This is a genomic window from Rubripirellula lacrimiformis (assembly GCF_007741535.1).
GTDB lineage: Bacteria > Planctomycetota > Planctomycetia > Pirellulales > Pirellulaceae > Rubripirellula > Rubripirellula lacrimiformis.
Genome location: NZ_CP036525.1, coordinates 8247003 through 8477688 on the forward strand (window position 1 = coordinate 8247003; position 230686 = coordinate 8477688).

Genomic DNA, 230686 nt, shown 5'->3' on the forward strand with positions numbered 1-230686 from the left:
GCGTGGAAGTTCAGTGGCGAAAACGTCAATGGCCACCAACAAGAGCAGCACGACCTGATCGAAGCTCTGATGCGAGGCGAGATCTACAACGAAGGCGAGTACGGCGCTCACTCGACCTTCACCGCCATCCTGGGCCGCGAAGCTTGCTATAGCGGCAAGATCGTCAAATGGGACGAACTGCTAGAGAAGGGCACTGAACTGGCTCCTGGCATCGACTCCTACACACTGGATTCGGAAGTCCCAGCTTCGGCACGACCAGACTCCGAAGGTCGCTACCCAGTACCGACCCCAGGCAAGTACAACCCGTTCGCGTAATCGTAGCGGACGCAAAACGGAATCGAAGAGCCCCGCGATCAGCGATGATTCGCGGGGCTTTTTCATGCGCCGGCGCTGACCGACCACTAGAAGCCGAGCGCTCGTTTCGCCGTGCCCCCAAACACCATCTGCCGCTCGTCATCGCTTAACGCGCCGAGCAACGAGCGCGCCCGATCGATGGTCTGGCGATAGGACGCGGGAGTCGCACTGGCATTGAAACCGCCGCCATACATCAACCGCGATGGACCGAAACGGTCCACGATCTGATCAATCGTAGGGCGGATGTCTCGATGCGGATAATTGGTCTGCACAGGAATCGATGACAGCTTCATGATCGTGTTGGGGAAATCAGCCAAAGCCAATACATCGTCGTACTGCGACGATGTCCCCTGAAACGGTCGCCCCAGATGGTCGATCAACACCGTGGTGTCAGGAAAATCCCGAATCAGCGAAGCGAACTTCGCTGCATGTCGCGGTTCGAAGTGCAATTGCACCGCCAACCCCAACCGCGTTGCGGTCGACCATAATCGACGCAGCCCATCGGAATCAAAATCCGGCATCCGCTCTGGTGCATACGCATGCACTCGAACGGCCACCACGTCGGTTCGATCATGCAGTTCCTGAACCTGCCGGGAAGCATCAGGCCGATCAGAGAATACCAAGACGGTCCCCTTCAGCCGACCGCTACCGACCTTCAAACAGTGTTCCAGATAGCGGTGATCGTCCTGGTACGGTTCGGGATGGACCACGACCGCAAAGTCCACTCCCACCGCATCCATGCACTCGATCAGATACTCCGGCGTCGCTGCCGCCGTCGGTCGATAGGGAGCATTGGCATGATAGGGAAACGAAACCGATCGGGGCCCTGCAAAGCAATGAAGATGGGTATCGATCAATAGATTGTCGCGGCGCTGACCAGAGGCGTCCGCCGCATCAGCCCAAGCCGATGACCGGGATCCGGCAATTGCAGCCCCCACCATCGCTGACCCAGCCACCTTCAATGCTTGCCGCCGTGTTGGGGTGACACCATCCAGAACTGACATCCAAAAATCCTACGCCGAGTATCGATCGCGCCGCCGATGCAGTCGCATACGAAGACATGATACCGCGTCGAGTATCAGCAGATGCAAACCCAAGCCCCCAACCCCGTCGTGAGATTCGGCTGAATTCCCGAACGCCAAGCGTCCTCAGAACGAAGGCGAATCGTGTTATGAAGAACGACGCCGTGGGATTCGATTGGAATCGTCCGACCGTAGCCGCGATGGGGGGGGGGGGGAGGGTTATGGGCGGTCAATCTTGGTGGTGCGGGCTGCCTTGGTTGGGCGGTAGATGCACCTTAAGGCGTGGCGTCCCATCGACCAGATCCGGACGATCCAGTCGCGACGGTCCATTGACACCGTTGTCCGAAAACGTGGTGGGCCGATCGCTGCTGGACTGATCTGTATCGTCATCCTGATTGCTGAGGGATGCCGATTTCACCGGGCGTCCATCAGCATCCAATCGTGGCTTGAAGAATCGCCCCAGCGGTCCCGCCAGCAGGGCCGGCAACATCACTAGGTCCCCGATCAAGGCAGCCGCCAACATCACCAGCATCAACGTGCCAAACCGCTGCGTTGGCGTGAAGGTTGACAGGGCGAACACGAACAGGCCCAGGCCGCCCACGATGGTCGTTTGCGTCATCGCGGGACCGACTCGACGATAGGTTTCAATCAACGCTTCGACGCGCGTCAGACCGCGGTCCAAGTTGTCACGGAACCAGGACAGAAAGTGAATCGTGTCGTCGACGGCGACACCCATCGCGACCGATGCGGTCATCATCGTACCGATGTCAATTTCGATCCCCATGTGGCACATCAGCCCAAAGATCGTCAGCACCGGGAACACGTTGGGGATCATCGCCACCGCACCGGCGGCGAACCCATTGCCCATGTTTCCCATGGTGAACCATCCGTACGGTACCCGGCCGGGATTCAGCAACAACACCATCACGATCCAGATCAACACAAAGGCCAGCGCGATCGAATCCGCCAAGCTGACCAGCAGCGTTCGCTGTGCCTTGTACACCACAGGGATCACACCGGTGTAAATCACCTGCATCGGACCGGCCCCATCGACGTCCGGAATCTGCCCGGGCAACAAGGATGGCGACACGATCTTGTGCTCAATTGCGTTGGCATCGACGAAATGTTTGGCCGCAGCAAAGTCCGCCTGTGCGAAGCTTTCGCCCCCCAACCAGACGACCGTTTTGTACTTGGCCAAGATCTTTTCCCAACGCCCCGACGACTTCATATCCGCCGCCTGTTCGGTCGTGGGATCGATCCACATCGGCTTTTCGATCTGTTCGCCGGCCAACAATTCGCCGAGCGTTGCGACGAAGGTATTGTTGGTCAGAATTTCGGTCCGGTCTTCGGACACCAGATCAATCGCATCGAGCGACGCTGGACGTTTCGCGCCGACGACCAAGACAAACTTTTGATCGACCGGATCCGCGGCGATTTGCTTCATCAATTCATCGCGAGTTTCGTACGCTCGCAGAACCGGTTCAACGGCGGTACGCAGCGTCGAAATGAACTCGCCATAGTCGACATCGGACAGCGCGGCCACACGAAGACTGATCCGCCAAAGTTCGCTGCCGGAATAGTCGCCTTCCTTTTCCAGTTTCAGATAGTCGTTGTCGCGAAGCGTATCGCCCGCAGCCAGCAATTCACGATTGAACTTTGCCCGTACCGCGTTGTACCCGTTACTAGGACCGGGCAACTCGGGCAGGAACGTATCCGAGCTGGTGGATTGGCCGACGATCCCCAAACCGGGCTCGCCCAACGTACGATGCACGACGCGCCGAATCCGCGATACGGCTTCGACACGTTCCAGGATATCTAGCGGTTCGGCTGCACCTTCGCCGTCTGCGGCTGCGATCCCAGCCGCATCCGATTCGGCTTGCATCTGCGGCGGCATCCGCACGATCAATTCCATCGGCACTAGTTTGCCGAAGTGGTCTTCCAACCAAGCGTAATCGTGGATGATCCGCGCGTCGGGATCGAACAGTTTCAACAGTTGCACGGACGTTTTGATGTGACGCATGCCGATGGCACATGCGAACAGCACCAACAAACATCCCACTGTGACCATACGGTGGTGACCGGTCACCCAACGACCGAATCCGGCCCACCAATCGCTCAACCCGCTTTCCGTGTTCAGTTCATCGGGGTTGTCGGATGCTTCCGATGCGGCGGGCGAATCGGTCACCGACGGCGTGAACGTTTGCAGGGCGGCGGGCAAGTAAGAGAACAGGATGCCCAATGTCGACATCACTCCGATGCCCGCATACAACCCAAAGTTACTGATCGGCGCCAGGTTGCTAGTGACCAGCGACACCAATCCGATCGCGGTCGTTAGCGACGCCAAGGTGCAAGGAACGATTGCATGCCGCAGCGCGCGGCCAGCGGCACCAGTCGTGCCGCGTGCGCGAACTTCATCGCGGTAGTAATTGACCACATGGATGGCACCGGAAAGGCCCAACACATAGACCAACGAAGGCATGCTCATCAGGATCGCATCGACCTTACCACCGGTCCACCAAACCATCGCCATGCTTAGCATCGCCGAGCTGCCGCCGACGACAAAGATCATGATCGTGATTTTGACGCTGCGGAAACAGACGTACGACAACAGGATGCCGATCAACACGCTGTAACCGACCAAGCGGACCAAGGTCACCGTGCCTTCTTCGTCGATCGCCATGTTGTCGACCGGCGGACCACCCATCCGAAACGCGGCCAAACCGTCGGCCGGTTCAGCAGCCTGACGATTGAAGGGTGGCGGCGCCATCGACGGCGGCCCAGCAGGACGCAGCCCGGAATCGGCAGCCAGTTGCAACAACCGGCCTCGCGGTTGGCCCAACACGCCACGACCGATCGCATAGACCAGATTGTCTTTGGCCAAGTCGGTCAGCGTCACCAACACACAGGTCAAACGGTGCGGCGATTCGATCCCAGCGGCATCCCAAACGGCATACCAAGCTTCCGCCTGCTCGTGCAGCGGCGCTTGCTGAAGTTGTTCCAGTGAACCGCCGAAGTGATCATCGAGGTACTTGGTCAGCGAGTTTGCCGCGATGACGTCGAAATCGGGCGTGACTTCGGATTGACGTTTTTCGGGCAGTGCTTCGCGGAATGCTTCCGGCGTCCAGGTGAACCCCTGTGGCACAGCCGGCGCAAACAGGGTGCCTGTCAAACGTTCCATCGCCAACCGTCGGGCCACCTTCGCGCGCTGCGACTGATCGGTCAGGTCGACCGGCCACAGCGGACCACCTTCCTGAGCCAACTGTTGAACAATCGTTTCGCCGGTTTGAACCGAATGGAACAACGATGCGGTCAACAGGGACAGGTCGTTGTAGAACGGGTTGGCCAATCGTGATCCGGGCGCATCGCTGGGTGCTTCGCCGAACGCGGTGACCAAGGTCCCACCAAGTTCGTACACGCCGCGTGCCTTTTTGACCGAACGGATCAGAGCCGCCGGCCCGGTCATCGATTCTTCCCAACGGTATAGTTTTCCGTCGGGAGTGACGTAGTACCATTGCCCGCTTGGTGTGCTGAGCCACTTCTCGTTCTTGCCACCCCAATTCAGATGGTCGGTGCCGCCTTGCAGCAGCCCCAATTCGTTGCCGACATCTTTCGCACGGCGATACGTCGCCGCCAGTTCAGGCGGGAAGTCAGCCGACGGGTCGTAGGTATCCGATTCATGGGTCAGTTTGCTGGCCAGCAGCGTCAACCGCTGGTCTTCGACATTGCAACCTTCCCAGGTTGCCAACACAAAGCTCTCGCCGGCAAAGTGGTCCGCAAACCACTCCAATTCGGCGGTCTCGGCAAAGTTACTGGGCAACCAATCTTTGACGTCGTTTTCCTTCTCGCCCAAGCTCATCCGAGCAGCTCGAAACGCAGCCGGCAAACAAAAGAAGAATGCCAACAGAATCAACAAAGCATACGGAATCCCCAGCGGGCCACGTCGCTCTAGCAGGGATGTCTGTTTCATAGTTGGGGGTCAGTTGATCAGCGATAGATTGGTGTTGGTTTGCCGCAATCGGCTTGCGAGAAGCGGTTGCGGAACGACCGGTAAATCCCGCACGTAAATTACAGGTCGACGTGCCGGTGGTCTACTTCAATCGGCTTGTCATCATCAATCCGATCGCATCCGCTGTGCGGAATGTTCCGGTGACGGCCACTTTGACGCCAAGCAGCGAAAACGGCCGTTTGGGTGCTTTGCATAAACGGGGACAAAGACGCTCTGTTTCTGCCCCCAATCGCGGTGTATTCATGTTTTCCTAGACGGCCGCAGGCTGTGATTTCCGAGATGACGTTCGGTAAAATCGGTTGCCCAGAACTTGTTCCAACAGAAAAACGATCAGTGCCAACAACATAGCAGGCGAATGCAACGACACTCGACTTGCCGATCGCTGGTCAGACATTTCAATTTCGTCTCGCGTGGTTGCCAATTGGTAACGATCGGCTCCCAATACCTGGTCCAGTCGATCCGCGTCGACACGGTCAAAGTTGAACGCATTATCGGGTAGATTCGCCGAAAACCCCAGCCCCGGGCTGCTGCCACGGACCCAATAGGTGCCTGCGACCGACACGTCGGCGACCACGACCGAATCCGCCGCTGCGGCTTTGTCCAACGGAACCGGCAACCGCCCATCCGGCGGAAATACCTGCAACCGGGTGGAACGAGTGGCAAGCGAGGCGTCCACCGCCGCCGGCCCCACATCGGTGGACCCAGGGCCACCCCCCGCATTAGTGCCCGCGATGGTGCCCGTGTTGGTGCCTAACGCGATGTTAGAGCTTTCCGCCGCGCCGGTTTCCGCGTCCGCATTGGCATCCGGCACCCGGACCGCATAGGGGCGACCCACCAACGTCATCGCACCGTTCTGGCTTCGCCCCGTCAGAAATTCGATCGATTGCCGGATCAACACAAACGCCGGCCAGGGATCGGTGCCGAACAATTCGTTCCACGAACGAGTCGATTTTGCGAGCGCCGGCACTGGCGTCGTCAGCACCAGAACACTCCCACCGGTTTCAGATCCAGCGGCTGGAAGCCCAGCCGGATCCGAATCCGCTGGCACGTCACCAGATTTTGGCGGGATCGCGACGCGGCGCCCAATCAGTGCGGGGTGATCGGTTCCGGCGTATCGCATCAACACGCGATCGCCAGGTGCAGGCGACACCTGCCAATACTGGTGAACCCAAAAATCGCTCCACGGCGTGTCTTCGGACACCGCTTCGGTGACGGGATGACGAGTCCGGCTAGCCTGCAAAAACGTCCCTTCGTCGGGCACTCGCCATCGAAGCACCAAGGGCGGCATGAACGTCGATTCCAAGGCCGTATCGCCCGCGGCCGGTCCCAACGAAACCAGCACACCGCCGCCACCGGCGACGTATTCAGCGATCGTCGGATCACTGAGCACCGCGATCGGCGGATCCAACAAGACGATCGCGTCGTAATCCGACAACCGCGCCACTCGCAGATCCCCATGCCCGATCCGTTCGACCTGGAACTCGGCGTTGGCATCATCGGCGATCGTCGCCGACACCGTGATCACCTTGGCAATCGCCGCCGCTTCGTCCGTATCATCACTGACCAACAACACCGATGCCGGTGGCAACACGGACACCGAAAAGTACCTTGCGTCGTCCAACGGCATCGAATCATTGCCGGTCAAACGAATACGACCATGATGCACACCTAGCGACAGCGACGGGATGGTCAGCAACAAATCGCTGGAACTACCCGGAATCAGTCGCACGCTGGTCCGATCCACACTGCGAGCCGCCGGGTAAACGACTTTGCCATCCCGAACCACCGGCAACGACGGAGCCCGCTCGAACAGTTCCAACTCTACCGTCACCGTGCGACCGCCACCGGATGATTCAACAGCCGCTTGGTCACCCGCGTCCGCTGGACCGACTTGGCCAATCGTTTGCTGGGATAGGGTCGCCGTGATCGGAACCGGCGTCCCCATCGGCGGCGTCGCATCAGCGATTCGCGGCATCGAAAGGTGCCGATTGGTCGCATCGATCGCGCCGACGTCATAAACCGTCACACCGATCGGCGGATCAGCGGCATACGTATCATCGGCCGCAACTTCCGACACACTATCGCCCCAAGTCGAAGTCGCCAGATCGGTAATGATCAAGATCTGGCGGTTGGTCAAGTCGCTGGTCCGCAGCAAACGGGCCGCTGCATCAACGCGCTGCGTGATCGGCTGAACCACCTGACGAACCGACGTTTGTTCAATCTTTGAAATCGCACCGCCAACGTCCAACGAAAACACCGCCGGTGCGGACGAACGGTCCAAGACCGCAACCCGACTGGTCGCGGGCAACCGCGAAACCATCCAAGCGGCAACCTCTTGCATCCGAGTGACCTGATCGCCTGACGAACGACCATCCCCTGTGGACCGCAGAGCAGAAGTCGGTGAATTGTCCAACACGATCGCAAGCGCCACTGGATCCGTCGTATCCAACGAAACCGCAGGCCCAGATGCATACGTGTAGGCTCCCCACACGCCTGCGAACAACAGGGCTGCGGCGGCCCCCGACACCAGACCGACCGAAACGTTGCGGGACTGACCTTTGCTGATCGCGATCGATGCCATCACCAACAACGCCAACCCAGCGGCCCCCACCAAACCGATCGTCAACCAGGTCAACGACAACGATTGATGGATCGCCGGACGCGCCAGCGCAAAGGCCAACGCAGCAACCGCCGCGATCCGCAGCGCCAACAACCACCATCGCCTGACTCGCATTCGGCTGCGATGCGAATCGACACGGCGGGTCAGAAACGCTACCGATGGAAACACGACCTTGCGAGGTTCGCGGCGCGCGATCAAATGCAACACGATCGGAATGATCGCGGCCAACGAGCCGAAGATAAGTGTTGCGTTTAGAAACGACAAAGCGGATTCGCAAAACGGATTGGAACGAGATCGATTGGCAACGTTACAGCGTCAGTTTGTCATTCTATCCGATTGTTGACGAATACCGAATCGACATCAGCGACTATATTGCCCCGGTGCATGCCCCCAACCTGGATTTAGAATCGGACAGAGATCGAGATGATGTGGGTGGAATTCTTCTGTGGCATCGGTGGAGTCGCCGAAGCGATGCGTCAATTGGCTTCCGATGGCGGGCGTGCCGATCTGAAAACCTACCACGCCATCGACATCGATCACGACTGTGGCCGCGTCTACCAGCACAACTTTGGGCTGGCGGTGGATTGCCGAACGATCGAATCGGTCCATTGGGACAACCTAGCCGACGCAGGCAAACTGACCAGCCACAGCAACACGGCAAAACATGGCAACCCAGGGGGCCTAGCCGGTCCGGGCAACCCGATCGACCAACAGGATGGACGGGACAGGAAACTCGAGACCGCCGGTGATCACGATCCTGTTCATTGGTGGCTTTCGCCGCCCTGCCAACCGTATTGCCGCCGCGGCACGGGCGATTACGTGAACGATCGTCGCTGCGATGCACTGCTGGCGCTGATCGCCTGGATGCGGGCTCAGCCCAAGCGGATCCCTGCAAAGATCGTGATCGAAAACGTTCCGCTATTCGCATCATCGTCACACGCAGACCAACTTCGCGATGCGCTGTGCATCAACGGCTATCGGATCACCGAGGCGACGCTATGCCCGACGCAGTTTGGGATCCCCAATCGCCGCCTGCGTTACTACATGATCGCGAATCAATCCCACCAGGTTTCGATCGATGTGCCCGCAGATGCTTCGCTGCGCTTCACGATTCCCGACATCTTGGATCCCATGCCGAACGTCGATTCAACGCGATGGATCTCGCCACAGATTGCAAACGATTACGCCGCCGCAATGGACGTGGTGGACGCCGATGATGCAGCGGCGACCAGTGCATGCTTTGCCAGCGGATATGGCAAATCGATGATCCGCAGCGGATCCTACGTTCGACACGGCGAACGGCTACGAAGGTTTTCGCCCACCGAAGTGTCACGATTGATGGGGTTCTCGGCACGGTTCCAATTCCCACCGGACCTATCGGATCGCAAACGTTGGAAGATGCTAGGCAACAGCCTATCGATCCCCGTCGTGAAATCGTTACTGCTGTAAATTAGGTTTCCAGCAAAGTAGGCCGGATCAAGCAGCGCAGCGACGCAGATCCGGCAATCACACACCCCAAACACCACCGAGCAATCCGATATACGGCGTTTCGCTTGGCCCGGCTTACGTTGCTTTTCCGTCGGCAGGTCGCACCAACCGGCTGGAAGCCTGCCCTACGTTCTTACAGGCGTTGTTGCCGTCCCAACAGGTACTCCGTCAACGCCTTGTCGAAGGGCATGCTGGTATCCAGCGGGACGTAGTCGACGTGCAACTTGTGGCAACCGGCACGGTAGGCTTCGCGGAATTCATCCAGCTGTTTCAGGTAGTCTTCGCGGAACCCGGTCGCGTCGACCGTCACCATGGCACCGCTTTCCGCGTCTTCGAATTGAACCGGTCCATCGTAGGGAAAATTCACTTCGGCTTCGTCCATGACATGGAACACGATCACATCGTTGCCACCGTGCCGCAGCCGGGCCAAGCCTGAAATCACATCTTCGGGCGAACCGGTTTCGGTGTCCGAGGGCAGCAGATCGGAAAACAGCATCACCAGCGAATGCTGTTTCAACATCGCTGCTAATTGAGTCAACGAGGCTGGCAGATCGGTCCGCCCGGTTGGCTTCAACCGCGTCAGCGCGGCCATCACATCCCCCAGGTGACCGCGACGGCTGCGGGCTGGTAACAACGCACGCATCTTTTCGTCGAACGAGATCAGACCGACGGGATCCTGCTGCATCGTCATCAGGTAGGTCAGCGACGCGGCCAGACAAGTGCAGTATTCGAACTTGGTCATCGAACCGCTCTCGGTAAAGCCCATCGACTTTGACAAGTCCATCACCAAGTACCCGGTCAGGTTCGTCTCGGCCTCGAAACGTTTGGTGTAATACTTGTCCGTCTTTGCATAGACCAACCAATCGATCAGCCGCGGATCATCGCCACGGTTGTACCGGCGGTGTTCGCTGAACTGAACCGAAAATCCCTGAAACGGACTGCTATGCAAACCTTGCAAGAACCCACGCACCACCATCCGGGCGCGAAGATCAAGTCGCTGGATCGACTGCAACGATTCCGGAGTCAGCAGAGACATGAAACCAGGGTGGTGGAGACGTGAAGTTTACGATGGAAGCAAGCCGAGCGATTCGCGAAGACCTGAATCCCCACGACGGCCACTGGTCACTTTTTCTTTGCCATCTTCTCGGGCTCCGGTGGCTGGATGTCTTCCAACAGCCGTGCGACGATCGCGTCGGTATCCATGCCTTCGGCCTGAGCCTGAAAGTTGGTGGCCATCCGATGGCGCAGCACTGGCACCGCGATGCGTTTGATGTCGTCCGGGTCAATGCTGAACCGACCGTCCATCGCGGCCAGCGCTTTGGCACCGGCGATCAAGTTTTGGCCTGCGCGTGGGCCGGCCCCCCAGTCCACCAATTCACGGATGTACTTGGGCGCCGTTTCGTCGGCCGGACGAGTCGCCCGCACCAACTTGGCGGCGTAGCGGATCACGTACGGATTGACCGCGACGCTGCCGACCAACTTTTGGACATTCAGGATCGCGCGTGCCGACAGCACTTTGTTGACCGTGGGCGAATCGCCACGACTGGTCGCCGTCAAAATCTGTTCTTCTTCGGCAGCCGACGGATAGCCCACTTTGATGTTGAACATGAACCGGTCCAACTGGGCTTCCGGCAACGGGTACGTCCCTTCCTGTTCGATCGGGTTCTGTGTGGCGATCGTAAAGAACGGCGGCGGCAGATCGTAGGTGTCGCGGCCAATGGTGACTTGGCGTTCCTGCATCGCTTCCAACAGGGCGGCCTGAGTCTTCGGCGGCGTCCGGTTGATTTCGTCCGCCAGCAAGATATTCGTAAAAATGGGGCCTTCGACAAAGCGAAAACTGCGACGGCCGTGTTCGTCTTCTTCTAGAACCTGGGTCCCGGTGATGTCCGAGGGCATCAAGTCCGGAGTAAACTGAATTCGCTTGAACGAAACGTCTAGGATATCGGCCAACGTGCTGACCATCAGCGTCTTGGCCAGACCGGGAACGCCTTCCAGCAGCACATGACCACGCGTAAAGATCGCGGCCAATAATTGTTCGATCACATCGCTTTGTCCGATGATGACCTTGGCAAGCTCTGATCGCATGGTCTGCTGGTGATCAGAAAACTCTCGCAACACGTCGCCCAGATTGCGAGCCGGTGCCGACGAACCGGCCGCGGATTGGCTGGAAGCGGCCGGTGGTGGATTCGGCGAATTGGAACCAGCCGGGTTAGGGCCAGGTGGTGGCACAGGAGGAGGACCGCTCATGATGATTAACGCACATTCCTTTGCTGAAACGCATCGGCTGGCCTTTGCACAGACACAACGGCCGGACTTCAGTCCACCAAATCTTAGACGCTGGAAGCCCGCCAAGGCGAGGCGTCTGACGCTGGCGTTGGTAGTTTGGGTAGTTGTCACGGCGTTCTGCAGCCACACCACCCGCTGCTGGGCGGCGGAGGTCGATGCGGCGACCGTCCAACGGGCCATCGATCGCGGCGTTGCCTATCTTCGCAAGACACAAAGCGAACGCGGCAATTGGGACGAATACAGCGGGTATTCGTGCGGCCAAACCGCACTGTGCACGTTGGCGCTGTTGAATTGCGGGATCCCCAAGGATGACCCCACTGTGGCCAAGGCGATGAAGTACCTGCGATCGTTCGAGCCGCAGGAAACGTATTCGGTGTCGCTGCAAACCATGGTTTACTGCCAATTGGGTGCCGCCGGTGACCTGCCTCGTATCCGCCGCAACGCTCAGTGGTTGGTCGACACCCAGTTCCGCGAGGGTGCTGGCCCCAGCGGGCTTGGCGCTTGGAACTATGGAACGCAGCGAGGCGGGCCTGGCGATCCGTCGAATTCGCAATTTGCGATCCTGGCGTTGGGTGCGGCCGAGGAACGGGGCATCCAAGTCGAACCCGTCGCATTCGAATTGGCGATGCGATATTGGACCAACCGACAGCGGCCGGGCGGATCCTGGGCCTACAACTCTCGCGACCCCTCGGGCAGCATGACCTGCGCGGGCGTGGCATCGATCATCATTTCCCGTGGCCGGCTGGGCGGGGGAACGTCTTCGATCGTGGGCAACCAAATCCGTTGCTGTGGTGGCGACGACGAACAAACCGATCCGGTCGAAGCGGGGCTGGATTGGCTGGGCCGCAACTTCACCACTTTGGTCAATCCGGGCGGCAACGGAATGACGCTTTATTACTACATCTACGCGCTCGAACGAGTCGGACGACTATCGGGGCGTCGTTTCATCGGCGGTCACGACTGGTACCGCGAAGGGGCCGAGCGACTGATCACGCTGCAGGACGACTTCCTGGGTTACTGGAAAGGCAACGGTGCGTTGGAACCCGAAGCGGTGGCAACGTCCTTTGCGCTGCTGTTCCTTAGCAAGGGAAAACGCCAGGTGGTCGTCGGCCGACTGCGATACCCCGATGCGCCGAACGTGGATTCGACGAATTCGGTGGGCTGGAAACAGCATCCCGACGGAATGCGGCAACTGGTCCGCCAAGTCGAACGTGACTGGGGACGCGACCTGACCTGGCAAACGATCGAAAGCGAATCGGCCAATCTTGCAGACCTGTTGCAGACGCCGGTCCTGGTGATCAGCGGCCGACAAGCGATCCGGTGGTCCGACAAGACATCCGAAACCCTTCGCCAATACACTCAACAGGGCGGCACGATCCTGTTCGAAGCCGATGGCGGGGACGGCTGCGGCGACGCATCCGGATTCGGACGCAGTGTCATGAAATTATGCGGCGATTGGTTCGACGGTGCCAAACTAGAACGATTGCCGCCCGACCATCCGGTATGGTTCGCCGAAAAGAAAGTCGACCCGACGGCGATCAGCAAGAACTTCTGGATGTACGGGGTCCAGGCTTGCTGTCGCACCAGCGTGTTCTTCTCGCCACAAAGTTTGTCGTGCCGATGGGAACTGGGGGACGTCCTGTTTCGCCGCAGCGAAATCGCACCGGCCGCAAAGGCCCAGATCACCGCGGCGGTCGGCATCGGCGAAAACGTGATCGCGTACGCGACCGGGCGCGAATTGAAGGACAAATTGGAAAGCCGATTCGTGATCAACGATGGCAGCGACATCGACGCATCGCGAGGTTCGATCCACATGGCGACCTTGGACCTGGACGCGGGTGGCCAAGAAGCTCGCCGCGCCGTCCCGCATGCCGCCGCACTGGTCAAATCGCGCGTGCCGCTACGGATTCTAGCCGCGGACCAACCGATCGGATTTGACGCCCAATCGCTTGCCGACGTGCAGTTCCTGTGGATTCACGGCCGCACGGACTTCGCCTTCGACGACGCCCAACGCCAGGTGCTGGCCGACTTTGTTCGCGACGACGGCATCATTTTGGGGTCATCGGTGTGCGGCGGAGAAGCTTTTACGGAAGCATTTCGGCGGGAGATGAAAAAAATATTCCCAGCCTCTCCGCTGGAAACCGTCCCCCCCGACCATCCGCTGTGGCGGGCCAGTGGCGGGTTCGACCTATCCAGCGTCACCATCCGCACGCCGGGGGACGGGGGCAGGGGACTGGCCAAACGAACTGGTCGGCCATTGATGGAAATGGTCACGATTGACGATATCGCGGGCGTATTCTTCTCGCCGCTGGACATCAGCTGTGCCCTGGAAAGCCCCAATTCGGTCCAGTGCCCGGGTTACAGCACCGAGGACGCCGCCAAGATCGTGGCCAATCTGCTGCTGTTCGGGCTGCAACAGTGAACGCCCCCCCCCCCACCAGGACTGCAATTCACAGGGTAAAAAGTGCCTGACAAGCAAACTGGGCAAGAATCCGGCGGGAAGTACCTTGCCCAAAACCGCCTTCTCCTGCCATAATCCCGGGCCACTCATCAAAAAACCACCCAAATATTCACCTGTAGACCAAGATCTGATCGATGTCCAAGAGCAAGAAGAAAGCGGAAACGATCTTCCTCGTTTGCGAAGAAACCGGCGATTACAACTACTCGCTGAAACGCAAACCAGGCGGCGAAAAGCTGCGTTTGAAGAAGTACAGCGCCCGTTTGCGTAAGCACACCTGGCACAACGAAAAGAAGAAGTAGTCTGCTTTCGAAGGCTCGTATCCTGGCCTAACAGCCGGTCGATTCGCCCCGAAACGGAACCTTTTGTCACGGGATTCACAAGAATCCCCATCTGGAAAGGACTTCTGGCGAAGTCCACGACGTTCCCCACGCGCGCCCACACTCGCCGGATCGTCCATCCACAGACCGCCTGCGCTGCGGGCGTGAAATTCAACTGCCCGCCAGTACGGAGTCACGGATGCAGCGGAAATGGCGGATCATTCCACACGATTCCTCCCGTGTCGAAATGTTGATGCGAGAGGCTCGAGTCCCCGCCGTCGTGGCGCAGGTGCTGGTCAGCCGGGGCGTCTACACCGCCGCCGACGCGTCTCAGTTTCTGGATACGAAACTGAAGGCACTGCGAGAACCGCTGCTGCTGCCGGGCGTCCCCGAGGCGACCAAGATCCTGGTCGCGGCGATTCGTGCGAAGACCCCGATCGTGATCTACGGCGACTATGACTGCGACGGCATGACCGGCGCAGCGATCCTGGTCAACGGTTTCCGGTTGCTCGGCGGCGACGTCAGCTATCACGTTCCCAATCGCCTGGAAGACGGTTACGGGCTGAACGAGAACGCGATTCGCAAACTGGCCAAACACGGCAAGAAAGTCATCGTGTCGGTCGACTGTGGGATCACGTCGGTCAGCCACGCCAAGCTGTGCAAAGAACTAGGAATCACGCTGGTCATCACCGACCACCACACCATTGGCGACGAATTGCCCGATGCGGATGCGATCGTCCACCCACGTTTGCCCGGGACCGCCTACCCATTCGGTGAACTGTGCGGTGCCGGCGTGGCGTTCAAATTGGCATGGGCGATGTGCCAAGACATGTGTGGATCCAAGAAGGTGACCGAACCGCTGCGACGCTACCTGATGCAGTCGTTGGCCTTGGCCGGGATCGGCACGATTGCCGACGTCGTGCCGCTGTTGGACGAGAATCGGATCCTGGTCGAACACGGCCTAAAGATGCTGCAGGCGGAACCACTGCCGGGTCTGGCCGAACTGATGAAGATCCTGAAACTGGACGAAGCCACCAGCCTGGATACGGATTCGATCGCGTTCGCGATCGCACCGCGACTCAACGCGGCCGGCCGATTGGGCCAGGCCCAACTAGCCGTCGAACTGTTGACGACACCGGCGGGCGACCGAGCCAAAGCGCTGGCCGAATACATCCACGAACTGAACAACAGCCGCGACACGCTGCAGCGCAGCGTTTACCTGGCTGCCCAAAAACAAGCGAAGAACGATTTCAATATCGAAGAGGATGCGGCGCTGGTCCTAGCCGGCGTGGGTTGGCACCAAGGTGTGATCGGTGTCGTCGCTGGTCGTCTGGCCGAAAAATACGCCAAGCCGGTCCTGGTGATCTCGCAGGACGCGGCTGGGAAAGTCGATGCCGTCGGATCCGGGCGGGTCGGTGGCACCAACATCAACCTGTACGAAGCCCTGGCCGAATGCAGCGAACGATTGGTTCGATTCGGAGGCCACAAAGCGGCCGCCGGATTGACGATCGACGAACGGCAACTCGATGCGTTTCGCGGCGACTTCTGCGAAGCGGTCGCTCGCCAATGGGCCGAAAACGACGTGGTCCCCGAGATCGTGATCGACGCCGAAGCGCCGCTGGGACAACTGAACCTAGAATCCATCAAACAGATCGAAATGCTGGCACCGTTCGGCGCCGGCAATCCGCGTCCGATCCTATGCTGCCGGGACGTGCGTCTGGACACCCCAGCGACCCTGATGGGCAAGACCAAGGCCCACCTGACGGTGAACCTGCGGCAGGGCAACAAAGTGATTCGCGCCGTTGCCTTCGGTTGCAGTGAATGGTGCGACGAGCTGAACACGACCGATGGCCCAATCGAAATCGCCTACCGTCCGGTGATCAACGAGTTCCGCGGTTTTCGCAAAGTCGAAATCCACCTGGTGGACTGGCAACCAACCAAGAAGCCAGCCACCGTCTAATCACCGCTATCCGCTGGATGGTGAAACGATTGAACCCGCCAAACGCATCGCCCCCTATCGTTGGACCGCGCGCCCAGCGGGCCGCGCGTTGCCAACGCACAAACGCACGGGGCGTTGCCCACGTGGTGAAACGATTGAACCCGCCAAACGCATCGCCCCCTATCGTTGGACCGCGCGCCCAGCGGGCCGCGCGTTGCCAACACACAAACGCACGGGACGATGCCCACGCGGTGAATCGATTGAACCCGCCAAACGCATCGCCCCCTATCGTTGGACCGCGCGCCCAGCGGGCCGCGCGTTGCCAACGTACAAACGCACGGGGCGATGCCCACGTGGTGAAACGATTGAACCCGCCAAGCACATCATCCCCTATCGTTTAACCGCGTGCCCAGCGGGCCGCGCGTTGCCAACACACAAACGCACGGGACGATGCCCACGCGGTGAAACGATTGAACCCGCCAAGCGCATCGCCCCCTATCGTTTAACCGCGTGCCCAGCGGGCCGCGCGTTGCCAACGCACAAACGCACGGGGCGATGCCCACGCGGTTAAACGATTGAACCCGCCAAGCGCATCATCCCCCTATCGTTTAACCGCGTGCCCAGCGGGCCGCGCGTTGCCAACGCACAAACGCACGGGGCGATGCCCACGTGGTTAAACGAAAAATCGGGCCGCGCGTTGCCAACGCACAAACGCACGGGGCGATGCCCACGTGGTGAAACGAAAAATCGGGCCGCGCGTTGCCAACGCACAAACGCACGGGGCGTTGCCCACGCGGTGAAACGAAGCGTTGGGCGGTCGAGTGACTTGAACCGCGCGTGCTAGCGCATCGATCGGTACCTGCGGATCAACGCGTTGGTGGAACTATCGTGGTCCAATTCGGACGCCGATTTCGGATCCAGTTCGGGGATGATGTTCTTGGCCAAAACCTTGCCCAGTTCGACGCCCCATTGGTCGAACGCGTCGATGTTCCAAACGACGCTTTGCACGAACACGATGTGCTCGTACAACGCGACCAATTTGCCCAACATCGTTGGCGACATCTGATCGGCCAAGATCGTGTTGGATGGGCGATTGCCTTGGAACACACGGTGCGGCACCAACCAATCCTGCGTGCCTTCGGCTTTGACTTCGTCGGCTGTCTTGCCGAACGCCAAGGCTTCGCTTTGAGCCAACACGTTGGCGATCAAGATGTCTTGGTGATCGCCGATCGGGTTCAGGGACTTTCCAAACGCGATGAAGTCACATGGAATCAACCGCGTGCCTTGGTGAATCAATTGATAGAACGAATGCTGACCGTTGGTTCCCGGTTCGCCCCAATAGATCATCCCGGTCGCATAATCAACCTGGCCGCCGTCGGTCGTGACGTACTTGCCGTTGCTTTCCATCGTCAGCTGTTGCAGGTAGGCCGGGAACCGTTTCAGGTACTGTTCGTACGGCAGCACCGCGGTCGTCTCGCAACCGAAAAAGTTCGAATACCAGATCGACAACATGCCCATCAACACGGGCAGGTTCTGATCCAGCGGGGCATTGCGAAAGTGTTGGTCCATTTCATGGAACCCGTCCAACATCTCGCGAAAACCTTGCGGCCCGATTGCCAACATCGTCGACAGTCCGATCGCCGATTCCATGGAATAGCGTCCGCCGACCCAGTCCCAGAATTCGAACATGTTGTCGGTGTCGATACCGAACTCTGCCACCTTTTCAGCGTTGGTCGAGAGGGCCACGAAGTGCTTGGGGATCGCCGTCTGGTCACCGCCCAACCCATCGACCAACCATTGCCGCGCGGTCGCCGCGTTGGTCATCGTTTCGATGGTCGTGAAGGTTTTCGAAGCGACGATGAACAGAGTTTCGGACGGGTCCAGATCAACGGTGGCTTCGGCAAAGTCGGTGGCGTCCACGTTGCTGATGAAGCGAAAGGTCAACTGTCGGTCACTGAAATGCCGCAGCGATTCGTAGGCCATCACCGGCCCCAGATCCGAACCACCGATCCCCACATTGACGATGTTACGAATCCGTTTGCCAGTGTGACCTTTCCATTGGCCGCTGCGAACGCGATCGCAAAAAGCGGACATCTTGTCCAACACCGCATGGACTTCGGGGATCACGTCGACACCGTCGACCAGGACCGATTTGCCCTTGGGCGTACGCAGCGCCGTGTGCAGCACCGACCGTCCTTCGGTCAGGTTGATTTTTTCGCCGGTGAACATCGCTTCGATGCGGTCCGACAGGTTGGCGGACTTGGCCAGATCGACCAACAGCCCCATTGTTTCTGCGGTCGCACGGTTCTTGGAATAGTCGAGGTACAACCCCACGGCATCCAACGTCATCGCTTCGCCGCGTGCCGGATCATCGGCGAACATTTCACGCAAATGCACGTTCTTGATCGCGTCGTAGTGTTGGGCCAGCGATTTCCAGGGGGGGCTCGAAGTCAGCGGCGACGTCATCGAAGGTTCCTTTTCGTGCATTCGGTTGGCTCGTTTCCCCATTGGCGGATCCACCGATGGTTCGAGCATTTCAAACGCCAGGATACCGCCATGACGGTCGAGGCTCCATAACGGTGCAGGTTCCCCGCACGGGCACGACCGTTGGCGCAGGCCCAGCGTGGACCGACACCGGGCCCCGAAAGCGACTGGACTGCGCGGGGCCACTGCGGACCTGAACGAGGCAGCGTCCGCTCGCGATGGGTTGCCGTCAAACCGTTTTTTGCCGGCTAACTACAATGGGATCATCACCGACGGTGCCTGATCTCCACCGACCTCGTTCCATTGCACGCCGTACGGCGACGCGTGAAGCATTCATTCCTCACATTTTGGGCGGTTTTTCGTTGCGAAACTCGCCAATATTTTCGGCCTTGGATTTTGGATCACCGAGAGTCTTGGCGACGTCCGCTACGAAATGCTCCACCGCGTTTGCTTCAACGGCCAGAAAGGTTCCGACCATGAAATTGTCTTCGCTGACCTCCCGAACCCAGTTTCTGGTCCCTGTCGCGATGGTTTCTGTCTTGCTGTGGGCATCTGCGACGCAGGCCGCCGAGGAAAACAGTGACGACCGAAATGCCAAACCGTCGACCGCAATCGCGACGTTTGCCGGCGGTTGCTTTTGGTGCATGGAACCGCCGTTTGACAAGATGACGGGGGTTTTGTCGACGACATCAGGCTATACCGGTGGACGCACCCCCAACCCGACTTACGAAGCCGTCAAAACAGGCCGAACCGGGCATATCGAATCGATGCAAATCGTCTACGACCCATCGAAGGTCAGCTACGAACAACTGCTAGGGCTGTATTGGCACAACGTTGACCCGATCAAAGCCAACGGCCAATTCTGTGACGAGGGCGGCCAATACCGGACGGCGATTTTCTATCACGATGACGAACAGAAACAGGCAGCCGAAGCGTCCAAGAAGGCCACTGCCAAAACACTCAGGGCTCGCGTTCGTACCGAGATCATCGAAGCCACCAAGTTCTATCCGGCCGAAGATTACCACCAGGATTACTACACCAAGAATCCGACCAAGTACAAATTCTATCGTTGGACCTGCGGGCGTGATGCGCGGCTGGACGCGTTATGGGGTGACAAAGCGAGGAAGCCGTGATCAACTTGGCGGAACACCGTATGGATGTCTGACTGCACTGACGCCAGATCGACATTTTGTCCCATGCACCCTGCCCGAACACGCTATCCGCAGATCCCTTTGAAATGCCCCAAGCCGAACGCACTCATATCGAACCGCTAGACTGTATCGTGGTCGACGGCGGACCCGACCCCAAAATTGCAGTCATCATTTGCCACGGCTATGGCGCGTCATACGACGACCTAGCACCGTTAGCGGGCGAATGGATATCGATGTTGGGTGATGCGGCCGGCGCCTTTCGATTTGTGTTCCCCGATGCCCCGCATTCATTAGCCGATTTGGGCATGCCGGGCGGGCGAGCGTGGTGGCCGATCAACATGACAGGTTTGGCCGCAGCGGTCCAAGCCAAGCGTTTCGACGAACTGCACGATCAAACGCCTCCCGGCATCGACGACGCTCGCACGGCACTGTGCCAAGTCATCGCGAACGTCAAATCCAGCATGGATGGCGACAACACACCAATCGTGATGGGCGGCTTTTCCCAGGGTGCGATGCTGACCATGGACGCAGCGGTCCGCGGCGATGTGCTGCCGCCCGCGGCGATGTTCCTGTTTTCTGGAACGCTGGTTTGCCAACCCCAATGGAAAGCTGGGCTGCCTCGCTTGAAGCACTGCCAGGTGTTTCAATCGCACGGACAGATTGACCCGATCCTGCCATTCACGAGCGCCGAATCGCTGCGGGATTTGATCACCGACGCCGATGTACCGATCAAATTCCACCCGTTCATGGGTCCCCACACGATCGATGGCGACTCGGTCGCCATCACCGCAACGATGCTAGGCGACCTGGCTGCGGATCAGTAGCCCGCGACCTACGCACCGTCGGTGCCCACAACCGGCGCTGGCGCCATCGACCTGGACAGCGACGCGGATCGATCCCATGGATCAGGCTTCTGGGTCCGCCACGACGGATCCTTGTTTCCCACTGGATCCGGCGCCAAATAACAACCGCCCAAAATCGATTTCGTGGACGGTCAGCGGTCTTAGGGTTTGGGGAATGCCGTCGGCGGTGACGCTGGCCAAGTGATCCTGGTAGGCGTTGACCGACGCGTTGAAGGTCGACTGGGATTCCTGGATGTTGTTGCCCGCGTCGCGCAGCCCACTTAAACAGGCAACCACACACGGTTTTTCCGACACCGCAGGGTTGGAAACGACCGTCGCGATCAACCGGTTCATGGGACTGATGAACCGATCCTGGTCGGCCGCGACTTGGCAATACAGCGAAGCGGGCGCTGATTCCACGGCTAGCGATCGCACGCTGTGTGCTGCGGTTTCATTCAGCGTTCTCAGCTGATCCCGATCCGACTGGTCGCCGACACCGACCGGCAGGGAATCCAGCAGGTGGGTGACGATCAGATGGCGATCGAGCAACTGCTTCTGAAGCACCTGCCAATGTTGGCAGGTTTGTCGTTCCAATTCGACCAACCCACGCCGGCGTTTTCTGACGCCACCAATCACCACCGCGGCCACGATGGCGGCGGTACAGATTCCTAGAATGCAAAATACAACAGTATCCAAGCCTTGCTCCTGGCGTCCCCAATTGACGCAAACATCAGGGCGCTGGTGGTCCGTCCCCCCTTCGCCCCCGCTTGCCCAAAAGCTTACTAAGATTGACTCCGTTGAATACTGATATTTATCGCCGCGTCCGCTGCGGCGCATCATGCACGCATAAACGAGCCAGAAAGTCATCAATGAACAACATTGCCAGTCGACGGCCGCAACCGGAAGAGTTCGCAGAAACGCTGTCGGCATCGGTTTACCAGCGAGATCAGGTCGAAAAAGTCGACGGTGAATGCGCGCTGGCGGTACTAAGGGGCCAACTGCACTGGATCTGCGAATTGACGGGGCACCTCAGCACCGGCCAGATCGATCGGATCCACGCACCGTATTCGTGGACGATCCGCCAGGTCCTGGCCCACTGTTTGGATGCCGAACGGGTGTTTGGATATCGCATGATGCGAATTGCCGCCGGCGACTCGACTCCGCTGCCCGGATGGGACGAAAACGCCTACGCCGACAGCCGGTTTGGGCTGGGTAATTTCACCAACCTGACCAGCGAACTGGTAGCACTGCGACAGTCCAACCTGTGGCTGCTGCAGCGGATTGTGCCCCAAGCATGGGATCGGTCCGCCGAAGTTTCGGGGAACCGGATGACGGTTCGAGCGATCGCTTGGTTGACCGCTGGACACCTGCAGCACCACTTCCAGATCATCGAAGAACGATGTGAAACGAAAGTTGCACGAACACCGCCGCCGATGATGCCCCCACAGGAACCGGCAAAGGCATCGACCGAAACGCCGATGTCATCCTGAGAGTCGGCGATCGGGTCGATCGAGTTTAGTGGGTTGTTGCAGCCTAGAAATCTTGGCTGACGACTTCACCCGAAGCACGCGTGCCCAGGCTGCCCCACAGCCCGTAGGGGCTGGCACTTCCAACCGCCGCCCCACCGGTGCCACCGGACCAAACATTGCCGATATGGATGTCGCCGGCATCGATCGAATCGGTGATGAAGGAGACTGCGCCATCGGATAGCAAGATGTGGGCGCCGCCTTGGTGATAGCTGCTGATCGTTGCCACACCGGGGACATAAACCCCGTCGCCAGGATCGCCACCGAGACAGAGTTCGCGGTTGGGCGGCAAGATCGTGTTGAATTCGCTGAACACCGTACCAGCGGAAGCCCAACGAAACCCACGACCTTGATCAGCCGCAGCCAAGGTCGGCACGGTCCCACCACCGGTTCCGTCGGCCCAAAATCTTGGACGCAGCGGGCTGACCAGTCCGTCATGAAAACAGAAGTCGGGTTCGTCACGAATTTCGTCCGTATCGTTCTCGATCGCCGCGATCGTGCGGTTGTTTCGGTCGCCCAGGTCGGTCGCGATTTCGCCGCACATGACGGTGTTGGACAGGCCATCCAAGATGTCGCGGAATCGCATATCACGGTGCGCGACAAACACACCCCGGCATCCGGCCTGGGCACGCTGGGCAACCGAGGATGGCGTCGGACGAACCAGGACCCCATTGTTGATCTGGATAGGGCCCGAATCCATCATGTCAATCGAATCGCCCAGGCAGGCGGCATAGTTGGTGCGTCCCATCGATGGTTCGCCGACACCCGGATCGCTAGGACATCGAAGCGTTGGAATTTCGGTATTCCAAGGCACGTATTGATCGACGTAGGGCGCCGCGCCCATCGACGGAAACGGCGGCGATTGGGTTCCGCCATCGACACGCGACTGGTTGGGATTGGAGATTTGTTCCCACAGGGCTTGCTGTTCCATGAACGGAGTCAGCCCGACCAGGAACGACAACTGCATGCGGTTGTTCATGTCGGTTGGCGTGTTTCCGTCGGACCAAGTGCCACCGTATTGGCGCGGCAATTGGTTGTAGGCCGAATGGTAGTTGTGCAGTGCCAAGCCAAGCTGCTTGAAATTGTTGCTACAGCTCATCCGACGCGCCGCTTCGCGAGCCGCCTGAACCGCTGGCAACAGCAGACCGACCAGCACACCGATGATGGCGATCACCACCAACAATTCGACCAACGTAAAACCGCGACGACGAGATGCTGCGAGCGCGCAGCGAGACTGACTGTTTTGAAAATGATGCATTGAATTGGATCCAACCAAAGACTGAAAGATGAAAGAGCGAAACAGAATCGTTACGCCATCTTTGGTGGACCTCGCGAAGAATCGGCACCGCAAAGCGGGCTTAGATACAGCGATCGCTGAGTGAACGCGGGGCAGGGCAGCGGCGGTGCAAGCCGAGTCGTGACATCGTCGTGGACAACGACGATCGACACCATCGTCTGGGCCACGCAAACGACACACAATCCGCTGTGGCAATGATCGCTGATTCCACGCGAGCCGATGTGGCCCGATTGCCCATCGAGGTGCTTGTCGCCACAACCCGCTGGATTGGCGGATGGATTGGCCGAATCGGCGAGCCGATCACAGCCACGATGGCCAGCAACATCCGATGGCGAACCATCGTCGGCTGACGAACCGTCACCTGCGATCGAATCGCTGGCGAGCGAATCGTGCGCGTGTTCGTGGTCGTGCGAAGCGTCACTGGAGTGGTGGTGCCCACCACAAAGAACCACGCCCTGGCTCGCCACCACGTTGTGCGCATGGAAGTGCGAAGCGGGCAGAAGCCAGCCGCCAACCAAGTACGCCAAGAGGGTGAAACGTGTAATCCAGACCATCAGAAATCGGATCAAGCGGGGACGGATCGTGTCGAAAAAGTGACTTTCCAACCCGGACAGTACCGAAAGTCAGCAAATTCGACTAGACAATTTTCGCAGATTTTGCTCCCCACCTGTACGCACGTTTCCGCATCATGGTTCGAACGGTTCTGCATCATGGTTCAAACGGTTCCGGGGGGGGCGGAAGAATAAACGGCCCAAATTAGGCCAACTTGCCAGCGAATTGCCAGGACTTTCGGCCCACGCAACGACGCCGAAAGTCTTGGCGACTTGCGCTACGGGTCAGGGACTCGGCCGATTCGCTGAACGCCTTGGTGACTTACGCTACGGGGCAGGGATTGGCGGATTCGGCGGCCCTCCGTGCTGGAGCCGGGGGGGGCTTCTAGCGAGGTCCACGACGCCACAGCCGGAACCGAATTGCCCCGCGACTTGGGCGCGAGCACAAATCATGGGATAACAATGCCATCGACTTCACTTTTGTCCCCCGCGATGGCTGTATTGACGTGTTTGAAGACTCTCTTGATCAACTCCTAGGCGACCAAGCCGATCCGGTCGCCGCCGGTTGGCGACTGCGTGAACTTGCCGAAGCCGCCAACGGGCACGCCCCCGCGTTGATCCAGGAATTGGTTCAGCGGACCGCTGATTTGGGGACATCCGACGCTGCGATCGCTGGTGGTTTACTGCGAGTGGTCCACACGACGATTTTGCAGGCTGGCGCCGAAGAAGTCGCCAAACTGGACATCGACACGATCCAGAAACTGGAAACGTCGCTGCCCGCCGGCACCCCCAATCGCTACCTGCTGCTGCATCTATTGGCGATGATCCGCAGCCCACAAGCGTTGGACCGTTTGGTTTCGATCCTGCAGGTGGCGCCACCGGAGAAGTGGATCGAGGCGGCCCAGGTCCTCAGCCCACTGATGCAACACGACGATTGGCCCGTCGAAGCGGTCTATCCCGCCATCCTGGACGCGCTGCAACATCCATCGCTGGCATCGCCCCTATTGGACCTAGCCAACTACCTCTATCGCAATGGCCGGTCACCGGTGCACCCGGCCGCCGACCGATTGGCAACCCTGAACGTGTTGCTGGGGGAAATCAGCGGACGATTGGCACAGTTCGAAGAAAACCCACGCAGCTTCGGCGACGATGTCGACACGGTCCAAGCCAAACTTGGCGAAGCGGTCGCGCTAGCGGTATCGTTGTGCGACACCGTCGGCATGCTGGGCGACGAAACATCGATCGGAAAGCTGAACCAAACGGTTGAACTGAAACACCGACGCGTGCAATGCGAGGCCGCAGGAGCCTTGGCCCGGCTGGGCGACGAAGCCGGTCAAAAGCGTTTGATCGAACTGGCCGGCGAACCATCGGCTCGGCTGCGGGCGATCCATTACTGCGATGAACTGGGCATCGGCGACGAAATCGAAGAACGCTATCGCAGCGACGAAGCCAAAGCCGAAGCCGAGATCGCGCTGTACCTTAGTCAGCCAACCCAAATGGGCGTCCCACCGACATCGGTGGAAGTGGTCGATTCCAAGCGGATGCTGTGGCCCAGTTTCAACGACCCCGTTGACGTTTTTCTGGTGCGTTTCGAATACAACTTTGGCGAACGCATTTACAGCAACGTCGGCGTCACCGGACCAGTCACATTCACCATGTCGACCGACGTGGCCGACTTTTCGATGGCCGACATCTATGCGATCTACGCTGGGTGGCACGCGGAACACGACGACATATTCGCCGTCGCCGCCGAACATCTTAACGACGGCCAAATCCGCGTGATGAACGCGCTGCAGAAACACCTCGAACACCTGGGCTATGAATCCATCAGCCCGTCCTTGCTAGGACTGTTCTTGGATGAAAAGGCGGGGATCTTTACGGCGACGCGTGAAAGCAAACCCTGCGTCGTCGTCACCGATGGCTTGGAAACCATCGACCATCCCACCGGTGGTCGCATCCGCCCGATCACCCCGGCGGACCTGTTCCACCTGTACAAGGGCCGAAAGATGCTGCGAACGTTCAATCCCTAGACCCCTGCCGGTGGATCGCTCGTGGATTCGTCCAAGCGATTGGCCAGCGGAATCATTGACTGGCATCCTGCCCCGCCCGGGTCAGGTGCTAGACTAGAAAGAATCTGCTGCGTTTCCTTGGCACTTTCGTCCTTTTCCAACCGCGAGCCCGACCGATGGCATTCAATCTTGGCCGCGTCACGGACTGCGAAAGCCGATTGCAACGAGACTTTGTTGAGTTTGCACGGCAATGGGCCGATGTTCGTGAACATTGGCAGGACCAACGACGCGTGCAGTTCGAAAAAGATCACCTGACGACGTTGGGTCCCAGCCTGAACCGATTCGCTGCGGCGCTGCGAGACTTTTCGGACACCGTCCGCAAAGCCGATCGTGCGCTCCAGGAAGATTCACAATCGCTGAACGACTAGAATACAGATACGCCGGCGGGATTCCCCTGTCGTCTCCGCCCGTCGACGACCCACATGCCATCGGTCGTTACACACTCGTCTTGGTGGAAGATCATGAAAGATTCGTCGGTCAGCCCCGCTGGCCTGTTTGACGTTCGCAGGCAGCGCCGACTGCTGGACGGATTGGCTCAGCGCATCTCGACCTCGATCCAGCAACGCGATCGGATGACGGCGTACCATGCCCAGCAGCGTCAACAGGAAGAGAGCGAACTGGAACGGGTCCGATCCGAAGCGCTGGCCCATTGCCGCGAAACGCGACACCAGATGCTATCGCAGTGGGACCAAGCCGAAGAACAGCTGACGTACCAGTACGAATCGAAGGCACTGACCCACCGGATGGAATTGAATCGGTTGGGGGTCATCTTCCGTCGCAAACAGGCTGACGAAACCAAGGTCATCACACGGAAAGTCGATTCGCGGCGACAAGCGGTACTGCAACAGTACGAAAACCGCAAAAACCAACCTGGGCAAATCAAACGCAAAGAAATCAAACACATTGATGATGCGTTGACGACGCTGCAAAGCAATCTGGAATGGGCTCGCGCCCTGACCATCCGCCGCTTGGACCGACTGCCCGACGTGCCACCGGCGACGGATCCGGAAGACGACATGCGAGTCCCGGCGCCCCAATCGGTTGCGGACACGATCGATGCGATCAGCCGGTTGACCCGACGTTCCACCGACGTGATCAGCGAGATGCAAACCGGCGCCGCATCGCAGATCGTGGACCGTTTCTATTTGCCCGCTGGCGTCGCTGCCTTCGTTGTCCTGTGGGCAATCGCGGCCTATTTCATCGCTCCTTCGCCACCCTACCTGTGGATGGCCGCAGGCATCATCCCCGCCGGGTTGTTGGGATTCACGACCTATTTGATCCTGCTGTGGCCGCTGAAACGCATGACGCGGCGTCTTTATCCCGTGGTCGAACGGATCCACCGCGCAGCCGAAGAGTGCGCCACTAGCGGACGAAACATCGCGACCCAAACGGCCAACGAAGCATCCGCCGATTTGATTCGCCGACGGGACGCGCACCTGCAATCAGCAGCCCGTTGGAGCGAAGAACAACTGACTGCACTGGAGACACGATTGGCCAGCGAGCAGGCCGTGCTTCGCCAGCAATTGTCGCAGACGATCGTCGAATCGGACCGCCACTACACTGACGAATTTTCGGCCGTTGGAACGGCGATGCGGTCCAAAGCCGAAGCCGTTGCGAAGAACATCACCGACCACCTGACATCGACCGACCATTCGCTGCAACAGAAACGTGAAACCAATGCCGCCGGGCGGGTAGCCGACATGCAGCGCGTGGCAACTCGACTCAAAGCAGGCGTGGGGCGAGGACTTCAGCGAATGGTTTCCACCGATCACCAAGTCGCCGAAGCCTTTCCCGAATGGCTAAAGGTTGTCCAGGATCCGGCGGCCAATCATGATCCCGTCATCGACTATGTTCCGATCGGTTCCTTGCAAGTCGATACACGCATCCAGCAGTTGCTGGCCCAGAAAGGGTCCAGTGATGCCCCCGTGGCATCCGGCGAATCGACCCCGCAGATGCTGGCCAATGCCGAGATCCCAACGGGTTTGCCCGTTGTGCTGCACCGCCGAATCCAAAGCTGCTTGTTGATTCGATCGGACCCGGCATCGATGGATGCGGCGGTCGCCGTCGCGCATCAATTCCTATGGCGATTGCTCTGCAGCGCCCCACCGTCACGTGCAAAATTGACGTTGATTGACCCGCTGGGGCGAGGCCAACACTTCACCAGTTTCATGGCGTTGGCGGATCACGATCCGGCGATCGTCGGCCACCGCGTTTGGACCACCGACCAAAAGATCGAAGCCAGATTGGCCGAATTGGCTCACCATGTCGAAGACGTATTGCAGTCCAGTCTGCGCGACCGATTCGAACGGATCGAAGACTACAACGAATTGGCCGGGTCCATGGCCGAACCCTATCGCGCAATCGCAGCGGTAGGATTCCCAAACGGATTGTCCAGGGAAGCCCACGGACATCTGCGTGCGTTGATCGAAAGCGGGCTCCGCTGCGGAATCTTTACCGTGCTGGTCTGTGACGAATCCAACCCTTGGCCGTCGGACATCCCGATCCCCAGCGGCGACAAAGTGCTGACATTGCGAGTCGATGGTGCCGGACGCTGGACCATCCCACAAGAAGGATTGGACGACCTGCCTTTCCATCCGTTGCCGACGCCCCCATCATCGCTGCGACCGGCGTTGGTGGAATCGATCGGCACCGCTGCGGTGGCTGCATCGCGAGTCGAAATTCCGCTGGAAAGCGTGTTGGCGGGAATCGTCGAAGGCACCGGTTCGACTGCCGACGAAATTGCCATCGCCGTGGGATCGCAAGGTGCCAATCGATCGCTCAGCGTCGAACTGGGGGAAGGCGTTCGCCAACATGTCCTGATCGCTGGCAAAACCGGATCGGGGAAAAGCACACTGCTGCATTCGATCATCACTTCGGGTGCCTACCGCTATCGCCCCGATCAACTTCAGTATTACCTGCTGGACTTCAAGAAAGGTGTAGAGTTCAAACCCTATGCCGATATCGGGCTGCCACACGCGCGCGTCATCGGGATCGAAAGCGAACGAGAATTTGGGCGCAGCGTGCTGCAGCGTCTGGATGCCGAACTGCAACAACGGGGCGAGAAGTTTCGTGCCGCGGGGGTCCAGGAATTGGCCCACTATCGTGAAGCGTCATCGGAACCGATGCCGCGAATCATGCTGGTCATCGACGAGTTCCAGGAACTGTTTGTTCGTGACGACCGCATCGCAGGCGACTGTGCGATGCTGCTAGACCGATTGGTCCGCCAGGGACGTTCATTCGGGATGCATGTTGTGCTAAGCAGCCAATCGTTGGCCGGCGCCTATTCGCTGCCGCGTGCAACACTAGGACAAATGGCGGTTCGGATCGCCATGCAGTGCAGCGAGTCGGACGCCGCATTGATTTTGTCCGATGACAACACCGCCGCTCGATTGATCAGTCGACCGGGGGAAGCGATCTACAACGATGCGGGCGGTCTGGCCGAAGGCAATCAACCGTTCCAAGTCGCTTGGCTGCCGGCGACACGCCACCGCGAAATGCTATCCGCGATCACCGCACGCGATCAAAGCTATGCGCAAGCCATGTTGCCGCCGGTGATCTTCGAAGGCAATCGCCCCTGTCATTGGAAACCCGCCTTGGCAGACGCAGCCCTGACAAGTCAGCCGGCCACCACCGTGGGCGGACTGCTGGGGGAATCCGTCGAAATCGGGCCACCGGTATCACTAGGACTGACCCGCAACACGGGGCGAAATCTGCTGTTGATCGCGCCGGCCAGTTCGCGGATCGCCGTCTTGGCGTCGTCCCTATCGGGATTCGCCAAGCAACATCCCGACCTGGAACTGGTTTACCTGGACGGAACTCGCGCAGACGAAGGCGAATCGTTGGCACCCTGGCTGGCAGCATCCGGCATCGAAGCCAAACGGGTGCGCCCCCGTGATAGCGACGCTGAAATGGTACGGCTAAGCGAAGAAGTCCAGCAACGCGGCGATGAATCCGATCAACCACCGATCGTGGTCGTGATCGATCCCCTGGAACGGTTCCGCGATCTCCGCCAAGATGAATCGTTCAGCTTCTCGTTAGACGCCGCCCCAGGTGGCGGTGGCGGGCCGGCCGCTTTCCAAAGTCTGCTTCGCGATGGACCACCATCCGGCGTGTTCGTCATGCTGGTTTGCGGGTCCGCAGAAACGCTGTCGCGATGGCTACCACGCGGCAGCCAACACGACCTAGAACTTCGTGTCGTCGGCCAAATGAACCAGTCCGATTCGTCACTGCTGATCGATTCGCCAATCGCGTCCGAACTATCAGCCGCCACCATGCTGATGTACGACGACGCAGACGGACGGATCAGCAAATTCCGACAATGCTCGCTGCCCGACCCCAAGGAAGTGTCCCAGTGGCTGGGCCGCGAAAGCCTTGCCAGCGATGACTAGCGCGACCACGCGGCGTCTGCGTTGATGTTGCGCCACGATTGGCCGAACCGAATCATCGTTGGGATCATGGGAGAAAAAGGAGCCCGCCGAGTCCTTGCGGCAGCCGGGCGGGCCACAGAGACCCGATCGGCGACCTACCGCAGCGTCGTCATTTCTTCTCTCGGCGAACGTTTTCGAATCGAATCTGCTTCAGCCCCTTGGGCGGTGTTTGCGATGACTGCATTCGATCTCGCAGTTGCTTGGACAATCGATTCACGACGTCGGCATGCTGGGCGTCGTTGGCCAAGTTATGCATTTCCGCGGGATCGCTACGAACATCGTACAGCTCGCGTCCACCCTTCGCTTCGTCGCCCCATTCGGTATAGCGATAGTCCGCAACACGCAGCGAAAAACCATCGTTCAATTGCGACAGCGCCGATGTTCGCGTTGCCTTGCTGGGGTCTGCCAAGGTCGCCGCCAAGCTGATTCCCGACACCGACGCAGGCGCCTGCAACGACGTCAGTTCAGCCAACGTGGGATAGAAGTCGACCATCTCGGCCATCGACGCCGACGTTTCGCCTTTCGCGATTCCGGGACCGGCAAAGATCAACGGCACGCGTGTCGCATTTTCGAACAGGGTCAGCTTCTGGTAGTGACCGTGTTCGCCCATGTGATACCCATGGTCCGACGTGAAGACGACGACGGTGTTCTGATCCAATCCGGTTTGTTCTAACGTTTCCAAGACATGCCCCAACTGGGCGTCGGCAAACGTGATCGATGCATAGTAGGCCTGGATCGCCTGCCGAGCCAAGTTTGGATCCAAGTTCCATTGGTTCTTTCGGCCGGCAACGGTCTTACCAGCGGCCGGCGGGATCGTTTCGAGATAATCGTCGGGGACCTTGGGAATCTGGATCTCGTCGATCGGGTACATCTCGAAATACCGTTTAGGCGCCACGTAGGGCGTGTGTGGCCGAAACAAACCCACCGCCAAGAAGAACGGCGTTTGGTCGGCGGCATGCTGTTTCAACACCCGCTGTGCTTCGGCGGCGGCGATGCCATCGGTTTGCTCGCTGTCGTCACCATCGGCGGCCAACCAGCTAAGTGTGCCACCAAAACTGCCCGGGACCAACGATGTGATCTTGTCGTGTTCGTTGCGATCGCGACCGCGCGGGTTGACCGTATAGTCCCACGAATACGGATCATCATGTCCCGAGGTCCCGATATGCAGCGGCACGTTGTAATGAAAGATCTTGCCAACGCGGGTCGCGGTGTAGTTTGCATCCCGAAACATCTGCGCGATCGTTTTCACGTTCGGCACATGTTCGCGAATGTAGATCGCGTTTCGGGTCACCAAGGTTTGATCGGGATACATTCCCGTCATGAAGGATGCCCGACTGGGACCGCACAGCGGATACTGGCAATAGGCGTTTTCAAACCGAACACCGCGCTGGGCCAACCGATCCATGTTGGGCGTTTTGACCTGGGGATGCCCATAGGAACCGATATCACAGTTCAGGTCATCGCAGATCAGGAACAGCACGTTGGTTGGCTGGGCGGCGACCGCCAATTCCGCCATCCCCAGGCCACCAAGAACAAAGCCAATCCACAGCCAAGGGAAACGGAGGATCGTGCGAGAAAAAAATGTCCGCCTCCTTTCGCCGGAAACCGGCCCTACGGGTGCTTTGCACAAAAGGGGTCGGACGCTTGATTTCCGTTTAGACCTTGAACGGGCACTCGGCGAGATCATCACAGGCGACTTTCGAAACATGGAAAGGAGGGGCGGCAGGGCGAGGCGGGAACGCGATGCGGGCATAAAAAAACGGCACTTCCGATCGAAATCGAAAGCACCGTTAATGTATTCCACCTGGATCGGCCGTGCCGAAACTAGCTCAGCTTGTCGCCCCGGGCGTGCTTGGCCAGCGTTTCCTGGTATCGCTTTTTGCCTTCTTCGACCGATTTGCGGATCGCCTTGGTGCTTTCCTCGGACTCTTTGCGAAGTTCGGCGATCATTTCCAGCGATTCGATCTGGAACCCGCTGATCGCTTCCACCAATTTCTGGACCGATTCGGGATTGATCGTGCTGCCGTATCCGGCCCGCAAAGCGGCCCGTTCCAGTTCACGCCCCAGCGTCGCGACATCTTCCAATCCCTTGTTGACGCCTTCCTTCATCGCTTCGGTGGCCTGGGTGACTTCGTGCAGCCCATGCTGGCTGGTGTAGACCGTTCCCAAGATGGTGAAGACGTGTTCGTTGGTCGTGAAGAATGTCACGGCCCGACGATAGACTCGTTCCTTCACATCGTGAGTCTGTTTCAGCTTGGTGATCAACGTTTCGCCGACGTCGTAACCGATTTCAAGGTTTTCGGCGATGTCTTTCAACAACTGATAGGTCTCGTCTTCTTTCTCGTACTTGAATCGCGCTTCGTCGCGTCGCAATTCGGCTTGGCTCTTGCCACCTTGGTCGTCGCCGGCGTATTCGTCCAACGCTTTCTGGCTGTCGGCCAAGCCCGCTTTGGCGGCTTCTAGAATCGGCCCATGGGTGTCCAGAATTTCGCGAGCCAAGACTTCGGCTTCCTTCAATGCGAAGCGGAAGTCAATGTAGCCTTCCATGATCGCTTCTTCGCTCTTGAGCGCCTGCTTGGTGTCCTTAGCCACCTCGCTGTAGGTTTCGACGATCTGTTCGAATCGATCGTTTGGCGTTCCGCGACGCATCTTCATCCACCAATTGGACACCTTTTCGGTGCCGCTGATCTTGCCGTCATCCAACTGCATGATCAATCGTTTGCTATCTTCGCGGACCGAATCGAACATCTGAGTGATGTCCATGTATCGGTTCCCGATTTTGATGCTTTCGACGTTCTCTCGCACCAACTGGTTGAACGAACTCATGTGTTGGATCACTTCCGCGATCGCAAGCACCTTTTGTTCATCCAGGTGTTTGACTTCTTCCAACAACCCGATCAATTCCTGCGGAGCGGTGTTTTTGTTGTCGACACCGAATTTCTTGAGCACGCCGACGGCACGATCGAGGTATTCCTTCATCGATCGCATATCCCGAGACGTCGTCTGGGACTGCGGTGCCGAAGGATTCGGGGCGTTTGCTTGGGCTTGATCTGACATGCCGATGAAGTCTCCGGGGATTGATCGCGCGAAAGGTCACTCGAACACGGCGCCGCGCGGTCACTGATTGCCAACCGTTCACGCTTTAGATTAGCGCTTCGAGAGACGACCTGCAATCATACCCTGCCGAGATCAAGATGATTCAATAGAATTGATACGCTAGACACGTAGCCACCGCCTGCGGTGTGTCCGACCGATTCCTTTTCCAGAGAATCTTATCCATGCCTTCGGCACAAGCATCCGCCCGGCAGACCACCGATTCATCGAATCTGCCCGGTCCGCTAGAGAACTTAACGCTGCAGGAAACCTTGCGCGTGATGGACGTGGCTCGCGAAATGCGTGATCGGCGGGAAACAGCCGAAGAGATGTTTCGACGTGATGACCTGCGTGCCAATTTGCGAGAAAAACTGATCCGCACCGCTCGCCTGTCCGGCGACAGTGTCACCGAAGCCGAAATCGACGCCGCCATCGGTCAGTACATGGATACGCTGCACACCTTCCAGGATCCCGCGCCCGGGATGAGCAAATTCATGGCCCATTGTTGGATATGGCGTCACCGTATCATGGCGGGCGCCGCGGTGGCGGCCGGCGTGGCGGGCACCTTCTGGTTCCTGTGGGGGTAACCGAGCAACATCGCGCCCCGATCCACGCGTCCATGCCCAAGCGTCACGCGTCACACGCTTCGACCTGCTGAACCCGTCACACCGCTTCTCCATCCCCTCGTCCAGGCAAAAACGTCCGATGCCGATCTCCGGTCCCGTCGTCCACCAACAATTGATGGATGCCTACACCCAGACCCAGTCACGTCTGGAATCGATGCGCAACCAAGTCGGGAAGGTTGACCAACATCGTGAACAACTGGACGACCAACGCAGCGACGCCTTGGTGAAGTTGGCGGAATATTACCTGCCGGAACTGACTCCCGATGCGATTCGAGAAACTTGGGCCGAAGTTCGCCCGTCGATCGCGCAGGTGTTTCGCCGTCAGGAAAACAAGTGCCAGCAGCTCAATGACCAGATCACCCGTCTTGCCGGTCAACGACAGTTGGCGGATGCCGAACTGATCAAGATCAATCAAGAACTGGACGCATCGATCGATTCTCACGAACAGCTTTCCAAACAGGTCGAAGAACAACTGCGCCGTGACGAAACCTTTGTCAGACTTTCAGAACGCGCCGGGGCAGCCGAAGCGGCGTTAGAGCGTGCGGAAGCCAACCTGAACGAGATCGAACAGGACGCCGCCAAGAAACTTCCTGCCTACGAAAACAGTTCGCTATTCACCTATCTGCGTGATCGCCAATTCGGCACACCCCAGTATGCCTCGCGCGGGTTCACCCGGCGAATGGATCGCTGGGTCGCCAAGATGATCGACTTCCAAACCGCAAAACAGGGATACGATTTCCTGCGGAAGACGCCCGAACAGATGCGTCGGATCATCGCCGATGACCGAAATGCGCTGGATACCGTGATGGGCGAACTGGAACGACATCGCGACCAAGTTGCCACCAATCTTGGGCTGCCGGCTAGCATCGAACGTTCCCAATCGATCGCGCTGACCCGTGACCAGCATCTGAACCGATTCAACGAATTGATGGCCGACACGAATCAGGCCGAACGCGAATTGACCACCGCCGCGGACAGCCAGGGCCCGTTTTACCACGAAGCCATCGGGTTGTTCCGCGACATGCTGAAACACATCGATTCGGGCGACCTGCGACGCCGCGCCCAAGACACGATCGATCTTAGCGACGATCAAATTGTTGCCCAACTGATGGACGTCGAAGCCAAAATTGGTTCACTGTCCGAAGCGACTCAGCGGCATCATACGCAGACCAACCAAATGCAATCGTTCCTGGAAGACATGGGTCGGCTGATCCAACAGTTCCGATCGGCGGGCTTCGATTCGTCACGTTCCCAGTTCGTCGGCACACTGGACATTTCATCCGAACTGAACCGGGCGATCGATGCGGGGGACGCTGAAATGTTATGGAACGCCATCCGTTCGGCTCAACGATGGGGACCGACCGTCATGGAACAGGTCACTGCCGTCGCGGCGCACCCGATGACACAAGTCCTGATCAACGCGATGGCTCACGCGGCCGGCGGTGCACTGCAAGAACACGCCCGGCGGGCAGGCCAACGACGTGGCCGAAAAAATCGCCAATGGAGCAGTTCGTGGGACAGTTCATGGGGCAGCAGCAACCGGCGATCGCCCTGGTAAAGCACGCGGCAAGCACTCAGCCGCTTCGTTCGCAGCACCGCCGGTTAGCGAAAGCCAGCCTCGCGGACCCAACGATCAAACCAAAGTCACGCACCAAGCCACTAGACAGGATCGATTGGAAAGAAACGCGTCGAAGCATTGCGTAGCGGAAGTCGTCAAGACTTTCGGTGGCCCCACGTCCTAAGCCGAAACTCTTGGCGAGTTGCGCTACGAAAAACGGTAAAGCACGCGGCAAGCACTCAGCCGCTTCGTTCGCAGCACCGCCGGTTAGCGAAAGCCAGCCTCGCGGACCCAACGATCAAACCAAAGTCACGCACCAAGCCACTAGACAGGATCGATTGGAAAGAAACGCGTCGAAGCATTCCGTAGCGGAAGTCGTCAAGACTTTCGGTGGCCCCACGTCCTAAGCCGAAACTCTTGGCGAGTTCCGCTACGAAAAACGGTAAAACACGCGGCAAGCACTCAGCCGCTTCGTTCGCAGCACCGCCGGTTAGCGAAAGCCAGCCTCGCGGACCCAACGATCAAACCAAAGTCACGCACCAAGCAACTAGACAGGATCGATTGGAAAGAAACGCGTCGAAGCATTGCGTAGCGGAAGTCGTCAAGACTTTCGGTGGCCCCACGTCCTAAGCCGAAACTCTTGGCGAGTTCCGCTACGAAAAACGGTAAAACACGTGGCAAGCACTCAGTCGCTTCGTTCGCAGTACCGCCTGTTGGCGGATGCCAGCCTCGCGGACCCAACGATCAAACCAAAGTCTCGCACCAAACAGGTAGACAGGATTGATTGGGAAGAAACGCGTCGAAGCATTCCGTAGCGGAAGTCGTCAAGACTTTCGGTGGCCCCACGTCCTAAGCCGAAACTCTTGGCGAGTTGCGCTACGAAGAACGGTAAAACACGCGGCAAGCACTCAGTCGCTTCGTTCGCAGCACCGCCGGTTAGCGAAAGCCAGCCTCGCGGACCCAACGATCAAACCAAAGTCACGCACCAAGCCACTAGACAGGATCGATTGGAAAGAAACGCGTCGAAGCATTGCGTAGCGGAAGTCGTCAAGACTTTCGGTAATCCCACGTCCTAGGCCGAAACTCTTGACGAGTTCCGCTACGAAAAATGGTAAAACACGTGGCAAGCACTCAGCCGCTTCGTTCGCAGTACCGCCTGTTGGCGGATGCCAGCCTCGCGGACCCAACGATCAAACCAAAGTCACGCACCAAGCAACTAGACAGGATTGATTGGGAAGAAAAGCGTCGAAGCATTCCGTAGCGGAAGTCGTCAAGACTTTCGGTGGCCCCACGTCCTAAGCCGAAACTCTTGGCGAGTTGCGCTACGAAAAACGGTAAAACACGCGGCAAGCACTCAGTCGCTTCGTTCGCAGCACCGCCTGTTAGTGAAAGCCAGCCTCGCGGAGCCAACGATCAAACCAAAGTCACGCACCAAGCCACTAGACAGGATCGATTGGAAAGAAACGCGTCGAAGCATTTCGTAGCGGAAGTCGTCAAGACTTTCGGTGATCCGACGTCCTAAGCCGAAACTCTTGGCGAGTTCCGCTACGAAAAACGGTAAAACACGTGGCAAGCACTCAGTCGCTTCGTTCGCAGTACCGCCTGTTGGCGGATGCCAGCCTCGCGGACCCAACGATCAAACCAAAGTCACGCACCAAGCCACTAGACAGGATCGATTGGAAAGAAACGCGTCGAAGCATTCCGTAGCGGAAGTCGTCAAGACTTTCGGTGGCCCCACGTCCTAAGCCGAAACTCTTGGCGAGTTCCGCTACGAAAAACGGTAAAACACGTGGCAAGCACTCAGTCGCTTCGTTCGCAGTACTGCCTGTTAGTGAAAGCCAGCCTCGCGGACCCAACGATCAAACCAAAGTCACGCACCAAACAGGTAGACAGGATTGATTGGGAAGAAAAGCGTCGAAGCATTGCGTTGCGGAAGTCGTCAAGACTTTCGGTAACCCCACGTCCTAAGCCGAAACTCTTGGCGAGTTCCGCTACGAAAAACGGCCCTAAACGGCTGATCCACCTGCTTTGACATGCTGTTTTCGTTCCGGTGGGGTCGCGAACCATGCACACGCGGATGCCACGAAAAGGGTCCCGCCAAAGGCCAACAGCGCGGGCTGAAAGCTGCCCAAGCGGTCATGCGACAGCCCCATCAGCAGCGGGCCGCATCCGCTGCCGGCCACGGTCATGCACCAAACCGAGCCCCGGATCGTGCCCAGGTGTTCGCGGCCAAAGTAACGCACCCAAACCGCGGAACCGACCGCCAACAGCATCCCCTGGCCACCACCAAACAGAAATGCAAACCCATGGGACAGCCATTCGGTTTCTCCACCGACCAACATCACGATCCCCGCCAGCAATAGCGTCACACCGATCCCCAGCAAGCGGTTCAGCGCCACAAAATCCGCCAACACCCCGCCGACCAATTGCCCCACCAACATCGCTAGTCCCAGCGTCTTGAACATGTCGCTGGCAACATTGCTGCCCAGTCCGCGCTGCTGACAAATCGTGTACAGGTAGAACACCACCCCGGTACCGATCATCGCCCAGGAAACATTCGTCACCGCCAAGATGAAATACGATCGCGTCCGCAGCGCCTCGGCCATCGTCCACGACGGTTCATCGACGGTCGTGGTTGCCACCACCGAATGATTGCCCGTCTTGGCAATATCTTTCGCTACCACGTCCGAATCAGGCGAAGCCCCATCGACGCGTTGACCAAGATCTTCCGGCCGCTCGCGGAACAGCAACACCACCATCGGCACGATGACGACAGTCACTGCGATCGCAATCCATCGATAAGTCGCCTGCCAACCGATCTCTGCGATCGAATCGTTGACCATCTCTGGCACCCACGCGAAGGCGACCGAAGTGCCAATGCTGATCACCGCTGAAACTCGCCCGATGCGGCTTCGAAACCACATCGCGGTCGTGTTGTTCCCCAACAGCGACAGCGTTCCTTGGCCCAGAAACCGCAACAGAAAAAACGCAGCCAACAGACCATACCAACCGCTAATCGTCGATGCGAACCAACAGGTGCACCCGAGAGCTAATGCGGCAACGAACGAGGTCGAACGCAACCCAAATCGATCCGCCAGTGGTCCTACCAACAACAGCGGGATGGCTGCTAAAAGAGTTCCCAACATGTACGCAAACGACAACTCGCTTTCAGACAACACAAGCGATTGGCGGATTGCGGGCAAAAACGCACTGAACGCAAACGTCTGGCCAGGGCTGGTTGCGATCAACAACAGCATGGCGACGGGGATCATCACGTACCCATAGAAGAAGGGCAGCCGCAAAGCCAGTCCATCCGAAAGCCAGTTTGCCGGTCGCCGCCGATTCCACAGCACACCCGTGACGGTGGTCGGGTTCCGACCATCATCCGAATCTGCGGCCGCCTGATCGATCACCGATTCGTCCACCAACGCTTGACCGCCATGCAGGTGGACAACGTGCCGGCTAGCAGCAGTGGTGACGTGAACGTAAACATGACGAAGATGATGTGGGGCAATCGCCCCACGTCACCGCCTGAACGACGAGTAAATTCGTTCTGGATCGCTGGCACGCGGGCAGCGTACAGCAACCCTGCCGCCATCACGGCGAATACGATCGTCATCAACAGCATGAATCCGATGCTGATCTGTGGCGGCCGGCGTTTCGGGGGTGCAGCGTTGTTCATTCACCAAAGGGATGGTTGATCAGCGTTCGGGGTTCATCAGGGTGATTCGTATGACACGATTGTAGTGTCCGGGCGGCCCAAGTCGATCCATCGGGATCCGAGGCCCCCCCAAGGCGTCGGCCCAGGCAATCAGGTCCCGCAGCGGATCCCGACGACGGTTTGCCGATTGAGTGAGCCGCGACGCGTGAGCGGCCGGGAATTCCCCCCAAAGCCCGTGGTCTCACGGCCCGTAGTCTCACGGCCCGTAGTCTCACGGCCAGCGGTCTCACGGCCCGTGGTCTCACGGCCAGCGGCTTACCATTCCCGTTGCCAGTTCGACGAAATCAACAGACCGACGACGGGGCGCGATCACTGGTCTAGCGATCGAACTTGTCGCTGGTGTTCGTACATCACGACCCCCACGGTCGTGGCCAGGTTCAGACTGCGGACGTGACCGGACGTTGGCAGCCGCAGCGATCGCGGATCGGCGGGATCCAAAATCGATTCGGGCAGCCCCGAGGTTTCTCGGCCGAAAACGAACACGTCATCAGGCCGCAGTTCGACGTCCCAGACGTTGCGAGTGGCGAAACGCGACAGAAAAAAGAACCGCCGTGGTTCCAACTGTCGCACCAGATCGTCCCAGTTGTCCGCGTCGCCCAGTTCCAGATGCTGCCAATAGTCTAGCCCGGCTCGTTTCAGCCGTTTGTCATCGATTTGGAACCCGGCTGGACGAACTATCCACAATTTGGCCCCCACGGCGACGCAGGTCCGTCCAATGTTTCCAGTGTTCTGTGGAATTTCGGGCTGATACAGAACGACGTGCGCGGTGGGCGACATTGCAGTGGGGGTATCCGTTGGATTCATAGAAACCGGGTTGGGCGTAGGCCACGGTGCGAAGGGATGGTGGCGGCCGAAAAGCTTGGGTTAACCCAGCGGTCGCCGCACCGCACCTACAATAGCAAATCCGATGTCTGTTATTATCACCTTCGGCCCGCTTTCGCATGTCGCCGAAAGCCTGTTTCCCAACAATCTGCTTTTCTCGTCTTCCATGCCGATCCAAGTCACCTGCCCGAAGTGTTTGAAGCGGTTTCAAGTCAGTGAGAAATTCGCTGGCAAAACCGGCCCCTGCCCGAGCTGCAAGAACCAGATTCGCGTTCCGGACGAATCCGAGGAAGTCGTCATTCACGCCCCCGACGACGGGGCACCGAAAGATCGCACCGGGCAAAGCGTTCTGAAGCCGCTGAAACGGACCGAGACGGACGTGACGCGAAAGGGATTGCTGATCACCGGCGGCGCTGTGCTGGCCGCGATCGGTGTGGCGATCGGGCTGCGTTTCACCGGCGGCGTCCCCATGGTGATGAACATCATTGGCGCGTTGGCGATCGCCCCACCGTTGGTGTGGGCCGGATACACCTTTGTGCGTGATTCGGAACTGGCTCCCTACGTCGCATCCGAACTGCGGAATCGTGTTTTGATTTGTTCGGTGTTGTTGGCGGCCATGTGGCTGCTGTATGCGTTCTTGCCGTCCTACATGCTGGACTTGGAATCGCCATCCGAAATGTCGTTCATGTGGTTCGGGATTATCTTTTCAGTGATGTTGGTTGTCGGCGCGTTCGTGTCGGTCGGCACGTTCGAGCTGGAATTCACCAGCGGGCTGGCGCATGCCGGGCTGTATCTGATCGCCACCCTCTTGTTAGCTCTGCTAAGCGGTACAACGCTAGCCACCGGAACTCCGGTTCCCTAACCGACGTAACGTTCTCGTACCGTCCGTTTCAGGGTGAACGCAAAGCATGCTGCCAGAATTAAATTCGTTGTACCAAACCGGATCGTTGATCCGAATTCCTCCCGCCCAAGATGTGCCGATATCGCCCCGCATCCGCCGGCTGATTGACACCGCACCGATGCGGCGGTTGGCGTCGATCAGCCAGCTGGGGATGGTATCGCTGGTGTACCCCGGCGCTACCCATTCGCGCTTGGAACATTCCTTAGGCGTGTACGACAACGCGATCCGAGTCCTGGGACGATTCGCCCACGACGATGCGTTCACGTCGATCGTCGATCCGAAGATGGCCGAGGCGTTTGTGCTGTCGGCACTGCTGCACGATGTCGGCCACTGGCCCTTTTGCCACCCCATCGAAGACATGCGGATCCAAGGCCTAGCTGAACACGAACAGCGGATTGGCGACTGGATTCGTCAATCCGAATTGGCAGAATGCATCGACCAGGATTGGTCCTGTGATACCGATGATCTAATCGGCCTGCTATGCCCACCGAAGCCATCAAGCGACCAAGCGACATCCGCCGGACAACACTTTCTAGCCACTTGTTTAAGCGGACCGATCGATGTCGACAAATTGGATTATCTGCAGCGGGATAGTCTGCATGCGGGTGTCCCCTACGGCCGCAATTTTGACGCTGGACGATTGATTTCGTCGCTTTGCGTCCATCCCGAAACCGGTTCGCTGGCGATCGGCGATAAGGGACGCACGGCAGCCGAAATGATGGTCTTTTCGCGGTACATCATGTTCAGCGAAGTGTATTGGCATCACAGTGTCCGGGCCGCCACGGCGATGCTGCAGCGATGCGTGTTCCTGCTGCAACACCGACTGGATTTGGAATCTACTTTGCGGATGACCGACGATGACTGGATCGCCAACCTACGCCGAGCAGCCGAAGGAAGCGTCGCGGAACCCTTGGCCCAAGGGTTGTTCGGACCGCGCCGACTGCTTTACAAACGGGCCGCCGAATTCAACGCCATCGATGGCGATCAAGTGCACGATCGGCTGGCCCGAAAACCTTACTGGTGGTTGGTCGCGTTGGCCGAACGACTAGCCGAACAGCTATCGCGACGCACCGGTCTGGTCATTCACCCGGTCGATGTATTGATCGACGCACCGCCCGCCAAGCTAGAAGTCGACATCAACATCGACGTCGTCGGACGGGACGCGGTGGTACGTACCCTGGGCGACGTGTCCCCCGTTACATCGGCGCTTGCCCAGCGACAGTTCGACAACCACGTCAAACGCGTTCGTGTCTTCCTTAGGAACGACCTACGCGATCGCACCTGCGAAAAACTAAGCGTTGGCGATCTGACCTACGTGATGATGGAAACGATCCAGAACCTTGAATCGGAATTGATATGACCTCGGATCCGAAACTGACCATATTGGACGGGCCTGACGAAGTCGCGGACCATGTCGCCGGCATTTTCGCTGACGCGGTCGTCGCGAACCCGAGCGTGGTCTTAGGCTTGGCAACCGGCGGCAGCCCAGTTGCCACGTATGGTCGATTGATCGACCGACACCGAACGGCGGGACTGGATTTCAGTCGCGTGACGACCTTCAACTTGGATGAATACATCGGCTTGGGTCCGGACCACCCTCAAAGCTTTCGTCACTTCATGCAGCAACAACTCTTTGACCACGTCAATGTGAACCTGGCCAAAACCCATGTCCCCGACGGTTGCTGCCGCGATCTGGATGCCCATGTCGCAGCGTACGAAGCCGCGATCACCGGTGCCGGCGGCATTGAATTGCAACTTCTAGGAATCGGTTCCAACGGACACATCGCATTCAACGAACCTGGATCACCAGCCGATAGCCGGACTCGCAAGGTTGCATTGACGCAGGAAACAATCGACGCCAATTCACGCTTCTTTGATTCAATCGACGACGTGCCACGAACCGCCATCACCATGGGCATCGGTACGATCTTGGAATCCCGCCGGATCGTGTTGATTGCAACTGGAACATCCAAGGCCGAAGCCGTTGCGGCAGCGATCCGTGGCCCACGCACGATCGACTGCCCCGCATCGCTGTTGCAATCGCACGACGACGTCACGCTTGTCATCGACCAAGCGGCCGCTGCCCAACTTTAAACGCAGCTTGCCGTTCACTTCGAAAGCGAGCGTCAGAAGATCACGGTCGCCGGCAAGCCAAGCAGTCGATACACGTTGGCGATGACGACGGTCCAAGCCCGCCCATCGATGATGGGGTGTGCAACCGTGCGATTTGAACGCGCGTTCCCGCCGGTCCAGTCGGGTTCATGAAGCCGGTGTGAACGGTGGATGAATACTGGGTGATTGCCCCCCTGCGCGACACGGACAATTGCTAAGTTCGCCGCCTTCGTCGAGCCACCGCGTTGATGCTTCGACGCATCACGCACTTCGATCCTGCCCACCGATCACAATCGCGGGCAGGCGGTCTCGGCCACCACCGCCTGGGGGATCGAACCACCGTGAACGGCAACGCGAATTCCGCGCCACGATTACTGGCCACCGCTGTGGCCGCGTTCGGCGTTTACTTTTGCATGTATGCATTTCGCAAACCGTTCACTGCGGGCACCTTTGCGGACCAAGAACTGTTTGGGTTTGGTCTGAAGACGGCGCTGGTGGTTGCGCAACTGCTCGGCTATGTCGTATCCAAGTTCATCGGCGTGAAGATCATTTCGGAAATGCCCAGTCGCTACCGCGTGGTGACGATCGCTGGCCTGATCGGTTTTTCGGAACTGGCCTTGGTCGGATTTGCATACGCACCGATGCCCATCAAACCGATGATGTTGTTTTTCAACGGCCTACCGCTGGGGATGATCTTTGGGTTGGTGCTGGGATTCTTAGAAGGTCGCAAGCAAACCGAAGCACTCTCTGCCGCGCTGTGTGCCAGTTTCATCGTGTCATCGGGCGTTGTGAAATCGGTTGGCCGCTGGCTGATTGCTGACGTCGGCGTCAGCGAATTTCAGATGCCGATGTGGGTTGGACTGATCTTTTTGCCGCCACTGTTTGTCGCCCTTGCCGTTCTGCAAAGCACGCCACCACCGGATCAAGACGATCGTCGACTGCGCCGCGAACGCAATGTGATGACGGGCCAACAACGAAAGGATTTCTTTCTTCGATACTGGCCGGGACTGTGCCTGTTGTTCTTTGTCTACATCGCGTTGACGATCGCCAGAACGGTGCGAGACGACTTTGCGGTTGAAATCTGGCAGGGCCTGGGGATCGACCAACAACCTTCGATCCACGCCACGTCGGAAACGATCGTCGCAGTGATCATCACAGCGCTCAGTGGCATGGCTGCCTGTTTTCGAGACAACATTCTGGCCATGCGGATCACAACGTTGGCGATGATGACCGCGTTCGTGGTGGTGTCGGCGTCGGCGATGGGAATTCGATATGGACTGCTATCACCGATCGTGTTCATGGTTGCCTGCGGAGTCGGACTGTACGTCCCGTACGTGCTGTTCCACACGACCGTGTTCGAGCGATTGATCGCCGCATCCAAGGTGCCTAGCAATTTGGGATTCTTGATCTACATCGCCGATTCACTAGGCTACCTCGGCTACGCAGTCGTCATGCTGTTGCCGATATCTTCGGGCCAGCCGCACGAAACGCTGCCGTTTTTTGGCAGTCTGCTGATCACGGTCGCCGTCGTGTCGATCGCAGCTCTGGCGATGGCCAATGGATACTTCCGCCGCACGCTTGCCGAGCCATCGCTATGACGCCCGCCCCGATCGATGCCCGCGGCCGCGCTGCCGTGCTTCGAAAAATCGGTCACCCAGTGGATCTGTGCACTGTGCCGCTACCGTCCCTAGGCGACGGCGAAGTATTGGTCCGGATCGAATGCAGCACTCTGTGCGGCAGCGATCGACACACCGTCACCGGCGATCGCAACGAACCCATGCCGACGGTGTTGGGGCACGAAGCGATCGGCGTCGTCACCGAACTAGGCAGCCAACCACCGACCGACGTCCAAGGCACCCCACTGTCTATCGGCGACCGTGTCACGTGGTCATGCGCGGTATCGTGCTTTGACTGCGACCGATGCCACAATGGTCTGCCACAAAAATGCCGATCACTGATGAAATATGGGCACACGGTCGCAAAAGGACGTGACACCCTCAGCGGCGGGCTAGCGGATTTCATCTTACTGAAACAAGGATCTAGCATCGTTCAGCTGTCGCCCCACCTTCCCTGGCAGGTTGCCTGTCCGGCCAATTGCGCAACCGCCACGGTAGCCGCCGCGATGCGCACGGCCAAGTGTGGCAGGGGAGACCGCGTGTTGATCTTCGGTGCCGGCATGCTTGGGCTGACTGCGACCGCGATGGCTCATGCCGCCCAGGCAAAATCCATCACAGTGGTCGATCCCGTGGCCGATCGTTTGGCCCGCGCCAAACGGTTTGGGGCAACCGATACCTGCCAAGTCGGATCCAGCGTCACGCCACCTGCCCTCGCCGACGGCAGTGAAGGATTCGATGTGATCCTAGAATTCTCGGGCTCGGCGACCGCCGTCGCTGCCGCAGTCCGCGTCGGCGATGTCGGCGCCCGAATCGTACTGGTCGGCACCGTCATGCCCAGCGATCCCGTGGCAATGGACCCCCAACGGTGGGTTCGCAACTGTCTTTCCATGCACGGAATCCACAACTACCGTCCAGACGACTTGGTCGCCGCCGTGCGGTTCCTGGAATCCCAACATGCCACGTACCCATTCGCGTCGTTGATTGAAGAATCGTTTTCGCTGGCAGACATCGACGCGGCCCTGACTTGCTTGATCGACCAGCGTCCGGTCCGCGTCGCCGTGATCCCTGACCCTGCGTCCATGAACGATACGCCCAATCCAATCGCGACTCTTCAAGCGGATCAAAACGGATGAACTCTCATTTTGATGTTGCCGTGATCGGCGGTGGCATTGTCGGCTTAGCTCATGCTCTGGCTGCGTCGCGCCGCGGCCTATCGGTTGGATTGTTCGAACGATCCTCGGCCGCCCAGGGTGCCTCGGTTCGAAACTTCGGCATGATCTGGCCGATCGGACAACCCGGCGGCCCGCTCTATGAACTAGCCCTGCAATCACGCCTGCGGTGGCTGGACCTCGATCGTCAGGGCGTCGTCAGCGCCGAAACCTGCGGCTCGATCCATGTCGCCCGGCAGCCCGACGAATTGGCGGTCCTAGAAGAATTCTGTGCCTTGGGGTCCCACGATGCCCGCATGGTCAATCCAAACCAAATCGCTGATCTTTCACCGCTGGTGCGGACCGATGGATTGTTGGGCGGAATGCACAGCCCGACCGAACTCCGCGTCGACCCACGAACAGCGTCCGCTAACATCGCGGCTTGGTTGACGGAGACAGGGCGTGCGGATTGCCACTTCGAAACCCTGATCAGCGGTGTCAGCGATGGACGGATCGAGGCATCCGACGGGCGTTGTTGGCGGGCGGATCGAATTCTGGTCTGCAGCGGCAGCGACCTGGAAACGCTGTTCCCCGAATCGCTCCAGAAATCCGGCCTGAAGCTTTGCAAATTGCAGATGCTGAAAACGTCCCAGCGACCACCGACAAAACCTTCGCCCCATATCGCCAGCGGGCTAACACTGCGGCACTACACATCATTCAATGCGTGCCCATCACTCGCCGGCCTGCGCCAACGAATCGCCCAGCAATCCCCTGAACTGGACCAGTACGGCATCCATGTGATGGCGTCAACGTTCCCCAGCGGGGACGTGATCCTGGGTGATTCGCACGAATACGGGGATGACATTTCACCGTTCGATAAACCACAAATCGACGACCGGATCATCCGCGAACTACGAGAATTGATTCATCTGGATGACTGGACGGTGCGACAACGGTGGCACGGGATCTACGCAAAACACACTTCGCTACCGATCTATCACGACACACCCGCGGGTGCCGTTGATGTCTTTGTCGGCACCGGCGGCGCCGGGATGACGATGGCGCACGGCTTGGCAGAACAAACTTGGCAACAATGGGCAGGAGACCCTTCATGACCCAGAACTTCACACACCTTCGCGCCTTGGTCCTCGATTGGGCCGGTACCACGATCGACCACGGCAGCCGAGCCCCGGCCGCCGTGTTCCAATCGGTCTTTGCTAGCCGGGGCGTGGACATCACAATCGTCGAAGCCCGAGAACCGATGGGCAGGGCCAAACGAGATCACATCCTGGCGATTGCCACGATGACGCGAGTCGCCCAGGCATGGCAAGCAGAACATGGTCGACCGATATCCGACGACGACGTGGATGCGATCTATGACGAATTTTTGCCGATCCAAAAGTCGATCCTGGGTGACCACTGCGAAATGATCGATGGGGTCGTTGATGCGATTGACCAATGCAGATCCCGTGGCCTGAAAATCGGATCCAGCACCGGCTACACGCAGGAATTGATGCAGATCGTTGCTCCGGCGGCTCGGCAACAGGGCTACGACCCGGATGTAATTCTGTGCGCCGACGATGCACCTCGCGGCCGCCCCGCGCCGTTCTTGCTGTTCGAAGCGGCAAAACGCTTGGACGTGTTTCCGATGCATCGGATCGTCAAAGTCGACGACACCCAAGTCGGAATCGAAGCCGGACGCAACGCCGGATGTTGGACCGTGGGGATTACCCGCAGCGGCAATTGTGTCGGACTAAGTCAGCAACAGTGGGACGAACTGCCACTGGACCAACAGCAACCGAAGCTTGCCGCGGCGGTCCAACAGTTGACCACCGCCGGCGCCCACTACACGATCGAATCGGTCGCGCTGCTGGTGCCCGTGTTGAACGAAATCGACGCCCGCAGCCAAGCGGGTGAACGACCGGGATGATTCGACGCGCGGCCCAGTGGGGCTCGCCGCGGATCTAGCCGCGGATGTCCACGGCGTAGGGATACCGATCTGCCGCGGGGACCACGGCAGATCGTAATCGGGTCAATCCAGCGACTACACGCCCGCCAATTTGTTCAGCATCGACTTGTCGGTCAACGATGGCTGCATCGGGTCAGCACCAAGGGTTCCGATCAACGATTGCTGGTAGTTAGGCGACGACACATTGTCGATCTGTTGACGAACGAACTGCAGCCGCTGATTCAGTTCGGCTGCCTCGGCCTTGTCGGTCATCGACATTTCTTCGTCCGTCAGTTCCTTGATCACCGTTGTCAGCCGATCTTCGAACGACTTCCAAAGGTCCAGATCACGGTTCTTTTTGGTCACCAGGCGACGTTGATACCAATCGCTGGCCAACAACGCATCGCGATTGAACAACTCACGTACTTCGGGATCATTGATCGATTTCCCTTCGTATTCGCCGTAGGCCATGATGCTAAGCACCGCCTGCAACGGCGGGCACGCCAGTTCGTAGCCACCGTCGGCCATGTACTGCAGGGCAACCCGTTTCTGTGCTTCGGCAATGTGCAGCACGCCGTCGGCGAACGAGGCCGGGTCTTGCAGTTCGGGTTTCAGCAGTTCGTCCGGGAACACCTTTGCCGGATTATCAAAGATCCGCCCCAGGTAGGTTCGCACGAACTTGCGAGTGATCCGGTATCCCAATCGGCTAGCGGGAATCAGTACTCCGTCGGCTTCGAAGTCTTCGACCTTCTCTAGCATTTTCGCATCGATCAATGCCTGTGGGTCGCGTTCCTCGGGTCCCATCCGGCACCACACTTCGGGGATCAGCAACGAAATATCGTGTCCGATCGCGAACTTGGGTCCGATGTGACCGGCCGGCGTGCTGAACCCAGCCAATTCCGTCAGGATCATCGACACCACCATCGAATTCAAATCGATCGAAGGCATCAACGCGTTGAACGGTCCCTTGGTCAGCGCGCCTTCGCTGCCCGCACCGGTGGTGCTAGGACTCTTACCCGTCAGCGAACAGACATAGTCCATCACCAGTTCAGGCAGTTCTTGGTAGTGCAGGGGCGAATAGACCGCCAACGATCGAATGCCTTTATCGGCTTCGGGCGGATTGTTCCGCCGTCCACTGAGCACCGATCCGACCGGAGTGTGCACCGGAGCGTCCGCGGGCAATCGGCGATGCAGTTGCATGCCTCGCATGGCGACATAGGTATCGCGAGCGTTGACCATGTCAGGACGGTTTTGCAAGTATCGCGGGTTCGACGTACGCGTTCCGTCGCCCATCACGCGTGGGTGGGCGGTGCTGACCACAAACCCATCGTCGACCGCGGCCGCACGCAGCAGCAGGTCCTGCATCGGATCGGTGAACTTGTCGAATTCGATCGCGTCTTCGACCAATTCTCGGGTAACTTCGCTGGGCAGCGGCTGAAAATTGCTGATGAAGTTGCCCGGCTTGGACAAATCCAGTTCGGTTTGTTTATCCAATCCACGGTGGATCGCATCATCAGGACGCTGGAACAGACGGTATTCACAGTTCTCGACGAACTTGTAACTCCCCGCCTTGGGAACCGCGACGCCGACTTGATCGACAGCGCCAGCGGGAACCACCACGCTGCAACTGATGTCGTCTTCGCGTTGGACCTTGGCCGCCGCGATGAAGTCCTGGCGAAGCTTGAACGTCCGCCAACGCTGTTCGTCCAACCCGATTCGCAGGTAGGTCCCCACCAAGGAACGGTCGCCAATTTTCAATTCGTGACCGGGGGCACCGTTGACGATATCGACGCCAAAGTAATCCTTCCAGTTATTCTCCATGCCGGGCTTGATGAATCGCTTGATGATCAAGGCCAACGCATAGACATGGTCAGGAATCGTCGCCAACCATGCGACGTACTCTTCGCGGAAATTCGGCTGCGGCGTCAGCAACTGAATCATGCTGCCCAGACTTCGCTTGGGGTCCAGCACGCCACGGCTTGGCCGATCGTCATAGCTGGGTTTGTCTTCGGTGTTGGGGTCCCAACGATCTTGATAATCGCGGCTGAAGATTTCGTCCAACTTGGCAAAATCTTTCTCGTGGTCGGCAACGAAGATCGGGCCGTACAGCATGTAGTCGCGCAGACTCTTGCTGATCTCACTTTTCCCGCCACCACTGACCGTGCAGGGTTTGTGGCAAAAGATGCCTTCGCCGACGGTCCCGATCAGCCGCCACGACGGTGCTTCGGGGTGTTTTTCAAGCTGGATCTTGTATCCGCTGGGTGCGATGTAGATGTTTCGCGGCAGCAGAGGGATCCGCTGTTCGACGCCATCCTTCGTCCAAAGAATGCATTTTTCGGACAGTGTGGCTCGAGCCGATTCGGGGATGTAGATCACCGATGGGTCGAATTTATCGATCCCGTAACCTTCGGGCTGAAAGTCGATGAACGACTGGTATTCCTTGACGATTTCGTCGAACTTGCGACCGTTGTATCGGCGACTGTTGACCTGAAAATCTTCGCCCAAGGAATACGACGCAAACGCCAGCGCACCACCGGCGTGTTCTTCCTCGGTGTTGCCCATCAGGTTGGTGGCGTAGCTGATCTGTGTTTTGACTTCTTTTTTGCAGTAACCGTAATAGTTGTCCGCAATCAAAGTGACCATCACACCGGAGGCATCGCGACAGGTGATCTTGAAGGCACCCCCGTCGTTGTACTTTTCGCCGGGATCTTTCCAGCACATCGAATCACGCCGCTGGCGTTCGGTCGCATCGTCATAGGACGGCAGTCCCAGTTCCTTCTTGGTCAGCGAGGTCAAATGGGTGGCCAGGACCACGCATCCGGTATGCCCGCTCCAGCCGTGGACATCCAAGCTGGCGTCATTGGCCGCGATCAACGGGTCACCGGCATTGCCGAAAATCGATTCCACGAAATCCAGATTGCTGACCAGCGTCGCGGGCGCAAAGAAGCGAACTTCCAGCGACTTTGCCTCGCAGTATCCTGGCACCCGCGGACACACCAATGGCCGCAACAGCAACGACACCCAGGTGTGTGCCCGGCGATTGGATTGAGACGAATAGGGCAGTTCCATCAACGATTCAGGCGGGCTCATCGCCGCGCGGAACAGATTGACGAAGACGTTTTTGGGCACCGCGCGTTTGTCACCGGGGATTGGCAATCCCCCCTCGACCACGTGAAAGGTGCCAGCCGTTGTGCGACGATCGGCGCGAGGATTGTTCAGCACGCCGTTTTCGCAGCGGAAGGATTCCACCAGCTCGTTTTTGTATTCATTGCCACCAATCGGCAAACTCAACTCGCGTGCCATCCCATGGCGATCCAGAGTCAACGATCGGCTGGGCAATCGCAGCGCCGATTCACCGACTTCGTCGCGAAAGTAGTCCTGCAAAAAAGATTCGATGCGGCTGTCGACCGGTGCTCGGTGCTCGGCCAACAAGCGGTTCTTTTCCTTCAGACTATCCAGAATCCCTGTCGAAAAGGCCGCCATCGAATCAGCAACGGTTTCGTCGTCGGGAGGCAACAGACCGGCCGACGCCATCTGAAACGCGATGTAGCTACGCAGTCGCTCGCGTTCAGCCGGTTCCGCAGATACTTGGGCATCCCAGCCGACGGAACGTTGCAATGCGCCAGGATCTTTGACCAACGATGACATAGCTTTAGGCTCCGAAAAGGCATTCAAAACGTTCGTTTTTACGGGTCTAACATAACAAATCGCGGCCACAACACAGTTGTTCCGAACCATCCAGAATGAATTCTGGACGCCCTGCGTTGGAGCATTTGCCCGTATATGGTTATCATCGCAAAATATCCCTCCAATACACACCCGCCATCCCCACCAAAAAGGTCTGTCGCCAATGCGATACCTCTTGTCACTTTTTGCCGCCTCCATGTTTTTTGCCGTCGGGGCGTCCGCCCATGCGGCGGGACTGGGCGTCACCCCGGTTGACCAGTTCAGTGTCCCCGAAGGTTTCCAGGTCGAACTGATCCACGAAGTTCCCGGCGACACCGAAGGATCCTGGGTCAGCCTGACGGTGGATCCCAAAGGACGATTGATCGCGTGCGACCAATACGGTGGGCTGTACCGAATCGACATCAGCGGCGATGACCCGCAAGTCGAAAAACTGGACATTGAATTCGAAGGTGCACAGGGATTGCTGTGTGCGTTCGGATCTTTGTACGCCAACGTCAACTCGCGAACGTTCCCCGCAGGCGTGTGGCGTCTGACGGACACCAACGGTGACGATCAGTACGACAAGAAAGAACACATCATCCCGCTCAACGGTGGATCCGAGCACGGTCCGCACGCGATGATCCTGACCCCCGACGAACAGCGAATTCTGATGTGCGCGGGCAACAACACCAGCCTGCCAAAGAACATCACTCGCAGTCGTGTTCCTGAAAACTGGGACGAAGATCACCTGTTGGGCCGCATGCCCGACGCCCGTGGTCACAACGCCGATCGCTTGGCCCCCGGTGGCTACGTCGTTTCGTTCAACCCGGACGCCAGCGATATCGAATTGGTCGCCACCGGATTCCGAAACGAATACGACATCGCACTGAACCGACAAGGCGAACTGTTCGCCTATGACGCGGACATGGAATGGGACGTCGGTACACCTTGGTATCGCCCAACCCGCATCAACCACGTCATCAGTGGCGCCGAATTTGGATGGCGAAACGGAACTGGCAAATGGCCAGAGTATTACCCCGATTCGTTCGGTTCGGCCGTCGACATCGGCCCTGGATCGCCCACCGGAATCTGTTTCGGATACGGCGCCAAGTTCCCCGCCAAGTACCGCGATTCGCTGTTCATCTGTGACTGGAGCTACGGCAACATTCACGCCGTGGAATTGACCCCCGATGGCAGCTCCTATACCGGTTCGTACAAAACGTTTGCGACCGCAGCACCGCTGCCGGTGACCGACATTTTGATTCACCCGACCGACGGTGCGATGTACTTCACCATCGGTGGACGCAAAACCCAAAGCGGTCTGTACCGAATCACGTACACCGGCGACCTGGCCGACGAACCGGTCCCAGCGGTCGATTCGTCTGCCCAAGCACTTCGCGATCTTCGCCACCAATTGGAAGCGTTGCATGTCGGGGACGTCTCGGCTGACTCGATCCCGATGATGCTGGAAAACCTGTCGCATGAAGACCGAGCCATCCGTTTCGCGGCTCGCATCGCGCTGGAACATCAACCGGTACAGCGATGGCGTGACCAGGTCGTTTCATTGGACGACCCACGTGCCAGAATCCTTGGTGTGATTGCGCTGGCCCGTTGTGGCGAAGCGAGCGACAAGGCGGCTGCCCTGTCCGGTTTGAACGAACTGGAATGGTCATCGCTAGACGCCAGCAACCGCATTGGCCTGCTGCGAGCCTACGGATTGGTTGCCATTCGATTGGGCGCCATCGACGCGGACGAAGCCAAACCGCTGTTGGCCAAAATCGACGGACAGTTCCCGACCGGCGACAATCAGGTGGACCGCGAATTGGCACAGATGCTGATCTACCTCGGTTCGGCCGACGCGACCGCCAAGGTCGTTGCCGAAATGAAGGCATCGCCCAGCCAGGAAAACCAGATCCACTATGCGATGGCATTGCGGGACACCAAGAACGGTTGGACCCCGGAATTGCATCGCCAGTACTTCACTTGGTTCAGCGATATCCAAAGCGCACGCGGCGGCATGTCGTTCGGCGGCTTCATCGACAACATCAAAAAGGCGGCTCTGCAACGAGTCCCCCAAGATGTTCAGGATCAATTGGCTTCGGTCATCAATCCACCTCAGAAAGCCGATGACGCTGTCACCAAGGCACGTCCGTTTGTCCACAAATGGACCGTCGACGACCTGCTAGATGTGACGACCGCAGAGGATCACGTTGCCAACTTTGAACGTGGCAAAGAAGTCTTCGCGGCAGCACAGTGTTACAAGTGTCACCGGATGGGAGTGCAGGGCGGTATCCTAGGACCGGACCTGACCTCTGCTGGCGGACGCTTCAACGCCAAAGACTTGCTGGTTTCGATCATCGAACCAAGTAAAGTGATCAGTGACCAATACGGTGCGACCCAATTTTTGACGGACGATGGACGCGTGGTCGTCGGTCGAGTCGTCAACATGAACGGAAGCAACCTGGCCGTCATGACCAACATGCTAGACCCATCGTCGCAAACGCAGGTCAATCGTGACACGATTGAAACCACGAAACCGGCGACCACTAGCATGATGCCAGCCGGACTGATCGACACGTTCACCGACGAAGAAATCGCTGACTTGGTCGCCTACCTGCGTGCAGGTGGCAACGCCAAACACCCGATCTTCCAAAAGTAGGTGACGACAGACTTCCGTCCCGCTGCGATCCGCAGCGGGACGCGCTTCGGTGGGTAGAGGACTGTTGGAACAATCACTGACGTAGTGGATTTCTGGCGAACCCCACGACGCGGCCTCCCACACCAGGCCTGGCAAACAACCATCAACTCTTCCCTCGTATCGACCGAGACTTCCATGCTTCGTGCATTCCTGTGTTTGACAATCCTGGCCGTGTCCGCATCGGTACCGGCCCTTGGCGATGACCCTTGGTTGACCTTTCCTGGTGGCGATGGCCCCGGTGCGGGAAAACACATCGTGCTGGTCTCGGGCGATCATGAATACCGCAGCGAGGAAGCTCTGCCACAGCTCGGAAAAATCCTCTCCCAGCGACTCGGATTTCGCTGCACCGTGCTGTTCGCAATCGATCCCAAAACCGGGCTGATCGATCCCGAATTTGAATCCAACATCCCTGGACTTCAGGCATTGGATTCAGCCGACTTGGTGATCCTAGGGCTGCGATTTCGCAACCTTCCCGATGACCAGATGAAAATGATCCTGGACTATGTCGATGCCGGTCGCCCATTGATGGGGCTGCGAACATCGACCCACCCGTTCAACATTCCCGCCGACCGCAAATACGCCAAGTATTCGTGGAACAACAAAAACAAAGACTTTGCCGGCGGCTTCGGCAAACAGGTGCTGGGTGAAACCTGGGTAGCCCACCATGGCAAACATGGCTCGGAATCCACTGCTGGGATCATCAGCGACCCGGACCACCCGATCGCAACCGGCATCCAGTCGGGCGACATCTGGGGGCCAACGGACGTGTACGCGGTCAAGCTGCCGCTATCGGGCGACGGGCACGCGATCGTCAAGGGACAGATCCTGTCAGGCATGAACCCAGATGACGCGCCCGTTACCGACGATCGCAACGACCCCATGATGCCAATCGCTTGGACGCGGACCTACAACGGCGGCCGCGTTTTCACAACCACGATGGGATCCGCCGATGACCTGCCCAACGAAGGCGTTCGCCGAATGCTGGTCAACGCGTCGCTGTGGTGCGTGGGCCTAGAAGACCGGATCACCGATGACTTGGACGTTTCGATCGTGGGCGAATACAACCCAACCGGGTTTGGGTTCAAAAAGTTCATCCCCGGCAAGAAACCGGCCGACTACGACCTAACGCAACCGCAGCCCGCCAAGTAGGCTTGGCGAGGCAAACGTTGGCTTGGATCGTCCCGCGATCCATTGACCGGTTGGCTAACCATCGATCAAGTCGAACGCAGCCGTCATCGCCTTGGCTGTGGCGGCACAAGCCGGACCATTTTCCATCGCCGCCAGTTTGCGATTGAATGGTTCGGCACGGATCGGGCCGTCGTACCCGATCGCGACCAGAGACTGCAAGAACGACTTCAGGTCGATCACGCCGGTCGCCATGGGAAGCATTCGTTGATTGTCGATCTGCTGGTCCACCGCCAATCCGGCCGGCGCGTCGTTCAAGTCACAAGCCACCACATCGGCATTCGATAGAGACGTGATGTCGGCGACGGTTTCACCGGCCGTGTACCAGTGCCAACTATCTAAAATGAACCCCACACCGGGCTGATCGATCTGGGCAATCAGGTCCTTGGTTTCCGCCATCGAATGGATGAAGGGATATCGCTTGGATGTCCACAACGTCTTCGGACCGACGTATTCCATTCCGAATCGTTGCCCGTGGTCGCCGAGCACTTGGACGCATTGGCGCAGACGTTCGGCGTGCTGACGCATGTTCTGTGTGTAGGTCAGATCGTCATGACAGGGCATCAGGTATGTGCCCACTCGCGTCACCCCGGCATCCTGCATCGCGGCCGCCAAGTCTGGCAACGAATTCAACTGTTCGCGAAAAGTTGCCTCGTCCCGGCGAAACTCGACCGGCAATCCGGCGGCTCCCCACACCAACCCCGATTCCTTCATCTGGTCGATCCACTCGGCCCTTTGATCCACACTGGCATTGGCAAGAGCGTGCGGGTCAGGCGTTACCGCTTCGAATCCATGTCGGGCTGCCAAGCGAATCGCTTCGGGCTGGTCCGTGTTCACACCGATCGAACCACCGCGCAGCGACATCGTGAACAACCGCTTGGTCGGCGCCGCGGCGCGAGCCCAACGCGTGGTCACGCCGGCCAGTACGGTGGCGGCGGACGCCTGCAACATGCGGCGGCGATTGCTGGTCAACATCGGCATGGATCGGGGTCCAAAAGGAGAAAGCAGGGGAGGGAGAGTGAAGGGAGTGATCCTTGGCGATTCGATCGGAATCAACTGCCACTGGGGTCATATTGGCCGTTGGGAAAGTCCGGCTCGGTCGTTCGATTGGCAACGAACTGTTTTTCCAGACGATCCACCACATCGGGATGCTGGGCCGACAAATCATTCGACTCGGTTTCATCCACGCTTAGGTCGTACAGTTCCCATGCACTGGGCTGCGTGCCGCTGACGCCACGACGGACCGCTTTCCAACGACCATCACGAACCGCAGCGATGCCGCCGTAGCCACTGAAATCCCAGATCAACGGTTGATCCCGACCGGACAACGCTTCCCCACGCAACACCGGATTCAAATCCACTCCATCGATCGTCTGAGACGTCGGCAGTTTGCCGCCGGCGATCGACGTCAACGTCGGAAACCAATCCGGGAAATAGGTTGGTTCGGAATTCTTGGTGCCCGCCCCGACATGCCCCGGCCAACGGACAACACAGGGAATTCGGATTCCGCCTTCGTAACAGCTTCCCTTCCAACCTCGCAGCCCGCGATTCGAATCAAAGAACGTGCAGGCGGCACCGCCGACGTGAAATTCGGGATTGCGACTGCCATGGGTTGGCCCATTGTCGGACGTAAAAACAACGATCGTGTTGTCCGACAATCCATGCTGTTCCAATCGCTGCAGGATCTGGCCCACGTGTTCGTCCAGATCCGAAATCATCGCCGCATAGGCTGCCCGTGGACGCGGATGTGGCAGGTAACCATTCTCACCACGATAGGGACCATGTTCTTCGTCCCACTGCGTTGGATACTCGTCAATCCAGCGCTGGGGTGGCTGCATCGAAACGTGCGGTTCGACAAACGGCAGGTACAAGAAAAAGGGTCGTTTCTTGTTCTGGTCTAAGAACCGGATCGCTTCGGAAAGAATCCGATCCGGGGCATAGGTCTTCGATCGGTAGTCATCGGCAACCACTTCGCCGTCGGGTTTGCGATCGTGCCCGGGGATCGGGTACGGGTTGATGGTCACCTCTTTTTCGTTGCTGTCAAGAAAAGTCGGATAGTAGCTGTGGGCGTTCCGCTGACAGTTGTATCCAAAGAACCGATCGAACCCCTGCTTGATTGGCGAACCCGATGTGTTGGACGGACCGAGTCCCCATTTGCCAAACGCGCCGGTGGTATACCCCGCCTGCTTTAGAACCTCGGCAACGGTGACGACATCGTCCGTGATCGGCCACTGACCCGGATAGATCCGGCCGTTACCCGAATCACGATTCCCACGGATTTGGGCGTGCCCCAAATGCTGACCCGTCATCAACGTGCATCGGGCGGGCGCACAGACCGGTGCACCGGTGTAGTGATGCAAGAACGTCATTCCATCACGAGCCAACGAATCGATGTGCGGCGTGCGAATTTTCTGCTGGCCGTAACAGCCCAGTTCGCCATAGCCAAGATCGTCAGCCAAAATGAACACGATGTTCGGGCGATCACTGGCTTGGTCCGCCCCGCGCGCCGTTCCAATAGCGCCCAACACAAACATCAGTGCCATGCCACAACCCACCGCGGACGTGGCCAGATCGTGAAGAAATTTAGATCGACAGGAAATCATGAGGTCAGCATCCGCATAGCAGTATGGTGATGGATCGCAGCCACACAAACGAGTGGTACACAAACGCGACACACACTCACCGGCGCGAATCCTAGGCAGTTCAAGAGATCAGCCCAGCATAACTGAGCGTCCGACACGGTGTGCCGCAGCGATTGCCTCTGCGCCGGTTTGCCACAATCCATCGCCGCAGAACCGCGTTCGAAAGAATGCCCACTGCCCACAACAGGAATCTCGTCGAACAAAATTCCCGAGCCAACTTCTGTCAGGGCACCACCGCCCGAGATGGGGGGATAAGATAATGGCAGCCAAGCAAGCTTCCTCTTCTGGACCAGCGGGACGAAACAATGTCAGTCGATCAAATGTCGCCAAGTTCACCGGAAACGATGGCCCAACCCGTCCCGCCCAAGTCCAGAACCGGATGCCTGTTGATGGGGATCGGCGGCGGTTGTTTGGTAGCCATCCTGATCTGCGGCGGACTTGCCGCCACCGGCGTGATCAGCGTTTTCGCCCTGCTGAAATCCAGCCAACCGTACACCGAATCGCTGCAACGAGCACAGCAAAACGTTGAACTGCAGCAGCAAATCGGAACGCCGATCGAACCCAGCATGCTGGTCAACGGCAACGTCAACCTGAACAACGACGACGGCGAAGCCAACTTGAACTATTCCGTTCATGGCCCCAATGGGTCCGCCCAGGTGAAGGTCGTTGCGACCAAGACGGACGGAAACTGGCAGTACCAGCAGATGCAGGTCACCCCGGATCAGACCAAAACGCCGATCGACTTAGCGACGCCCAACGAACCCTAGGCTGGCAAAACCCCAGTCCCCCTAAACCCCCAGAACCACCAAGGGTGTGCCCGCTGTGGCACTGACCTTAATCCCAAGACGCTAGAACTCAACCAACGGCGGTTTCTGTCCCGCTGATCCGATTTAGAGGCGCTTTGTTGTTGATTACCGCCCCGCAGCCCCCAAGACTAGGGCTGGGGAAGGTCGGCCATCGTCTTCATTCCGACCTCGAAATTGTTCTGGCTTAGTGGATTTTGCGATGAAACCGATGACACGATTGGCAGCCCTGCTGTTCTTATCGATACCGCTGATGGGGTGCGACGACAGACCGTCCGTGTCCATTGAAGATGGTGACGAGGAAGCGATCGCCAAGTACGAGGCGATGCTGGCCGCCGAAGGGGAAGGCGACAAAGACCTGGACGCTCCCTGATTGATCGAATGACATTCAGGGGCATCCCGCCAGGGATTCTGTGCAGCACGCGAGACAACGCGAACCGCTGTTAGGGATCCAGTTGCCCGGGTTCAGCTGCTTGCATCCGGCTACCCGGATTCAGCAGTGTGGGCCCAACGGGGGACCGAGCGATCATCCATTGCGATGGACGGTCATTTTGCGAGAAGCACTTCGGCGCCCCCGAACACTGCCGCATCGATTTCATGCGGTCATATTCTTTTCTTATCTTATCGAGGGGACGTTCTGATGAAGAACCACAAGAACGGTTTCACATTGGTGGAACTGCTAGTCGTGATCGCCATCATTGGTGTTTTGGTCGGGCTACTGCTACCGGCGGTGCAGTCGGCTCGCGAAGCGGCCAGACGGATGAGCTGCAGCAACAACTTCAAAAACATCGGGCTGTCGATCCACAACTACCACTCGGCGTTCCAGCAACTCCCGATGCACGGGACGGGTGCGACGAACGAAACCGAGGACAATTGGAACAACGCCGACAACCCAGGCACCCCTGGGGCACCCGGCGGCTACACCCGCCATCAGTTGAGCATGCTAGTGGGCATCTTGCCGTTTTTAGAACAGACGGCGATGTGGGAACAGATTTCCAATCCGCTGGAAGAACCCAGTGGTGAAACGTGGGCGGCGATGGGACCGGCACCCTACACGATTCGGTACACCCCATGGACCACCGACGTTCAAACCTATCGATGCCCAAGCGATCCCGGCGTCGGTCTGCCGGCCATCGGGCGCACCAACTATGCGGCCTGCACGGGCGATTCATGCAGCCGCGCCAACTTGGGCATCTCACGATTCAATGGCGGCCAAGGTCGCTGGTACTACCAAAACGAATCGTGGTTGATGCAACAGGTTCGCGCAGCCCAGCGAGGCATGTTTGTGCCGCGTGCCAACGGCAAGTTCCGTGACACGTTGGATGGGCTGGCCAACACGGTGATGATGGCAGAGATCATCACATCGCTTGGCGACCGAGACATCCGCAGCGTTGGATCCCGCGCCAAAGGATCCCGTTGGGGTGGCGGAGTGGAAGGCAACCCCAGCATTTGCTTGGACGAAGACATCGATCCGCTGCGTCCCAGATACTGGTTGCCTGGCACCAACCTGCCCGGTGCTGCCACCCAACGCGGATTCCGCTGGGCCGACTTCCGACCGCAATACACCCAGGTCAACACGATCCTGCCACCCAACAGCACGGTCTGTTTGAACTACAACGATCACGGTGGCGATGGAATCATGCCGCCCAGCAGCCATCACCCCGGCGGTGTCCATATCCTGATGGGGGATGCTTCGATTCAGTTCATCACCGATTCGGTTGAATCCGGGGATGGTCATGCTGAAATGGTTTGGCGTCAAAACAATAACAACCAAAGCACTCTGCAACCGGGCTCGGCAAGCCCCTATGGCGTGTGGGGTGCGCTCGGAACGCGAGCGACACGCGAACAGGTCGACCTGCCTTTCTAGCCCGCTGGTTATCTGGCCTCGAAATCACCGATCCGAACCCCGTCTGAATGTTCAGGCGGGGTTCTTTGTGCGCCGTTGGTTGCCCTAGGTCGCATTTTGAATCACGCTTGTGCCGAGTCGCTGAGGCCGTGCGAATCCGCGTCTGACGAACCGCCCAAGCTGGAATACCTGGAAACGAAAAGTACAAGCGATGCCCGAACCGCTGCGCAGCGTCCATACGTCGAACATTCCCGACATCCTTCACCAATTAGGAATTTCGATCCTGGTCACGACCTACCAGGCTGGCCGGCTGGTGATGCTGCGCGCCCAGGACACAGCTCTGAACACGCACTTTCGGTCATTCGATAAACCAATGGGGTTGGCGATCGACGGAAATCGATTGGCCGTTGGCACCGCCAACCAGATTTGGGAGTTCCATAACCTGCCGGCGGTGTGCGAAAAAGTGGATGCGAAAATACGGGCGTCCGATCCGGCGTCTCCGGTGCATCATGACGCTTGCCTTCTGCCACGCACGACCCACTGGACCGGCGACATACAGATCCACGAAATGGATTGGGTCAACGGCGCCGCGGGAACGGAGCTATGGGCCGTCAACACACGCTTTTCGTGCCTTTGCCGGCGCAGCGACGTGCACAGTTTCGAACCCGTGTGGCGACCGTCATTCATCCCACACTTCGTCCCCGGCGACTGCTGCCATCTGAACGGTTTGGCGACTCGAGATGGCCAGGCCCGCTATGTGACAGCGCTCGGGGAAACCCACGAAGTGGAAGGTTGGCGCAAAAACAAACGCAATGGCGGGATCCTGATCGATATCGAATCGGATCAAGTGATGGCACATGGCCTATCGATGCCCCATTCACCCCGCTGGCACCAGGGTCATCTATGGGTCCTGCAATCCGGTATCGGCGAACTCGGCATCATCGACCCGGCCAATGGAAGCTACCAGAGCGTTGCCAAACTGCCCGGCTTCACGCGTGGGTTGTCGTTCGTCGGACCGCTTGCGTTGATCGGCTTATCACAAGTCCGCGAATCCGCGATCTTTGGCGGAGTCCCGATCGCAGAGGCGAAGCTTGACCAGCGCGTTTGCGGTGTATGGGTGGTCAACATCGAAACGGGAGAAACCGTCGGCTTTGTCCGGTTCGAGGACGCCGTCCACGAGATCTTTGCCGTCGAAATCTGGCCAACCCGTTACCCCGAATTGATCAACGACGATCAGGATCTGCTGGCTGGATCGTTCGAACTAGCCGACGAAGCTCTGGCCGACGTCCCAACTGAAATGCGTCGCCAATGACCCGATCGACGCGAACGCCGATGCGGAAGAAGCGGATCGGCGACGGCCAATAAAAAACGCCTAGGACCTTGCATCAGGTCCTAGACGAATCAAGTTCAGTCGTTTGATCGATCGATCGCGGCAGTGACTACTGAGCCGACTTTGGCTTCGCCTTGGCGAATGCCTTTGCGAAAGGTTTCTCGGCGAAGACCAGTTTCATTTTGGCTTCGTCGCCTTCGGCCTTGTCGACGGACCCTTTGCAGCCTTCACAGCAGAACGCAACCTTGGTCTTGGCAACGACGGTGTTGATGTCCGCGCTGACATCTCGGCCGCTCATTGGGCAGGCCTTCTGTTCGTATTGCTTCGTTGCGACCAGTTGGAAATTCGCTTTCGTGGCGAACTTTTTCGTGTCGGCTGCAAATTTGCCAGCGCATCCGCCACAGCAAAAATAGACCTTGCCTTCTTTGTATTCGGCCGACTTACCTTCGCTGGCTGCCTTGGGGGCAACGACGCATTGAACGCCTTCCAAATCGACATCGCCAGCGACAACGGTCGCACCGGCAACTAGCAAGATAGCAAAGCAACTGAGTAGTTTCTTGATCATGATTCGTCTCTTCTGATGGAATCGAAGCGGGGGAATGCGGCCAAATCGGCAAAGACGGCGCATCAGCACACTAGGTTAGGCTGGCTAGGTCGTCGATGCAAATACTTCGTCCGAATCACCCCATGGATTGGGCAGGCCCGGCTTTCGCGGCATCTATTCCGCTTGGCCGGACTCCAAGATCATTCTCAGATAGCTGCGGGACTCGGCATCCCGCAATCCCAGCTTGGTGGCCAATATCGTGATTTGATCCCGAGCGGCTTCGACGGAATCCGCATCGGCGGCCAGCATTTCAATTTCCGCGTGGGGCCCTAGACCGGTGACATCGTCCACCACGACGGTCAATTCGCCGCCGACCGAATCGGAGCGGGGATCGGCGGCCGGAAATCTGAAACTGCGGCGTGTCTTGTGGACGGTGGCAACGCGGCGAAAGCCCAGCAGGACCAGCATTTCTTCCATCTTCGATCCATCGCTATCGCCCGGATCCAATCGCCATTCGAGTTCGCGTCTGGCCTTGATCGCCCCGGGCAGTTTGGTGCCCTTGTAGGTGATCATCGGAATGCCATCGACGCGGCGGATGCGAAGTGCTTCGCGAGTCTCGCTGAAGTCGCGCGACGGATGGTTGTAATACGTATCGCTGTGACACTCCGCAGCCTGTTCGACACCGCCGCCTGCCTGCAGTTGGCGGATCAGCGCGTCCGCATCTTCGACCCTGAACTTCTGTTCTACTTCAAACATCAACAGCGAACCATTTCGAGAAATCAAACACGTTCATCGACCGGGCTGGGAAACCTTTTGCATCCAGGCGGGGGTGCCTTCGCTCGTCACCCACACCTGGCTGTTGGGGCCCACTGCCATGGCTTCGATCTGTCGCAAGCGTGGCAGATCCATCGCCGTTGGCAAAGCCGCCAACATCTTCGACAGCGGCGTGGCAGGATCGGTTCCGGCAAACCGGAAGGCCTGAAAGTAGTTGATCACCCACAAGTCACCCGTCGCCGAATCAAAATCAGCCGCGGTCACCATCGGCATCGCCAGCGTGGTCACCGCAGTGGCCTGGACTTGGATGATCGATTGGCCGTCGTCGAAATGCGGGATCGGAATTGCGTAGACGCGGCACAGTGGAAAACCAGACTTGGTCAACATCACGATCAATCGCCGCTGGACATCGACGGCGACGGCTTCGCAATCGTGTGGCCCATCGGGAAAGGCCACCTGGATCGTTTGCACGTCGGCTTGCTGCTTGTCGTCATCGAGTCCGGGCTCGTCACACAAGTGAAGCGATACCGTGCTTCGGACGCCCTTGTTGTCGCCCGTATCGGCGATCAACAACCGTGGCACACCGTCATCGACAAAGGATGCCATGTCTTCCCAATCGATCGCCTTTCGGATCGACGGAAATCGCAACCGAACCAAACGGCGTCCGGTCAAATCGAAGGCAAACAGTTCCGGCTTGCTGCCCGAATCGTTGTGCGTCCAAAATGCATCATCGCGGTGATGCGAACGTGCCAGACCACTGCTTTCGACCAACCTCGCTTCATCCAATCGGATTTTGGATGCGGCTGTGGCACCGGCGTCGGTTTCCATTGCGGATGACTTGCCGGACGAGTCATCGTTGGCGGACTGGAATACCCCGATGACCATTAACCCGATAAGCAGCATTGCCGGAATTGCCATCCAGATCCTGCTGCGCCAATCATTTTCGATCATCGAATCACCACGATAGTTTGGATCAGCGAACTAGGCTTAACCGAAAACAACATTAGCGAACCTCGTTTCCTCTTTGCCGTAAAACCATACCGTGTCCGCACCGAACCCACAGTCTACCACCGACACCCCAACGGCCCCTTCGACCGGCACAGGCCCGAAGATCGGATTGTGGATCTTCGTGTTGGCCATCGTTGGCGCGACCACCATGGTGATGATGGGCAACCGCCCGCGAGCGGAGAATGCCGCGCTCGGCAAGCCATCGCCGCAATTGGATTTGGTGCGATTGGATTCGGGAACCGCGATGGATCCGGACGACGCCGCCCCCGCAGGCACGGTTCGGCTGCTGCATTTTTGGGGCACCTGGTGCGGCCCCTGCCGGATGGAGTATCCGCATTTGGCCAAACGGGCCCAAGAGTTGACCGCCGACCCGAATTTTCGTTTCCTGCCGGTATCCTGCGAATCGGGAGCCGGTGAAACGATGGGCGGATTGGCAGAGAAAACCAGTGACTATTTCGAACGCGAAAACATCACGAGCCCCGCGATCGCTGACCCTCGCGGCATCACCCGCCGCAGCGCGGCTGAGCGATTGGAACAACCGTCGCTGTACTATCCAACATCGATGTTGATCGGACCCGATGGCAAGATCGTCGGCGTCTGGGAAGGTTACACGCCCAGTGCGGTCGAAGAGATCGCCGAAGCGGCGACCAGCCTGCTGACGCAGATCCCTTAGCAACGAGCGATCGATCAGTGTCGCGATTCAAGTCATCTCGCCCCCGCCGCGAAGCGGTTTGCGGGGGAGAGAGTTAGAGAGAGGGGAAAGAAAGAAACGATACTGAATGATCGCACGTTGCTTAGCGGCGTGGGCGGCCAAAATCCTCTACGCCAGAGGATTTCTTGATGGGGCTGATCGGATCAACCGGGTAGGTTGTGGCCCATCTTGTCGCGTTTGGTTTCCAGGTACTTCTGGTTGTGTTCGTTGACGTCCGAAACGATCGGCACCTGATCGACGACTCGCAAATCGAAGCCGCGTAGGTTGAAGGCTTCGGTTTTCTTGGGGTTGTTGGTCAACAAACGAACCTCGCTAAGCCCCAGATCTTTCAGGATCTGTAGCCCGATGCCGTAGTCGCGCATGTCGGCTTTGAACCCGAGTGCATGATTGGCTTCGACGGTGTCCATGCCTTTATCCTGCAGGGCATAAGCACGAATTTTCTGTGCCAACCCGATGCCCCGTCCCTCTTGCGGCAAGTAGATCAACGCCCCGCGTCCTTCGCTGCTGATCATCTGTAGGGCTAGGTGCAACTGGTCACCGCAATCACAACGCAGTGATGCGACCAGGTCGCCGGTAAAGCAACTGCTGTGCATTCGGACCAGCGCCGGGTTCCCTTCGGCAGTCAGGTCGCCGAACACCAACGCGATCGGTTCTTGCGCCTCGTATTGGACCCCGTACACGACGATCGTAAAGTCGCCGTACTTTGTCGGCAGACGGGCTTCGGCAGTACGCGAGATCAGTTTCTCGCTGACCCGACGGTGGGCGATCAACTGTTCGATGCTGATGATCTTCAGGTTATGTTTTTGGGCGATCTGGCCCAAATCGGCCCGCGAAGCTCGTTCGCCCGAATCGTCCAAGATCTCGCATAGCGCGGCGGCCGAACCGAGGCCGGCCATGCGTGCTAGGTCCATCGCGGCTTCGGTGTGACCGGCGCGGCGCAGCACGCCCCCCTGTTTGGCCAACAATGGATAAACGTGGCCCGGACGAACGAAGTCGTCCACCTTGCATTCCGGCGACGCCAACCGACGAATCGTCTCGGCTCGCTCGGATGCCGTGATCCCAGTCTTGGCACTGCGAATATCGATCGGTGTCATGAACGCGGTTTTCAACGGCGCATCGTTCTGGACGACGACCGGTGTCAGTTCCAATCGCTTGGCCGCATCAGGCAGAATCGACACGCACAACTGGCCGCGGCCGGACAACATGAAATTGATGACTTCCGGCGTGCACTTTTCAGCCGCGCAGATGTAATCGCCTTCGTTTTCACGATCCTCGGCATCCACAACGATGACGACTTCACCGGCTCGGATCGCTTCGACGGCTTCGGGAACAGTATTCAGTTCGACTGGCATGATGGACTTTCGCGACAAATGAGATTTCGGCGAAGCTCGCCGACTTTGTAGTATACGTGGGATGCAACTTCATCCCACCGCCCCATTTAAAACCGCCACGTCAAAACCGCCACGAATCCAAAACCGCCACCAGGAACCCAGCCAATGCGATCCGGAGAATTGATTCCGTCGGCAACGGCGGATCACCGCAACCACAATCAATGCAGCGACAATCAATGCAGCGACGATCGATCCTGCGACGACCACAACGGGCGGCGGCGGACGATATCGCCCCTGTGGCTAGCGATCGTGTGGTTGATGATCGGTTCGCAGACCAGCCTGGCAACGGACGAAACCGTTTCGGTCGTTACGGATCAACGATACGGCGAAACCGAAGGCAAAGCGGGTCTGTGCGACGTTTACTCCCCCACCGGTGACGTCCCCACAGGCGGTTTTCCGGCCGTGGTCGTGATCCATGGTGGCGGATGGATGAGCGGCGATAAATGGACGCTGGGAAGCTATGCTCGGCAATTGGCAGAAAACGGCTTCGTCGCCATCACGATCAACTATCGCTTGGCCCCGACGCATCCCTTTCCCGCCCAGGCCGACGATGTTCGCCAAGCCCTGCTGTGGACCAACGACAACGCCAAGCGTTTGTCGATCGACTTGGATCGACTCGGTGTGTTCGGATACTCGGCCGGTGGGCACCTGTCGCTATTGATCGCTAGCCTGGCCGACGAACCCGTCCCTCAACAAGCCGCTGCCAGCCAGTGGTCGGCGTCGGATTCTCGTTGGAAATCACTTCCCAAGATCCGTGCGGTTTGCGCCGGAGGCCCGCCCTGTGATTTTCGATCCCTGCCGATCGACAACACGGCACTGGCCTATTTTTTGGGCGGATCGCGGCGTGAAAAACCGCAGCTTTACGCTGCCGCATCGCCGGCGGCTCATGTTTCGGCTACCGACCCGGTGACTCAAATCATCCATGGCGTGACCGATCTGATCGTGCCAATTCAGGCAAGCCAGTCGTTTCACGATGCGCAGATTGCAGCGGCCGTTGATAGCCGCATGACCGCGGTCCCCCAACAGGGACACATGTTGACGTTCCTGAACCCCAGCACCCGACAAACGATGGTGCGGTTCTTTCAGGAAGTCATGCCGGCTGATGCCGCGGAACCCAGCGTCCCCGCAGCCAGCGAATGATCAACGCGGCGTGCGCCGATCGGGATGGGACGATCGGTTGATTTCGTCAGCCGTGACGCGTCGGCGGCCGGTCAATGACCGGCCTACGCGGCATCCAATAGCGGTCTATTCCAAGATCATGTCGTCGACGGTCATGCCGCCGGGGATCATTGGCAGAACGTGTTCTTGGTACGGCACTTGGACGTCCAACAGGTAAGGTCCCTTGTGCGCGATCATTTCGCGGATCGCACCTTCCAGGTCGGCTTTCTTGCGGATCGTCGCTGCGCCACAACCGTAGCCCTGTGCGATTTTGACAAAGTCCGGATAGCGTTCTTCGGCATACTGGAATCGGTCGGCGTCGCTCTTGCCCTTGGCCTCTACGTGATGAATCGGGCCCAGGTAAGTGTGTGCTCGGTTGCGTTCCATGAACCGGTCTTCCCATTGGACGACCATGCCCAGGTGTTGGTTGTTCAGCAAGAACACCTTCACAGGCAGTTCTTCGCAGAAACAAGTCGCCAGTTCTTGGATGTTCATCTGGAAACTACCGTCACCATCGATGTCGATCGACAGGGCGTTGGGGTGTGCCGCTTGGACACCCATCGCCGAAGGCAGGCCGAATCCCATCGTGCCCAAGCCGCTGCTGGACAACCAAGTGCGAGGACGACGGAACTTATAGAACTGTGCAGCCCACATCTGGTGCTGGCCAACACCAACGCTGATGTACGCGTCCATGTCAGCGGTGACATCGCTAAGCGTCTTGATCGCGTGTTGTTGCAGGATGCCGTCGAAGTTCTCGTCGTACTTCATCGGGAACTTCGCCTTCAGATCGACGCAGTGTTTTTGCCACTCGCTGATCTCTGGCTTTTGGACGATCTTGTTCAGTTCGGTCAACACTTGCTTGACGTCGCCGCGAACCGGGATGTGCGCCTCTTTGTTCTTGTTCAGCTCCGATGCATCGATATCCACGTGGATGATCTTGGCGTCCTTGGCGAACGCTTCGACCTTGCCGGTCACGCGATCGTCGAATCGGACACCCAATGCGATCAACAGGTCGCAGTCACGCACGGCATAGTTGGCGTAGGCCGCCCCGTGCATGCCCAACCAATCCATCGAATGTTCGTGTTCGGGGGGAACGGAACCCAGCCCCATCAGCGTGGTGACGGTGGGAATACCGCTTTTGGTGATGAATTCACGCAAATCTTCGCTGGCACCCCCGATGATCACACCACCACCGGAATAGATCACAGGTCGTCGCGCCAATTTGATCGCGGCCGCGATTTGACGGATCGTTTCGCTAGGCACGGCAGGCGGTGCAGCCTGATAGCCCGGCAGATCCATCGGCGGATCCATGTCGATGTCCGTCATGTTCCCAAGCTGAATGTCCTTGGGCATGTCGATCAAAACGGGTCCCGGTCGGCCGCTTTGCGCGATATGGAACGCTTCCTTCATGATCCGCGGCAGATCCGCGATCTTGGTCACCAGATAGTGGTGTTTGGTGATGCCACGACAAACTTCGACCATCGGCGTTTCTTGGAACGCGTCGCTACCGATCGCCTTGGTAGGCACTTGGCCGGTGATGCAAACCATCGGAATGCTGTCCAGCTTGGCATCGGCGATCGCGGTGACCAGGTTGGTCGCGCCCGGACCACTGGTGGCCATCACAACGCCCACCTTGCCGGTGCTGCGGGAATAACCCTGCGCGGCGAAGGCTCCGCCCTGTTCGTGACGTGGCAGAATGGTGCGGATCGATCCACCGAAACGGGTCAACGCTTGGTGCATCGGCATACTGCATCCGCCAGGATAGGCGAAAAGCACGTCGACGCCGTGGTCTACCAATGATTTGACCAAGATATCGGCACCGGTCATCACTTGGGGTTCTGTGGCGGCTTTCGCAGTACTCATGTGCTCTTCGGAACAGAAAAAGGCGGCGGACGGAGACTCGTAATATCCCTGGGACAGGCCCAATGGACAGAACGTTCGGGGTCAATATTTAGGAATCCAGAGCAGTGCGTCGCGAAACCGGCAAAAACTGACGTTTACGCGGTCGCCCGAAACTCCGAATCTACTCGCTAACGTAAGTTCGTGCCCATACTTAGGCAATGGTTAAAACGGCCAGCGACGATGACAACTTGGATCAACATGACAGCGGTCGCGGCAGGCGGAGCCCTCGGTTCGGTGGCACGCTACCTGATCACTCTAGCCGCAATCGCGGTCCCAGGCGGTTCGTCCATGCTGGGCACCACGATCGCCAACGTGCTCGGTTGCGCCCTGATCGGTGGACTGATCGAATACACCACTGTCGAAGGGATGGTCGCCGAACGGATGCGATTGGCACTTCAAACCGGCTTTTTGGGCGGGCTGACCACCTTTTCGACCTTCTCGGCCGAATCAGCCTCCTTAGGACTCGATGGCCGCTGGGCCCTGTCCGGACTGTACCTCAGCGCGAATCTGCTGCTCGGATGGACCGCGTTGATCGGTGCGGCGGGAATCGTACGAGGATGGAATTCATGACCTATCGATGCTTTGCCATGGCGATTTCGGCCAGCCAGAATTTGATCCACGGTTTCTGGCACTCGGCCCGCCCAACCCGCACGGACACCCCCCATCCGGTGACCCGCGTTCCCTTTTCGAGGTGGATAGTGACCTGTTGCCGCAAAATTTGCCTGCCCTTGCCGATCAGCCAGGTGGGCGGAATCGCGATCCTGTTGCTGGGGATCGCCACGGCCTCGGCGGCGTCGCCCGAACTGCCACCGGCCTATTCCCAAACCCGATTGCTGCGATCCCAAGCGGCGCTCAACGCGGTCGCGTTTTACGACGACCAACTCGGTGTCGCCGTGGGCGACCGCGGCCGGATCATGAAGACCAGCGACGGTGGCCAAACCTGGACCCCATCGGAAAGCGGTGTCGAGTGCCGGATCGACGACCTGATCTGGATCGATGCCCAGCGAATGGTTGCGGTGGGCGGCGGCTACGACGCGATTACCCGAATCAGCCGCGGTGTCGTGCTGATCAGCAACGACGGTGGCAACCGCTGGCAGCGTGGTGCGGACAATGATCTGCCCCGACTTCGCAAGATCCAACGTCGCGACGACGGAAAGCTGACGGCCGATGGCGACTGGTCGCACCCGTCGCTGACCCATCAGTTCGAAAGTCGCAGCGATGGACGAACCTGGACCGGCAACGGCAACCAGCATCCGCCCGCCCCACTGGCCCGCACCCCCGACGCCAAGGATCTGCTGTCTTGGGTTCAAACCACCTCGGTCCCGGTAGCCGTCCGCGCCGCCTGTCGAATCGCCGCAAACCGGTTGTGCGCCGTCGGTGACCACGGTGTGATCATGACCAGCGACGACAATGGCAAAACATGGACGACTCGCGCAGGCCAAGATCGCCATACAGCCATCCTGTTCGTGGCCGCTAGCGCCCCATCAGTCGCTTGGTCGATGGTCGGCAGCGAATCGTTAGAGTCCAGGAACCGAACCACCGTTCTGGTCGACCTTCCCCCATCGCAACAGAACCAACAATCCGACCCCGCCAATCAGCCATCCCAGCTTGAACTGGCGCATCAAGTCGCCGTGATGCTGGGCGCATCCGGCGTCGATACGTTCGGACGCACGGACAACAGCGATGACAACGTCCGCATGGCGATGCGTTGGATCGCGATCCTGCAACCCTCCGCAGTGGTCCTGGACCAAAACCTTGCACCGGAGACACTGGACGCATTTTTTCAAGCCGCCACCACAGCAGGTGTGCAGCGTGTGGCGTCCTACACGACCGGGCAATCCCAATCCACGACACTGCACCGCGACGCGTTACTGCCAAAAACCGGCATCCTAGCCAGCGACTTGGCCTATGACGCGCTGCACCACATCGCGCCCCATCAAAACCACGTCGAATCGATCTCGCTGCGATACCTGTATGACGCCAACCCATCACGACGGACCGGCGAATCAGTCACCTCGGGACTGAACCTTTCGGCCGGCCAACGACTTCCCGATCGATCGGCACCGGCCTCGCGACGGCAACTGCAAGTGGTCCAGGCCAGGATGAAACAATCCAAACGGATCGAACAACTGCTGAACAGCAAGCACCGCGTGGGATCGTTCGACCAATCGCTGGCGACGATTTTGGACCAGACCGCCAAAGAGGACCAATTTCGGTTGGCATGGTCGATTTTGGCAGCCACGTCGGATGCCAGTTTGTCGGACATCCGGACACGGCAAACCGTCCTGGGCGTGATTGCCCAACGATTTGCGGACCGTTCGGCCGGCCATTGGGCCAAAGTGCGACTGCAGTCGCTGACGCACAGCGTCGAACGAAGGCGACTGGAAGAGATCCTGACCACCGGTGGGCAAACCGCTGATCGACCGATCGCATCGGTTTCCCGATCGATCGCCGTCTCACCGTTCCAGTCGATTGCACCGGAGGCTGCGTCGCCGACACCCACCAGCGGCGGTTTCAGCGATGGCCCGGCTATGGGCCAGGTTCGGCAAGTCTCGGCGATCGCGCCGGTGATCGTTCCTGAACCCGAAATGCTGGACATGCCATCCGCCCCCAAGGCCACCCCATCCAGCGAAGTCGATCTGGCGTGGGAATTCCATCCGATTGTGCTGCTGGGCGGCGAAGCATCTCGCAACCGCAGCGATCGTGTTGGGCTGCAGATCGCCGAAGAACAACCGGCCAGCCTACGCCGGTTGGCCGATGCTACATCCAACCCATGGTCGGGACTGCTGCGACGACGGGGCCCGCAAGTGGTCCGCGCTCGCCGCACCGCGTCGCCACCGCGATTGGACGGGATGACCAACGACTCTTGCTGGTCCGAAAGCGAAGCCTCCGCGAACTCGGACACATCCATCCGCATGGCCTATGACGACGACTACATCTATGTCGCTGTGGAATGTCCCGAAGATCGGATGCACCCGGACAGTCATCGCGATTCCGCATCGGGCATCCGTGACGACGACCTTTCCATGGTCGATCGTCTGTCGCTTTGCCTGGACATCGACGGCGACCTGATGACGTCGATGCAGCTAAGTGCCTCGGCATCCCGGCGAACCCACGACGCCATCGACGGCAACCCCGCTTGGCAACCGACTTGGTATTTGGACGCCGCCTACGACAAGGGTTACGTGACATTCGAAATCGCGATCCTTCGCCGCGACGTGGTCGATCTGCCGATTGAACCCGGTTCGACGGGCACCGACCAAAGCTGGTTTGTTTCAGCCCGACCGCTGGCTGCCGGCACATCCCTGCCGACACCGGTGATCCCCGACCCGGCGGACTGGGTCCGAGTCATCTTCCAATAGCCGATTCGCCCGCTGCACCTGTGGTAACGTAGGCAATGTCAGGAAAAAGGGGTCAGCCCCGTTTTGCCTGCCGCTTTTTCCCGCCTACGCTGACGACGTCCTGCCTTCTGATGGGTGCCCCATGATTCGATCCACGTGTGTGCCGTTTGGTTTCCTGATGCTGTTGACCGCGATCGGTCCCGCACAGGTCGATGCAGCCGAACCATCCGATCGTCCGAACATCATTGTGATTGTCGCCGACGACATGGGATTTTCGGACCTGGGTTGCTTCGGTGGCGAAATCGACACACCCAACTTGGATCGATTGGCCGCCGGCGGGTTGCGAATGGTCGACTTCCACAACAATGCCAAGTGCAGCGAGACTCGTGCATCGCTGTTGACGGGACTGTGGCACCAACAGTCGCGAAACCTTTCCAAGCCGGGAAACGTCACGATCGCCGAAGTACTGCGAGACGCCGGCTACACGACATTGATGAGCGGCAAGTGGCACGTCGCCCAGACACCGCCCCAACGTGGCTTCGACCGCTACTTTGGTTTCCTTAGCGGTGCCATCAATTTCTACACCGGTGTCGATCTGAGATCGGGTGAAAATTTCATGCGGTTAGACGACCAGGAATACAAGGCACCCGCCGATTTCTATTCCACCGACGCGTTTACCGATTACGCAATCGAGTTCCTGGACCAGGCTCGCACCAAGGACCAGCCCTATTTCCTGTATCTGGCTCACAACGCGCCACACTACCCGCTGCAGGCTCCGCCCGAAGACATCGCCAAGTACCGTGGCAAATTCGATGCGGGATGGGACGTCATCCGGCAGCAACGTTTTGAACGAATGCAGAAGATGGGGCTGATCGACGACAGCTGGAAACTATCGCCGCGAGACCCCAAGGTCGAAACGTTTGATTCGCTGTCCGATGCCGAAAAGAAACATCTGCTGCCGATGATCGAAGTCTATGCGGCCATGGTCGACCGGCTGGACAAAAACATCGGACGCGTCATCGCCGACCTGGAACAGCACGACGAACTGGACAACACGCTGATCCTGTTCTTTTCCGACAACGGTGCCTGCCCATACGACCACGATCGCACACCAGGCGTTGCACCGGGGCCTGTGGACAGTGACATCGCCTACGATGCACGATGGGCCAACATGTGCAACACGCCGCTGCGGCTGTACAAGCAATACGCACACGAAGGCGGCAGCGCGACACCGATGATCGCTCACTGGCCAGCCAAAATCAAAGCTGCCGGATCGATCTCGAAGTACACCGGTCACATCGTCGATGTGATGCCCACGGTGGTCGAATTGGCGGCGACCACGTACCCGGCCCAAGCCCACGGATCGGATGTGTTGCCGATGCAGGGCGTGTCGTTGGTTCCGGCACTGACCGGCCGCCAGAGTGAACGTACCGATAGCCCGATCTATTGGGAGTACAGCGGCAACCACGCGGTTCGCGACGGACAGTGGAAACTGGTCGCCCAGCGGAACCGCGACTGGGAACTGTACGACTTGTCGACCGATCGCAGCGAAACGACCGACGTGTCGGCTGACCATCCCCAACGTGTTATCGCCATGGCCCAAGCCTACGATCAGTGGGCCCAACGCACCGGTGCCAAAACACACGCCAAGAGCATGAAGACCAAACCGAGCTCCCAATCGCAACTGATCAATCTGTCCCGGCAGGTTAGGTAAACAACGAGCGACCAATAAGTGTCGCGTTTTCAGTCCTCTCTCCCCCGCCGCGCAGCGGTTTGCGGGGGAGAGAGTTAGAGCTCGGCTGGTTCCATTTCGCCGTCATCACGGCGTCCGCAGCACCATCGCGTCGGGATCGTTTACCACGACATTCAGCATCGTGTACTGCGGCGCCTCTCCGCGAACGACGGGCTGGGTAACGAGACCCCATTTGCAATCCGGGTTCAAGGCATTGCGGAGCATGACAAAACGCCAAACCTGCATCTCAAAGCTACCGTCTATCGATGTCGTTGCGATTCCAAAAGCGCGACCTCTGACGCCCGATAGGACCACAATCTGCGCAGTGGCAATCGGTTGCCCTTCAGCATCCACCAAACGTCCGCGCAGGATTCGTTTTCGGTGGACTTCCATGATGCCCGCGTCGAACGATTCGGCATCGTCTGGAATTGTCAGTTGTTGGGACTCAGGGGATTCGTAGAGCGCACTTTGGTTAGGCCCCAAAGACATCACGTGTGAACGAAATTCACCTCGGGGAACACGGAGTGAGTATCGTCCTTGATCATCCGTATCTGCACGACAAGTGAAATCTCTTCTAAGAACGGGCGAGATGACAATGGTGGCCCCCACAACAGGCTGACGAGTATCCGCAGCCAGAATTTGCCCCGTCACGGGCACAGTCGGCAGCGCGTCAACCACAACCTCAGTCGTCTGACCTGCGACCACACTGGGCAGTCCGCGCATCATCAGTTGGTACGGCGCATCCGATTGACTCGCCGACGCCATCACGAGTTTGCCTTCAGCCAAATTCGTGATCGCAAAACGTCCATCCACATCCACCTTCACTTTGACCTGTCCACGAGGTCTGCTGACTCCATTTTTTAGAGTAATCCTCTCTCCATCGATCAACCGAGTATCGCTCGTTATCCAAAGCTCTCGGCCAGCAAACTGCTGCAGATTATCCCCCTCGATCACTCCCTCGACTCGCCCTACTGCAGAGAGCCGAAAGTCAGTATCACGACTTCCGAAATCTTGTACACCAAAATCAGGACTCTCTACCAACATACTTTTCTGCAGCGCGGGCGGGATCGAAGCCATCCTCGCCCGACCTCGATCATCCGTCCGTACAGCAAGTTCACTAGCCAGTTCGTCGGGAAAGGGATGCGTCAATCCCGTTCTCTCGTCAGCTTCATAGACCCCGTTGGGAACATCGAAGTATTTCGGTCGTACTACCATTCCCTCAGCTGGCTTGCCGTCAGGCAAAAAAACATTGAAATCAACTGACTCCATTCGGGGCAAGCGGATCTCAGCGTTCTTCACGACCTTTGAATTTTGATCGCGGAACAGAGCGGCCATCCGGACGACGCGGATGCTGTGCTGGGGCGAATAGCACCATACGAAATAGTCCTCGTGGCTTCCCCCTTGCGGAAACGCGATCGTGTACTCGCCGCGATCGTCCGATTTGGCCATGGGTGTGCTCGGTGGAAGCCCCTCGCGATACACGGACGAGTACAACTTAGCGCCGGCCACGGGATTGCCATCCGCATCCACCACTCGCCCGGATGCCTGGTAGACCATCGCCGTTTCGGAACCGTCGCGGTTTCCCGATTCGTCTTTCGCGGCAACATCGCTGGCTGCATCGGCGGATGCGGGCGCCGAAGCATCGCGGGTTATCCCATCGTTTTGTGGGAGCGTGTCATCAGGGGTTTGTAGCACCATCGCATCGGGATCGTACAACACGACATTCAGCATCGTGTACTGCGGCGCCTCTTCACCGACGGCGGGGCGGGTTTCGAGAGCCCATTTTCCGTCGAGATTCTTAAAGCGACGGCGCATGTCAAAATCTCTAACCGGCATCTCAAAACTGCCGTCCGGCGCTGTCGTCGCACGATCACCGGCCTGATGATGGGCTCCGTTTGGAATTACAATCTTTGCATTCTCAATCGGCCGTCCATCGGCATCTAGCAATCGTCCACGGACGACTCGCTGTGGATGGACTTCGATGATTCCGGCGTCAAAGGCGTTGACACCCTCAGGGATGCTAATCGAATCTAACACTGGACAATCGTAGAAAGCATCGTTCAGGGAACCCAGGTACCCCATGACCTGTCGAATCTCCCCGCGAGGAAAGCGGAGAGAGTAGCGACCATCCTTATCGGTATGCACTTTACGAATGAAGTGTCGCCCAGCGTGAGGCAACACGATGTTGACATCGGCACCCACGACTGTTTGATAAGTGTAGTAGCGCCCACGGGCAGGCAACATGACATTGATGCTGGCACCCACGACTGGTTGACGAGTATCGGCAGCCAAGACTTTCCCGGTCAGGGACACTGTCGGTAAAACATCCACCACAACCTGAGTCGTTTGACCAGCGATCACTCTCGGCTGCCCATGCACCATCAGTTGATACTGTGCGACTGACCCACTGGTCGAATGCAAGACTAACTGACCTTCAATCATTTCCGGGATCACAAAACGTCCATCGGCATCCAGCTTCACCCTCACTTGGCTACGAGGCTTGCGGTCGGTACCCACCAGGGTATTCTTCGCTCCATTATTCAGCCGAGGATCGCTCCCAATCCAAAGTTCCTGACCATGAAACCGGAGTGGAGCATCCGCTTCGATCGCACCCTCAACTCGCCCCACTGCAGCGAGCTTAAGATCACTCGGTACGCCTAAGAAATCTTGCTGACCGAAACCGTCACTTTTCACACGCATTCCACCATTGAGTCTTCGCTGGATCGAGCGGATCGTCGCCCGACCTTGATCGTCGGTGCGAGCAGCAAGCTCACGGGCGAGTTCATCAGGAAAATATTCATTCGCAGCTGCACGCTCATCGGATTCGTAAACTCCGCTGGGAACCGCAAAGAAAAGTGGCGACACGGTCATTCCCTCAGCTGGCTTGCCGTCAGGCAAAAAAACATTGAAATCAACTGACTCCATTCGGGGCAAGCGGATCTCAGCGTTCTTCACGACCTTTGAATTTTGATCGCGGAACAGAGCGGCCATCCGGACGACGCGGATGCTGTGATCGGGCGAGTAGCACCATACGAAATAACCCTCGTACGGAAGACCTTGTGGAAACGCGATCGTGTACTCGCCTCGATCGTCCGATTTGGCCATGGGTGTGCTCGGTGGAAGCCCCTCGCGATACACGGACGAGTACAACTTAGCGCCGGCCACGGGATTGCCATCCGCATCCACCACTCGCCCGGATGCCTGATAGACCATCGCCGTTTCGGAACCGTCGCGGTTTCCCGATTCGTCTTTCGCGGCAACATCGCTGGCTGCATCGGCGGATGCGGGCGCCGAAGCATCGCGGGTTATCCCATCGTTTTGTGGGAGCGTTTCTTCAGCGGCCTGTTGGGGCGCTGCCGCGACCTGATCCTCGGCCGCCTGCGGCTGGCGAACGTCGCTGAGTCCCGACAGGATTAGCAGGCAGGCGACCAACGCCGCGATGACCGATTGCCAGCGCCGCGGCTTGCTGAATGCCATCACCGCTTCGACGCGCTGCCGCAAACCGGATCCCTCGACCGCCATCGGCAACATCAGCGCCGCGCCTGAGCGGACCGAGGTCCCCGAGCCAGCCAACTGGACCAACAACTGCCCGTAGTCACGTGATCGCTTCTCACCGATCCTTTCGATCATCGCCGCATCCACGGCCATTTCAATTCCCAACCGCAATTGCCGGCGCAGCCAGTAGGCGATGGGATTGAACCATGCCACCGTAGTTGCCACCGTCGCCAACCCCATCCACGCGGCGTCCCAGCGACGGATGTGCATCCATTCATGATCAACGATCAACTGCAAATCGGCGGCGGGGTGGCTCTCGACAATACGGCGAGGGATGATGATGCAGGGGCGGAACAGGCCGAACGTGGCTGGACCAATTTCCCCATCACTGACAGAACCATCACTGACAGAACCGTCACTGACAAAACCGTCGCTGATCAAACAACGCACCGTCCGACGCCTGCCCCAGAGTCCGGGCAACGCACCACGGCAATCGATCATCGCTTGAATCCGCGCTGGCACCGTGGCATCGCATCGCCGCAGCAATCGAGCCAACTGGATACGGGCGATCAGGCAACGCGTGAACACGATCATCACTCCCGTCATCCAAATCACCGTCGCCACGCCGGACCATCTGACCTGTGACCAAGCGGAATCGCTGCTTGCCGCGGGCGGCGTCGCAGCTGCCACGTCAGTCTTCGAAGCAATCACAACGGGACTGTTTTCAAAATCTTGGAATCCCTGCATGTTTCCTTGATCGCCAGGGGCCCAACCGGTATCCGAGGGAAATCCGGAACCCAGCGGTGCGTCCGCCATCTCCGGTGCGATCATTTGTTGCGGAGTCACTTTCGCCATGGTCCATCCGTAGCGATCGGAATCCGCGATTCCCTGGAACAGACTGATGCCCGACCAGGGCAACACCAGCACCACCATCCGAACCAATGGAATCATCCACAGCACCACTCGCCACGACGGCGCCAGCCAGCGGCCTGCCGAACGGATGATGCCCCACACGACCGCAGCCAGAATCGCGGATTGCCAAGTCGAAAGCCAAAGCAGTTCGATGCAATCAGAACTAAGAAGTGTCGACATGATCATTCTCCTTTGCGATGTTTCGAACTGGACTTGGGACTATCGAGTGCTTCGCGAATCGCCGCCCAGTCGTCGGGGGAAATGGATTCGTGCTGCGCGAAGTGCATCAACAGCGATTTCACATCGCCGGAAAAGAACCGCTGGCTGAACGACTTAGCCGCTGACCGAACACAGGCATCCTTGGACACTGCGGCCCGATAGAAATGCGTCCGTCCATCGACGCGGACTGCGATCGCTGCCTTGTCGACCAATCGCCCCAACAGAGTGCGGATCGTACGGTGACTCCATTGCCGCGACCGAGCCGCGTCGTCCTTCGCCGCATCGGCATTCTGGATGCGAGCGATCACGTCACCGGCCACCTGTTCGCCGCCGTCCCACACCGCCTGCATCACTTCCCATTCCGCTTCCGTGATATGCATTTGCGTTCCCCGCGTTGGATCCCATCAACCAAGCTGCCGACGGCCCAATCCGCCGAACCAGCATGACTACACCCGTAGTACATCGGCAACGTACCACACTCGTAGTCACGCAATCAAGCGAAAGATAACAGGACATCGGAAAAATTCCCGAAGCTTGCATTGGGGTTCGCCAAAATTCGTGGCGGAGAGGAGAGAGGGGTCTTTTGGCGAAGTCCACTACGCCACTCGTCGGCTGTTGTCGCTGTGGGACTTCGCGGACTGATAGCCACGAAGTGGCGACAGAATCCTGCCGTGGACATTGGTCCACGGTGACGCCGCGGGTCCCAACAATCCTTTTCCTCCACACCGATCGCCGCCTTTCGCGGCAATCGGTGTGGAGGAACAACGAGCGAGGTCGGGATCAAGCAAACCGGTGGTCGAGACCACCGGCAGGAAGCTGTCGTCCCTGCGGGACTTTTGATGGTTGGCGGGAGAAGGGACTTCTGGCGAAGTCCACTACCTAGATATGGAGCCGTCGTCGCTGTGGGAATTGCTGACCGAAAGCCGTGGAGCGGCGGTATTTCCCTGCCGTGGACCTTGGTCCACGGTGACGCCGCGGGCTCCAACAATCCCTTTCCTCCACTCCGATCGCCGCCTTTCGCGGCGATCGGTGTGAAGGAAAGGGAGCGAGGTCTGGATCAAACAAACCGGTGGTCGAGACCACCGGCATGATGCTGTCGTCCCTGCGGGACTTTCGATGGATGCTGGGAGAAGGGACTTCTGGCGAAGCCCACTACTTAGCGATGGAGCCATCGTCCCTGTGGGAATTGCTGACCGGAAGCCGCGGAGCGGCGGTAGCTCCCTGCCGTGGACCTTGGTCCACGGTGACGCTGCGAGCCCCAACGACTTGTTTCCTCCACACCGATCGCCGCCTTTCGCGGCGATCGGTGTGGAGGAAAGGGAGCGAGGTCTGGATCAAACAAACCGGTGGTCGAGACCACCGGCATGACGCTGTCGTCCCTGCGGGACTTTTGATGGTTGGCGGGAGAAGGGACTTCTGGCGAAGTCCACTACATAGATATGGAGTCGTCGTCCCTGTGGGACTTCGCGGTGTGAGAGATCCGCTATAGAATTTGATGAAACAAAGCGACAGGCATCGTTCCTTGACGCCTGGCATGCTTTGATCATCGGGCCAGAGTCAGAGGACTCTGCCGAATCAACTTCACTCGGTCGCTTCTTTGACCTTGTCGGATGCTGTGTCGGCAGCGTCTTTGGCGCCTTCGACAACTTTGTCAGCTGCGTCCTTGGTTGCATCAACGGCGTCGCCGGCTGCTTCCTTGGTTGCGTCAACTGCGTCGCTGGTCATTTCGGCGGCAGCGTCACCGGTCTTTTCGGCAGCTTCGCCGACTGCATCGGCGGCTTCGCCCACGCTGGTCTTGGCTTCGTCGACCGAGTCCGAAGCTTGGTCGCAACCGGCGAATCCGAGTACGAAACACGCCATTGCTACGACAACAAACTTGTAAAACATCGTTTACCTACGTCTCTAAAGGGGGAACAGGAGTATGAAAGCAGCGTACACGAGAGAGACTCGCACCGCTCTTCATCCTTCGCTAACATCCCGCCTTCAAGCTATTTGCGATACCCCCCCGTCGACAGGACCCGGATCATCGGAGCAACCGTCCGTTATCCGAGCAGCCTGCCGGGATTCACTCGCGTCCAGCGATCCACCAGCTCGTCGCCGACGCCCAGCTGATCGCGCAGGATTTCCGCCATCGTTTGCATCGGAGTCGCGCAGCCCGCAAAATGCTGGCGACCTTCCGCCCAAGCCGCCCCATCGGGGTCCACTTCGACCCGTTGGCCCGCCAGCGAATATTTCCCCGGGCCCAGACCAGCGGCATTGATCGCGTCGGTCACGATGATAACCCGGTCATGTGGGATGCAGCGGAGGTAGTTGGCCAGTGCAAAGTTGGGCACGTGATGCCCATCGGCAATCAACGAAACGTACATCTGATCGCTTAGCCGGATCACTCGCTGGATGATATTGTCGTGACGATTCAATTGGGACGGGCAACCGTTCCCCAGGTGAGTGTACAGCGACATGCCTTGGTCGACCGCCTGTTGCAACTGGTCCAGCGACGCATCGCTGTGGCCGCCGGCAACGACAATGCCCTGGTCCGACAAATGACGCACCAACCGTGCCCCAGCATCACACTCCGGTGCAAGCGTCAGCAACCGAACATGACCGCGGCCAGCATCCAGCAATCGATCCGCTGTCGCCACATCCGCGGGCATCACCGCAGCAGTGGGATGCGCCCCGACAAAACCGGCGACCGGACTGATGAAGGGGCCTTCGACATGAATCCCAGCAACCATACGGGCCACTTCGGGGAACGTTTCCATCGCGATGGCGATGCGTTCGATTCGGGCAATCATCCGATCAATGGGTGCCGTAATCACGGTTGCCAAAATTTTGTCGACGCCGTCCGCGGTAAGCCGGGCACAGACATCTAGCCACTGTTGGTCGCTGACGTGTTCGTCGTTGAAATCGACACCGGCATATCCGTTGACCTGCAGATCGATGAAACCGGTCATGCGATTCGCTCGATCGAATCAAGTCGCTGTTTCGAAAGTTTCGCGGCCGACGCTTCGTCGATCACCAACACGGTATCACCGTGACGTTTCAGGATAGTGGCGGGATCCTGAGGTGAAATCGGATTTTCGATTGTCGCTGCGACCGCGGTCGCCTTTTGCGCATCGGGCACGCTGCAGTAGATCTTTGCCGACTGCAGAATCTGATGCACCGACATGCTGATCGCGTGTGTGGGAACATCGTCCAGTGATGCAAACCATCCTTCGCCAACCTGTTGCATGCGACAGGGCTGATCCAATTCGACCAACAGATAGGGGTCGGTCGTGTCGAAGTCCGCGGGCGGATCGTTGAACGCCAAGTGCCCGTTTTCGCCGATGCCAACCAATGCGACATCGATCTTTGTCGCGGCAACCAACTTGCCGACACGTTCCATCGTGGACTGGGGATCCTGGTCACCGATCAGGTACTGAAAATCGGCCAAGGGAACTTGGTCCACGAACCTTTCTCGTAGATATCGACAGAACGAAGCGGGATGATCCGAAGCCAGACCAACGTATTCGTCCAAATGGAACCCGTGTACTTTCGACCAGTCAATGTCGGGCTGTTTCACCAAATTCGCCAAAACCTCGAACTGCGACGCGCCAGTAGCCACAATAAGGCCGGCTTGTCCGTCACGATCGATCGCCGATCGCAGGTCAGCCGCCGCTTGGGCGGCGACCCAAGACCCCATCGTGTCACGATTGGTCGCTAATATGATCCGCATTGAGATGCCTTTACCGATGGCCGAAAATTGGAATGTAAACGAGGTGCACCATGAATCGTAGTTTTGGAATCATTTTAACCGTTTGTTGTAGCTTGGTCGCGGGGGTGGTGACCTGGGCCGACAATCCCGCGCAAGACCACTCAGACCACCGTGTGCTGCCGACCAATCAACGTCCCAGCGATGCACGACTGGGCGAACTCAAAACGTTGAACGGACACTTCCCGATGTCGGTCCCTGAGGATCCGGCGCAGTGGAACGCGCGATCCGAATGGTTGCGGCGGCAAGTTTTGGTTTCGACCGGTTTGTGGCCGATGCCCGAGAAACCACCGATCAAGGCGAACATCTATGGCAAAACAGTTCGTGATGGATTCACGGTCGAAAAAGTATCCTTCGAAAGCCTGCCGGGACACTACGTCACCGGACTGTTGTTTCGGCCCAGCGAGCCAAGCGACGCGAAGCTTCCCGGTGTGCTGTCGCCACACGGGCACGGCGGACGCAATCAAGCACTTTCGGACGACGCACTTGCCGCTCAGATCGCCAGCGGCAGCGAACACTTCGTCCGGTCGGGTCGAAATCCCAAGTTGGCCCGCTGCGCTCAACTCGCTCGAATGGGCTGCGTCACGTTCATCTTTGACATGCTGGGCTATGAAGATTCCGTCCAAATCGATTTCGAGACCGCGCATCGTCATGCCGATGCACGTCCCGAAGAAAAAGCCGATGGCGACGATTCCTGGGTCTTCTATAGCCCCGAAGCTGACTTGCGTTTGCAGTCGATCATGGGACTGCAAACCTGGAACGCGATTCGAGCACTGGATTTTCTGGCGTCGCTCCCCGACGTCGATGCCGATCGCTTGGCCGTGACCGGCGGCAGTGGTGGTGGAACCCAGTCCATCTTGTTGGGTGCGATTGACCCACGCATCAAGGTCTCGTTCCCCAACGGGATGGTGTCGACGTCGATGCAGGGCGGTTGTTACTGCGAAAACTGCAACCTGCTGCGAATCGGCACGGGCAATGTCGAATTGGCGGCGTTGTTTGCACCGCGTCCACAAGCGATGACGGCGGCCGACGACTGGACCAAGGACATGATGCACGATGGCTATCCCGAACTGAAATCGTTGTACGCCATGATCGGCAATGCCGACGACGTTTACTGTCGCCCGATGCTGCACTTCAAACACAACTACAACTACGTCACCCGGGCGACGATGTATCAGTGGATGAATCGTCATCTGGAACTGGGTTTGGACATTCCGGTCATCGAGCAGGATTTCGAACCCCTTAGCAAATCCGAAATGACGGTCTGGGACGACCAACACCCCGCTCCCAGCGAAGTGGGAATCCCGCACGAACAATCGGTTTGCCGATGGCTGGACGATGCGTCCAACCAAATCCTGGCACTGGACCAACCGCTGAGCGAAGACAAGCTGAAATCGTTCCGCACCGTGGTCGGCGGTGCCTGGCAAACGATGATGGACGTGGACGCAGAATCCGCGACCCAACCCGATGGGATCGAGTACACCGAAATCGCCGCTCGTGGCGACGAGAAGCGAAAATGGACGTTGGGATTGGTCCGCAATACCAGTGACGGCAGCGAGTTGCCGCTGATCACCGTCGTTGATGCTGGTGGACCTGATGCTGCCAAGGGCATCGTCGTCTGGGCATCCGGCGATGGAAAAGAATCGGTTTGGACGCAAACGAAGTCGCCCCAATCACCGCTGAATCAACTGATCCGGGCGGGGTACACCGTGATGATTCCAGACGTTCTAGGGCAGGGCGAATTCCGAAACGCAGACCAGAGTGCGGACCAGCAACGAGTGATTGACGATCCGCGATCCTATTCGGCGTTCACCTTTGGATACAACCCAACCCTGGCTGCATCGCGTTGCAACGACCTTCTTGCGATCGTGACGCACGCACGCGATCAACGCCCCGCGCAAGTGACTTTGATCGCGACCGAGGGCAGCGCTGCCTGGGCGGCGCCCGCCGCAGCGATCGCTGGTGACGCGATCGACCACGCGGTGATCGACACCGACGGGTTCCGGTTCGCGTCGATCACCAACTATCGCGACCCGAACTTTGTGCCGGGTTCGGTGAAGTATGGTGACCTGCCGGCCATCTTGGCGCTGCGATCTCCCCACTCGCTAACCGTCCTTGGCGAGCCCTCGCTACCGACGATCGTTCACGATGCATTCGGTTCAGCCGACACCAGCAGCGAATCGACCATCAACGACGAGATCAACGCGTTGTTGGATTGAACTAGAATGTCTGCCTCCCGCCGAACGGTTCCCACCGCACATCCCCCCCCGAGTTCTTCATGAACGTTTCTGCAGCATTGTTTCGCACCTTGGTCGTTTTGATCATCACCGGCCAATCGGTCGCCTGCGGTGACTTCCCCGAACTGTTCAACACGGAACCTCTTTCCGACGAAACGTTGATGTCGGCGGACGAAGCCGCGGCAAAGATGAAACTGCCCGCCGGGTTTCGCGCAACCGCGTTCGCCGCCGAACCGGATGTGCAGAATCCCATCGCCATGAGCTGGGATTCGAAAGGCCGGTTGTGGATTGCCGAAAACTACACCTACGCCCAACCAAGCGAACGGTTTCAGTTGGACCTGCGTGATCGCGTCATCATCTTGGACGGCGCCGACGGTGATCAGGTCAAGACACGAACCGTGTTCACCGACAATGTCCAAATGCTGACCGGATTGGAAGTGGGCCGGGATGGTGTGTGGCTGATGTGTCCGCCCAAATTGTTGTTTATCCCTGACCGCGATCACGACGATGTGCCGGACAATGCGGGCGAAGTCGTCTTGGACGGATTCGAAGTTGCCCAGGCGAACTACCACAATTTCGCCAATGGACTGAAGTTCGGTCCCGACGGTTGGCTGTACGGTCGCTGTGGCGGATCCTGTCCCGGACGGATCGGCAAACCGGGCGCTGCGGATCACCAACGACTGGCCATGGAAGGGGGCATTTGGCGATATCACCCCGACACCGGCCAGACCGAAGTGCTAACCACCGGCACCACCAACCCTTGGGGACACGACTGGGACGAATTCGGCGAGATGTTCTTCGTCAACACGGTCAACGGACACCTGTGGCACATGATTCCGGGCGCCCACTTCGTGCGTCCCTTCACGTTGGACCCGAATCCGCGGACCTATGAACTGATCGATTTCCATGCCGATCACTGGCACTTTGACACCACCGGCGCGTGGAACCAGTCGCGTGATGGCGTGGCCAATTCGTTCGGTGGTGGACACGCCCATAGTGGAACGATGATCTACCAGGGTGGACGATGGCCTGCACCGTACGACGGCAAACTGTTCACACTGAATTTCCACGGCCGACGTGCCAACCAGGAAATCCTACAGCCCGAAGGAAGTGGTTATGTGGCCCGCCACGGCGAGGACTTCCTGATCGCTTCGGACACTTGGTTTCGCGGCATGGAAATGGAAAGCGGCCCCGATGGCAACGCGTTCGTGTTGGATTGGAGCGACACCGGGGAATGCCACGAACACACCGGCGTGCACCGAACCAGCGGGCGAATTTTCAAAGTTTCGTCGACCGAATCACGGCCCATGACGACCATGCCGACGGGCGACCTGCGTGACTGGTCTATCGACCAATTGCTGGACACGATCCAGCAAACCAACGACTGGTACGTCCGACAAGCAAGACTGGAACTGACCCGGCGATCAGCAGCCGGTGTCGACATGACGGACGCCCAAGCCGCCTTGAAACAGTCAATCAGCCAGTCCAAGGATCAACGCGAACAGATTCAATCGATGCTGACACTGCACTGCATCGGAGGCACCGATGATTCGTTCCTGCGGGACATGTTGGCCCACGATTCGGCGCATGCCAGGTCTTGGGCGATTCGGATGCTGTCGCAATCATGGCCGATCGACGACGCACTTGGGCCAGCTTGGGTGGATCCAAACTTGGCTGCGTCGCTGAAGGATCAAATTCAAACGTGGCTGCCAGCTTTGCAACGCATCGCAAAATCCGACCCCGCTGCGAGTGTGCGATTGACCTTGGCATCGACTCTGCAGCGACTGCCTGTGGATCTTCGCAGCCAGCTTGCGATGGGCTTGGTCACTCACGCCTCGGATGCAGACGACCACAACCTACCGCTGATGATCTGGTACGGACTGATCCCCGTTGGCGCTGAATCGCCCGGCGACCTAGTGCCGATCGCGGCCCAGTGCGAACTGCCCACGACGCTGCGTCTGATCGCTCGCTGTTTGGCCGAACAGATGAATGAATCGCCCCAACCGATCGATGACCTGTTGGCGGCGGCATTGAAACGAAACGACGTTGCGTTCACCGCTGCGGTTTTGGCCGGCATTGCCGAGGGCGTCAAAGGGTGGCAACAGGCACCCAAACCGTCGAACTGGGATCGGATTGCAAAGATAGAATCCGCCCCGATCCAATCGACCGTTCGCGAACTGAGTGTTGTGTTCGGTGACGGACGGGCGATCGAAGAACTGAAACAGATCGCGTTGGGAAAAACCGATGCGGATTCCGAGATACGATTGTCGGCTCTGGCCACGCTGATCCAAAGCGAACCCGACGACCTGCAACAGATCTGCCAAACACTGCTTCGCGACGCGCGGATGAACGTGTTGGCCGCCCAGGGTTTGTCGAAGTTTGACGTGCCGGAAATTGGCGATTCGCTAGTACAGAACTATCGGCGATTCCGAGCACCCCAGCGTCCCAAAATCATGTCGATCCTGGTTTCGCGTCCATCGTTTGCGGCTGCCATGCTAGAGGGCATCCGGGATGGCAAGATCCCACGACAAGACCTATCGGCGTACCAAGTTCGACAGATCCATAGCATGGGCGATGAACGGTTGGCCAAAACGGTGGGACAGGTATGGGGCGAGGTGCGTGACACGCCGCAGGCCAAACAACAGGCGATCCAAACACTGAAGAAAACGTTGACCGATGACGCGTTGGCCGGCGCCGACAAAACGCAGGGCAGGGCACTGTTCGCCAAAACCTGCCAAACCTGTCACAAGCTGTACGGCGAAGGTGCCAAGGTCGGTCCCGACCTAACCGGTGCGAACCGAGCCAACATGGATTACCTGCTATCCAACATCGTCGACCCCAGTGCGGTGGTCGACAAAGATTTTCGGATGTCGATCCTGTTGTTGGATGATGACCGGATCGTCAACGGGTTGGTGGCCGCCGAAACCGACCGAACATTGACTCTGCAAACGGCAACCGAGTCGCTGACGATCGCCAAAGAATCGATCACCAGTCGCAAGATCACCGAAAAGTCGCCGATGCCCGACGGGCTATTGGAAACCCTGACGCAGGAACAAATTCGCGACTTGGTTGGTTACCTGCGACACCCCAGCCAGGTGCCGTTGCCAGCAGGCGTCGATGGCCAAGGGCAAACGCTACCCTGATGACTGAAGGAACTTGGCGACCTGTGCACGAATTTGCTTGCCACTGGACAGCTTCAAAACGTCGGCGGCAAGTTCACACAATTGGTCGATTTTCAGTTTGCCAAGCATCGCCTTGAGTTCAAAAATGGACGGCGAGGACACTGAAAACTCGCGCAGTCCCATCCCCACCAAGATGGCAAAGCATTCTGGATCGCTGGCCATTTCGCCGCAGATGCACAATCCTTTGCCGCGTCGCCCGGTGACGCTGACCATGTGGGCGATCGCCGACAACACCGCCGGGTGAAGCGAATCGTAGTAATGGTGCACTGCCGGATTCCCGCGATCAGCAGCCAACAGATACTGAATCAAATCGTTGGTACCCAAAGCGAAAAAGTCGACTTCATCGGCGAAATGGTCGGCCATCATGATGGCTGCGGGAACCTCGACCATCACACCCAAGGGCACGTTCGGAATCTCCCAGCCTTGAGCCGCTAGATTCTGTTTCGCTTCGGCGACCACTTCTTTGCAGGCGATGATTTCTTCCATGTTGGTGACCATCGGGAACATCAACCGAACGTCACCGTGGGTAGCCGCCATCAACACGGCTTCGATTTGGGCTAGAAACATTTCGCGTTGATCCAACGACACCCGCACGCTTCGCCAACCCAGGAACGGATTGAGTTCTTTGGGAGCGTCAAAGTAGGGCAACATTTTGTCGCCACCGATATCCAGCGTTCGAATCGTCACGGTTTGATTGGGAAAACCTTCGACGACGCTGCTGTAAATCTGATATTGGGTCTGTCGATCGGGAAAGCTGGATCTGGCCATGTAGGGCAGTTCGGTGCGATACAGGCCCACCCCTTCGGCGCCGTATTGTTGGGCAATGGCGACGTCGCTAAGCAAACCGATGTTGGCCAACAGTTTGACTTTCGTGCCGTCAAGCGTGACCGCCGCACGATCCTTGTACTGCTGCAGTTCGGCTTGCTGGCGTCGACCATCCAATTCCAGACGCTGATACTCGCGTCGGATTTCATCGGCTGGTTGGATGTGCAAGCTGCCGCTGGCGGAATCTAAGATCAGTTCCACACCGGCTTCGATTCGCCGTGTCGCACCGGCCACGCCAATCAGTGTGGGGATGCCCAACGACTTTGCAACGATGACCGCATGCCCATTGGAATCCGAGGCTTCCAGGACCAAACCCAAGATTCGGGCGTGGTCCAGCAAGGCGATGTCCGATGGCAACAACTGTTTGGCGACCACGATCGCGGCGTACGGCAACTGGATCACTTCGCGCGCCTGTCCGCACATCCCGGCGACCAAGCGGCGACCGATGTCTTCCATATCCGTGGCGCGATCGCGCAGATACGGATCTTCCATCTGGCGGAACGTTTCGACGTATTCACTGATGACGTGCTTGATGGCGACCGTGGCGCTGCGACCGTCTTGAATCAGCAACCGAATCTTGTCGATCAACACCCTGTCCTGCAGGATCATCAGGTGGCTGTGGAAGATTGCCGCGTCGTCTTCGCCCAATTTCTGGGCGATGCGTTTTTCCAAACAAAGCGTTTCGATCTTGGCCTTTTCAACAGCCTCGGCGAATCGTTCCAGTTCCACATCAGGACTGACCGGACAATAGTCGCCGATTTCGGCAACGCCTAAATGTTCATCGATCAGGTAGGCCGGCCCCATGGCAACGCCGCCAAACCCGAGCTCGCCCTTCAGCATCGCACTGGTCGGATCCGTCGTTTTCGATGCCAACGCAGACGACGACGGGGTGGCCGAATCGCGTTGCAATCGATCCATCAGGTGGGCGCTGTGGACGATCGACGAAAGCTGGAATCCGATCGTGGTTAGCGTGCTAATTTCGATCGCACTGAATTCGCGCGGTTCGACCGTCTGGATCGCCATCACACCGATCAATCGTTGGCGATCGCTTAGCGGGATCCCTAAGAACGAGTGATACAGTTCTTCGTTCGAATTGACGACGTAATGGAAACGTGGGTGCGATTGGGGTTCGCCAACGTTGACGACCGATCGCGTCTCGGCGGTGTAGCCGATCAATCCTTCGCTAAGCCCCAAACTGATCCGGCCAACCGATTCGGGTGACAGCCCGATCGTCGCGCGAAGCACCAAACGATCTTCTTCGCATAGGTAGATCGAACAAGCTTCCGTTTCCATCCGGTCGGCGACCAAACGCACAATGTTCAGCAACGTCTGTTCGAGCCCACGCGACTGCAGAATCAGCTTGCTGATGTCTTCCAACGTCGCCAACCCGATCCGTTCGTGCTTGGCATCGTCGTTGTCGTAAAACGATTGCGGTTGGACCATGATCAGAACGCGACACAAGCGGATGAGAAAAGAAAAAGCAATGGAACGAAAAGCGACCCAACGGATCGGGGCCGGGGATCGGACGACCGCGGCGGAGGTCAGCGAACAGCATACCGAAACGACACGCTGACGCCTTGGTGGGATCGCCCGGGTCCGCAGAAGGACCACGGATCCCCCCTAAACGCACCTTTCGTGTGCCGCGAATGTATAGGCTGCCCCCTAGAAACGCGCACGGGGAGGGCAGAAAATGGACCGCCGATCGATGCCGAAATGTCCATTCGAATGTCAAAAACTGACGTCGACTGCACGATAAATTTGCTGGTTTCTCCCTGACTTTGCGCAGTGGCCGATCGCCTCAAACGGCCTGCGGAAAACCAGTCCCCCCCAGCGGCCCACAGCGGCAACATCGACGCCACCAAAAGACGCCTAGTCAACGTCAAACCTGACGGTACGGTAGCTGCAACAGGTTTGCCGTCGTCTGGCAGCCCCTTTTTCTAACCTCTTCTCTGATCGGTCTCGCTGCTATGGAGACAACGTCCCCACACTATCGCCACACCAAAATCATCGCGACTCTTGGGCCTGCGACTCAGACACGCGAACGATTGACGGCATTAACGCTAGCCGGTGTGGACCTGTTTCGTTTGAACATGGCACATGGATCCGTTCAATGGGTCGCCGAGATCGTGGCGTTGATCCGCGAGATATCCGCCGAAGTCGAGCGCGAAGTCGCGGTCATGATCGACGTCAAAGGCCCCGAGATCCGGACTGGCGATTTGCCCGAACCAGTGGTGCTGACACCGGGCGACCAAATTCACTTGTTCACGACCAATGCCACCGCACCGGCCCCCACCGACGTGTTGAGCGTATCGGTCAACTACCCGGATCTGCCATCCGATGTTGCCGTCGGGTCAACCATTTTGGTCGACAGCGGATTGATGCGTCTGAAGGTGTTGAACAAGGACGCCACCAGCGTTCGGTGCCAGGTGATGACAGCGGGCACACTTGGTTCGCGACGACACATCAACCTGCCGGGGGTGGAAGTCAATCTGCCATCGCTTACCGAGAAAGACGAAGCCGACTTGATCGCCGGGATTGATGCCGGCATCGACTTTGTCGCACTGTCTTTTGTTCGCAAGGCCGACGACATCTTTGCACTCCGCAAGTTCCTGGACGACCGCGGATCGCCAGCTCGCATCATCGCGAAGATCGAAGAACAGTCGGGCGTTCGCAACATGGACGAGATCATCCGTGCCGCCGATGCGATCATGGTGGCTCGCGGTGACCTGGGGATCGAAATCGATTATCACTGTCTGCCGTTGGTGCAAACCCAACTGGTCCAGGCCTGCCAAGACCAAGGCAAACCGGTCATCATCGCCACCCATCTGTTGGAATCGATGATTCAGTCGCCGATTCCAACTCGCGCTGAAATTTCCGATGTATCCAATGCCGTTCGCGAACAGGCCGACGCCGTGATGCTGTCGGGCGAAACGACGACAGGCGCGTATCCGTTGGAATCGGTCGAGGTACTGAAGAATATCATTCAAAGCATCGAACCATCGGTCAGCTCGGATCTGAACAGCCGCATCAAGCTGATCGAACCGAAAGAGAAGATGCTGCGTTCGACCGCCAGGTTGGCACAGGACCTAGGCGATTCCGGGATCGTTGTTTTCACTCGCAGCGGATTCCTGGCCTACGTGCTGGGAGCCCTTCGTCCCCGGGGTGTGCCGATCTTTGCATTCACCGACAACGAATCCATTTTCCGTCAGCTGCTGTTGCCGTGGGGCGTCGAACCGTTCTTGATCGACTTCTCCGCCGACCCCGAAGAAACGATCCAAGATGCGTTCGAACGGCTGAAGGAAAAAGGATGGTGCGTGCCGGGTTCATGGTTAGTCGTGATCACCAACGCCTTGGCAAACGATAAGGTCATCGATACGACTCAGATTCGCCAAGTCGAATAGCCCCGCTAGGCAGAACGTTTCACCGTGCGGGCAACGCCCCACGCGTCCATGCACCCCAAACGCGCGGCACGGAGGGCACGCGGTGAAACGATGGCGGCGGTAACGGATCGCGCGAAACGCTGGGCAGATCGTTTAACCGTGCGGGCAACGCCCCACGCGTCCATGCGCCCCAAACGCGCGGCACGCTGGGCACGCGGTGAAACGATGGCGGCGGCGACGGATCGCGCGGCACGCCAGGCAGATCGTTTAACCGTGCGGGCAACGCCCCACGCGTCCATGCACCCTAAACGCGCGGCCCGTTGGGCACGCGGTTAAACGATGGCGGCGGCGACGGATCACGCGGCACGGAGGGCAGATCGTTTAACCGTGCGGGCAACGCCCCACGCGTCCATGCGACCTAAACGCGCGGCCCGATGGGCACGCGGTTAAACGATGGCGGCGGTAACGGATCACGCGGCACGCTGGGCAGATCGTTTAACCGTGCGGGCAACGCCCCGCGCGTCCATGCACCCCAAACGCGCGGCCCGATGGGCACGCGGTTAAACGATGGCGGGCAACGCCCCACGCGTCCCCAAACGCGCGGCCCGATGGGCACGCGGTTAAACGATGGCGGGCAACACCCCGCGCGTCCATGCGCCCTAAACGCGCGGCCCGGTGGGCACGCGGTTAAACGATGGCGGGCAACGCCCCACGCGTCCATGCGCCCCCAAGCGCGCGGCCCGATGGGCACGCGGTGAAACGATGGCGGGCATCGCCCCGCGCGGCAACGGATCGTTTAGCCGCGGTCGGCTAGGTCTTGGTTGGTGTTGGACCGGTCGTCGGGGCGAAGTTTTGCCAGTGGCTTTTCGTTGACGGTGCCGGGGACCAACCAGGGGCCACGACTATTCTCGCGAATCAGTCGCATCAGTTCGTCGTTGTCGATCGCCTCGACTTCCAACAACCGCTGGGTGACGGCTTCGAGCACGTCGCGGCGTTGTTCTAGAATCTCGCGTGTCTGGGTCAGCGAGTCATCGATGATACGCGTGACTTCTTTGTCGATCATCTTCGCCATTTCTTCGCTGTGCATCGTTTGGTAGCCTTCGCCACCACCGGCCAGGAATGCCGATCGATTGCTCCGCCGCAAATTGATTCGCCCCAACCGGCTCATGCCATAATCCATCACCATGCTGCGAGCGATCTCGGTACAACGTTCCAGGTCGTTTTGAGCACCGGTGCTGATGTCTTGGAACGTCATCTCTTCGGTCAACGTGCCCGCCAACAGCACCTTCATGTTGCTTTCCAGTTCCGTCTTCGTCATCAAGTAGCGTTCCGATTCGGGACGCTGCATCGTGTAGCCCAATGCCGCTAGTCCACGCGGGATGATGCTGACCTTGTGTACCGGATCGGTGTTGGGAAGTGCTGCGGCGACGATCGCGTGGCCAGCTTCGTGATAGGCGACGCGGATTTTTTCGTCCGCGTTCATCACCCGATTTTTCTTTTCCAGTCCGGCGGTAACGCGTTCCACCGCCTCGTTGAATTGATCGATGCTGACGGCACGTTTTTCGGCGCGAGCGGCAAGCAGCGCCGCTTCGTTGACCAGGTTGGCCAAGTCGGCACCGACGAAACCAGGCGTGATCGAGGCGATCTCTTTCAAATCAACCTGTTCGTCCAGTTTGACGTTTTTGACGTGCACTTTCAGGATCGCTTCGCGGCCGCCGACATCGGGGCGATCGACCAGCACGTGCCGATCGAATCGACCGGGACGCAGCAGCGCGGGGTCCAACGTTTCGGGACGGTTGGTCGCGGCGATCACGATCACGCCGGAATTCGATACGAAACCATCCATTTCGACCAACAATGCATTGAGCGTCTGTTCCCGCTCGTCGTGACCACCGACGGCTGACCCGCTGCGACTTTTGCCCAGCGCGTCCAGTTCGTCGATAAAGATGATGCAGGGTGCACGGTTGGTGGCCTGTTGGAACATGTCACGGACGCGAGCAGCGCCGACACCGACATACATTTCGACAAAGTCACTTCCCGACAGGCTAAAGAAGGGCACGCCGGCTTCGCCCGCAATCGCCTTGGCCAACAACGTCTTGCCCGTTCCGGGAGGCCCGACCAACAACACTCCCTTGGGAATGCGACCACCGAGCGATTGGTACTTTTCGCTGTTCTTTAGGAAGTCAACGATCTCGCGAACCTCTTCGACCGCTTCGTCGATGCCCGCGGTGTCTGCAAACGAAAGCCCCAGTTCCTCTTGGCTGTACAGTTTGCCCCGGCTTCGCGAGAACGACATCGGCGATCCGACCCCGCCGATCCGGCGCAACATCACCACACCTAGGACGACGAAGATGCCGATCATCAACAGTTCGGGCCAATGGTCCTGCAGGAACCGACTTGGTCGGGCGTTGTCCCAGGTCACACCCGAGGCGTCCAGGTAGGCGACCAGCCGCTCGTGTTCGGCTTCGTTAAGCGTATCCCGGATGGTTTGGAACTCGACTCGCTTGGCCGGTTCCTTGGGATTGGTACCACCGACCCCCAACGACCGATACATCACGGTTCCGGTGATCGATTCATCCGACACTTCGATATCTTGCGGATCGCTGTATTCGATCTGGATCTCGGGGTTCTTTTTGGAGGTGACCACCAGAGTTGGAACAGGAGGACCGGCGACCGAGTCCGTTTTCGCAGCCTCTCTCGCGACGGAATCGGCGTCGCCGTCCGGGTCGTCCGCATTGGCTTTGTCCGAATCGCCTGCGGCCGCGACTTCACCACCGTCGGTCGGCTTGGCGGCGTCATCAGCAGGCTTGGTCGCGGCGGCATCCGCGTCGCCATCGGCTGAATCAACCGGTGCAGGATCAGAATCAGCTTGGTCGGAATCAGCTTGGTCGGTGCCATTTTCGTCGGCATCGGCAGGGGACAATGTTTCGGGCGCAGCGCCGGTGTCCGGGGTGCTCGAGGTCGCAGCCGCCTGGTCCGTGGCGGACAGCTTCAGCAATGCCATCAAATCGGGATAGCGTAGGCTGCGTGCGTTGTTGCCAAACAGAAACGCGCTGACCAGGACGGCGGCGGTCACCAGGACCAAGACCAACCAGACGTTACCAGCGGGCTTTTGTTCGCTGTTGCGTTGGGGATTGTCGCTCATTCGCTATCAGATCTTCGATGAATGGTAAGAACGGGGTGGCTAATGGTGGTGGTGCGGTTAGCCGATACGCTGCGCGGGTGTCCGCAAGGCAGGCGAGCCACAACACATTGTGTTTGCGCATTGTTTGGGCTTCCAGCGTGTCGGACAAGCGCGGGTGCACCGATCCAACTTCGTCACCGGGTCGTAACGATGGTGCCGATCGTCCATCATGGTATGCCGTCCAAGCCGATTTGGCTCGTCGGTGTATTCTGATCGGCATCGATCGGGATCGACGAGTCCTTCGGGGGCTGGAAACCGGAAGACCAGTTGATCGGCCAATCGGATTCCGTGCTTTGGTTCGCATCGACCTGCGGATTCCCGGTGATTTCGCATTCATTTGTCTGACTAGATTAGCCGCCCGTGACGCAAACTTCCCCCCAAGGTCGCCCTATGTCGAATTCAGCGGCGTCGAATGCAGCGGCGTCGAATTCAGCGGCGCCGATCCAGAAGGTCGCGGTCCTGGGCGCGACAGGCAGCATCGGCACGGCAACGGCCGAGGTAATCAATCACCTGAACCGGGTGGATTCCCAGTATCGCTGGCATTTATGGGCCGCCTCTGGCCATCAAAACCTGGATCGATTGATCGAAATCGCTGACGCAGCGGACGATCCCCCCGAACATTTGGTGATGTCCGACCCGGCATCGGCTGCAAACTTCACCTCAATGGACGCTGTCGCCGGCGGCGCTGCCCCGCGGCCAAATTCGTCATCCTGGCCTGATTCGCTCGCTGGCACCCGGATTTCGTACGGCCCAGACGCTCTGATCGACGTGGCCAGCGCCCCGGAGGTCGACGTGGTGGTGGCGTCGATCGTCGGACGAGCCGGTCTGGAAAGCACCTTAGCGGCGGTCCAGGCGGGCAAACGCGTGGCACTGGCCAACAAAGAAACGTTGGTCGTGGCCGGCCCGCTGGTTCGCCAGGCGATGTTGACCAGCGGAGCCGAACTGTTGCCGGTCGACAGCGAGCATTCGGCGATCTTCCAGTGCATGGGCGGAGCCGCGTCTGCCTGTGCCCCCGGCCACCCATCAGGCCACCCATCGGGCCCCAACGCCGATCCCCATCCGGCCCCACGCCCCAAGAAGCTGATCCTGACGGCCAGCGGCGGGCCATTTCGGACCTGGACAAAACAACAGATGTCCGACGCCACCGTCGAATCGGCACTGGCCCACCCGACCTGGGACATGGGCCCCAAGATCACGATCGACTCGGCGACGATGATGAACAAATCGCTGGAAATCATCGAAGCCCGCTGGCTGTTTGATTTACCCGCCGAGGCCATCGAAGTGGTCGTTCACCCCCAATCGATCATTCATTCGATGGTCGAGTTCGACGACGGGTCCGTGATCGCCCAGCTGAGCCCGCCGGACATGAAGTTGCCGATTCAGTACGCACTGACGTATCCTCGGCGCTTAGCATGCCCCTCACCGCCCCTGGATCGAACCCGGTCCTGGGACCTGACTTTGGAAGTGGCCGACCAGGACCGTTTTCCCGGTTTGACGCTAGGATTCGAGGTCGCGGCGGCCGGCGGCACCGCCGGTGCGGTGGTCAACGCGGCCAACGAAGAGGCGGTCGGTCTGTTCCTGAACGGTCAAATTCGGTTTACTGACATCGTTTTGGGATGCCGTGACGTTCTGGAACACCACACGCACGAGTCCGCACCGACCCTGAGCCGATTGCTGGAACTGGATCGCTGGGCACGTGCCGAGACTCGACAAAGATTCAAGCTGTAACCGAACCAGCTGGAAACCCGCCGGCTGGAACCAATCCATCGGGCCTGCCCAGCGCAGTCATCCCGACCCAACCCCTACCTTCGCTCACCCCAAACGGACACTCAAACCGTCCGTTTTAATCGTTTTAGGCACCTGATAGATGATGTTGATTGACTCGATCGCGGCGATGCTCCCGATGATCGCCGCCCTACCATTGGCGGCTACCGATGACCCCGGATTCATCGCCTCGCTGCTGACAAACATTTTCTTGTGGGGACGAGTGGCGCTCGGAATCGGGTTGGTCATTTTTGTCCACGAACTGGGACACTTTGTGGCCGCCAAGTCGTTTGGCGTCAAATGCGAAAAGTTCTACGTCGGATTCGATGTGCCGATCAAAATCGGCCCGATCAAGTTTCCTCGCACGTTGGGCAAATTCACCTACGGCGAAACCGAATACGGCATCGGCATCATCCCGCTGGGCGGCTACGTCAAGATGCTGGGCCAAGACGACGATCCACGCAACTTAGAAGAAGAAAACAAACGCATCTCGGTCGACAGTGACACCGCCGACGAACCGGTGCTGGACCCCCGCAGCTTTCCAGCCAAACCGGTTTGGCAACGGATGATCATCATCAGCGCCGGCGTGGTCGTGAACGTGATCACCGGCGTGCTGTTTGCCGCAATCGCGTTTGGTTACGGAGTCACCTACAGCCCGGCCGTGGTGGGCGGAGTGACGCCGGGCGGCCCCGCTTGGCAAGCCGGTATCGAACCCGGTGGCAAGGTCATCGCCGTGGGCGAACTGAAAGATGACCAGATGCATTTCCGCGAAATGAAGATGGAAATCCTGACGCAAGGATTCGAAACGCCCGACCAGCCCATCGATGTCGCGATCCAATACGACGACGGCGTCCGCAATTTCAAACTGCAACCCAAAGCGCTGCCGGAAAACAAAGACTATCGCATGATCGGCGTGGCGATTCCGCACTCCGTCACGCTGAACCAGGACACCTACGCTCGCCCGCAAAGTGTTGCCGCCGATGTGCTTTCGGATGCCGACGCAGGAGCCACGATCACGGCCTTCAATGGCAACCCGATCGTCAGCGATTCGATCGTGCCGGGAACGAACTTCTTTGACTACCTGTACACCCACCCCAACGAAGCGGTCGAACTGACGCTGAAGCGCAGTGACGACAGCGAAGCCACGGTCAGCTTGCCACCGCAAACAGCGAAATCGGCAGGCATCCGTTTTGCCATTGGCCCGATCGTCGCCATGGTCGATGGCGGACCGGCCGAACAGGCGGGCCTGAAACTGGGCGACGTCATCACTGCGATCGGTGACAACGACCAGATCGACGCCTACAGCCTGCCAGCGATGTTGGTTGGCAACAGCGATCCGGTAGCTTTGAAGATTCGTCGTGGCGACGGTGACGATGCCGAATCGACCACCATCACCATCACCCCGAACCGGTCACTGCAAACGCTGTCACCGACGGCCAATCTGTCGAACGACATCGGCATCAATTCGCTGGGACTGGCCTACAAACCGCTATCCACCGTGGCACGCATCACCGCGCCGGCGAAAAGCGATGCCGAAGATGGCGGGTTGAAGGTCGGCGACCGACTGCAAAAGATTCGCTTGGTGATGTCGGATTCGGAAACCCCGGACTGGCTGCACGACGAACTGTTTGGCCCGGTGCTGAAGTCGCTTCGTGAAGGCCAAGAGTTCTCGCCATCGACGCCGCTGAACGCCTTTGTCGACACCATCCAATACCTACCGGTTGGCACCAAGCTAGAGATTCAAGCGACCCGTCCACCCGAAAATCGAGTGGTCACGGCGACCGTCGAAATCCAAGCGGACGAGTTCAATCTGTTCGATCGTGGACTGCAGTTCCCGCCACGGGAAGCCGTCCAAAAAGCGACCTCGCCCGGCAACGCGTTGGCGCTCGGCTACCGCGAAGGCAAGCGACGTTTGAAAGACGTTTTGCGTTTCTTGGAAATGCTGCCGCGAGGACAAATCGGGCTGAAACAAGTCGGTGGACCGTTGGCGATCGTGGGGATCGCTAAGAGCGAAGCCGAGAAGGGCATCTCGCCGCAATTGATGTTCTTGACCATGCTGAGCATGAACTTGGCGATCTTGAATTTCCTGCCGATCCCTGCCTTGGACGGCGGACACATGATGTTCTTGCTGTACGAATTGGTCGCCGGAAAACGGGCCAACGAACAATTGGAATTCCGGCTGACGATTGCCGGGCTGCTGTCGCTGCTAGCCTTGATGGTGGTCGTGTTCGCCAACGACCTATTCCGGTTCCTGAACTAACCGGTCGGGATGGCCGAAAGTCTTGGCGACTTGCGCTACGGGGATTTCGGATCGCGGCTTGCCGATTCCCGGCCGCTTACGCGATCACGGCTCACTCAATCGCCAGCCCGTTGGCCAGTTTCGCGACGGTTGCTGTGTCTATCGCTGTTCTAGCTTGCGAATGATGGGCTCCATCGCTTCCAGTTCGGTGTAATACATCGCACTGGGGTCGATGCCTTTGTCGTCCAGCCACTCGATTCGCTCGCTGACCGTCGGGCGATTGGCGATCCAGGGCAGGACCACCAACCAAACGACCGCGATCACGGCGATCGATGCAGCCAACCGCCATCGCGGCGTGATGATCACGGCAGGTACTGGTCAATCTGGTCTCGGAACACGACCCGGAACATCAACCAGGCCATGGCCAGCGTCAGGACCAAGTTCAGCGTCTGACCACAGACGTACAGGATCAACGGCTTGCCGCCTTTGAGGTGCGGCGCTAGTTCACGGAAATTGGTCTGCAATCCGATGCTGACAAATGCCAAACAGAACAGCCAACCACGCAGCGTCTTGGTCGATCCACCGATCATCGCGTCGATCACCGCAGGGCCACCGACCAAGTTGCTATACAGCAACGAAAAGATCACCGACGCCGCCACGAACCCCAACACGAACTTGGGAAACCGATACCAAATTTCCATGGCATCGGGCCGGATTCCCGAATCGTTCTTTTCGACACAGGTGACCCAGTAGATCGCGACACCAAAGGCGGTGATCCCGATCAGGATGTTCTGGATCATCTTGACGGTGGCCGCCACTTCTAAGGCTCGGTCGCCCAGCACTGCACCGGCGGCCGCCACAGCGCCGGTTGCATCAATCGTGCCTCCCAACCAAGCACCGCCCAGGACTTCGTCCATCCCAACGGCTTTGATGATCGCCGGCAGCACCACCATCATGATGACGGTAAAGGACAGCGACAGCCCGATCGCCAACGACAGTTCTTCCTTTTTGGCTTTGCAGGCCGCCGCGGTCGCGATCGCTGCCGAGACGCCGCAGACCGACATATCGGCCGAGATCACCATGTTCAGCGAAGGCGACTGAATCTTCAGCACCTTTTGGCCAAAGATAAACGTGCTGATCAAGACGATCGGCGTGACCACCCAAGCGACACAGATGCCGGGCAGTCCCAGCACCAACAACCGGCTCATCAGCACTTCGGCGCCCAGCAGGACCAAGCCCGTCTTGATGTAGAACTCTGTCAAAACCGCCGGCCCTAAAAACTTCGGAGTGCCGACGGTGTTGCTGATGATCAACCCGACCAATAGCGCCCACAACGCGTATTCCAGGTTGTACGATTTGACGACAACTTGGCCGGCCAATACGTACGCCAACATGGCTAGCAGGAAGACCACCGGAAAGGCTTTCAGGAACCCGCCCGCAGAGTGACCACGGAAACTCTGGGCGACCGCGAACAACACCCCTAGGACGATGAACACACCGACCAAGCCACCGATTGCATTGACTGCCTTCTGAGCCTCGCGCTCTTCAGCCTCCTGGACTGGCGGCCTGTAGACCGAATCGACGGGGTTGGATTCCCATGACCCCGGTTTGGCAAACCAAGCTTTCCAAGGGTGACTGACGGTGACCTTGGTGTCCGCTGCGATCTGCTTGGCAAGCCCGTCGTCACCGGCCGCTTTGGCTTCGGCGATCTCGGATTTTGCATCGGCCGCGCGCTGCACTTGGTCGGCCAAGTCGGCTGGCCGCGAAATCCAAACCGCCCCGAATGACAACAGCAACAACAACCCGCCACACCAAATCGCCCACCAGTCCTCGGCGGTTTTCATCTCACGGAAAGTACTGTGTCGTGGATTGGGTGCGTCGGTCGACATGGCATTTCAAAACGGAAGGGAGGGAAGGCGGGGCGGGCGGGGCGGGGCGGGGCAGCGTGCCCAAGTCAAATTTCTTAGTAGCTCTTAGTAGCGGGGGACGGACTGATCGACCAATTGGCTCCAGGCATCGATGCCACCAGCCATGTTCTGGACACGTGTGAAACCGGCAGACTGCAAGGCGCGAGTGACATGCATGCTGCGTCCACCATGGTGACAGTGCACCACAATGTGATCGTCGCGGTGCGGATCCAAATCGGCCATCCGATCCGCCAACTGGCTCATCGGGACCAGCCGACTTCCCGGCAGTTTGGCAAAGTCGTATTCGTCTTGTTCGCGCACGTCCAGCAAGACGAAGTCGTCGCCCCGCTGTTGCATCGCAGCCACCGTGGTGACGTCGACTTCGATCGGCAGGTCGGACGCATCGGGCGTGGGTGAATCGGACATGGATGTACCTTGTTGTTTCGATTCGCCGCGTTTGGATGGGCGGCGATTTTGTGGGCGGCGATAGGGATGACAATGCTGTGATCGACCGCGGACTACAGTCGGCAATTCAGGATCGGCGTTTCGATGATCGCCGAAGCACCAGCGGCTTCCAATCGTTCCATCGTGTCGATGATATCTTTGCGGCGGACCATGGCGCGAACGCTGCACCAATTTTTGTCTTCCAACGAATTCACGGTCGGTGAATCGTAACCCGGCGTGATCTGTTCCACCTCGGCCAACTTCGATCGCGGCACGTTGTATTCCAGCGACGAATAGTCACGTGCGATCACAACGCCTTCGAGCCGTCGGACGATCCGGTCGGCGGTGTCGGGATCATGACCACGGTTGTTCTGAATCAGAACGGTTTCGTAGGAACCAATGTCTTCAAGCACACGCAAGCGGTTGGCGGCCAGGGTGCTGCCGGTTTCGACCAGATCCACGATCGCGTCGGCAACGCCAAGCTGGATCATGACTTCGACGGAACCGGACAGCGATACCAGATGTGCACTGGCGCCATGAGCGGCCAAGTAGGTGTTGGTGATGGTCGGAAAACTGGACGCGATCCGTTTCTGGTCCAAATCGGCGGCCGATTGATAGGCTGCGTTGTCGGGCACACAGATCGCTAGCCTGCAACGGCCAACGCCAAGCTTCATTCGCGTTTTGACATCCACCGCCGACTCTTCGACCAGGTCGCTGCCGGTGATCCCCATGTCGATGGCGCCCTCGTTACACAGCGTGGGGATGTCATCGGTGCGAAGAAAGATGATATCGATGGGCAACCCGCTGACCCGCGCAAACAGGCCTCGCGATTGTCGCCGGAAATTCAAACCGGCTTGGCCGAGCAGTTCGCCAGCGATGTCGCTGAGTCGGCCCTTGCTGGGGATGCCAATGCGGAGGTTACGGTCAGATCCCATTTGTAATCTTTCGATCCCTGCGAGGGGATGTTGGTTTTCGTGTGTAGGAAGCTTGGATATTTGGTGTTCAGAACGCCGGGTTGGACGACCGGATCAGGCCTGGTCGGACTTGGGTTGCCGGCTAGCCTTTTCGACCAGTCCCGATGTGCCTTCGCGACGAGCCAGTTCGGCGGCGACTTCGGCGATGTCAACGTCTCGCCAAGCCATCAAGACCATCGCGTGATAGATCAGGTCGCCGGCTTCGTAGACAAAATGTTCGCGGCCGGCATCCCCCGATTCCCCCGCCGCTTCGATCATCTCGTCGGCCTCTTCGCGAATCTTGCCACCGATCTTCTCGGGGCCTCCATCGAGCAACTTGGTCGTGTACGAACCGGCGGGTCGCTGCTGGGCTCGCGTACGAAGCGTTTCCATCAAGCGGACGAGGGGGTCAAGCGAGTGAGCGGGCATCACGTTTCCAGGGCGGACGGACCGGAAAAAAGCAGCCCCGATGTTAAACCGGCGCCTCTGAATTGCCAACGCGACGCCATACGAAAGCATCCTTTCGCCAACAAACGCTGTTCGAATCGCCCGGCCAGGCCCCAAAATTGGCGGGCAACCCTTCCGAGCGGGCCACCTGCCCAAGGCCAGCAGGGATCCAGCGATCGGGATCCAGCGATCGGGGGATCAACGAACTCGGGGGATCAACGAACTCGGGGGCACAACGAACTCGGGGCCCGGGTCCAGTGTCGGCTACTTTGTAGTAACTTGTCCGGTCTCGATTCCCCTTTTTCCTTCGCTGCAAAACATCATGATCACGATCGTCGACTATCAGATGGGCAATCTACGGAGCGTCCAGAAGGCCATTGAACGAGTGGGGGGCGAGGCAAAAATCAGCTCGGATCCAGTCGAAATCTCTGCTGCCGACAAACTGGTCCTGCCCGGCGTGGGTGCCTTTGGCGATGCGATGGCCGAGATCCGACGACGCGACCTGGCCCAGCCGATCATTGATTTTGTGGCCACCGGACGACCGTTCCTGGGAATTTGTTTGGGGCTGCAACTGCTGTTCGAAACCGGCCTAGAACACGGCGAACACGAAGGTTTGGGCATTCTGAAGGGCGATGTTGTACGATTTGAACCGCCCGTTCTGAATTCCGATTCCGGCCAACCGGCAGCCGATTCCGGCCAACCGGCGGGGCCCATCTTGAAGGTTCCCCACATGGGGTGGAATACCGTCACCAAACGATCCTCTGGCCCGATCCTGGACGACATCCAAGATGGCAGCCACTTCTATTTCGTCCACTCGTACTATGTCCGCCCCACCGACCCCGACGTGGTCGCACTGACCTGTGACTACGGCCACGAATTTTGTGCCATGGTCCGGAAAGGGAACCTGCTGGCCACCCAGTTCCACCCCGAAAAGAGCCAAGCGGACGGACTGAAACTGCTGGCCGGGTTCAACGGGTTGTCCACCGATGCCGAGGTATCCGCATGACCGCGACTCCCGCCAACCAACCTGCACGCATTCGCCTAGACGTCCCCGGCGGCCGAATTCGAGTCGAATTTCGCTGGGAAGGCGACCGTTTTGTGCACCGAATCTGGGTCGACGATATCGAATCGTGCCACAGCATCGATGGCGACGCGGACACCGACTGGCCGCCATCACCACCGATTCAACAACTGTCGCTCGAAGACATCAACGGCGCACCGGTGATCCTTGGCGTCGGTGCGGCCGGGCGAGGGCACTGGAGCATCAGTGTCGAATCGGAAGCCGATGGAAACGCTCTGAAATTCGACCTAGCGTGCCGATATCGCGACGAAGCGAACTCGCTGGGCAGCGCCTACCAGACGGACGACCGAGCCCAGGTGACCGCGCTGACCGGATCCCTGAACACGATGGGGCCCGATGAAGGCACCACGGACAACGGCGCCGACGACAAGAAACGTCCAACCGTTCGCGTGGTTCCCGAGGACACGGTCGCCAATGGGTCCGGTGCGGGCACCCAGCGGTGGGTGTATCGGATCGAAGCGAATTAGCCCACTGGCCCCAGGGCCCCCAGCCTTCCATTTCGGAGTTTTTTTTTCTTCGTCCGCTGCGATCAAGGCCTCGGCGATGCTAAGTCGTGTAGCGGCCGGGATGATGGAACGTGCCAAAGCGACATCGCCAGAAAAACTATCGCAATTCGCCTACCAAACCCCCTTTACCTAAGCTGAATCCGCCCGATCCTTGCCGCACTGTCATCAGCAGCCAGCAGGACGGGCGTCTAACGACGCTGACATCTGATGGACTGGTGAGAAACACTTTTCTTGGAATGTCGGAGATTCTTGATGCGTAAGTTTGATTTGGCGGTTGCAGGCTTGGTTTTGTCAGTCACATCGGTGCTAGCAACCGCAGTGCCGGCAACCGCTCAAACCGGGACTGTCGTCCGTCCCGCAGCGACTCGACCGGTCCTGGCAACCGGATCGCCCGCCGGCGGAGGGTCGCACGGGGTGGTCGTTTCCAACGTCACCAGCAGCACCGGATCGGTGTGTGCCAAGTGCGGCAAGATCCATCATCCGCCGGCATCGGCCACGGCCGGATCGGCGGTTCAACGCGTCTCGTACCCATCGGCAGCGGTGCCGATGGCGGCATCGTCGTCGATCTCATCGTCTGTCTCGTCGGCCGGCGGGGTCAGCAATGTGCTCGGTGCGCTCAACGCACAACGATCTCGACAAGGCATCGGTGCCCTGCGATACGATGCATCCTTGCAAGCGGTGGCCCAGCGCCGCGCCCAACAGATGGCGTCGATGGGTCTGAAGAGTCATCCGCCGGGATCATTTGCCCCGGGAACCTACGAAGGCGTGGGTTGGTCCAGTTCGTATTCTCCGTCGGGAGTGTCGGCTTGTTTCACCAACGACAGCAGAATGCAGTACGCCGGTGCGGCGATGGCCACCGGTCGCGATGGCGTCTACTTTGCGGTCGTCTATCGCTAGGCGATCTGCACCGATGCCCCAGGGCCGCAGCGGGATGGATCCTGTTGGCGGCCGCCTGGGCGGTGCCGGCGATCGGACAGGGACCCACCAATCGGCAGACTGCGGATTCGGGATCCATGACGCTGGAATCGCCAATTTCAGGTCCGCGCTACGCGCCTGCGTCGATGCCGATCGAGCCGATGCCATTCGACCAGCAGACTGCCAAGGCATCCGTCCAATGGTTGGTCGATCGAACGCTGCGTCAGATGCCACGAAGCTTTGACGGCGACAAGGACTGGGGCAACACCAAAAAGGTGTGGGCCGGCGTGAAGGTTCGGATGGATGGTCTGAAACTAAAAACCAATCGTCGTTGGCGTGAAGTCGAACACGGTCGATGGATCCAATACGAAGTCACGCTGCCCGATATCGATGCAGCTAGGAACCTAGACATCACAATCGATGCAACAAAACCCATCCAGGATCTGCAATCCGGAGAACAGCGCTGGTCGATCGATTCGACCATCATCGCGCCGATGAAATTCAGCGCCCGAATCCAGCGTTGGAATCGGGGTGTCAAACTGTTCAGCGTGACCGTGACCGGGACCATGAAACTTCGGCTGCGATCGACAGCCACGATCGGAATCTATCCCGACTACCTGAAGATACCGCCCGACCTGGTGATCGATCCGCGAATGGAACAGGCCGACCTGAAACTGCAGAAGTTCGAAGTCGATCGCGTCAGCCACATCGGTGGCGACGCCGCCGAAGCTTGGGGCGAAATCGTGCAAGAAGTGTTGGTCCAACGCTTTGTCGAAAAGCAAGACGAACGACTGGTCAGCAAGCTGAACAAGGCAATCGAAAAACAGCGAGACGACTTGAAGATATCGATGGCCGATTGGTTGGTGCAGTTGGCACAAGGAAGCACTGAATAGGGAAACCCAGAACAGGGAAGGCCAGAACAGGGAAACCCAGAACAGCCCTAGTATCGACGTCGCAACGGTCGGTTGTGCATCACGGCACTAATCCTCGGTCGCCAATCCGGCGGCGGCGGCGACTGCGGCGGCGATCCTTGGGGAAACCGTTCGATCCAAGGGGTCGGGCAGGATGCGGTCGGCGCTTGGGTTTTCGACACAGGCTGCGAGCGTTCTGGCGGCGGTCACTTTCATTTCTTCGCTGATCGTGTGAGCGCCGGCGTCCAAGGCGCCGCGAAAGACACCGGGGAACACCAACACATTGTTGACCTGGTTGGGAAAGTCACTGCGGCCGGTTCCCACGACCGCCGCACCGCCGGCGTGCGCTTCATCGGGCATGATCTCGGGTGTCGGGTTCGCCATCGCCAACACCACCGAATCGGGATTCATCGTCCGCACATCGGCGGCCGTCAACAGGTTGCCCTTGCTGACACCGATGAACACATCCGCCCCGGCCAACGCTTCCTTCAAACCACCGACAAGCGACTGACGGTTGGTGTAGGCCAACAGTTCGCGTTTGTATCTGCTTAGATCGTCTCGCCCCGCATGAATGGTTCCTTTTGAATCGCAGACGATGACATCTTTCACGGGGACACAAACGTTGGGGTCGTGGCCGACGCAGCGCAACAGTTTTGCGATCGCTGTCCCGGCCGCACCGGCACCATTGATCACCACTCGCAGATCGGTCAACGAGCGACCTAGGACTTGGGTGGCGTTGATCAACCCGGCCAGCAACACGATCGCGGTGCCGTGTTGGTCATCGTGAAAAACGGGGATGTCCAGACACTGAAGCCGTTCTTCGATCTCGAAACAGCGGGGCGCCGAGATGTCTTCTAGATTGATCCCACCGAATACCGGTGCGATGCGTTTGACGGTTTCGACAATCTCGTCACTATCCTGTGTGTCCAAGCAAATGGGCCACGCATCGATCCCGGCAAATTCCTTGAACAGGATCGCTTTGCCTTCCATCACCGGGATCGCACCGTAGGGACCGATGTTGCCCAAACCAAGAACGGCTGAACCGTCGCTGACAACGGCAACCGTGTTGCGTTTGATCGTCAATTCGCGAGCCATGGCTGGATCAGCGGCGATCACTTCGCAGGGGCGTGCGACGCCTGGGGTGTAGGCGACCGACAGGTCATCGCGGTTGTGGATGGGCATCCGAGACTGAATGCCCATTTTGCCTCGCAGCTGCTGGTGAATGATCAGGCTGCGTTCAAAGAAGTCGGACATCGCGAAAACCCACGGCAAGAAGGACACGGAAGTGTCCTGCCAAGCTTAGGCTGGCGTCCGATGGGCCGCAAATCCACGCGGCCATGCGGCGTTAGCTGATTGGTGTGGATCGCTGTGTGGCCAAGGCCAATCGACGCGCGACCACGGGTTGGTGCGAGTACGACCAGGCACCGAACAGGATGGCGGTGAACGCCAAGTCGCCGGCGATGGTGTAGCCAAAGAAAGGAATCGCAGCGACATAACAGGCGGCCAAACCAGCCATGGTCATCGAATACCAACCGGCCATCCAAACGCCAAAGTTGCTGACCAAGAAGAACAAGGTCGATGCCACCAACGAACCGCTGAAGATTCGCAAACCCTTCTTGGTCTGACCCACTGGGCCGGACGCCGCACTACCGGCCAAGCGGCTGGCGGTGCCCAGATATCGGCCCACGGGAACGGCCAAGGTGGCACCCAGATAGACCGCTGCCATCGTATAAGGCGAATGGAATCCCATGCCGGGAATTCCCATCGCTTGACCGATCACGTCGCTGATCAACAGCACAGTCACTGGCACCAAGTAAGCTCGTCGGCCAGCCAAATAGCAGCCTGCGAACAAACCCAACGCGCCCACACAGGCCACATTGGGCGGGTGCGGCAAGAATCGGCTGGCGGCGACAATCAGGGTAAGAGCGTAAAACATCATGGCAACGACGGCTGTTTGTGAGACGGAAAAAAGGGTTTTCCGAAGGATCTATATCTGGTCAGTCACTCTATCCGAGCAATCAAGACGGCGAAAGTCCTACATGCCGACCCCAATTGCCCAACATGCCTGCCCAAACAAGACCCGAATCTTCCCGGCCCTCGAAAACGGTCTGAACGCCGATCCGTTACGGAATCACGACGAATCCGGTCGCTACGGCTGCCGATTCGGCGATGATGGCACGTCGGTCCCATGGTGGACGCTGGAAGGTCATCGGTGCGCACGATCCGCTGCGGTAGTAGCCCAGCGTGTATTCGCACTCACACGGTGGCTGGATGGCCATCAGGTAGGGCAACATGGGCACGGTGGCAGCAAAACGGGCTCCGCTGACCAATGGCTGAGCGATTCCGAAGCGTTGGTGACCGTGCCGTTCTAGCATCCGATCTTCGAAGTATTTCGGGTACGCGAACGTGTTGGCTGCGGACCAGTTTGCCACCGACCAATTCCAAGGCTGTTCGCGATCGGCGCCGGATTCCGGCAGACTTTGCAGCGGTCGTTCCTGGTCGCCGCGAAAACCGCTCGGGATTTTGCCGTTGCCGACATCTTCGGTGGCTGTCGAACGGGCTTCTAGCGGCGGCAGAGTGAACCGGCCATCGACCACTTTCGGTTGTGCGTTGACGGCGCCGCTTCCAAAAATCATGGGCGAACGAGTGTCGCTGGCGTCACCACTGGCATCCGGGCCGCCGGCCGCCAATTGGCTGGCGATGGTGGCTGAGGAATCTTGATCGTCGGCCACGGCGGTTGTCGAGATCGCGACAACGGCTAACAACGACGCAGCCCACCGAACGGATGCCGGCGATCGCTTTGCGGCAGTTTCATGATCCGATTGTTGGCCGGCCACCGTTCGGACCGTCTGGATTCTGGGGTCCAGATCGTTCGACTTCCGATCGCTCGTCATCAGGGTTCTGATCTTCATGGGGTGATTCATCCATCCTTGGGTGCACCTTGGTGTTTCGGGACTTCCCGAAACCTTTCGCACATACGGCGATTGATGCCGCAGGTCCAAGGATTCCTTCGACCGTTTCGACTGCGATAATGCAGCCAGGTAGAACGACAACGAACAATCCACATCGGCGCAAGAACCCGCATAACCCGACTTGCCGAAACACTCCCTATCAACCCCCAGAATTGACGAGCAATCCGGCGTCATCGTGGCGTGTTTCCCACCCAGGTGGCGTACTTTTTATCAGGCCAATCCATCCGAACCTTCCGCAGCCCGATCCATCCCTATGCTTTCCCAGCAACCCTTTGACGAATCGTTGTTGCCTTCGCCCGGTATGTCGATGCGATGGCGATTGATTTGGACCGCGTTGTTCTTTGGTCCCGCGACCTACTTTGCGATCCAATCCGACTATATCGCGGCGGCCATTTTCTCGGTGACCGGGTTTTCGGCCTTTGCCGGATATCGAACCGGGGTGTTTTCGATCTTTGCATCGACGATGGCGATCATCGCAGCGATTGCGTTCGCCCCCGATCTGGGGATGAATCACGCCCATCGATTCAGTCAGTGGTTTGGCACCACGGGGTTGGCCAATCGCTTTCTAAGCATCGGCGTCATCGGGGTGGTGATCGCGTTTGCTGTGATCGCGGTTTTGTGGTTCATTCTGGGCCGGTCGCTGGCTCGGCGGCCGGCGCTTGACCGTGCCAACCGATCGCTGGGATTCACCTTGGGGATCGTCCAAGGCGTTGCCGGAATGCTGTTCTTTGTCGGCGGCATGCTGGCCATGGAACCGATCCAACGCGAACGTTTGGCACTGCAAGATGCCAGCGTCGAAAGCGAAAACGTTGCTTCCAACCTGATCCTAAAAACGGCCGAAGCCACGCGTGCTAGCCAACTGGGCCCCTACCTGATTCGGTACAACCCGCTGACGCTGATGCCCGAACTGAACAAGGTCCAACAGTTCAATCAAACCGCCGAAGTGCTTAGCAATCCGGCCAAGATGGGACAGCTGCTCAACGAGCCCGAAATCCAGGCGCTGAGGCGCCGACCGTCGGTGGAAAAATTGGTCAAAGAACTCAGTGCCGATCCGGAGGTCAGCGAAATGTTGAATTCCGGTAGTCCGATGACCGCATCGACGGCAATGACTTTGCTGAGCCATCCGGCAGTGATGGAATTGATCGACCAGCCGGGATTCTTGGAAGAGGCCACCAAGGCGATCCAAAAAGTCGTCCCGACCACCGGATTGGCCCGGTAGTCGGCGCAGGAACCAGGGTGGGAATCGGCTGCGGCTGATCCGCCGGTGCGAGTGATTCGGTCGCTGCGGCCAGGGCGTGATGGCCCGCTCCGCTGCTGGGTTCGTGGATCCGTCAACGGTTGGGGCTTTCCAAGACGGCGTTCTGGGTCGATTTGCTGAACCGTTTCCTTCTTGGGGGACATGCGGTTAGGCTTGAAGCATCTGGTCGCCGCGTTCTGTGAACGTCTTGGGTTCCCGAACGTCTCGGTTGATTCAATGTCCGGGACGCACCCCCCCCTGATCGAAGCTCCCCCCCCCTCCTCCGAAACCAGTCATACCGATGTATCTTCGCCTGGCACGACGATTTCTGTTCGAGACCGACAAACGGCTTTTGTGGAAGGCCGCCTGGACCCTCGGTTTGGGCGGATTGATCAGTGTTCACAAACACAAACGTCGGCTAAAGCGGGGCGAGTTCTTTCCACCGTTTCTGTACCTGTCGGTGATCAATAGTTGCAACCTGCGCTGTCAGGGCTGCTGGGTGGACGTGGCTGCCAAACAACACAAGATCGAAGTCGAAGCAGCCAACAAGACGATCGCCGAAGCCAAGGCGATGGGCAATCGATTCTTTGGCATCCTGGGCGGCGAACCGTTCATGCACAAAGACCTGATGAAGATCTTTGCCGCCAACCCGGACGTGTACTTCCAAGTCTTTACCAATGGTCACTTCATCACCGACGAAGTCGCAGCCGAACTGCGGCGGCTGGGGAACGTGACGCCGCTGATCAGTGTCGAAGGTTCTGAAATCATCAGCGATACCCGTCGCGGCCGCGAAGGTGTCCTGAACCAAACGATGCAGGGGTTGGAAACAGCGCTGCGGCACAAGTTGCTAGTCGGCGTCTGCACCAGCGTCTGCAAATCCAACATCGACGACCTGGTTCGAAACCAGTGGGTCGATCGGCTGATCGAAATGGGTGTGATGTATTGTTGGTATCACATCTACCGTCCCGTCGGCCCGGAACCCAACCAAGCGTTGGCGTTGTCCAGCGAAGAACAGCGTCGGGTTCGCCAGTTTGTGGTCGACACGCGAGCCACCAAGCCGATCATCGTCATCGATGCCTATCACGACGACGCCGGGAACGCGTTGTGCCCAGCCGTCACCGGGTTCACGCACCACGTCGGCCCCTGGGGCGATATCGAACCCTGCCCAGTGATCCAATTGGCGACCGAATCGATCCATGACGACCGACCGCTTGCCGAAACGATGAACCAGTCCGAGTTCCTACGGGATTTCCGTGAACTGACCGCCAAACACACTCGCGGATGTGTGATCATGGAACGCCCTGATCTGTTGATCCAGTTGGCGGAAAAGCACGGCGCCCGTGACACGACGGCTCGTAAAGCGGTGATCCAAGAACTCGAAAACATCACTCCGCGGCGAAGCCAGTATCAACCCGGCGACGAAATCCCGGAACGCAGCTTCGTCTACCGCTGGGCCAAGAAGTACGCCTTCAATGATTTCGGCACCTACGGCAAACACTTTGATGTGTCGCAGTACGACGACCCAGACCAATCCCCCGAACCGGCGAAGAACAGCCTGCCGGTGGTAACACGTTAAGGAAAGCGGCCCAGTAGGCCAGTAGGCCGGATCAAGGAGCGAAGCGACGCCGATCCGGCAACCAAGCATTCCAAATCGGAGCGTCACACCGACGGTCCAACGTGAATCACAAACCCGAGCTTCGGAGCGCTGCCGGATTCAAACTCCGTGCCAATTGCACAGCCCACAGGTGAACTCCGCAGCATTTCGGGTTTACTTGTTGGGTGCTGTTTTTCTATACACCTGATTCAGGAACCGATCGCAGCATGAGGCTGCTTTAGAATTGCCCCGCCGAAAAGGAATTTGAAAGTGGCTGATACCGCCGAAGCGCTCACCGAATCAGGGATCACAGAATCTGGGATCACGGATCCAAGCATTCAAGAGCAGAGCATTGCGGATGCGACCGATAACATGATCACCAAACTGACGACCGAGGGTGATTACACGGTGTTGACGGATTACGCAGCGAACCATCTGGCACCGTCGCTCTTTTGGGCCGCGGTCGGACTAACGATCATTTTCGTCGGTTATCTTTGCGCGAAGTACATTTCGCGATTGATCAGCCGACCGGTTTGCAAGCGAGTCGACGAAACGTTGGGCCGGTTCATCGGCAAGATGGTTTTCTACTGCATCATGTTCGGGATCACCGGTGCGGTGTTGTCGAAATTGGGTGCACCGTTGGGCGGATTGGCCGCGATGCTGGCTGCGGCCGGCTTCGCGATCGGGCTGGCGTTCCAAGGCACGCTTAGCAATTTTGCTTCGGGCGTTCTGATGCTGGTTTTCCGCCCCTTCAAGGTGGGTGACGTCGTCAACGCGGGCGGAGTGATGGGCAAGGTCAATGAAATCGATCTGTTCACGACCACGTTGGATACACCTGACAATCGCCGCATCATTGTCCCCAACAGTTCGATTTCCAGCGGCACGATCGAAAACATTACCTTCCACGCGCATCGCCGCGTCGAGGTTTTGGTGGGCGTCGATTACGCCGCCGACTTGGACCAAACGCGTGCGGCGCTAGAAAATGCGATCGCCCAATTTTCGATGGCCACCATCCAAGGGGAAGGCCGTGGCGGACAAGTCGTCTTGGCCAGCCTGGGTGACAGTGCGGTGAACTGGAAAGTTCGTCTGTGGGTTGCTGCGGCCAATTTCTGGCCTGTCACCGAGTCGTTGACCGGCGAAGTGAAGCGTCAACTCGACGCAGCCAAAATTTCGATTCCGTTCCCCCAGTTGGACGTTCACATCAATCGGGACGACGAGGAATCGGTCAGTCGCACACGCGTTCGCCCGGCTCGCCGAGAAATCAGCGGAACCGATTCCCAATCGCCGCTTTCTCGCGCGTCGTAAGTCGTCGCTGGCGAACGACCTAGGACTGAGCGGAAAACAAGTGTTCGCCCGCTTTTGTGCGAAGCCGCCGCAGGGCCGGTTCCCGGCAACCGAGGTCGGACTCTGTTTTCTTGCACGATCTTTACGTTGATCCATCGTGAATTTCCGACTAGCCGTGTACTCGCGCTAGTCTGCCCGATTATGATGTCGGCGGCTAAAGTGCCGCTGACATTTTTTTATTCCCAATGGCCGAGATGATCGGTAGGATTGGGATTCGGGGGGAAGGGATTTTCATGTGGCACACCAGCCGAGGCGACCGGGTATTGCGTGGCGACGAAGGGGCGCTTGTTGGCACTTCGATCGACACCATGATCGATGCACTTTTGGTCCATGTTGACGTCGACGACGCCGATGAATTGGTTCCCGATTGCGATTCTGGAATTGCCGTCTTCGACCAGTTGACCGTGTGTCAACGAATCGGGCTGTTGCACGACGTGGCCGAACATTTGCTAATGGAAACATCGGCAGCGATGCCGTTGACGGCGCTAGCCGAAGCCACGGTCGCGGCGATCTTTGTCGAAGCCCGCGACCAGACGGCGATCGAGATCGACCTGTTTGGCGACACCGAAAACATCCAGTGGGGCAGCGAGGTCACCTATTGGCGATCTCTGGTCCTGAATGCCTATCGGTCGACGCCGTTGGTGTGTTTGGATGACCTTCCGGCGGTGGATAGTTGTGATCTAAGCCGGTGGGAAGACTTGATCGACATTTTGGCTGGCGCGATCCTATGGGATCGTGACTTTGAAATGGCGGAAAGCTTTCTCGACATCGACCCCAATGTGTCGCAACAGCGTCGCAAACTGCTGGGCATCGATGACGACTACTTCACCTCCGTGGCTCCCGATCCCAGGCCCGAAGAAGCCTTCGGATTGGTCTCGCGAACGCGTGAAATCGTGCGTCCCAAACCTCGCTAAAACGCGTGACTTCGGTTTCGATCCAGGACGCCACCGGCCACCGGCGGCCGGAGGATCGCCGCATGGGCGTCGCCCAGAAAATCCAGCTGAAGCCGGTACGACGAACGGACGGGATCAGACTGTCGACTCGTCCAAGTGATGAAGCCAATCCGCTAGGCGGTAGGCGACCACAAGTGAATCGGGCAACGGAATCGAGGGGCCGACGTGCCCCCATTTAGCGGTCTTCTTTGACCGGGGACCAGAATCCCTGGGATTCACTCTTGCCACAACCCCGCGCCGATCGGCACACTCGATCGATAGGTCGGCTTCATTTTCGAGGCCGACCTTTTTAAGGACTTTTGGCGCGAGGGATGCGACCGTGGCGATCAACGGATTACACGATTTGTCAAATTTGAGCGTGGAACAACTCTACTCGGTTTACTTAGCCGTTGCCCGTGCCGATTGGCTATGGAGGCGCCGAGCGGTGTACGGTGCCACCACGCCGCCACCGGGGCACGCAGAGTTTCGCCCCTTGGCGTTTCCCGTATTCAAACTGCGAATGGATACGGTGGCCTCGGTATTGCGTGGCGACACGATCCTGCGTGAACGACTTTCCCGTCAGGCGAGTGCCTATGGGATCGACATTGCATCGGCAATGACCATTCAATCGCAAGCTGCTTAGTTCCCAGCCCGGCTGGGTGATCCTGTAACCCGGTGACGAAACCATTCGCACCGGCATACGGTGAATCCAAGGACTGTCTTCACCTGACATGGTCGTCGTTTGACATGAACCCTCTGATCTCGATTCTGCGCGCCGCTCACTGCCGCAGCACTCACCACTTCTTTGCGATCGACGCTTTGCCGATGGTGCAAACCGATGCCGGTCGCAGACTGGTGCAAGTATTGCTTCGACATCACGACCGTTACCTAACGGGCGCGAAAGATCCGGACACGCGGTTTCGAGATTTCCAGAATCATGTGGTTCACGTCACCGACGGCTACTGGGGCGGCGCACCGCGTGTAGCGCATGCTTGGTACGACCGTATGCAACGTTACCTGCGGACCAATCGCCCCGGCGATGCGGCACACGCAGCCGGCGTACTGAGCCACTACTTCACCGACCCAATGATGCCGCTGCACACCCAGCAGTGCGAGCGAGAAAAGGTGCTGCATCGGCCGATCGAATGGAGCGTGACGAAATCGTACGACGCGATTTTGAAGACTTGGCGTGACGACCAAATGCGCATCGTCTTTGATCTTTCTGATCGCGTCGGATGGTTGGGCGAAGCGATTCTGCATGGGGCTCGCTACGCCAACCGATCTTACTTTCCGTTGCTGGACACCTACGATTTAGAACGTGGACGAGTCGATCCGCCGGCGGGTCTTAACTTGGTTGCCCGTCGATCGCTAGCCGAATTGTTCGGACTGGCGATCACCGGATGGGCGCGTGTGCTAGAACGGGCCGCAGGCGATGCCGAAGCGGCTACCGGAAAACCAATCGCCAGCGCATCGCTGACCGTCGGTGCAGCGCTGGCATCGATTCGCGTTCCGATGCGATGGTGGATTCGCCGGATCGAACATCGCAGGGAACAAGAATGTGTGACGCGATTGATCCGTGAGTTCCAACGCAGCGGTACCCTTCAAGAGAATCTGCCTGCCGAAGTCGACATCGTTCACCGCGTCGTCGCGGTCCATCGACACGAAATGTCGTGGCAACAACAGCGCCGCCGAGCACAACTGGCATCCCAGTCGACGGTGGTCGAAGTCCAAACACCGGCACCGCAGGCAGAGGACCGACCAGCGACCGCAGAGGTGTCCGCAGGCGCAGCACCAGAAATCCAAGCGGTATCGCAATCGGATTCCGAGACCGGTTCCCCATCGTCCGCAGCAGACGACCGCCCCGCCACGATCCCGTTCACCCGGCCGGTCACCGCCAACCCATTTGCGACGCCTGCCCATCCGATGCCACGGTGTCGATTGTCGCGTCCATCACCGCTGGTCGACGCCCCATCGATCGGCCCCAAAACGGCACAGCGGTTCGCGTCGATTGACGTCGAAACCGTCGGACAATTTTTGGATCAATCGGCCGCCCAAATGGCGGAATCGCTGCTGACCTATTGGATCACCACCGACACCGTCACGCAGTGGCAGTGGCAGGCCAAACTGATGTGCGAGATTCCTGGTCTGTTGGCCCGTGACTGCCAACTATTGGCCGGTTCCCAGTACAATTCGGCGGCAACCGTCGCGGTCTGTGATCCCCACGCGTTGCATCAAGAAGTCTCTGCCTTCGCAGCCACGGCCAGCGGTCGACGATGTCTGCGTGGGGCCGAACCACCCCCATTGGCTGATGTCCAGCAATGGATCGACAATGCGGCGCGGGCGACGCAAGCGGCCATGGCCCCGTCAGCGATGCGGCGTGCTGCCTAGGCGAGCGAGACGTGCTGCCTAGGCGAGCAATCTGGGGTAAGCTGCACACAGACAGTGATCGTGATTGGCAACAATCCGGTCTGCCCCAACGATACCCGCAACGATGCTTGGGTCAAACCGATGACGCTGTCCATCGACGGCAATGGGGACATCGATCTTTTCGCTGTCGACCAACAGCTTCCCGCACCATATCTATTCGACCCCCATTCGTTTTCACCAGGATTGCGGACCGATGCGAGCATTCGAAGCCACTCAACATTTCTTTGACGTCGCAGCTGAGCACCTGAATATCAGCGCCGAAATGCGAGAAGCCCTGCTGACGCCAAAGCGGGAGGTCCAAGTTCGTGTGACGATCGAGCGCGATAACGGACGGCTGGCCAACTACGTCGGATTCCGTGTTCAACACGACAACCACCGCGGACCGATGAAGGGCGGACTGCGGTATCACCCCGATGTCGACTTGGACGAAACTCGCGCGCTGGCCAGTCTGATGACCTGGAAGACCGCGGTCGTCGACTTGCCCTACGGTGGCGCCAAAGGCGGTATCGGCGTCGATCCGTCGGAGCTGTCGCCGCGCGAGATCGAAAGACTGACGCGAGTGTTCGTCGACCAAATTCACGATATCGTTGGTCCCGATACGGACATCCCAGCCCCGGACATGGGCACCGACCACCGCGTGATGGCTTGGTTTCGAAACCAATGGGAAAAGTACCATGGTTTCAACCCAGCGGTGATCACGGGCAAACCGGTCGAAGAGTACGGTGCCAAGGGACGCGAAGAAGCGACCGGACGCGGGGTCGGGACGTTGACCGGCAAACTGTGCAAACGGCTCGGTTACAAGCCCGAAAAAACCAACATCGCAATCCAAGGTTTCGGAAACGTCGGGTCCCACGCAGCCAAGTTTCTAAGCGAGTCGCAGTTCCCGATCGTTGCGGTCAGCGACATTTCGGGGACCTACTATGACCCCAAGGGATTGAACGTTCCCAGCCTGTTGCATCACAAACTTGGGCATCCTCGCGGGTTGATGGAAGGCTACCATCAGTGCCAATGTTTACCGGTCAACGCGTTATTGGAACTCAATGACGTGCAAGTGTTGATCCCCGCCGCCCTGGGTGGCGTGATCACGGAAAAGAACGTGGGCAACATCAAAGCGTCCGTGATCATCGAAGCCGCCAACGGCCCGGTCCATCCGGCCGCCGATAAAGCGTTGTCCGATCGCGGCGTGACCGTCTTGCCGGATATCTTGGCAAACGCCGGCGGCGTGACGGTCAGCTATTTTGAATGGGTCCAGAACCGTCAACATTACCGCTGGACACTGGATCGTGTGCGTCAAGAACTGGACCATACGATGAACCAAGCTTTCGAAAACGTTTGGCAAACCGCTCAGGAACGAAACGTTTCGCTGCGAACGGCTGCTTACATCATTGGAATTACCCGCGTTCGACGGTCGGCTGAATTGGCCGGCTTCGCTTCCTGAGGCCCGATCGGCGATGCCCAGCCTGACCACCGAAAACTACATCAAAGCCATCTACCAATTGGATGGTGAATGGAACCTGCCGGCCAAGCAATCATCCGATGGTGATGCCTCGGTGCGGCAGGCGGTTGCCACTGGCGCGATCGCCAATCAGTTGTCCGTATCCCCGGGCAGCGTGACGGCCATGCTGAAAACGCTGCGCGACGCCGACCTGGTCGAATACGCTCCCTACGAAGGGGTGCGATTGACCGCTAGCGGCCAACGGTTGGCCCTCCGCGTGCTCCGACGCCACCGTCTGATCGAACTGTTTCTGTCCCAAACGCTGGACATGCCTTGGGACGAAGTTCACGAGGAAGCCGAACACATGGAACACGCCGTCAGCGACCGATTGGTGGATCGGATCGACGCGTTCCTGGGGTATCCCGGCAGCGATCCGCATGGCGATCCGATCCCGCGCAGCGATGGTTCGTTGGACACCGGTCGCGGGACAACCCTGACCGCCTGGCCGGCCGGCCAAACGTTCCGGCTGGTCCGCGTGCTGGATCAATCGAGCGACTTTCTGCGATTCCTGACCGCATCCGGGTTGGAACTTTCCGCGGTCGGGAAGATCATCGATCACGAACCGCATGCGGCGACGACCACGGTGATCATCGGTGATCAAACCACCGTCCTTAGCGAACATGTTGCCGACAAACTGATCGTCGTGAACCACTAGCAATCAGATCACGGCCGACGGCCGGCGAAATAACAGATCAGCCGGTGCGATCACGCGCATCGATCATTGGGTCTTTTCGCGTGGTTTGATCAGGCAATGAAACCCGACGCAGGGATCTTCGCTGACGCGTTCCGATTCGGCACTCTGCAGAATCTCTTGCACTTGCTGCAGCCGCTCGGGAGACAATGCCGCGGAAATCACTCGTTGGTTGCCGTCCGGGCCCATCGCCACGGTCGTGATCACAGCAACCGTATCATCATGCTGTAGCGCCCGGATGATGTGCTGACCAACCTGTTCCTCGGCATTGCGGATCGTGGTCACGAATTGAGCAATCTGTTCCTTGTCGACTTGGTTGGTGACCTGGTCCGTGGGCACCGGCGTGGACGCAGGCGTGGACGGCAAAGGAGTCGCAGGCGTCAGGGGTTCATCGGGATTCTGCGTCATGATCGGTCTCTGGACAGCATGGAATAGTGGTCCATCAAAGTGAGTCTGACGAACGCGTTCTCACGATTGTAGCGGCAGCGGCGAAAACGCACAGCGAAGCAGTCAACCGAAGCCCCACTGCGTCCACCATTTCAACGCGATGCCGGGCCGTCAGTCCGGCGAACCGAACGATCGGCTGGTCAGACCAACGCGTGATCCGACCAGCGGCCACCGCAAAACCGACGCCTAAACGATGCGCCACTTCCCAACGGTACCTTCGATCAGGTTGACGTAGTACAAGGAACCATCGGGCCCCTGTTGAATGTCCGTGACGTACTGGGCACCGGTGGTGAACACGTTGATGTCCACCAGTTCGCCGTTGGGCCCCACGTCGGCATGTCGGACAACGCCACGGTACAAGTCGTTGTAGAAAAGGTCGCCTTCGTATTGGATTCCCAAATCCAGATTCGTCACGATGTCGCCCAGCACGACGGCATCGGATCCGCCCTGGTGCTGCAACGCGATCTGCGCGGGTGTCGCCGTCACGTTTTGATAGAACGTGCCAGCCTGGGCCAGATCGCGGTATCCAGGTGTGCGGCTGTTGTACCCTTGGGCGCCCTCGTAGAAAGGCCATCCAAAGTTAGCACCCGCACCGCCGGTGTTGATTTCTTCGTAACTGCCCAACCCGGTCTCGCCGATGTACAGCCGGTCGGAATTCGGATCAATGGTCAGACGCCACGGGTTTCGCAATCCCAACTGATAGACCTTCGATGCATTGGCATTTGCGTCCCCCGTGTAGAACGGGTTGTCGCTTAGCCCTTGGCCGGTTGCCGGGTCAATCCGCAAGACTTTGCCCGACAGACTGTTGACGTCCTGAACACGCAGGGCCCGCACATCCGTCCGACTGAAACTGGCACCGTCACCGATCGAAACGAACAGGTTTCCATCGGCTGCAAACGCCAAACTTCCGACGGTGTGGGACCGACTGTCGCTGTTGATAAAGTCCTGAACGAACTGGCCGTTCTGGACACCACTTTGTGGTTCACCAAGGCTGTCGGTGCTGTCCACGAATGCGTTGATGTTGCTCCAGTTGCTGTTCTTGCCCAGCAGGATCACTTCGCTGCCAGAGACCACCGAAGTGAATCCGCTAGATGCGTCCAAGGTGAACCGCGATAGTCGGCCCGCTCGGTTGCCCCGTCCATCCGGTCCGGCATAAGAGTTGCCAACGTAATTGTTGACCTCTGGTGGATCGTAGGTGTACAGCAGATAGATATAGCCGTTGGATTGGAAATCAGGATCCAACGCAAAATCGACCAAGCCACGATCTTGCAAATCGTTGACCATGAACGAGATATCCAGAACCGTGCTGGCGCTGGTGCTGCCATCGCGGGCCACCTTGATCACGCCACCCTTTTCGCCGACGTACATGTTGCGTCCGTCGGGCGACCAGGCCACGGCCAACGGTTGGGTCAGTCCGGTGATCAAGTTCTGTTCAACCACCGTTCCCGATGGGTTCACCGGTGGGTCACCAATGGGTTGGTCCAGTGTCAGGTTCCAAGATCCCACACGGTGATAGTTGGGACGATTGAAGTTCCCCGCAGTGAATCCGGCGTAGGCCTGGTTGCCGACGATACCGGCGATATCGATCTGGGTCTTCAAGACTGCAAAGACAGGCTTTTCATCGGTCTCGGAAATGAACACGGCCAGAGTGTTGGTTTCGCCGTTGTATTCAACCCACGCATGATACTGCGTGTTGTTGTTCAGGTTGAATGGCGAACTGGTTTGCAACACCGCGTTGGCATACTGGCCGTTGACCACCACGGCGACCGAGTCGCCCGCGATGTCCCAGGAATTTTGGCTGGTATCAAATTCGATGGCGATGCTTTGACCGATCGTGTCGTAGCCCAGGTAACCACCATTGCGGCCCAATGCGTCCGCACCGGCACCCGAGTTCTGCAGCAGGAATGTCATTCCGTCGGCGCCGCCACTACCGCTGCCGCCACCGATCTGAAAACTGAACGATGACTGGAAGGATGTGTTTTCGTTGAATGAAATGGGATCGTTATAGAAAGCCGATCCAGCCTGTTGGACACCGGTGCTAGTCAGTTGCAACTGACCGTCGACCACGGATGCCGATCCATTCAGATTCAAGCCTGCGGCCGAACCAAAGGAATCGTATCGCGGCAATCCGGAATCATCATCCAGCACGGTGACAATCGATGTGCGCGGAGCCAACAGATCGGCTCCGATTGAATTGTCGATATGGACGGTGAAGGTTTCCGTCGCTTCGGAAACACCATCGTTTAGAATATTAACGGTGAAACTTTTGGATGTTTCGCCATCCCCAAAGAACAGGCGGCCACTGTTCCCTTGAAAATCCTGGCCATCGACCGCGGTGTTCCCCGACGTAAAGAAGTCGATCGACGCGCTGCCGTCACTGCCACCGATGCGGCGAACTTCCAACGTGATGGCGCCCTGACCTTCGACGGTCGTGATCTGGCTAGTCACCAAGGAAAAACTGCCCGCGTCACCACCATTTCCGGGGTCATTGGTGGCAAGGTATTGGAAGTATCCGTTGGTGTGCAGAGTGTCGCTTTGCCGGAACCCGGGCACGATGCCATCCGATTCCAACCAAGTTCCAGTCGAATAAGTGGTCGCGGCTTCGGTTTGGTAAGTTTGGCCATCGATGCGTAGGAAGTCGACCGTCAAGTTGCGGTCAAACCCACCTTCGACATACTCGTCGTTGGTAAACTCTACTCGCACGCGATCGGCCGTCAAAGTCCCATCGCTTTCGAACGAAAAGATTTGGCCGGCCGTCGAAATGTTGTCGTACGTCGCCACCACGCTGCCATCGATCAATACCCGTGCCGACTCGGTACCGGTTTGGCCACGCAAACTGATTTCGACGTTGGAACCGTTTCCGCCGCCAGTCGATGCGAACTGAAAATAGCCGTTGGAATGCAAGTATTCCGATTGTAGATTTCCGTCGGTGATTCCCACCCCGTCGACATAGACACCGCTTGCGAAGACAGATGAATCTTCGCTCTGGTAGGTCACGCCATCGACCACGATCCGATCCACCCGCAGGTTTCGATCGATGCCCTGCGATGGGTCGTAAAGATCGTTCACAAAGTTGATACGAATGTCTTCGATGGCCACGTTTTGGTCGTCGACCGAATAGCTGTACAACCGATCGGCTTCCGCATCGGTTCCCAACACAAACCAGGTGTCGACGATTTGGCCGTTGATCTCCAGTTCCATCAACTCGTTGCCGGTCGATCCACCGGCAAAGATTTCGATCCCAAGGTGCCCGTCAAAGGCACCCAGTTTTGACGCCGACAACAGCCCCATCGAATCGATCTGGCCAATGCGATACTCCAGATCCCAGTCGGCATGATGTTGGTCGTTGGCGGTTCCCGTTCGATCACTTGACGCTGCCACATCGACGCCGGCCATCGATGCCAGCCGATTCAGAAATCGAACTCCATCGGTTCCAGCAGCCAAGTCACAACCGTAGATCAACAGGTCCGCATCGGGCGACATCGCCTGTTGCCACTGGGTGATTTGCGATCGATACACATCCAGGTTCGCGTCCGAAATCACCTGGTCACCTAGCAGCAGGGCACCTTCGGTGGCATGGCAAAGCAGGTGAACCGAGTCCAGGTTCTGATGATTGCGAAGGACCTCAGTGATCTGTTGGATTCCACCCTGAGTCGAATCAATCATCATGATTTCGGCACCGGCAGGCACAGCGGATAGAAGCGCCGCAGCGTCATCCACCCCGCCATCAATGATCACCAAGTCGGTGGTGGTGACGGCGACGCTATGGGTAGTCGTCACCGCGGGGGCAGTGGCCTGGACCACCGCGACACCGGCGTCGCCCGCCAGCATCAACCGCGGCTCCAGTTCGCAGGTCAGCCATCGCCGCGAACGCTTGGAGTTCTGCGAACGCGTCGAGTTTTTCGATCGCTTGGAGGCGGAAGCGGAAGTTCGACGAGTGAAAAGTCGCAGAGACATGGGTCGAATCCAGACAGCTAGCTGACAGGGTGAATACATCAGAATCGACGACACAGTGTACTTTGCGATTTCAGACGGGCAAATTTGGTGGATCAAGAACACCGGCAATCCAGCACGCCCGCTCTGATTGTCCGGATCGCAACGGTTCTGCGGAAAGGCAAATCGGCCCGCCATCGCGTGCCAAGCGCCGGCGGCACCTGGGACACCAACCCAAGGTTCATCCGCGGGGGCAAAAATCCATTCGAAAACGGCCGCGAGTGTTGCTGATTGCCCCTTCGATAGGCCCCGGGTCTCGGTCAGTTCCCGCCATCCCTGAACGAGCGGCCGAAACGGCCCAGTCCGAAGAATCGGTACCGAACACTTTTTTCGCGGACCCTTTCTAGCTTTTCCGCCCGCCCGGCCATCCAGAATGTACTACGGGGATGAACGCTACGTTCGGAACACGTTCGAACCTTGATGCTAGCAAAACTTGTGTTGCCCTTTGGCGACGCCACATAGGTGCCGATTCGGGATTCAGGTGGGACCGTCGATGACGTCGGCTCTGTCCTTCATTGCCTGTCATTTCGAGCGCATCAAGTATGAATCCTTTCAAAATCGCCTTTGTCGGAATCGGCCAAAACTATCCATCCCATGTTTGGATGGGGCGAATGAAACAGATGCTTGGCGACCATGTGGTTCTGAATGTGGACGATCTGCGGAACACGCCACGCGGGTCGAATCTTTCGGACGACACCCACTACATTCCTCGCAAGGTCAGCCGAGCCAAGCGTGCCATGCGATCGATCGGTTTGGTCCGACAGACCGACGATGCGATGCGATCGCAGTGGCTATTGAACCAGATTCGGGAATCGAAGGCTTCGTCGGTGTTTGTTCATTTCCTGGACTTTGCGACCAAGTTCAACGATGTCTGGAATCGTCTGGACATTCCCATCGTCGTCCATTGCCACGGGTACGACATCACCTGGGACGTTCGCCATCACGTCCACCAAACTCCGCTGCACCCGGTCGACTATCCATCATCCGTCCGGTCGTTGCCGGACAACGTGTGGTTCATCGCCAATTCAAACTACACGCGGAACCAACTATTGAAGCTTGACATCAACCCCAGGAAGATCTTTCTGAAACGGTTCGGGGTTCCTTTGTCGAACAGGCCGCGAGTGTCGACGGCGTCGGATCGTCCGCAGGTGTTGTTCCTGGGTCGGTTGGTTGATTTCAAAGGACCGCTAGAAACCGTTGAAGCCTTCGGCCAGATCGCCGGCAACCATCCTGGTTCGCGGCTTGAAATCGCTGGCAGCGGCGGGCTGTCCACCGATTTGAATGATTTGATCCGGGATCGCAACCTCCAATCGGCTGTCCACTGTCACGGGGCGGTCGACCAGGCCACCGGTGCAGCGATGCGACAGCGGTCGGCGATCTTTACCGCGCACAATCAAACCGGCGCGGTCACGCGGCAGTGCGAAGCGTTTGGTGTCAGCCTGTTAGAAGCCATGGGCGAAGGCGTCCCCGTCGTCACCGGTCGCAGCGGCGGCATCGTCGATTTTATCCAAAGCGACCAAAACGGGATGCTGTTCGAACCCGGTGACATCGATTCGCACGCCGGGATGCTGGACGACCTGATGTCATCGGCCAAGCGACGAGAATCACTCGGCGCCGCAGCCTGGGAAACCGTCCGTGACGGTTACCAATCCCATCACGAAAAGTCCGACCTGCTGCGAATCTTTCGCGAGGTCAGCGATACCGTCGCCGCCCCCACAATTGCCGCCCCCACAATTGTCGATCGCCCATTGGCCGACGTGGTCAAGCGAGCGGCTTGATTGCCGGGCGGTCAGCGAAGTAGGCCGGACCAAGGCGCGAAGCGAAACCGATCCGGCAATCACGCATTCCGGGTCCCGCCAAGCAGTCCGGCGCAGCGTTTCGCATCGGCCGATACCAACAATCCTATTGACCAAAACCGACCATTTTCACTAGTTCCAACGTTCCCCCCTGTAGATCGCGGACGATCCTTGCCGCTGACGACGTATCGACCGGAAAAAGAACATGAAAAAGCAACTGTATTCGATCGCACGCCGTGTCACTCGCGTCTTGATGAAGAACGATCGGCTGTGGGAACTGGCCCAATACCTACCGGCCCAAAACTTCTTTTATCATCAACGAACACCGGTCATTCAAAAGCGTGCGGCGCGTGAATGCGCCGACCTGTTGCAGCAGTGCGAGGTTTTGGCGGGTCCGTTCACGGGCATGCGATATGCCAAGGCCGCGTCGGTGGGCAGCATGTTGTGGCCCAAATTGCTGGGCACCTACGAATCCGAACTTCGACCTTGCATCGAATCGATCGCCCAGAAGTCGCAGTACCGTCAAATCGTTGACGTCGGATTCGCCGAAGGATTCTATCTGGTCGGCCTTGGACGGATCTTCTCCGACGCACGATTGATCGGGTTTGACACCGAAGACGAAGCCAAACGCCAATGCCACGCCAACGCGGAATTGAACGACATCGAACCGAGTCGACTCTCTTTGTTCGGCGGCTTTGATGCCGATACCTTTCGCCAAAACCTTGACGACGACTCGCTGGTCGTGGTGGACTGCGAAGGTTTCGAAAACGACGTGGTCGAAAGTGTGTCGCCCGACGAGCGACAGAAGGCCGACTGGTTGATCGAAACCCACGATCACTTGGTCCATGGGACCACCGAGCGCATGATCCACGCGTTCGAAGACACTCACGACGTGGTGGAAGTGACAACCGACGATGGGCTGCAGAACAAACTAGAACTGTTGCCCGATTTCATTCGCCAGCGCCACAACCAATACGTCCAAGAGGCGTTGGTGTCCGAGCGTCGCAAGACCAAGCAAAGTTGGATCATCGCGACCCGCCGAGCGGCCTAGTACTTCGCCGCACCTTGGTTTTCGGGTAGCGGAAAATCGCCAACAGCTTCGGCCTCGCCATGATTTACGAAAGTCTTGACGACTTCCGCTACGACGTTTGAACACAGCGAACACGGTGGCTAAGACAATTTCGACCGGATCGATTTCCGGAGTTTGCGAAAGCCGCGTTCCATCCGCTTCAGCGGACCATGGCCACCGGTGCCACTGAAGACCAGGTTGTCGGTGAACTGGTCGGCGTCGACATCCTGAACGATCCAACCTGGATGTTGGATCTGGTCGATCGAGCAGGTCGGCAGGTTCGACGTCGAATTCGATTTGCGGGTGTGGGTGGCGTCTTCACCAAACCCGGTATTACGCACCAAATTGACTTGCGGCAAAACCGTCAACCCATGGTTCATCCAAGTGGCCAGCGTCCATGGGAACGCCCAACTTTGGCTTTGCCCCTGATGGACCTTGTCGAAGATCTCGGTCCAGTACTGAATTTCGCGTTGGCTGGAACAGACCGACCGTAAACCGCCTGCGTCTCGAAAGGCGGGCCAGTCCGGGATGCCCAGATCGAACTGCTGCCAGGCACGTCGCCACGTTGCCCAACCCCAACAATGCGGGTACTTAGAAAAGTAATAGCTGGCGTCGCCGCGGCGGCGTCCCTGTTGGAAATTGTTGCCGCTGACCGCCATCACACGTTCGTCGTCGGCATAGCGATCCAGCACGCTTTGGCAAAACGGAAAGAACGAAGCGTCAGCCACACAGTCGTCTTCCATCACGATCAATCGTTCGACCGACTGCAGCGCCTGGGTGATGCCCGAACTGATCCGTCGGCCACATCCCAAATTGTCATCCGCATAGATCCGCGTGACGTCACAATCCCAGTCGATCTGGTCGGTAACCTGTCGAGTCTGTGCGACGCGTTCGGCCTCGCCGTCGCGGTCTGCCCTGGGGCCATCGCTGATCAGGAACAAGGTTCGCGGTTGCAACCTTTGGATGCACTGAAAGGTCGCCCGCGCAGAATCAGGACGATTGAACGTGACGAATGCGATCGGTACATCGAACATAAGAATCTAGTACGACCATTTGGGATCAAGCGGCGATCGATCGCGGTGCGGATGATTCGCCTAGCAGTTCGGCGTACAACGAACGATAGGCGGCGGCTTCCTGGCGGCTGCGGTATTCGCGTTCGATGGTGCGACGAGCGCCGCGTCCGAGAGCGATCGCTTGGGCGGGATCGCTCAGGATCGATCGCAGTTTCTGGCCCAGGTCTTCGGCATCGCCGGTCCGTGCCAGCAGTCCTGTGGAACCTGGACGAACATAGTCTGGAATTCCACCGGCATCAAAGCCGACCACCGCCGTCCCACAGGCCATCGCTTCCAACCCTGTCAACGGAAGATTGTCCTCTAGCGATGGCAGCACGAATACGTCCGCCGCGCTGTAGATCGTCCGCTGGGCCAACAAACCTCGCACCGGCCCCACCTGATGCATCTTGGGCATCGATTGGTCGCTATCGGGTAGCTTGCCACTGCCAAAGACCAAGCCTTCGACATTCGGCAGGTCGGCGATGTGGGAAAGTGCCCGCAGCATATGGTGGGCACCTTTGCGGCGACTTTTGACATCCATCGCACCAAAACAGAACACCGTTGCGCCCGGATCGATCCCCAACCGGGCTCGTGCTTCGTCCCGATTCATCGGGTAATAATCGTCGGTCGAAATTCCGTACGGGATGTGGTGAAACGATCGCGCCGCAGACAGCATCGGGCTGGATTTGGCAGCGTCCAACAACCAACGGCTAGGCGCTGCGATGTGCAGGTTCACGTTGGCCAGTGCGGCTTGCTTTTCCGCAAAGTAGCGGCGACTGATGTCTTGGACATTCGGGCGTCCGTTGCCCGCATCGTCCCCGGCCGATGGATCCATTGCCGATGGATCCATTCCCGATGGATTGGTTGACGGGGCCGATGTTTGGATGTTCGATGGCAATTGGGGACATCCGCCACAACCGAACTGAAATCGTTGACAACCGTCGCTAAAGTGGCAGCCGCCGGTCAGCGCGTTCATGTCATGAAGCGTCCACACCACGGGTTGGTCCGGATCGATCGATCCAAAGAAACTGGTGTAATCCAGGAACTTGGCGATCCAGTGCAGTTGGATGATCTGGCGTTGGTCGGCCGCGTCCTTGGACGGGTTGGTTCGATCAACCGGCGGCCAAGGTGTGTGCGGCCCGCCTTGCGGAGTGCTGAAAATTTCGTGACCGCTGGGTCGTCGCCGAGTCAGCTTTTTCAGTTCCTGACGCCCGCTGCGAAAACGCAGATAGTCGACGACCGATTGCCCCCAACCCTGACGTCGCCAGCGTGCGATCGCGTAAGAGTGGTCGAGTTCGTCCCGCATGCCCTGGCTAGCCGAATAATAGAACCGGCTATCCAAGCCCGATCGCACCAATTCAGAGTGCAACCGACGAGCGGCAGTTGCAGCGCCACCATCCAGAAGACTATTGAAATGATTGATCTGCACGGGATTCGCGATCGAAAGAGACGGCTGCGGTTGTAACGGGAAATGCCTCGACGACATCGCCTAGCGCCAACGGCTTCATCGTTACATTCGTCATGGCTTCACAGCAATCTATAGCCAAATTCACCATTTCACTGGCGAATCTACGGGCGATCCCATCCCAGAGACAGCCCAATCGCGGGAACCCACCTTAGGCTGCTGCGATCCCGTCGCCGGCAACCGGGTTCATGATCTGGTTCAGCCGGCTGCCCGGCGGTAGACGGACCGCGTCGAACGGTTCATCCGCAGAATTCATTGCCCACAGCGGGATCTGGCCATAGAACGACGCCCACCCGGTGAAGGTGCTCGGCGGCCCGATCAACAGGTCGGCGGCGGCGAACGAATACATGTCTTCGACCATTTGGCCGGTCCCAAAATGGACGTCCAGATCGCCAAAGTCTTCTTGCACCAACGGCACGTTGCCACAGACCAAGAAAGTAACCTTTGCGCCGCTGAAGCGATCACGGATACGTTTCATCGCCGCGACGTACTTGGGGATCGAATAAAAGTAGCGTCCGTTTTTGAACGTGGCATAATCGCCGCCGCGAACGTGCACGCCGACCAGGATATCGCTGGTCGAACGAGCCCGGCCGACCAGTTCATCGACGTTGCGTTGATGGTCAGGCCGGATGCGATAAAAGTCGCGAATCACGTCGGCGTGTTTGTGCAACCAGCTGCCGGCGTGGAAGTGCCAGCCGCTGACCAGGACCGGACGGCCGCTTCGAGCCATGCTGGCAAATTCAGCGGATTGCAGATCAAACTTTCGTTCGCCCGTCATCCGAATCAGATGGAACGGCAGCCGTGTCATCCGCAGGTGCGCCAGCGTCCGACCCGTCAGATAGACCGATCGATACAACGCTTGGCGAGCGATCGGGCGGGGCGGGGCAGTGGTGGTGGCGTCATCCGATCGTGACGGAAACCGACACCACAGATCATTGGCCGTGGACGTGAAATAGCTGGCGTACTGTGAAAACGATGGATTCCGCAGCGGAACGTCCAATTCACAGGCGGCGGCAATCAGGTTGGCCGACAACATCAACCGGTTGCCCAGTTGGCCGTAATTTCGAGCGATCACGATCATAAGAGTTGCACTTCCGGCGGATCAAAAGGACCAGCGGTTACGCTAGCAGCGCCAAGCAAAAACCAGCAATATCGATCGCGATCGATGACCGTACATGCGCCCGAGGGCGTCCTAGCTCGGCGACGGACGATTTCTATTGACCCAAGACGCGATGAATTGGTAGTTCCCAAGGCCCAAGATTCGGGTGCCCTGCTAACTCTACCTATCGGAAACCAATGCCATGGATCGTCTTGAATTGCTTCGACGATGGGACGAGCGTCGCAATCAATCCGCGCTGGCCGCGCCGGCTCAGTGGCTGGACTGGCGAATCCACAAGAAACTGGCCAAGTGGACCGGCCGGGCCAGGAAGCGACAAGCCAATCTGTTCTGGGGTCAGCCGATGACAATCGTCTATCCCGAAAACGTTTCCAATCGAATCGGCCGTCACGGATACTTCGAAGACGACGTAACAGCGATGTTCCTGGACGTGCTGCGCCCCGGCATGGTCATCTACGACATCGGTTCGCACTACGGATTCTTTAGCCTGTTGGCGTCCGAGATCGTGGGTGCCACCGGCCAAGTCTTGGCATGGGAACCAACCCCGTCGACCTTTGCATTGCTAAGCGAAAACGCGGACCGCCGCGAAAACATCACCGCCGTGAACCTAGCCGCATTCTCGTGCACCGGATCGCTGCGGTTCCTGCAGCAGGACGTTCGCGATAGCTCGCTGAACTTTGTCGTGCACGAGTCCGAATCGGTTGACTGCCCCGGTGCCCATGTGATCACGGTCCCGGCGGTCGCTCTGGATGACTACGTCACCGAGCACCCGGAACCCGACTTTCTGAAGATCGATGCCGAAGGCGCCGAAGGACAGATTTTGGAAGGCATGATCGAGATCATCAAGCGATCGCATCCCGGCATCAGCCTGGAAATGGGCGACCGAGTGAACGAGAAGACGGGCAATCGACCGTGCCGCGAAAATGTCGAATTCCTGATGGATCACGGTTACCAGCCCTTCGAATATCGCAACCGACAACGGCACGCACACCAGATCGAAACGCGATACCAGTACAAGAATCTGTTGTTCCGCCACCCCCAGTGGCGATTCATGGAATCGGGCTCAGCAGCCCAAGCCCCATGCCAACAACACAGCAGCGAAACGGATCATCAACCGACCGGATTCGCCCAACCTCGCTGAACGAGACCTCGATCGCACCTTCCCTGCCCCCCCACCACCAACTTAAACTCGAACTTAAACTCGAACTCGAACTTCCTCTCCATCCTCCGCCCCCCTCGCTCCGCCCCCTCTGTCCTGCCTGTCCTCCCCTGTCCTGCCTGTCCTCTGTCCTCCCCGGGGGAATCTTGGCATCACCCCCCCAGTCCGGGGCGGAATGGCATTTTCCGGGCCACTGATTGACTTGGCCTCGACGATTCCCGCGGGCGACTGGTACATTACGCGGCTTGCCCAATTTTTTCGGGCCACCAGACCATCCTCCTGGCACCTCGTACGTTCGACATTTCGCCGTGATCCTGATCCTGAAGAACCTCGCCACCGACGATCAAATTGATCACGTATTGCGGCGCGTCGAGGAAATGGGGCTCCAGCATCACCTAAGCCGGGGCACTCACCGAACGATCGTGGGGATCATCGGCGACGAGGATCAGCTTCGCGAGGAACCTTTGCGAGCGATTCCCGGCGTGGCCCAAGTCGTGCCGGTCCTGCCCCCCTACAAACTGGCATCACGGGATGCCCACCCCGAGTCCAGCATCGTGGACGTATCGGGAGTCAAGATTGGCGGTGGCCATTTGGGCATGATTGCCGGTCCGTGCAGCGTCGAAGACCCCGACCGGATGTTTCGAATCGCAGAGAAGGTCGTCGCATCGGGCGCCAACCTATTCCGCGGCGGTGCGTACAAACCACGCACCAGCCCCTATGCATTTCAGGGCATGGGCGAAGACGGGCTGAAATTGCTTCGCGAAGTCGGCAACCGATACAATATCCCTGTGGTGACCGAAGTAACCGATCCACGGTTGGTCGAATTGGTATCCGGGTACGCCGACATGCTGCAGGTCGGGGCCCGAAACATGCAAAATTTCGCCCTGCTGACGGAAGTTGGCAAATCGAAGCGGCCGGTGCTGCTGAAGCGTGGCATGAGTGCGACGATCACCGATTTGCTGATGTGCGCCGAATACATTCTGTCGCAGGGCAACATGAACGTGGTGCTGTGCGAACGAGGCATCAAGAGTTTTGACCCGGCAACACGAAACCTATTCGACGTCGCTGCCGTACCGCTGGTCCAGCAACTCTCGCACCTGCCGATCATCGTCGACCCATCTCACGCCACCGGCCGTCCGGATTTGATTCCGGCCTGTGCGATGGCGGGTTTGGCGGCGGGCGCCGACGGCGTCCACATCGAAGTGCACGATTGCCCGGAAGTTGCCAAAAGCGACGGTCCGCAAGCGCTGCTGCCTGAACAATACGACCAACTGGCTGGCCAGATGAAGAGTCTGGCGGCGTTGCTTGGCAAACAATTTTCTACACTGCCCGGTTCGCCGAACCCGTCAGCATCTGATCCTCAATCATCCATCAACTCGGAGACAGTCGTTTGACACGCCGAATTCTGATCGCAGGCAACTGGAAAATGAACACCCGTCGCGCCGGGGCCGTTGAACTCGCCAAAGGCATCGTTGCCGGCGTGGGCGACGAACCGTCGGTCGATGTGGCTCTGTGCCCACCATCGGTGTACTTGACTGTGGTGGCCGATGCCGTCGCGGGCACACCGATCGGACTAGGTGCCCAAAACCTTTACGCCGCCGATGACGGAGCCTTCACCGGCGAAGTCAACGCGTCGATGCTGACCGATGTGGGCTGCCGCTACGTGATCCTGGGTCACAGCGAACGCCGCGCGATCATGGGCGAAACCGATCAACAGATCAGCGAAAAGCTGCACGCCGCTTTGGCTGGCAATCTGATCCCGATCGTTTGTGTTGGCGAAACGCTGGAAGATCGCGAATCCGGCAGCACCGAAAAGGTTGTCGAAACGCAACTCCGCGGCTCGCTAGACGGACTCGACGACGCTCGCGCCGCTGGCGTCGTGATCGCCTACGAACCGGTTTGGGCCATCGGCACCGGCAAAACGGCATCGCCAGCACAAGCCGAAGAGGTTCATGCATTCATTCGTAAGTTGCTGGGCGAATTGTTCGGCGATGATGTGGCCGGCCAAATGCGAATTCAGTACGGTGGCAGCGTCAAACCGGGCAACGCCAAGGAATTGCTGGGTCAACCGAATATCGACGGTGCCCTCGTGGGCGGTGCCAGCCTGAAAGTCGAAGACTTCATGGGCATCATCAACCCAGCCTAACCGCTGGTTGATTGCCACGACCGGCGCAAAGTCGTCCCTGACAATCCTACCGAACCAACCCAAACCACCTGATTCTTGGTATTTCGATGACGTTCCTGCTAATCGGCTCCGTTTCCAGCACCATGCTCGGATTCTTGATGGGCTTTCTGTCGCTGTTTTTGATCCTGTTGATCCTGATCCAACGAGGCAAAGGCGGCGGATTGAGCGGTGCTTTGGGTGGCCCCGGTGGGCAAAGTGCCTTTGGTAGTAAAGCCGGTGACACGTTCACCGTCATCACAGTCGTCGTGGCCGCCGTTTGGGGTTTCACCTGTGCATTCACGATGTGGTTGCTGGGCACCCACGCCACGGCACCCATCGCCGACAGCGCCGTTACGGCCGGCCCTGGCGATGCCGATTCAACCGGCAACACCCTGTCCGTTCCACCCCTTGGTGGCGATGCATCCTCGCTAAGCGGCAGCGAATCGTCGATCTCGGGCGGTGAATTGGTTCCCAAGCCAGCCCCCGCCACCGCCACCGCCACCGATGCGGCCGAAACCGCAACGACACCCGACGCAGCAGCAACACCGCAAACGCCCGCCACGACCGACGCAGCAGCCGAAACCGATCAACCGGCTGCCGAAAGTGCTGAATCCACGGCCACCGAAGCTACCACCGAACCGGCCGACAACGCGTCCGGCGAAGATTCCGCCGAAGCGACCGACAAGTAAGATTGCCGGCAAAGTTTTTGTGCACCGCATCGTCTAGCCGGTGCCGACCGTCCTCCCACCGGCGAACAAACCGCCGGTGACCGCGAACCGATCTTCATGAAGCCATTCAATCCCGCCGGCGTCCGCAGTATGACCGGCCAGGGCCACGCGTCCGATCAAAGCGACCTAGGCACCATCACGGTCGAGGTTCGCACGGTCAACAACCGCGGCTTCAAATGTTCGTCTCGGATCAGCGATTCGCTGTCCGCCCTGGACAACAAGATCGAAACACTGGCGCGGTCGCTGATTCACCGCGGCAGTGTGACATTGTCGATTTCGTGGCGAAAACCGGACAATCAGGACGCTCCCGCCGTCAATCGCGAAATCCTGAAGTCCTATGCCCAGCATCTGCAGCAGGTCCGCCAAGAACTAGACGACCCGTCGATGACGATCGAACTGGCATCCTTGATGACGTTGCCAGGCGTCTTTGTGACGCACCGTGAAGATCGCCGCAAAGATGACGAACTGTGGGCGTTTGTTCGCGGGGCCATCAAGGCCGCGATCGCAAATTTGGATCGGATGCGTGAAAGCGAAGGGCAAAACATGGCCACCACGCTTCGCACCGATGTCCAACAGATTCGCCAGTCGCTGGACCAGATCAGCATCTTGGCACCGCGTGCGGTCGAGACCTATCGCAATCGGCTAGAAACCAAGATCGAGCGGATTTTGACCGAACGAGCGATCGAGACGCAACCAGTCGATCTGCTTCGCGAGGTCCAAATCTACGCCGATCGAGCCGACATCAGCGAAGAAATCATGCGATTGGGCAGTCACCTAGAGATGTTTCAGAACGTTTTGGACGGAACCGACAACAGTGACCATCGCGAACCCACCGGCCGCAAACTAGACTTCGTGATCCAAGAAATGTTCCGCGAAACCAATACCATCGGCAGCAAGGCGTCCGACGCCGAAGTGTCGGCCAACGTGGTCGAAATCAAATGTGCGATTGAACGAATGCGGGAACTGGTCCAAAATTTGGAATGATCGCGACGCAGTATTTTGATGGCAGCAGCAGTTCGACGAAGCGACGTATTGAATGAGTGACGGGCATCCAGGCCGATTGATCATCATTTCCGGACCGAGTGGTGCGGGAAAAAGCACGGTTGTGCGCCAACTTTTACAAGTCTGCGATTTGCCAATCACGCTCAGTGTGTCGGCAACCACCCGGCCGCCACGGCCCGGCGAAGTCGACGGTGTCCAGTATCACTTCCTATCGGCGGAGGAGTTCGCCCAGCAGAAAGCGGCCGACGAGTTCCTGGAATGCAAAGAGGTTTTTGGCCTCGGGTATTGGTACGGAACGCTACGCCGGCAGGTTGCCTCTGGCTTGAATGCCGGAAAATGGGTAATTTTGGAGATCGACGTCCAGGGTGCGATGACGGTTTTAGAGAACAAATCCCTGAACCCGATCTCGTTGTTCATCCATCCGGGTAATATGGACGAACTGGAAAATCGCCTTCGTCGGCGGCAAACCGAAAGCGAAGAAGTGATCGCTGCACGATTGGAAACAGCCATCGCCGAGATGCAGTACATGCATCGATATCAGTACGAAATCATCAACGGATCCGTCGACGTGGCGGTCGCCGAGATCTGTCAAATTCTGAAAGACCAAAGGGAAAAACAAAGATGCTCGAAGAGCTAAAAGAAGAAGAAATCGTCAACAAGGTTGGCGGTCGTTTCAAGCTCAGCACTCTGATCCAAAAGCGATTGGTCCAGCTGAACCAGGGCAGTCGTGCATTGGTCAACGTTGACACCCACGACAAGATGTCGATCGTGTTGCAAGAAATCATGCAAGACAAAATCGTCTTGAACATGGACAACGAAGTCGAATCGATTCCAGATTTGAACGCCGCCGTGGCAGCGGCCGAAGGTCCGGATTTGGACGTTTCGGATCTATAGAAGCGACCACGCCAAGCGGGCGCGATCGATGGCAAACCATCCACGAACGATTCTGCTGTCTATCGGAGGCGGAATCGCAGCCTACAAGTCGGCTGTCCTATGCAGCCGACTGGCGCAATCGGGCTACTCGGTGCGCGTCGCGATGACGCGCGCCGCGGCCTCGTTTATCGGACCACCCACCCTGGCCGCTCTATCGGCCAAACCGGTGGCGATCGAGATGTTCGACCCCCGGTTCCCGCTGGGCCCACACATCGAACTGGCCGATGGCATCGATTTGATGATCGTTGCACCCGCGACGGCGAATTTATTGTCGAAATTTGCCTGCGGTACTGCCGATGACTTAGTCAGTACCCTGTATCTGCAAGTCGAAGCGCCGGTCCTGCTTGCACCGGCGATGAGTGCGCCGATGTGGAGCAAACCCTCGGTCCAGCGAAACATCGACCAACTGAAAAGTGATGGCTGTCACTTCGTCGGCCCCGACTCGGGATGGCTCAGCTGCCGTGCCCGTGGCGAAGGACGAATGAGTGAGCCCGAATCGATTGTCGCCGCAGCCGAAGAGTTGCTGCTGAGCGTGCCCAAGGAAAGTTCATAAAACCGCCGCAGGCGATCCCCTCGCATGCGATTGTCCGTCTTCGTTCAGCATGTCCTTCTTTGGCAACTTCCATGAGCCTTTTTGTTTTCGGCCACCGCAATCCTGATACGGACGCCATCTGCAGCGCGCTGGCATACGCGGACTTCCTGCGCCGAACAACGCGGCCCGACGCGATCGCCGCTTGCTGCGGGACACCGAACCAACGAACCGAGTTTGCGCTCAAAAAGGCCAAGGTTCAGCATCCGCGGATCATCATGGATATCCGCCCGGAACTGGAAGACGTCTGCAATCGCGACACGATCGTGGCGCGGAAAGACGACGTGTTCTACGACGTCTACCAACGCATGAATGCCCACGAAGTCCGTTCGATCCCCGTCCTGGATGACGAGGACAAAGTGGTGGGGATCGTGACGCTGTTGGACCTGCTGGAATTGATGCTGCAAGGCGGTGTCGACCCCGTCCGTTCACGACAGGTCACCAGCACGCTGGAAAAAGTCGTCTCCGTCGTCGGTGGTTCGTTTCAGCATGTTGTCGAACCCGAACGCATTGATGACTTTGTCGTCACCGTCGGTGCGATGAGCGCCGGTGGGTTCACCGAACGGATGCGGCAGTTCCCGGCCGAACGTTTGTTGGTGGTCAGCGGCGACCGACCATCGATCCAACTGCCCGCTCTGGAAATGGGCGTCCGCGCGATGGTCGTTACCGGCGGCTATGAACTGTCCAGCGGTTTGATGCAGTTGGCCAAGGCCCAAGGTGTGTCCATCATCACCAGCCCGTTCGATACTGCGACCACCACCATGCGGATCAAAGCCGCACAGCGGATCGATTCGATCATCGAAACCAACTTCATCAAGCTGTCATCGAAGATGCCCGTCGAATCGGCTCGAAGTCACGTTTTCCGCAGCCCGCAAACCATCTTTCCCGTGGTCGATGGCGACGAATTGATCGGCGTGATCAGCAAAAGCGATCTGGTGAACCCGCCCAAAACCGAAATCGTCTTGGTCGACCACAATGAAATCTCGCAAGCCGTGCAGGGTGCCGAAGACGCCAACATCGTCGAAGTGCTTGACCACCACCGGCTAGGCGGTTCGCTGAAATCGAATCACCCGATGCGGTTCTACATGGAACCTGTGGGATCGACATGCACTTTGGTGGCCAAGATGTTCCAACGTGCCGGCATCAATCCATCGCCCGGCATCGCCCTATGCATGGCATCGGGCATGATCAGCGACACGCTGTACCTGCGATCGCCGACCACGACCGATACCGATCGTGACATGCTGCAGTGGCTGGAACAGCTTTGCGAAGTCGAGATGGACGAATACGCCAACGAGTTCTTCCAAGTCGGTTCGGCACTGCGATCGTGCACGCCCGAGGAAGTCGTCCGCGAGGACTGTAAAGAGTTCGAAGAATCAGGCCGCCGTTTTTCAATCTCGCAGATCGAAGAAATCGGATTCGATTTGTTCTGGCAACGCAAAGACGAATTGACCAAGGCGTTGGAAGATCTTGCGTCGGAATCCAATCTCGAATTTTCCGCTCTGCTGATCACCGACATCGCCAGCAATGGCAGCCTGCTGTTGATGAGCAGCGAGCCCGATGGGTGGGAAGAAATCAACTACCCACAACTGGAAGACATGCTGTACGAACTGGAACAGGTGGTCAGCCGCAAAAAACAACTGCTGCCATTGATCATCAGCCTGTTGGATTCAACACCAGCCCACAACAACTAGCGATCCCGCCCCAATCAGCTCGGGGTGGCTCGCCGCCGCGGCCGCCGCGGCCGCCGCCAAAATGGCTACAGGTCTTCGGCCGTGATGACGACCCATTCCAACGAAATTGGATCTTCCGATCGACCGTCGATTCGAATGGTTTGAATCACAGCGTTCAGGTTCGTCTCGTTCATCAAACGATCGATTTGAACGAATTGGCGATCGCTTGCAACGATCGGGGGATACCGCGGCGGATTTCGGACAGTTGCGGCAATCGACCTTCGATCGTATCGGTTCGAATTTCCGATAGCGACGTGTGATTGATCGGTGGCTTCCCACACAGCAACACGAACAGGGTAGCACCCAAGCTGTAGATGTCGCTGGCCGGTGTCGGCGCCAAGTGCGAAAACTGTTCAGGACTCATGAACGCCGGTGTGCCAGCCCCGCGACCGGTCGTTGAACCCGACTGGCTACCGGATAGCTGGATGGCCAGCGTCTTTTCGCCACTCTGTTTGAAGCGTTCGTCTCGCAGCACCGGGATTGCCAGCCCCCAATCGACGACGATCGTTTCACCGAAGCGACCGATCATGACGTTCGCTGGTTTGATGTCACGGTGCACGATGCCACGGTTGTGGGCGTAGGCAATCGTCTTGCACAACGAAACATAACACGGTGCATGAATTTAACGGCCACGCTGCGTCGCAGCGCATCGTCCTGACCGACGTAAACTTCACCGAGCCCGCCAGCGCTTAAAAAGTTCAAATCCCCGATCACCGAGGCGATGTCCAGCGGTGGCAGTTTCGGTGCAGATTGACGCTTCCGCTTTTTGCGGGGAGACGGTTTCCGCTGTACCGCTTTCAGCGCGGCGATCCGTCGTTCGATGTCCGATCGTAATTCGGGATGGTCCTGGCACAGGGTATCCAGGGGAATCGGTTCTCCCTGATCGCCCGTTTCCTCCCACCGGCCCAGCAGTTCTTCGATGATCTGCTGGCTAGGCCCGTCGCCGAAGCGCAGGACCAATTCATCAGCCGCCTCTTCGGTGATCAAACGGTGCAACTGGGACGGCGTGCTGATGGGCACATCGTGCAGTCGCTGCATCACCCGGGTAGAAACTTCATCGCTGATCTCGGTGCAGACCGCATCTGCGACCACGATTGACCGCGACTTCAACAGACGAACAACGACGCGATCGATTCGCGGCCGGGCTAAATTCAACAATTCGCCGCGAACCGAAACATCCCATCGGCTAGACGTTGGATGACCGCTTGAAAATGGGGCAGTTTGGAAATGTCCGTCTGAGGCTGGTCAGTCGGAGTTCGGTTGGCTTTCATCCCGCCATGATAGCCTTCGCGAGAAGGCCCGCCATAAGAAACCTGCGACTTGGTAGAGCCTGCGGGATGCGCCGCTGGCAACAGTCGGGGGATGGGCTGGCCACAGCCTGCCAAATCAAGAATCGCCGGAACGACGCACAGCCCGGCAGGTTTGCCGGTCGGCTGTGCATCGCCAGGGTTCACCTAGCCCGGGTTCACCTAGCCGGGGCAAGCCACGGCCGGGGTGTCATCTTTCTAGCGTTGGACGCGAGCGCTGCCGCCTTCGGCGAACGCTTCGACTTCGGCCAGGCTGGCTCGCGAAACATCGCCGGGGAAGGTGGTCAGAAGAGCACCATGAGCCCAGCCCAGTTTCAGAGCTTCTTGAGGCTCCCGTCCGTCGATCAATCCGTAGATCAACCCAGACGCGAATCCGTCACCGCCACCGATCCGGTCAATGACGTCCAATTCGGCTGTTGGGGCGATGTATTCTTTGCCGTCGTACCACAACACAGCGCTCCACGAGTGACGATTGGTCGAGTGGACTTCGCGAAGCGTGGTGGCGACCGCTTTGACGTTCGGGAACTTCTTGACAGCGTCTCCGATCATGCCAAAGAAGTTTTTGGGGTCCAGCTTGCTGTCGGTCTTTTCCTCGACATCAGGGCCCTTCACGCCCAAGCCCTTCTGCAAATCTTCTTCGTTTCCAACCAAGACGTCGACGTTTTCGACGATCTTGGCGATCATCTTTTGGCCTTGGGCCAAGCCACCGATCGTGTCCCACAACTTGGCACGATAGTTCAGGTCGAACGAACGGATCGCACCGGCACGTCCGGCGGCTTCCATCATCTCGACGACGACGTCAGCGGTCGTTTCCGACAGGGCTGCGAAGATACCGCCACTGTGAACCCAGCGAACGCCGCCGGCAAACATCTTGTCCCAATCAAAGTCGCCCGGCTTCAGCATCGCGCCGGCTTCGTTGGCCCGGTTGTAGAACACGACAGGGGCGCGAACGCCTTGGCCGCGATCGCTGTACACGGTCGCCATGTTTGGACCACGAACACCATCGTGCTTGAAATCCTTGTAGAAAGGCTTCACGCCCATCGCACGCACTTGGCGTTGGATCAGTTCGCCGATGGGGTTGTCGACCATCGCGGTCGCCACGCCGGTGTTGAGCCCGAAGCAAGACGACAGGTTGGCAGCACAGTTGTACTCGCCACCGGAAACATGGACTTCGAAGTTGTCTGCGGTGCGGAATGGAATCACACCCGGATCCAAACGGTGGACGAGTGCACCTAGTGCGCAGAAATCGAGTGCCTTATCGCCGCTGGGAATGTTCAGTCCGCTCATAGTTATATTTCGCAGGTTTGGAGGATCAAAAGTGGAGGAAATGGAAAACCGAGATCTAGATGGTGACCGACGCGAACCCGCCGTCGACGGCAATGTTTTGGCCGGTGACAAAGGACGACGCGCGACGGCTGGCCAACCAGACCACAGCGCCGGCTAGTTCGTCAGGGTTGCCGAAGCGATCCATCGGCGTGTGTCCGATGATCTGGCCGCCACGTTCGGTGTACGAACCATCATCGTTGAACAACAGTTTGCGGTTCTGTTCGGCCGGAAAGAATCCGGGGCTGATCGCGTTGACTCGGACGCCCGTGGTCGCCCACTCGCGTGCCAGCCACAGGGTCAGGTTGATCACGGCCGCTTTTGCTGCCGAATAGGCAACCACTCGCGACAACGGGATCATTCCCGACATCGATGCGATGTTGATCACACTGCCGACACCAGCTTGGATCATGTCCGGAGCAAAAATCTGGCTGGGCAACAGGGCACCGCCGACCAAGTTCAGGTCGAAGACGTCCCGCCATGCATCGAGCGGCAATTTGCAGACGTCGCCACCTGGGGGGATCGTCGCATCGGGGCGATTTCCGCCCGCCGCGTTGACCAATACCGACGCGGGAGCTCCCGCCCAAGCCTTGATCGCTTGACGAGCCTCGTCGAGCGATTCCGCCGATAGTCCGTCGGCGGCAAAGAACTTCGCCTCGCCGCCCGCATCGGTGATTTTCTTGGCACGAGCGTCACCGCGTTCGGCATTTCGACCGACCACAGCGACTTTTGCACCGAATCCACCCAGTGACTCGGCCATCATGCCGCCAAGTTCACCAGTGCCGCCGATTACGACCGCGACATCATCGTTGAGTTCAAATAGGTTTTTCATAGTGGACACAATTTAGTCCTTGGCCCCCCGAGGTAACAGGGTGTGGCGGGTAACTGACATTGGGCCCACCGGAACGCGATCCTTTTGCCCCCGCCCCAGCGGTCATTGCCAGCGGCCTGAGCCCAGCCGTCGTGTACTGAGCGGCTTGCCCCCACGGTCCTAACCCCGGGCAAATCAAGCCCGTCGTTGCCTGCCGACCGGGTTGTCCGAAGGTTCACTTGGCTTGCACAGATCGCAATGGATACCGCACAACTGGTACGCTGTCCCCCAATTGGATCCTCCTGTGCCAAAATCCAGTTGCCTCTTCTCCCACGCGTTATCGCCGGACGGACCACGTGAGCGAACCGCCCCCCGAACTGGTCGAATCGATTTTTTTCGATGCGCTTGATCGCCCGGCTGATCAGCGTGATGCCTTCATCCGAGATCGCTGCGGAGGAAACGAGACGCTGCTAGCGAAAGTGATGGGTTTGGTCGCAGCCGATTCGGCCGCAGGGAGCGACGATTTTTTAGAGTCCGGATTCCTGGACCAACAAGCGTTGGTGTCGGCTCATCGGTCGCCCCCAACCCCGGAGGGCGATGATTCGGCCGATGGTCGGGATTCCGAACTGGATCGGTTCCGGATCCTGTCGCGGCACCAGGAAGGCGGTTTGGGGGAAGTGCTGATCGCCCTGGACCGGCAACTCGGCCGCGAAGTCGCCATCAAACAGATCAAACCCAAGTGGCAATCTCACCACGAGGCCCGGCAACGGTTTGTCCAAGAAGCCGAAGTGACCGGCCGCCTGGAACACCCCGGCGTTGTGCCCGTCTATGCGATGGGAACCTGGCCCGACGGCCGCCATTTCTACGCGATGCGTTTCATCGAAGGGGACACGTTCAAGGAAGTCATCGCTCGGCATCATCAACCGGCCAACCATGCCAACGAAGACGCCATCGGGAAATCGACCCGCGATCTGGGGCTTCGCCAACTGCTAAGAACCTTTGTCGACGTCTGCGACACGATCAGCTACGCCCACAGCCGCCAAATCCTGCACCGTGATATCAAACCGGCCAACGTCATGGTCGGCCGCTACGGCGAAACCCTGGTGGTCGATTGGGGATTGGCCAAATTGCTAGACGCGCCACGCGACGAGTCGATGACGGCCGCGTTGATGGAAGATCTGAATCAAGAAAAGGACAACGATTCAACACCCACCCGATTCGGTGGCACCGTCGGCACCCCTCAATACATGAGCCCCGAACAGGCCAACGGCCACTGGGAAGACATCAGCCGCCGCACCGACATCTACCTGTTGGGGGCGACCCTGTACGAAGTCCTGACCGGCGTGCCACCGCATCGCGACGAATCGATCCAGAAACTGTTGCCACGAATCGCAGTGGGCGACTTTCCCCCGCCGCATGAAATTTCATCGGACGTGCCACCGGCGTTGGAAGCGATCTGTCTAAACGCGATGGCGACCAAACCCATCGATCGATATCGCACGGTGTCGGATCTGGCAACCGACATCGAACGATGGCTGGCGGATGAACCGGTTTCGGTACACCGGGACTCGGTTTCCGTCCGCACCGGGCGGTGGGTCCGGCGACATCGCACGTTGGCGTATTCGGGCGCCGTTGCAGCGACTCTGTTGACGATCGGATCGATCTTGGGTTCCGCGATCTGGAGCGGGCAACAGGCCAAACAGTTTCGCATCCAGCGGGAGAACACCGCCAAAGCGATCGCGTTGGAATCCGCGCAGTCCAGCCGTTTGGTTGAACTGCGAACCGCCGTCGCCGGCGCCGCATCGCTGGCCCAAGCCGAGATCGCGGCCAACCGGTACTCATCCGCATCAAGCGTTTTGTCCGAAGCCGTCAAACTGATCGCCGATGAACCCAGTCTGGCGGCCCAGCGAGATTCACTGGCGTCCAAAGCGGATCGCATCGCCCAAATCGTCACGTTCTATGAATCGTTCGATGTCACCAACGAACAAAACGTTCTTAGCCGCGACAGCAAAGCGATCGCGGCCGGTCGATGGGGACTGGAAGCATTGGGCGTTTGGGATCGCGAAGATTGGTGGTTCCAGTTGCCGGTCCAGGACCTGTCCCCTGAACAAGCCGATCGGCTGCGCTGGGATGTGTACCAACAATGGATGCTGATCAACGCCATGCTGGTCAAGACGATCGGGGTCCGTTTGACGGGGACCGGGCGAGTCACGTCGGCGTCCAACATGGTGCCGGCGATTCGGCGATTCCTGCGCACCGACCAAGGGAAACGCGAAGCGGCCGCCGCGATCATCGTCAGCCGCCGGATCGAACTGTTCCGCCTTTCCGAAGCCGCCCGTTGGTATCGACGTTCAGCCGAATTCCGATTGTTCCAAGGGTCGCGGTTGGCGGGCAGCGATCTGGGACGAACCCGCACGGCGACCGATTCGCATAGCATCGGTGTGCTGTCGATGATCGCCGCCTTCGACCCTAACTTTGAAATCTTCTTTCGCGATTACCAGGGCAGTGATTCCATGGTGACTGCTCGAGATCTTTTCCTGCGTGCCTCCGCACAGCGACCGGATTATTACTGGACCAGTCTGGGTTTGTCACAGGTCGAGTTTCTGTTGGCCCAGCGTGATGGGGGCGACGACCTGCACCAATACGATGCCGCCATCCAATCGATCGGTCGCTGCATCGCACTGCGGCCCGACAAGTGCTTTGGGTACGCCGACCGTTCGTCGATGTACCGTGCCCAGGCCAGATTGATCCAGCGTGTACGCAACGCCGACGATCAAATTCAAACCGAATCGGTCGAAGAACTACGGCGGTGGAGTTTGGCGGATGCCCAGATGGCGGATCGGCTGGGGCGAACCCAACCATGGGTCGGTTGGCAACATGGTTTGGCCCTGTTGGAAATGGGCAACGTTGACGAAGCGATCACACGGTTCTTGGAAACGTCCAAACGGACTCTGGAACTAGTCGGGATCAACGACGCACCGTTTGTGAAAACCGACGACCTTCGGGGACGCAGCGAAGTCGCCGATGTCACCGAACAGCTTCAAAACGAATATCCCGACGACGCTCGCTTTCCCACACTGTTGGCGTCGATCCGATTGAACCAAAACCGTTTCGACGAAGCCGCTGCGATCATCGGCCAAGCCATCGCGTTGCCCAACGCCGCCGCTCACGCCCATGCCGTGTCCGGGATGATCAAGATTTCCGCCGAAGATCTGACCAGGCCCGACCCACAAAGATCCGAGCAAACGGCCGCGCTGATCGAATCGGCCAAAGCGGACTTCACGACGGCGATCACGTTGGATCCCAATCATGACTGGGCACATTACGGGTTGGCGGTTTGTTTCGAAGCCGAAGACCAGATCGACGAAGCGCTAGCGGAATACAGCATCGCCCAATCGATTGCACGGACCGACGATCAACGATCCGCGGCGCTGCTGGGCAAAGGACGAACACTGGGAATCCTGCGACGTTACAACGAAGCCACCGAAGCGATCATGTTGGCCCGGGAATTGGAACCGGCCTGTCATCTGATGTCCGTCATCCGACCCTTGGGAATCCGCTACGGGACGATTCAAAAGACGGCACCCCAGAGCGAGTATTTGCCTGCGATGAAATCGTTTGTCGAATCGCTGATGGAATTGCCACGGATCACCGGGATGAAGGTTCCGCAGCAACGGAGTCCGAACTATCGCGCCGCGCTGCTCAACGGCGACTTTGAACTCGGGTCGACGAAATACTGGCAGATCCCCACCAACGTTCGCGTGATCCCATCGCCCGGACAGACCGGCCAATCGGCACTGCAACTGCAGGGTGGCAATGCCAGTCTGTATCAAGATTTCTCGGTCGAACCCGGTGTCCGCTATCGCGTCACGATGCGAGTGAAGCAGGACTTGCCCGCATCCCCCACAACGACCGTGCAAATTGGATCGCACCCCATCATCTCGATCCCAGGCAGCGAGGGAACTGCCAATACCAAGTCGACCCAATCCAGCACAGCTTGGACGACCCACCAGGGTCAGTTCACCACGCCGGTAGACCCCCGCGGCCGGATCACAGAATCAAGGATCACGATCAGCGGCGCCGGAAAAGGCCGGGTCTGGATCGATGACGTTGTGATCACACGTATTCCCTAACACGGTAAACGGCCTGCTGGCTTCGTCGAGTATCGATCGGCAACGCATGAGCCGTTGAGGCGATATCCTTGGTTCCATCGGCCACCAATCAGGGCAAGCGCACTGTCGATTTCGTCGCGTCTTTCAACGGCAAAGATAAGCCGCCGGCCGTGACGACACGGGCAATTCCCGGCCGCTCACGCGCCTGCGGCTCACGAAATCAGCAGGCGGTAAACCAAGCGAAGATTCTTTTCGAGAAATCGTTAAGGGACTCTCGCAGACTTCTCGCAAGTGTGGGTGAGGCGGCTGAATCGGCCACTCGAAACACCTCCCGCAACCGCACATCCAAGAGAAGAACCATGTCCCAATCGATCAACCGAAGCTTGCCCCGTTCAACCTCGGCCGTCCGCCGCACCCTGGCCGGCCTAGCTGCCGCTCTGGTGATGACGATGATGGCACCCACCGTTTCGGCACAGAGTGCTGGTTCGTGGGTCGATATCGGCAACGGTTTTGCCGGGGCCGGTGGCAGTGCATCGGGCCCGATCTCGATCGTGAAGGGCCGCAGCAGCTCGAAAAATGGCATGCAGTTCGGCCACGGATTCGCACTCGGAGCCGGCCCCAACGGATTGGCAATCAGCAATTCAGTCGGTGCCGGTGCCGGACCAGGCGGGGTGGCTCATAACATGAACCTGAACATTGGCGCCAACGGGACCCATTTCAGCCAGGGTGGTGTGGTCAGCCAAGGCGGCAACCGGCGAGTCATTTCCGGTGGCCAAACCGGAACCCGCAATGGACAGGTCTATGGCGGCAGTCAATCGACCGGGTTCGGCCAAAACACGAAGGCCTGGTCCCAAAGCCACACTCGCCAGTGGGGCCAACCGACCTATCAACCTGCGGTTCAACCCGGATACCAGTCGGGCATGACCAACCAACGATGGTTCGGAAACCGTCGCTAAACCAACCACCGCCGACCCTCCGCCGCCTTCGGCCGATTCCTTATCGGTCGAAGGTTGTTCTGCGTACTGCCAATCATTCATTCCCTCATTAGGATCTACTGCGATGAATCGACGTTCCCTGAATTCGACTCGATGGTTGATGTTTTTCGCTGCCGGACTGCTGACCGTTTCCGGCCTCCCACTGCGAGCCCAAACCCAACCGGATTCGGACCAAGCCCAAACTTCAAACGATTCGTCCATCCCCGATGCGTCGCTGTTGGATGACCACTGGGGTGCCGAATTCGGGGCCGTTCCCAATCTGTTGCGACTGCACCTGCCGATGTTGCAGCGCCGCGGTGGCCTGGTCGTTCGCGACGTACAACCGGGACGTCCAGCCGACCTGGCAGGCTTTCGAAACGGCGACATTCTGTTGCAGGTCAATGGACAACCGGTACTCCAGCAAGATCGCCTAGGACGCCCCGACGAAATGATGATGGCGTTGGTCATCCGCCGCGGATCCATCCAAATGCTGTCGCCGGGCAATGGCCCTGCATTCGGAATCCCATCGCCGCCCAACCGTTCGTTTGGAAATCTCCCGTCCCGCCCCGGCAGGGGATGGCATCGTGATCCAGGACTCGGCACCACGGCCGCTTCATCCTCCTCCAGTAGTTCCGAGGCAGTTTCCATCAGCCAATCGGGCGACCAAATTTCGCTCAGTATCGACTCGTCGGATCCCAAGATCGGTCGACTGCAGATGCAGGGCACGCGGAAACAAATCCAACAGCAATTGGATTCGGATCGGTATTCCAAGGAAGCCAAGCAAATGATCCGGCAAGCGATCGGATTTTAAAACGCTTGACCACCGGCATGCGTGCTGTCGTCCCTGCGGGACTTGCTGCCCAACAGCCACGAACCTGGCGACAGCCCTCTGCCGTGGACCTTGGGCCACGGTGTCATTGGCCGCGCCTGAATCCACCGGTGGTCAAGACCACCGGCATGCGTGCGGTGGTCCCTGCGGGACTTGCTGCCCAATAGCCACGAACGTGGCGACAGCCCTCTGCCGTGGACCTTGGTCCACGGTGTCATTGGCCGCGTCTGGATCCACCGGTGGTCAAGACCACCGGCATGCATGCTGTCGTCCCTGCGGGACTTGCTGCCCCATAGCCACGAACCTGGCGACAGCCCTCTGCCGTGGACCTTGGTCCACGGTGTCATTGGCCGCGTCTGAATCCACCGGTGGTCAAGACCACCGGCACGCGTGCTGTCGTCCCTGCGGGACTTGCTGTCCAATAGCCACGAACCTGGCGACAGCCCTCTGCCGTGGACCTTGGGCCACGGTGTCATTGGCCGCGTCTGAATCCACCGGTGGTCAAGACCACCGGCATGCGTGCGGTGGTCCCTGCGGGACTTGCTGTCCAATAGCCACGAACGTGGCGACAGCCCTCTGCCGTGGACTTTGGGCCACGGTGTCATTGGCCGCGTCTGAATCCACCGGTGGTCAAGACCACCAGCACGCGTGCGGTGGTCCCTGCGGGACTTGCTGCCCAATAGCCACGAACGTGGCGACAGCCCTCTGCCGTGGACCTTGGGCCACGGTGTCATTGGCCGCGTCTGAATCCACCGGTGGTCAAGACCACCAGCACGCGTGCGGTGGTCCCTGCGGGACTTGCTGCCCAATAGCCACGAACGAATCCACCGGTGGTCAAGACCACCGGCATGCGTGCTGTCGTCCCTGCGGGACTTGCTGTCCAATAGCCACGAACGTGGCCCGACAAGGTTTTCTAGAAAAGATGTTAAGGGGTTCCGCCGGTTTCGACGCAAGTCCTCGTGAAAGCCAACAACGACTTTCGAAACCAAGAACCACCTCCGACCAAGGAACCTTGACGATGACACGCTTCACCACCTCCTTTGCATTTGCCGCCCTGTGCCTGATCGCGGCGGACGCCAACGCTCAAGTCACTGCCAGCAGCTACTCCAGCGGCGGGACCGCGGTCGCCAGTGCTAGCGGGCGTGGCAACACTCGACTCAATGCCACCGCGATCGCTCGCAATGGCGGCTACGCATCGGCCAACATGAACGGCCGCGGCACCAACGGTGGCTTCGCCAGCGGACGCAGCACAGCGATCGCCAATGGCGGCACCGCGATTTCCAACGGGACATCGATCGCCAATGGCTGGGGTGCTCGGTCGCACGTCAATTCCACCGCACGATCCAGTTGGGGCGGATTCGCACAATCAAATGGGCAAGCGATCGCCAACGGTAACTTCTCTAGCGCCACGGCCAATGCGGGTGCCACGGCCCGCTGGGGACAACGATCATTCAGCGCTGCCCGTGCGGTCGACAACCGCGGCTGGGTGACCCCACAACCGGTTTACCAACCTTCGGTTCAACCGGCATACCAAACCTATGGCGGCCAAACCTACCGCGGCTGGTGATCCCGACCGTGTGCCTCGCTTTCGACTCGCCATCCCTCGCCGCTGAATCAGCTGCGAGGGTTTTTTCGTGTGGCAAACTGGTATGTTAGGCAGGGTCGATTTCGTTTTCATGCCTCCGTCCCCCATTGCCCCCATGACAGACCAGCCGCACGAAGTATCCGTTCTGCTGCAGAGGCTGAAATCGGGCGACGAATCCGCCAAGGACGCTCTGTTTACGGAATTGCAAAGCGAGCTTCGTGGCATGGCGGCGGCATTGATGAGCCGCGAACGCCCCGATCACACGTTGCAGGCAACCGCGTTGGTCAACGAAGCCTGTCTGCGATTGCTGGACTCCGATGCTGCCGAAAACGCGTCCGATCGACGTTACTTTTTCGGGATGGCCAATCGAGCGATGCGTCAGATCCTGGTCGACCACGCCCGCGCTCGGAATACGACCAAACGGGGCGGCGAATACCAACGGGGTTCGCTGGACATCGTGCTGGACAACTTCGAAGCCAGCAACCAATGCAACTTTGTCGATCTAGAATCGTCCCTAGCGGAACTCGAGAAAGACTCGCCGCGACAACGCGAAGTGGTCGAACTGCGTTTCTTTTCCGGACTTTCGATTCCCGAAGTCGCCGAGGTCTTGGACGTCAGCGTGGGTACGGTCGAACGCGATTGGCGGTTGGCGCGAGCCAAACTTTACCAGAGCCTGCGTGGCGAATAGAACAGCCCGTCCATCCAACCATCGGCATTCGGAAATCATGCGAGAAAACACAACACAGTTGCGCGTCCGTTATGACGAGTGTGACCCGATGGGCTTGGTCCATCATTCACGCTATCTGCAATACTTCGAAATCGGCCGGACCGAACTGCTACGCGCCAGCGGCGGTCGATATCGGTCGATGGAAGAATCCGGTCAGTTCGTGGTCGTCGTTCGAGTCGATTGTCGATATCGAAGCCCGGCCCGGTACGACGACGTGATCGATATCCGAACGACGATCGCGAAAGTCACAGCGGCCAAGATCATTCATGACTACACGATCAGCCGCGACGGCGTGACGCTGGTCGAGGCCACGGTGACGTTGGGGGTGATCGACCGCCAAGGCGTGCTGCAGCGGGTTCCTCAAGAACTGCTGGATCTGTACGGATAGGCCTGGCAGCCGGCCGCTGGCCCGGCCACACGGCCATTGTCGAACAACGGCTAGGTCGAAGCTAAGATAAGACCGACCTGATACCCCATCGATATTTTCGCTTCTCGCGCAAGTTGCTCTCACCGTGGCTTCACCTCCTGATCCCTACGACTTCCAACGTCACCTCAGCGACGCCGGTTGCTTTGCATCGGACGGCGAAACCGAGCTGATCGGCCGGATCGACATCAGCGGGCATGACGGAGCCTACGGGACCGACGGACAGAACCGTCACAATGCGCCGCCGACCGAGGGCACCCGCGGCTATCGAGGCGGCGATGCAACCCCCGCAGCGGCGGGCCAGGATGCGGGGTCGGTTCAATTGAATCTTTCCTACGGATCCGATCGCAATGCGATGATCGTCAGTGGATCCAGCCGATCGCCCAATCATGGTTCGCAACCGATTCAGCAATTGGCGACCATCGGCACCGAAGGATACTTCTTTGTACGAGCCGCCGGCGGCGCCGGTGGAAACGGTGGCCGGGGTGGCGACGGCGGACCGGGCAGCCGAGGCTATCGTGGCCGCAACGCCACACGTTTTTCTTCCGGCACCAACGGTGGTCCCGGCGGTGACGGCGGCGATGCGGGCAACCCCACCGACGGAAAACCCGGTGGCGACGGCGGCGATGCCGTGATCGCTGTCCACGAAAACGACCAGGGACTGCTGATGCTGGTCAAAGGCAACCTGGCGGCCGGTGACATGGGATTCGCCGGCGAACCGGGACGCGGAGGTCACGGCGGCCCCGGCGGTCCCGGCGGCAGCAGCTATCACTGGACCGAACGACGATCGTATCGGGATTCCCAAGGTCGCACCCAGACACGCACCATCATGCGGTCCAACCCAGGCGGCGTCAGCGGTCCCTCGGGACGCGACGGACGCACCTCGGGCTACCGCGCCCGTGACGGATGGCCGGGAAGTGTCGGCACCTTCAAAATCGTTGTCGTCGATGACCAAGGCCGGCAACGAACTTACGATTCGCCCTACGACCTGGAACTGGTCACCTTCGATGTCGCCAGCGAATACACCATCCTAGAACCCGATTCGCTCGTTTCGATCGACAACTTGACCGTTCGTAATTGCGGTGGCATGCCGACGCCGCCCAATTACATGGTCCGCATCTATCTGGACAGCGACCAGTGGCTGCACTGTGATGGCGTCGACCTGGTCATCAGCCATTCGATTGCACCGGAGCAAACCCACACGTTCGACACTCGCGGACTGCGATTACGACTGGGCGACTACGTGGTGGACGAACCTCGCAAACGAGCGTTCCGATTACGGCATCCGGTTAGCCCGCAGGCAAGTCTGGAAAGCGGGATCGGACGCAGTTTCCGCCAATTCGAAAACGGCGAGGATCTGAACATCCGATTCCCCATCGAACTGATGTCGATCACCTGCCTGAACAGTCTGGCGCCCGGGGAATCGACGCGAGTCATCTGGGGCGTAACGAACATCGGCGATGAACCGTTTGATCAGAAGTATCTGTATCGCGCCGTCCGTTCACATGCTCGTCTGTTGGGCGGCGACCTGGATCCCGGCCAGATCGTTTTCTTTGACGACACCAACCAGCCCTACGATCTTGTGTCGTCCGCGTTCGAAAAACGAGTCGGTGAGCTACCGCCCGGCGAAACCACCATCATTGAAACCAGGATCGGCATCCGTGAATCCGCCGACGCGATCCCCTATCAGGGGTTCGCATTGGGCGTTGACCTGGACCTGCAACGTCCGAAGTCGAGCCAAACCCATGATCAGTATCGCTGCGTCGACTATCGCAAAACCTTTATCCGTGTATCCGAACGGTACCTGCGTGAACCGGGTTCGCGGTTCCTGTTGATCGCGAACGAAAAAACCACCACCACCGACATCGACCAATGGACACAACTGGCCGATTACTTCGGCAGCAGTTTGGATGTCTGGGACGTTTCGTACTACGGGTTCCTGGACTTGATCCGCGCCGTCGACCATGACAAGTCGCTGTTGCAGCAGTGGACAGGGATGACCATCATCATCCCCAACAACTATTACCAAACGCCGGATGGATCGACGGTAGCGTTCAACCAGCTCGCTAAGAGTCAATTTCTAAGGGCGGCTGCCGATCATGACATCAACTTTTACATCGTCGGCGATTCGCGGATCGGTGGCGAACAGATGTTGTCGATGTCGTTGATCCCGGTCAGCGATGAAAAGAAACCCAGCCAACTGAAATCACAGCAAGATTTCCTGCAGGCGGTCCGGCGGTGGAATCAGTACGTCGCACGCAGTCACGAAGTCGTCGGTGGAATCACCAGCAACGCTCAAGACCTGGCCGACGTATCGCTTGGTGCGGTCCACCAATTCGATATCAATCGCCGCACAATGTTGTTCCAGCCCAAAGCCGAATGGTTGGAAGCCGAAGCAAAACGGTTGCAACGGAAACTGTCCAAAGATGACCCTCTGCATCGGTGGATCATTGTGCATCGATACGATACCGGCGACACCGACACCGAGTGGGGATTTTTCAAACAGCGACAGATCGGCAAGATCGAAGTCCGCCGCACCCTGGATGCGACCAAAGGGTCGGCTGTGCTGTACGAAGTCGACGGCATCGATGCCATCGACCGTGACTTCATCACCAGCAAAGCGAACAAGCACGGGATCTTTCTGGCGTTGAAGTTCGAAGACAAGGTAGACCGTTTCATTCGGCTGGTCAGCGAGCGGACGTTCCCGCGGTACAGCGAACACTACGTCGATCGGCCACTGTCCGACGAAGAAGTTCGCCAGATCGGGGGCGAACTGGTCGATTCGATTCTGACGGATCTGTTCAACGAACAACGCGTTGCGCGTACTTGCAAAACGTGGGGACCATTCGGCGTCCGCACCATCATGCCCAAACTGAACTACCTGGCCGAACGATCGCTGAACTATGGCGTTACCTACCGCCAGATGCTGGAAAACGACGTCAGTCTGGGATTGCTGTACGAATTGGTTGCCAACGTCCGATACATGGCAGTCAAATCAAAAACGGTTTGGGACCACGCTTTGATCCCGACATCGTTCTTCAAACGCAGTCGTGCCGTATCCAACTTCATGTTAGACCGCTCGGACCGAATTGTGACCAACATCTTTGGTCGCTACCCGGGTTGGTGGGACCGCATCACCGGCGCCGGTGACGACTACGATCCGTTTGGCAGTTCGCGAGTCAAGGAACCGCAGGGCATTGCCCGAAAGACGGCCGACGATCGAATCCATGCGATCGAAACCGAACTGTACGCCGCCCAGGTGGGAATCGAAAAGTACGCGACCGCTCAGGACCATCCCGGCCTGACCTACGATCCCGAATTGCTGGGCGAACAAGTCCGTGTGATGACGGGCAAACAGTACGACCAGTTGGTGCTAGCCGAAGCGCGAGCCAGCCGCCAACGATACGAGACCGAAAAAGCAGTGCAAGCCGAACGCTCGGATCTGTTGGTTCCGCTAAGCACCCCCCAAGCCATCGAATCCCAAATTCAAGTGAGCCTCCCCACACCCTAAAAAGTAGCACGGCCTTTCCAGGCCGTCACCGACAACCAAACAGCAGACGGCCTAGAAAGGCCGTCCTACATGACCACACCCAAAGTAGGACGGCCTTTCCAGGCCGTCACCAGCAACCGCAACACAGACGGCCTGGAAAGGCCGTCCTACTTGACCAACGCCTACGCACCCCTTTTAAAAGGCATCATGATGGATTCCGTTGCTGATGCGGTTTTGGGGTTGGTGCCGGGGACGGCGTCGGTGGTGAACGTTGCCGCGGTGGGTGGTGGCTGCATCAGCGATGCCTACCGAGTGGACGTTCGCTGCGACGATGGGTCGACGCAATGCTTGTTTGTCAAAGGCAACGACGAATCCTTTGCTGATAATTTCGCGTGCGAACGGGCCGGGCTGACCTTGTTGCACGATGCCGCGTCGCTCGTCATCCCGCGACCGATTGCCGATGGGATCGTCAACGGGCGGGCGTGGTTGGTGATCGAGTGGGTGGAAAGCGGACCGCGGCCGCGATCGTTTTTCGCGGACCTGGGGCGTGGGTTAGCCGAACTGCACCGGTCGACTTTGGGGACCGAGATCGGGCTGGACCATGACAACTACTTGGGCGCCGCCCGCCAGATCAACGGTCCCTCGACGACTTGGCCGTCGTTTGTGGCCCAGCACCGAATCGGATTCCAACTCCGCTGGGCCGTCGACCAGGGATTGGCCGATTCGACACTTCGCCGCGACGTGGGGCGGATCATCGACGCCATGGATGACCTGCTTGCCGGGCGACAGGATCCGACGTCGCTGCTGCACGGGGACCTATGGAGCGGCAATATTCTGTGTGACCAACGGGGTCGACCGGTGATCGTTGATCCAGCGGTTTACCGCGGATGTCGCGAGGCCGAGCTTGGGATGCTGAAGCTTTTCGGGGCCTGTCCGGCGGACTTTTACGAAGCCTATGATCAGGCTTTCCCACTGTCTGCTGGTTGGCAGCGGCGAACCAGCGTCTATGTTCTTTATCATCTGCTGAACCATTTGAACCTGTTCGGCGTCGGATATTTGGATCAATGTCGGTCGCAAGCGGCCGATCTATTGTCATAGCGGTGTCCTTTGGGGCAGCGTCCGTTCATTAAGTAAGTCGAGATCCCCACTGATGCTTGCTGCTCGCGTGATTCCTTGCCTAGACGTTTTCGAAGGCCGCGTCGTCAAGGGAACCAATTTCGTCAATCTCCGTGACGCTGGTGACCCGGTCGAAATCGCCCGGCGGTACGAAGCCGAGGGTGCGGACGAATTGGTGTTCCTGGACATCACCGCCAGTCACGAAGAACGCGACATCATCTTGGACGTGGTTCGTCGCACGGCGGAACAGGTCTTCATGCCGTTGACGGTCGGTGGCGGGGTACGAACGGTGGACGATGTCCGTGCCCTGTTGTCGGCCGGTTGCGACAAAGTATCGATCAATTCGGCCGCCTGTACCGATCCCGACTTTGTCCGCCGCGCGGCCGACCGTTTCGGCAGCCAGTGCATCGTCGTCAACATCGATCCCAAGCGAGTGATCAAGGACGGGAAAGAAGTGTGGGAAGTTCACATCAACGGCGGCCGCAAACCGACGGGGTTGATGGCGGTCGAGTGGGCCCAAGAGATCGAACGTCTGGGAGCCGGCGAAATCGTGCTGACCAGCATGGATTGCGACGGTACCTGCGACGGGTACGACATCCCGATCACGTCGGCGGTCAGCGAAGCGGTTTCGATTCCGGTCGTCGCCAGCGGCGGTGCGGGCGGCCCCCAGCACTTGGTCGATGCGATCCTAAAGGGCAAAGCTGACGCGGCCCTAGCGGCCAGCATCTTTCACTTTGGGCAGTACACGATCGCCGAAACGAAGCAGGCGATGCGAGACGCGGGAATCGCGGTACGGTTGTAATCATGGTCACCTACGAACCCGATCTGCGACGCGTCTTGGTCCGCGACGATGCACCGTCATCGGCATACTGGATCACGCATGCCGGCGGCAGCATCCAAGCGGTGGCCAGCCGCATGCGAGACCTTGCCGACGCCACCAACGTCGATGTGCACTCGTTGGCCATGCCGGCTCGCGATGATTGGTTCCACGCCACATTCGATGGCGACTTAAATGACCTAGCCGCCGCCGTGGCCGGCGCCATCATCGACCAGCGAAATCGCGACGGGGTCCGGACACCGTTCACCGTCATCGGGCACAGTTTTGGCAGCGTGCTGGCCTATCGGATCGCCGGCGAATTGATCCGCCGGGAAGTCCCCCCACAGCGGCTGATCGTGATGTCGTTTCCGGCCCCCGATCGGCTGTCCCACGAAATGCAGCTGCACCGTTTAAGCGACGATGAACTGGTCGAACAGGTCGACGTGCTGTTCGGCGGGGTCCCTGATGACATCAAGAAAGACGTCGATGCGAGGGCATTTTTTGTTCCCGGGCTACGATTCGATCTGGGTCTGTTGGAAAGGTACCAGCATGCCGCCGACACCCCACCGCTGCCGATTCCGGTCACCGCGGTCTGCGGCGTCGACGACCGAGCCGTCGATATGGCCCAGATGCAGCGTTGGCAAATCACGACCAGCGGCGACTTTCGGCTGGTAGCGATGCCTGGCGACCACTTCTTTCCGCTGGCCCGGACTGCGGCGATTTTGAAGCTGGCGACGGCCTGAATCGACGCCGTCTGGACGATGACATCACGGTCGCCCCGTTGACCTTGATGCCTTTTGCCGATTACACCAATGTGCTGCTTTGCAATCTCTGGGCTACTTTTTCGCGCCCAGTCGCCTCGCGTTTTTCTCCGCGCTAGACCTGACCGGATCGCCATGACCGCCCCTGACGTCGTCCCCATTCGTACTGCCCTGATCAGCGTTAGCGACAAGCTCGGCCTGTCCGATCTGGCAGCCGGTCTGCAGCGTGCTGGTGTGGCCATCTACAGCACCGGCGGCACCCGACGCCATCTGGAACAGTCCGGCATCGACGTCATGGACGTCGCCGAATACACCGGTTTTCCAGAAATGCTGGACGGCCGCGTCAAAACGCTGCACCCCAAGATTTTCGGCGGCATCCTGGCCATTCGCGACCGCGACGACCACATGGACGCGATCGAAGAGCACGACATCATCCCGTTTGATTTGGTGATCGTGAATCTGTACCCGTTCGCGGCCACAGCCAGCCGCCCCGGCGCGACCCGCGAAGAATGCGTCGAACAGATCGACATCGGCGGCCCCAGCCTGGTTCGGGCGGCTGCCAAAAATCATAACGACGTGGCTGTATCGACCAGCCCCGAACAGTACAGCGAAATCCTGACTCAATTGGAAAGCGCCGGCGGCACCACCCACGAACTTCGCTCGGAACTGGCCGCGGACGCCTTCGATCACACCGCCGGGTACGACCGGGCGATCGCCGATTTCATGCGTGGCGATACCATCGGGGGCGAATTCCCATCCAGTTTGAACCTGTCGCTGCGTCGCAAAACCCAGCTTCGCTATGGCGAAAACCCCCACCAACGGGCTGCTCTGTACGCTGACCCCAGCGACCGGTCAGCGAACTTGGTCTCGGCGCGCCAAATCAGCGGCAAAGAACTCTCGTACAACAACCTGCTGGACCTCGATGCCGCACTGGAGATCGTCCGCGGGTTTGGCGGACCAGCGGTTTCGGTAATCAAGCACAACAACCCCTGCGGTGCAGCGACCGACACCAAATTGGCTCGCGCCTGCCGCCGCGCTCTGGCCGGTGACCCGCTCAGTGCGTTCGGCAGTGTGCTGGGTTTCAACCGCACCGTCGATCGCGAAACCGCCGAACTGCTGTGCGAACCCGGATTGTTCATCGAAGCGATCGTAGCCCCCGATTTTTCGGCCGAAGCCGTTGGGCTGCTGACCAGCAAACCACGATGGCGTGAAAACGTGCGGCTGATGCAAGTCGGCCGATTGGATACGCCGCCATCGCCAATCCAACGACGCTTCATCAGCGGCGGCGTCCTGGTCCAAGATGCGGACCGAATGACCAGTTCGATGCTGCAATGGAAGACCGTCACCAAGACCAAAGTTGCCGATGAACTTTGGGACGACGTTTCGTTCGCGTGGGAAATGGTCCGACATGTGAAGAGCAACGCGATCGTGTTGGCCAAAGACACATCGCTGATCGGCGTCGGTGCGGGCCAGATGAGCCGCGTCGACAGCGTCGAAATTTCGATCGACAAAGCAGGCGACCGTGCCCAGGGATCCGTGCTGGCCTCGGACGCGTTCTTCCCGTTCCCCGATTCGATCGAAGTCGCCGCCGAAGCCGGTGTTGTGGCCGTGATCCAGCCCGGCGGTTCGCGTCGCGACCAAGAAGTCATCGATGCCTGTGACAAACACAACTTGCCGCTGGTATTGACCGGTCGTCGTCACTTCAAGCACTAAGTTTTCAGGTAGCGGAACTCGTCAAGAGTTTGTCGATTTAATTCCGTTTCGATTCTTGATGTTAGCCGTTTGGACGCTAGCGGCGTGCTGATTTAATCGTTTTCCGGAACTTAGCGTGCAAATCATAACCCGAAGCGTGAGCGAGGGATCCTGTTGAATCCCTCGCTCACGCAGCGGGTTACTAAATCTGCAGGCCGCTAGCCCCGGTTCACTGGTGACGAAACCGAGGCTAGCGCCTAAACGGCTAACTAAATCGACAAACCGTTGACGACTTCCGCTACACCGTTTGTGGCCGATCGCGAAGACGACTTCACTCTGCCGTCCGGGCGAGTAGAATCGACGTTTGATCCACCACTCACCGCGTGACTCTGATATGACGATCCTGGACAAAATCATCGAGCAGACTCGGTTGACGATCCAGCGAGATCGCGCAGCCGTATCGGACCAGACGCTGGAATCGACGTTGGCGGATCTGCCGCCCTGTCGTGATTTCCACGGGGCACTGGCCGCCGGGGACCACGTCCAGGTGATCGCCGAAGTCAAGAAAGCCAGTCCTTCGGCGGGACTGATCCGCGAAGATTTTCATCCCGCGGAAATTGCCAAGGCGTACCAAGATGGCGGGGCCGCCTGCATCAGCGTGCTGACCGACGAACCGTTCTTTCAAGGATCACTTCTGTACTTGGAACAGGTTCGCCAAGCGGTCGATTTGCCACTGTTGCGCAAGGACTTTATCGTCGATCGATATCAACTGCTGCAGGCTCGTGCCAGCGGCGCCGATTGCGTGCTGCTGATCGCCGAATGTCTGTCGCCCGACGAACTGCGACGACTGCACGATCAAGCCGTCGAACTGGGACTGCAGACACTGATCGAACTCTACGAACCGGCCAACCTGGACGCCGTTCTGGCCACCGGGACCACCTTGGTCGGCGTCAACAATCGCGATCTACGCACCTTCGAAACGTCGCTCGATCATACGCTGAACCTCCGCCCATTGATCCCCGCGGACCGCTTGCTGGTCGGCGAAAGTGGTATCCGCAGTCACCAAGACGTTTTGAAACTAGGGCAGGGGGGTGTGAAGGCCGTCTTGGTTGGCGAATCGCTGATGCGACAAAACGACATTGCCGCTGCGACTCGGCAACTGCTGGGTCGTGATTAAGCTGCGACGTACGTTCGTCTGATCATTCATCCGTCGGAATTCGGAACCCCCATGTCGCAGCGATTCTGTGTTGGTCGCGGTCGCTATCTGCTGTTGTCGTTGGTCGTCTTTCTGATGGGCGTCGGTGCGACCGCCGCACGCACCGTCAAACAGTACCAGACACCGGGGCCGTTTGACCCCAGCCGCCAAGGCATGTGTGACTTTCACAATGGGATCTATTTCCCAGCCACCGCGTTGGTCGACGGCATCAGTCCCTACGGTGCCCAGTACGCCGCCACCAATCCAGTCGCGCGGCAGATTCCGTTCTTTCTGCCTTCCATCCTGGCGCTGCACGCGCCGTTGACGGTGCTGCCACTGCGGGTTGCCGAGGTCGTCTACTTTCTGTTCTCGGTCGCCTTGGTGTTGGCCATCAGCGGACTGGTTGTGGGGTCGATCATCCGCCCGATTCGGTTGGACTATCTGCTGGCCGTCGCGGCCGCGCTGGTCTTTTCCCGTGGCGGTCACATCACGTTGTTCGATGGCTATTTCACATTGGAATTGGTGCTGGCAACCTTCCTGGCAATCCGCTGGGGTGATCGGCGGCCGTGGTGGGCTGCGGTGGCGCTGGCCGTGGTTGCCGCCAAACCAACCTACCTGTTGCCATTGGGCTTTCTGATGCTGGCCCGTGGGAACGTCAAAGCGCTGGTCATCGGCGCCATCCTGACCATCATCACCGCCGGCGTTCCCTTCGCTTGGCTGGCCTACCACGAGGGCGATGGCGATTGGATCCGCGGTGCCGAGGTGCTGGGCGAACAGATCGCGTTGTCCCAGGAAATTCACCGCGCCCAATACGACGAATCTCCGGTTCATTCGTGGACTCGAGTCGATGCACTGGCCACGGTCGCCAAGTGGACCGGCAGCGAACCGAACGAATCCGTGCACCTGATCGTGATGATGGTGCTATTGGCGCCTGTCATGTTTGTCCTGGATCGTCGGCGACGCCGATCGATCGATGACGGGCTGGCTGGATTGACAGGCGCCATCATTTTGTGCGCGACCCTGGTCAGCATTTATCACCAGTCCTACGACACAATGCTATTGATCATGCCCTTGTCAGCGGTCCTGGTCGGATCCCCCGCCATTTGGAATCAAGTCCATGCCGGCTGGCGATTGGCAATCCTGTGCCTGACCGCCGTTCCCTTGTTCAACTACCTTTCGACTCGGATGGTTCTGGGACGCCTGGATGCGGGACCGACGGTGGAACAAATCGTTACCAGCATCAACGGTATCTGCCTGCTGGGGCTGCTGATTGGGGTCGTCTATTTGGGTTTTCGCCGCAGCCCCGCCGTGACGCTGCGAACCAATGAAATCGACGGTGCGGCCAAAACAGAGTGAAACTTCGTGATTCTGAGGCTTGTAGATACAGGTCACACCAATAACACTGGCTATATCGATTGGCGAACCACCCAATCGTGCCCCCTTCGCCCCTGACGGGCGGCCCCCATGATTCATTGACACTGTTCTCAGCGAAGCGGTCACCCCGCATTTGACCATGAACCAAGAACCGATCGGCTCCGATTTCCAATCGCAGGCAAGCGTCCAGAACAAGTCCGTCGGTGAATCGCGGGACTCGATCCGGTTCCGTCCCGTCAAAGTCTTCATGGCACTGCCGGCCTACAACGAAGAAGAAGCGTTGCCGGAACTGTTGGAACGGATCGGCGAAGCCTTTGCCGACAACGGTCTGCCCTATGAAGTCATCATCGTCGACGATGGCAGCAAGGATGACACCGCCAAGATTGCCGCGCAGATGTCCTTCCAAATGCCGATCCACCTGGTTCAACACGAAATCAATGCGGGCTTGGGTGTGACCATCCGTGACGGACTTCGCGAAGCCGTGGATCGCGCCGGCGAACGCGACATCATCGTCACGATGGACGCCGACAACACGCACCCGCCGGGATTGATCAACCGCATGGTGTCGATGATCCAAGAAGGTTGCGACGTTGTGATTGCATCGCGTTTCCAACCCGGCGCCCGCGTCGTGGGCGTTCCAATCGAACGCCACTTTCTGTCGATCGGTGCACGGATCCTGTTCACCGTGTTGTTCCCCACCCGTGGTGTTCGCGATTACACATCCGGCTATCGCGCCTACCGTGCATCGGTAATCCGCCAAGCGTTTGCCGAACACGGCGACGATTTCGTCGGCGAGAAAGGATTTTCCTGCATGGCCGACGTGCTGTTGAAACTGCGCGAACAAGGCGTCATGTTCGGCGAAGCTCCGCTGCGGTTGCGTTACGACCAAAAGGGCGGCGACAGCAAGATGCAAGTCTTCAAGACCATCTGGTTGACGCTAAAACTTCTCGGCCGCCATCGCGTCGGGAAGAACTAGTCGTGCCGGATTCGACTTCGACGCACCCGCACAACGAACGCAGTTCGTGGTTGGTCGTTGGCGGTGGTGTGATGGGTCTGAAGATCGCTCGGGATCTGATCGAGCGCGGACAAGACGTCACGATCGCCGAGGCCGCACCCGTGATGGGTGGATTGACCAGCGCCTGGAACCTTGGCGACGTCGTGTGGGACCGCTTCTATCACGTCACGCTGCTAAGCGATTCGAAGCTGCGCGACCTGCTGACCGAGATCGGTTTGGAAAGCGAGATCGATTGGGTCGAAACCAAGACGGGCTTCTACGCTGGCGGTCAGCTGTTGTCGATGAGCAACACGGCCGAGTTCCTGAAGTTTCCGCCGCTGTCGATGATCCAACGATTGCGATTGGGCGGCACGATCTTCTATGCATCGAAGATCAAGAATTGGCGTCGGCTAGAGAAGTTGTCGGTCGAAAAATGGCTCCGTCGTTGGTCCGGCAACGGCGCCTTCGAAAAAGTCTGGTTGCCGCTGCTGAAAGCCAAACTCGGTGACGCCTACACGCAGACCTCCGCCGCCTTCATCTGGGCTCACACCGCACGGATGTACAAAGCCCGCCGTAGCGGCGCCAAGAAAGAAATGTTCGGCTACGTCCCCGGCGGGTACGCGCGAATCCTGGATCGGTTGGTAGAGGTGCTTTCCGATCGCGGCCTAACAGTCAAAACATCGTCGCCCGTCCAGCAAGTCCAATCCGCCGACCAGGGTGGTTTGAACGTGACCTTTGGCGACGGCCGCACCGAACACTATGACAACGTGGTTTCCACCATCGCATCGCCGCTGATCGCACGATCGTGCGACGAACTAAGCGATGACGAAAAGCACAAGCTAAGCGACATTCGATACCTGGGCGTTGTTTGTGCGTCGATGTTATTGAAAGAACCGATCAGCCCCTATTACGTCACCAACATCACCGATACCTGGGTGCCGCTGACCGCAGTGATCGAGATGTCGACGATCGTCGATTCGGAAACCCAACTGGGCGGAAATCATTTGGTCTATCTGCCCAAGTATTTGCCGGATGACCATGATGGGCTCAACGAGAGCGACGCCGACTATCAAGAGAAGTGTTTGTCGACGCTGGAAAAGATGTACGACCATTTCTCGCGTGACAACGTGCTGGACTTCAAAGTCGCGCGAGCCAAGTATGTGGCGGCGTTGGCGACCGTCGACTACAGCACTCGATTGCCAAGAATCGTGACCAGCGTTCCAGGTTTCTATGCCCTCAATTCGGCGCATATCCTAGAAGGCAACCTGAACGTCAACGAAACGATCCAGTTGGGCGAAACCAAACTGGCCCACGAAGTCTGGCCCGACTATCAACGCCGTATCGCCGCGGGCCAAGTCAGCGACAAGCCAAGCCCCGATCTGGCCAACGCGTAGTGCTGCGAATCCCACTACCAAGGTTTGACAGCCACGCAGTGGCGACAGCCTTCTGCCGGTGGCCTTGGCCACCGGAATGCACATGATCGCCAGCTCGCTCTCACAGCGGGTGCACCACGCGCGTTATCCTAGGCAGCTAGGAATCCGCCCTCTCTGTCGCCGATCGAAAGTAGTTCACCCATGTCGTCTGTCATCTTGGCTATGGACCAAGGCACGACCAGTTCACGTGCCATCCTGTTTGACCGTGCCGGTTCAATCCTGGGGATGTCACAGCAAGAATTCACTCAGCACTTTCCGGACACCGACCGCGTCGAACATGACGCCGAAGAAATCTGGGAATCGCAAATCGGTGTGGCCCGCCGCGTGCTCGCCGATCACGGACTGACGGCGGCCGACGTGGCTGCGATCGGGATCACCAACCAACGCGAAACGACCTTGGTTTGGGACCGAGCGACCGGACAACCGATCGCGCCCGCCATCGTGTGGCAGGACCGACGAACAGCCGCCAAGTGCGAACAGCTACGCCAAGCCGGGCACGCGGACGTCGTGCAGAAGAAGACCGGACTGCTGATCGATTCCTATTTTTGTGCCACCAAGATCGACTGGCTGCTGGAAAACGTTCCAGGGGCTCGGCAACGCGCCGAAGCCGGCGAACTAGCCTTCGGAACCATCGATAGTTGGTTGATCTGGAAACTGACCGGCGGCCGCGTTCACGTCACCGATGTGACCAACGCATCACGAACGATGCTGATGAATATTCACACCGGCATCTGGGACACCGAACTGCTGAAGATCTTCGGCGTGCCAACCCAGATGTTGCCAGAAATTCGTCCCTCTAGCGAAGTCTATGGCGAAACCGAACCTGAACTCTTTGGCGCTGCGATCAAGATCGGTGGCGCAGCCGGTGATCAACAGTCCGCTTTGTTCGGCCAGAACTGTACCCAGCCCGGCATGGCCAAAAACACCTACGGGACGGGCTGTTTTGCACTGATGAATATTGGCGATCAGCCACGGACGTCCACCTGCAAACTACTGACCACGATGGCCTGCCAGTTCGCCGACCAACCACCCAGCTATGCGCTCGAAGGCAGCATCTTTATCGCCGGGGCAATCGTTCAGTGGCTTCGCGATGGGCTGGGCATCATCGATTCGGCCGACGAAATCGAGGCGTTGGCTGCTAGTGTTCCAGACAACGGCGGCGTGTATGTCGTTCCGGCATTGGCCGGCCTGGGGGCGCCCCACTGGGATGCATACGCACGTGGCACGATCCTGGGTCTGACTCGCGGTACCACCAAAGCACACATCGCGCGAGCCGCGTTGGAAGGCATCGCGTTTCAGGTCGCCGACGTGTTGGACGCGATGAAACAAGACGCCGACGTCCCGATTGCCGAACTGCGTGTCGATGGCGGTGCGGCCGCCAACAATCTGTTGATGCAATTCCAGGCTGATATTTTGCGAGTTCCGGTGATCCGGCCTAAAGTGATCGAAACGACCGCGCTCGGGGCCGCCTACTTGGCCGGTCTTTCCAGCGGTTTCTGGACCGGATGTGATGACATCGCCGATGTGTGGCAAACCGACCGTGTGTTTGAACCCACAATGAATGCCGACGAAGCCGCTCGGCTGCGAACTCGTTGGTCGGAAGCACTCGACCGCTCGCGTGATTGGGAACAACATGGATCGTAATGAATCACTTCGTCGCATCTACGAGCGAACCACTCCCTTTGACCTGCTGATCATCGGTGGGGGAGCGACCGGCGTGGGTGTCGCGATGGATGCCGCATCACGTGGCTACGACGTCGCCTTGATCGAACAAGCCGACTTTGGCAAAGGCACGTCCAGCCGCAGCACCAAATTGGTGCACGGCGGGGTCCGCTACCTGCAACAGGGCAACATCACGCTGGTTCGCGATGCACTGCGCGAACGCACCTTGCTGCGCCGCAACGCACCTCACCTGGTTCACGACATGCCGTTCGTGATCCCCTGTGAACATTGGTGGCAAAAGATCTATTTCGGGATCGGCCTGAAACTGTACGACCTGCTGGCGTGGTCCGACAATTTTGGAAGTTCGCACGGAGCGTCCCAATCGGATATCGCACGCGACCTGCCCACGTTGGCGGCTGAAAAGTTCAGCGGCGGTGTGGTCTACCACGATGGCCAGTTCGACGATTCCCGCCTGCTGATCAACATGGCACGTACCGCCGCCGATCATGGTGCGTCGCTGGTCAATGGCATGGGTGCCACCGAATTGGTCAAGAATGATGACGGTCGGATCGTTGGCGTGGTCGCCGTGGATCACGAAACATCCGAAACGGTGACCATCCGAGCCAACACGGTCATCAACGCCGCCGGCCCGTTCTGTGACGCGGTACGACGGATGGACAAAGCAGACTGTCAGCCGATGTTGGCGGCCAGCCAAGGGGTTCATGTCGTATTGCCGCGATCGTTCTTTCCCGGCGACGTTTCGCTGATCGTCCCCAAGACGTCCGATGGACGCGTCCTGTTCATCATCCCGTGGCACGATCGTGTGCTGGTGGGAACCACCGACACGCCGATTCCAACGCCGTCCTTGGAACCGGTCGCGCAGGAACAAGAGATCCAGTTCCTGCTGGACACCACATCCGAATACTTGACGCATCCGCCCACCCGTTCCGATGTACGCAGCGTGTTTGTCGGCATCCGCCCGTTGGTCCGCGGCGACAAGTCGGCTCGCACCGCGTCGCTGTCGCGTGATCATGTGATCCGTGTCGAAGATTCGGGATTGATGACCATCACCGGCGGCAAGTGGACCACGGTCCGAAAGATGGCCGAAGACTGCGTCGATCGCGCGATCACAGTCAGCGGGTTGGCCAAAAAACCCTGCGTGACTCCGACGCTGCACCTGCATGGTTACGCCGCTGAAACCAATGCCGATGTCGCCCGATCGTTTTACGGCAGCGACCTCGCGGCGATCGAGCAACTGGAATCGGACACGCCCGACTTGGCCCGTCGATTGTCCGACGATCATCCGATCCACCGATCCGAAGTCGTCTGGGCCGTCCGTCACGAAATGGCTCGCACCGTCGACGATGTGCTGGCCCGACGGACCCGGTTGTTGCTGCTAGATGCCGATGCCGCGGTCGCCGTCTGCGGTGACGTCGCTCGGCTGATCGCCGATGAACTAGGCCATGACGATGCTTGGTGTGCGGACCAGGTTGCCCAGTTCACTGCCATGGCACGGCAGTACCAAATCCAGAACTTTGGAACTCCGGCAACGTAAAATCCATGATCGAACCGTCAACGCCTCATTCGTTGCTATTGGCCGCATGCGATGGGCAACCGCAGGCCTGGAACCGGTTCGTGCATCTGTATGGTCCACTGATCTATCGGTGGGTTCGTCGCAGCGGAATGCAAAGCAGTGACGCGGCCGATGTGACCCAAGACGTGCTGATGTCCGTGTCACGAGATCTGGTGCGTTTCGATCCCAAGCGAACCGATACCAAGTTTCGTAGCTGGCTGTGGACGATCACTCGCCGCCGCATGGCCGATCGGTGCCGCAATGCACCGGCCGAACAAGTCATGGGGTCAGCGGCCGCCAACCTAGTATCCCCGATCGACAGCGCCGATCCGCCCACCGACGCACGCCTGGACCAACACACCGTGCTGACGCGTGCGGTTGCCATCTACCGCGACCGGTTCGACCCCAAAACTTGGGAAGCATTCTGGGGGACCGTGGTGGATGGACGTAGTCCCGATGAAGTCGCCGAATCATTGGGGGTCACGCGTTGGACGGTGTACAAGGCGCGCGCCCGTATCCTGCAGCGGCTGCGCACCGAACTGGCCGGCCTGATCGACCAGGATTCATCAGGCTAAAACCCTCGGAACAATCAGTTGGCGGTCAATCATTCGATGTCACGTTTAAAGTCCTCTCTCCCCCGCCGCGCAGCGACTTGCGGGGGAGAGAGTTAGAGAGAGGGGGAAGAAGAAATGCAAGGATTTCTGGCGAAATCCACTACGTTAGTGTTTGTTCCAAAGGTCCCAGGCTGGAAGCCTAGGCTACGGCAGTGGTGCCATTTCCACATTTTTTTTCATCGGGTGTCCAATCACTCGCGAGGGACTTGTTAGACGATCCGCATTCCCCACTTTGACGGAAGCCTGACTGATGATTGCCACCACCCACGAACATCCCTCGGACGAAGAACTGGTCGATTTCGGATTCGGCCGCGTGCCACCGGATCGATTCGAACGATTGATGCAGCACCTCGATTCCTGTCAAAGCTGCCAGCAACGGATGGACGCGTCGTCGCTCGATGATTCGTTCGCCGCGGTTCTGTCCGCAGAGGTCCCTTCCAGCGACGACGCGGTCTTGGCCGAAGCGGATTGCCAAGCGGCCATCTTTCATGCTGCCGGACCGCAAAAGATGCGGTTGGATCCCGTTCTGCCGCCGGTGGATTCGCTTGGCCCCTACCGGCTACTGCGACCGCTGGGACGTGGCGGGATGGGGGCGGTTTATCTGGCCGAACACACGCGGCTGAAACGGAAGTGTGCGATCAAACTGCTGCCCCGCGGTCATGGTTTCGACTCGGTATGGGTGAACCGATTTGAACGTGAAATGCAGGCGGTCGCCGCACTGTCGCATCCCGGCATCGTCACCGCCACCGACGCGGGCGATTCGGGCGGCTGGCATTACCTGGTGATGGAATACTTGGATGGATTGGATCTGGCCGCCATCGTGCGGCGACTCGGTCCGCTGGATATCGCGGCGGCCACGACGATCATGCGAGGCGTGTGCCGAGCGATCGCTGCGGTGCACGATCGTGGTCTGGTCCACCGCGACATCAAACCGTCCAACATCATGCTGACCAGCCAGGGGACGGTAAAGCTGCTGGATCTGGGATTGGTGCTGGACCAATCCCAACCGATTGCCGATCTGCGGCTGACCACCGTGGGGCATGTCATCGGCACGCTGGCGTTCGCTGCACCCGAACAACTGAGCGACGGCGACAGCGTCGATTCGCGAGCCGATTTGTACAGTATCGGCGCCACCCTGTACCAATTGATCGCCGGACACCCGGCCCACGATTCCTCGCGTGGGATCGCGCCACTGGTGATCGACAAGACCACCCGCCCAGCCGATCGCTTGAAAGACGCTGCGGCCGAAGTCCCCCCGGCGTTGGACGATCTGGTCAGCCAGTTGCTGTCGCGTGACCGTGACGATCGCCCGGACCAGGCCCATGAAGTCGCCGATCGCTTGGATGCGTTCACGCGTTCGGTATCGCTGAAACCACTGATCCGACAAGCGATGCGAGCCGAGGATCCGGAACCGATGCTATCGGCAACCCTACCCATCCCGAATGCCGCATCCGGTGAACCACCGCGCCCTAATCGAACCCTGATCGGGTTCCTGGGCGGTGCCGCCGCAGCCGCGATCCTGGCCACCATCATCATCACGATCCAGTCCGACAAGACCCGCGTCCGCATCGAAACCGACGATCCAAACTTGGCCGTCCAAGTGTCGCAGTCACCAACGGTTGCCAGCGCCGATCCCAACGTTGCCCTGGGTGACACGGACGAATCAGCCGCTCCCATCGTCCCATCCAAGAAACGATTCAAAGGCGAAACCATCGATCATTGGGTAGGAATTTTGGAAACCGAACGCGACGTCGACACACTGGGCGAAGCGATCAATGCGGTTGTCAGTCTGGCTGATGAAAGCGATGTAGATGCAGTCGGTGCAATTCTAAGATCAGCCCGCAGGTTCGGCGGTTGGACGGCCAGTGCCGACAAGAGCGAACCATCTCAGCTGTACATGACTCAGTTTATCGACACGATCAAACGCATCATGCCATCACCGGGGATCGAAGCGATCACGGCAGAGCTGGGTGACGGAAATCAAAACAGCCGCGCGGCCTGTCTATGGGCGCTGTTGAACTTTGAAGGTGGATTCAGCGGTACGGCAAGCTCTCGACTGCTTGCCTGGGCAGATGATCCTCAGAACAAGCAAAAGGCCGATGCATTGCACCAAGCCTTACGTTCACTGACCGACGATGACTTGCATTTCACCCAAAGCATTTCGACAGCCCGTGATTTGTCATTGAAACTCGCGATCGCATTGAACGCACCACTCGACGAAGAACCCGGCCTATCGGAAGAGATCGATCAAAACGTCACCAAAGCCAAATCAATGCCACCGATCGCGGAACGATTGGAGGACCCTTTTCCCGGTGGGCGAAACACAACAAGACAGGCCAACTTTAGTGTCTACCGATTTATAGCCGCCAAGCAACTTGGCATTGAACTGCCGCCGGCACTGGAGGTTCAGGGACTACTGGACGACGCGTTAATTGCTAGAGACAAGCGGCATCAAGGGTTCCTGGACCAGTTGAAGAAAACGCCAGCCGTCTACGCCGACGAAGCACTCTTGTGGCTTTACACCAAAAATCCCAATTGGCTCGCGTCGCCGTCCCACTATTCTGGACAGACATTCATTGAGAACCAGGATTTGTGGACGAAGGCATTGCCCATCATTGTCGAGAACACAACGCGGCCAGACATGGCTGGCCAGGTGATGGATTTGGTTCTTGCGAGCGTTGGCACCAGCATTTCGGAAGACGCAAGGAAGCTGCTGCAGGCAGCCCGAGATCGCTGCGAAGAACGTTTTGTGGCCGAACCTGGCGAAAACTCGAATGACCCATTTAGTGCTGGTTCGGAATCCCCGTTTGGCGAAATGAAGCAGCCGCATTCATCGGGCGGCGGTATGTTCTAAGAATCGGCGTTCACGCTGCGTCAGCGAAGCGAAATTCGAACCAAGCCACCGTTCCCAACGACCGTCACTCCGCTGGTAGTACCGCCTTCAGACGGAATCGGAACGGCCCAAAACATTCCGGCTAAAGAGAGCGTCCCCCTCACCCCAACCCTCTCCCCCACATTGAACGCGAGCGGAACTCGCGTTCAACACGGGGGAGAGGGGGCAAAACGAGGGAGAGGGGGCAAAACGAGGGAGAGGGGGCGACGCGGGGGAGACGCGGAGGAGAGGGGGCAAAACGGGGGAGAGGGGGGGCGAAACGAAGTGGGGAAACACTTCGGTTGGTTGGCTTTCTTTTGCCCCCTCTCCCCCTGGGTTATCGAAGTGGAGCTTCGATAACCCAGGGGGAGAGGGCTGGGGTGAGGGGGCCGTGGTAACGCTGAATCCGGTGGCCCGCCCACACGGCAGGATGCTTTCGCCTCGCCGCGGCGGCCGTAAGCTGGACGCTCTCTTCAGGCCGAATCAGAATGGCCCAAACCACTCCGGCTAAGGCCGCTACTACGAACTTCATCGCTGCAATGACAACAACGTAGTGGAATTCCTTCCCACCCGGGGGAATTCTGGCGAATCCCACTACGCTTCACTCTGGAAACTTACTTCACCACGATCGGTAAGCTTTCGCTATGACCGGCGAACTCCGGTGCGTACATGCACTGGATGTTCGCGTAGCCGGTTTGGTACTGGCCGCGGAGCTGCACGCGAGTCGAATATTCGAACACGTACGTTCCCTTGGGTAAGTAATCGATGAAGAAATGGCTGGCCGTATCCCGTGTCGATTCGTAGTACGCCAACCCATCCTGGAACCGATACTGAGACAGCACATTGGTCGGCTCGGTACCGCTGCCTCGGTAATCCTTCAGGTGGACATATTCCATGTCACGATCGGTTCGCAGCACAATCCGCACGACCAATTCATCACCAACACTGACCGGACCATCGACCGCGACCAGTGTCGGACCGTTGTCCGTGTTGGTTTTCACAAACAGCGACTTCGTCAACTTCAGCGGCGTGCCGTCATGCGCCGTCACCTTGGACATGTCTTCCAGGTACTGCCAAGAAACGCTTCCCCAGGCCACACCGTCGTCCACCTTGGTGACGGTGATATCGCCCAGCGACGGGGTCACGTCGGCACCTGCGAAACGTTCCTCAAAGAACCCCGTGCCCGCTTCGACCGATTGCGGCTGGATCGTTTTCCCGCCCATCGACACTTGCACCAGTTCGTCGGACGCCAACTGATCGCTGCCGCGCAGCAACAGCGCGTAGACGGCGTCGGAAGTCGCTTTGGTCGTCTTCCAATCCTGCGTCTGTTTCTGTTTCAACAGCCAGACCTTGCAATCTTCGACCGCCTCGGCGTCGTCCATCACTTCGTCAAACGCCTCGATCATCATCGCCTGCGACTCGATCGGTGCGTGATACCACCACCACGACGCTTCGGTGTCTCGCCAAAACCGGCCCATTTCTTCGTCCGTGACCGATCGTTCTTTGATCGAACGCATGATCCCCTCGGCCGGCGCCCGATCGCCTAAACGTGTCAGGGCGATCGCGATGTGAGCCTGTGACTGTCGATTGCCGATCGCCAGCCAATGCTGTTTGGCCTGCGACACCCAATAGTCAAACGCCTGCTGATGCTGCGGCGCGACCGCTTGATCCTTCAAAAAGAAACTGCGGCCGTAAAGATACAAGGCGACGGTGTTCGACAGATGATTCTTCGAACGGTCGACCTCTTTGAGGTCATCGAATTCGTCGCTCATCCACTGGTCCAATGCCTGCAGCGACCCGATCGCTGCGGACATATCCACATCGACGCCCAAGTGACGCATCCGGCCGAATCCGGTCGTGATGTACAGCGTGATGTAGCGGTTCGAACCACCACCGGGAAACCAAGGCCACATGCCATCGGGCTTCTGCATCTGAGTCAACTGATGCAGCGTCCGTGCGGTCTCGTCCTCCAGCCGGTTCTTGTCGAACAAGATTCCGACATTGCGACGTGCTTGGCTCTCGGATTCGGCTTGTCGCACCCACGGGGTTTCTTCCAGCACCACCGATTTTAGTTCTTCGTTCTGCTGCAGCGGGCTGTCCAGTGCCGGGGTGGCCCGCCACTGGTCGAACACTCGACGGATCTTGGGATTGCTGGTCGCGATGTGCTGGGCCATCGCGTTGGCATAGAACCGATTGAAAGTCTGCTCGCTGCACTGATGCGGGTATTCCATCAGGTAGGGCAGGGCCATCACGGCGTACCAGGACGGGTTGGATACCATCTGAGCGGTCACCGACTGATGCTCCAACGAATCCGAATCGCCCGAACGAAGCAGTTTGTCAAAATCAAACTGCTTGGTTTGCTTGCCGCGGATCGGCAACGTGATCGACTCGGTGACCAGCACGCGGCGCGACAACACCGGCAGAACACCTTCTTCGCCGTCCGACAAACGTCCCGTCGACCCGACGGCCTTGTAGGTGATTGCCCCCAGTCCGTCCGGAACACGAATCCGCCAAGCGACCGTTTGCGATTGACCGGCCGCGATCTGAAACGGTTGGTCGGTTTCGTTGTTCTCCAACAGCGAATCGACGGACTTGGTCGTTCGTGCATCCGCAAAGGTCAAACGTACCGAACCGGTCTGCCGAGTCGGCGACTGGTTGCTGACTTTGACCGTGAACTCGATCTCGTCACCTTCGCGAACGAAGCGTGGCGGGTTGGGAACCACCATCAGATCCTTGGCCGTCACAGCGGTGTCGCTGATCCCGCCACTGCGCAAACTCCGATCATGGGCAAAGCCAAGGAACTTCCACTCGGTCAGCGCCTCGGGCATCGTGAACTCCATCCGTACCGTGCCGTCATCCGCGGCAATCAGCTTAGGAAAGAAGAACGCCGTTTCGTTCAAATTTTTGCGAACCGCGACTTCACCAAAATCCACCTCTGGTTTGGCCGGACCGGATCCATCGGTTCCATTCCCGGTCGCTCCGGTCGCGGGTGCAAACGAGGGCGATGCAGCGGCTGACATAGCCATTCCACCACCCATTCCTCCGCCACCATCATCCATCATCATCGACTCGGATGCGTGCATGGGCGGACCAGAGCTCCCCTTCATCATCGCTCCACGCATCATCATGCCGCCGTAACCTCGGCCACGAAACTGCTGAAACGGAGTCTGCAAGAATTCGGGCGGCAGTGAAACGTAAGACAAACTGCCATCGCGGCGATTGATCTGCCAGCCATGGACGATTGTCCGCAATTGCTTCGGCTGGTTTTCGAACGACGACGAGATGGATGATCGCTCGCGGCGAAATCCCGTGAACCCGGTCTGCCATACGTGAGGCAAGTAGGCGTCCAAGGAAGCGTCGTACAGCGTCGCCACCATCTCCGCCGCAGCGGCTTCGGAATCAGGTCCTTGGATCACAGCGGTCCAAGTTTCCTTCGCCGCCGGTGCCAGTTTCGACACAAAGTGTTCCCATTGAACGTCCAATTTCTTGTTCGTCCAAGGCACGTCGATCACGCGAGATTCCAAGTTCGCTCGGTTGTCACGCACCATCGTGACGCGCAGCGTGAACCCGCCTCGCATCTTCTCGTCGACCATCTGTTTGATCTGCATCTGAGTGTCGGCGGGGTCCGTCCAGAAACTCTCTCGGATCTCGCCACGACATTCGATTTCGACATAAGCCCGAGCCCGGTCGTAACCGCTGCCCCAAACGGCCACGTACTGCTGGCCTGGCTGAACCGAATCTGAAGGCGAAGCCAGTAAGAATGGGACCTTCGTCGTCAACCGATTCGAATCAGGATCCAACACTCGCATCTGAGTTTCGGCGTGAACGTCCTTGCCGTACGCATCTTTGGTTACCAGCTTCGCGCGATACATGCCCGGTTCCAAAGCAACCTTGACGACTGATCGGCCGGACGCGTCGGTCGCAAAGTCATCGTGGAACACCGCTTCGCCAACATCCCAAGTGACGGGATCCGACAGGTCCGGTTTCCTCGGCTGACCCTGTGGATATCGACGATAGAGTTCAACCAAGGCTGGCCGGTGCACTCGGTCGGGCTGCTGCAACCGATAGACTGTCAGCTTCCCGTTGGCGGCGCGGCTTTCTCCGTCCAGCGACTCGGTGCGAATCGTGATCTCGGTCGGCTTGTCATCGGTCAACCAATCGTCCGCATTGACCGATGCCGACAATGCGGTGTAGCCAACACGCACGGTCCGTTGATCCGATCGCGTCTCGCCCGTCGTATCGGTGACGTCGGCGTAGACCTGGTACTCAAACGTGGGATCCGATTCCACGCTGACCGACGAATCGGGTTGGGCAACAAACGATACGTCAAATCGACCCGCCGGATCGGTTGTCGCGGTGCCGTGAGCGATCTCTTGGCTGGCTCCCTGTTGAACCGGCATCCACCAACACGAACGCAGCCACCAAATCGGATATTGCACCTGGCGTACCACTCGCCAAGATACCGACGCATCGCCGATGGCGACTCCAGTGTAGGCCGTCGCCTCACCTGTCACCGTAACGTTTTCACCCAACTTGACTTCATCACTCGGCGGCTTCAACTCGACACGGAATTTCGGCCGTTTGTATTCTTCGACCGTCACACTGGCCTGACCGCGAATGGGCCCTTCGATCGACAGTCGCATCTGTCCGGTCAGTCGGTCGCGCGGAGCCACGAAACTGCCGGAGAAACTGCCAAAGTCATTGGTTAGGAACGCCTGCTTTTCAATTTCTTTTCCGTTGACGTCGGTGAACACCACGGTTCCCTTGGTGCGTGAGAGCACTCGGTAGTCGTCGGTGGCGGCGTGCTGCCGATAGCAGATCCCTTTGAACTGGATGGTTTGACCGGGCCGATAGATCGATCGATCCGTAAACAGCACCGCGCTGCGGACGGGATCGGATCGACGCCTACTTTGCAGCAGGTACAGTTGATTCGCACTGGAAATCTGTTGTCCATTGGCCGACGCCAACAAGGTCACATTCTGTTGACGACCTCCGGTGATACGAAACATCCCGTCGGTGTCGGTTTGGACGGTCGCAAATCGCTTGCGGTTGCGTGGTTGCTGCGGCGACTGGCTCCAAGCTTCGACGTTTGCGCCGACGATGGGATCACCGGTGCGTGCATCCAACAGGAATCCATCCACCAATCCATCGCCACTGTGGTTGCGGACCACCATCGACAGGTCGCTGACCCAAACATCGCACAGCGACAACTGGTTCACCGGCGAAGCAAAGTCCTTGTCATGGCTGGCGATCAACAAATAGGATCCTGGCGCGTCGATCGCCGGCGCGTCAACCGATTCGGTCCGCACCTGATAATCATCGGTCGCCGGAAGATCGGCCGACCAAGCCGCAATCGGTGTCCGAGTCAGTAGTTCGGACATCTCATTTTGCCCGTAACCATCCACACTGCTGCGTTTACCGCTTAGGAAATCCTGAAAATCGCTTCGCACCAAACGAAGATAGACTTTCGTGACGTTCTTGTAGGCCACATCGATGGTCGGTCGGATCACGTCGTCACCGGCTAGATTCCAGACTCGTTCGGTCATGATCGTGGCGGACGGCGATTCGATCTCTTGAATCATGTTGTAACAACGTCGACCACCCACCGAATCGGGATGACGCGTCAGTCCTTCGGTCGCCGCCGCGTGGGCTGCCACCGGATCACTTTGCCGCAGCGACTGAGCCAGTTCGTTGAGCGCCATCGCCGCGATGGGATGATCGATGTTTGCGTCTGCCAATCGACGCAGTGCCGATCGGAAACGTTGGTCCTTGTCTTCGCCAAACGCGTGATTGTTGCCAAACGTCAGCCGCGACTGGTCCGCGTCCAACAACGCCGATGGGTCAGCATCCGCTTGGTGGAACCGAATCAGCGACTGGTACAACTGCACCCCACGCAGCAGGGCAGAATCCTGGTCATCGGTTTCAGGTTGCCAAGCAAGAAAAGCGTCGCGGTCGTCAAAGATGGGGCCATCGGCTGACACCTCGAACGCATCTCGAACTTGCGTCGCCGCGTGCTCGCCCGCTGAATAAAAATCAAGCGCGTTGCAAACCAACACGTCGTACAGGGTGGGGCGGTACGACGTCGGTGCGGTACCAGGTTCCAACAGTTCGTCGAACTGACCGACCGGAGTCGTCTGCAACGCGTCAGCCGCGGAAAGCGCAGTTTGGAAATGGGCGTCGACTTCCGAAAGGATCCGATCCAGACCCCAAGTCGTGAAGTCGTCACTCGGGGACTGTGCCGTTTCGGTCCGCTGAGCGAATCGCCATCGATTCTGGCTGAAGTATTGCCAGTACCAGTTGGCTAAGATCGCTTCCATCACCGGTTTCATCTCGGCCGACGACTTCTCGATCTCTTCACGCAGTCGAGTGATTTTTTCTTCCGGCTTGTTGCCTTCGATCTGACCCTCCAACGTGATCTTCCAGCACACCGCATGGATGGCCGCGTCCACGTTCCCATCGGCTCGGAAACGATCGATCATCGGATCCAATCGGTCAATCGCCGTTTGCGGTAAGCCCTGGTCGATTGCCTGCCGCACAGATTTCCATTTCACGTCACGAGTATCCTGGGCGATCGAAGGGGCGGGTACCAAACCGAACGCCAACCACAGCGCCAACCATAGCGCCGGCAGCAAACGCTGTGAAGCATTCAGTAGCGCAAGTCGCCAAGACTTTCGGTGATCACACATCCTAGGCCGAAACTCTTGGCGAGTTCCGCTACGCCAGTAGATGGCATTGATCGCTAGCCGCCACGGGTTCAGAAGCGAGACGAATTGGCAAGAGAGTGAACACAGCAGCATCACAACATCATCCTTTGAAGCAAGAGCGGAGACCCACCAACCCAACGTCCCCGAGAATCCATCCTCATTGTGGTGGCAACCGTATGAATTTACAGCGGGGTTCGGATCACCAAATTGCGAATTTCGGTCATGTCTTCCATAGCAAATCGGATGCCTTCACGCCCCAATCCACTGTCTTTGACTCCCCCATAGGGCATGTTGTCGACGCGCCACGAAGGGATATCGCCAACTACGACGCCGCCAACGTCCAATTCGTCCCACGCTTTTTGCATCTTGTACAAATCCCGTGTAAAAATGCCCGCCTGCAGTCCAAAAACGCTGTCGTTGACCCGATCGAGTGCCTCGTCAAAGCTGCTGAACCGGCTCAGCACCGCTACCGGCCCGAACGCCTCTTGGGTACAGATGTCCTGCTGGGCGGGCACGTCTTCCAACAAAGTCGCTTCCAACATCGATCCTGTGCGACCTCCCCCACACAGCAGTTTCCCGCCCGCAGCGACCGCTGTTTGAATCCAGCCATCCAAACGCGCTGCCTCGGATTCAGAGATCATCGGCCCGACAAAGGTGTCTTCGTCCTTGGGGTCCCCAGCCACCAATCGCTTAGTCGCCGCCACCAACCGGTCTCGTAACACTTCGTAGATCGATTCATGCACGATGATCCGCTGGACCCCGATGCAGCTTTGCCCGGACTGGTAAAAGGCCCCGATGACCAACCGTTCGACGACATCGTTCAAGTCCGAATCCTGATCGACGATGCAGGCCGCATTCCCCCCCAGTTCCAACACCACCTTTTTCTTGCCCGCCTTGCTCTTCAAACGCCAACCCACATCCGGCGATCCGGTAAAGCTGAGCAGTTTCAGTCGATCATCGGTCGTGAACAGGTCCGCACCGTCGCGGCTGCAGGGCAGAATTGAAAACGCCCCCGCGGGCAAATCGGTCTCGGCCAAGATCTCGCCGATCATCAAGGCACCGATCGGAGTTCGACTAGCCGGTTTCAGCACGAACGGGCAGCCGACCGCGATCGCCGGTGCAATCTTGTGCGCCGCCAAGTTCAACGGAAAGTTGAAAGGGGAAATGAAAGAACACGGTCCGATCGGAACCCGTTTCCACATTCCGCGATAACCGCGAGCCCGAGGTGAGATTTCCAGATTCATCACCTCGCCCGTCATCCGTACCGATTCCTCGGCCGCGATTCGAAACGTGTCGATCAACCGCGTCACTTCGCCTCGCGAATCCTTGATTGGTTTGCCCGCTTCGATGCACAGCGACATCGCCAGTTCGTCAAAACGCTCGCGAAACCGCCCGACACAGTGGTCCAGTATTTCTCGTCGCTGGTACGGTGGCATCCGCCGCATCGCATCAGCTGAATCAGCCGCCGCCGCGATCCCTTGTTCGATCGCCGCAGAATCCGCCACCGCCACGCGCGTCGCGACTTCTCCGGTGTATTTATCCGTCACCTCCAGATCCGTGTTCGCCGCAACCGGTCGACCGGCCAAGTAGTACGGATAGCTTGGTTTCAACATTGTGGGTTTCCTTGTGAGGTCAACGGTGCGGTCTAACTAGAAAACGTCGCCTTCAATGAGTCGTTTGGGCGCTCGCCCCGGTTCTCGGGTGACGAAACCGAGGCTATCGGCCTGCCGATTTTGTGAGCCGCGATCGCTTAAGCGGCCGGGAATCCCCCACTGCCGTTGAAAGTTGAACTCCAACAGCAGTCGGCTAGCGTCAAACGGCTAGCCAGTTCAAAACGCTGCGAGTTGCGAGGCAACCATCCAAAGTGACATTGTCTCACTAGACCGCGGCGCTTAGACGCTTGATGTCGTGATTCAGGATCTGATCATTTTCGCTGTAGTCGACCGGGACCTCGATCAAGTGGACTCCATCCGAATCATGGCACTTTTGCATCACGTCGAGCAGTTCACCGGAATTCGAAATCCGGTAACCCTTGGCACCGTAGGCTTCGGCATACTTGACGAAATCGGGGTTCCCATAGTCCAACCCGTAGTCGGCCAGACCCATGTGGGACTGTTTCCATTTGATCATTCCATAAGCGTTATCTCGCAGGACCAAGATCACCAATTGCATCTTCAATCGGACGGCGGTTTCTAGTTCCTGGCTGTTCATCATGAATCCGCCGTCGCCACAGATCGCCATGACTTTACGATCCGGATAGACCAGTCGCGCCGCCATCGCCGACGGCAGCCCCGCCCCCATCGTCGCCAACGCATTGTCCAACAACACCGTGTTGGGATCGCTGGCAGGGTAGTTCCTGGCAAACCAAATTTTATAGACGCCATTGTCCAGCGCGATGATGCCATCGTCCGGCATGACCTTGCGAACGTCAGCGACCAAGCGCTGAGGATAGATCGGGAATCGCGGATCATCGGATCCGTCGGTCAAGTGAGCGACCGCAACCGATTTTACCTTCATGAAACGGTCAAAGCACCAGTCGGTCGATGGCGTGATCGACTCACTGATCTGCCAGATCGAATTGGCGATGTCACCGACAACCTCGGTCTGCGGAAAATAAACGGGATCGACCGCAGCCGACGAAAAATTGATGTGAATCACCTGCACGCCACCCTGCTTCATAAAGAACGGCGGCTTCTCGACCACGTCATGACCAACGTTGATGATCAGGTCAGCACTGTCGACAGCGCGATGCACAAAGTCGCCCGATGACAACGCCGTGTTGCCTAGAAACAGTTCATGGTTCTCGTCCACCACCCCTTTGCCCATCTGAGTGGTGGCGAAGGGGATGCCCGTTTTGGCGATCAATTTGCCCAGAGTGCGACGGGTCAATTTTCGGTTCGCACCGGCACCGATCAATAGCAGCGGATGCTTGGCGTTTTGGATCATTTGGACCGCCGCGCGAATCGATTTTCCCTCGGCGATCGGACGGCGAACGTAACTGGCCGCATGAGGCAGGGTGTCGACTTCTTCGGCCGCAATGTCTTCGGGCAATTCCAAATGCGTCGCCCCGGGCTTCTCTTCCATCGCCAATCGGAACGCTTCGCGAACTCGAAACGGAATGTTCGATGCGCTGACCAGTTGGTGAGTGTACTTCGTCAGCGGACGCATCATGTCCACGATGTCGACGATCTGGAACTGACCCTGCTTGCTGGATTTGACCGGCTTCTGTCCGGTGATCATCAACATCGGCATGCCACCCAGCTGTGCGTAGGCCGCGGCCGTCACAAAGTTGGTCGCCCCCGGCCCCAGCGTTGATAAACAAACGCCAACCTTGCCGGTCAGACGCCCGTACGTGGCCGCCATGAACCCCGCAGCCTGTTCGTGCCGGGTCAGGATCAGCCGGATGCTGGATCGGGAAAGTGAGTCCAAGAAATCCAGGTTCTCTTCGCCGGGGATCCCAAAGATGTACTCGACCCCCTCTGCCTCGAGTGCCCGTAGGAACAATTCTGATGCTTTCATCACGCTGCCATCCCATCAATCGTGTAATCCGGTCCCCACCCATTGTGACCGATCCGCAGGGCCCAGAAGCCAACACCAAGCGCCCGTACCGGCAAGGAATCGCACTTTTTCGACCCGCCAGATGTTGGCCGAACCGCCAACAATGCACCGCCAGGAACCTTTCCGCCCCGCTCGATCTCGCTAGAATGCGTTCCATCGACTGGTCGGGCACGCCAAAATGCCCCGCCAGCGCTCCCACCAGCCAAGCCGGGAACGTTCAAATCGACACCTCTCCGTCAGCGACGGGACGCCCAGGTGGTGGAATTGGCAGACACAGGGGATTTAAAATCCCCCGGCCGGTTACGGCCTTGCGGGTTCGAGTCCCGCCCTGGGTACTGATAGGGGGCGTTCAATCACGGGCTTTTTTGCATTTCTTGCGGAAATTGCCGGGTCGAATTGCTTTGGCCGCGATGCGAATGCAAAACGCGGCGGGCCCGTGTCGTGTCACAGGGTGCCTTTGGCCGGGCTTCATGCCGCTGGCGAAGTCACTGGCGTAATATGCAGCCGAGTTTTTCGATTGCCTGTGGTTCGGCGTCGGGAAAGAGGTGCCCGTAAGTGTCCATTGTCAGCGTGATCGTCTTGTGTCGCATGACCGTTTGGATTGTCTTGGGATGGACGCCTGCCACGGCCAGCCAGGCGCCACAGGTGTGTCGCAAGGCGTGGAAGTCTAGACGCTCGCCCGCGTCGTTCTCTGATACGAGGAAATCGCTTTCGTGATCTTCGTCTTTGAAGTCGGGGCGTTCGAGCCACTGGGCACGGGCGATCGCTAGGTCACCACGCAACATCCCGGCCATGCCGTACTCGTCGGGCAGTTCGAAGAACACTTGGCGAGTGTGTGGCTTCCTGGATGCCAGGCGCGTGGACAGGTCTTTGGTGATGTACTGCCTGGCCTGCTTGCTGTCTTTGGTGATGCTGCTGCGAACCGTGATGTAGGGTTGCTTTGCATCATGTTTGACGTGGCTGGGGTGCAGCGATCGGATTTCGCCGGATCGTAATCCGGTCTCGATGGTGAGTTCGTAGATCATCGCTCGATCGCCGGCGACTCGTTGGAGCCATGACCATTCGGCGGGCAGCAGCATTCGGCGTTCGCGACGGCGGTCGGAGCTTGGGTTGGGCTTGGTGACCGTTTCCAATGGGTTGGCGTGGATGCGGCCGGTGCGGGTCAGCCATCGAGTGAATTGCTTGACCGCCTGGACGTAGTGGGCAATCGTCTGGTTTGATCGATTGAGTTCGTGCAACGATGCGACAAAGGCTTCGACGGATTCCGGTGTGATCGAGTACGCAGTTTTCCATCCGGCGTGATCGACGATCGCCTGCAGTTTCGTCTCAGTCTTGTTAACGTATTTTTGATCTCGCGATTTCGATTTCAGCGATGCGATCCATTCGGCTTTGTGTTCAGCGATCGATCTAGCCGATTGGATGCCGATTCGTTCTGCGACGGGGTCCACCAATCCGCTGGCACGCTTTGCCTCTTCCGTTTCCCAGTGGGCCAGGATCTGGGCGGCTGTTTTTTTGTCTGGGGTGCCCGTCGAACGGCTCGTCCGCTTGCCGGTGTGGAGGGTGTAGTCGGCAAGCCAGTTGGACTTTTTCGAATTCCGACCGCGTCGATAAAGAGTTCCCATTTCATTTCACAATTCGAAAGTTGTCGCACACGATACGGAGATCCATTTGCCCTAGGTCACGATCGTTCCAGCGACGGATCAGTCGCAACATCACGCGGCGGTCAAAAACGGTTGGCAGGAATTCACGTCCTAGGATTTCAGTGGGGCAGGTATCGCCAGGTCGGTAAAGTGCGATTCGAAGGTTCCCGGGTGCCCGAAATTCGTCGCTCGATCCCAGGTAGAACTGCCGCCACTGGCCGACGTCCAGGTCGATGCCCGCGATCAGCCAACGCGACCGCATCACGTACGGTCGGCGAGCGAACTCGTTGATCGTCAGCGGTTCGCGGACCAGATCACGCACTCGCTTGACCTCGATCTTTCGTAGACGCCTGGGGACGACTTCGAAGAGTCGAACGTGTCGGTTGATGGGGTAGCTGAATTCGAGGTAGGTGCCAGGTTCGACCATCTTGGTAGCTCTCGTGCGCCCGGGGTGCAGTCATGTGGAGAGCTTCAGTTTTGCTAGCGGATTGACACGTTTGGTCACATCCGGAACTCGTCACGCAATTTTGGTTTGGTGCAGCGAAGTCGTGCGAGATACTCCAGCGCGAAAGTGTCTCCACTACCAATCGGTGAGTTATGGTCGCGGTATTCGTGGCACCTCAAATGCGCCGTGCGAGTTCACGGATTGCGACTGACCTTCCCGAAGTTCTCGTCTCGTGTTTTCCTTAGTCTTGCAACAATGGCTCATGCTCGCCGCTGAATGCAACACGCGAATCGCTCAGGCAAGACGTTTCAGGTTCTTCAGCATCCGCCGAGCCCAAGCATTCAACTGCTATTGTTGGCTCGGCTTGATCTGCTTTTCACTTTTGTTCCTGTGGATTCTCTTTTGACGAAAACTGAATCTCCACAAGCTCGCCCTTAATATCGGAAACTTTTTCGACCGAGTAGTTTGGGAAAGTGCAGACAAATCGGTAGGTGCCTGGTTTTAGTGCAAAGACACTTAGCGTGGGATCAGGAAGAACGCGTGGAAACTCTGTCCCAATTCGATTCGCGATTACCCCTGCACCACTCGGAGACGACCTGAAGACCACTAAAGTAGTCGCGTAGATTTCCGCTTGTAAGCGTTTCGCTGAATCGACACTGGAAAAACTGTCAAGCTTTTTTTTGCTAATCTGACCGCTTTCGTCGGCAATTAGTCGACGAAATGACTCTGCGACAACCAAGGTTGAAATATTCTCCTGGGGTATTTTAAAAGAATACGCCTCCAATTTCATTAGCTGAGGGACATCGTATTCCCTAAGAGATGGTTTAAGTAACAGGTCCGATGTTTCAACAGACGCTTCAGAAAGCTCGACCAGTCGGCGGAAATCTTCGGTATCAAAAAGCTCCTTTATTGAAATTATCTTTTCGGTATAGAGGGCCTTGTACATCTCAGTCCATGCTTGATTGAGATCTGTGACCCCACTGGTTTGCCCGTGTGATGAGTGGCAAAGAGAGAGAATAGCGATCGCAAATATGGCTACAAGTGATTTTCGCATTTTATCAGTTCGTGTTTGTGTTTATCGAGCTTGGCGATTTACCTTCACGGAGTATCCACATGTCAGTTACTATGGCACTTGCCAGGATAAAAACAGAGGAAACCAGAAAGAAAACTTGAGCCGAGTACCATTTCGAGTATTTAGCGTCAAGGATATTGGGGATAACACTAGGAATATTGTCACGAGACGTTAACCTCTCTGCTCTCATTTCCTCGGCCATGAGTGCGTTTGTGTAACGGAGCCCGTAGTAAATAGAGATTACAAGAAGGCATGTCACCGCAAGGATCGCAAGCCTTTCAGCCCAACCGTTTGTGAACTGATCCACCTGTTTTTTCCCCAAGAAAAAGATACCCCAAATGCTTGCGACAATTGCCAAGGCTGTCTTGGAAAACTCTTGCGAACTTTCATAGCGACGAGTCACGATTTTTTGCGTCTGCGCTGACCAGGGTATTGTTAGGCTGTAAAATGGCTCGTCGGAAAACCAAGCTCGATGGGCTTTTTGCCAATTGGATGGAACGCTGAGCATTAGACAAAGAGAGGCCAGGACGAGTGGTAACCATCGGGCAATGCCTCGCATTGCGGGTTTGAGCTTATTGCTAATGTTCGCAACAATTGTTTCCCCCGGCTCTTTGCTAGCAATATGAGTCATGTTTTTTTCGCTAGTGCTTGGGGCCGTATGCGTAAGTGCTTATGCTAAGAACTTCAATAAATGAAAAGACATAGATCTGTCGAGAAACAAATCCCCACAACATACGCAATGTTTCGATGTCGCTAAACGCATCGTCCAATGTGGTATTGAGAATACGCTAACCAGCTCACACGCTGGGGGGTAATGTAATGTGGCTTCGTGTGGAACGGCATGCTTTACGTCAGTCGCTAGTATTCGCTAACTGCGAATCCGGCTTGTGGTCCCGTTCATTTCGTTCCGTAAGACGGGGTTTCGCTTAGCGGTCCTGCATTATACCGTTCCGCCGGGGGGAGCGGTAATAAATGGCTGGCTAAATTCATGAAAGGCGAGCCAAGTCATTTCTGCCAATTCTGGAAGTCCAAACGGCGACGATTCCTGGATAACTCTGAGTAATGGGGGCGGGAAGTGCAGGAACGTTCAGTATGAAGCAGGCCGCCCTCTTCATTGAATACCGATCGTAACTTCTGCATCTGCAATGCAACTCAGATACGCTATATCACCGCAGAGCAGCGCCGTAGCGACACCCTCGGTGATGGAGAGGAATGTAGCGAAGTCAGTGATCAACGGTGGGATTGGCAATCTTCAATCACTCATCGAACAGAAGGCCGGTCGGCGATATATCGAACTCCAACGGTGACTCGCCGTCGGGAACATTCGGAAGATCAACCGTGAATGTCTTTGTTGCCCCAGGTTTCAGATCCGTGATGACCAGAGCCTTGATCGCCTCGATTCTCCCATCACGCTCCCAGCTGAAATTGAAGTTCCCCATCATCAGATTTTTTGATGTCGGATTTGTGATCTTGCCGGCGAGTTTTGGGTAGCTTGAATCTACTTCGATCACAGTCATGCCGTCGAAACTGATGCCCTCGACAATTCTGGAATTGGTTCGAAGCCACTTCTTGGCACTCAAAATAGCGCCGAAATAGTCGCTGAGTTTCGATCCTTTGATACGATCTTGTTGCCCATCGGATTCCAATTTCATCCGCAACAGTTCGACACCCGCATAGATTTCAAAGCAGGCGTTGTTGAAGTTGGTCGGCGATCGCAGCTCGGCGTTGATCTCGTCTTTGAACTTTTCTGCGGACATGATTCCGAACAGGATTGTTCCAATCGTTGCGATCTTGGTTTCGGACGTGGCAGCATCCCACTCTTCGATGGTTGGATCGCCGATTGATCCGAGCAGCATGAATTGCGGGTCTTTTTCGGTTTCCGTTTTTTCCTCTACGGGCTCAGGCTCCTTCGATGGAACCGCTAGCTTTTTGACTTCTTCGAAAGCCATTTCCTGTGACGCTTCGGTCAACCGATCAAGATCGACTTCCTTTGGCACCAAGATCGTGACTTTGTTGGTCGCAGCGTTGACGCTGTAGATGATGCCTTTGGCGTTGTGGCCATCCGTGGTTTCCCAGGTCAGTAGCTGTGGGCGCTGGGCAAACGAAACGGTCGCGAAGAAAATCGTCAGGAAGCACGCGATCCGCATTTGATCTAGCCCGATTTTTTGCGTTTGGTGGTCTTCTTTGCTGGCTTGGCGGCTTCGTCTTTTGCCTTTGCCGCTTCGATTTGGCGATCGAAGTCGGCCTCGTCGCTGTCTGAATCTTTGGCGGCCGGCATCTTGCTGGCGGTCGTGATCGGGTAGCGGCTCATGATGGCTTCCGCGACATCAGCGAACGGATCGTCAGCTGCGGGTCGGCCCGGTTGCTTCGATGGGGCGAGTAGATCATCGGCGATCAGCTTCTCTTCAAATGCCTCGGCCTGCTGGCGAGTCATCGACCGTTTGCGGCGGTTGAACTGCGCATAGTGCTTTGTGCAGAGTCCACGAGTTCGCACCTCGTCTCCGCATATCAAGCACGTTTCGATTCCGTCTCCATGTCTAACCATGCGTAGCACTCTAAGAAACTTTTTTTGTCTTGTCTAACTCTTTCTGACAAAACAACTTAGGGCCACCAACTGGAACCTTTCTGGAGCCGCTCTGCTACCTTTTGCTTTACATTCTGTAACAGTTCTGTAACATCGGTCCGGTTGGCCAATGGAGGGCTCAAGTTTCCTCCTTGATTGGGATTGGCTCGGTGATCTACGCAAAACGCATTTACATGCGGACGGTTCAAGTGAAACGCACACGCCAAAAAGAAATCGAAGCGGCAATCGCCGCCAGCATCTGCATCGTGCCCGGATGTGACTCGCCGATGCATGGACGGGGGTGCTGCAAAAAGCACCTGAACCAGTTCAACAGCGGCATCCGCCGCCGAAAAAGCGACGACGAAAAGGCGGATTTCGAGCAGCAGATGATCCGCGAGGGAATGGTGCTGGATTCGTACGAACAACGCACCCTGCGCACGAGCAATCCATTCGAGGACCTGGCAAAGAAGGCGGCATCGTGAGCAGGCAAACCAGGACCAAGGCGGAACGGATTGCGGCGGCGACGCCGATCAATCAGCGAGCGTTGCTGACGCGGCCGATGGCTTGTGACTACTTGTCGGTGTCGCTGAACACGTTCAAGGGATACGAGTCGGTGAAGGACATCGTCGGGATCCCCATTGGGACGGGTGTCGAAAAGCGGTACCGCCGATGTGATCTGGATGACTTGATCGAAGCCATGGCGACTCAGTCGACCAAGCTGGATCGATTGAAGGTGGGGGCGAAATGAGCATGGCTATGCGTCCGGACCAAAAGTTTCGCGACCAGCCATCGTTGTTCGATGCCCCTGCGGTCGTCCCCGGGCCTGCGATTGCCCCCGGTCCGGTGGACGCCAATCGAGGTGTCGACCAGGGCACAAAGTCTCGCAACGAAACCTATCGCGAGATTGCCAGCGAGTTGCCCGGGCGCTGCCGCATTTGGTTGGGCCGAATCATCGCAGCGGGCGAACGTGGCGTGACGCTGGATGAACTTTCGGCATCGACCGGGTTGCCGGCCAACGAGTTCAGCGGGCGGATCACCGAACTGAAACGTCGCGGGATGATCCATCACACCGACCAGCGACGTCCCACGCGAAAGGGCAGCACGGCGGCCGTGATTCGAGCGACCGAAAGGGCAAGGCAACCACACCACCATCCACAGGGATTTGACGACATGACAACCAAGACTTTGCCACCGACCGATTTGCCAGACGCGATCACGAACAACCGCGTCCCGCGCGACCAGCACGGTGATTTGATCAAGCATGGTGGTCGGTACTTGGTGCCGAACCTTGGACGCGTCGAGATTCACTATGACGTCGATGCGGACGAGTACTTCTTCTTTCGCCCTGGGCGTCCGGATCAGCAACAGCCGGTAAGCATGCTGCCACATCAGACGCAATCGTGGGAACTGGTCGGGTAAGCAGACCAGACCGCGAAAGCCGGTTCGAATCCGGGCATCGCAATTGGACGTTCTTAGTTTTTGACAATCACACGGAAGGGTACAGGATGTTGGTTTTGTCACGCCACAAAGGCGAGAGCATCGTTATCGGCGGTGGTCTCATCGAGATCGTCGTCACAGAGATCCGCGGCGATAAGGTCCGCATCGGCGTCAAGGCGCCGCGTGATGTGGTGATCGATCGCCGCGAAGTTCACGAGATCAAGGTCGCCCGAGCATCGTCTTCGATCCAGAACCCTGGCGGGGAGGAATGACCGATGTCACCTCGATCCGATGGCCAACGAAATACTGGCCGACGAGCCACGGCGCCGATCCCGCTGGATTTGGTGAAGCCGTTTTACGAAGTCGTTTGGTCGATTGCCGCACGCGGTTGGTGTCTGGCCCAGGACGGTCACAAGATCGATTGGCAAAGTGCCAGCGGTCGTCGTCAGTGGACAAAACGCCGGCATGCGTTGTCGGTGCTTTGGATGACTTCTTGTGCACTGCGGTTTTCAGAGTTTCGGCGGCTGCGCGTCTCGGACGTTTCGCTCGGATCGGCATCGACCTGGGTGTCACGTTCCAAAGGCGGCGACAGTGGAGCCGTCGACGTCGCCAGGGCACTGATCACGTTGACGTTTGATTGGAGGTCCCAACGTACGCCGGCGTTCGTATCCCCATGGTTGTTGCCGACGCGAACGGGCAGCCGAATGGACAACAATTCATTCAACCGCGATGCGTGCGGAATGTTCAGCGACATGTTCGGCATTCGCCTTTCCAGCCACTGTTTTCGTGATACCGCGTGCCAGATGGCGATGCGTCAATCGGGCGAACTGCGAGTGGTGCAGCGGCTGCTGGGACATCGTTCGGCCCGCACGACAGAGCATTACCTGCGAAAGCAACAGGCAAGATCTTTTCAGTTGTCACTGTATGAGCCCGGGCAACTTTCCGAAACCGAAACGGCCGGGGAATTGGCGGGATGAAAGTGATGACAAGGGACGGCCGCCAGATCGATGTTCGGTCGGCGGATTTCGAGTCGTTTCAGCTTTGGTTTGGTCGTCTTGTGTGTCGAGGCGACGTTTGGGAATTCACCACCGAGGAACATGCAGAACGGGGATCAGGGAAATGAGCAGCATTGTTGTATTAGCGATCGACACCGAGACTCACGACAGCCCGTCGGATTGGCGAGGCGCCTCAGATAACGTTGAGTGCTGGCCACGAATTGTCGAGATCGGATGGGTGTTGGCGGTGGCCGGCCCGTCGGGCATCGGTGAGGTGCTAGAACGACGATCGCTGTTGATTCGGCCCAGCGGTTGGAAGATCACGGCCGAGGCGTTCGGTGTCCACGGGATTGCTCAAGAACAGTGCGAGACTAGCGGCGTTTCGATCGACTACGCGCTCGACGAACTGCGTGAAGCGATCCAGGAGGCGGACTTGCTGGTCGCCCACAACATCGATTTCGATTGGCCGGTGATCCGATGCGAATCGATTCGTGACGGCAATGACCTGGCCGACATCGATCGACCGCACTTCTGCACGATGAAAGCCGGTACCCCGATCTGTGCCATCCCGAGTCACTTCGGTTTGAAGTGGGCATCGCTTGGCGAACTACACGGGGTTCTGTTCGGCACGCCCGTTTTTGGTGCCCACCGAGCGCTGGCCGACGCCGACGCATGCTTGCGTTGTTATGCCGAGATCGAACGACGGGCAGTCACGGCGGAGGCATCGAAGGCGTGATGAACGGTATAGCCACTGAACCGACGAAGTACCCGCACGTTGGCGACCCGTCGCGGGACGCTGAACAGATCGAGCGTGCACGCGTGTTGATGCGGCATCTGCACCTGCAGACGACGATCGCAAGACGCCTTGGCCAGTCGGTCATCGCGATGCAGGTCGACGATGCTGACGACTTGGTCAGCCTGTTGCATGATGCGGTCACTCGCGCCGATCTGATCATGGGGGACAACCGATGATTCACGCCATGCGTCACACGATCGCGGAATCGATGCGTTGCAGTTTCGAGTTGATCGCCATGCTGATCCTGGCGGCAATGTTTGCGTGCGTCGGCGATTGTCAGATGCACAGGCGGCGCGACCGTCAACGTGGCCGCAGGCGCCACAACTACCAAAACACACCCGGGCATTCGTACCCGATGCAGTCTCGCCGGCCAGCAAGATCGCAGCGGATCGGACGCAGCTTGTCCACCGATCAAGTGCATCGATGTTGTGATCGATCACGTTGCCAATGCCGATCGCCGTGACCTGAACGGGGTCGACGGTCGACCTAAACCGCCCAGCCACTTGGTCGGACTGACGGAAGTTTGCACGAACTTCGGTCAGTCCGGATTTGACACCGTTTTTAGGAAGCGTTCGCTATCGGTACGCGCTCTTCGAACGGACCCCAGCGATGACATTGATCCGACATCTTCCAGCGGCGGCAAAGACATGAAAGCGATCACCAACCCCAATCAATCGAAGGGGGCATGATTCGATGGGCAAGACATACGAAAAGGCACCTGCGTTGTGCCGGCGATTGGTCGGCGAACTGTTGACCCAATTTCACCAACCGCTGGCCGACTTCAAAACGGTCATCGACATCCTGTTGGTACGTGCTTCGCGGGATGCCGACGGGCAACCGATCGGACCGGCACTGCAGGGCAGGAGCGGCTATCCGGCCGCGGCTTCGGTCAGCGTCACGAAGTTGAAAGACCGAGTGATGGGACGTGGCGACGCCGAGATCCTGATCGATGGCGACCGATACACGAATTGGACCGAGAAGACGCTGCGGGCAATCTTGGACCACGAACTGGAACACTTGGAGTTCACCGGCAACGTAGACGACTTGGGGCGACCGAAGTTTCGATTGCGTCCGCACGATGTCGAGTTTGGTTGGTTCGATTCGATCGCACGACGTCACGGAGATGACTCGGGCGAAGTGCTGCAAGCGAAACGGTTCTTCGGTGCTCAACCGATCCGCCAGCTGTATTTGCCGGGCTGGGAAGATGGCCCGCCGGCGGTTGATCCTGATGCGATCAAGCCATCGCTATCGCGGACCAAGGCCGCGGCGCACTTTCGCGACCTGTTTGATGAAGTCGACCCCAAGACGTTGATGTATGCGGCGGTCCCTTATGAGTCAGGCGGCGAAACGTCGATCGTCGAAGCATGGGTCGACAAGACAGACCGGGCCGTGATCTTCACCGCCGGCAAAGTCATCGACATCACGCCGCACCTGCAACTGTCGGCTCGTTGGGCCAAACGGGAAGGCGGGAACGATGGCCGTTAGCGTGACCCAGTATGGATTGGGATTCGAATCGATCGACGCCGAGACCGTCGCCGGGCAGAAGGCGCGTCGGGCGTGGCGCCGTCTGATCGCACGCGCGGCGGCGTCGATCGGTTTGGACCGATCCCAAGCTGAGTTCGTCATGCTTCGACGCTTGGCCCGGTTGCGCCACCACGAAGGCCCAGTGACCGCGTTGGCGCCGCGTCATGGTGCCAGCCGAGCCCGTTCGGCGTTTCGTCGCCTTGAATCACTGGGGCTGGTCGATCGCACCGTCACCGTCGCACCAGGCGGGCGTGGCCGGATCTCTCGCACCGTGATCGATCCCGGCGCCGTGGTCCGATGGTCTGACCTGACCAGCGAACGGGATGCTGTTTGCCAGTTGATGAACCGAAAGCCATCCAGTGGCCCCAATGCCCGAACGCTTGCCAACCCAACGGCGCAACCAACGGCGCATCCAACGGCGCATCCAACGGCGCATCCAACGGCGCATCCAACGGCGCATCCAACGGCGCAACCACCGGCGCATCCAACGGCGCAACCACCGGCGCCATGCCGTACCTCTTTATCCATGGATACTAAGGATTACATGGTCCATGGTTCCGGAGGCGACGAGGGACGTGGACACGCGGACCAGAAAAATGTGATTGGCAAAGCGAAGCCATCGATCATTGCAGGCCCAGCGAATGCCCAATCGATCGTGACACCTGTGATCGTGACCAGCGACCAGGCATCGACCATCGCGGCGTCGATCTTCGAACGGTTGAACTATCACGGGGCCGAGGGGCAAACGTTGTGGAAGGCAGCTGCGGCCCAACACGCCGGCATCATCAGCGAGGCGGCGGTCAGTTCGGCCGTGATGGGCTGCCAGGCGTGTCGTCCGCGTAATCCGCCGGCCTACTTCCGAACGACGTTGGCGAACGTCCTGGGCGTGTCCAAGGGCGACCTGTCCAAAATTCTAAGCCGTGTTCGAATCGGGCCTCATTTACCAGGCGGTCCACCACGTCAGATCCAGCCGGCCAAGCGATCGGTACCGGTCAGACGCAACCCCAACAACGATGGCGTGATGAACGATCGCCGAAACGATGTCGCCAACCAACTGGCCGCGATCATGCGAGCCGAAACCCGCTAACGGATTGGTCGCCGGCGTTGGCGACCGATCATTTTCAATCCGTCTAAATTGGACAAACCAAAGGAATCGAAGATGACATTCGAAATGGAAATCAAACAACTGCCAGCAATCTCGAAGGACGAACGAGCCGAGTTCCACTCGTTCTTTGAGACGGTGCTTGGAGACATCGATGCGTTGGCGTCGAATCCGTCGGGCGTTGATAAGTTGATCGCAACTTTCGCACGGAATCCCGCACTGCCACAGGAAGCTCGCGATCGGTACGCGAAACTTGCCGCCGATCGGACAGAGGCGAGAAACACGAAGGTCGCCTTGCTGAAAAGCGTGGTCCAGAAGATCACGCCACTGATTGATGCGTGCGTCCCGGCCAACGATGGCACGAAGCCGAATGGGGCGTTTTGCCAGGAAACGACGAATTCCCAAGCGAGTCCCGACGCGGATCCCCAGGCGACGTCCGAGCGTACGAAGGAGGAAGTCTACGACGAGCAAATCAGTCCGTTGATGTGTCAGATCATTGAGATCTGCAAGGAACACAAAATCGCCAACCTGCTGACGTTCTCGTTGGACCGCGATGCGGACCTGGCGTGCACGACGGCGATGTTGACGGACGAGTTTGAACCGCCCGCCGAGTTTCTAAAAGCGTTGGATGTGGTTCGTCCACCCACGCCAAAGCCGTTGATGATGACCCTCGACAAGGGTGACGGCAGCAAGGAGTTCGTGGCGGTTCTGTAGCGTCATCGGGCGATCGGCCTGCAGTCCGGCGTCATTCCCCAAGCAAGAGTTCACCATGCCACGAAACATCAGCTTTGCTCTGACGACCCAGCAGATCCGTGACAAAACCAAAACGGTCACGCGTCGAAAGGGATGGAAATTCTTGAAGCCTGGCGACATCCTGAACGGATGCGTCAAGTGTATGGGATTGAGGCCAGGCGAGAAGATCGAACGTCTAGGGCAGATCTACGTCACCGACGTTCGACGCGAGCCGCTGAACTTGATCCAGGACGGAGCGGCCAAAGAAGGGTTCCCCGAAATGTCTGCAGATTAGTTTTGCGTCATGTTCTGCGAGCACATGGGAGGGCGCCCCGACCAACCGACACGACTCGTGTCCTCAGTGGTCAGCATCAGCCGTAGTACTGACGAGTCCGAGTTTGTTACTGGAAGCAGTGGCGTCAGTCGAAGACTCGACTGACGAAACTGATTTTATTGGGCGTCTCGTACCGTGTCGCTCGTGGCTTTGCGATGAGCGGCAAGGGGGCCTGGCGTCTTTCCATGACGTCAGGCGTCCAGCGAGCTTGTCCATCGAAGTACTTACAGCCGAGGGCTTGTTTAGCCTTGAAGAGCGTTGGAGGTCGCTTGCATCCTTGCGACGAAACGCCTAGTGCGGACCCGCATGCTAGGTGTTGTGGGAGGGGTCCGCAGAAATGCGGCCCCTATCCCGATTGCGATGGTCACCCGCTTGATCAAGTACGCGCAAGTGAGTCCAGTTTTTTTGACCAACGCAAATAGAATAGCAAGTATGGATCAACAATATCCAAGACATTCTCGTCGGAATCCCACTCCACGACGCGTTGTTCTGGATACATATCCACTGCGATTCTCGCAATTTGACTGCATGCTTGGTAAAGACTTGAGTTGAACGGCGTGCCTCCGGCACATGCGACTTTGACGCGTTCGGATAGGACGTGTTGATTCAGTGAGAGCGCTGGCGGGTCTGCGGCCATCGCCAAGAGCACGGTTCGGTAAACATCGCCGGATGATCCATCGCTAAGGCAATATTCCTTTCGTTCTGTCCCGCGAGTATTAGGCCCTTTGTGGCACTTGGCGACTAAAGAACTGAAGTCTGTACGTGTTGAAGTCTCCTCGAGAATTTCGTCGCGAACCGTTTGGTCCAGAGTCAAGGTTTTGTGCTCGCCTTGGAAGTCGCGAATGTTCATGGTGAAGCAGACTTGTAAGCAGAGAGCCTGCATCAACTGCGGAGATCCGGACGCTTCAGTTGCGAAGAAGTTCAGCGACGCAGGGTCGAGCGTTACGTTAAGTAGCGGAAACCCAATGTCACCAATAGCCACAAGATGTGGAATATCCCAATAGTCCGAGTCAATCGCACGTATTCGCCCCCGCAGCTCAGGATTACCTCGAACAACGTCGTCAGATCGATGCGGAACGGACGCGGTGCAAATCTTGACTTGCAGACGCGCCGCCTCCTTTATTTCACGCGCGACTTGAGATTGAATTTCTCTCGGCATGTAGTGAAAATCATCGACAAGCAGCACGAAATCGCTTCCAGCAATCTCGGACGCGACTTGCTGAAGCCCGCCACGTACGTTACTCGTAGATTTTCCTGTTGTCTTTGACGCGTTGCCTTTGAGTTCCGTTGACGCCTCTCCCTGGGCGACAAGCGGGATACCTGCCTTTCCTCCGGCGCTCGCGGAGATGGATCCGCCAAAACTAGCTGACGCCTGTTCGGATGATTCGGCGGGAATTCCGATCCAGTTCAGCACACGGTCCCAAAGCATTGCGCCACTTTCAAGACCGGCGCCTGTGATAACGATCAACTCGTCTTCACCAACAACACGTTGAATGAGTACGGTCTTTCCCGATTTCGACGGCCCCGAAAGAGAGACAATCTCACCTGGTGTTGCGAGCGCATCACGCAGGCGGTTCTCAAGACGCTCGTCGTCACGCGCGATGTAAGTTTGGATTGGATAGTCACTTGGCGTGAAGACATCCGTTGCGCGTATCGTTGTCATAATTCTCTTTAGTCGGATAACGAATTGCGATCTATCCTTCGGCCAGGCGTGAAAGACCCAAGTGTTGCATTTTGGGGTTGCCGCCTGGCTGACGGATAGATCGTGCGTTGAACTTTGTCGCCGCACTGGGGGCAGCGCAGCGGACGTAGGCCGAGACGACCGGCCCGTCAGAATGAGTCTACCAGATACGACTGGGGGTAGCCGAGATCGCCCGTAAATCCTGCCAGCGGCAACTGAACCATGGCGATTGGCTCCCGCTCGATTCCCTCTGCACTTTCTACCTGGGTTTCCACGTACCAATCGTAAAAATCGGTACCGTAGCTGGCCGTCCAGAGACGACGATGCGACTCCCTTTGCCGGTCGGCGTACCACCCCGGGCAGCGATCGTCCTCTCGCCAGAAGATCTCTGCCCATGAAGGCTTCGGCGTATCTTGGACCAGTTCTATCCGGTCGCTGCCGCAGTGCTCGCGGCAACGATCTTGGTAGTCGCCTCGGCGATTGTTGCTCCATCCACCTAGGTAGCGAGTCTTCGTTAGCTGGTCCGGCTGAATGTGAAGGCACCAGCGGCGCACGAATTCGCTGGAGCTCATCGTCACTGACGCTTGACAAGCAAGCGTAAAGCGATCACATGGTTACGTGTCTCGATCGCCCACGATAAAGGAGTGCTTTGGTATCTCATTCTTGGCAAATTCCAAAATTGAAATGAAGGAAGAATGCATATCGCTCGCAAATGCGTCGACAGAATCCCGACGAACGATAGAGATGCAATTCAGGAGATTGTGCATTACAGGGTTGCGCCAAATCAGAATCCCAGAGTCAACCGTCGAGACAACCATCTCTCCGGCGTCATTGAGAAATGCTTCGACAAGGGGCGCGTCAATCACAATCACCGGAAACGCGACCAATGCGTAACGCTCCCCCATCGACGTGTGCCTGTCAGCGTCAGCAAGCATCGCACCGGCGGCTTTAGAAACAGACATCGCGGCACTGTACGCAACATCCTGGCCGGTTGTAAACGCTTGTGTGACGCTATACGCAGTACGTTCCGGAACCTGGAACGCCGGAAGGTTCTGCATGGATTTGTTGTGAGCCATGCTATTCAGAAAACTCTTGGCGAGCTTTGAATAGCCACGTTGTGCGACGCGTGCAGGGTCAGCGATACGGCTGGGATTAGTGAAGAGAATCCAGGGCTTCCCAGGGGTGGACTTGCATTCAATTGCGAGCGACACGCGAAGGAACATCTCGCCAAACGTGGCCTGGACCGACGCCCGTAGATCCAGCTCTCGTGAATCTCCCGTTACGGGGTCCTCAAAGTAGTCGGATTGGATCACATTAAATCCAGCTCGGTCGAAAGACCGTGACGCAAACATCTCCAGCGGGTAGCCCTGAGACGAAAGCCATTCGTGAATCTTTGTTTCCATGTTTGAGTGCGTGTGACTCATCTTAGTTCACGTAACTTGTTTCGCACCCATTACAGCGGGTGATGACAGGGTTTTTTTGGCTTATTATCACCGGTTGGTGCCGATGGGCTTCACGGCCGAGACCTTACTATGGCCGTTCCAGACGGGGGATGCAATCGCGGTACGATAGCATTTGGGTAAGTCGACTCGTTTCGTGCATTCTCCGAAGTTTTGTGGGCCACACGGTTGCGGCACCGCCGGGGTTGCCGGCTGTCTTGCCGGATTCCATCAAATTGAACATGCCGCTGTTGACCGGCACACTTCCGACACGGTTTTGATCCAGGTACGAGAGACTGCCGACCAGCTGCACGGCCACGTTGCCGGCATCGATCTTGTCCAAGGACGGGGATAGCCATTCGGGATCGGCAATCACCATGTCGTGGTCCCGTCAACCGAAGTACTTCACGCCGGCGGGAGTGTCCCGTAGTGCCCGGTTTGAGATCGCCTCCTTTTGCCACAACCAGTGTTTGGCCCGCTGGCCACAGCTTACGCTCGAGCCCGGGATTTCGGGTTCGTCGTCGTCGAAAACGAGTTCATAGCAGCGGAGGCGATCGGCCAGAGGCCCGACGGTGGGCAGCCATTCGAAATAGGTTCGCTGCACTCGTTCGTATCACATCGGGTTGAAGTGGAACGCGACCAACGACACCTGGTCGGCGCGATCGAACGGCGGGGTTGGCCGGGGACGAGCGAAAGATCAACCACTTCAAACGAACGCCTTCGAGGCCTCCGAGCCCAACCCATTGGTCATCCCAATTCGTCCGATGGTCTGGAGCTATTCACGTTTCATCAAAGCGTATCCGCACTTTGAGTCGCTTGAATACGGAAATCTTGTGGGCCGATCTTCCCCAGCCTTGCCCTGCAGATGCTCGATCTTATCACCTACCCATCGGATGATCCCAAGACTGACACTGTCGGACGCGTCTGCAGTATCGACATACTCGTCGAATGTAGAATGATTCCCGTCTGTGGAGATCACTAAGCGTCCAGCTGCAAACGGCCGGTCACCCATGAATTTGGTGAAACGGTCTCCTTCGACGACAAGTCGAGCCTTCATTCGCCGAGCGATGAAAAAAGGAGCCTTTCCGCCATTCTGGCCAAACGACACGACTCTCCACTTCCCATGAAGGTCCGCCAACGTGATCGCGCGTGGTTCGCGATTCGCTGTCGCCTTTTTCGCTTTTCCTCGTATTACCTGCCAATAGATAAGCAGGGCGCAAAAAGCAGCGCCCATTACGTATGAAACAATCGATGGACCTTCATCCATAGAAGCTATTTCTCCTTCAATTCTCGATGTAATAGTCCGCAATGGGATAACGGTGGCCATCAGCGGGTGGCGACGAGCGATTCAACCATCCTCAAGCAGCCTGACACGCCACTCCGTTGCACAGGATGGTTATCAAACTTACAACGCTGCGCTTCGGGGTGGCCGGGAAGGAACGCTTGCCCGCCCTCGTCACTCCCCCTAGTTTGCCGCAATCCGCCCCGCTCATGGGTGGAGAGTGGGTGTTGTTCCTGGAGATCCGGTATTGTCAGCTTCATTACGGCGGTCTGAGAACACCGAGCGACTTGACGATGTACCCCATGTCTCTTGGTTGTGCTTAGAGGAGAGCCCAGGGGCAATTGTCAGCCATCGCCAATCTCCCTTGTGGACGGAACGCGAGATCATTGCAATTTGACCGGCGTGGTAGCACACATGAGTTAGAGAGCGCCATACGGCGTCGGCGATGGAGTGAGGTTCCCCGCGAATCAATACGATCTGGCGCGGGTCAACGTCGTTGAGTAGATCGAGCGAAGTGCGCAGGCATTGCCATCCGGCATCGAAGTAAGACATCAGTGAATCACGATCACCATCCCAGTCCGTGAATTCAGCGTCACGATTACGGTCGGGCTTTTCCCCGTCCGTAGCAAGAAAGTCGGTCCAGCGACTCTGCAAATTACCACCAAGGTGCCGTAGAATCACCCCGACTGAGTTTAAACCCGGCGATGGTGGTTGGAACAATTCCTGATCGGTGAGTTGCTCAACGCATGCGTCGATCATTCGCCGATATGACGCGACAGTCGCACTCGCGGATTCGAGCCAAGGGTCAGGATTGGTATCAGTCATATGTCAGTCGGGTAACGGTACCCGTCACCGGGCCGGGAAAGTTGATCGTCCATTTGCGAAACCGCGCAAGCCCGGCTCCGGTGCACGGGATGGTTACCCGCCGTCTCGGGTCGTCGGGTTCGTTGTGTCGCTTTCACGCAGTGCATCGGTGAAATCGTCAAGAGGAAAGTCGTCGAACAGCTCTGGTTCGGTCTCGCTCAGTTCTTCAATTTTGGTGGCCATCGTGTTCGGATCGACAAATCGAACATAGATCGCCATGTACGAATCCTCGTCGTCGTCGTCACTGAGTTGGATCGTAAACCCAGCGTCGTCCATGCGCCAGATACCCATCGTTGGATCGTCAGCAAAAGTCGGTTGTTCGTGTTTGCCGAATCGCGTATTGATTGCAGAGCGAAGTACCTCAAAAGACTGCGACCGATCGTAATGAACCATCGCACCGTAGCAAGCACCGTCTTTGTAGTCGAGAACGACCTGTCGTGGAGACCAGTATGCGTTTGCGGAAGTCAAGAGCATCGGAATGGCGTCGGTCGGTGAGGAACCGAGAACCGCTTCGTTGAAAAGTTGGACACGCGTTTCAGATGAAGGGTTGTTCGTGGCCATTGGGTCCGAGTCCCCGCAGCCTAGCGTGAGCGAAAGAACAATGAGGGCGAGAAGACGATTCATGGATCTCAGTCGGGTAACGTCACGCGTCACCGGGAACGCGAGGAAATGTCTCTAGCAGGGAAATCGCTTGGATCACGTTCTCCGGTGCACGCGATGGTTCCCCGCCGATGTCGTTTCACGGAGTGGGCGGCGAACGGTCAGGGCCGTAATAGTCTAAGCGCAATCCGAGGCTCAGGGACGCAAGATTCGCAAGCAACGTCGGCGGCATTTCAAAATCGCAACAGCGATCAGCGAATAGTCCGATGAAGATCTCGGCACGGCCACCCGTATCCGCTAGCTCCGTCAGTAAAGCACGCGAGCTATCAAGTCGTTCAAAGACCATGCTCAGAAATTCAGCTACGTCGCCATCAGCCGGTGTTTGAAGTTTAACACTCCAATGTGTGCGATCGTAAAATCCTTCACGCGGCGTTCGCTTTGGGTCACCAATACGGCAAATACGGTCGGGTTTGATTGGCATGCCGCGAGTGATTGCATCAGGGTCAACCGTGGGATGGTCGATGTACAGGGATGCAACGTAGCGGTAGTCGTTTAGGCCCGTTGTCACACGAGTCAAATCAGGCGATTCCGAGAGTTAGAGATTTTCAGTCGGGGAACTTGTTTCGCACCCATTACAGCGGGTGATGACAGGGTTTTTTGGCTTATTATCACCGGTTGGTGCCGATGGGCTTCACGGCCGGGACCTTACTATGGCCGGTCCAGACGGGGGATGCAATCGCGATACGATAGCATTTGGGTAAGTCGACCCGTTTCGTGCATTTTCCGAAGTTTTGTGGGCCGGACGGTTGCAGCACCGCCGGGGTTGCCGGCGGTCTTGCCGGATTCCATTAAATTGAACATGCCGCTGTTGACCGACACACTTCCGACACGGTTTTGATCCAGGTACGAGAGACTGCCGACCAGCTGCACGGCGACGCTGCCGGCATCGATCTTGGCCACCGACCTGGTTAGCCAGTCCGGATCGGCGATCACCATGTCGTGGTCCCGTCAACCGAAGTACTTCACGCCGGCGGGCGTGTCCCGCAGTGTGACGCTGTTCGTTGAAGGCATCGGGGCGAACAGCGGTTCGGCGGCCAGGCAACCGCCACCGTCCAACAGATGCTTGTCGTGTCGGCATGGTCCGGACGGTTGCAGATCGCAGCCGTGGCCGGAGCGACACTTGACCCAGTGGCCACATCGATTGGTCGCACAGATCGGCCGAGTTTGTGACAAGTGGATCGCCGATGGTCGGCATACGGGGCAGCGGCCCGATGCGCTCGAGATCGTTCGCCGGCAACGGATGCAAGAGAAGTCGGTCACGGGTGCGGGATCCCGGTTAGAGTTTCGGCGGCGATCGTCAGCGAAATGCCGGCTGTACTGTGAGTCTCTTTCGTTCCATCGCCGATCATTCTCCACACGCCAGGTGACACTTCGACCATGTCGACTGAATACGACGTGACTCGGTCAAACGATACTGGGTCGATGACATCCGCTGACCCGAACGATACCGTTGGTGGTGCACCCGACCATCGCGGAACTGTCTTCTCGAACCACACGGTCACAGTGCCCAACCCGACCCCATCGTAGTTCGCGACTAAGTTCGCCTTTCCGGTGTCTGTCCGGTAGGGCAGCGTCACCGGGTAGTCAGGCCCCTGCAGAATTTGCATCTGCAACAATGCCCGCACCTTCCAGAGGCACGGGTCATCAGTCGCCATGACTGTCGCACCTGCACTGTAACCGATGCCCGTCGGGTAAAGAAACGTGTCATCTGCGACCCTATCAAAGACGGGTGACGGCCCAGGCTCGAAGTTGAATGCGTGATACGATTCAACGTAGGACATATCTTCGTGGTTGGGGGGCACGGGTCCGTAGATCTCGCTCGGCCACACGGGCTGCTGGGCTCTAGTCCAGCTGGAAGCACATTCTTGGAATAGCCTTTGATGCGGCGTCGTGCTGCTAAATGTGAAGCCCGTGATTCCTATTGAACTCTCAGCCCACCTCGGCGTCGCGTAGCTGGGCCAGGTGACGGGGCATACGGTGGGGCTGTCGCAGGTCGGGTTCTTGCCGGCCTGGGGATCGCAATAGTATTCCTCTTCGTCGCCGGCGATCGCTTCGACCAGCGTTTTGTACCCGGTGACGTTGACGGATAGGTCGGATTCCGATCCCGACCATCCGGTCACCATTTTGACGCCGACACGCAGCGGCCCAAGTTCGGCCAGGTCGGTGCCGTCGAAACCGATCGGGAACCCGGTCTCGATATGCCATGGTTCCGTTCCGCCGATGTCTTCGATGCGACGTTCAAAAGTGCCCGACACCGCACGCATCACGATCCGGTCGAATACCAAGCGTTGGCCGTCGGGATAGGTGACACCGGTTTCCAGGTCGCTGATTGTGTCCCGTGCCCAGTACCCGACGGTGGGCACGTAGGTGATCGATTGGGCATCGTAATCGAACGCAAACTCTTTGAGTTTGTGCGTCCACGTCATCACCGGCGTATCGGTGGCATCGATCAGTTGGAACGCAAGTTCATAAACGGCGGGGACCTGGCCGTCGAACGTGACATCGATCTCGATCGCATAGTCGCCGGCGGCGGGAAGTACTTTGCCGACGACCCGGTAGCCGCCGATCGTCGAAACGCCCTCGGCCTCGCTGTCCAGGACATTGGCGATCGCGAACAGTTCGCAACCCTGGCAGCATCGTGATGCTCGATCGCCCATGGTGGTTTACTCGCAGAACCAGGAAACGATGGTCCATTTCAGATCGGGCCGTTGACCGATCACGATGTCTTCGCCGATCGGCATCGCTTCGTTGGATTTGTTGAACACGTCCACCACTTCGCCGGTGCTGATCAGATCCTCGGTGTTGGCGTTGACCTCGATCGAGTCCACAATCTCGGCCTGGAACGTGGTGCAGCGTCGTTTGCGGGGTTCGCCACCACCGGCCGGTGTGACGACCGAGGCGGGCGTGGTCGTCTTGCTGACCGCATCGACGATCCGGGTGTAGGGTGCGAGCGATGGGTTGGGTGAATTGCGTCTGGTCATGATGGATCCGCCAACAATCGAATGATGTCCACCGTCGTGCCGGCGGCCGTGATGGTCAGCCGCGCGGCGTCCGGCAGCTGGTTGTCTTGGGCGATTGGGGCGTCAATTTTGATCTGCAGCACCGTGCTGCTGGTTTGCTGGCCATCGACACCGGCGATCACGTCACCCACCCACACGCCATCGATCAGGCGGGACGTGGTCAGTTCGACCCGCTTGGTACCCGTCACCTGCGACTTGGCGGCCAGGATGCACAACGCACGCAGGACCTCGGTCGGATCGCGCAAGACGCCACCGTCGGAGGTTAGCTTATCGCCGGCGGAATCGAGACCAACAACGGTGGCGGCGGCGATGTGCACGTGCGTCGTCGATGGATGTTCGACCCGGATCACGCGGCGTCGGACGATGTCCAGGTCGCCCAGGTCGGCGTCGGTCGGCATCGCGTAGAACGGACGACGATCGCCCATGATGGCAGTGGTGACGATGATGTCCGAATACCCGTATCCGCCGAAAGACGCCTGCCGGACGTCGGCAGGGTTGCCCACGAAGCCAGGTCCGGCGATCGCGTGGGGCGGGCCGCCGGCAATGGACAAGCGGAACCCGGCGCCTTCCCGGTTGTCGGGGTCGCCGGACACGGTGTGGTTGATGCCGGCGGACTTGGCGGCCGAGCCGCTGGACAGGACGCCAAGCTTTTCGAGAGGTTCGAAGGTGGCGTCCGGACGCTGGATCATGAACTCGATCGACCGAAACCGTTTCCCCGCCGATTCATCGACGGTCGTCGGGTCGCCTTCGTAGTCGACGCCTTCGTAAAGGTGCAGCGATTCGAGCAGCTGGATCGTGCGGACGTTGGGCTGGTGATCGGTTTTCGTGCCTTCGGAGTCTTCGTCCTGGATGAACACACGGTCGCTGGTGTCGGCGTTGCCGTCCCAATCATCGGGCAGTTTCAGGGACCGAAAGACATCGTTGTAGGTTGACTTTTCGCGGACGCGTTCGTTGGCGGTCCGCTGTTCGTACTGTTTCAGGTCCGTCCATCCGGATTCTAGCCGTGCACCGTCGCTGTATGCGTCTTCGTCGGTCGATTCCCATCCCTTTTCGAGGTCGTCATAGGTCAACGTGCAGATGCCGATCTCGCGGGGGCCCTCGACAATGATCTGGTTGACGAGGGACGCGGCATCGGATGTGACATCGATGATGGTCAGCGGATCGGCCGCACCGGTGATGGTGTGGGTGCGTGGATTGGCGGGCAGGTTGCCAACGCCCTGCAGATCGATTGCCACGTCGGTGCGTGTGACGGGGGTGATCTGCAAGTCGGTGATGGTTGGGGTTTCGCCGCTGCCGATCGTGGGGCGAATGGTCCAGCCTAGCAATCGATCGGCCGACAATACTTCGGATAGCAGATCGAAGACGGTCCGGTTGTCGGTTTCGATGCGTGGGGCGTCCCAATCGGGGACGGCGGTCAGGGAGCCGACGGACCACGGCAGCAGGGTCCCATCACCGTTGGGTTGGGGCAGATGGTAGGCGGCCAGGTGCCCGACGATGTCGCGGCTGGACCATGTATCGACATCGTCGCTGCGGACCGGGGCGAATGTGTCGGCATCGCCCAGGGTGCTGCGATTGCCGGCCAGGGTGTCGTTGAAGATCGATCCGGTTGGGAATCGTTTGGGATCGTTGGCGGTGTCCGGGGCGCCGCCTTCGCCAGGCGTGATGCCACCGTCGACGATCGACGATCGAACCAGCGACAATTGCAACGCCCGTTCCAGGCCAAAGCAGGGGATCGTTTGGGTGCCGGCGGCGGGGATGCCATCGCGGGCACCGCGGATGGGTGTGGTGACGGGTGGATCGGATGAACCGAGCCACCATCGGCTGTGGGGCGTTCCGTCGATGACGATCCACCAATGGACCAGAACGTAGAACCCCCAGTCGGTGATCACCGGATAATCGACGTACTGGGGTGAACCGGGGATCGAAACGCGTCCGTATTGGTAGTGCAGGGTGGCGGTGGGCAGATCCGGAGCCAGCGAGTCGACGGTTTGGGTGGCGATCAGATCGGGACGCAGGACGAACGGATCCGACCAATTCGATTTGACCCACACGGCCTGCGCGGGCGTCTCGATGATTCGCGGCAATGCGGTCAGGTCGATGTTCATGGGGGAACGCTAGTAGGCCGGTTGGGCGTTGATCGTGATTTTGGCGACGATTCGGCAGGCAGGGTTGTAGATGCGGGCTAGGCCGTGGCGAGACGTCATCACGTAGGGGATCTTGTCCGCCACTTCGATCGCGATGTCCAGGATCGCGAACCGCAATTGATAGGGCGGCATCAGGTATTGGATGTTGCCATCGATCAGCGTGGCGATGTTACCCTCTCGGGCGATCAGGTCCCGTTTGATCAGGTCCAGGTTTGCGGCGTGGTCGTATCGTCGCACGTTGATGACGGACGGCTCGGCGCGTCCGGACAGCAGTTGCAGCCCGACGTGTGGGGACGTCGGCGTGCGATACGCTTTGACCTCTTTGTGCGGCAGGTTGATCACGCCTTGGACGGTATCGAACGTGAATCCGTCGAGTGTGAAATCGCTCATCGGGGGGCCCTCGCGTCGGAAGCGGCAACGGCGGCGCGTTGGATCGCCGATGGATCTTTGGCCGTGGGCCGTGGTCGTGTGTTGTCAGCCGTCACTTGGGCGACTTCGTTCTGTTTGTCCAACCGGTCGCGGACTTCGCGATTGACTCGCAAATTGTCTTCGGCCAGTTGGTTCGCACGTCGTTGCTGTTCCAGGATCTCGCGATTGGTTTGATCACGCTCGGATGCAGGTTCGGATTCGGTGGCCGTGGCGATTTGCGGCGGCGTGATCGCATCGGCCGGGACGATCTGGGACGCGTCTTCGGCGTTGGCTCGTTCCCATTCTTCCGCCTGGGATCTCAATGACTGCATGTCAAACCCAGCAGGGACCTGGTCGACGGATTCGGCGGCAACCGCCGAATCGGGATCCTCGATCAGGGTTCGTTGCCGCGCCTCGCGTTCGCCAAACATATCCATGAAGTCGACGACGTTGGCCAGCACGCCCATTCGCCCCGTCTTGGATGCGGCCTCGTCGATTTCGGTGGTCGCTTGTTGTTGTTTCTCGGGCGTGATCGTCGACGGATCGACGAATTCGCCGGTTTGGGTCTGCAGATAGGTTTGGGTTTCGCCGGGCGTCAGTAGCGGTTGCTCGGCATTGCGTTGGTGATTGTCCAGTCGCGTCGACCCGTAGTTCAGCGCGGCGAACTTGCGGCGTTCTTCCTCGGTGAACGTTTCGTTGGCCATCGCGTCCGAGGCGTCTGATGCCAGGGATCGGTATTGGCCCGTTCCGAACACACCATCCGACACTGCCGATGCGGTGTTGGCGACGCCTTGCATGGCACCTTTCGATTCGGCGACCAGGGCGGAATCGCCGCGTGCATAGCTTTCGGCTCGTACGGTGGAACGTGTCGTCTGGCGATTGGCTTCGCCGACTGATTCGGCCTTTTCCAACTCGATCTCGGCTCGGTTGTCGGCCGCCTGCTTCCGCCGCAGCGCGGCCAAACGTGGGTCGGCATCGGCGATGGCTCGTTTGCGATTGACCGGTGCTGCTTCGGTACCGGAATCGTCGCGGGCCTGGCGGATCACGACGCGCCGTTGTTCGATCGTTTCCAGCGATGTCGCCATCGCGTTGTAGGCTTCGTTGAGTTCCTTTGAATCGCCCAGGAAGTTGCGACGCGATTCCTCGGGCATGTCCATCAGCTGGCGGACGGCTTCTATCAGTCCTTTTCCGGCTAGGGATTCGCGGCCCTCGCTGGTTTCGATCGTGCGTCGATCCAGCTTGGTTTGGTCGAACTCGTTGACGGCGCGCGATGCTCGATCGACCCGCGTTTGGCGATCGGCAATCGTGGATTCGTCGGCGTCGTCGTCCTTTGCCCGTTGCAGCGATGTCTCGGCATCGGATTGACGTTCCTGCAGCGCTCGCAGTTTGCGTTGTTCATCGGCAACGCGTTGATCTTCGGCCTTTGTCTTTTCGGCAAGCATTTCGGGCGTCGTGGCCTCTTCGCCCTGGTCCAGCCCGACCTTGCCGGCGAATGCCGCGATGCGATCCGACGCGGTTTCGCCGGATTTGAATTTGTCGGCCAGAACGGCCAACGTCGCGAGGGTCTCGTCAGCGGTCGCGCCGGTGGGGGCTGCGGATGCGGCTGCCGATGGCAACGCGGATGCGATCTGTTCAAAGTTCAACCGGGACGTCTCGGCCGCGGCCAGGGTGGCGTTGATCGACTCTTCGCCAGTGATCGGGTCGTTTTCGAACAGTTTGGGAATCTGGCCGGCGACGGTCGACTGAGCGTCGATCCCCAGCACTTGCGAGTTCTCGGCGATGAAGTCGGCCGAGTCCAGGAAGTTGGACGAGTCGGCATTGAAGATCAATTCGCGGGACTCTTGCCGCGTGATGCCGTGGGTTGCGGCCAATGAATCGGCTTGCCCGCGACGTTCATCGAATTCGGCCGCGTTGTCGCTGACCTGCAACAGACGCGCGTTACCGTCTTGGGTGCCCTCGAGCGAATTGACCGCGTCCTGCTGGGCCTGTTTCATGCTGTCGATCCGGCTGGTGACCAGACCAACGGCTTTTTGTACCCCCGCCCATCCCAGGGCAAACTGTCTCAGTTGCTGGACCGCTCCGGGTCCGAACGCCTCTTTGCCCTTGTCGCCGACCTTGCCGAGGTCGTCCGATGCGTTGCGGGCTACCTTGGCGGCCTCGTCATCGAATTCGCCCAGTTCGTCGATGATCTCCTGCATCGATCGACGACCGGCCTTTCCGGTCTGTTGCAAGTACTTCTCGATTTGGGCAGCCTGCTTGCGTCCCTCGGGACCCTGTTTGCGGAGCTCCTTCAAGACGACGTTGTAGGACTCGGCACCTTTGTTGGCTGCGGCTTCATTGGCGGCGGCAATCTGGCGTGATGAATCCTGCGACACCTTGGCGGTCGACTTGAACCCCTCCTCCTGCTTTTGCTGCTTCTGTTCGATCTTGTCGAACGTCGCCTCTAGATCACGCGCGTCGCCAGAGATTTCGATCGTCGTATCGGACATGGCGGGATAGGCTCGCTGGATTAGATGCCGGGGGATCGAAAGTCGCCGGGGCTTTCGGCGATGGCGCTAGTCATCGAAGCCAACGCCCCACGCCCACAGGTCGGTCAGTGTTGGGGCGTAACCGTTTTCGCGTCCTGCGTTGATGGATCGGCACCATCGCAGGAAGTCCCACCATCGGCGATCAAGCCCGCCGCTAGCGTGGCAGCTTTTTTTTTGATCCACGCCTCTTTCGTTGCATCGTCTTTCAATGTCGCGATGATCGCGGAGCGGACGGTCTGGTCGTACACGCCACAGATCTCGACCTCGTCGGCCGACACGCGGTAGTTGGCCGTGATGGCAGCAATCGCCAGTTCGTTGATCTCGGGATAGTTGAAATAGACCGGGGCACCTGGTTCGACATCGGCCGTGCGAACGGCAGTCTCGGATGCGTCGATGTACCCGCACAACAGGTTCCACAGTCGACGGTACCGAACGATGACGTCCTTTGGCACCCATTCGCCGCTCTCGTTGCGTCCCAACGTTTGGGGTAGCGCCACGGACCACAGCAACCGCTCGGCCACGTCGGACCACTGGCGAGCGATCGGAACGTGGATCCGCGATCCATCGGCCAGCGTGATGTCTTGGCCATGCAGCAGATTGGATCGCCGCAGCGCCGCCAATTTCGGTGGACGATCCTTGGCATACCCGATCCAGACGCGATCGTCGCCGACGCGTCGGACCCAAGTTTGGTTCTGCGGATCGTACTTGATCGACTTGGTGGTCGACTTGTCGGCCACGATCCAGCCGTGTTTGCCGCTGGGGCTGTTGCCCTCGCGTGCGGGGATCTGCAGGATTGGGCCATCGATCGCGTAGTCGATTCCCGCCTCGGCGACTTCCGCGGGGCCGAAGTGGTTGTCCGGATGTTCGACGAAGTAGAGGAAGTTCACGATTTGGGCGACTCTGGATCAGCTTTGGTCGGGGTGGCTTTGCCGATCACGCCACGAATCGCGTCGGCTTTGTCTTTTCGTTTGCCGTTGTAGATCGCTTCGATTTGCCCGCACGCATCCGGGCCGATCAACGTCGCGGTCTGCTGGGCACCGACAATCCCGACACCGCAGACTCGCGTGATGATCTGGGCGGCTGACGGATCGGCCGGCTTTGCGGGAGCGGGCGATTTCGCGGGCGGATTGTCGGCGGTTTTGTCGGCGGTCGTTTTGGCCATGGGTCTCTGCGTGTTGACGGAAGTGGAATCAGCGACTCGGGTGACGTTTAGACGGTCATCGCCGCGCCGGTGGCGACGACCAGCGGGACGTTGGTTCCGTCGTGCCGGCAATCGATCTGCAGTTCACTTTCGACGCGGTTGTTGTTCTGGGCGTCGTGGTAGTTGGCCCAGTGGGCGAGCCCGTCGGCCGTGAACTTGATGTGGGTGCTGCCGGTCGATACCTCGAAGCCAGCGGAATCATCCAATCGCTGACGAAGGAAAATCTCGGTGTTGGCGTGCGTACATGCTTTGCCGTCGGCGGGGATGGATGCGGACGCGAACTTCTTGATGTCTTTTCCACGGATGCGAATCATCGGGGTGATTTCGGCGATCACAATGGTGCCGTCGAAGATGTCCGATTTGCAACCTTCGGTGGTCAGGTTGATACCGAAGTCGATCGAGACGTTTAGCGGGCAATCGAACGTGATGCCGGCGATCTTGGTGTCGGCCAACGTCCAACGCTTGTCGCCTGCCAGGCCGGTCGGTAGTGCCACACTGTCGGTGGCCACAATCGGATACGTAGCCTTGTCGGTTTGATCGAACGTGGCCGGGTCGATCAACGCGTGCGTCAGCATTTCCAGTTCGGCGTCGCGTTGATGATCGCAGCTGAGCCGGACGGGAATTGTCTTGCCGCGTGCGATCTTCAAACTGCGGTGGGACGCGGTCGTCTTGGGCAGGCCGGTCTGGTCATCGAGTTCAAGTTGGTACAGGATGACGCCGGTACCGCTGACGGCCGCGCCTTCGCTGCCTAGCAATCCCAGGGCGACGGCCAGGTCCAACGTCGACATGGTCGCCTGGTTGGTCTGTGCGGTGATTTGGGTCGTCTTGGGATACGGCGATCCGGCGTTGACTTCCTTGGTGACCGTGGACTGAGGGGCAACGTTTTGCCGTGTAACGGCCGAGATCATCGTTCCGTTGACGGAAACGGCATAGGGTTGGTGAGTCATGGCGGCGCCCGGACGTGGTCACGAATGAAAGATTCGTGTTCAAGTTGGTGCCGAATCGGTCCATGTCCCGGCTTAGGCGATCTTCCGGACGCTTGTGAAGTCGTTGCTGTCTAGCAGTTCATCGAGTCGCCGGTCGTAGACCTGGCCAAGCTGGACCTCTTCCTCGGGCAGCAGTGTGCGGAACTCTTCCTGCATCCGGATCTGGCTTTTGGGATGCCGGTAGGAAAACTTGCGGGCCTGTGGATAGCGGACGCGAGCACGGTTCTTGGTGCTGCTGATCCGGCCGCCGCTTTCCAGGGCTTTGCGAGTCTTGCCGGTAAATTCGAGTGGACGATTGTGCTTGAACTCACGTTCTTTTCGTCCAGTGTACGAACGCCGACGGGCCCGGCCGGTCTGGTTCTCGCCCTTTCGCTTCTTGTAGCCTGCTGCCCGAGCGTGGGCTTCGGTGAAACGGCGGTCCCGCAGGTGATCATCGAAGAATTGGGCCGCTGCGGCATAGGCCTCTTTCGATGCATTGCCCCAGATGCGACGCATCCCACGCGGTGTGGGACCACGCTGGCGAATTTGAATCGGACCGATCATCGCGGGTTTTCCCTAGGTAAGTTCGGTCCAGGACGGTTCTAGCTGCAGCGTGCCTCCATCGAGCGTTCGGACATCGCCGTCGCTATCGACCACTTCGGCGTCCCATCGATACTCCGTCGGGGCGACTTCCTTGGTGTCGTTTCGGTCGAACTCTAATCTCAGCTTGCACGACCCAACGGCCTTTTCCAACAAGGTCGCGCTGCCATTGATTAACGGGACGCCAGGCGTGTTGCCAGCACCGAATCGGGCAGTCAATCCTTCTGCGGTGAAATCGAATCCGGCCAACTCGATTGTTTTCTCCCAGGCTGTTGACTTGGCTGCCAGATAGGTGTCGCCCTGACGCAATCGGATCTCGCTGTTGTTGACGAAGTTCGCCAGCGGTGTCAGCAGGATCTGGCTGGACGTGAAACCGGCCTTCACACCGGCCACCAATTCGTCGGTGACGACAGTGAACTCCGCACTAGGTGCGTTGACTAGCGCAGGTGCAACGAATGTCGGCGTGTCGCCCGATTCGTCGATCATCAGCCTTAGGTTTGCGATGATCGACGCCTGCGCGTCCACGTCTGCCCCAACTTCGGCAACATCGGCTAGGGACGCAGCCCGGCCCGATTCGGGGAATTTATCGAGGAGAACCGATAGGATCGCGGCCTTTGCTTCGGCTACAGAGATGGCGGTGTCGACGTTGAACGATTCACGCAGCGATTGCATTTTCTTCACGGCGTCACGCCCCCACACGGTGACGGCTTCCCAGTCCATGTGCACGTGATCGACTCGGCTGTAACCAACTTGTGTAACGAGTACCGCCAGTGGGTCTGCGGCCGCTACTGCGGCTTTTGCGTCAACTACGTCGCCCAAGTAAGTGCCGTAGTTTCCGATCGCGGTTGCGTCGTTCCAGTCGCTGGCGATTGCAAAAATCATGTTGTCATTGCCGACCAAGTCGCGAGACTCGGACATTAGCGTCGTCAAGTTCGCCCCATAAAGCGGAGCCCGCGTTTCGGTCGCGTCACCAGATCCCTGTAGCCAAACGAAGTAATCGAAAGCAGGCACTAGGCCAAGCGATACTAGATCATTTTTCGTACGAAGGACGCGAGTTTCCAACGCCGACCAGTAGGGGCCTGGCGCAATGGGGTCCCAGTCCTCATCCAGGTTCGATCCGGACACGCCGTGCACCACGATCCCGTCGCTGGGGGTTGCCTGCAGCATTCCCATAATTGGCCCGATACCGATAACGGAACGGCCCGCATAGTGCCACCGCGTCAGGTTCACGTTAGTATTCTGCGTCGACGACACAGCCACGCTATCTCGCTCGAATGCTTCGGTGCCCGATGGCGTGCCGGCGGACTGGCCCGACACCAGTGATTGCCCGGCAAGGATAGTCAAGTGAAACCGTTCCCCCAATTGCCATCGCAAGGGCGGAATAAACAGGTCGTCGGCTAGTTCCGTGCGTTCTCCCAGCGTCAACGCCCGAGACCACACCATCAGGTTCTTGATTCCGCCGTCCGTCGTTTGGGTTGACGAATTTGAACCGGTGTACCGTCCAAACTGCAGTGGCACGTCCGTCAGTGCACGCAGGTTAAACGCGGCCGCTGCCGACACTTCGACCCCGTCCACTCGCACGATAATGGTGTCGTCTGCTTTGACGATAACAACCCGATTCCAGGTGTCCGCCGTGGCGGTTGCCGTCACACTGGCCGACGATGCATCGCCCGTCAGCAATAGCTGCAATGTCATGCCCGTTCGCATAAGGCGAAACGATCGCTTGACATTTGGCGATGCAAGTGGCGCATCTTTCGACATAATGCAACCGGTATCAGCACCCGATATATACAGGTCGAATGCGATCGACCATTCAGGCCCAAGTGCATCGAAATCTAGCGGCGAATCGGTTAGCGTGTCTTTGATGTTTTCGGAAAGCGACCCGACGAAGTTGAACCCGCCCTCTGCGTGCAATGGGAACGTGCCCGACAATCCATCTGACTGCAGGTGGCGGGAACCAATGTGATCGAGTGCTGCAAGTCTCTGTCCCATCGCGTTGAGCGGATAGAACGACCGTAGGTTTTTCATCAGCGACATTGTATTTTCTCTGCGTAAAGTCGCGTTAGGTTAAGAGTGTAGTGGCCAACGTGGAATTTTCCTTGCTCGCTGGCAAGATAACGATTTGGCGGTCAGTGTCCCGTTCAACTTTGTCGTGAGCGATTGAGGCAGCTCAGTTTCGGCAAGACTAAGACGCTATGGCTTAAACACTACCGAAGAGGCGGGCCCTTGGTAGTCATTCCAATTCAATGGTGACCCCAGCATCGCCTTAATCATTGATTCCCCATCTTGCTGTTCCGAAAAATATCGTCTAAACGCGAAGGCACACGCATCAGCGAGTTGCAGCATTGGGGCCTCGTCTTTCTTTACGAAATGAGCGGTGTCAATAATCCGGTCAATTGGCCCAGCGTTGGTTTGTGTGATTTGTCCGGTACGTCGTTCTTGATCGGTAAGTCGCATGTATTCTGGAGTCAACGGAAGGTCGCAAGTTGCTTTCATGGCCCGTCGCATGTATTCCTTTTTCTTCCCAACGTCCTCCGCAATGATCGCAGCTAGGCTTTTTGCACTGACTTCTCTCACCCACTTATTTGCTCTTTCGATACAATAGTGAAATGCGTCGATGTGCTGATATTCTTCTGGTCTCACTTTGTTTTGAAGCGGAGTTTCGGAACTCCTTAGCACCCTACCCAGAGCAATTGGGATCTTTAACGCGCGAGGAATTCCCAGGACGTCATTCATTAATTGCATTCGCTCCCGACGAGTCCATATCTCATCATGGCTGCGATTTGAATAAACGTCTTTCGCATGAAAGAGGAAGTTCTCTCGCAATTCTTCCGGCACTCTTGCGTTGAATGCATCTGCCAGCATGGACTTGGCGGGAAGCCACTGAGATTCCGAATCTACGATGAGCCCCACAACAACAGTAACCGGCTCTTTTGCCGAGATGCCGGCTTCGTCAACATAGATTAGATACATTTCATGCTCGTTTTGGTCGAATGGAATTGTTTGATTACTCTCCTGGAACTTTCGTCAGATAGCAATACACGAGCCAGAGGTTTTGACTTCTTGGTCATTTCTTGCGGCGAACTTCTTCGAGTTTGTTGGTGTTTGCGTTCGCCTGTCAAACTGCCCGTGTTATCGCTACTTGGTCGACCACTGCACTAGCAGGAACGCGCGTTGGGCGTCGCCAATGGATTCGCGTTTGCTTCGGTCGGTGCGGGAGTGATCTAGTAGCAGCAGCCGGGTGATCGGCAGGTATCGAGCATCGCCCGCTAAGTCCATCAGTCCCGGGTTGTCGGCGTTTCCTTTGCACAATCGACCGATCAGGTTCTCGAAGTCTCGGTCGGCTTCGTTGGCGGCCAGGCCCTCGGGCGTGTTGCGCTCGAGGTGGATGATCAGTTCGCCCATTGATGACGTGCACGCTCCGCCTCGGGTCGTGTCGCGTGTCCACTCGATGCCGTCGTCCGTGGTCCAGATCTTCGCGAACGGACGCTGGGCGACCAATTCGGCCAGGGTGTGCGGTTCGCCGCCTGGCTTCTCGGGCAATGCGTTGTGGTGGACCGTGGCCCCGGTCAATGACGACCAGGCCGCGGTGGCGGCGAGCGTGGTTTCCAGACGCTCGGCGATCAGGGAGATCGGGCCGGCGGCGGCGGGCATGGCCATGGTGTTAGCTCCATCCGTCGCTGCGGGAATTCGAGACGCCGCCGTGTCGTTCGCCGTATAGCACGATGGCCGTGGATGCCTTGGCATCGCCGAGGCGGACTACGGTGTAGTTGTAGGCGCCAACGGTGAAGGTGCTGCCGACGCCTACGGGGTCGACGCCAGGTGCTAGGTGCACTTCGCGGGTGCGGACTTCGGTGCGTTCGTTTCGGTTGCCACGTCGCCACTCGACCTGTTCGCTGTACACGACGGCCTGGGTCGGCGTGGGAGCCGAGCCGATACGTGTCAGGGTGATCGCGCCCTCGTCGCCAAAGAATCGCTGGCTCGCGCGGGCGACCGATCGGAACGCGGAACGCAATCGCATGGTTACAGCAACTCGCAGACGATCTTGCCGGCCACGTTGCCGCGTTTGGTGCCCGAGCTAGTCGTGGACGTTTCGCGAATCAATCGCGACGTCAACTGCAGCGTCTTCTCGTCGACGGGCAGCGGTTTGGCCTTGGTCACTTCCTTGGTCGCAGCGACCAAGGCGTTGACGACCTGGACACGCTTTCGCGGCCCCAGCTGGTCAAGCAACCAGGCGATCAATTGTTCCGAATTGAATGCACTGGTAGACGATGCGGGCTGGCGATCGCCGACCGTCAATTCGCCGCGAAACATCGCCGTGAATTCGGGACGATGATTCCCGACCGTTAGCTCGTCACGCACCTTCGATGCCCCTTTGGCAACTTGGGCGATCGCGTGCAGCTGGACGGGGCTAAGCAGAGTGGTCGCGGTCATGTCGGCTCGCAAAATGGCAACGAGGTAGCGCAGCGAGCCGTGACACACGGCTCGCGAATCATTCGGATCGGGCCTATGCGCCGACGACCACATCGACATGCAACATGCCGGAGGTTTTGGCAATCAATGCCTTGCCAGCGACAACGCCACCGGAGGTGACCGCCAGGCCGGCGTCGTAATTGACCGCAGCATTGGCGGCAAACGTAGTCGCGGATGCGGATGCGATCCGGACGGTCGGGCCTTTGCTGTGCCTAACGGACAGTGGTTGTCCGATGGCGGTGGGCGTTCGAAGCCCCTGCACAACACACGACCCCAGGACCGCGTGGACGATCACATCGCCGCTTTTGAGAGAGGCGGAAGGAGCCGGGATTTCGGCTTCGTTTGCGTTATAGAGATTTTCGGTCATCGGGAACCAGTCGCGTCAGAATTCGGTGGCAAGGAAACCAAGGGACCGTCAACAATCGCGGAAACGGTGGTCGTGTCCCGGTTTGTTGCTTTGTCTTCTGACGCAACTGGCTACCGATGACCGAGTACGCAAAAGGGCCCGGTCCGCGGCGATTGTCATGGATTGGGGAATGAGCCCGTCATGCGCATCACGCAGACGGACCGGGCTTATTCGCAGTGGCTTACAGGCCCAGGATTTCCGCAATCTTCAATGCCGACTTGGGACCGATCCCATTCGGCGTGGTCAGTTTGTTGCCGTTCGCCAACCATTCGACCAATTCGCCGCGTGTCTCGACGTTCTCTTCCGCGTACTTCTCCGCGAAATCGGATTCCAGGACGGTGTCGAGCCGCGTGTCGTCGGATAGGCCTTGCGGTGACGGATCATCGGGGACCTCGGCTTCGGTTTCGTCGGTGGAGTCGGCGTTGGCGTCCGATTCGGATTCGGTGTTTGCCTCGGCTTCGGCTTGGGCTTCGTCAGCCTCCGATCCCGGTGCAGACTGTGTTTCGATGTCGGATCCCGATTCGCTGTTAGGATCGTCCGCGTCCGGGGCGTCGTCTTCAACTTCGCCATCGTCGTCGAAACATTCGATCTGTAATCGATCGCAGGTTGACAGCAGGCTTCGCAGCGTGCCGATGTCAACACCGCCAAAGGTGTGGATGGCGGCGACAACGGAGCCGACCTCGATCGAGTTGCCTTCGACGTTAAATGGACGAGCGGCTTTCACCGCGTACGTGAGGGACTTCATTGTTGGCACCTGTTATGTGATTGGAGGATCGGGAAAACAAAAGCGACCGGCAACCAAGATGGCCACCGGTCGCTTTTCGCTGCTTCAAAAAAGTGTGCGTTACCGGGTGACGCTTACGCGACGTTCTTGATCAGGCCACGCCAATCGATCGCCTTGACGCCGATGTCCAGGTTGCCTTTCCATCCCATGCCGTAGGCGTCGTCGCCCGACAAGCGGAAGGATTCCATTCGCGGAGCCCGGCCGGTGCCACGTCGGTAGCCGACCTCGATGCCGTTTCGCCCGTTCTCGGCCGCTCCGTACCAAGTGGAGGAGCTACCGGCGTATGCGGTGCCGGTGTCCGGATCAGTGACGCCGGTGTCCAAACGTGGGTCGAAGTGAGGATCGGCGGTACCGCGGTGCGGGTTGGCCGTTCCTTGCAAGCTTCCGTCGCCGCCGCCATCGCGTCGCAGTTCGACCGATGCCAGCAGCTGGCTGACGGCGAAGTTCAGTTCTTCCGGGGCGATAACGTGACGCAGCGAGTTGCGGATGTTTCGTCCGTTCTCGGTTTGCGTGACCATCTTCTTTTTGGCGGCTCGGTAGGTGTCCGATCCCCACGCCGAACTGGCGGTCAAGTTTCCGTGGTCGGCGTGGAACAAAGCCACACCGTCACGCATCGTTGGGTTGCTAAGCAGCAACGCGTAGATCAGGTTCGGTCGGATCTCGGCGAGCAGTTCGCCCAGTTCGCGGGTCGTGTGATCGCTGGTCGCACCGAAAGTGTCGTCGATGATGTCTTGTTCATCGATGATGAACTTACCGGCATAGCGAGCGATCGCGTATTCTTCGGTCTCGTCGCTAAACGTGATGTCGGTCGGCTTCCCACCGCGGGCAAGCTTCTTGACGCCGCTGCCCTTGGTCAATCGGCCGCGTTCGTTCTTCTTGAAGTTCGCGACGTCGGTTTCGAAACACCAGCCTTTCGTGGTGTCCTCGATGCCCATGTAGGCCTGCAGAATCAGCATGTTGACAGACGTGCTGAACACGGCTTCCAACTGAGCGGTCGACAGGGCCGATCGGATCAGGTCGTCGCGATCCTCGGGCATGCGACGGCCGGCCAGCGTCAGGGCTTCGCGGCAGAAGTCGAACATCGAGAAGTTGGCGTAGCGGTGCGATTCATCGCGAGCCCGCTCGAAGTTGTCCAACTCGGTTCCCTCGCTGCGTCGCACGTTCGTGCCGGCAGCGTTCAATCGGGTCAACCAGGTCGCACCGACGTTTTCGCGGCGAAGCATTGCCGAGGCACCGGCGTTGCGGAAGATCTGGTTATCCAGATCGATGCCTTGGCGAAGCAACATACCACCCTGCAAAGCCTGCAGCGTGTTGTGCGTCGCGGCGGATCGGGTGTGACCGGCGGGTGCACGGTCAACGGCGGCAGGTCGCTGCGATCTGCTCGACTCTAAGAATTCGCGGGCGATGCGTTCGACGGGCCAGTCTTCGCGATAGGCTCGTTCGATCACGTCACGCGAAACATCGTCGCCCTGCAAACGTGCGATCGCGTCATGGCGTGCCTGGCGATCGGTGGTCCGCTGTTGTTCGATGCGAGCCAGTTCGGCCCGGGTGATCGGTTGATCGTCTTCGGGGCTAGGCGTCGGATCACGCTGAATCGGTGCTGGACCGTTCGGTTCGTCGTCGATTTCGTCTCGCACGATCGGATCGTCGGACGGGGTGGATTGTGGAGACGGGGCAACCGGGTCGCTGACGCGTTCAAACTCGGCCCGCTCGAAGTCATTCATCCCACGGACGAAGACATCGCACTGGGTTTCATCGGCATCATTGGGCAACCCGAGGTCGACCATGTAGGAGACTTGGTGGTCGGTATACGGCATCGTTTGGGCCCGGCGTGGAATCTGGTTCGCGAGTGTTTCAAAAACAACTCGCCCAGATTCGCGGGCTTTCGTGCCGTGTCCCGGTTTGCGTCTAGCTGTTCGTGCCTGCCGTTGGGTCGGCGCCGAAGATGACAATGGAGGCTTCCCGCTGGACCCACGATGTGGTCACGCGAAGCGGGTAGGATCGACCGGCCCGCCACTTCCGGCCGTCGATCACGGCGGATGCGCCGGGTTCGATGTCGGTGAACGTGAGCCGGCGACCGCCTACGCTGACGGCTCGCAGATGCCCGTCCCGGACTCGCACCCACACTTTGTCGACGTCGGGATCTTCACGGACGAACGACAATTGACCGCGGGCCGTTTTGCCAACTCGTTTGGTGTCCAGGACGCTGCCCAGTGTGGAACCGACGATGTCCCAACGTTCATGCGATCGCAGCATCGGTGTCCAGGGTGGGAAGATGCCGCCGGCCATGACCAGGACTTCCTGCATATACCGGTGGCTCGACGAATCGTAGATCATCACCGGCGTTTCGCTGGCGATGGTGGCGGACACTGTCCGGGCGCTTTCGTCGACCGAATCGACCGCGATCATTTCGCCGCGCCGAAACCATCGGCCCTGGGCGATCGCGTCGGATCGTTCGAACATCAGTTCGGTCAGCGAACGTACTTCTAGTTCGATGCCGGGGATCTTTGGCAGTTGTGGTTTCATGGATCAGGCTTGGTTGTTGCGGGCTGCGTTGGGGATGCCGGTGGCTCCGCCGGTTCCACGTCCAGTCGATGGGCCGGCGGTTCCCTTGCCACCCATCCAACTGTTGACGAACATGGCGGCCTGTTCATCGGATAGACCCGACGCTTTTAGCTTGTTGAACGTACGGACCCAGGACGCGATCACATCGTCTTCTTGCTGGTTGTTGCGGCGGCAGGCTTCGGCGAAGGTCAACGTCTTGTTGGCCAGGCCGATCTTTTCCTCGCCTCGCCATTTGGTCGGATCGACTTGCGGCGGTGGTTTGAAGTTGAACGCGTACCGGACGCCGCCGGCGGGCGGTCGCTGCAATGCACCGGACCGATGCAGTTCGGTGGCCAGCGTTTTGATCATGGGCGTCAGGAATCGACGAGCCATCCAGGATTGCCACATCTGCAGGTGGCGGATGTAGTACTCGTGATCGAATCGAGCGCTGCTGTAGTTGTGGCCGCTGGAATCCAATCGGATCAGCATCAGCGGAATCGAAGCTGCTCGGCCGATCTCGGCCATGCGTTCCTTGCGAAACCCCACGTATTCCGCCATCGGATGCGTGGCTTCGTTGTTTCGACGATCCCAGCCGGGAGGTGCGGCCCGCGTGGTCATGCGTTTGTGCTTGACCTCGAACGACCCTTGATCCTCACCGGTTACGGGATCGACGTTTGCGAACTTCGGCCCGTCGGGGTTCAGGTTAATGAACCATCCGGACTCATCAGCCGCCATCCGTGCGGCGTCCAGAACGGATCGATCAAAGTCTCGCAGTTCGCCGATCATCGGCAGTGCGGATGACAGCAGCGGATAGCCACAGGTTTGATCGGGGAAGTGTTTCAGGAACCCGTGGTAGATGTTTCGGGCGGGGATGCGTGCAAACTCGCCCGTCTCGATCTGCCACGCGCCGTGATTTCGTGGCTGTGAGATGTAGTACTCTTCGGCCCGGCCGCTGCGGGTGCGTTTGACGCCGAACGCGATGTTCGGGTTGCCGTGCATGTGCCAGGGCGTTTCCAGGCGATCGCTGCTGATCGCGTGAATCCGGAACTTGGCGGGGAAGTCGTAGCCCGGGGTGTCGGGATCTGCGGTGGCGTCCTGGCCCAGCAATGAACCGTGGGTCCAGATTTGGCGGGTCCACAGGGCCATGATTTCGGGCAGGCCCATTTCGCAGTTGTAGTCGCACAGTTCGGTCCATTCACGCCACAACGATTCCTGGCGATCGTTGTAAGCATCGTTGTCGCTGCGGACTTCCAGCTGCGGTCCGTCGGGGCCAACGAGGTCAACGGCGTGCGTGCCGACGACGCCTTCGACGTTGGGATTGTTCTCGTATTCGTGGACGCTGCGGGCTCGTAGCGTCGGCAAGTCGAAGGCCAGGTCGTGGTCAATGGGATCGCCGTTGGCGCCTTTCCAGTGGTCGGCGTTGACGCGATCGGTGCGAGCAGCTTCCCATCCACGCGTCACGGTCAGCCCGTCGGGCGTGACCTCGGGCTGGCGAACGTCGACCGGTGCACTGGGCACCGACGATGAACAGTCGATCGACCAGGATAGCGACGCATTAGCCACGGCAGGGCCTCGATAGCACTTGGACGATACCGCTGGACGCTTCGTTGTCCCGGCGACGAATGTTGACGATGGCCCGTTCGATCGATTCGCGGTCGAACGTGAATTGCTCTTTCTCGACGATGCCGTCGGGAATCACGGACAACAACATTTGGGCTTCCAGAAGCTTTGACAGCGCAGTCTTGGTATCACCCGCCCCGGTGGCTTCAATCGCCGCCAGGACTGTGTCTTCAAGTTTTTCGACTAGATCGGTACCATTGGCCATGCGGGCAATCGTGTGGCGGCCCGTGGCGGTGTCCCGGTTCGTCGAGCGGTTGCCGAACAGATCAACCGGAGTGTCGCAGTTGTATCTAGCCAAGAAAATGGAGGGGAAAGCATGGTCGCAACAGACGACAGTAGCGTTGATCATGGTTGCTCGAAGATCTTCGCCGATCGAGACGCCGCATTGCATATGCTTGGATTTGATTGCTATTCGGATTATTTGACGTCCGATTTGTGGATCTGGGTTCGCAGTAACCTAAAAGACCCCAAAGTCTGCATTAGCTGTACATCTTCGTCCGGGCTTGCATGGCATCACCGGCGTTACGATCTACCCACGCTCGTTGGAAACTTCTCCACTGATGACAGCTCGATTGTGAGAGTTTGCAACAGGTGCCACTCGACGATCCATCGCGAAGAAGAAACTTGGTTCGATTTAGACCAAGTTGACGCGAGACTGTCGGCGTTAATGGAGCACTGCATGAACGGAGCAACCGGTGAACCGCACTTGCCGGGCATTCCAGAGAATCCGTTCGAAGGCCTTGCGGAGTTCGATCCTAGCGGCACTTAGCCTTGGTCCTGGAACCACGAATTGATCTTCTTTCGGTTCGGGCTGATGGGTGCTTGATCGACCGTGGGCTGCGGATCCGGCGCCGGTGTTTCCTGCGTCGCGAGCTGCTCGTCCAGATCCGCCATCTGTTTGGGCAACGCTGGGGGCTGATAGCCCATTCGGCAAAGTCCGACGTAGGCTTCCGCCAAACAGTCGAACCAGTGGTTGTTCCCGAATCGATGCCAACGGCCGCGTGGCTTTTGGCCAGGCACGTGCTCGAACACCAGACGTTCGTTCGTGACGTGTCGGGCCAGTTTGGAGTGGACGTTCTTGGTTCCGGCGTGCAGTGAGATTGCACCTGGCGTTCCGACTGGCAGGCAAAGCCCCTGCTGGACTCGGAACTTGAACTTGTCGCTGTCCCAGTGCATTTCGAATGCGTTCGCCTTTTTGACCCATTCGATGTACCACAGTCGATCCGGATCGATCATCCGAATCATCGACCCGGTGTTCTTGGGGCAAACGTACTTCCGCGATTCCATCTGGGTTTCGCCTCGACCACGCATCGGCATCACCCACTGATCCAGCGACTGGGTCGGGTTGACGGCGCGATCCTTGGCGAAGTTCCAGCCAGCGGTCTGTTCGTGTCCGACGTCGACGCCGACGAAGTGGGGACGCAGCGACCCACCCGCGGCTTTGGCGATGCCGGCACGAAGGAACGGCAGCTGCTCTTTCATCGCCGATAAGATGGCGATGTCTGGGCGGGCTCGATCGCTGTGAATGTCGAATTGCCCGTATACGGGAACGTGCAGCGATCCGTTGACGCGACTGCACAACACGGCGAACCAGCCGACGTGGTCGCCGAGGTCATACCCGACGGACACCAGGCCCACGTCATTGGGCAAGATTCCATGGGCTAGTTCGATCGCTCGAGCGGCGACGCCGGTCCGATCGATTCGCAGTTCGCCGTCGAGTGCCGGCGGGCGGTACGTGCGGGCCCATCGGAACTGGGCACGCTCTTTCTCGGCACTGATGCGTTCTTCGGTGTCCTCGGGAATCTGTTCGCATGACCATTCTTCCGCACCGATGTCAGCCGGTTCCAGCAGCAAGTTTGCCCAGGGTTTGGCGTGGTACCATAGACGCGTCGTCTCTGGCCTCGGACCGGTTACCTTGCCGCGTTTGTCGATCTTTTGCCCGCGGTGCAGCAGGACGGCATCCAGCAGCGATTTCAGGCGTTGCTTCTCGGTGATCTTCTTTTCGCACTGGGGGCAGATCCAATGGGATAGCCTGGCCGCCTCGATCTCGCTGCGAGCGTTCTGCCATCCGACTAGTTGGTCCCAATCCGGGGCGATGAACCCGCACCCGTGCGGGCAGGGGGACACGATCTCGGATTGTGTCGAGTCCTCCCGCAACAGCCAGGGCAGGGCATCGTCTTCGGTCAAAGTGCCTTCGACATACAGACGACGCATTCGGCGTTTGTATGCGCGAGCTCGCGCACGGACTTGTCGCAGCGGGTCACCCTCTTTGCTCTTGCCTCCGGATCTCGAGAAGGCGTTGGCCTCGGTCACGGCCCCGATCGGCGACGTGAATCCGCCCTTGCCTGAATCGCTCTCGCCGACCGACTGGACGTGCAAGATTGAACCGTTGGCCAGCATCAAGTCATCTTTGACCGAACCGTTGCGACTGCCGGATCCACTTCTCGGCATCAGCTTTCGCAGTGTCGGCGATGCTTCCAGCACGGGCCGAAAGTCCTGCTGCCACTTCGTGTTGGCCATGTCGGCGTTGGGCAGGCCCCAGGTGACGGATTGGCCGAGTTCGCACGCGTGGTACAGGATCGGGAACACGTGGGCCAGCAGCGATTTGCCGAACTGGGTGACGGCCGTGAACACTAGGTCCTGCCATTCCGGATCGTCGACCTGGTCAATCCACAGGCCATGGACCGGTTGGCGTTCGATGCGGAAGGCTTCTCCGACGTAGGGTCCGTCGGGAATGATGATTTCTTGTTCGATCCAATGGCGAAACGAACGCGGCGGGTGCGATTGACTCGCCCGCAGCGCTGACGCGAATTCTTGTTGCAATACGGACGTCGATGGCATGGCGGCAATCGTGGTCGCGCATGCTTCGATGTCCCGGCCTGAATCAGACTCGCAAGTCGCCCTCTTCGACCTCTTTAGCCAGCATCGACAAGAATTCGTTGCATGCCTTCTGGGCCTCTTGCCCATTCGATGCACGGCGCAACTGTTGCCCGAACGCACGCAGTTTGACGATCAACACTTGCAGCAATCGTCGCAACTCTTGACGGTCGATCGAGTCCCCGCGGTCATGGGTCAACGAGATATTCTGTCGCTCGTTGTGGACCTGCAGCTTGCGAACCTTTTCCTGCAGTTCGGCCAGTTTCAGCTTGTAGACCATTTCCTCGTCGTCGGCACCGTCGGTGTCGATGGCGTGAACCGGAATAATGCTGCGGGAGTTGTCCGCGATCACGGTGTGCAGGGATTCGATCGCGTCGAAGAGATCGATTGTCGCGCCGCCGATCGGTAACCCGAAACGCTCGGCCGCATCGTCAATGACTTTGTGTTGTCGGCCGGCCAGTTGGCAATACAGTCCCTTGGGGATCGAGACCAACGCATCAGACACGATCGATTCCCGCTGCGACTTCTCCCACCACGCCAGGTCGCGACTATCGGATTGACTCAGCTTCTCGCCGCGGTGCTTCTTGATTGCCGCCTGCATCGCACGCTCTGTGCGGTCAGGCTTCTTGGCAGCAGGCTTCGCGGCGGTCTTTCGGGTGGAAGTCTTTTTCTTGGCCATCGTTCATCGCGGTGCCCCTGCAGCTGCTGCTGCAAAGATGACCGCTAGCATCCAATACATGGGCCAAAGAAAAACGATCGATGCGATCGTTTCGATTTCAGTCGGTCCGCCAACGAGTTCGAAGATCGCAGCGGTCGCCAATCCAATCAGCAGGTACGCCGAGGCCAAGTACGCAAAGAACACCCTCATTTGCGGAAGTACTTGACGACCCGATCCACCAATTGTCCAAGCTTCTCGGGCTGCTGGGTGAAGTTCCAAGCAACCACCATACCGGCGAAAAAACAAAACAAGTGCGTCACGGATGCCCCTTAGGACTTGGCGGGTGTCTTGCCGGCGAACAATGCAGACGCCGTCTTGGCCAGGTCGGCCCGATAGACTTCGTTCGCACGGTCCCGGTACATTTCGGAAAGCGCGGCGGACTCCTCGTCGAGCTGCATCTCTCGCATCGACTTGGCGACCAGCGTCTCGAATTGCTGGACCATCGGCATCGGTTCCAACTGATGGACCATCGGTTGGGCGGCCTGGATTTGTGACTCGACCGCAGGTTGCGGTGTGGGTTTCTTGGGCAGCATTGCGACAACAATCAGAACTGCAACGGCGATCAGGGCGATCGAAAACATTAGCTGCCTCGCTTGTGGATGATGTAGAGAACCAGGACGCCGGCAATCACGATCAACGCGATCGTGGATAGCTCGCCGCTGTTGGCCCAAAGGAACGCATTCCGAACTCCGGAACCGTCGAACAGGTCGTCAGTGCGATCACGAAGGCGATCGCCTGGTCGCCAAGATGCGTCGGGCGTTGGGCATTGGCCGCCAGGACAGTCAGTCGAAGTGGCCAACTGCATCGTTGGATTAATCGACGCGTCCCATGAATAGCCTTTGGTTTTGACAGCGCCAGTCTGCCGGACGTCGCCTTGCTTCGCCTGCTTGTACAGCGTGTAGCCGGTCTGCAGATCGTCGAACAATGCCGCCGGCGACGATGGGATCATGGTCCCGCCTGCAGCGTGAATGTGGCCGCCGGTAGCGTCCTGAAATAGCACGACCGGAAATTGTGAAACCGGAACGATCTCGGCGAACCGCTGTTGGTAAAGCACACTGCTAGGAGTGTAAATCTGGAACTCGCATTTGCCGCGAAGTTCCCGCAGTTTGGGATCGCCTTCGAACCAGTCCTGCAGTCGATGGGCCTTCTCGGATCCGTCAATGAACAGGGCAAGCTGATAGGATTTCTTCGGCGGCGGGGTGTCGTACTTCGCCACGGGTGCAGCCATCGACGACGGTCTGGTCGCCGGCATGATCGGAACCGATACGTTTGGAACTACCCGCGACGGGCCGATAGCGATCACTCGTTCGCCGTTGATGTACAGGGGCCGGCCGGGTTGCGTTTGCTGGCACGGCAGGCATGGGGCCTGTTGCTTGATCTCGCCCTGCGCCGCCATGTTGACGTTGGCAGGTTGCGGCAGCGTTTCGATGGTTCGCCCGCTGGGGCTCTGTTCAAAGCCAACCGCAGGTAGCGTCCAGTCGCTCGACCGAGTCGCGTTTTGATTGTTTGTTTGCTGAGCAATGAATCCCGTTGCGACTGCGTGAATCAACACGACAGCCAACAGTCCCCAGCTAAGCCGGATTCGGATTTGATCGTTGGGCATTAGATAATCTCATAGCTTTTGTAGGGCATCGAACTGGCTGGATCCCCGTGTACAGATAGAGCGAAACCGCCATAGCCGGCCCAAAGACGGACGAACTGCTGGCGTTCGGTAAACTCCCAATAGCCGGGCCGGTTGTTGTCCAGGATGGCGGCGTATTGCCGACCGTCCGCACCTTCGACCCATCCCATGAACGTGCAGCAGTGTCCGGGCTTCCACCACAGAATCGCACCACGTCTGGTATCGCTGGCCCAGTCAAGAAACCTAGGGTCGGCTTTCAGCGTGTACGAATAGTCCAGGCCGGCGGCGTCCAGTCGCTGACGGATCCTGGATTCCCATTCACCATCCCCGTACGTCGCACGCCAACGCTCGCCCATGTCGAAAAGGTTTAGCCATCGCAAGTGGCTGACAAGCGAAGCGTGCGCGCAACTGCCCTGGCCAAGTTCGCCACGCCAATTGCGTTGGTGCAGCTGGGCGGGCAGGTTAGCGGGCGGCTGCTCGATCTCCGGCATCGGCAACGGCCGTGCGGTTTTCGGAACCAGATCGCATCCGCAAACCAAGGCAAGCGCGATAGCGAAGATCAGTCGAATAGCCTTCGCGCGATTTGATGTAGCCATGGACCTGGTCGGTTTCAAGGGACTGCCAAAGACGATTGGCAATCCTAGATCCGGACCGAGGAAGTGTCCCAGCTTCACCTCATGGGAATCACGCTTTGCGACCACGTTGCAGCAGGAACAGCTTGCGTCGCTTCTCACCCTCGCAAGCAACGCACGGCCAGAGCCGAACCAATCCATGCTCGGGGCATCGCTTCGGCCGCCGCAAATTCCGAGGCGAAACATGTGTCCCGCCGGTGTCGACTACGCGGCTGAACTGAGATTGGACGCACCGCCCAATCTTCGACTTTGGCAATCCCATCGCGGCCGCGATCTGTCGAATGGATCGGCCATCGATAATCCGCTGCCGATTCACTTCCGCCTTTTCAGCCGCCGTCAGATGCTTGCCGGAATAGCGGATTCCAGATTCAATCGCGATCGCGTGAACTGTTCCGTACGTGACACCGAGCGTATTCGCGATGTCGCCAAGCCGTTCACCATCTTGCAAACGGCCTAAAATATTCGATCGCATAAGGTTCCCTGCATGAGTCGATCCGCTTCCGCCAACTCATTGTCCACCTTGGGTTAGATCGAGCAAGCCTCACGCACGCGCTTACTTACCGACGCAGAAATCGCAGCGTGCACGAAAAAGTCAGCCGATAACCGGGCGAAGCCCCGGAGGGCCCCCACCCCCGGAAGGACCCGCTCGCCATTCGCCGTCACAGCCTGTGATTGGCGGTCGGTCGCGACTGGCGGATCCGCTGGCGGATCGTGGCGACCGTCTGTTTTGCGGGCATCGACGAACATCGAAACAGATTTAAAATCCCCCGACCGGTTACGGTCTTGCGGGTTCGAGTCCCGCCCTGGGTACTTCTTCGTTCGATGTTTCGCGGTCCTCCTAGCGACAGCAGTCGAATCACTTCGTAGTGGGATTCGCCAGAATTCCCTCTCATGAAGTCCCCCCTTCTGAACTTCCCCCCCTCCTGAATTCGCCTACTCCGAACTCGCGAGGGCCGAGCTTGTTGCAATCTCAAAATCAAGAACCTACGTTTTCACCACGGAGGCCACCACGAGTTTCAATAACGAATGGGACATCCCCTGGGCTCGCGTTTGGGGGACATCGCAACTATGAATCCCTACGAGCCTCCGATGTCCGGCCCCGCGATTTTAAGCCGCACTGCACCCGCTGCCGTTTCTCTTCGGCATTGGATGGCCTTCGTTGCCATCGTGATCGTGAAAGCGACGTGTTTCGGCGCATTCGTTTTCTTCGCGATGATTGAGTTCTTGGGGGTGGGCGTCAACTGGCCGAATGTGATTCCACTTCTGGGTGCTGCTGCGCTGGTCCTTGCCATTGCCCACAAGACACAAACAACTCTGCTTCACAACTCGTTGAACCAGTGGCCGCAATCGTCATTTCCCTATTTGCTTGGAGCCGTTCTTGGCGTCATCGCTTCCGCCTGTGCTCGCGCGGGCTTGATTTGATAGGTTGGTTGCCAGTCGGCACCGTCGTGTTTGACGTTCGTTGGCATTGCAATGGCATCAGCCATGCGATTCACCCTGCTGAAGGGGACTTCTGGCGAAGTTCACTACCTCAGAAACCAAATCGACGTTTTGAGATTCGTCAGATGCGGTCGTTTCGCTACTGAATCACTGAAGTCGAATGGGAACACAACGCAATCGCAAAGCACACAGCTATGTAGTTCGCAACAACCGGAAACGTTTGCGACATCTGCTCGGAAAGCATCCGGAGCTGCGAACTTCCTGCGAAGCATGGATTGTCGCGGCAGCCGTGCTTAACAATCCCGGCATCCTCACCTGGCTTTTTCAACGTGGCGTTTCCCCCGATTCACGCTTGAGTGCCAACGGCGATACACCGCTCATGCTCGCTGTCAGCCTCGGTGATTTGCCTGTCATGCGAACGCTGCTAGAACACGGTGCCGACCCGAATGCCGAAAACTCGGATGGCGACAACGCGTTCTTGAGAGCCATCCGTGAAAAGCAAGCGGACGCCATGCGACTGCTGGCCGAATTCGGCGCGGACTTCAATCATCTTGACGACAGCGAACTCTGGTACATTCGAGACACGAACTGGTCCGAGGGCTTGGCCGTGCTTAGCGAGCTTCAAATCACGCTCCCAACATCTCCGTAAGCACCCCGCATTCACTGACGTTGGAGTGGCGAGATTCTTGACCATCGCAAAATCGTCATTTGGTGCTCGGTGAATTCTACCGCCCTAGCCATCAAGATTCACTTTTGATTCAGTATCGCATTTCAACGATTCTACTCTTAATGGCTAGCTTTGCTGTTGGCTGGTGGTTTCGCGGATTCACTTTTGACACGTCTGCCGAACTGAAATCAAAACGAGATCAGAATGCCAAGCAAGTTGACTACGTTCTCGCTTCATCGGTCTGGATCAACAAACTGATCGAAGAATCTCGGGGGGATTCCGAAGAGCGTGAAATTAGTTTCCGCAGACACCTCGTTCTGCAAATCTATGATCTTGCTAGAGTCGAACAGTTCCACACCGGAAACGCCCAGGACGTTTTCGTGATGCACGGCTCAAACTCGCTTCAGCATCTGAAGGTTTCAACATTCGAGGACCTTCAGGAGCGGGTGCGTGATGCGAGATTGGTGGACTCAGCAAAACTGCCTTATACTGACGAGACCCACGAAGACCATGTTCGCGTTCGAGATTTCGTCGTGCGATGCCTAGCGTACGACCATAGCTCCCTAGCTGGTCAATAGAAGAGCAGAACTATCCCATGCGCCGAAGCCCGACTTGCGAGGTTTTGCGATTGGAACAGCGTTCTGCCACCGACTGGTGACTGTGAATCTGAAAACAAGCACACCCCTAGGAAAACGATGCATCGCGTTACGCCGCTGCTGATCGCTATGGTTGCGTGTTTTGCGTTGCTTTGGCCAGTTCGCAACATTCTGCGTGAACTATTCTTTCCCGAGAATGCATACTTCACCGCGACCACCGCAACGGATCTACCTGAACGATTCCGTAGATACGTTCCGGAAGATGCCACCGCGATACGACTGCGGACCTACCAGAGCGCGTGGTGGGTCACAGTCGAGTCTCACTGTAGCGAGTCAGAAGCGGCAGGCTGGGCCGAGTCTATCGATCACTCACTCGACTCGAAGGGAGCCGTACCAGAGCTACCGGATCATTCGCTGCCTGCGCATCAGCTTGGCTTCTTTCCTGTCGCCAACGACCAACAGCGATTTGTTTGGCATTCGGGCTCCCACGGGCGCGTCAGCAACGTCATTTACGATCGCGAGACCGAAACGCTGTATTTCTTGCAATCTCGAATCTAGACCAAGGACAGCAATCAGCAACCCCCGTTTGCACCAGAGCCTCGGTGGTAGTCTTTTTGCCGATGCTTGAGGAAAAACGGGGCAAGTCTCTTTCTGCGGGGAGGAGGAAAAGAGTCCTGACACCTTTTCCGACGCTCGCTTCTGACTCGACAAATCCTGCCATCCTGAATGCTTGGTCCACGCGTGGTTACCGAGACGTCGGGCCACGCGAGTGACGACGGAGTATCACGAATGAAAGAAGTCGTACGACGGATGATTCGATAAGACTTTCGGTCACCCCGCGTTCTAGGCCGAAACTCTTGGCGAGTTTCGCTACGGGGAGTTCAGTCGCCCCGCATCCTTGGCCGAAACTCTTGGCGAGTTTCGCTACGGGGAGCATCCTTGGCCGAAACTCTTGGCGAGTTTCGCTACGGGGAGTTGGCCAAAACGTGAGGAATGAACGCACCGCTTAGGTCGGATTGACTGGTGGGCCGTTCAGTACACGTCGCGGACGTAGCGTTGGTCGGACTTCATCTGGTCTAAGTACGACTTTGCTTGGTCAGGTTCTAGGTTGCCATATTCTTGGATGACGGCCAGCAGCGATTTTTCGACGTCGGCGGCCATTCGCGAGGCATCGCCACAGACGTAGAAACAGGCTCCTGATTGCAGCCAATCCCATAGTTCGGCACCGCTTTGACGCATGCGGTCTTGAACGTAGACCTTGGCGTCTCCATCACGGCTGAATGCGGTATCCAGACGGGCTAGCAGTCCATTTTCGACATAGCTGCGCAGTTCGTCTTCGTACAGAAAATCAGTCGATTCGTGTTGGTCGCCGAAGAACAGCCAGTTGTTGCCGGCCGCTTGGCTATGCTGACGTTCTTGCAGAAACGCGATGAAGGGGGCGATGCCGGTGCCAGGGCCGACCATCACGATCGGAGTTTCAGCATTGGCGGGTACCGTGAACCCGCCGTGATTGGGTTGCACAAA

At 58.5% G+C, this 230686-nt stretch carries 190 protein-coding genes and 1 tRNA gene (2 of these 191 only partly in view); 95 read left to right on the forward strand and 96 right to left on the reverse strand.

All coding sequences use genetic code 11. From position 1 onward, the window contains the following. On the forward strand, window positions 1–315 hold the 3' end of the coding sequence (locus K227x_RS28890) for a Gfo/Idh/MocA family protein (RefSeq protein ID WP_145176317.1). It extends 996 nt beyond the left edge of the window; the window shows 315 of its 1311 coding nt (coding positions 997–1311); the start codon falls outside the window, past its left edge; it ends in the stop codon at window positions 313–315. Window positions 316–401: 86 nt separating this feature from the next. On the opposite strand, the gene K227x_RS28895 is transcribed toward K227x_RS28890, so the two are convergent. From K227x_RS28895 to K227x_RS28905, 4 genes are all read right to left on the reverse strand, one after another. Then, on the reverse strand, window positions 402–1358 hold the full coding sequence (locus K227x_RS28895; protein ID WP_145176320.1) for an amidohydrolase family protein: 957 nt from the start codon (window positions 1356–1358) through the stop codon (window positions 402–404). Window positions 1359–1605: 247 nt separating this feature from the next. Continuing rightward, window positions 1606–5343, reverse strand: a complete 3738-nt coding sequence (locus tag K227x_RS28900) for an efflux RND transporter permease subunit (RefSeq protein WP_145176323.1) — start codon at window positions 5341–5343, stop codon at window positions 1606–1608. A 121-nt stretch (window positions 5344–5464) separates the two neighbouring features. Further along, entirely contained in the window at window positions 5465–5626 is a 162-nt protein-coding gene (locus tag K227x_RS31000; RefSeq protein ID WP_218933627.1) for a hypothetical protein, read from the reverse strand. Between the two features lie 6 nt (window positions 5627–5632). Continuing rightward, window positions 5633–8266 (reverse strand): BatA domain-containing protein, encoded by a 2634-nt coding sequence (locus K227x_RS28905; RefSeq protein ID WP_145176326.1) that lies wholly within the window; start codon window positions 8264–8266, stop codon window positions 5633–5635. Window positions 8267–8425: 159 nt separating this feature from the next. On the opposite strand from K227x_RS28905, the gene K227x_RS28910 reads away from it, so the two are divergent. After that, complete coding sequence (locus K227x_RS28910) at window positions 8426–9451, forward strand: DNA cytosine methyltransferase (RefSeq protein ID WP_145176330.1); 1026 nt, start codon at window positions 8426–8428, stop codon at window positions 9449–9451. Between the two features lie 172 nt (window positions 9452–9623). Here K227x_RS28910 and K227x_RS28915 read toward each other — a convergent pair whose 3' ends face one another. Further along, a complete protein-coding gene (locus tag K227x_RS28915; RefSeq protein WP_145176333.1) occupies window positions 9624–10526 on the reverse strand; it encodes a DUF58 domain-containing protein in 903 nt (300 codons plus the stop codon). An 86-nt stretch (window positions 10527–10612) separates the two neighbouring features. Beyond that, on the reverse strand, window positions 10613–11608 hold the full coding sequence (locus K227x_RS28920; RefSeq protein ID WP_145178597.1) for an AAA family ATPase: 996 nt from the start codon (window positions 11606–11608) through the stop codon (window positions 10613–10615). 127 nt (window positions 11609–11735) lie between these two features. Here K227x_RS28920 and K227x_RS28925 point away from each other — a divergent pair, with 127 nt between their 5' ends. The 3 genes from K227x_RS28925 (at window position 11736) to recJ (ending at window position 16514) form a co-directional block, all read left to right on the forward strand. Continuing rightward, window positions 11736–14198, forward strand: a complete 2463-nt coding sequence (locus tag K227x_RS28925) for a DUF4159 domain-containing protein (protein WP_246146365.1) — start codon at window positions 11736–11738, stop codon at window positions 14196–14198. A 173-nt stretch (window positions 14199–14371) separates the two neighbouring features. After that, a complete protein-coding gene (gene rpmG, locus K227x_RS28930) occupies window positions 14372–14536 on the forward strand; it encodes a 50S ribosomal protein L33 (protein WP_145176336.1) in 165 nt (54 codons plus the stop codon). Window positions 14537–14753: 217 nt separating this feature from the next. After that, on the forward strand, window positions 14754–16514 hold the full coding sequence (recJ, locus tag K227x_RS28935) for a single-stranded-DNA-specific exonuclease RecJ (RefSeq protein WP_145176338.1): 1761 nt from the start codon (window positions 14754–14756) through the stop codon (window positions 16512–16514). An 819-nt stretch (window positions 16515–17333) separates the two neighbouring features. On the opposite strand, the gene pgi is transcribed toward recJ, so the two are convergent. After that, entirely contained in the window at window positions 17334–18980 is a 1647-nt protein-coding gene (gene pgi / locus K227x_RS28940) for a glucose-6-phosphate isomerase (RefSeq protein WP_246146366.1), read from the reverse strand. Window positions 18981–19453: 473 nt separating this feature from the next. Here pgi and msrA point away from each other — a divergent pair, with 473 nt between their 5' ends. Both msrA and K227x_RS28950 read left to right on the forward strand, forming a co-directional pair. Beyond that, window positions 19454–20110: a peptide-methionine (S)-S-oxide reductase MsrA gene (msrA, locus tag K227x_RS28945; protein WP_145176341.1), complete on the forward strand. Its 657-nt coding sequence runs from the start codon at window positions 19454–19456 to the stop codon at window positions 20108–20110. Between the two features lie 104 nt (window positions 20111–20214). Next, window positions 20215–20952, forward strand: a complete 738-nt coding sequence (locus K227x_RS28950) for an alpha/beta hydrolase (RefSeq protein WP_145176356.1) — start codon at window positions 20215–20217, stop codon at window positions 20950–20952. Between the two features lie 81 nt (window positions 20953–21033). Here K227x_RS28950 and K227x_RS28955 read toward each other — a convergent pair whose 3' ends face one another. After that, on the reverse strand, window positions 21034–21666 hold the full coding sequence (locus tag K227x_RS28955; protein ID WP_145176359.1) for a hypothetical protein: 633 nt from the start codon (window positions 21664–21666) through the stop codon (window positions 21034–21036). A 173-nt stretch (window positions 21667–21839) separates the two neighbouring features. Between K227x_RS28955 and K227x_RS28960 the strand changes: the two genes are divergently transcribed. Next, on the forward strand, window positions 21840–22460 hold the full coding sequence (locus tag K227x_RS28960) for a DinB family protein (RefSeq protein WP_145176362.1): 621 nt from the start codon (window positions 21840–21842) through the stop codon (window positions 22458–22460). 43 nt (window positions 22461–22503) lie between these two features. On the opposite strand, the gene K227x_RS28965 is transcribed toward K227x_RS28960, so the two are convergent. Next, window positions 22504–23754, reverse strand: coding sequence for a DUF1559 domain-containing protein (locus K227x_RS28965; RefSeq protein WP_145176365.1), 1251 nt, complete (start codon window positions 23752–23754; stop codon window positions 22504–22506). A 50-nt stretch (window positions 23755–23804) separates the two neighbouring features. Next, the gene (locus K227x_RS28970; RefSeq protein ID WP_145176368.1) at window positions 23805–24347 is read right to left on the reverse strand and encodes a hypothetical protein; all 543 of its coding nucleotides are present in this window, start codon (window positions 24345–24347) and stop codon (window positions 23805–23807) included. A gap of 503 nt (window positions 24348–24850) precedes the next feature. Between K227x_RS28970 and K227x_RS28975 the strand changes: the two genes are divergently transcribed. The 3 genes from K227x_RS28975 (at window position 24851) to K227x_RS28985 (ending at window position 30801) form a co-directional block, all read left to right on the forward strand. Continuing rightward, window positions 24851–26374, forward strand: coding sequence for a HEAT repeat domain-containing protein (locus K227x_RS28975; RefSeq protein WP_246146367.1), 1524 nt, complete (start codon window positions 24851–24853; stop codon window positions 26372–26374). Between the two features lie 155 nt (window positions 26375–26529). Further along, on the forward strand, window positions 26530–26781 hold the full coding sequence (locus tag K227x_RS28980) for a hypothetical protein (protein WP_145176374.1): 252 nt from the start codon (window positions 26530–26532) through the stop codon (window positions 26779–26781). Window positions 26782–26874: 93 nt separating this feature from the next. After that, a complete protein-coding gene (locus K227x_RS28985) occupies window positions 26875–30801 on the forward strand; it encodes an FtsK/SpoIIIE domain-containing protein (RefSeq protein ID WP_145176377.1) in 3927 nt (1308 codons plus the stop codon). Window positions 30802–30949: 148 nt separating this feature from the next. On the opposite strand, the gene K227x_RS28990 is transcribed toward K227x_RS28985, so the two are convergent. Together K227x_RS28990 and K227x_RS28995 are read right to left on the reverse strand one after the other, a co-directional pair. After that, window positions 30950–32356 (reverse strand): sulfatase, encoded by a 1407-nt coding sequence (locus K227x_RS28990; RefSeq protein WP_145176380.1) that lies wholly within the window; start codon window positions 32354–32356, stop codon window positions 30950–30952. A gap of 308 nt (window positions 32357–32664) precedes the next feature. Next, window positions 32665–33897, reverse strand: coding sequence for a cell surface protein (locus K227x_RS28995; protein WP_145176383.1), 1233 nt, complete (start codon window positions 33895–33897; stop codon window positions 32665–32667). Window positions 33898–34118: 221 nt separating this feature from the next. On the opposite strand from K227x_RS28995, the gene K227x_RS29000 reads away from it, so the two are divergent. Both K227x_RS29000 and K227x_RS29005 read left to right on the forward strand, forming a co-directional pair. After that, a complete protein-coding gene (locus K227x_RS29000) occupies window positions 34119–34520 on the forward strand; it encodes a DUF6384 family protein (RefSeq protein WP_145176386.1) in 402 nt (133 codons plus the stop codon). 118 nt (window positions 34521–34638) lie between these two features. Then, complete coding sequence (locus K227x_RS29005; RefSeq protein WP_218933628.1) at window positions 34639–36117, forward strand: hypothetical protein; 1479 nt, start codon at window positions 34639–34641, stop codon at window positions 36115–36117. Between the two features lie 2006 nt (window positions 36118–38123). On the opposite strand, the gene K227x_RS29010 is transcribed toward K227x_RS29005, so the two are convergent. The 3 genes from K227x_RS29010 to K227x_RS29025 form a co-directional block, all read right to left on the reverse strand. Continuing rightward, on the reverse strand, window positions 38124–39542 hold the full coding sequence (locus K227x_RS29010) for an MFS transporter (protein WP_145176389.1): 1419 nt from the start codon (window positions 39540–39542) through the stop codon (window positions 38124–38126). Next, on the reverse strand, window positions 39527–39799 hold the full coding sequence (locus K227x_RS29015) for a hypothetical protein (RefSeq protein ID WP_145176392.1): 273 nt from the start codon (window positions 39797–39799) through the stop codon (window positions 39527–39529). The genes K227x_RS29010 and K227x_RS29015 overlap by 16 nt, the downstream gene beginning before the upstream one ends. 348 nt (window positions 39800–40147) lie before the next feature. Then, complete coding sequence (locus K227x_RS29025; RefSeq protein ID WP_246146368.1) at window positions 40148–40615, reverse strand: tRNA (cytidine(34)-2'-O)-methyltransferase; 468 nt, start codon at window positions 40613–40615, stop codon at window positions 40148–40150. A gap of 130 nt (window positions 40616–40745) precedes the next feature. On the opposite strand from K227x_RS29025, the gene K227x_RS29030 reads away from it, so the two are divergent. The 7 genes from K227x_RS29030 (at window position 40746) to phnX (ending at window position 48367) form a co-directional block, all read left to right on the forward strand. Next, window positions 40746–41522 (forward strand): hypothetical protein, encoded by a 777-nt coding sequence (locus tag K227x_RS29030; protein ID WP_246146369.1) that lies wholly within the window; start codon window positions 40746–40748, stop codon window positions 41520–41522. Between the two features lie 46 nt (window positions 41523–41568). After that, a complete protein-coding gene (locus tag K227x_RS29035) occupies window positions 41569–42921 on the forward strand; it encodes an HD domain-containing protein (RefSeq protein WP_145176398.1) in 1353 nt (450 codons plus the stop codon). After that, window positions 42918–43655, forward strand: coding sequence for a glucosamine-6-phosphate deaminase (gene nagB / locus K227x_RS29040; protein ID WP_145176401.1), 738 nt, complete (start codon window positions 42918–42920; stop codon window positions 43653–43655). Before K227x_RS29035 ends, nagB begins: the two co-directional genes overlap by 4 nt. A 359-nt stretch (window positions 43656–44014) precedes the next feature. Next, on the forward strand, window positions 44015–45271 hold the full coding sequence (locus tag K227x_RS29045) for a DUF5690 family protein (protein ID WP_145176404.1): 1257 nt from the start codon (window positions 44015–44017) through the stop codon (window positions 45269–45271). Continuing rightward, entirely contained in the window at window positions 45268–46422 is a 1155-nt protein-coding gene (locus K227x_RS29050) for a zinc-binding dehydrogenase (RefSeq protein ID WP_145176407.1), read from the forward strand. Before K227x_RS29045 ends, K227x_RS29050 begins: the two co-directional genes overlap by 4 nt. Further along, a complete protein-coding gene (locus K227x_RS29055) occupies window positions 46419–47552 on the forward strand; it encodes a TIGR03364 family FAD-dependent oxidoreductase (protein ID WP_145176410.1) in 1134 nt (377 codons plus the stop codon). The genes K227x_RS29050 and K227x_RS29055 overlap by 4 nt, the downstream gene beginning before the upstream one ends. Continuing rightward, window positions 47549–48367, forward strand: a complete 819-nt coding sequence (gene phnX, locus K227x_RS29060) for a phosphonoacetaldehyde hydrolase (RefSeq protein ID WP_145176413.1) — start codon at window positions 47549–47551, stop codon at window positions 48365–48367. The genes K227x_RS29055 and phnX overlap by 4 nt, the downstream gene beginning before the upstream one ends. Before the next feature lie 114 nt (window positions 48368–48481). Here the strand turns inward: phnX and K227x_RS29065 are convergent, their stop codons facing one another. Beyond that, window positions 48482–52033, reverse strand: coding sequence for a hypothetical protein (locus K227x_RS29065; RefSeq protein WP_145176416.1), 3552 nt, complete (start codon window positions 52031–52033; stop codon window positions 48482–48484). A gap of 235 nt (window positions 52034–52268) precedes the next feature. Between K227x_RS29065 and K227x_RS29070 the strand changes: the two genes are divergently transcribed. Then, the gene (locus tag K227x_RS29070) at window positions 52269–54710 is read left to right on the forward strand and encodes a c-type cytochrome (protein ID WP_246146370.1); all 2442 of its coding nucleotides are present in this window, start codon (window positions 52269–52271) and stop codon (window positions 54708–54710) included. Between the two features lie 174 nt (window positions 54711–54884). Continuing rightward, entirely contained in the window at window positions 54885–55898 is a 1014-nt protein-coding gene (locus K227x_RS29075) for a ThuA domain-containing protein (protein ID WP_145176422.1), read from the forward strand. A 54-nt stretch (window positions 55899–55952) separates the two neighbouring features. Here K227x_RS29075 and K227x_RS29080 read toward each other — a convergent pair whose 3' ends face one another. Continuing rightward, window positions 55953–56915 (reverse strand): sugar phosphate isomerase/epimerase family protein, encoded by a 963-nt coding sequence (locus tag K227x_RS29080; protein WP_218933629.1) that lies wholly within the window; start codon window positions 56913–56915, stop codon window positions 55953–55955. Between the two features lie 71 nt (window positions 56916–56986). Continuing rightward, window positions 56987–58537 (reverse strand): arylsulfatase, encoded by a 1551-nt coding sequence (locus tag K227x_RS29085; protein WP_145176425.1) that lies wholly within the window; start codon window positions 58535–58537, stop codon window positions 56987–56989. A gap of 344 nt (window positions 58538–58881) precedes the next feature. Here K227x_RS29085 and K227x_RS29090 point away from each other — a divergent pair, with 344 nt between their 5' ends. From K227x_RS29090 to K227x_RS29100, 4 genes are all read left to right on the forward strand, one after another. Further along, window positions 58882–59343, forward strand: a complete 462-nt coding sequence (locus K227x_RS29090; RefSeq protein ID WP_246146371.1) for a cytochrome c oxidase assembly factor Coa1 family protein — start codon at window positions 58882–58884, stop codon at window positions 59341–59343. 238 nt (window positions 59344–59581) lie between these two features. After that, on the forward strand, window positions 59582–59752 hold the full coding sequence (locus K227x_RS31005) for a hypothetical protein (RefSeq protein WP_218933630.1): 171 nt from the start codon (window positions 59582–59584) through the stop codon (window positions 59750–59752). A gap of 267 nt (window positions 59753–60019) precedes the next feature. Next, the gene (locus K227x_RS29095) at window positions 60020–61246 is read left to right on the forward strand and encodes a DUF1559 family PulG-like putative transporter (protein WP_145176428.1); all 1227 of its coding nucleotides are present in this window, start codon (window positions 60020–60022) and stop codon (window positions 61244–61246) included. A gap of 190 nt (window positions 61247–61436) precedes the next feature. Further along, window positions 61437–62537, forward strand: a complete 1101-nt coding sequence (locus tag K227x_RS29100; RefSeq protein ID WP_145176430.1) for a TIGR03032 family protein — start codon at window positions 61437–61439, stop codon at window positions 62535–62537. 127 nt (window positions 62538–62664) lie between these two features. Here the strand turns inward: K227x_RS29100 and K227x_RS29105 are convergent, their stop codons facing one another. The 3 genes from K227x_RS29105 to K227x_RS29115 all read right to left on the reverse strand — a co-directional run bounded on the left by K227x_RS29105 (window position 62665) and on the right by K227x_RS29115 (window position 64824). Further along, complete coding sequence (locus tag K227x_RS29105) at window positions 62665–63120, reverse strand: hypothetical protein (RefSeq protein WP_145176433.1); 456 nt, start codon at window positions 63118–63120, stop codon at window positions 62665–62667. A 153-nt stretch (window positions 63121–63273) separates the two neighbouring features. Beyond that, window positions 63274–63855 carry a class IV adenylate cyclase gene (cyaB, locus tag K227x_RS29110; protein WP_145176436.1) on the reverse strand — a complete coding sequence of 194 codons (582 nt, stop codon included), beginning with the start codon at window positions 63853–63855 and terminating at the stop codon, window positions 63274–63276. 33 nt (window positions 63856–63888) lie between these two features. Next, complete coding sequence (locus K227x_RS29115) at window positions 63889–64824, reverse strand: SdiA-regulated/phytase-like domain-containing protein (protein WP_218933631.1); 936 nt, start codon at window positions 64822–64824, stop codon at window positions 63889–63891. A 91-nt stretch (window positions 64825–64915) separates the two neighbouring features. Here K227x_RS29115 and K227x_RS29120 point away from each other — a divergent pair, with 91 nt between their 5' ends. Next, complete coding sequence (locus tag K227x_RS29120; RefSeq protein WP_145176442.1) at window positions 64916–65554, forward strand: TlpA family protein disulfide reductase; 639 nt, start codon at window positions 64916–64918, stop codon at window positions 65552–65554. A 182-nt stretch (window positions 65555–65736) separates the two neighbouring features. Here the strand turns inward: K227x_RS29120 and ribA are convergent, their stop codons facing one another. Further along, window positions 65737–66945 (reverse strand): GTP cyclohydrolase II, encoded by a 1209-nt coding sequence (gene ribA / locus K227x_RS29125; RefSeq protein ID WP_145176445.1) that lies wholly within the window; start codon window positions 66943–66945, stop codon window positions 65737–65739. Between the two features lie 144 nt (window positions 66946–67089). Between ribA and K227x_RS29130 the strand changes: the two genes are divergently transcribed. After that, a complete protein-coding gene (locus K227x_RS29130; protein ID WP_145176448.1) occupies window positions 67090–68124 on the forward strand; it encodes an alpha/beta hydrolase in 1035 nt (344 codons plus the stop codon). A 105-nt stretch (window positions 68125–68229) separates the two neighbouring features. On the opposite strand, the gene ilvB is transcribed toward K227x_RS29130, so the two are convergent. Continuing rightward, window positions 68230–70005 carry a biosynthetic-type acetolactate synthase large subunit gene (ilvB, locus tag K227x_RS29135; RefSeq protein WP_145176451.1) on the reverse strand — a complete coding sequence of 592 codons (1776 nt, stop codon included), beginning with the start codon at window positions 70003–70005 and terminating at the stop codon, window positions 68230–68232. A gap of 219 nt (window positions 70006–70224) precedes the next feature. Here ilvB and K227x_RS29140 point away from each other — a divergent pair, with 219 nt between their 5' ends. The 3 genes from K227x_RS29140 (at window position 70225) to K227x_RS29150 (ending at window position 75099) form a co-directional block, all read left to right on the forward strand. Continuing rightward, on the forward strand, window positions 70225–70614 hold the full coding sequence (locus K227x_RS29140) for a fluoride efflux transporter FluC (RefSeq protein ID WP_145176454.1): 390 nt from the start codon (window positions 70225–70227) through the stop codon (window positions 70612–70614). Then, window positions 70611–73406 (forward strand): hypothetical protein, encoded by a 2796-nt coding sequence (locus tag K227x_RS29145; protein ID WP_218933632.1) that lies wholly within the window; start codon window positions 70611–70613, stop codon window positions 73404–73406. The genes K227x_RS29140 and K227x_RS29145 overlap by 4 nt, the downstream gene beginning before the upstream one ends. 121 nt (window positions 73407–73527) lie before the next feature. Further along, window positions 73528–75099 (forward strand): arylsulfatase, encoded by a 1572-nt coding sequence (locus tag K227x_RS29150; RefSeq protein WP_145176460.1) that lies wholly within the window; start codon window positions 73528–73530, stop codon window positions 75097–75099. A gap of 105 nt (window positions 75100–75204) precedes the next feature. Here K227x_RS29150 and K227x_RS29155 read toward each other — a convergent pair whose 3' ends face one another. The 5 genes from K227x_RS29155 to K227x_RS29175 all read right to left on the reverse strand — a co-directional run bounded on the left by K227x_RS29155 (window position 75205) and on the right by K227x_RS29175 (window position 83455). Beyond that, window positions 75205–79704, reverse strand: a complete 4500-nt coding sequence (locus K227x_RS29155) for a M56 family metallopeptidase (RefSeq protein WP_218933633.1) — start codon at window positions 79702–79704, stop codon at window positions 75205–75207. 2 nt (window positions 79705–79706) lie between these two features. Further along, window positions 79707–80123 (reverse strand): BlaI/MecI/CopY family transcriptional regulator, encoded by a 417-nt coding sequence (locus tag K227x_RS29160; protein WP_145176466.1) that lies wholly within the window; start codon window positions 80121–80123, stop codon window positions 79707–79709. 1201 nt (window positions 80124–81324) lie between these two features. Continuing rightward, window positions 81325–81630, reverse strand: a complete 306-nt coding sequence (locus K227x_RS29165; RefSeq protein ID WP_145176469.1) for a hypothetical protein — start codon at window positions 81628–81630, stop codon at window positions 81325–81327. A gap of 155 nt (window positions 81631–81785) precedes the next feature. Further along, window positions 81786–82694, reverse strand: coding sequence for an N-acetylglucosamine-6-phosphate deacetylase (locus tag K227x_RS29170; protein WP_145176472.1), 909 nt, complete (start codon window positions 82692–82694; stop codon window positions 81786–81788). Then, window positions 82691–83455, reverse strand: coding sequence for a glucosamine-6-phosphate deaminase (locus K227x_RS29175; RefSeq protein ID WP_246146372.1), 765 nt, complete (start codon window positions 83453–83455; stop codon window positions 82691–82693). The genes K227x_RS29170 and K227x_RS29175 overlap by 4 nt, the downstream gene beginning before the upstream one ends. 50 nt (window positions 83456–83505) lie before the next feature. Between K227x_RS29175 and K227x_RS29180 the strand changes: the two genes are divergently transcribed. Both K227x_RS29180 and K227x_RS29185 read left to right on the forward strand, forming a co-directional pair. Further along, window positions 83506–85710, forward strand: coding sequence for an alpha/beta hydrolase family protein (locus K227x_RS29180; protein ID WP_145176475.1), 2205 nt, complete (start codon window positions 83506–83508; stop codon window positions 85708–85710). 59 nt (window positions 85711–85769) lie between these two features. Further along, window positions 85770–88871: a PVC-type heme-binding CxxCH protein gene (locus K227x_RS29185; protein ID WP_145176478.1), complete on the forward strand. Its 3102-nt coding sequence runs from the start codon at window positions 85770–85772 to the stop codon at window positions 88869–88871. Here K227x_RS29185 and ptsP read toward each other — a convergent pair. Continuing rightward, window positions 88863–91178 (reverse strand): phosphoenolpyruvate--protein phosphotransferase, encoded by a 2316-nt coding sequence (gene ptsP / locus K227x_RS29190; protein WP_145176481.1) that lies wholly within the window; start codon window positions 91176–91178, stop codon window positions 88863–88865. The two genes, K227x_RS29185 and ptsP, sit on opposite strands and share 9 nt — an antisense overlap. 524 nt (window positions 91179–91702) lie before the next feature. Here ptsP and pyk point away from each other — a divergent pair. Next, window positions 91703–93136: a pyruvate kinase gene (gene pyk, locus K227x_RS29195; protein ID WP_145176483.1), complete on the forward strand. Its 1434-nt coding sequence runs from the start codon at window positions 91703–91705 to the stop codon at window positions 93134–93136. Window positions 93137–93911: 775 nt separating this feature from the next. On the opposite strand, the gene ftsH is transcribed toward pyk, so the two are convergent. Next, a complete protein-coding gene (gene ftsH, locus K227x_RS29200) occupies window positions 93912–96260 on the reverse strand; it encodes an ATP-dependent zinc metalloprotease FtsH (protein WP_145176486.1) in 2349 nt (782 codons plus the stop codon). A gap of 429 nt (window positions 96261–96689) precedes the next feature. Here ftsH and dxr point away from each other — a divergent pair, with 429 nt between their 5' ends. Further along, complete coding sequence (dxr, locus tag K227x_RS29205; protein ID WP_145176489.1) at window positions 96690–98027, forward strand: 1-deoxy-D-xylulose-5-phosphate reductoisomerase; 1338 nt, start codon at window positions 96690–96692, stop codon at window positions 98025–98027. 139 nt (window positions 98028–98166) lie between these two features. Further along, window positions 98167–100323: a site-2 protease family protein gene (locus K227x_RS29210; protein WP_246146373.1), complete on the forward strand. Its 2157-nt coding sequence runs from the start codon at window positions 98167–98169 to the stop codon at window positions 100321–100323. 138 nt (window positions 100324–100461) lie between these two features. Here the strand turns inward: K227x_RS29210 and K227x_RS29215 are convergent, their stop codons facing one another. The 5 genes from K227x_RS29215 to hisE all read right to left on the reverse strand — a co-directional run bounded on the left by K227x_RS29215 (window position 100462) and on the right by hisE (window position 104035). Beyond that, window positions 100462–100668: a hypothetical protein gene (locus K227x_RS29215; protein WP_145176492.1), complete on the reverse strand. Its 207-nt coding sequence runs from the start codon at window positions 100666–100668 to the stop codon at window positions 100462–100464. Continuing rightward, window positions 100665–102191, reverse strand: coding sequence for a YeiH family protein (locus K227x_RS29220; RefSeq protein ID WP_246146374.1), 1527 nt, complete (start codon window positions 102189–102191; stop codon window positions 100665–100667). The genes K227x_RS29215 and K227x_RS29220 overlap by 4 nt, the downstream gene beginning before the upstream one ends. 84 nt (window positions 102192–102275) lie before the next feature. Then, window positions 102276–102635, reverse strand: a complete 360-nt coding sequence (locus K227x_RS29225) for a rhodanese-like domain-containing protein (protein ID WP_145176495.1) — start codon at window positions 102633–102635, stop codon at window positions 102276–102278. 92 nt (window positions 102636–102727) lie between these two features. Next, window positions 102728–103588, reverse strand: coding sequence for an ATP phosphoribosyltransferase (gene hisG / locus K227x_RS29230; protein WP_145176498.1), 861 nt, complete (start codon window positions 103586–103588; stop codon window positions 102728–102730). A gap of 93 nt (window positions 103589–103681) precedes the next feature. Then, window positions 103682–104035, reverse strand: a complete 354-nt coding sequence (hisE, locus tag K227x_RS29235; RefSeq protein WP_145176501.1) for a phosphoribosyl-ATP diphosphatase — start codon at window positions 104033–104035, stop codon at window positions 103682–103684. 340 nt (window positions 104036–104375) lie between these two features. Here hisE and hisH point away from each other — a divergent pair, with 340 nt between their 5' ends. The 4 genes from hisH (at window position 104376) to K227x_RS29255 (ending at window position 107448) form a co-directional block, all read left to right on the forward strand. Then, window positions 104376–105059: an imidazole glycerol phosphate synthase subunit HisH gene (gene hisH / locus K227x_RS29240; protein WP_145176504.1), complete on the forward strand. Its 684-nt coding sequence runs from the start codon at window positions 104376–104378 to the stop codon at window positions 105057–105059. Beyond that, window positions 105056–105601, forward strand: a complete 546-nt coding sequence (locus tag K227x_RS29245) for a hypothetical protein (protein ID WP_145176507.1) — start codon at window positions 105056–105058, stop codon at window positions 105599–105601. The genes hisH and K227x_RS29245 overlap by 4 nt, the downstream gene beginning before the upstream one ends. A gap of 291 nt (window positions 105602–105892) precedes the next feature. Next, on the forward strand, window positions 105893–106537 hold the full coding sequence (locus K227x_RS29250) for a CAP domain-containing protein (protein ID WP_145176510.1): 645 nt from the start codon (window positions 105893–105895) through the stop codon (window positions 106535–106537). 44 nt (window positions 106538–106581) lie between these two features. Further along, entirely contained in the window at window positions 106582–107448 is an 867-nt protein-coding gene (locus tag K227x_RS29255; RefSeq protein ID WP_145176513.1) for a hypothetical protein, read from the forward strand. An 87-nt stretch (window positions 107449–107535) separates the two neighbouring features. On the opposite strand, the gene K227x_RS29260 is transcribed toward K227x_RS29255, so the two are convergent. The 3 genes from K227x_RS29260 to K227x_RS29270 form a co-directional block, all read right to left on the reverse strand. Beyond that, window positions 107536–108720 carry an NAD(P)-dependent malic enzyme gene (locus K227x_RS29260; protein ID WP_145176516.1) on the reverse strand — a complete coding sequence of 395 codons (1185 nt, stop codon included), beginning with the start codon at window positions 108718–108720 and terminating at the stop codon, window positions 107536–107538. Window positions 108721–108811: 91 nt separating this feature from the next. Next, window positions 108812–109405, reverse strand: coding sequence for a DUF6580 family putative transport protein (locus K227x_RS29265; protein ID WP_145176520.1), 594 nt, complete (start codon window positions 109403–109405; stop codon window positions 108812–108814). A gap of 184 nt (window positions 109406–109589) precedes the next feature. Beyond that, window positions 109590–110378, reverse strand: a complete 789-nt coding sequence (locus K227x_RS29270) for a hypothetical protein (RefSeq protein WP_145176523.1) — start codon at window positions 110376–110378, stop codon at window positions 109590–109592. Window positions 110379–110691: 313 nt separating this feature from the next. Here K227x_RS29270 and K227x_RS29275 point away from each other — a divergent pair, with 313 nt between their 5' ends. From K227x_RS29275 to K227x_RS29300, 6 genes are all read left to right on the forward strand, one after another. After that, entirely contained in the window at window positions 110692–111657 is a 966-nt protein-coding gene (locus tag K227x_RS29275) for a CvpA family protein (RefSeq protein ID WP_145176526.1), read from the forward strand. 319 nt (window positions 111658–111976) lie between these two features. Further along, on the forward strand, window positions 111977–113251 hold the full coding sequence (locus K227x_RS29280) for a radical SAM protein (protein ID WP_218933634.1): 1275 nt from the start codon (window positions 111977–111979) through the stop codon (window positions 113249–113251). A 288-nt stretch (window positions 113252–113539) separates the two neighbouring features. Further along, window positions 113540–114574 carry a mechanosensitive ion channel family protein gene (locus K227x_RS29285; protein ID WP_246146375.1) on the forward strand — a complete coding sequence of 345 codons (1035 nt, stop codon included), beginning with the start codon at window positions 113540–113542 and terminating at the stop codon, window positions 114572–114574. A 272-nt stretch (window positions 114575–114846) separates the two neighbouring features. Next, entirely contained in the window at window positions 114847–115527 is a 681-nt protein-coding gene (locus tag K227x_RS29290; protein ID WP_218933635.1) for a hypothetical protein, read from the forward strand. A gap of 382 nt (window positions 115528–115909) precedes the next feature. Further along, the gene (locus tag K227x_RS29295; protein WP_145176532.1) at window positions 115910–116188 is read left to right on the forward strand and encodes a hypothetical protein; all 279 of its coding nucleotides are present in this window, start codon (window positions 115910–115912) and stop codon (window positions 116186–116188) included. A gap of 32 nt (window positions 116189–116220) precedes the next feature. Continuing rightward, window positions 116221–117933 carry a DUF4332 domain-containing protein gene (locus K227x_RS29300; RefSeq protein ID WP_218933636.1) on the forward strand — a complete coding sequence of 571 codons (1713 nt, stop codon included), beginning with the start codon at window positions 116221–116223 and terminating at the stop codon, window positions 117931–117933. On the opposite strand, the gene K227x_RS31010 is transcribed toward K227x_RS29300, so the two are convergent. Then, window positions 117930–118085, reverse strand: coding sequence for a hypothetical protein (locus K227x_RS31010; RefSeq protein WP_218933637.1), 156 nt, complete (start codon window positions 118083–118085; stop codon window positions 117930–117932). The genes K227x_RS29300 and K227x_RS31010 overlap by 4 nt on opposite strands. Before the next feature lie 80 nt (window positions 118086–118165). Between K227x_RS31010 and K227x_RS29305 the strand changes: the two genes are divergently transcribed. Both K227x_RS29305 and K227x_RS29310 read left to right on the forward strand, forming a co-directional pair. Continuing rightward, window positions 118166–119410, forward strand: coding sequence for a Glu/Leu/Phe/Val family dehydrogenase (locus K227x_RS29305; protein ID WP_145178620.1), 1245 nt, complete (start codon window positions 118166–118168; stop codon window positions 119408–119410). A 13-nt stretch (window positions 119411–119423) separates the two neighbouring features. Next, window positions 119424–120122, forward strand: a complete 699-nt coding sequence (locus tag K227x_RS29310; protein WP_145176538.1) for a metal-dependent transcriptional regulator — start codon at window positions 119424–119426, stop codon at window positions 120120–120122. Between the two features lie 63 nt (window positions 120123–120185). Here K227x_RS29310 and K227x_RS29315 read toward each other — a convergent pair whose 3' ends face one another. Next, a complete protein-coding gene (locus K227x_RS29315; RefSeq protein WP_246146376.1) occupies window positions 120186–120566 on the reverse strand; it encodes a hypothetical protein in 381 nt (126 codons plus the stop codon). A 225-nt stretch (window positions 120567–120791) separates the two neighbouring features. Then, on the reverse strand, window positions 120792–124562 hold the full coding sequence (locus tag K227x_RS29320) for a DUF4347 domain-containing protein (RefSeq protein ID WP_218933638.1): 3771 nt from the start codon (window positions 124560–124562) through the stop codon (window positions 120792–120794). 578 nt (window positions 124563–125140) lie between these two features. Between K227x_RS29320 and K227x_RS29325 the strand changes: the two genes are divergently transcribed. Further along, complete coding sequence (locus K227x_RS29325; protein ID WP_145176544.1) at window positions 125141–126376, forward strand: glycosyltransferase family 4 protein; 1236 nt, start codon at window positions 125141–125143, stop codon at window positions 126374–126376. 223 nt (window positions 126377–126599) lie between these two features. Continuing rightward, window positions 126600–127445: a hypothetical protein gene (locus tag K227x_RS29330; RefSeq protein ID WP_145176547.1), complete on the forward strand. Its 846-nt coding sequence runs from the start codon at window positions 126600–126602 to the stop codon at window positions 127443–127445. Window positions 127446–127564: 119 nt separating this feature from the next. On the opposite strand, the gene K227x_RS29335 is transcribed toward K227x_RS29330, so the two are convergent. From K227x_RS29335 to K227x_RS29345, 3 genes are all read right to left on the reverse strand, one after another. Next, complete coding sequence (locus K227x_RS29335; protein WP_145176550.1) at window positions 127565–128497, reverse strand: glycosyltransferase family 2 protein; 933 nt, start codon at window positions 128495–128497, stop codon at window positions 127565–127567. Between the two features lie 25 nt (window positions 128498–128522). After that, window positions 128523–129944, reverse strand: a complete 1422-nt coding sequence (locus tag K227x_RS29340; protein ID WP_218933639.1) for a glycosyltransferase — start codon at window positions 129942–129944, stop codon at window positions 128523–128525. 187 nt (window positions 129945–130131) lie between these two features. After that, window positions 130132–131061, reverse strand: coding sequence for an O-fucosyltransferase family protein (locus K227x_RS29345; RefSeq protein WP_145176554.1), 930 nt, complete (start codon window positions 131059–131061; stop codon window positions 130132–130134). 220 nt (window positions 131062–131281) lie between these two features. On the opposite strand from K227x_RS29345, the gene K227x_RS29350 reads away from it, so the two are divergent. From K227x_RS29350 to K227x_RS29390, 9 genes are all read left to right on the forward strand, one after another. Next, window positions 131282–132238 carry an FkbM family methyltransferase gene (locus K227x_RS29350; protein ID WP_145176557.1) on the forward strand — a complete coding sequence of 319 codons (957 nt, stop codon included), beginning with the start codon at window positions 131282–131284 and terminating at the stop codon, window positions 132236–132238. A gap of 326 nt (window positions 132239–132564) precedes the next feature. Further along, window positions 132565–133650 (forward strand): 3-deoxy-7-phosphoheptulonate synthase, encoded by a 1086-nt coding sequence (gene aroF / locus K227x_RS29355; RefSeq protein ID WP_145176561.1) that lies wholly within the window; start codon window positions 132565–132567, stop codon window positions 133648–133650. Continuing rightward, window positions 133647–134402 carry a triose-phosphate isomerase gene (gene tpiA / locus K227x_RS29360; RefSeq protein ID WP_145176564.1) on the forward strand — a complete coding sequence of 252 codons (756 nt, stop codon included), beginning with the start codon at window positions 133647–133649 and terminating at the stop codon, window positions 134400–134402. The genes aroF and tpiA overlap by 4 nt, the downstream gene beginning before the upstream one ends. 86 nt (window positions 134403–134488) lie before the next feature. Beyond that, window positions 134489–135109, forward strand: a complete 621-nt coding sequence (gene secG / locus K227x_RS29365) for a preprotein translocase subunit SecG (protein ID WP_145176567.1) — start codon at window positions 134489–134491, stop codon at window positions 135107–135109. Between the two features lie 96 nt (window positions 135110–135205). Next, entirely contained in the window at window positions 135206–136132 is a 927-nt protein-coding gene (locus K227x_RS29370) for a YicC/YloC family endoribonuclease (protein ID WP_145176570.1), read from the forward strand. 52 nt (window positions 136133–136184) lie between these two features. After that, window positions 136185–136787, forward strand: coding sequence for a guanylate kinase (gene gmk, locus K227x_RS29375; protein ID WP_145176573.1), 603 nt, complete (start codon window positions 136185–136187; stop codon window positions 136785–136787). Then, the gene (locus K227x_RS29380; RefSeq protein WP_145176576.1) at window positions 136772–137044 is read left to right on the forward strand and encodes a DNA-directed RNA polymerase subunit omega; all 273 of its coding nucleotides are present in this window, start codon (window positions 136772–136774) and stop codon (window positions 137042–137044) included. Before gmk ends, K227x_RS29380 begins: the two co-directional genes overlap by 16 nt. 28 nt (window positions 137045–137072) lie before the next feature. Next, entirely contained in the window at window positions 137073–137636 is a 564-nt protein-coding gene (locus tag K227x_RS29385) for a flavoprotein (protein WP_145176579.1), read from the forward strand. 71 nt (window positions 137637–137707) lie between these two features. Continuing rightward, window positions 137708–139366: a putative manganese-dependent inorganic diphosphatase gene (locus K227x_RS29390; RefSeq protein ID WP_145176582.1), complete on the forward strand. Its 1659-nt coding sequence runs from the start codon at window positions 137708–137710 to the stop codon at window positions 139364–139366. 172 nt (window positions 139367–139538) lie between these two features. Here the strand turns inward: K227x_RS29390 and K227x_RS29395 are convergent, their stop codons facing one another. The 5 genes from K227x_RS29395 to K227x_RS29415 are packed head-to-tail and all read right to left on the reverse strand — an operon-like array spanning window position 139539 to window position 142867. After that, window positions 139539–139964: a protein kinase domain-containing protein gene (locus tag K227x_RS29395; protein ID WP_246146377.1), complete on the reverse strand. Its 426-nt coding sequence runs from the start codon at window positions 139962–139964 to the stop codon at window positions 139539–139541. Beyond that, a complete protein-coding gene (locus tag K227x_RS29400) occupies window positions 139931–140563 on the reverse strand; it encodes a hypothetical protein (RefSeq protein WP_145176588.1) in 633 nt (210 codons plus the stop codon). Before K227x_RS29400 ends, K227x_RS29395 begins: the two co-directional genes overlap by 34 nt. Beyond that, on the reverse strand, window positions 140557–140859 hold the full coding sequence (locus K227x_RS29405) for a hypothetical protein (protein ID WP_145176591.1): 303 nt from the start codon (window positions 140857–140859) through the stop codon (window positions 140557–140559). Before K227x_RS29405 ends, K227x_RS29400 begins: the two co-directional genes overlap by 7 nt. A gap of 51 nt (window positions 140860–140910) precedes the next feature. Further along, window positions 140911–141999, reverse strand: a complete 1089-nt coding sequence (locus K227x_RS29410; protein WP_145176594.1) for a sugar kinase — start codon at window positions 141997–141999, stop codon at window positions 140911–140913. A 55-nt stretch (window positions 142000–142054) separates the two neighbouring features. Next, entirely contained in the window at window positions 142055–142867 is an 813-nt protein-coding gene (locus K227x_RS29415; RefSeq protein WP_145176597.1) for an SDR family oxidoreductase, read from the reverse strand. A 335-nt stretch (window positions 142868–143202) separates the two neighbouring features. On the opposite strand from K227x_RS29415, the gene K227x_RS29420 reads away from it, so the two are divergent. The 3 genes from K227x_RS29420 to K227x_RS29430 all read left to right on the forward strand — a co-directional run bounded on the left by K227x_RS29420 (window position 143203) and on the right by K227x_RS29430 (window position 148743). Beyond that, window positions 143203–146979, forward strand: coding sequence for a protein kinase domain-containing protein (locus K227x_RS29420; protein ID WP_145176600.1), 3777 nt, complete (start codon window positions 143203–143205; stop codon window positions 146977–146979). Between the two features lie 338 nt (window positions 146980–147317). Next, window positions 147318–147914, forward strand: coding sequence for a hypothetical protein (locus K227x_RS29425; protein WP_218933641.1), 597 nt, complete (start codon window positions 147318–147320; stop codon window positions 147912–147914). 103 nt (window positions 147915–148017) lie between these two features. After that, entirely contained in the window at window positions 148018–148743 is a 726-nt protein-coding gene (locus K227x_RS29430) for a PDZ domain-containing protein (RefSeq protein WP_145176606.1), read from the forward strand. Between the two features lie 748 nt (window positions 148744–149491). On the opposite strand, the gene K227x_RS31015 is transcribed toward K227x_RS29430, so the two are convergent. Next, window positions 149492–149668, reverse strand: coding sequence for a hypothetical protein (locus K227x_RS31015; protein WP_218933642.1), 177 nt, complete (start codon window positions 149666–149668; stop codon window positions 149492–149494). A 111-nt stretch (window positions 149669–149779) separates the two neighbouring features. On the opposite strand from K227x_RS31015, the gene K227x_RS29435 reads away from it, so the two are divergent. The 16 genes from K227x_RS29435 to K227x_RS29510 all read left to right on the forward strand — a co-directional run bounded on the left by K227x_RS29435 (window position 149780) and on the right by K227x_RS29510 (window position 171072). Further along, window positions 149780–150328, forward strand: a complete 549-nt coding sequence (locus tag K227x_RS29435) for a hypothetical protein (RefSeq protein ID WP_145176609.1) — start codon at window positions 149780–149782, stop codon at window positions 150326–150328. Between the two features lie 133 nt (window positions 150329–150461). Beyond that, window positions 150462–151034 (forward strand): sigma-70 family RNA polymerase sigma factor, encoded by a 573-nt coding sequence (locus tag K227x_RS29440; RefSeq protein ID WP_145178622.1) that lies wholly within the window; start codon window positions 150462–150464, stop codon window positions 151032–151034. Between the two features lie 37 nt (window positions 151035–151071). Further along, on the forward strand, window positions 151072–151461 hold the full coding sequence (locus tag K227x_RS29445; protein WP_145176612.1) for an acyl-CoA thioesterase: 390 nt from the start codon (window positions 151072–151074) through the stop codon (window positions 151459–151461). A 124-nt stretch (window positions 151462–151585) separates the two neighbouring features. Then, the gene (locus tag K227x_RS29450) at window positions 151586–155008 is read left to right on the forward strand and encodes a DUF7932 domain-containing protein (RefSeq protein WP_145176614.1); all 3423 of its coding nucleotides are present in this window, start codon (window positions 151586–151588) and stop codon (window positions 155006–155008) included. A 69-nt stretch (window positions 155009–155077) separates the two neighbouring features. Continuing rightward, window positions 155078–156085: a fructosamine kinase family protein gene (locus tag K227x_RS29455; RefSeq protein WP_145176617.1), complete on the forward strand. Its 1008-nt coding sequence runs from the start codon at window positions 155078–155080 to the stop codon at window positions 156083–156085. A 52-nt stretch (window positions 156086–156137) separates the two neighbouring features. After that, complete coding sequence (gene hisF, locus K227x_RS29460) at window positions 156138–156905, forward strand: imidazole glycerol phosphate synthase subunit HisF (protein ID WP_145176620.1); 768 nt, start codon at window positions 156138–156140, stop codon at window positions 156903–156905. Between the two features lie 2 nt (window positions 156906–156907). Next, window positions 156908–157663, forward strand: coding sequence for a thioesterase II family protein (locus K227x_RS29465; RefSeq protein WP_145176623.1), 756 nt, complete (start codon window positions 156908–156910; stop codon window positions 157661–157663). Between the two features lie 153 nt (window positions 157664–157816). Then, the gene (gene purH, locus K227x_RS29470) at window positions 157817–159394 is read left to right on the forward strand and encodes a bifunctional phosphoribosylaminoimidazolecarboxamide formyltransferase/IMP cyclohydrolase (protein ID WP_145176626.1); all 1578 of its coding nucleotides are present in this window, start codon (window positions 157817–157819) and stop codon (window positions 159392–159394) included. Window positions 159395–159767: 373 nt separating this feature from the next. Beyond that, on the forward strand, window positions 159768–160550 hold the full coding sequence (gene trpC, locus K227x_RS29475; protein ID WP_145178624.1) for an indole-3-glycerol phosphate synthase TrpC: 783 nt from the start codon (window positions 159768–159770) through the stop codon (window positions 160548–160550). 51 nt (window positions 160551–160601) lie between these two features. Beyond that, on the forward strand, window positions 160602–161924 hold the full coding sequence (locus K227x_RS29480) for a glycosyltransferase family 87 protein (RefSeq protein WP_145176629.1): 1323 nt from the start codon (window positions 160602–160604) through the stop codon (window positions 161922–161924). A 157-nt stretch (window positions 161925–162081) separates the two neighbouring features. Beyond that, on the forward strand, window positions 162082–162918 hold the full coding sequence (locus K227x_RS29485) for a glycosyltransferase (RefSeq protein WP_145176632.1): 837 nt from the start codon (window positions 162082–162084) through the stop codon (window positions 162916–162918). A 2-nt stretch (window positions 162919–162920) separates the two neighbouring features. Then, window positions 162921–164330, forward strand: a complete 1410-nt coding sequence (locus K227x_RS29490; protein ID WP_145176636.1) for an NAD(P)/FAD-dependent oxidoreductase — start codon at window positions 162921–162923, stop codon at window positions 164328–164330. 180 nt (window positions 164331–164510) lie between these two features. Further along, complete coding sequence (gene glpK, locus K227x_RS29495) at window positions 164511–166013, forward strand: glycerol kinase GlpK (RefSeq protein WP_145176639.1); 1503 nt, start codon at window positions 164511–164513, stop codon at window positions 166011–166013. Then, window positions 166003–167586: a glycerol-3-phosphate dehydrogenase/oxidase gene (locus K227x_RS29500; RefSeq protein WP_145176642.1), complete on the forward strand. Its 1584-nt coding sequence runs from the start codon at window positions 166003–166005 to the stop codon at window positions 167584–167586. Before glpK ends, K227x_RS29500 begins: the two co-directional genes overlap by 11 nt. 5 nt (window positions 167587–167591) lie before the next feature. Next, window positions 167592–168179, forward strand: coding sequence for a sigma-70 family RNA polymerase sigma factor (locus tag K227x_RS29505; protein ID WP_145176645.1), 588 nt, complete (start codon window positions 167592–167594; stop codon window positions 168177–168179). 289 nt (window positions 168180–168468) lie between these two features. Continuing rightward, window positions 168469–171072, forward strand: a complete 2604-nt coding sequence (locus K227x_RS29510) for a serine/threonine protein kinase (protein ID WP_145176648.1) — start codon at window positions 168469–168471, stop codon at window positions 171070–171072. 632 nt (window positions 171073–171704) lie between these two features. Here K227x_RS29510 and K227x_RS29515 read toward each other — a convergent pair. The 3 genes from K227x_RS29515 to K227x_RS29525 all read right to left on the reverse strand — a co-directional run bounded on the left by K227x_RS29515 (window position 171705) and on the right by K227x_RS29525 (window position 181313). After that, a complete protein-coding gene (locus tag K227x_RS29515; protein WP_145176650.1) occupies window positions 171705–177887 on the reverse strand; it encodes an alpha-2-macroglobulin family protein in 6183 nt (2060 codons plus the stop codon). A gap of 89 nt (window positions 177888–177976) precedes the next feature. Further along, entirely contained in the window at window positions 177977–179407 is a 1431-nt protein-coding gene (locus tag K227x_RS29520; protein ID WP_145176653.1) for an aldehyde dehydrogenase family protein, read from the reverse strand. Between the two features lie 265 nt (window positions 179408–179672). Continuing rightward, complete coding sequence (locus tag K227x_RS29525; RefSeq protein WP_218933643.1) at window positions 179673–181313, reverse strand: acetolactate synthase large subunit; 1641 nt, start codon at window positions 181311–181313, stop codon at window positions 179673–179675. A gap of 288 nt (window positions 181314–181601) precedes the next feature. On the opposite strand from K227x_RS29525, the gene K227x_RS29530 reads away from it, so the two are divergent. Continuing rightward, window positions 181602–181687 (forward strand) — tRNA-Leu (locus tag K227x_RS29530). Window positions 181688–181837: 150 nt separating this feature from the next. On the opposite strand, the gene K227x_RS29535 is transcribed toward K227x_RS29530, so the two are convergent. From K227x_RS29535 to K227x_RS29560, 6 genes are all read right to left on the reverse strand, one after another. Further along, window positions 181838–182974: a tyrosine-type recombinase/integrase gene (locus K227x_RS29535; RefSeq protein WP_145176659.1), complete on the reverse strand. Its 1137-nt coding sequence runs from the start codon at window positions 182972–182974 to the stop codon at window positions 181838–181840. A gap of 1 nt (window position 182975) precedes the next feature. Further along, entirely contained in the window at window positions 182976–183419 is a 444-nt protein-coding gene (locus tag K227x_RS29540) for a hypothetical protein (protein ID WP_145176662.1), read from the reverse strand. Between the two features lie 394 nt (window positions 183420–183813). Then, window positions 183814–184491, reverse strand: a complete 678-nt coding sequence (locus K227x_RS29545; protein ID WP_145176665.1) for a hypothetical protein — start codon at window positions 184489–184491, stop codon at window positions 183814–183816. Window positions 184492–184495: 4 nt separating this feature from the next. Continuing rightward, a complete protein-coding gene (locus K227x_RS29550) occupies window positions 184496–185140 on the reverse strand; it encodes a hypothetical protein (RefSeq protein ID WP_145176668.1) in 645 nt (214 codons plus the stop codon). Between the two features lie 625 nt (window positions 185141–185765). Next, complete coding sequence (locus K227x_RS29555) at window positions 185766–186656, reverse strand: hypothetical protein (RefSeq protein ID WP_145176671.1); 891 nt, start codon at window positions 186654–186656, stop codon at window positions 185766–185768. 5 nt (window positions 186657–186661) lie between these two features. Beyond that, window positions 186662–187054, reverse strand: a complete 393-nt coding sequence (locus K227x_RS29560; protein WP_145176674.1) for a hypothetical protein — start codon at window positions 187052–187054, stop codon at window positions 186662–186664. 188 nt (window positions 187055–187242) lie between these two features. Between K227x_RS29560 and K227x_RS29565 the strand changes: the two genes are divergently transcribed. From K227x_RS29565 to K227x_RS29620, 12 genes are all read left to right on the forward strand, one after another. After that, entirely contained in the window at window positions 187243–187554 is a 312-nt protein-coding gene (locus K227x_RS29565) for a hypothetical protein (protein ID WP_145176678.1), read from the forward strand. After that, on the forward strand, window positions 187551–187820 hold the full coding sequence (locus K227x_RS29570) for a hypothetical protein (RefSeq protein WP_145176681.1): 270 nt from the start codon (window positions 187551–187553) through the stop codon (window positions 187818–187820). The genes K227x_RS29565 and K227x_RS29570 overlap by 4 nt, the downstream gene beginning before the upstream one ends. Continuing rightward, the gene (locus K227x_RS29575; RefSeq protein ID WP_145176684.1) at window positions 187817–188491 is read left to right on the forward strand and encodes a hypothetical protein; all 675 of its coding nucleotides are present in this window, start codon (window positions 187817–187819) and stop codon (window positions 188489–188491) included. The genes K227x_RS29570 and K227x_RS29575 overlap by 4 nt, the downstream gene beginning before the upstream one ends. A gap of 86 nt (window positions 188492–188577) precedes the next feature. Further along, window positions 188578–188781 (forward strand): carbon storage regulator, encoded by a 204-nt coding sequence (locus K227x_RS29580; protein ID WP_145176686.1) that lies wholly within the window; start codon window positions 188578–188580, stop codon window positions 188779–188781. 3 nt (window positions 188782–188784) lie between these two features. Then, the gene (locus K227x_RS29585; RefSeq protein ID WP_145176689.1) at window positions 188785–189486 is read left to right on the forward strand and encodes a tyrosine-type recombinase/integrase; all 702 of its coding nucleotides are present in this window, start codon (window positions 188785–188787) and stop codon (window positions 189484–189486) included. 142 nt (window positions 189487–189628) lie between these two features. Then, window positions 189629–190240: a 3'-5' exonuclease gene (locus tag K227x_RS29590; protein WP_218933644.1), complete on the forward strand. Its 612-nt coding sequence runs from the start codon at window positions 189629–189631 to the stop codon at window positions 190238–190240. After that, a complete protein-coding gene (locus tag K227x_RS29595; protein ID WP_145176695.1) occupies window positions 190240–190476 on the forward strand; it encodes a hypothetical protein in 237 nt (78 codons plus the stop codon). The genes K227x_RS29590 and K227x_RS29595 overlap by 1 nt, the downstream gene beginning before the upstream one ends. A 252-nt stretch (window positions 190477–190728) precedes the next feature. Beyond that, complete coding sequence (locus K227x_RS29600; protein WP_145176698.1) at window positions 190729–190989, forward strand: hypothetical protein; 261 nt, start codon at window positions 190729–190731, stop codon at window positions 190987–190989. A gap of 4 nt (window positions 190990–190993) precedes the next feature. Then, a complete protein-coding gene (locus K227x_RS29605) occupies window positions 190994–191785 on the forward strand; it encodes a putative metallopeptidase (protein WP_145176701.1) in 792 nt (263 codons plus the stop codon). Beyond that, a complete protein-coding gene (locus K227x_RS31020; protein WP_218933645.1) occupies window positions 191775–192911 on the forward strand; it encodes a PT domain-containing protein in 1137 nt (378 codons plus the stop codon). Before K227x_RS29605 ends, K227x_RS31020 begins: the two co-directional genes overlap by 11 nt. Before the next feature lie 72 nt (window positions 192912–192983). Next, a complete protein-coding gene (locus tag K227x_RS31025; protein ID WP_218933646.1) occupies window positions 192984–193640 on the forward strand; it encodes a hypothetical protein in 657 nt (218 codons plus the stop codon). 55 nt (window positions 193641–193695) lie between these two features. Then, on the forward strand, window positions 193696–193953 hold the full coding sequence (locus tag K227x_RS29620; RefSeq protein ID WP_145176704.1) for an ASCH domain-containing protein: 258 nt from the start codon (window positions 193696–193698) through the stop codon (window positions 193951–193953). A gap of 415 nt (window positions 193954–194368) precedes the next feature. On the opposite strand, the gene K227x_RS29630 is transcribed toward K227x_RS29620, so the two are convergent. From K227x_RS29630 to K227x_RS29805, 36 genes are all read right to left on the reverse strand, one after another. Further along, a complete protein-coding gene (locus K227x_RS29630) occupies window positions 194369–195655 on the reverse strand; it encodes an ATP-binding protein (protein WP_145176707.1) in 1287 nt (428 codons plus the stop codon). 167 nt (window positions 195656–195822) lie between these two features. Further along, a complete protein-coding gene (locus K227x_RS31345) occupies window positions 195823–196245 on the reverse strand; it encodes a hypothetical protein (RefSeq protein WP_246146378.1) in 423 nt (140 codons plus the stop codon). 42 nt (window positions 196246–196287) lie between these two features. Beyond that, window positions 196288–197076, reverse strand: coding sequence for a hypothetical protein (locus K227x_RS29640; RefSeq protein ID WP_145176710.1), 789 nt, complete (start codon window positions 197074–197076; stop codon window positions 196288–196290). Window positions 197077–197203: 127 nt separating this feature from the next. Beyond that, entirely contained in the window at window positions 197204–197491 is a 288-nt protein-coding gene (locus K227x_RS29645; protein WP_145176713.1) for a hypothetical protein, read from the reverse strand. A gap of 396 nt (window positions 197492–197887) precedes the next feature. After that, entirely contained in the window at window positions 197888–198379 is a 492-nt protein-coding gene (locus K227x_RS31350; RefSeq protein ID WP_246146379.1) for a hypothetical protein, read from the reverse strand. A gap of 222 nt (window positions 198380–198601) precedes the next feature. Then, window positions 198602–199219 carry a DUF1572 family protein gene (locus tag K227x_RS29655; RefSeq protein ID WP_145176716.1) on the reverse strand — a complete coding sequence of 206 codons (618 nt, stop codon included), beginning with the start codon at window positions 199217–199219 and terminating at the stop codon, window positions 198602–198604. A 93-nt stretch (window positions 199220–199312) separates the two neighbouring features. Further along, window positions 199313–199549, reverse strand: a complete 237-nt coding sequence (locus K227x_RS31030; protein WP_218933647.1) for a hypothetical protein — start codon at window positions 199547–199549, stop codon at window positions 199313–199315. A 448-nt stretch (window positions 199550–199997) separates the two neighbouring features. Beyond that, complete coding sequence (locus K227x_RS31680; protein ID WP_391540471.1) at window positions 199998–200426, reverse strand: DUF4279 domain-containing protein; 429 nt, start codon at window positions 200424–200426, stop codon at window positions 199998–200000. A 140-nt stretch (window positions 200427–200566) separates the two neighbouring features. Beyond that, window positions 200567–200854, reverse strand: a complete 288-nt coding sequence (locus K227x_RS29670; protein WP_145176725.1) for a hypothetical protein — start codon at window positions 200852–200854, stop codon at window positions 200567–200569. A 320-nt stretch (window positions 200855–201174) separates the two neighbouring features. Continuing rightward, entirely contained in the window at window positions 201175–202575 is a 1401-nt protein-coding gene (locus K227x_RS29675) for a hypothetical protein (protein ID WP_145176727.1), read from the reverse strand. Between the two features lie 6 nt (window positions 202576–202581). Continuing rightward, a complete protein-coding gene (locus K227x_RS29680; RefSeq protein WP_145176729.1) occupies window positions 202582–202899 on the reverse strand; it encodes a hypothetical protein in 318 nt (105 codons plus the stop codon). Beyond that, a complete protein-coding gene (locus K227x_RS29685) occupies window positions 202896–205043 on the reverse strand; it encodes a hypothetical protein (protein ID WP_145176732.1) in 2148 nt (715 codons plus the stop codon). Before K227x_RS29685 ends, K227x_RS29680 begins: the two co-directional genes overlap by 4 nt. Window positions 205044–205052: 9 nt before the next feature. Beyond that, window positions 205053–205472: a hypothetical protein gene (locus K227x_RS29690; protein ID WP_145176735.1), complete on the reverse strand. Its 420-nt coding sequence runs from the start codon at window positions 205470–205472 to the stop codon at window positions 205053–205055. Continuing rightward, complete coding sequence (locus K227x_RS29695; RefSeq protein WP_145176738.1) at window positions 205469–207979, reverse strand: hypothetical protein; 2511 nt, start codon at window positions 207977–207979, stop codon at window positions 205469–205471. The genes K227x_RS29690 and K227x_RS29695 overlap by 4 nt, the downstream gene beginning before the upstream one ends. A 104-nt stretch (window positions 207980–208083) precedes the next feature. Next, on the reverse strand, window positions 208084–208905 hold the full coding sequence (locus tag K227x_RS29700) for a hypothetical protein (RefSeq protein ID WP_145176741.1): 822 nt from the start codon (window positions 208903–208905) through the stop codon (window positions 208084–208086). Continuing rightward, window positions 208902–209180, reverse strand: coding sequence for a hypothetical protein (locus K227x_RS29705; RefSeq protein WP_145176744.1), 279 nt, complete (start codon window positions 209178–209180; stop codon window positions 208902–208904). Before K227x_RS29705 ends, K227x_RS29700 begins: the two co-directional genes overlap by 4 nt. Before the next feature lie 47 nt (window positions 209181–209227). Then, window positions 209228–210166, reverse strand: coding sequence for a hypothetical protein (locus K227x_RS29710; protein ID WP_145176747.1), 939 nt, complete (start codon window positions 210164–210166; stop codon window positions 209228–209230). Between the two features lie 72 nt (window positions 210167–210238). Beyond that, window positions 210239–210748 carry a hypothetical protein gene (locus tag K227x_RS29715; protein WP_145176750.1) on the reverse strand — a complete coding sequence of 170 codons (510 nt, stop codon included), beginning with the start codon at window positions 210746–210748 and terminating at the stop codon, window positions 210239–210241. A gap of 12 nt (window positions 210749–210760) precedes the next feature. After that, entirely contained in the window at window positions 210761–212821 is a 2061-nt protein-coding gene (locus K227x_RS29720) for a LamG-like jellyroll fold domain-containing protein (RefSeq protein ID WP_145176753.1), read from the reverse strand. 156 nt (window positions 212822–212977) lie between these two features. After that, complete coding sequence (locus K227x_RS29725; RefSeq protein WP_145176756.1) at window positions 212978–213757, reverse strand: DUF3800 domain-containing protein; 780 nt, start codon at window positions 213755–213757, stop codon at window positions 212978–212980. Window positions 213758–213922: 165 nt separating this feature from the next. After that, window positions 213923–214444, reverse strand: coding sequence for a hypothetical protein (locus tag K227x_RS29730; protein WP_145176759.1), 522 nt, complete (start codon window positions 214442–214444; stop codon window positions 213923–213925). 4 nt (window positions 214445–214448) lie between these two features. After that, window positions 214449–214805, reverse strand: coding sequence for a hypothetical protein (locus K227x_RS29735; protein ID WP_145176762.1), 357 nt, complete (start codon window positions 214803–214805; stop codon window positions 214449–214451). A 2-nt stretch (window positions 214806–214807) separates the two neighbouring features. Continuing rightward, window positions 214808–215218 carry a hypothetical protein gene (locus K227x_RS29740; RefSeq protein WP_145176765.1) on the reverse strand — a complete coding sequence of 137 codons (411 nt, stop codon included), beginning with the start codon at window positions 215216–215218 and terminating at the stop codon, window positions 214808–214810. 73 nt (window positions 215219–215291) lie between these two features. Continuing rightward, window positions 215292–215624 carry a hypothetical protein gene (locus K227x_RS29745; RefSeq protein ID WP_145176768.1) on the reverse strand — a complete coding sequence of 111 codons (333 nt, stop codon included), beginning with the start codon at window positions 215622–215624 and terminating at the stop codon, window positions 215292–215294. 220 nt (window positions 215625–215844) lie between these two features. Next, window positions 215845–216408 (reverse strand): hypothetical protein, encoded by a 564-nt coding sequence (locus tag K227x_RS29750; protein WP_145176771.1) that lies wholly within the window; start codon window positions 216406–216408, stop codon window positions 215845–215847. 113 nt (window positions 216409–216521) lie between these two features. Continuing rightward, window positions 216522–218264, reverse strand: coding sequence for a phage major capsid protein (locus K227x_RS29755; protein ID WP_145176774.1), 1743 nt, complete (start codon window positions 218262–218264; stop codon window positions 216522–216524). A 91-nt stretch (window positions 218265–218355) separates the two neighbouring features. Then, window positions 218356–218973 (reverse strand): hypothetical protein, encoded by a 618-nt coding sequence (locus K227x_RS29760; protein WP_145176777.1) that lies wholly within the window; start codon window positions 218971–218973, stop codon window positions 218356–218358. 3 nt (window positions 218974–218976) lie between these two features. Next, on the reverse strand, window positions 218977–220554 hold the full coding sequence (locus K227x_RS29765) for a phage portal protein (RefSeq protein WP_145176780.1): 1578 nt from the start codon (window positions 220552–220554) through the stop codon (window positions 218977–218979). Beyond that, the gene (locus K227x_RS29770) at window positions 220547–220960 is read right to left on the reverse strand and encodes a hypothetical protein (RefSeq protein WP_145176783.1); all 414 of its coding nucleotides are present in this window, start codon (window positions 220958–220960) and stop codon (window positions 220547–220549) included. Before K227x_RS29770 ends, K227x_RS29765 begins: the two co-directional genes overlap by 8 nt. A gap of 416 nt (window positions 220961–221376) precedes the next feature. Beyond that, window positions 221377–223452 carry a terminase gpA endonuclease subunit gene (locus K227x_RS29775; RefSeq protein WP_218933648.1) on the reverse strand — a complete coding sequence of 692 codons (2076 nt, stop codon included), beginning with the start codon at window positions 223450–223452 and terminating at the stop codon, window positions 221377–221379. 43 nt (window positions 223453–223495) lie between these two features. After that, window positions 223496–224167 (reverse strand): hypothetical protein, encoded by a 672-nt coding sequence (locus K227x_RS29780; protein WP_145176789.1) that lies wholly within the window; start codon window positions 224165–224167, stop codon window positions 223496–223498. Window positions 224168–224170: 3 nt separating this feature from the next. Beyond that, window positions 224171–224356, reverse strand: a complete 186-nt coding sequence (locus K227x_RS29785; RefSeq protein ID WP_145176791.1) for a hypothetical protein — start codon at window positions 224354–224356, stop codon at window positions 224171–224173. Between the two features lie 119 nt (window positions 224357–224475). Then, window positions 224476–224787, reverse strand: a complete 312-nt coding sequence (locus K227x_RS29790) for a hypothetical protein (RefSeq protein WP_145176794.1) — start codon at window positions 224785–224787, stop codon at window positions 224476–224478. Next, complete coding sequence (locus K227x_RS29795; RefSeq protein WP_145176797.1) at window positions 224787–225809, reverse strand: hypothetical protein; 1023 nt, start codon at window positions 225807–225809, stop codon at window positions 224787–224789. Before K227x_RS29795 ends, K227x_RS29790 begins: the two co-directional genes overlap by 1 nt. Next, complete coding sequence (locus tag K227x_RS29800) at window positions 225809–226423, reverse strand: hypothetical protein (protein WP_246146380.1); 615 nt, start codon at window positions 226421–226423, stop codon at window positions 225809–225811. Before K227x_RS29800 ends, K227x_RS29795 begins: the two co-directional genes overlap by 1 nt. An 88-nt stretch (window positions 226424–226511) precedes the next feature. Next, window positions 226512–226931 carry a hypothetical protein gene (locus tag K227x_RS29805; RefSeq protein ID WP_145176800.1) on the reverse strand — a complete coding sequence of 140 codons (420 nt, stop codon included), beginning with the start codon at window positions 226929–226931 and terminating at the stop codon, window positions 226512–226514. Window positions 226932–227527: 596 nt separating this feature from the next. On the opposite strand from K227x_RS29805, the gene K227x_RS29810 reads away from it, so the two are divergent. The 4 genes from K227x_RS29810 (at window position 227528) to K227x_RS29825 (ending at window position 229720) form a co-directional block, all read left to right on the forward strand. After that, a complete protein-coding gene (locus K227x_RS29810) occupies window positions 227528–227881 on the forward strand; it encodes a hypothetical protein (RefSeq protein WP_145176803.1) in 354 nt (117 codons plus the stop codon). A 178-nt stretch (window positions 227882–228059) separates the two neighbouring features. After that, the gene (locus K227x_RS29815) at window positions 228060–228548 is read left to right on the forward strand and encodes an ankyrin repeat domain-containing protein (protein WP_145176806.1); all 489 of its coding nucleotides are present in this window, start codon (window positions 228060–228062) and stop codon (window positions 228546–228548) included. A gap of 140 nt (window positions 228549–228688) precedes the next feature. Then, window positions 228689–229144: a hypothetical protein gene (locus K227x_RS29820; RefSeq protein WP_246146381.1), complete on the forward strand. Its 456-nt coding sequence runs from the start codon at window positions 228689–228691 to the stop codon at window positions 229142–229144. A gap of 117 nt (window positions 229145–229261) precedes the next feature. After that, window positions 229262–229720: a hypothetical protein gene (locus tag K227x_RS29825; protein WP_145176809.1), complete on the forward strand. Its 459-nt coding sequence runs from the start codon at window positions 229262–229264 to the stop codon at window positions 229718–229720. 474 nt (window positions 229721–230194) lie between these two features. On the opposite strand, the gene K227x_RS29830 is transcribed toward K227x_RS29825, so the two are convergent. Next, window positions 230195–230686: the final stretch of a sulfite reductase subunit alpha gene (locus K227x_RS29830; RefSeq protein WP_145176813.1), read on the reverse strand. Its footprint extends 1182 nt past the window's final position; the window shows 492 of its 1674 coding nt (coding positions 1183–1674); its start codon lies beyond the right edge, outside the window; its stop codon occupies window positions 230195–230197.

Coding starts and splice junctions, on each gene's coding strand:
- K227x_RS29035 (WP_145176398.1), top strand. CDS start 41,569: ATGCTGCCAGAATTAAATTCGTTGTACCAAACCGGATCGTTGATCCGA.
- hisE (WP_145176501.1), bottom strand. CDS start 104,035: ATGCCCGCTCACTCGCTTGACCCCCTCGTCCGCTTGATGGAAACGCTT.
- hisF (WP_145176620.1), top strand. CDS start 156,138: ATGCTTGCTGCTCGCGTGATTCCTTGCCTAGACGTTTTCGAAGGCCGC.
- K227x_RS29590 (WP_218933644.1), top strand. CDS start 189,629: ATGAGCAGCATTGTTGTATTAGCGATCGACACCGAGACTCACGACAGC.
- K227x_RS29220 (WP_246146374.1), bottom strand. CDS start 102,191: ATGTCGACCGACGCACCCAATCCACGACACAGTACTTTCCGTGAGATG.
- K227x_RS29505 (WP_145176645.1), top strand. CDS start 167,592: ATGATCGAACCGTCAACGCCTCATTCGTTGCTATTGGCCGCATGCGAT.
- K227x_RS29585 (WP_145176689.1), top strand. CDS start 188,785: ATGTCACCTCGATCCGATGGCCAACGAAATACTGGCCGACGAGCCACG.
- K227x_RS29280 (WP_218933634.1), top strand. CDS start 111,977: ATGTATCTTCGCCTGGCACGACGATTTCTGTTCGAGACCGACAAACGG.
- K227x_RS29780 (WP_145176789.1), bottom strand. CDS start 224,167: ATGGCCAAGAAAAAGACTTCCACCCGAAAGACCGCCGCGAAGCCTGCT.
- K227x_RS29685 (WP_145176732.1), bottom strand. CDS start 205,043: ATGAACATCGACCTGACCGCATTGCCGCGAATCATCGAGACGCCCGCG.
- K227x_RS29730 (WP_145176759.1), bottom strand. CDS start 214,444: ATGGCCATGCCCGCCGCCGCCGGCCCGATCTCCCTGATCGCCGAGCGT.
- K227x_RS28965 (WP_145176365.1), bottom strand. CDS start 23,754: ATGCATCATTTTCAAAACAGTCAGTCTCGCTGCGCGCTCGCAGCATCT.
- msrA (WP_145176341.1), top strand. CDS start 19,454: ATGAAATTGTCTTCGCTGACCTCCCGAACCCAGTTTCTGGTCCCTGTC.
- K227x_RS29715 (WP_145176750.1), bottom strand. CDS start 210,748: ATGATCGGTCCGATTCAAATTCGCCAGCGTGGTCCCACACCGCGTGGG.
- K227x_RS29075 (WP_145176422.1), top strand. CDS start 54,885: ATGCTTCGTGCATTCCTGTGTTTGACAATCCTGGCCGTGTCCGCATCG.
- K227x_RS29310 (WP_145176538.1), top strand. CDS start 119,424: ATGCCCAGCCTGACCACCGAAAACTACATCAAAGCCATCTACCAATTG.
- recJ (WP_145176338.1), top strand. CDS start 14,754: ATGCAGCGGAAATGGCGGATCATTCCACACGATTCCTCCCGTGTCGAA.
- K227x_RS29770 (WP_145176783.1), bottom strand. CDS start 220,960: ATGATCAACGCTACTGTCGTCTGTTGCGACCATGCTTTCCCCTCCATT.
- K227x_RS29445 (WP_145176612.1), top strand. CDS start 151,072: ATGCGAGAAAACACAACACAGTTGCGCGTCCGTTATGACGAGTGTGAC.
- K227x_RS29580 (WP_145176686.1), top strand. CDS start 188,578: ATGTTGGTTTTGTCACGCCACAAAGGCGAGAGCATCGTTATCGGCGGT.
- K227x_RS29030 (WP_246146369.1), top strand. CDS start 40,746: ATGTCTGTTATTATCACCTTCGGCCCGCTTTCGCATGTCGCCGAAAGC.
- K227x_RS29455 (WP_145176617.1), top strand. CDS start 155,078: ATGACCACACCCAAAGTAGGACGGCCTTTCCAGGCCGTCACCAGCAAC.
- K227x_RS29345 (WP_145176554.1), bottom strand. CDS start 131,061: ATGATCGTGATCGCTCGAAATTACGGCCAACTGGGCAACCGGTTGATG.
- K227x_RS29675 (WP_145176727.1), bottom strand. CDS start 202,575: ATGGGCGATCGAGCATCACGATGCTGCCAGGGTTGCGAACTGTTCGCG.
- K227x_RS28900 (WP_145176323.1), bottom strand. CDS start 5,343: ATGAAACAGACATCCCTGCTAGAGCGACGTGGCCCGCTGGGGATTCCG.
- K227x_RS29750 (WP_145176771.1), bottom strand. CDS start 216,408: ATGAAGTCCCTCACGTACGCGGTGAAAGCCGCTCGTCCATTTAACGTC.
- dxr (WP_145176489.1), top strand. CDS start 96,690: ATGTCGAATTCAGCGGCGTCGAATGCAGCGGCGTCGAATTCAGCGGCG.
- secG (WP_145176567.1), top strand. CDS start 134,489: ATGACGTTCCTGCTAATCGGCTCCGTTTCCAGCACCATGCTCGGATTC.
- K227x_RS29180 (WP_145176475.1), top strand. CDS start 83,506: ATGAATCGTAGTTTTGGAATCATTTTAACCGTTTGTTGTAGCTTGGTC.
- K227x_RS29535 (WP_145176659.1), bottom strand. CDS start 182,974: ATGGGAACTCTTTATCGACGCGGTCGGAATTCGAAAAAGTCCAACTGG.
- K227x_RS29055 (WP_145176410.1), top strand. CDS start 46,419: ATGAACTCTCATTTTGATGTTGCCGTGATCGGCGGTGGCATTGTCGGC.
- K227x_RS29380 (WP_145176576.1), top strand. CDS start 136,772: ATGCTCGAAGAGCTAAAAGAAGAAGAAATCGTCAACAAGGTTGGCGGT.
- K227x_RS29500 (WP_145176642.1), top strand. CDS start 166,003: ATGGATCGTAATGAATCACTTCGTCGCATCTACGAGCGAACCACTCCC.
- K227x_RS29705 (WP_145176744.1), bottom strand. CDS start 209,180: ATGGCCAAAACGACCGCCGACAAAACCGCCGACAATCCGCCCGCGAAA.
- K227x_RS29525 (WP_218933643.1), bottom strand. CDS start 181,313: ATGAAAGCATCAGAATTGTTCCTACGGGCACTCGAGGCAGAGGGGGTC.
- hisH (WP_145176504.1), top strand. CDS start 104,376: ATGATCACGATCGTCGACTATCAGATGGGCAATCTACGGAGCGTCCAG.
- K227x_RS29745 (WP_145176768.1), bottom strand. CDS start 215,624: ATGACCGAAAATCTCTATAACGCAAACGAAGCCGAAATCCCGGCTCCT.
- gmk (WP_145176573.1), top strand. CDS start 136,185: ATGAGTGACGGGCATCCAGGCCGATTGATCATCATTTCCGGACCGAGT.
- K227x_RS29425 (WP_218933641.1), top strand. CDS start 147,318: ATGTCCCAATCGATCAACCGAAGCTTGCCCCGTTCAACCTCGGCCGTC.
- K227x_RS31010 (WP_218933637.1), bottom strand. CDS start 118,085: ATGTCCCCATTGCCGTCGATGGACAGCGTCATCGGTTTGACCCAAGCA.
- K227x_RS29795 (WP_145176797.1), bottom strand. CDS start 225,809: ATGCCCAACGATCAAATCCGAATCCGGCTTAGCTGGGGACTGTTGGCT.
- purH (WP_145176626.1), top strand. CDS start 157,817: ATGACCGCCCCTGACGTCGTCCCCATTCGTACTGCCCTGATCAGCGTT.
- phnX (WP_145176413.1), top strand. CDS start 47,549: ATGACCCAGAACTTCACACACCTTCGCGCCTTGGTCCTCGATTGGGCC.
- K227x_RS29790 (WP_145176794.1), bottom strand. CDS start 224,787: ATGTTTTCGATCGCCCTGATCGCCGTTGCAGTTCTGATTGTTGTCGCA.
- K227x_RS29575 (WP_145176684.1), top strand. CDS start 187,817: ATGAGCATGGCTATGCGTCCGGACCAAAAGTTTCGCGACCAGCCATCG.
- K227x_RS29140 (WP_145176454.1), top strand. CDS start 70,225: ATGACAACTTGGATCAACATGACAGCGGTCGCGGCAGGCGGAGCCCTC.
- K227x_RS29805 (WP_145176800.1), bottom strand. CDS start 226,931: ATGCGATCGAATATTTTAGGCCGTTTGCAAGATGGTGAACGGCTTGGC.
- K227x_RS29335 (WP_145176550.1), bottom strand. CDS start 128,497: ATGTTCGATGTACCGATCGCATTCGTCACGTTCAATCGTCCTGATTCT.
- K227x_RS29330 (WP_145176547.1), top strand. CDS start 126,600: ATGAAAAAGCAACTGTATTCGATCGCACGCCGTGTCACTCGCGTCTTG.
- K227x_RS31030 (WP_218933647.1), bottom strand. CDS start 199,549: ATGGGTATCTGGCGCATGGACGACGCTGGGTTTACGATCCAACTCAGT.
- K227x_RS29645 (WP_145176713.1), bottom strand. CDS start 197,491: ATGGTGATTGCCGATCCCGAATGGCTATCCCCGTCCTTGGACAAGATC.
- K227x_RS29320 (WP_218933638.1), bottom strand. CDS start 124,562: ATGTCTCTGCGACTTTTCACTCGTCGAACTTCCGCTTCCGCCTCCAAG.
- K227x_RS29260 (WP_145176516.1), bottom strand. CDS start 108,720: ATGTCCGACTTCTTTGAACGCAGCCTGATCATTCACCAGCAGCTGCGA.
- K227x_RS29555 (WP_145176671.1), bottom strand. CDS start 186,656: ATGCGGATCGCGTGCTTCCTGACGATTTTCTTCGCGACCGTTTCGTTT.
- K227x_RS29640 (WP_145176710.1), bottom strand. CDS start 197,076: ATGGAAACAAAGATTCACGAATGGCTTTCGTCTCAGGGCTACCCGCTG.
- K227x_RS29760 (WP_145176777.1), bottom strand. CDS start 218,973: ATGAAACCACAACTGCCAAAGATCCCCGGCATCGAACTAGAAGTACGT.
- K227x_RS29435 (WP_145176609.1), top strand. CDS start 149,780: ATGACACGCTTCACCACCTCCTTTGCATTTGCCGCCCTGTGCCTGATC.
- K227x_RS29825 (WP_145176809.1), top strand. CDS start 229,262: ATGCATCGCGTTACGCCGCTGCTGATCGCTATGGTTGCGTGTTTTGCG.
- nagB (WP_145176401.1), top strand. CDS start 42,918: ATGACCTCGGATCCGAAACTGACCATATTGGACGGGCCTGACGAAGTC.
- K227x_RS29550 (WP_145176668.1), bottom strand. CDS start 185,140: ATGACTCATATTGCTAGCAAAGAGCCGGGGGAAACAATTGTTGCGAAC.
- K227x_RS29100 (WP_145176430.1), top strand. CDS start 61,437: ATGCCCGAACCGCTGCGCAGCGTCCATACGTCGAACATTCCCGACATC.
- K227x_RS29025 (WP_246146368.1), bottom strand. CDS start 40,615: ATGTCGCCCACCGCGCACGTCGTTCTGTATCAGCCCGAAATTCCACAG.
- K227x_RS29410 (WP_145176594.1), bottom strand. CDS start 141,999: ATGAGCGGACTGAACATTCCCAGCGGCGATAAGGCACTCGATTTCTGC.
- K227x_RS28925 (WP_246146365.1), top strand. CDS start 11,736: ATGATGATTAACGCACATTCCTTTGCTGAAACGCATCGGCTGGCCTTT.
- K227x_RS29145 (WP_218933632.1), top strand. CDS start 70,611: ATGACCTATCGATGCTTTGCCATGGCGATTTCGGCCAGCCAGAATTTG.
- ilvB (WP_145176451.1), bottom strand. CDS start 70,005: ATGAGTACTGCGAAAGCCGCCACAGAACCCCAAGTGATGACCGGTGCC.
- K227x_RS29245 (WP_145176507.1), top strand. CDS start 105,056: ATGACCGCGACTCCCGCCAACCAACCTGCACGCATTCGCCTAGACGTC.
- K227x_RS31000 (WP_218933627.1), bottom strand. CDS start 5,626: ATGAATACACCGCGATTGGGGGCAGAAACAGAGCGTCTTTGTCCCCGT.
- K227x_RS28915 (WP_145176333.1), bottom strand. CDS start 10,526: ATGTCTCTGCTGACTCCGGAATCGTTGCAGTCGATCCAGCGACTTGAT.
- K227x_RS29305 (WP_145178620.1), top strand. CDS start 118,166: ATGCGAGCATTCGAAGCCACTCAACATTTCTTTGACGTCGCAGCTGAG.
- trpC (WP_145178624.1), top strand. CDS start 159,768: ATGACGATCCTGGACAAAATCATCGAGCAGACTCGGTTGACGATCCAG.
- K227x_RS28985 (WP_145176377.1), top strand. CDS start 26,875: ATGAAAGATTCGTCGGTCAGCCCCGCTGGCCTGTTTGACGTTCGCAGG.
- K227x_RS29540 (WP_145176662.1), bottom strand. CDS start 183,419: ATGGTCGAACCTGGCACCTACCTCGAATTCAGCTACCCCATCAACCGA.
- K227x_RS29670 (WP_145176725.1), bottom strand. CDS start 200,854: ATGGTGATCGCCGATCCGGACTGGCTAACCAGGTCGGTGGCCAAGATC.
- K227x_RS28950 (WP_145176356.1), top strand. CDS start 20,215: ATGCCCCAAGCCGAACGCACTCATATCGAACCGCTAGACTGTATCGTG.
- K227x_RS29695 (WP_145176738.1), bottom strand. CDS start 207,979: ATGTCCGATACGACGATCGAAATCTCTGGCGACGCGCGTGATCTAGAG.
- K227x_RS29275 (WP_145176526.1), top strand. CDS start 110,692: ATGCTTTCCCAGCAACCCTTTGACGAATCGTTGTTGCCTTCGCCCGGT.
- K227x_RS29290 (WP_218933635.1), top strand. CDS start 114,847: ATGTGGCACACCAGCCGAGGCGACCGGGTATTGCGTGGCGACGAAGGG.
- K227x_RS29680 (WP_145176729.1), bottom strand. CDS start 202,899: ATGACCAGACGCAATTCACCCAACCCATCGCTCGCACCCTACACCCGG.
- K227x_RS29155 (WP_218933633.1), bottom strand. CDS start 79,704: ATGTCGACACTTCTTAGTTCTGATTGCATCGAACTGCTTTGGCTTTCG.
- ptsP (WP_145176481.1), bottom strand. CDS start 91,178: ATGGTCCAACCGCAATCGTTTTACGACAACGACGATGCCAAGCACGAA.
- K227x_RS29560 (WP_145176674.1), bottom strand. CDS start 187,054: ATGGTTAGACATGGAGACGGAATCGAAACGTGCTTGATATGCGGAGAC.
- K227x_RS29170 (WP_145176472.1), bottom strand. CDS start 82,694: ATGACCGGTTTCATCGATCTGCAGGTCAACGGATATGCCGGTGTCGAT.
- K227x_RS29485 (WP_145176632.1), top strand. CDS start 162,082: ATGAACCAAGAACCGATCGGCTCCGATTTCCAATCGCAGGCAAGCGTC.
- K227x_RS29325 (WP_145176544.1), top strand. CDS start 125,141: ATGAATCCTTTCAAAATCGCCTTTGTCGGAATCGGCCAAAACTATCCA.
- K227x_RS29005 (WP_218933628.1), top strand. CDS start 34,639: ATGCCGATCTCCGGTCCCGTCGTCCACCAACAATTGATGGATGCCTAC.
- K227x_RS29690 (WP_145176735.1), bottom strand. CDS start 205,472: ATGAGCGATTTCACACTCGACGGATTCACGTTCGATACCGTCCAAGGC.
- ftsH (WP_145176486.1), bottom strand. CDS start 96,260: ATGAGCGACAATCCCCAACGCAACAGCGAACAAAAGCCCGCTGGTAAC.
- K227x_RS29440 (WP_145178622.1), top strand. CDS start 150,462: ATGACAGACCAGCCGCACGAAGTATCCGTTCTGCTGCAGAGGCTGAAA.
- K227x_RS29385 (WP_145176579.1), top strand. CDS start 137,073: ATGGCAAACCATCCACGAACGATTCTGCTGTCTATCGGAGGCGGAATC.
- K227x_RS29605 (WP_145176701.1), top strand. CDS start 190,994: ATGGGCAAGACATACGAAAAGGCACCTGCGTTGTGCCGGCGATTGGTC.
- K227x_RS29710 (WP_145176747.1), bottom strand. CDS start 210,166: ATGACTCACCAACCCTATGCCGTTTCCGTCAACGGAACGATGATCTCG.
- K227x_RS29105 (WP_145176433.1), bottom strand. CDS start 63,120: ATGATCAAGAAACTACTCAGTTGCTTTGCTATCTTGCTAGTTGCCGGT.
- K227x_RS28970 (WP_145176368.1), bottom strand. CDS start 24,347: ATGGTCTGGATTACACGTTTCACCCTCTTGGCGTACTTGGTTGGCGGC.
- pgi (WP_246146366.1), bottom strand. CDS start 18,980: ATGCACGAAAAGGAACCTTCGATGACGTCGCCGCTGACTTCGAGCCCC.
- K227x_RS29085 (WP_145176425.1), bottom strand. CDS start 58,537: ATGATTTCCTGTCGATCTAAATTTCTTCACGATCTGGCCACGTCCGCG.
- K227x_RS28990 (WP_145176380.1), bottom strand. CDS start 32,356: ATGGCGGAATTGGCGGTCGCCGCCCAGCCAACCAACGTGCTGTTCCTG.
- K227x_RS29740 (WP_145176765.1), bottom strand. CDS start 215,218: ATGACCGCGACCACTCTGCTTAGCCCCGTCCAGCTGCACGCGATCGCC.
- K227x_RS29270 (WP_145176523.1), bottom strand. CDS start 110,378: ATGAAGATCAGAACCCTGATGACGAGCGATCGGAAGTCGAACGATCTG.
- K227x_RS29185 (WP_145176478.1), top strand. CDS start 85,770: ATGAACGTTTCTGCAGCATTGTTTCGCACCTTGGTCGTTTTGATCATC.
- K227x_RS29785 (WP_145176791.1), bottom strand. CDS start 224,356: ATGAGGGTGTTCTTTGCGTACTTGGCCTCGGCGTACCTGCTGATTGGA.
- K227x_RS29815 (WP_145176806.1), top strand. CDS start 228,060: ATGGGAACACAACGCAATCGCAAAGCACACAGCTATGTAGTTCGCAAC.
- K227x_RS29210 (WP_246146373.1), top strand. CDS start 98,167: ATGATGTTGATTGACTCGATCGCGGCGATGCTCCCGATGATCGCCGCC.
- K227x_RS29175 (WP_246146372.1), bottom strand. CDS start 83,455: ATGCGGATCATATTAGCGACCAATCGTGACACGATGGGGTCTTGGGTC.
- K227x_RS28960 (WP_145176362.1), top strand. CDS start 21,840: ATGAACAACATTGCCAGTCGACGGCCGCAACCGGAAGAGTTCGCAGAA.
- K227x_RS29050 (WP_145176407.1), top strand. CDS start 45,268: ATGACGCCCGCCCCGATCGATGCCCGCGGCCGCGCTGCCGTGCTTCGA.
- cyaB (WP_145176436.1), bottom strand. CDS start 63,855: ATGTTTGAAGTAGAACAGAAGTTCAGGGTCGAAGATGCGGACGCGCTG.
- K227x_RS29545 (WP_145176665.1), bottom strand. CDS start 184,491: ATGCGAAAATCACTTGTAGCCATATTTGCGATCGCTATTCTCTCTCTT.
- K227x_RS29720 (WP_145176753.1), bottom strand. CDS start 212,821: ATGTCGCTGATGAAAAACCTACGGTCGTTCTATCCGCTCAACGCGATG.
- ribA (WP_145176445.1), bottom strand. CDS start 66,945: ATGCCAGTCGAACTGAATACTGTTCCCGAAGCCGTCGAAGCGATCCGA.
- hisG (WP_145176498.1), bottom strand. CDS start 103,588: ATGGGATCTGACCGTAACCTCCGCATTGGCATCCCCAGCAAGGGCCGA.
- K227x_RS29515 (WP_145176650.1), bottom strand. CDS start 177,887: ATGCTGCTGTGTTCACTCTCTTGCCAATTCGTCTCGCTTCTGAACCCG.
- K227x_RS29350 (WP_145176557.1), top strand. CDS start 131,282: ATGGATCGTCTTGAATTGCTTCGACGATGGGACGAGCGTCGCAATCAA.
- K227x_RS29620 (WP_145176704.1), top strand. CDS start 193,696: ATGCCACGAAACATCAGCTTTGCTCTGACGACCCAGCAGATCCGTGAC.
- K227x_RS31345 (WP_246146378.1), bottom strand. CDS start 196,245: ATGAGCTCCAGCGAATTCGTGCGCCGCTGGTGCCTTCACATTCAGCCG.
- K227x_RS29090 (WP_246146371.1), top strand. CDS start 58,882: ATGTCAGTCGATCAAATGTCGCCAAGTTCACCGGAAACGATGGCCCAA.
- K227x_RS29415 (WP_145176597.1), bottom strand. CDS start 142,867: ATGAAAAACCTATTTGAACTCAACGATGATGTCGCGGTCGTAATCGGC.
- K227x_RS31025 (WP_218933646.1), top strand. CDS start 192,984: ATGACATTCGAAATGGAAATCAAACAACTGCCAGCAATCTCGAAGGAC.
- K227x_RS29165 (WP_145176469.1), bottom strand. CDS start 81,630: ATGTTTTACAAGTTTGTTGTCGTAGCAATGGCGTGTTTCGTACTCGGA.
- K227x_RS29520 (WP_145176653.1), bottom strand. CDS start 179,407: ATGTTGAAACCAAGCTATCCGTACTACTTGGCCGGTCGACCGGTTGCG.
- K227x_RS29390 (WP_145176582.1), top strand. CDS start 137,708: ATGAGCCTTTTTGTTTTCGGCCACCGCAATCCTGATACGGACGCCATC.
- K227x_RS28910 (WP_145176330.1), top strand. CDS start 8,426: ATGATGTGGGTGGAATTCTTCTGTGGCATCGGTGGAGTCGCCGAAGCG.
- K227x_RS29250 (WP_145176510.1), top strand. CDS start 105,893: ATGCGTAAGTTTGATTTGGCGGTTGCAGGCTTGGTTTTGTCAGTCACA.
- K227x_RS29000 (WP_145176386.1), top strand. CDS start 34,119: ATGCCTTCGGCACAAGCATCCGCCCGGCAGACCACCGATTCATCGAAT.
- K227x_RS29225 (WP_145176495.1), bottom strand. CDS start 102,635: ATGTCCGATTCACCCACGCCCGATGCGTCCGACCTGCCGATCGAAGTC.
- K227x_RS29655 (WP_145176716.1), bottom strand. CDS start 199,219: ATGACTGATACCAATCCTGACCCTTGGCTCGAATCCGCGAGTGCGACT.
- K227x_RS29150 (WP_145176460.1), top strand. CDS start 73,528: ATGATTCGATCCACGTGTGTGCCGTTTGGTTTCCTGATGCTGTTGACC.
- K227x_RS31005 (WP_218933630.1), top strand. CDS start 59,582: ATGAAACCGATGACACGATTGGCAGCCCTGCTGTTCTTATCGATACCG.
- K227x_RS29115 (WP_218933631.1), bottom strand. CDS start 64,824: ATGATCGAAAATGATTGGCGCAGCAGGATCTGGATGGCAATTCCGGCA.
- K227x_RS29080 (WP_218933629.1), bottom strand. CDS start 56,915: ATGCCGATGTTGACCAGCAATCGCCGCCGCATGTTGCAGGCGTCCGCC.
- K227x_RS29735 (WP_145176762.1), bottom strand. CDS start 214,805: ATGCGATTGCGTTCCGCGTTCCGATCGGTCGCCCGCGCGAGCCAGCGA.
- K227x_RS29595 (WP_145176695.1), top strand. CDS start 190,240: ATGAACGGTATAGCCACTGAACCGACGAAGTACCCGCACGTTGGCGAC.
- K227x_RS29465 (WP_145176623.1), top strand. CDS start 156,908: ATGGTCACCTACGAACCCGATCTGCGACGCGTCTTGGTCCGCGACGAT.
- K227x_RS29065 (WP_145176416.1), bottom strand. CDS start 52,033: ATGTCATCGTTGGTCAAAGATCCTGGCGCATTGCAACGTTCCGTCGGC.
- K227x_RS28980 (WP_145176374.1), top strand. CDS start 26,530: ATGGCATTCAATCTTGGCCGCGTCACGGACTGCGAAAGCCGATTGCAA.
- K227x_RS29800 (WP_246146380.1), bottom strand. CDS start 226,423: ATGGCTACATCAAATCGCGCGAAGGCTATTCGACTGATCTTCGCTATC.
- rpmG (WP_145176336.1), top strand. CDS start 14,372: ATGTCCAAGAGCAAGAAGAAAGCGGAAACGATCTTCCTCGTTTGCGAA.
- K227x_RS29810 (WP_145176803.1), top strand. CDS start 227,528: ATGAATCCCTACGAGCCTCCGATGTCCGGCCCCGCGATTTTAAGCCGC.
- K227x_RS29775 (WP_218933648.1), bottom strand. CDS start 223,452: ATGCCATCGACGTCCGTATTGCAACAAGAATTCGCGTCAGCGCTGCGG.
- K227x_RS29130 (WP_145176448.1), top strand. CDS start 67,090: ATGCGATCCGGAGAATTGATTCCGTCGGCAACGGCGGATCACCGCAAC.
- K227x_RS28995 (WP_145176383.1), bottom strand. CDS start 33,897: ATGTCAGATCAAGCCCAAGCAAACGCCCCGAATCCTTCGGCACCGCAG.
- K227x_RS29755 (WP_145176774.1), bottom strand. CDS start 218,264: ATGCCGTATACCGACCACCAAGTCTCCTACATGGTCGACCTCGGGTTG.
- pyk (WP_145176483.1), top strand. CDS start 91,703: ATGGAGACAACGTCCCCACACTATCGCCACACCAAAATCATCGCGACT.
- K227x_RS29480 (WP_145176629.1), top strand. CDS start 160,602: ATGTCGCAGCGATTCTGTGTTGGTCGCGGTCGCTATCTGCTGTTGTCG.
- K227x_RS29370 (WP_145176570.1), top strand. CDS start 135,206: ATGAAGCCATTCAATCCCGCCGGCGTCCGCAGTATGACCGGCCAGGGC.
- K227x_RS31020 (WP_218933645.1), top strand. CDS start 191,775: ATGGCCGTTAGCGTGACCCAGTATGGATTGGGATTCGAATCGATCGAC.
- K227x_RS29315 (WP_246146376.1), bottom strand. CDS start 120,566: ATGACGCAGAATCCCGATGAACCCCTGACGCCTGCGACTCCTTTGCCG.
- K227x_RS29015 (WP_145176392.1), bottom strand. CDS start 39,799: ATGAACAACGCTGCACCCCCGAAACGCCGGCCGCCACAGATCAGCATC.
- glpK (WP_145176639.1), top strand. CDS start 164,511: ATGTCGTCTGTCATCTTGGCTATGGACCAAGGCACGACCAGTTCACGT.
- K227x_RS29070 (WP_246146370.1), top strand. CDS start 52,269: ATGTTTTTTGCCGTCGGGGCGTCCGCCCATGCGGCGGGACTGGGCGTC.
- K227x_RS28895 (WP_145176320.1), bottom strand. CDS start 1,358: ATGTCAGTTCTGGATGGTGTCACCCCAACACGGCGGCAAGCATTGAAG.
- K227x_RS29820 (WP_246146381.1), top strand. CDS start 228,689: ATGGCTAGCTTTGCTGTTGGCTGGTGGTTTCGCGGATTCACTTTTGAC.
- K227x_RS29430 (WP_145176606.1), top strand. CDS start 148,018: ATGAATCGACGTTCCCTGAATTCGACTCGATGGTTGATGTTTTTCGCT.
- K227x_RS29160 (WP_145176466.1), bottom strand. CDS start 80,123: ATGCATATCACGGAAGCGGAATGGGAAGTGATGCAGGCGGTGTGGGAC.
- K227x_RS29725 (WP_145176756.1), bottom strand. CDS start 213,757: ATGTATCTAATCTATGTTGACGAAGCCGGCATCTCGGCAAAAGAGCCG.
- K227x_RS31350 (WP_246146379.1), bottom strand. CDS start 198,379: ATGGATGAAGGTCCATCGATTGTTTCATACGTAATGGGCGCTGCTTTT.
- K227x_RS29265 (WP_145176520.1), bottom strand. CDS start 109,405: ATGATGTTTTACGCTCTTACCCTGATTGTCGCCGCCAGCCGATTCTTG.
- K227x_RS29630 (WP_145176707.1), bottom strand. CDS start 195,655: ATGACAACGATACGCGCAACGGATGTCTTCACGCCAAGTGACTATCCA.
- K227x_RS29510 (WP_145176648.1), top strand. CDS start 168,469: ATGATTGCCACCACCCACGAACATCCCTCGGACGAAGAACTGGTCGAT.
- K227x_RS29095 (WP_145176428.1), top strand. CDS start 60,020: ATGAAGAACCACAAGAACGGTTTCACATTGGTGGAACTGCTAGTCGTG.